This is a genomic window from Klebsiella sp. C360, assembly GCF_048822415.1.
In the GTDB taxonomy this organism is placed as follows: domain Bacteria; phylum Pseudomonadota; class Gammaproteobacteria; order Enterobacterales; family Enterobacteriaceae; genus Klebsiella; species Klebsiella quasipneumoniae.
On sequence record NZ_JBMEZZ010000002.1, the window covers coordinates 333,982 to 564,667 of the forward strand.

185 protein-coding genes, 1 tRNA gene, 5 pseudogenes, 1 riboswitch and 1 other annotated feature (2 of these 193 running past the window's edge) are annotated in these 230,686 nt (G+C 57.6%); of the genes and pseudogenes, 104 read left to right on the top strand and 87 right to left on the bottom strand.

Features of this window, described 5'->3' with window-relative positions:
- Together glpT and glpQ are read left to right on the top strand one after the other, a co-directional pair.
- On the top strand, positions 1 to 556 hold the 3' portion of the coding sequence (gene glpT / locus ACOI7D_RS07690; RefSeq protein WP_023290488.1) for a glycerol-3-phosphate transporter. 791 nt of this gene lie to the left of the window's left edge; only the last 556 of its 1,347 coding nucleotides appear in the window; its start codon lies off the left edge, out of view; the stop codon is at positions 554 to 556.
- Between the two features lie 9 nt (positions 557 to 565).
- Positions 566 to 1,636 (top strand): glycerophosphodiester phosphodiesterase, encoded by a 1,071-nt coding sequence (gene glpQ, locus ACOI7D_RS07695; protein ID WP_109547095.1) that lies wholly within the window; start codon positions 566 to 568, stop codon positions 1,634 to 1,636.
- A gap of 71 nt (positions 1,637 to 1,707) precedes the next feature.
- Here the strand turns inward: glpQ and yfaE are convergent, their stop codons facing one another.
- The 4 genes from yfaE to ubiG all read right to left on the bottom strand — a co-directional run bounded on the left by yfaE (position 1,708) and on the right by ubiG (position 6,552).
- Positions 1,708 to 1,962 (bottom strand): class I ribonucleotide reductase maintenance protein YfaE, encoded by a 255-nt coding sequence (yfaE, locus tag ACOI7D_RS07700; RefSeq protein WP_004201692.1) that lies wholly within the window; start codon positions 1,960 to 1,962, stop codon positions 1,708 to 1,710.
- Positions 1,962 to 3,092, bottom strand: a complete 1,131-nt coding sequence (nrdB, locus tag ACOI7D_RS07705; RefSeq protein ID WP_004140835.1) for a class Ia ribonucleoside-diphosphate reductase subunit beta — start codon at positions 3,090 to 3,092, stop codon at positions 1,962 to 1,964. Before nrdB ends, yfaE begins: the two co-directional genes overlap by 1 nt.
- A 101-nt stretch (positions 3,093 to 3,193) precedes the next feature.
- Positions 3,194 to 5,479, bottom strand: coding sequence for a class 1a ribonucleoside-diphosphate reductase subunit alpha (gene nrdA, locus ACOI7D_RS07710; RefSeq protein WP_048297918.1), 2,286 nt, complete (start codon positions 5,477 to 5,479; stop codon positions 3,194 to 3,196).
- Between the two features lie 344 nt (positions 5,480 to 5,823).
- Positions 5,824 to 6,552, bottom strand: a complete 729-nt coding sequence (gene ubiG / locus ACOI7D_RS07715) for a bifunctional 2-polyprenyl-6-hydroxyphenol methylase/3-demethylubiquinol 3-O-methyltransferase UbiG (RefSeq protein WP_023290485.1) — start codon at positions 6,550 to 6,552, stop codon at positions 5,824 to 5,826.
- Positions 6,553 to 6,698: 146 nt separating this feature from the next.
- Here ubiG and gyrA point away from each other — a divergent pair, with 146 nt between their 5' ends.
- Positions 6,699 to 9,332 (top strand): DNA topoisomerase (ATP-hydrolyzing) subunit A, encoded by a 2,634-nt coding sequence (gene gyrA, locus ACOI7D_RS07720; RefSeq protein WP_004201688.1) that lies wholly within the window; start codon positions 6,699 to 6,701, stop codon positions 9,330 to 9,332.
- A gap of 131 nt (positions 9,333 to 9,463) precedes the next feature.
- Complete coding sequence (rcsC, locus tag ACOI7D_RS07725) at positions 9,464 to 12,304, top strand: two-component system sensor histidine kinase RcsC (RefSeq protein ID WP_023290484.1); 2,841 nt, start codon at positions 9,464 to 9,466, stop codon at positions 12,302 to 12,304.
- A 44-nt stretch (positions 12,305 to 12,348) separates the two neighbouring features.
- Here rcsC and rcsB read toward each other — a convergent pair whose 3' ends face one another.
- Both rcsB and rcsD read right to left on the bottom strand, forming a co-directional pair.
- Entirely contained in the window at positions 12,349 to 12,999 is a 651-nt protein-coding gene (rcsB, locus tag ACOI7D_RS07730) for a response regulator transcription factor RcsB (protein ID WP_002913007.1), read from the bottom strand.
- Positions 13,000 to 13,014: 15 nt separating this feature from the next.
- Positions 13,015 to 15,672: a phosphotransferase RcsD gene (rcsD, locus tag ACOI7D_RS07735; RefSeq protein ID WP_064157264.1), complete on the bottom strand. Its 2,658-nt coding sequence runs from the start codon at positions 15,670 to 15,672 to the stop codon at positions 13,015 to 13,017.
- A gap of 772 nt (positions 15,673 to 16,444) precedes the next feature.
- Here rcsD and ompK36 point away from each other — a divergent pair.
- The 6 genes and pseudogenes from ompK36 to mgtE all read left to right on the top strand — a co-directional run bounded on the left by ompK36 (position 16,445) and on the right by mgtE (position 23,814).
- Positions 16,445 to 17,563, top strand: a pseudogene (gene ompK36, locus ACOI7D_RS07740) (porin OmpK36).
- A 103-nt stretch (positions 17,564 to 17,666) separates the two neighbouring features.
- Positions 17,667 to 18,719, top strand: coding sequence for an FAD:protein FMN transferase ApbE (gene apbE, locus ACOI7D_RS07745; protein ID WP_023290481.1), 1,053 nt, complete (start codon positions 17,667 to 17,669; stop codon positions 18,717 to 18,719).
- Positions 18,720 to 18,792: 73 nt separating this feature from the next.
- Positions 18,793 to 19,857, top strand: coding sequence for a bifunctional DNA-binding transcriptional regulator/O6-methylguanine-DNA methyltransferase Ada (gene ada, locus ACOI7D_RS07750; protein ID WP_048297916.1), 1,065 nt, complete (start codon positions 18,793 to 18,795; stop codon positions 19,855 to 19,857).
- Positions 19,857 to 20,510, top strand: coding sequence for a DNA oxidative demethylase AlkB (gene alkB / locus ACOI7D_RS07755; RefSeq protein WP_023290479.1), 654 nt, complete (start codon positions 19,857 to 19,859; stop codon positions 20,508 to 20,510). Before ada ends, alkB begins: the two co-directional genes overlap by 1 nt.
- Positions 20,511 to 20,584: 74 nt before the next feature.
- Positions 20,585 to 22,228 carry a multidrug ABC transporter permease/ATP-binding protein gene (locus tag ACOI7D_RS07760; protein WP_109547096.1) on the top strand — a complete coding sequence of 548 codons (1,644 nt, stop codon included), beginning with the start codon at positions 20,585 to 20,587 and terminating at the stop codon, positions 22,226 to 22,228.
- A 149-nt stretch (positions 22,229 to 22,377) separates the two neighbouring features.
- Positions 22,378 to 23,814, top strand: coding sequence for a magnesium transporter (mgtE, locus tag ACOI7D_RS07765; protein ID WP_023290477.1), 1,437 nt, complete (start codon positions 22,378 to 22,380; stop codon positions 23,812 to 23,814).
- Here the strand turns inward: mgtE and ACOI7D_RS07770 are convergent.
- Positions 23,777 to 25,015: a SulP family inorganic anion transporter gene (locus ACOI7D_RS07770; protein WP_023290476.1), complete on the bottom strand. Its 1,239-nt coding sequence runs from the start codon at positions 25,013 to 25,015 to the stop codon at positions 23,777 to 23,779. The genes mgtE and ACOI7D_RS07770 overlap by 38 nt on opposite strands.
- Positions 25,016 to 25,296: 281 nt before the next feature.
- Here ACOI7D_RS07770 and mqo point away from each other — a divergent pair, with 281 nt between their 5' ends.
- Positions 25,297 to 26,931: a malate dehydrogenase (quinone) gene (gene mqo / locus ACOI7D_RS07775; RefSeq protein WP_023290475.1), complete on the top strand. Its 1,635-nt coding sequence runs from the start codon at positions 25,297 to 25,299 to the stop codon at positions 26,929 to 26,931.
- Positions 26,932 to 26,986: 55 nt separating this feature from the next.
- Here the strand turns inward: mqo and eco are convergent, their stop codons facing one another.
- The 5 genes from eco to ACOI7D_RS07800 form a co-directional block, all read right to left on the bottom strand.
- Complete coding sequence (gene eco, locus ACOI7D_RS07780; protein ID WP_023290474.1) at positions 26,987 to 27,478, bottom strand: serine protease inhibitor ecotin; 492 nt, start codon at positions 27,476 to 27,478, stop codon at positions 26,987 to 26,989.
- Between the two features lie 174 nt (positions 27,479 to 27,652).
- Complete coding sequence (locus tag ACOI7D_RS07785; RefSeq protein WP_048336221.1) at positions 27,653 to 28,762, bottom strand: AI-2E family transporter; 1,110 nt, start codon at positions 28,760 to 28,762, stop codon at positions 27,653 to 27,655.
- A gap of 187 nt (positions 28,763 to 28,949) precedes the next feature.
- A tRNA-Pro gene (locus ACOI7D_RS07790) sits at positions 28,950 to 29,026 on the bottom strand.
- A gap of 76 nt (positions 29,027 to 29,102) precedes the next feature.
- Positions 29,103 to 30,863 carry an LPS biosynthesis-modulating metalloenzyme YejM gene (yejM, locus tag ACOI7D_RS07795; protein ID WP_049013176.1) on the bottom strand — a complete coding sequence of 587 codons (1,761 nt, stop codon included), beginning with the start codon at positions 30,861 to 30,863 and terminating at the stop codon, positions 29,103 to 29,105.
- Positions 30,864 to 30,881: 18 nt separating this feature from the next.
- Positions 30,882 to 31,109 (bottom strand): YejL family protein, encoded by a 228-nt coding sequence (locus tag ACOI7D_RS07800; RefSeq protein WP_004195346.1) that lies wholly within the window; start codon positions 31,107 to 31,109, stop codon positions 30,882 to 30,884.
- 186 nt (positions 31,110 to 31,295) lie between these two features.
- Between ACOI7D_RS07800 and yejK the strand changes: the two genes are divergently transcribed.
- Positions 31,296 to 32,303 carry a nucleoid-associated protein YejK gene (gene yejK, locus ACOI7D_RS07805; protein WP_004144267.1) on the top strand — a complete coding sequence of 336 codons (1,008 nt, stop codon included), beginning with the start codon at positions 31,296 to 31,298 and terminating at the stop codon, positions 32,301 to 32,303.
- Between the two features lie 13 nt (positions 32,304 to 32,316).
- On the opposite strand, the gene ACOI7D_RS07810 is transcribed toward yejK, so the two are convergent.
- A complete protein-coding gene (locus ACOI7D_RS07810; protein WP_044524236.1) occupies positions 32,317 to 33,084 on the bottom strand; it encodes a DeoR/GlpR family DNA-binding transcription regulator in 768 nt (255 codons plus the stop codon).
- 81 nt (positions 33,085 to 33,165) lie between these two features.
- Between ACOI7D_RS07810 and ACOI7D_RS07815 the strand changes: the two genes are divergently transcribed.
- Positions 33,166 to 33,762: an NUDIX domain-containing protein gene (locus ACOI7D_RS07815; RefSeq protein WP_281166472.1), complete on the top strand. Its 597-nt coding sequence runs from the start codon at positions 33,166 to 33,168 to the stop codon at positions 33,760 to 33,762.
- 20 nt (positions 33,763 to 33,782) lie between these two features.
- On the opposite strand, the gene ACOI7D_RS07820 is transcribed toward ACOI7D_RS07815, so the two are convergent.
- Complete coding sequence (locus ACOI7D_RS07820; RefSeq protein WP_049013173.1) at positions 33,783 to 35,069, bottom strand: serine hydrolase domain-containing protein; 1,287 nt, start codon at positions 35,067 to 35,069, stop codon at positions 33,783 to 33,785.
- Between the two features lie 103 nt (positions 35,070 to 35,172).
- On the opposite strand from ACOI7D_RS07820, the gene ACOI7D_RS07825 reads away from it, so the two are divergent.
- Positions 35,173 to 36,060 carry a LysR family transcriptional regulator gene (locus ACOI7D_RS07825; protein WP_050533202.1) on the top strand — a complete coding sequence of 296 codons (888 nt, stop codon included), beginning with the start codon at positions 35,173 to 35,175 and terminating at the stop codon, positions 36,058 to 36,060.
- 58 nt (positions 36,061 to 36,118) lie between these two features.
- Here ACOI7D_RS07825 and rplY read toward each other — a convergent pair whose 3' ends face one another.
- Positions 36,119 to 36,403 carry a 50S ribosomal protein L25 gene (gene rplY / locus ACOI7D_RS07830; RefSeq protein WP_004201664.1) on the bottom strand — a complete coding sequence of 95 codons (285 nt, stop codon included), beginning with the start codon at positions 36,401 to 36,403 and terminating at the stop codon, positions 36,119 to 36,121.
- Positions 36,404 to 36,539: 136 nt separating this feature from the next.
- Positions 36,540 to 38,297: a DEAD/DEAH box helicase gene (locus ACOI7D_RS07835; RefSeq protein ID WP_060590054.1), complete on the bottom strand. Its 1,758-nt coding sequence runs from the start codon at positions 38,295 to 38,297 to the stop codon at positions 36,540 to 36,542.
- A gap of 147 nt (positions 38,298 to 38,444) precedes the next feature.
- On the opposite strand from ACOI7D_RS07835, the gene rsuA reads away from it, so the two are divergent.
- From rsuA to ACOI7D_RS07850, 3 genes are all read left to right on the top strand, one after another.
- Complete coding sequence (gene rsuA / locus ACOI7D_RS07840; RefSeq protein WP_023290466.1) at positions 38,445 to 39,164, top strand: 16S rRNA pseudouridine(516) synthase RsuA; 720 nt, start codon at positions 38,445 to 38,447, stop codon at positions 39,162 to 39,164.
- Positions 39,161 to 40,357 (top strand): Bcr/CflA family multidrug efflux MFS transporter, encoded by a 1,197-nt coding sequence (locus ACOI7D_RS07845; protein WP_023290465.1) that lies wholly within the window; start codon positions 39,161 to 39,163, stop codon positions 40,355 to 40,357. The genes rsuA and ACOI7D_RS07845 overlap by 4 nt, the downstream gene beginning before the upstream one ends.
- Before the next feature lie 330 nt (positions 40,358 to 40,687).
- Positions 40,688 to 41,032 carry a YejG family protein gene (locus tag ACOI7D_RS07850; protein WP_002912974.1) on the top strand — a complete coding sequence of 115 codons (345 nt, stop codon included), beginning with the start codon at positions 40,688 to 40,690 and terminating at the stop codon, positions 41,030 to 41,032.
- A gap of 3 nt (positions 41,033 to 41,035) precedes the next feature.
- Here the strand turns inward: ACOI7D_RS07850 and yejF are convergent, their stop codons facing one another.
- The 9 genes from yejF to ACOI7D_RS07895 all read right to left on the bottom strand — a co-directional run bounded on the left by yejF (position 41,036) and on the right by ACOI7D_RS07895 (position 52,691).
- On the bottom strand, positions 41,036 to 42,625 hold the full coding sequence (gene yejF, locus ACOI7D_RS07855; protein WP_060590051.1) for a microcin C ABC transporter ATP-binding protein YejF: 1,590 nt from the start codon (positions 42,623 to 42,625) through the stop codon (positions 41,036 to 41,038).
- 1 nt (position 42,626) lies between these two features.
- The gene (locus ACOI7D_RS07860) at positions 42,627 to 43,652 is read right to left on the bottom strand and encodes a microcin C ABC transporter permease (protein WP_050533198.1); all 1,026 of its coding nucleotides are present in this window, start codon (positions 43,650 to 43,652) and stop codon (positions 42,627 to 42,629) included.
- On the bottom strand, positions 43,652 to 44,746 hold the full coding sequence (locus tag ACOI7D_RS07865; RefSeq protein ID WP_004201658.1) for a microcin C ABC transporter permease YejB: 1,095 nt from the start codon (positions 44,744 to 44,746) through the stop codon (positions 43,652 to 43,654). The genes ACOI7D_RS07860 and ACOI7D_RS07865 overlap by 1 nt, the downstream gene beginning before the upstream one ends.
- 9 nt (positions 44,747 to 44,755) lie before the next feature.
- Positions 44,756 to 46,561 carry an extracellular solute-binding protein gene (locus tag ACOI7D_RS07870; RefSeq protein ID WP_060590049.1) on the bottom strand — a complete coding sequence of 602 codons (1,806 nt, stop codon included), beginning with the start codon at positions 46,559 to 46,561 and terminating at the stop codon, positions 44,756 to 44,758.
- 68 nt (positions 46,562 to 46,629) lie between these two features.
- Complete coding sequence (locus tag ACOI7D_RS07875) at positions 46,630 to 48,192, bottom strand: cyclic di-GMP phosphodiesterase (RefSeq protein WP_050533196.1); 1,563 nt, start codon at positions 48,190 to 48,192, stop codon at positions 46,630 to 46,632.
- 187 nt (positions 48,193 to 48,379) lie between these two features.
- Positions 48,380 to 48,949: a bifunctional murein DD-endopeptidase/murein LD-carboxypeptidase gene (gene mepS, locus ACOI7D_RS07880; protein ID WP_004201653.1), complete on the bottom strand. Its 570-nt coding sequence runs from the start codon at positions 48,947 to 48,949 to the stop codon at positions 48,380 to 48,382.
- 426 nt (positions 48,950 to 49,375) lie between these two features.
- Positions 49,376 to 50,089, bottom strand: a complete 714-nt coding sequence (locus ACOI7D_RS07885) for a phosphatase PAP2 family protein (RefSeq protein ID WP_072199019.1) — start codon at positions 50,087 to 50,089, stop codon at positions 49,376 to 49,378.
- 37 nt (positions 50,090 to 50,126) lie between these two features.
- Positions 50,127 to 51,104: a CobW family GTP-binding protein gene (locus tag ACOI7D_RS07890; protein ID WP_023290457.1), complete on the bottom strand. Its 978-nt coding sequence runs from the start codon at positions 51,102 to 51,104 to the stop codon at positions 50,127 to 50,129.
- A 120-nt stretch (positions 51,105 to 51,224) separates the two neighbouring features.
- Positions 51,225 to 52,691 carry a mannitol dehydrogenase family protein gene (locus ACOI7D_RS07895; RefSeq protein ID WP_050533194.1) on the bottom strand — a complete coding sequence of 489 codons (1,467 nt, stop codon included), beginning with the start codon at positions 52,689 to 52,691 and terminating at the stop codon, positions 51,225 to 51,227.
- Between the two features lie 207 nt (positions 52,692 to 52,898).
- On the opposite strand from ACOI7D_RS07895, the gene uxuA reads away from it, so the two are divergent.
- Entirely contained in the window at positions 52,899 to 54,089 is a 1,191-nt protein-coding gene (gene uxuA, locus ACOI7D_RS07900) for a mannonate dehydratase (protein WP_023290455.1), read from the top strand.
- Positions 54,090 to 54,160: 71 nt separating this feature from the next.
- Here the strand turns inward: uxuA and yeiP are convergent, their stop codons facing one another.
- A complete protein-coding gene (gene yeiP, locus ACOI7D_RS07905; RefSeq protein ID WP_002912951.1) occupies positions 54,161 to 54,733 on the bottom strand; it encodes an elongation factor P-like protein YeiP in 573 nt (190 codons plus the stop codon).
- 147 nt (positions 54,734 to 54,880) lie between these two features.
- Here yeiP and ACOI7D_RS07910 point away from each other — a divergent pair, with 147 nt between their 5' ends.
- Positions 54,881 to 55,135, top strand: a complete 255-nt coding sequence (locus tag ACOI7D_RS07910) for a YkgJ family cysteine cluster protein (protein ID WP_023290454.1) — start codon at positions 54,881 to 54,883, stop codon at positions 55,133 to 55,135.
- Between the two features lie 2 nt (positions 55,136 to 55,137).
- Here ACOI7D_RS07910 and ACOI7D_RS07915 read toward each other — a convergent pair whose 3' ends face one another.
- Positions 55,138 to 56,070: a LysR family transcriptional regulator gene (locus tag ACOI7D_RS07915; protein WP_032453533.1), complete on the bottom strand. Its 933-nt coding sequence runs from the start codon at positions 56,068 to 56,070 to the stop codon at positions 55,138 to 55,140.
- Positions 56,071 to 56,283: 213 nt separating this feature from the next.
- On the opposite strand from ACOI7D_RS07915, the gene ACOI7D_RS07920 reads away from it, so the two are divergent.
- Positions 56,284 to 56,628 (top strand): DUF3302 domain-containing protein, encoded by a 345-nt coding sequence (locus tag ACOI7D_RS07920; RefSeq protein WP_032453532.1) that lies wholly within the window; start codon positions 56,284 to 56,286, stop codon positions 56,626 to 56,628.
- 1 nt (position 56,629) lies between these two features.
- A complete protein-coding gene (locus tag ACOI7D_RS07925; RefSeq protein WP_050533192.1) occupies positions 56,630 to 57,766 on the top strand; it encodes an HlyD family secretion protein in 1,137 nt (378 codons plus the stop codon).
- Between the two features lie 34 nt (positions 57,767 to 57,800).
- On the opposite strand, the gene setB is transcribed toward ACOI7D_RS07925, so the two are convergent.
- The gene (gene setB / locus ACOI7D_RS07930) at positions 57,801 to 58,982 is read right to left on the bottom strand and encodes a sugar efflux transporter SetB (protein WP_032453530.1); all 1,182 of its coding nucleotides are present in this window, start codon (positions 58,980 to 58,982) and stop codon (positions 57,801 to 57,803) included.
- Positions 58,983 to 59,318: 336 nt separating this feature from the next.
- Here setB and fruB point away from each other — a divergent pair, with 336 nt between their 5' ends.
- Genes fruB through fruA form a run of 3 tightly spaced genes read left to right on the top strand, consistent with a single transcriptional unit; the run spans position 59,319 to position 63,099 of the window.
- Positions 59,319 to 60,449, top strand: coding sequence for a fused PTS fructose transporter subunit IIA/HPr protein (fruB, locus tag ACOI7D_RS07935; RefSeq protein ID WP_109547097.1), 1,131 nt, complete (start codon positions 59,319 to 59,321; stop codon positions 60,447 to 60,449).
- Positions 60,450 to 61,388, top strand: a complete 939-nt coding sequence (fruK, locus tag ACOI7D_RS07940; protein WP_002912941.1) for a 1-phosphofructokinase — start codon at positions 60,450 to 60,452, stop codon at positions 61,386 to 61,388.
- A gap of 16 nt (positions 61,389 to 61,404) precedes the next feature.
- On the top strand, positions 61,405 to 63,099 hold the full coding sequence (fruA, locus tag ACOI7D_RS07945) for a PTS fructose transporter subunit IIBC (protein ID WP_044524221.1): 1,695 nt from the start codon (positions 61,405 to 61,407) through the stop codon (positions 63,097 to 63,099).
- A 53-nt stretch (positions 63,100 to 63,152) separates the two neighbouring features.
- Here the strand turns inward: fruA and nfo are convergent, their stop codons facing one another.
- Complete coding sequence (gene nfo / locus ACOI7D_RS07950) at positions 63,153 to 64,007, bottom strand: deoxyribonuclease IV (protein ID WP_023290450.1); 855 nt, start codon at positions 64,005 to 64,007, stop codon at positions 63,153 to 63,155.
- Positions 64,008 to 64,078: 71 nt separating this feature from the next.
- Complete coding sequence (locus tag ACOI7D_RS07955; protein WP_044524219.1) at positions 64,079 to 65,128, bottom strand: YeiH family protein; 1,050 nt, start codon at positions 65,126 to 65,128, stop codon at positions 64,079 to 64,081.
- 265 nt (positions 65,129 to 65,393) lie between these two features.
- Between ACOI7D_RS07955 and yieE the strand changes: the two genes are divergently transcribed.
- From yieE to cirA, 3 genes are all read left to right on the top strand, one after another.
- On the top strand, positions 65,394 to 66,260 hold the full coding sequence (gene yieE / locus ACOI7D_RS07960; RefSeq protein WP_004201638.1) for a DNA-binding transcriptional regulator YeiE: 867 nt from the start codon (positions 65,394 to 65,396) through the stop codon (positions 66,258 to 66,260).
- A 179-nt stretch (positions 66,261 to 66,439) separates the two neighbouring features.
- Complete coding sequence (locus ACOI7D_RS07965; RefSeq protein ID WP_023290447.1) at positions 66,440 to 67,909, top strand: amino acid permease; 1,470 nt, start codon at positions 66,440 to 66,442, stop codon at positions 67,907 to 67,909.
- Positions 67,910 to 68,210: 301 nt separating this feature from the next.
- Positions 68,211 to 70,184 (top strand): catecholate siderophore receptor CirA, encoded by a 1,974-nt coding sequence (gene cirA, locus ACOI7D_RS07970; RefSeq protein ID WP_023290446.1) that lies wholly within the window; start codon positions 68,211 to 68,213, stop codon positions 70,182 to 70,184.
- 57 nt (positions 70,185 to 70,241) lie between these two features.
- On the opposite strand, the gene fghA is transcribed toward cirA, so the two are convergent.
- Positions 70,242 to 71,075: an S-formylglutathione hydrolase gene (fghA, locus tag ACOI7D_RS07975; RefSeq protein ID WP_109547098.1), complete on the bottom strand. Its 834-nt coding sequence runs from the start codon at positions 71,073 to 71,075 to the stop codon at positions 70,242 to 70,244.
- Between the two features lie 360 nt (positions 71,076 to 71,435).
- Here fghA and folE point away from each other — a divergent pair, with 360 nt between their 5' ends.
- The 6 genes from folE to mglC all read left to right on the top strand — a co-directional run bounded on the left by folE (position 71,436) and on the right by mglC (position 78,415).
- Entirely contained in the window at positions 71,436 to 72,104 is a 669-nt protein-coding gene (gene folE / locus ACOI7D_RS07980; RefSeq protein WP_023290444.1) for a GTP cyclohydrolase I FolE, read from the top strand.
- Positions 72,105 to 72,119: 15 nt separating this feature from the next.
- Positions 72,120 to 73,277 (top strand): DUF418 domain-containing protein YeiB, encoded by a 1,158-nt coding sequence (gene yeiB, locus ACOI7D_RS07985; protein WP_109547099.1) that lies wholly within the window; start codon positions 72,120 to 72,122, stop codon positions 73,275 to 73,277.
- Between the two features lie 155 nt (positions 73,278 to 73,432).
- A complete protein-coding gene (gene galS / locus ACOI7D_RS07990; RefSeq protein WP_023290442.1) occupies positions 73,433 to 74,455 on the top strand; it encodes an HTH-type transcriptional regulator GalS in 1,023 nt (340 codons plus the stop codon).
- 296 nt (positions 74,456 to 74,751) lie between these two features.
- Positions 74,752 to 75,750, top strand: a complete 999-nt coding sequence (gene mglB / locus ACOI7D_RS07995; RefSeq protein ID WP_023290441.1) for a galactose/glucose ABC transporter substrate-binding protein MglB — start codon at positions 74,752 to 74,754, stop codon at positions 75,748 to 75,750.
- A gap of 118 nt (positions 75,751 to 75,868) precedes the next feature.
- Complete coding sequence (mglA, locus tag ACOI7D_RS08000) at positions 75,869 to 77,389, top strand: galactose/methyl galactoside ABC transporter ATP-binding protein MglA (protein WP_002912876.1); 1,521 nt, start codon at positions 75,869 to 75,871, stop codon at positions 77,387 to 77,389.
- Positions 77,390 to 77,404: 15 nt separating this feature from the next.
- Positions 77,405 to 78,415, top strand: a complete 1,011-nt coding sequence (gene mglC / locus ACOI7D_RS08005; protein WP_002912871.1) for a galactose/methyl galactoside ABC transporter permease MglC — start codon at positions 77,405 to 77,407, stop codon at positions 78,413 to 78,415.
- Positions 78,416 to 78,485: 70 nt separating this feature from the next.
- On the opposite strand, the gene sanA is transcribed toward mglC, so the two are convergent.
- The 5 genes from sanA to ACOI7D_RS08030 all read right to left on the bottom strand — a co-directional run bounded on the left by sanA (position 78,486) and on the right by ACOI7D_RS08030 (position 82,683).
- On the bottom strand, positions 78,486 to 79,202 hold the full coding sequence (gene sanA, locus ACOI7D_RS08010) for an outer membrane permeability protein SanA (RefSeq protein ID WP_004201624.1): 717 nt from the start codon (positions 79,200 to 79,202) through the stop codon (positions 78,486 to 78,488).
- 345 nt (positions 79,203 to 79,547) lie between these two features.
- Complete coding sequence (cdd, locus tag ACOI7D_RS08015) at positions 79,548 to 80,432, bottom strand: cytidine deaminase (protein WP_053810132.1); 885 nt, start codon at positions 80,430 to 80,432, stop codon at positions 79,548 to 79,550.
- A gap of 128 nt (positions 80,433 to 80,560) precedes the next feature.
- Positions 80,561 to 81,256 carry a CidB/LrgB family autolysis modulator gene (locus tag ACOI7D_RS08020; RefSeq protein ID WP_004201621.1) on the bottom strand — a complete coding sequence of 232 codons (696 nt, stop codon included), beginning with the start codon at positions 81,254 to 81,256 and terminating at the stop codon, positions 80,561 to 80,563.
- Positions 81,246 to 81,650: a CidA/LrgA family protein gene (locus tag ACOI7D_RS08025; RefSeq protein WP_023290438.1), complete on the bottom strand. Its 405-nt coding sequence runs from the start codon at positions 81,648 to 81,650 to the stop codon at positions 81,246 to 81,248. Before ACOI7D_RS08025 ends, ACOI7D_RS08020 begins: the two co-directional genes overlap by 11 nt.
- A 127-nt stretch (positions 81,651 to 81,777) precedes the next feature.
- Positions 81,778 to 82,683: a LysR substrate-binding domain-containing protein gene (locus tag ACOI7D_RS08030; RefSeq protein ID WP_050533186.1), complete on the bottom strand. Its 906-nt coding sequence runs from the start codon at positions 82,681 to 82,683 to the stop codon at positions 81,778 to 81,780.
- Positions 82,684 to 82,810: 127 nt separating this feature from the next.
- Between ACOI7D_RS08030 and ACOI7D_RS08035 the strand changes: the two are divergent.
- The 10 genes and pseudogenes from ACOI7D_RS08035 to ACOI7D_RS08080 all read left to right on the top strand — a co-directional run bounded on the left by ACOI7D_RS08035 (position 82,811) and on the right by ACOI7D_RS08080 (position 94,924).
- Positions 82,811 to 84,169 (top strand): annotated as a pseudogene (locus ACOI7D_RS08035) (MFS transporter).
- An 11-nt stretch (positions 84,170 to 84,180) separates the two neighbouring features.
- Positions 84,181 to 85,218, top strand: a complete 1,038-nt coding sequence (gene gtdA / locus ACOI7D_RS08040) for a gentisate 1,2-dioxygenase (RefSeq protein WP_109547100.1) — start codon at positions 84,181 to 84,183, stop codon at positions 85,216 to 85,218.
- 17 nt (positions 85,219 to 85,235) lie between these two features.
- On the top strand, positions 85,236 to 85,937 hold the full coding sequence (locus ACOI7D_RS08045; protein ID WP_050533183.1) for a fumarylacetoacetate hydrolase family protein: 702 nt from the start codon (positions 85,236 to 85,238) through the stop codon (positions 85,935 to 85,937).
- Between the two features lie 8 nt (positions 85,938 to 85,945).
- Entirely contained in the window at positions 85,946 to 86,590 is a 645-nt protein-coding gene (gene maiA, locus ACOI7D_RS08050) for a maleylacetoacetate isomerase (protein WP_109547101.1), read from the top strand.
- Positions 86,591 to 86,602: 12 nt separating this feature from the next.
- The gene (locus ACOI7D_RS08055; protein ID WP_109547102.1) at positions 86,603 to 87,796 is read left to right on the top strand and encodes a 3-hydroxybenzoate 6-monooxygenase; all 1,194 of its coding nucleotides are present in this window, start codon (positions 86,603 to 86,605) and stop codon (positions 87,794 to 87,796) included.
- Positions 87,797 to 87,870: 74 nt separating this feature from the next.
- The gene (dusC, locus tag ACOI7D_RS08060) at positions 87,871 to 88,803 is read left to right on the top strand and encodes a tRNA dihydrouridine(16) synthase DusC (protein ID WP_060590030.1); all 933 of its coding nucleotides are present in this window, start codon (positions 87,871 to 87,873) and stop codon (positions 88,801 to 88,803) included.
- 356 nt (positions 88,804 to 89,159) lie between these two features.
- Complete coding sequence (locus tag ACOI7D_RS08065) at positions 89,160 to 90,524, top strand: carbohydrate porin (protein ID WP_032453519.1); 1,365 nt, start codon at positions 89,160 to 89,162, stop codon at positions 90,522 to 90,524.
- 155 nt (positions 90,525 to 90,679) lie between these two features.
- The gene (gene bglG / locus ACOI7D_RS08070; RefSeq protein WP_023290435.1) at positions 90,680 to 91,513 is read left to right on the top strand and encodes a transcriptional antiterminator BglG; all 834 of its coding nucleotides are present in this window, start codon (positions 90,680 to 90,682) and stop codon (positions 91,511 to 91,513) included.
- Positions 91,514 to 91,542: 29 nt separating this feature from the next.
- Positions 91,543 to 93,514 (top strand): annotated as a pseudogene (bglF, locus tag ACOI7D_RS08075) (PTS beta-glucoside transporter subunit IIABC).
- 15 nt (positions 93,515 to 93,529) lie between these two features.
- Positions 93,530 to 94,924, top strand: coding sequence for a glycoside hydrolase family 1 protein (locus tag ACOI7D_RS08080; RefSeq protein ID WP_048297900.1), 1,395 nt, complete (start codon positions 93,530 to 93,532; stop codon positions 94,922 to 94,924).
- 33 nt (positions 94,925 to 94,957) lie between these two features.
- Here the strand turns inward: ACOI7D_RS08080 and ACOI7D_RS08085 are convergent, their stop codons facing one another.
- The gene (locus ACOI7D_RS08085; RefSeq protein ID WP_109547103.1) at positions 94,958 to 95,692 is read right to left on the bottom strand and encodes a class I SAM-dependent methyltransferase; all 735 of its coding nucleotides are present in this window, start codon (positions 95,690 to 95,692) and stop codon (positions 94,958 to 94,960) included.
- Between the two features lie 128 nt (positions 95,693 to 95,820).
- Here ACOI7D_RS08085 and mdtQ point away from each other — a divergent pair, with 128 nt between their 5' ends.
- A complete protein-coding gene (mdtQ, locus tag ACOI7D_RS08090; RefSeq protein WP_044524206.1) occupies positions 95,821 to 97,260 on the top strand; it encodes a multidrug resistance outer membrane protein MdtQ in 1,440 nt (479 codons plus the stop codon).
- A gap of 32 nt (positions 97,261 to 97,292) precedes the next feature.
- On the opposite strand, the gene ACOI7D_RS08095 is transcribed toward mdtQ, so the two are convergent.
- On the bottom strand, positions 97,293 to 97,862 hold the full coding sequence (locus ACOI7D_RS08095) for a DedA family protein (protein ID WP_023290430.1): 570 nt from the start codon (positions 97,860 to 97,862) through the stop codon (positions 97,293 to 97,295).
- A gap of 154 nt (positions 97,863 to 98,016) precedes the next feature.
- Between ACOI7D_RS08095 and ACOI7D_RS08100 the strand changes: the two genes are divergently transcribed.
- Together ACOI7D_RS08100 and pbpG are read left to right on the top strand one after the other, a co-directional pair.
- Complete coding sequence (locus ACOI7D_RS08100) at positions 98,017 to 98,604, top strand: Yip1 family protein (protein WP_109547104.1); 588 nt, start codon at positions 98,017 to 98,019, stop codon at positions 98,602 to 98,604.
- A 188-nt stretch (positions 98,605 to 98,792) separates the two neighbouring features.
- Positions 98,793 to 99,743: a D-alanyl-D-alanine endopeptidase gene (gene pbpG, locus ACOI7D_RS08105; RefSeq protein WP_074194602.1), complete on the top strand. Its 951-nt coding sequence runs from the start codon at positions 98,793 to 98,795 to the stop codon at positions 99,741 to 99,743.
- Positions 99,744 to 100,606: 863 nt separating this feature from the next.
- Here pbpG and ACOI7D_RS08110 read toward each other — a convergent pair.
- Positions 100,607 to 101,161 (bottom strand): GNAT family N-acetyltransferase, encoded by a 555-nt coding sequence (locus tag ACOI7D_RS08110; RefSeq protein WP_002912829.1) that lies wholly within the window; start codon positions 101,159 to 101,161, stop codon positions 100,607 to 100,609.
- Between the two features lie 85 nt (positions 101,162 to 101,246).
- Positions 101,247 to 102,992 carry a D-lactate dehydrogenase gene (dld, locus tag ACOI7D_RS08115; RefSeq protein ID WP_023290427.1) on the bottom strand — a complete coding sequence of 582 codons (1,746 nt, stop codon included), beginning with the start codon at positions 102,990 to 102,992 and terminating at the stop codon, positions 101,247 to 101,249.
- A gap of 194 nt (positions 102,993 to 103,186) precedes the next feature.
- Here dld and bglX point away from each other — a divergent pair, with 194 nt between their 5' ends.
- The 5 genes from bglX (at position 103,187) to ACOI7D_RS08140 (ending at position 109,364) form a co-directional block, all read left to right on the top strand.
- Positions 103,187 to 105,484 (top strand): beta-glucosidase BglX, encoded by a 2,298-nt coding sequence (gene bglX, locus ACOI7D_RS08120; RefSeq protein ID WP_023290426.1) that lies wholly within the window; start codon positions 103,187 to 103,189, stop codon positions 105,482 to 105,484.
- A 136-nt stretch (positions 105,485 to 105,620) separates the two neighbouring features.
- Complete coding sequence (osmF, locus tag ACOI7D_RS08125; RefSeq protein WP_023290425.1) at positions 105,621 to 106,538, top strand: ABC transporter substrate-binding protein; 918 nt, start codon at positions 105,621 to 105,623, stop codon at positions 106,536 to 106,538.
- A gap of 7 nt (positions 106,539 to 106,545) precedes the next feature.
- Entirely contained in the window at positions 106,546 to 107,703 is a 1,158-nt protein-coding gene (locus ACOI7D_RS08130; protein WP_109547107.1) for an ABC transporter permease, read from the top strand.
- Positions 107,696 to 108,643, top strand: a complete 948-nt coding sequence (locus tag ACOI7D_RS08135) for an ABC transporter ATP-binding protein (RefSeq protein WP_060590017.1) — start codon at positions 107,696 to 107,698, stop codon at positions 108,641 to 108,643. Before ACOI7D_RS08130 ends, ACOI7D_RS08135 begins: the two co-directional genes overlap by 8 nt.
- A complete protein-coding gene (locus ACOI7D_RS08140; protein ID WP_109547108.1) occupies positions 108,627 to 109,364 on the top strand; it encodes an ABC transporter permease in 738 nt (245 codons plus the stop codon). Before ACOI7D_RS08135 ends, ACOI7D_RS08140 begins: the two co-directional genes overlap by 17 nt.
- Here ACOI7D_RS08140 and ACOI7D_RS08145 read toward each other — a convergent pair.
- Complete coding sequence (locus tag ACOI7D_RS08145; protein WP_002912762.1) at positions 109,339 to 109,452, bottom strand: protein YohO; 114 nt, start codon at positions 109,450 to 109,452, stop codon at positions 109,339 to 109,341. The genes ACOI7D_RS08140 and ACOI7D_RS08145 overlap by 26 nt on opposite strands.
- A gap of 229 nt (positions 109,453 to 109,681) precedes the next feature.
- Between ACOI7D_RS08145 and ACOI7D_RS08150 the strand changes: the two genes are divergently transcribed.
- From ACOI7D_RS08150 to ACOI7D_RS08160, 3 genes are read left to right on the top strand one after another with little or no spacing between them, the layout of a single operon-like run.
- Positions 109,682 to 111,370, top strand: a complete 1,689-nt coding sequence (locus ACOI7D_RS08150) for a sensor histidine kinase (protein ID WP_004189065.1) — start codon at positions 109,682 to 109,684, stop codon at positions 111,368 to 111,370.
- A complete protein-coding gene (btsR, locus tag ACOI7D_RS08155; protein ID WP_023290421.1) occupies positions 111,364 to 112,083 on the top strand; it encodes a two-component system response regulator BtsR in 720 nt (239 codons plus the stop codon). Before ACOI7D_RS08150 ends, btsR begins: the two co-directional genes overlap by 7 nt.
- Before the next feature lie 47 nt (positions 112,084 to 112,130).
- Positions 112,131 to 112,601 (top strand): DUF1456 family protein, encoded by a 471-nt coding sequence (locus ACOI7D_RS08160; RefSeq protein WP_109547109.1) that lies wholly within the window; start codon positions 112,131 to 112,133, stop codon positions 112,599 to 112,601.
- 108 nt (positions 112,602 to 112,709) lie between these two features.
- Here ACOI7D_RS08160 and metG read toward each other — a convergent pair whose 3' ends face one another.
- Positions 112,710 to 114,743: a methionine--tRNA ligase gene (gene metG, locus ACOI7D_RS08165; RefSeq protein WP_032453499.1), complete on the bottom strand. Its 2,034-nt coding sequence runs from the start codon at positions 114,741 to 114,743 to the stop codon at positions 112,710 to 112,712.
- 153 nt (positions 114,744 to 114,896) lie between these two features.
- On the opposite strand from metG, the gene apbC reads away from it, so the two are divergent.
- On the top strand, positions 114,897 to 116,006 hold the full coding sequence (gene apbC / locus ACOI7D_RS08170) for an iron-sulfur cluster carrier protein ApbC (RefSeq protein WP_109547110.1): 1,110 nt from the start codon (positions 114,897 to 114,899) through the stop codon (positions 116,004 to 116,006).
- Here apbC and ACOI7D_RS08175 read toward each other — a convergent pair.
- Together ACOI7D_RS08175 and ACOI7D_RS08180 are read right to left on the bottom strand one after the other, a co-directional pair.
- Positions 116,003 to 116,464: a GNAT family N-acetyltransferase gene (locus tag ACOI7D_RS08175; RefSeq protein WP_072420671.1), complete on the bottom strand. Its 462-nt coding sequence runs from the start codon at positions 116,462 to 116,464 to the stop codon at positions 116,003 to 116,005. The two genes, apbC and ACOI7D_RS08175, sit on opposite strands and share 4 nt — an antisense overlap.
- Positions 116,439 to 116,756: an RcnB family protein gene (locus tag ACOI7D_RS08180; RefSeq protein WP_004201590.1), complete on the bottom strand. Its 318-nt coding sequence runs from the start codon at positions 116,754 to 116,756 to the stop codon at positions 116,439 to 116,441. Before ACOI7D_RS08180 ends, ACOI7D_RS08175 begins: the two co-directional genes overlap by 26 nt.
- A 183-nt stretch (positions 116,757 to 116,939) precedes the next feature.
- Here ACOI7D_RS08180 and ACOI7D_RS08185 point away from each other — a divergent pair, with 183 nt between their 5' ends.
- Entirely contained in the window at positions 116,940 to 117,839 is a 900-nt protein-coding gene (locus ACOI7D_RS08185; RefSeq protein WP_032453496.1) for a LysR family transcriptional regulator, read from the top strand.
- On the opposite strand, the gene ACOI7D_RS08190 is transcribed toward ACOI7D_RS08185, so the two are convergent.
- Positions 117,829 to 119,172, bottom strand: a complete 1,344-nt coding sequence (locus tag ACOI7D_RS08190) for an NCS2 family permease (protein WP_023290415.1) — start codon at positions 119,170 to 119,172, stop codon at positions 117,829 to 117,831. The two genes, ACOI7D_RS08185 and ACOI7D_RS08190, sit on opposite strands and share 11 nt — an antisense overlap.
- A 2-nt stretch (positions 119,173 to 119,174) precedes the next feature.
- Positions 119,175 to 120,986 (bottom strand): adenine deaminase, encoded by a 1,812-nt coding sequence (locus tag ACOI7D_RS08195; RefSeq protein ID WP_109547111.1) that lies wholly within the window; start codon positions 120,984 to 120,986, stop codon positions 119,175 to 119,177.
- Positions 120,987 to 121,106: 120 nt separating this feature from the next.
- Between ACOI7D_RS08195 and ACOI7D_RS08200 the strand changes: the two genes are divergently transcribed.
- Positions 121,107 to 122,021, top strand: a complete 915-nt coding sequence (locus tag ACOI7D_RS08200) for a LysR family transcriptional regulator (RefSeq protein ID WP_023290413.1) — start codon at positions 121,107 to 121,109, stop codon at positions 122,019 to 122,021.
- Here the strand turns inward: ACOI7D_RS08200 and ACOI7D_RS08205 are convergent.
- Positions 122,018 to 122,440: a universal stress protein gene (locus ACOI7D_RS08205; RefSeq protein WP_109547112.1), complete on the bottom strand. Its 423-nt coding sequence runs from the start codon at positions 122,438 to 122,440 to the stop codon at positions 122,018 to 122,020. The genes ACOI7D_RS08200 and ACOI7D_RS08205 overlap by 4 nt on opposite strands.
- Positions 122,441 to 122,579: 139 nt before the next feature.
- Positions 122,580 to 124,556 (bottom strand): alkyl/aryl-sulfatase, encoded by a 1,977-nt coding sequence (locus tag ACOI7D_RS08210; protein WP_044524191.1) that lies wholly within the window; start codon positions 124,554 to 124,556, stop codon positions 122,580 to 122,582.
- A gap of 201 nt (positions 124,557 to 124,757) precedes the next feature.
- Between ACOI7D_RS08210 and ACOI7D_RS08215 the strand changes: the two genes are divergently transcribed.
- The gene (locus tag ACOI7D_RS08215) at positions 124,758 to 125,393 is read left to right on the top strand and encodes a helix-turn-helix domain-containing protein (RefSeq protein WP_044524189.1); all 636 of its coding nucleotides are present in this window, start codon (positions 124,758 to 124,760) and stop codon (positions 125,391 to 125,393) included.
- A gap of 67 nt (positions 125,394 to 125,460) precedes the next feature.
- On the opposite strand, the gene ACOI7D_RS08220 is transcribed toward ACOI7D_RS08215, so the two are convergent.
- Entirely contained in the window at positions 125,461 to 127,437 is a 1,977-nt protein-coding gene (locus ACOI7D_RS08220) for an alkyl/aryl-sulfatase (protein WP_023290409.1), read from the bottom strand.
- A 239-nt stretch (positions 127,438 to 127,676) separates the two neighbouring features.
- A riboswitch (TPP riboswitch) is annotated at positions 127,677 to 127,774 on the top strand.
- A 34-nt stretch (positions 127,775 to 127,808) separates the two neighbouring features.
- Between ACOI7D_RS08220 and thiM the strand changes: the two genes are divergently transcribed.
- The 3 genes from thiM (at position 127,809) to fbaB (ending at position 130,579) form a co-directional block, all read left to right on the top strand.
- The gene (gene thiM, locus ACOI7D_RS08225) at positions 127,809 to 128,582 is read left to right on the top strand and encodes a hydroxyethylthiazole kinase (protein ID WP_023290408.1); all 774 of its coding nucleotides are present in this window, start codon (positions 127,809 to 127,811) and stop codon (positions 128,580 to 128,582) included.
- The gene (gene thiD / locus ACOI7D_RS08230; RefSeq protein WP_017899347.1) at positions 128,579 to 129,379 is read left to right on the top strand and encodes a bifunctional hydroxymethylpyrimidine kinase/phosphomethylpyrimidine kinase; all 801 of its coding nucleotides are present in this window, start codon (positions 128,579 to 128,581) and stop codon (positions 129,377 to 129,379) included. The genes thiM and thiD overlap by 4 nt, the downstream gene beginning before the upstream one ends.
- Before the next feature lie 147 nt (positions 129,380 to 129,526).
- Positions 129,527 to 130,579, top strand: a complete 1,053-nt coding sequence (gene fbaB / locus ACOI7D_RS08235) for a class I fructose-bisphosphate aldolase (protein ID WP_004201578.1) — start codon at positions 129,527 to 129,529, stop codon at positions 130,577 to 130,579.
- Between the two features lie 60 nt (positions 130,580 to 130,639).
- Here the strand turns inward: fbaB and ACOI7D_RS08240 are convergent, their stop codons facing one another.
- The 3 genes from ACOI7D_RS08240 to ACOI7D_RS08250 form a co-directional block, all read right to left on the bottom strand.
- Positions 130,640 to 131,923: an RbtT/DalT/CsbX family MFS transporter gene (locus ACOI7D_RS08240; protein ID WP_109547113.1), complete on the bottom strand. Its 1,284-nt coding sequence runs from the start codon at positions 131,921 to 131,923 to the stop codon at positions 130,640 to 130,642.
- Positions 131,924 to 132,004: 81 nt separating this feature from the next.
- Positions 132,005 to 133,612: an FGGY-family carbohydrate kinase gene (locus ACOI7D_RS08245; protein WP_109547114.1), complete on the bottom strand. Its 1,608-nt coding sequence runs from the start codon at positions 133,610 to 133,612 to the stop codon at positions 132,005 to 132,007.
- 27 nt (positions 133,613 to 133,639) lie between these two features.
- Positions 133,640 to 134,389, bottom strand: coding sequence for an SDR family oxidoreductase (locus tag ACOI7D_RS08250; protein WP_162543112.1), 750 nt, complete (start codon positions 134,387 to 134,389; stop codon positions 133,640 to 133,642).
- A gap of 255 nt (positions 134,390 to 134,644) precedes the next feature.
- Here ACOI7D_RS08250 and ACOI7D_RS08255 point away from each other — a divergent pair, with 255 nt between their 5' ends.
- Entirely contained in the window at positions 134,645 to 135,646 is a 1,002-nt protein-coding gene (locus ACOI7D_RS08255; RefSeq protein ID WP_023290405.1) for a substrate-binding domain-containing protein, read from the top strand.
- Positions 135,647 to 135,667: 21 nt separating this feature from the next.
- Here the strand turns inward: ACOI7D_RS08255 and ACOI7D_RS08260 are convergent, their stop codons facing one another.
- Positions 135,668 to 136,609 carry a sugar-binding transcriptional regulator gene (locus ACOI7D_RS08260; protein ID WP_048982266.1) on the bottom strand — a complete coding sequence of 314 codons (942 nt, stop codon included), beginning with the start codon at positions 136,607 to 136,609 and terminating at the stop codon, positions 135,668 to 135,670.
- Between the two features lie 206 nt (positions 136,610 to 136,815).
- On the opposite strand from ACOI7D_RS08260, the gene dalD reads away from it, so the two are divergent.
- The 4 genes from dalD (at position 136,816) to ACOI7D_RS08280 (ending at position 141,714) form a co-directional block, all read left to right on the top strand.
- A complete protein-coding gene (gene dalD, locus ACOI7D_RS08265; RefSeq protein ID WP_109547115.1) occupies positions 136,816 to 138,183 on the top strand; it encodes a D-arabinitol 4-dehydrogenase in 1,368 nt (455 codons plus the stop codon).
- A 9-nt stretch (positions 138,184 to 138,192) separates the two neighbouring features.
- Positions 138,193 to 139,656, top strand: coding sequence for a xylulokinase (gene xylB / locus ACOI7D_RS08270; protein WP_109547116.1), 1,464 nt, complete (start codon positions 138,193 to 138,195; stop codon positions 139,654 to 139,656).
- Between the two features lie 69 nt (positions 139,657 to 139,725).
- Positions 139,726 to 141,003 carry a D-arabinitol transporter gene (dalT, locus tag ACOI7D_RS08275; RefSeq protein WP_072422120.1) on the top strand — a complete coding sequence of 426 codons (1,278 nt, stop codon included), beginning with the start codon at positions 139,726 to 139,728 and terminating at the stop codon, positions 141,001 to 141,003.
- 48 nt (positions 141,004 to 141,051) lie between these two features.
- The gene (locus ACOI7D_RS08280) at positions 141,052 to 141,714 is read left to right on the top strand and encodes an HAD family hydrolase (protein WP_109547117.1); all 663 of its coding nucleotides are present in this window, start codon (positions 141,052 to 141,054) and stop codon (positions 141,712 to 141,714) included.
- A gap of 292 nt (positions 141,715 to 142,006) precedes the next feature.
- On the opposite strand, the gene yegS is transcribed toward ACOI7D_RS08280, so the two are convergent.
- The 8 genes from yegS to ACOI7D_RS08320 form a co-directional block, all read right to left on the bottom strand.
- Positions 142,007 to 142,903, bottom strand: a complete 897-nt coding sequence (yegS, locus tag ACOI7D_RS08285; RefSeq protein ID WP_023290399.1) for a lipid kinase YegS — start codon at positions 142,901 to 142,903, stop codon at positions 142,007 to 142,009.
- A gap of 242 nt (positions 142,904 to 143,145) precedes the next feature.
- Positions 143,146 to 144,507, bottom strand: a complete 1,362-nt coding sequence (yegQ, locus tag ACOI7D_RS08290) for a tRNA 5-hydroxyuridine modification protein YegQ (protein WP_032428934.1) — start codon at positions 144,505 to 144,507, stop codon at positions 143,146 to 143,148.
- A 320-nt stretch (positions 144,508 to 144,827) separates the two neighbouring features.
- Complete coding sequence (gene baeR, locus ACOI7D_RS08295) at positions 144,828 to 145,550, bottom strand: two-component system response regulator BaeR (protein WP_023290397.1); 723 nt, start codon at positions 145,548 to 145,550, stop codon at positions 144,828 to 144,830.
- A complete protein-coding gene (baeS, locus tag ACOI7D_RS08300; protein ID WP_109547118.1) occupies positions 145,547 to 147,043 on the bottom strand; it encodes a two-component system sensor histidine kinase BaeS in 1,497 nt (498 codons plus the stop codon). Before baeS ends, baeR begins: the two co-directional genes overlap by 4 nt.
- Positions 147,040 to 148,455 (bottom strand): MFS transporter, encoded by a 1,416-nt coding sequence (locus ACOI7D_RS08305; RefSeq protein ID WP_109547119.1) that lies wholly within the window; start codon positions 148,453 to 148,455, stop codon positions 147,040 to 147,042. The genes baeS and ACOI7D_RS08305 overlap by 4 nt, the downstream gene beginning before the upstream one ends.
- A 1-nt stretch (position 148,456) precedes the next feature.
- Positions 148,457 to 151,534: a multidrug efflux RND transporter permease subunit MdtC gene (mdtC, locus tag ACOI7D_RS08310; RefSeq protein ID WP_032453476.1), complete on the bottom strand. Its 3,078-nt coding sequence runs from the start codon at positions 151,532 to 151,534 to the stop codon at positions 148,457 to 148,459.
- Positions 151,535 to 154,657, bottom strand: coding sequence for an MdtB/MuxB family multidrug efflux RND transporter permease subunit (locus tag ACOI7D_RS08315; RefSeq protein WP_023290393.1), 3,123 nt, complete (start codon positions 154,655 to 154,657; stop codon positions 151,535 to 151,537).
- The gene (locus tag ACOI7D_RS08320) at positions 154,657 to 155,895 is read right to left on the bottom strand and encodes an MdtA/MuxA family multidrug efflux RND transporter periplasmic adaptor subunit (RefSeq protein ID WP_023290392.1); all 1,239 of its coding nucleotides are present in this window, start codon (positions 155,893 to 155,895) and stop codon (positions 154,657 to 154,659) included. The genes ACOI7D_RS08315 and ACOI7D_RS08320 overlap by 1 nt, the downstream gene beginning before the upstream one ends.
- 300 nt (positions 155,896 to 156,195) lie before the next feature.
- Between ACOI7D_RS08320 and ACOI7D_RS08325 the strand changes: the two genes are divergently transcribed.
- The gene (locus ACOI7D_RS08325; RefSeq protein WP_109547120.1) at positions 156,196 to 157,470 is read left to right on the top strand and encodes a dicarboxylate/amino acid:cation symporter; all 1,275 of its coding nucleotides are present in this window, start codon (positions 156,196 to 156,198) and stop codon (positions 157,468 to 157,470) included.
- A 274-nt stretch (positions 157,471 to 157,744) separates the two neighbouring features.
- On the opposite strand, the gene ACOI7D_RS08330 is transcribed toward ACOI7D_RS08325, so the two are convergent.
- From ACOI7D_RS08330 to yegD, 5 genes are all read right to left on the bottom strand, one after another.
- Positions 157,745 to 158,356: a helix-turn-helix transcriptional regulator gene (locus ACOI7D_RS08330; protein WP_023290390.1), complete on the bottom strand. Its 612-nt coding sequence runs from the start codon at positions 158,354 to 158,356 to the stop codon at positions 157,745 to 157,747.
- Positions 158,357 to 158,472: 116 nt separating this feature from the next.
- Positions 158,473 to 158,613 (bottom strand): small membrane protein, encoded by a 141-nt coding sequence (locus tag ACOI7D_RS08335; protein ID WP_004146563.1) that lies wholly within the window; start codon positions 158,611 to 158,613, stop codon positions 158,473 to 158,475.
- A gap of 237 nt (positions 158,614 to 158,850) precedes the next feature.
- Positions 158,851 to 159,555: a response regulator transcription factor gene (locus tag ACOI7D_RS08340; RefSeq protein WP_109547121.1), complete on the bottom strand. Its 705-nt coding sequence runs from the start codon at positions 159,553 to 159,555 to the stop codon at positions 158,851 to 158,853.
- 14 nt (positions 159,556 to 159,569) lie between these two features.
- Positions 159,570 to 161,426, bottom strand: coding sequence for a sensor histidine kinase (locus ACOI7D_RS08345; protein ID WP_109547587.1), 1,857 nt, complete (start codon positions 161,424 to 161,426; stop codon positions 159,570 to 159,572).
- Positions 161,427 to 161,715: 289 nt separating this feature from the next.
- Entirely contained in the window at positions 161,716 to 163,068 is a 1,353-nt protein-coding gene (gene yegD / locus ACOI7D_RS08350; RefSeq protein WP_109547588.1) for a molecular chaperone, read from the bottom strand.
- Between the two features lie 137 nt (positions 163,069 to 163,205).
- Between yegD and alkA the strand changes: the two genes are divergently transcribed.
- The 4 genes from alkA (at position 163,206) to asmA (ending at position 167,360) form a co-directional block, all read left to right on the top strand.
- Positions 163,206 to 164,054, top strand: a complete 849-nt coding sequence (gene alkA / locus ACOI7D_RS08355) for a DNA-3-methyladenine glycosylase 2 (RefSeq protein WP_087827388.1) — start codon at positions 163,206 to 163,208, stop codon at positions 164,052 to 164,054.
- Between the two features lie 114 nt (positions 164,055 to 164,168).
- Complete coding sequence (udk, locus tag ACOI7D_RS08360) at positions 164,169 to 164,810, top strand: uridine kinase (protein WP_002912442.1); 642 nt, start codon at positions 164,169 to 164,171, stop codon at positions 164,808 to 164,810.
- 90 nt (positions 164,811 to 164,900) lie between these two features.
- Positions 164,901 to 165,482, top strand: a complete 582-nt coding sequence (gene dcd / locus ACOI7D_RS08365; RefSeq protein ID WP_004151145.1) for a dCTP deaminase — start codon at positions 164,901 to 164,903, stop codon at positions 165,480 to 165,482.
- A 30-nt stretch (positions 165,483 to 165,512) separates the two neighbouring features.
- Positions 165,513 to 167,360 (top strand): outer membrane assembly protein AsmA, encoded by a 1,848-nt coding sequence (gene asmA / locus ACOI7D_RS08370; RefSeq protein ID WP_109547122.1) that lies wholly within the window; start codon positions 165,513 to 165,515, stop codon positions 167,358 to 167,360.
- Between the two features lie 580 nt (positions 167,361 to 167,940).
- Here the strand turns inward: asmA and ACOI7D_RS08375 are convergent.
- Positions 167,941 to 169,524 carry a TerC family protein gene (locus ACOI7D_RS08375; protein ID WP_109547123.1) on the bottom strand — a complete coding sequence of 528 codons (1,584 nt, stop codon included), beginning with the start codon at positions 169,522 to 169,524 and terminating at the stop codon, positions 167,941 to 167,943.
- Between the two features lie 757 nt (positions 169,525 to 170,281).
- Here ACOI7D_RS08375 and galF point away from each other — a divergent pair.
- Positions 170,282 to 171,210: pseudogene (galF, locus tag ACOI7D_RS08380) on the top strand (GalU regulator GalF).
- Positions 171,211 to 171,570: 360 nt separating this feature from the next.
- A complete protein-coding gene (locus ACOI7D_RS08385) occupies positions 171,571 to 172,200 on the top strand; it encodes a phosphatase PAP2 family protein (RefSeq protein WP_109547124.1) in 630 nt (209 codons plus the stop codon).
- A gap of 541 nt (positions 172,201 to 172,741) precedes the next feature.
- Here ACOI7D_RS08385 and ACOI7D_RS08390 read toward each other — a convergent pair.
- Positions 172,742 to 172,868: pseudogene (locus tag ACOI7D_RS08390) on the bottom strand (hypothetical protein).
- A gap of 287 nt (positions 172,869 to 173,155) precedes the next feature.
- Here ACOI7D_RS08390 and ACOI7D_RS08395 point away from each other — a divergent pair.
- From ACOI7D_RS08395 to ugd, 18 genes are all read left to right on the top strand, one after another.
- Complete coding sequence (locus ACOI7D_RS08395) at positions 173,156 to 174,595, top strand: capsule assembly Wzi family protein (RefSeq protein ID WP_050533155.1); 1,440 nt, start codon at positions 173,156 to 173,158, stop codon at positions 174,593 to 174,595.
- Positions 174,596 to 174,739: 144 nt separating this feature from the next.
- Positions 174,740 to 175,876: a polysaccharide export protein gene (locus ACOI7D_RS08400; RefSeq protein ID WP_032428933.1), complete on the top strand. Its 1,137-nt coding sequence runs from the start codon at positions 174,740 to 174,742 to the stop codon at positions 175,874 to 175,876.
- A gap of 1 nt (position 175,877) precedes the next feature.
- Positions 175,878 to 176,309, top strand: a complete 432-nt coding sequence (locus tag ACOI7D_RS08405) for a protein tyrosine phosphatase (protein ID WP_071787229.1) — start codon at positions 175,878 to 175,880, stop codon at positions 176,307 to 176,309.
- Between the two features lie 18 nt (positions 176,310 to 176,327).
- Positions 176,328 to 178,490 (top strand): polysaccharide biosynthesis tyrosine autokinase, encoded by a 2,163-nt coding sequence (locus tag ACOI7D_RS08410; RefSeq protein WP_109547125.1) that lies wholly within the window; start codon positions 176,328 to 176,330, stop codon positions 178,488 to 178,490.
- Positions 178,491 to 178,563: 73 nt separating this feature from the next.
- Positions 178,564 to 179,991, top strand: a complete 1,428-nt coding sequence (gene wbaP, locus ACOI7D_RS08415; RefSeq protein WP_023290378.1) for an undecaprenyl-phosphate galactose phosphotransferase WbaP — start codon at positions 178,564 to 178,566, stop codon at positions 179,989 to 179,991.
- Positions 179,992 to 180,018: 27 nt separating this feature from the next.
- Positions 180,019 to 181,188 (top strand): glycosyltransferase family 4 protein, encoded by a 1,170-nt coding sequence (locus ACOI7D_RS08420; protein WP_032444787.1) that lies wholly within the window; start codon positions 180,019 to 180,021, stop codon positions 181,186 to 181,188.
- Positions 181,185 to 182,393 carry a hypothetical protein gene (locus ACOI7D_RS08425; RefSeq protein ID WP_050533153.1) on the top strand — a complete coding sequence of 403 codons (1,209 nt, stop codon included), beginning with the start codon at positions 181,185 to 181,187 and terminating at the stop codon, positions 182,391 to 182,393. Before ACOI7D_RS08420 ends, ACOI7D_RS08425 begins: the two co-directional genes overlap by 4 nt.
- An 8-nt stretch (positions 182,394 to 182,401) precedes the next feature.
- Positions 182,402 to 183,622, top strand: coding sequence for an endo-1,4-beta-xylanase (locus tag ACOI7D_RS08430; RefSeq protein ID WP_072096517.1), 1,221 nt, complete (start codon positions 182,402 to 182,404; stop codon positions 183,620 to 183,622).
- Positions 183,623 to 183,629: 7 nt separating this feature from the next.
- Positions 183,630 to 184,679 (top strand): glycosyltransferase family 4 protein, encoded by a 1,050-nt coding sequence (locus ACOI7D_RS08435; RefSeq protein ID WP_072096516.1) that lies wholly within the window; start codon positions 183,630 to 183,632, stop codon positions 184,677 to 184,679.
- 1 nt (position 184,680) lies between these two features.
- Positions 184,681 to 185,781, top strand: coding sequence for a glycosyltransferase (locus ACOI7D_RS08440; RefSeq protein WP_072096515.1), 1,101 nt, complete (start codon positions 184,681 to 184,683; stop codon positions 185,779 to 185,781).
- Between the two features lie 34 nt (positions 185,782 to 185,815).
- Positions 185,816 to 186,817 carry a hypothetical protein gene (locus ACOI7D_RS08445; RefSeq protein WP_109547126.1) on the top strand — a complete coding sequence of 334 codons (1,002 nt, stop codon included), beginning with the start codon at positions 185,816 to 185,818 and terminating at the stop codon, positions 186,815 to 186,817.
- Between the two features lie 24 nt (positions 186,818 to 186,841).
- Positions 186,842 to 187,660 carry a polysaccharide pyruvyl transferase family protein gene (locus ACOI7D_RS08450; protein WP_023290371.1) on the top strand — a complete coding sequence of 273 codons (819 nt, stop codon included), beginning with the start codon at positions 186,842 to 186,844 and terminating at the stop codon, positions 187,658 to 187,660.
- Positions 187,661 to 187,768: 108 nt separating this feature from the next.
- Positions 187,769 to 189,253, top strand: a complete 1,485-nt coding sequence (locus ACOI7D_RS08455; protein WP_023290370.1) for a lipopolysaccharide biosynthesis protein — start codon at positions 187,769 to 187,771, stop codon at positions 189,251 to 189,253.
- A complete protein-coding gene (locus tag ACOI7D_RS08460; protein ID WP_023290369.1) occupies positions 189,246 to 190,079 on the top strand; it encodes a glycosyltransferase family A protein in 834 nt (277 codons plus the stop codon). Before ACOI7D_RS08455 ends, ACOI7D_RS08460 begins: the two co-directional genes overlap by 8 nt.
- A gap of 153 nt (positions 190,080 to 190,232) precedes the next feature.
- A complete protein-coding gene (gene gndA, locus ACOI7D_RS08465) occupies positions 190,233 to 191,639 on the top strand; it encodes an NADP-dependent phosphogluconate dehydrogenase (RefSeq protein ID WP_023290368.1) in 1,407 nt (468 codons plus the stop codon).
- Positions 191,640 to 191,864: 225 nt separating this feature from the next.
- Positions 191,865 to 193,280, top strand: coding sequence for a mannose-1-phosphate guanylyltransferase/mannose-6-phosphate isomerase (locus ACOI7D_RS08470; RefSeq protein ID WP_064154354.1), 1,416 nt, complete (start codon positions 191,865 to 191,867; stop codon positions 193,278 to 193,280).
- 23 nt (positions 193,281 to 193,303) lie between these two features.
- Complete coding sequence (rfbK, locus tag ACOI7D_RS08475; protein WP_004899416.1) at positions 193,304 to 194,674, top strand: O9 family phosphomannomutase RfbK; 1,371 nt, start codon at positions 193,304 to 193,306, stop codon at positions 194,672 to 194,674.
- Positions 194,675 to 194,837: 163 nt separating this feature from the next.
- Positions 194,838 to 196,004: a UDP-glucose 6-dehydrogenase gene (ugd, locus tag ACOI7D_RS08480; RefSeq protein WP_000704810.1), complete on the top strand. Its 1,167-nt coding sequence runs from the start codon at positions 194,838 to 194,840 to the stop codon at positions 196,002 to 196,004.
- 422 nt (positions 196,005 to 196,426) lie between these two features.
- Here the strand turns inward: ugd and ACOI7D_RS08485 are convergent, their stop codons facing one another.
- Positions 196,427 to 196,549, bottom strand: a complete 123-nt coding sequence (locus tag ACOI7D_RS08485; RefSeq protein ID WP_000429184.1) for a small membrane protein — start codon at positions 196,547 to 196,549, stop codon at positions 196,427 to 196,429.
- A gap of 399 nt (positions 196,550 to 196,948) precedes the next feature.
- Positions 196,949 to 197,953 (bottom strand): NAD-dependent epimerase, encoded by a 1,005-nt coding sequence (locus ACOI7D_RS08490; protein ID WP_044524123.1) that lies wholly within the window; start codon positions 197,951 to 197,953, stop codon positions 196,949 to 196,951.
- 1,076 nt (positions 197,954 to 199,029) lie between these two features.
- Here ACOI7D_RS08490 and ACOI7D_RS08495 point away from each other — a divergent pair.
- Genes ACOI7D_RS08495 through wbdC form a run of 8 tightly spaced genes read left to right on the top strand, consistent with a single transcriptional unit; the run spans position 199,030 to position 210,936 of the window.
- On the top strand, positions 199,030 to 200,445 hold the full coding sequence (locus ACOI7D_RS08495; protein WP_064154354.1) for a mannose-1-phosphate guanylyltransferase/mannose-6-phosphate isomerase: 1,416 nt from the start codon (positions 199,030 to 199,032) through the stop codon (positions 200,443 to 200,445).
- A gap of 23 nt (positions 200,446 to 200,468) precedes the next feature.
- Positions 200,469 to 201,851 (top strand): O9 family phosphomannomutase RfbK, encoded by a 1,383-nt coding sequence (gene rfbK, locus ACOI7D_RS08500; protein WP_049014738.1) that lies wholly within the window; start codon positions 200,469 to 200,471, stop codon positions 201,849 to 201,851.
- Positions 201,852 to 201,856: 5 nt separating this feature from the next.
- Entirely contained in the window at positions 201,857 to 202,642 is a 786-nt protein-coding gene (wzm, locus tag ACOI7D_RS08505) for an O9 family O-antigen export ABC transporter permease subunit (RefSeq protein WP_004203602.1), read from the top strand.
- Between the two features lie 2 nt (positions 202,643 to 202,644).
- On the top strand, positions 202,645 to 203,940 hold the full coding sequence (wzt, locus tag ACOI7D_RS08510; protein WP_050533857.1) for an O9 family O-antigen export ABC transporter ATP-binding subunit: 1,296 nt from the start codon (positions 202,645 to 202,647) through the stop codon (positions 203,938 to 203,940).
- A gap of 19 nt (positions 203,941 to 203,959) precedes the next feature.
- Entirely contained in the window at positions 203,960 to 206,086 is a 2,127-nt protein-coding gene (locus ACOI7D_RS08515; protein WP_060590469.1) for a methyltransferase domain-containing protein, read from the top strand.
- Between the two features lie 10 nt (positions 206,087 to 206,096).
- Positions 206,097 to 208,619: a polymannosyl GlcNAc-diphospho-ditrans,octacis-undecaprenol 2,3-alpha-mannosylpolymerase WbdA gene (gene wbdA, locus ACOI7D_RS08520; RefSeq protein WP_049014735.1), complete on the top strand. Its 2,523-nt coding sequence runs from the start codon at positions 206,097 to 206,099 to the stop codon at positions 208,617 to 208,619.
- Positions 208,620 to 208,665: 46 nt separating this feature from the next.
- Complete coding sequence (locus tag ACOI7D_RS08525) at positions 208,666 to 209,811, top strand: glycosyltransferase family 4 protein (RefSeq protein ID WP_008804110.1); 1,146 nt, start codon at positions 208,666 to 208,668, stop codon at positions 209,809 to 209,811.
- A gap of 9 nt (positions 209,812 to 209,820) precedes the next feature.
- Positions 209,821 to 210,936, top strand: coding sequence for an N-acetyl-alpha-D-glucosaminyl-diphospho-ditrans,octacis-undecaprenol 3-alpha-mannosyltransferase WbdC (gene wbdC / locus ACOI7D_RS08530; protein WP_044524108.1), 1,116 nt, complete (start codon positions 209,821 to 209,823; stop codon positions 210,934 to 210,936).
- 38 nt (positions 210,937 to 210,974) lie between these two features.
- Here wbdC and hisIE read toward each other — a convergent pair whose 3' ends face one another.
- From hisIE to hisL, 9 genes are all read right to left on the bottom strand, one after another.
- The gene (gene hisIE, locus ACOI7D_RS08535; protein ID WP_023290360.1) at positions 210,975 to 211,571 is read right to left on the bottom strand and encodes a bifunctional phosphoribosyl-AMP cyclohydrolase/phosphoribosyl-ATP diphosphatase HisIE; all 597 of its coding nucleotides are present in this window, start codon (positions 211,569 to 211,571) and stop codon (positions 210,975 to 210,977) included.
- A complete protein-coding gene (gene hisF, locus ACOI7D_RS08540; protein WP_109547127.1) occupies positions 211,565 to 212,341 on the bottom strand; it encodes an imidazole glycerol phosphate synthase subunit HisF in 777 nt (258 codons plus the stop codon). The genes hisIE and hisF overlap by 7 nt, the downstream gene beginning before the upstream one ends.
- Positions 212,323 to 213,060: a 1-(5-phosphoribosyl)-5-[(5-phosphoribosylamino)methylideneamino]imidazole-4-carboxamide isomerase gene (gene hisA / locus ACOI7D_RS08545; protein ID WP_004200373.1), complete on the bottom strand. Its 738-nt coding sequence runs from the start codon at positions 213,058 to 213,060 to the stop codon at positions 212,323 to 212,325. The genes hisF and hisA overlap by 19 nt, the downstream gene beginning before the upstream one ends.
- Positions 213,060 to 213,650: an imidazole glycerol phosphate synthase subunit HisH gene (gene hisH, locus ACOI7D_RS08550; RefSeq protein WP_008804113.1), complete on the bottom strand. Its 591-nt coding sequence runs from the start codon at positions 213,648 to 213,650 to the stop codon at positions 213,060 to 213,062. The genes hisA and hisH overlap by 1 nt, the downstream gene beginning before the upstream one ends.
- Positions 213,650 to 214,717 (bottom strand): bifunctional histidinol-phosphatase/imidazoleglycerol-phosphate dehydratase HisB, encoded by a 1,068-nt coding sequence (gene hisB, locus ACOI7D_RS08555; RefSeq protein WP_017899706.1) that lies wholly within the window; start codon positions 214,715 to 214,717, stop codon positions 213,650 to 213,652. Before hisB ends, hisH begins: the two co-directional genes overlap by 1 nt.
- On the bottom strand, positions 214,714 to 215,775 hold the full coding sequence (gene hisC / locus ACOI7D_RS08560; protein ID WP_032453441.1) for a histidinol-phosphate transaminase: 1,062 nt from the start codon (positions 215,773 to 215,775) through the stop codon (positions 214,714 to 214,716). Before hisC ends, hisB begins: the two co-directional genes overlap by 4 nt.
- Complete coding sequence (gene hisD, locus ACOI7D_RS08565; RefSeq protein WP_109547128.1) at positions 215,772 to 217,076, bottom strand: histidinol dehydrogenase; 1,305 nt, start codon at positions 217,074 to 217,076, stop codon at positions 215,772 to 215,774. The genes hisC and hisD overlap by 4 nt, the downstream gene beginning before the upstream one ends.
- A 39-nt stretch (positions 217,077 to 217,115) precedes the next feature.
- Positions 217,116 to 218,015 (bottom strand): ATP phosphoribosyltransferase, encoded by a 900-nt coding sequence (gene hisG, locus ACOI7D_RS08570; RefSeq protein WP_023290356.1) that lies wholly within the window; start codon positions 218,013 to 218,015, stop codon positions 217,116 to 217,118.
- A gap of 47 nt (positions 218,016 to 218,062) precedes the next feature.
- Positions 218,063 to 218,185 (bottom strand) — a sequence feature (His leader region).
- Entirely contained in the window at positions 218,161 to 218,211 is a 51-nt protein-coding gene (hisL, locus tag ACOI7D_RS08575) for a his operon leader peptide (RefSeq protein WP_004899375.1), read from the bottom strand. It overlaps the preceding feature by 25 nt.
- Positions 218,212 to 218,387: 176 nt before the next feature.
- On the opposite strand from hisL, the gene ACOI7D_RS08580 reads away from it, so the two are divergent.
- The 4 genes from ACOI7D_RS08580 (at position 218,388) to plaP (ending at position 221,788) form a co-directional block, all read left to right on the top strand.
- A complete protein-coding gene (locus ACOI7D_RS08580; protein ID WP_023290355.1) occupies positions 218,388 to 219,212 on the top strand; it encodes an SDR family oxidoreductase in 825 nt (274 codons plus the stop codon).
- Positions 219,213 to 219,250: 38 nt separating this feature from the next.
- Positions 219,251 to 220,141, top strand: coding sequence for a LysR family transcriptional regulator (locus tag ACOI7D_RS08585; RefSeq protein ID WP_109547129.1), 891 nt, complete (start codon positions 219,251 to 219,253; stop codon positions 220,139 to 220,141).
- Positions 220,142 to 220,377: 236 nt separating this feature from the next.
- The gene (gene yoeI, locus ACOI7D_RS08590; protein ID WP_096335043.1) at positions 220,378 to 220,440 is read left to right on the top strand and encodes a membrane protein YoeI; all 63 of its coding nucleotides are present in this window, start codon (positions 220,378 to 220,380) and stop codon (positions 220,438 to 220,440) included.
- Positions 220,430 to 221,788, top strand: a complete 1,359-nt coding sequence (gene plaP / locus ACOI7D_RS08595; protein WP_004203583.1) for a putrescine/proton symporter PlaP — start codon at positions 220,430 to 220,432, stop codon at positions 221,786 to 221,788. The genes yoeI and plaP overlap by 11 nt, the downstream gene beginning before the upstream one ends.
- Positions 221,789 to 223,099: 1,311 nt before the next feature.
- On the opposite strand, the gene ACOI7D_RS08600 is transcribed toward plaP, so the two are convergent.
- The 4 genes from ACOI7D_RS08600 to nifL all read right to left on the bottom strand — a co-directional run bounded on the left by ACOI7D_RS08600 (position 223,100) and on the right by nifL (position 228,241).
- Positions 223,100 to 223,615: a nitrogen fixation protein NifQ gene (locus ACOI7D_RS08600; protein WP_023290352.1), complete on the bottom strand. Its 516-nt coding sequence runs from the start codon at positions 223,613 to 223,615 to the stop codon at positions 223,100 to 223,102.
- Positions 223,615 to 225,021, bottom strand: coding sequence for a nitrogenase cofactor biosynthesis protein NifB (nifB, locus tag ACOI7D_RS08605; RefSeq protein WP_109547130.1), 1,407 nt, complete (start codon positions 225,019 to 225,021; stop codon positions 223,615 to 223,617). The genes ACOI7D_RS08600 and nifB overlap by 1 nt, the downstream gene beginning before the upstream one ends.
- Positions 225,022 to 225,185: 164 nt before the next feature.
- On the bottom strand, positions 225,186 to 226,760 hold the full coding sequence (gene nifA, locus ACOI7D_RS08610; protein ID WP_004203574.1) for a nif-specific transcriptional activator NifA: 1,575 nt from the start codon (positions 226,758 to 226,760) through the stop codon (positions 225,186 to 225,188).
- Positions 226,757 to 228,241, bottom strand: coding sequence for a nitrogen fixation negative regulator NifL (gene nifL, locus ACOI7D_RS08615; protein WP_023290350.1), 1,485 nt, complete (start codon positions 228,239 to 228,241; stop codon positions 226,757 to 226,759). The genes nifA and nifL overlap by 4 nt, the downstream gene beginning before the upstream one ends.
- A 319-nt stretch (positions 228,242 to 228,560) precedes the next feature.
- Here nifL and ACOI7D_RS08620 point away from each other — a divergent pair, with 319 nt between their 5' ends.
- Positions 228,561 to 229,091, top strand: a complete 531-nt coding sequence (locus ACOI7D_RS08620) for a flavodoxin (protein WP_023290349.1) — start codon at positions 228,561 to 228,563, stop codon at positions 229,089 to 229,091.
- A 22-nt stretch (positions 229,092 to 229,113) separates the two neighbouring features.
- On the opposite strand, the gene nifM is transcribed toward ACOI7D_RS08620, so the two are convergent.
- The 4 genes in view from nifM to nifV are tightly spaced (at most 2 nt apart) and all read right to left on the bottom strand, a layout consistent with a single transcriptional unit that may run on beyond the window.
- Entirely contained in the window at positions 229,114 to 229,914 is an 801-nt protein-coding gene (nifM, locus tag ACOI7D_RS08625; protein WP_085550900.1) for a nitrogen fixation protein NifM, read from the bottom strand.
- Entirely contained in the window at positions 229,914 to 230,357 is a 444-nt protein-coding gene (locus ACOI7D_RS08630; protein WP_023290347.1) for a nitrogen fixation protein NifZ, read from the bottom strand. The genes nifM and ACOI7D_RS08630 overlap by 1 nt, the downstream gene beginning before the upstream one ends.
- Positions 230,354 to 230,611: a nitrogenase-stabilizing/protective protein NifW gene (locus ACOI7D_RS08635; RefSeq protein WP_023290346.1), complete on the bottom strand. Its 258-nt coding sequence runs from the start codon at positions 230,609 to 230,611 to the stop codon at positions 230,354 to 230,356. Before ACOI7D_RS08635 ends, ACOI7D_RS08630 begins: the two co-directional genes overlap by 4 nt.
- A gap of 2 nt (positions 230,612 to 230,613) precedes the next feature.
- On the bottom strand, positions 230,614 to 230,686 hold the final stretch of the coding sequence (gene nifV / locus ACOI7D_RS08640) for a homocitrate synthase (protein WP_023290345.1). 1,070 nt of this gene lie beyond the right edge of the window; only the last 73 of its 1,143 coding nucleotides appear in the window; its start codon lies off the right edge, out of view; the stop codon is at positions 230,614 to 230,616.

Consider the following 230,686-nt stretch of genomic DNA (forward strand, 5'->3'; position numbering starts at 1 on the left):
CGTTTATCTGCTGCGCTACGGCATTCTCGACTGGTCGCCGACCTACCTGAAAGAGGTGAAGCACTTCGCGCTGGATAAATCCTCCTGGGCCTACTTCCTGTACGAGTACGCGGGGATCCCGGGCACCCTGCTGTGCGGTTGGATGTCGGATAAAGTGTTTAAAGGCAACCGCGGCGCCACCGGCGTGTTCTTTATGACCCTGGTCACCATCGCCACCGTCGTGTACTGGCTGAACCCGCCGGGTAACCCGGGCGTCGATATGGCCTGTATGATTATTATCGGCTTCCTGATCTACGGCCCGGTGATGCTGATTGGCCTGCATGCGCTGGAGCTGGCGCCGAAGAAAGCCGCCGGCACCGCCGCAGGCTTCACCGGCCTGTTCGGTTACCTCGGCGGTTCCGTGGCCGCGAGCGCCATCGTCGGCTACACCGTCGATTTCTTCGGCTGGGACGGCGGCTTTATGGTGATGATCGGCGGCAGCGTGCTGGCGGTTGTCCTGCTGGTTATCGTGATGCTCGGTGAACGCCGCCATCATCAACAGCTGAAGCAAGCCTAAGGAGCGGCGATGAACATGAAACTCACCGCGCTAATGAGCGGCATGATGTTGGCCAGTTCGGCGCTGTGCTTCAGCGCGACAGCGGCGGATAAAATGGTTATCGCCCACCGGGGCGCCAGCGGTTATCTGCCTGAACATACCCTGCCGGCGAAAGCGATGGCTTACGCTCAGGGGGCGGATTACCTTGAGCAAGACCTGGTGATGACCAAAGACGACCGACTGGTGGTGTTGCACGACCACTATCTGGATCGGGTGACCGACGTCGCTCAGCGCTTCCCGCAGCGGGCGCGTCAAGATGGCCGTTTTTACGCCATCGACTTTACCCTGGCCGAGATCAAGTCGCTGACGTTTACCGAAGGCTTTGAGCCGAAAGACGGCAAGAATGTGCAAACCTATCCCGGGCGTTTCCCGATGGGCAAATCCGATTTCCGCATTCATACCTTTGAAGAAGAGATTGAGTTTGTCCAGGGGCTGAATCATTCCACCGGCAAAAACATCGGTATTTACCCGGAAATCAAAGCGCCGTGGTTCCACCATCAGGAAGGCAAAGATATTGCCGCCAGCACGCTGAAAGTGCTGAAAGAATATGGCTACACCAGCAAGCAGGATAAGGTCTATCTGCAGTGCTTTGACGCCAATGAGCTCAAGCGTATTAAGCATGACCTGGAGCCGAAGATGGGCATGGATCTCAAGCTGGTGCAGCTTATCGCCTATACCGACTGGAATGAAACCCAGCAGCGGCAGGCTGACGGCAAGTGGGTGAACTACAACTATGACTGGATGTTCAAGCCGGGGGCCATGGCGCAGATTGCGCAGTACGCCGACGGCATTGGTCCGGATTATCATATGCTGGTGGCGGAAGGCTCAAAGCCGGGGGCGGTGAAGCTGACGGCGATGGTGAAGGAGGCGCACGCCAGCCATCTGCAGGTGCATCCGTATACCGTGCGCGCGGATCAGCTGCCGGAGTACGCCAGCAACGTCAATCAGCTCTATGACCGGCTGTATCGCCAGGCGGACGTCGATGGCTTGTTTACCGATTTCCCGGATAAAGCGGTGCAGTTTCTGGACGCTAAGCAGTAAAAAGCCGGGTTTACCCGGCCTGTGAACGGCAGTTTTGTCGGGCGCATAAGCGTTACGCCGCCCGACAAAAATTACATCTCAATTTCGATATCGCCCTTCGCCCGGCAGCAGCAGGGCAAAATTTCTCCCGGCTGGATAAAGGCCAGCGGCTCGGTCAGCCAGTCAACCTGGCCGGAGACCAGACGAGTGCGGCAGGAGCCGCAATAGCCTGCGCGGCACTGATACTCGACGTCGATATTATGCGATTCAAGAGCAGCCAACAGGGAAGGGTGTTCATCCTGACACTCAAGGCGAGTGTCAGAGATTTTCAAGAAGATCCGCTTCATTACAGCTGGAAGTTGCTCAGGTCGTCGGCATCGACTTCAGAGTCGATCTGGCCGACCAGGTAAGAGCTGACCTCTACTTCCTGCGGCGCCACCTGGACGTTGTCGGAGACCAGCCAGGTGTTGATCCACGGGATCGGGTTGGAACGGGTCTGGAACGGCAGATCGAGACCCACCGCCTGCATGCGGATATTGGTGATGTACTCGACGTACTGGCAGAGAATATCTTTGTTCAGGCCAATCATCGAGCCGTCGCGGAACAGGTAGTCCGCCCACTCTTTCTCCTGCTGCGCCGCCAGCACGAACAGGTCATAGCACTCCTGCTTGCACTCTTCGGCGATTTCCGCCATTTCCGGATCGTCGCTGCCGGAGCGCAGCAGGTTCAGCATATGCTGAGTGCCGGTCAGGTGCAGCGCTTCATCGCGGGCGATCAGGCGGATAATTTTGGCGTTGCCTTCCATCAGTTTGCGCTCGGCAAAGGCGAAGGAGCAGGCGAAGCTGACGTAGAAGCGGATCGCTTCCAGGGCGTTGACGCTCATCAGGCACAGATAGAGTTTCTTTTTCAGCTCGCGCAGATTGACGGTCACGGTCTTGCCGTTGACGGTGTGGGTGCCTTCGCCCAGCAGGTGCCAGTAGCTGGTCATCTCGATCAACGAATCGTAATAGTGGGAGATCCCCTCGGCACGCTTCTGGATCTGCTCATTGGTGACGATATCGTCGAACACGGTCGCCGGGTCGTTGACGATGTTGCGGATGATATGGGTGTACGAGCGCGAGTGAATGGTCTCGGAGAAGGCCCAGGTTTCCACCCAGGTCTCCAGCTCCGGGATGGAGATCAGCGGCAGCAGCGCCACGTTCGGGCTGCGGCCCTGGATGGAGTCGAGCAGCGTCTGGTACTTCAGGTTGCTGATGAAAATGTGTTTTTCATGTTCCGGCAGCGCCTGGTAGTCAATGCGATCGCGGGAGACGTCAACCTCTTCCGGGCGCCAGAAGAAGGAGAGCTGTTTTTCAATCAGCTTTTCAAAGATATCGTATTTTTGCTGATCGTAGCGGGCCACGTTAACCGGCTGGCCAAAAAACATTGGCTCAAGCAGCTGATCGTTTTTCGTCTGTGAAAAAGTGGTGTATGCCATTGAAGTGAGTCCTGTTGAACTGTACTGCCCGGCGGCGATGCGTTGGCCGGGCCTACAAAATCGTAGGCCGGGTAAGCGTAGCGCCACCCGGCAAAAATACCTTAGATCTTACAAGCGCCGCTTTCGCAGCCGTCGTCCTGGATGGACGGGGCCAGGTCATCCTGAGCGTCTTCAGCGCCATCACGGGTGTTGTGATAGTACAGCGTTTTGACGCCGAATTTATAGGCGTTGAGCAGGTCTTTCAGCAACTGCTGCATCGGCACTTTTCCGGAAGGGAAGCGCGTCGGATCGTAGTTGGTATTCGCAGAGATCGACTGGTCGATAAACTTCTGCATGATACCCACCAGCTGCAGGTAGCCGTCGTTGTTCGGCATTTCCCACAGCAGTTCGTAGGCGTTCTGCAGGTTTTCGTAGTCAGGCACCACCTGGCGCAGGATCCCATCCTTCGACGCTTTAATACTCACGTGGCCGCGCGGCGGCTCGATGCCGTTGGTGGCGTTGGAGATCTGCGACGAGGTCTCGGACGGCATCAGCGCGGAGAGCGTGGAGTTACGCAGGCCGTGGGTTTTGATGGACGCGCGAAGCGCTTCCCAGTCGTAGTGCAGGGCTTCGCTGACGATGCCGTCCAGGTCTTTTTTATAGGTATCGATCGGCAGGATACCCTGCGCATAGGTGGTTTCGTTGAACCACGGGCAAGCGCCCTGTTCGATAGCCAGTTCGTTGGAGGCCTTCAGCAGGTAGTACTGAATCGCTTCGAACGTTTTGTGGGTCAGGTTGTTGGCGCTGCCGTCGGAGTAGCGTTTGCCATGCTTCGCCAGATAGTAAGCGAAATTGATCACGCCGATGCCCAGCGTACGGCGGCCCATCGCGCCGCGTTTGGCGGCCGGGATGGGGTAATCCTGATAGTCGAGCAGCGCGTCCAGGGCACGCACCGCCAGCACCGCCAGCTCTTCCAGCTCGTCGAGGCTGTCGATAGCCCCGAGGTTGAAGGCCGACAGGGTGCACAGCGCGATTTCGCCGTTTTCGTCGTTGACGTCTTCCAGCGGTTTAGTCGGCAGGGCGATCTCCAGGCACAGGTTAGACTGGCGCACCGGGGCGACCACCGGATCGAACGGGCTGTGGGTGTTGCAGTGGTCGACGTTCTGGATGTAGATGCGGCCGGTGGAGGCGCGCTCCTGCATCATCAGCGAGAACAGCTCAACCGCTTTAATGCGCTGCTTGCGAATGCTGTCGTCCTGCTCGTACTGGGTGTACAGGCGCTCAAATTCGTCCTGATCGGCGAAGAAAGCGTCATACAGGCCCGGGACGTCGGAAGGGCTGAACAGGGTAATGTCGCCGCCCTTCAGCAGACGGGTGTACATCAGCTTGTTGATCTGCACCCCGTAGTCCATGTGACGAACGCGGTTGGCGTCGGTCCCGCGGTTGTTTTTCAGCACCAGCAGGCTTTCCACTTCCAGATGCCACATTGGGTAGAAGAGGGTCGCCGCGCCGCCGCGTACGCCGCCCTGCGAGCAGGACTTCACCGCGGTCTGGAAATGTTTGTAGAACGGAATGCAGCCGGTGTGGAAGGCTTCGCCGCCGCGGATCGGGCTGCCCAGCGCGCGAATGCGGCCGGCGTTGATGCCGATGCCGGCGCGCTGGGAAACGTATTTCACAATCGCGCTGGAGGTAGCGTTGATGGAGTCCAGGCTGTCGCCGCACTCGATCAGCACGCAGGAGCTGAACTGACGGGTTGGGGTACGCACGCCGGACATGATCGGCGTCGGCAGCGAGATTTTAAAGGTCGACACCGCGTCGTAGAAACGCTTGATGTAGTCCAGACGCGTTTCGCGCGGGTAGTTAGAGAACAGGCAGGCAGCCACCAGAATATAGAGGAACTGCGCGCTCTCATAAATTTCGCCGGTGACGCGGTTTTGTACCAGATACTTGCCTTCCAGCTGCTTAACGGCAGCGTAGGAGAAGTTCATGTCGCGCCAGTGGTCGAGGAAACCGTCCATCTGCTGGAACTCTTCTTCCGTGTAGTCTTCCAGCAGATGATGATCGTATTTACCCTTCTCGACCATCTTCACCACGTGATCGTAAAGCGCCGGCGGCTCAAACTGGCCGAAGGCTTTTTTACGCAAATGGAAAATCGCCAGACGCGCGGCGAGGTACTGGTAATCCGGCGCCTCGCGGGAGATCAGATCCGCAGCGGCTTTGATAATGGTTTCGTGGATGTCCGCGGTTTTAATGCCGTCATAGAACTGGATATGCGAGCGCAACTCTACCTGGGAAATCGAAACGTTATTCAGTCCTTCTGCCGCCCAATCCAGTACGCGATGGATTTTGTCGAGATTGATGCGCTCGGTGGTTCCGTCGCGCTTTGTCACCAGCAGACTCTGATTCATGTGGATTTTACCTGTCCGTGAAAGAAAATATCCCCCGTTTATCCACAGAAGGCCGTTGTGACTAACTCTGTGGATAAATACTATATGTAGGGGGTTGTCGATAAAAGGAACGCTATATGGTGAGTATTTTAGTAAGGAATCTTTTGAGTACAAGGGTTGATTTTGACGTTAAATTGAGGTTGCGGAAGGGTAATAATCCGCAAGTCCACGTCGCATAAGGCCTGGAGAAGAAGTCAATAAAACAGAAAAAAAAATGAAAATTTGATCGAGTGCTGATTTCTTCATCGGAAGAAATAATCACGCGGCTTGATGCCGCGCAATCATCATAAGCGCAGGTGCTGACGTCACGCTTTTTTGGCGCTGGTATGCAACATATAGTTAACATCAACCCCCGGCGCCAACTTGAAGGTGTTGGTCAACGGATTGTAATGCAGGCCGATGATATGCTGCTCTTTCAGAGAAGTCTGATCTACCCAGCCCAGCAGTTCGGCCGGCTTGATAAACTTTTTCACATCATGAGTGCCTTTGGGCACCATCTTCATGACATATTCCGCGCCGACCACCGCCATCAGCCACGCTTTACCGTTACGGTTGATGGTGGAGAAGAAGACCTGGCCGCCAGGCTTCACCAGCCGCGCGCAGGCGTGGACGACCGACTGTGGGTCAGGGACGTGCTCCAGCATCTCCATGCAGGTGACGACGTCATACTGCTGCGGATGCTTCGCGGCATGTTCTTCAACCGTTTCCTGAACATACTCCACCTGAATTCCGCTCTCCAGGGCGTGCAGTTTCGCCACCTGCAGCGGCTCGGCGCCCATGTCCAGCCCGGTGACCGTCGCGCCTTCGCGCGCCATGCTCTCGGCGAGGATGCCGCCGCCGCAGCCGACATCGAGGACTTTTTTACCGAACAGGCCGCCAGAGCGTTCGGCGATATAGCCCAGCCGCAGGGGGTTAATGCGGTGGAGCGGTTTGAACTCGCCCTCCAGATCCCACCAGCGCGAGGCGACGGCTTCGAATTTGGCGATTTCAGCATGATCGACGTTAGGGGCTACCGACGTTTTTTCGGCATTCATGGGCGCTTTTACTCCTTTTCTGTTCAGACCTGCGAGTATATCAGCAGCGCGCCATGAATAAACCGTATTGCTTTACCTCTCTTAGCGCGGCTGTGTTATAATTTGCGACCTTTGAATCCGGGATACAGTAGAGGGATAGCGGTTAGATGAGCGACCTTGCGAGAGAAATTACACCGGTCAACATTGAGGAAGAGCTTAAGAACTCTTATCTGGATTATGCGATGTCGGTCATTGTTGGCCGTGCGCTGCCGGATGTCCGAGATGGCCTGAAGCCGGTACACCGTCGCGTACTTTACGCCATGAACGTATTGGGCAATGACTGGAACAAAGCCTATAAAAAATCAGCCCGTGTCGTTGGTGACGTAATCGGTAAATACCACCCGCACGGCGACTCCGCGGTATACGACACCATCGTGCGTATGGCGCAGCCGTTCTCGCTGCGTTACATGCTGGTGGACGGCCAGGGTAACTTTGGTTCCATCGACGGCGACTCCGCTGCGGCGATGCGTTATACCGAAATTCGTCTGGCGAAAATCGCTCATGAGCTGATGGCCGATCTTGAAAAAGAGACGGTCGATTTCGTTGACAACTATGACGGCACGGAGCGTATTCCGGACGTCATGCCGACCAAAATTCCTAACCTGCTGGTAAACGGCGCCTCCGGGATCGCCGTCGGGATGGCCACCAACATACCGCCGCATAACCTGACGGAAGTGATCAACGGCTGTCTGGCCTATGTCGACGATGAAGACATCAGCATTGAAGGGCTGATGGCGCATATTCCTGGCCCTGATTTCCCGACCGCCGCCATTATCAACGGCCGTCGCGGCATTGAAGAGGCCTACCGCACCGGTCGCGGTAAAGTCTACATCCGCGCGCGCGCGGAAGTGGAAGTGGATGCGAAATCCGGCCGCGAAACCATCATCGTGCATGAAATTCCCTATCAGGTGAACAAAGCGCGCCTGATTGAGAAAATCGCCGAGCTGGTAAAAGAAAAACGCGTGGAAGGCATCAGCGCGCTGCGTGACGAGTCTGATAAAGACGGGATGCGCATCGTGATTGAAGTGAAGCGCGACGCGGTAGGGGAAGTGGTGCTCAACAACCTCTATTCCCAGACCCAGCTGCAGGTCTCCTTCGGCATCAACATGGTTGCGCTGCACCATGGCCAGCCGAAGATCATGAACCTGAAAGACATCATCGCCGCATTCGTGCGCCACCGCCGCGAAGTGGTGACCCGTCGCACCATTTTCGAGCTGCGTAAAGCCCGTGACCGCGCGCATATCCTCGAAGCGCTGGCCGTGGCGCTGGCCAATATCGACCCGATTATCGAACTGATCCGTCGCGCGCCGACCCCGGCTGAAGCGAAAGCAGCGCTGGTTGCCCAGGCGTGGGATCTCGGTAACGTCGCGGCGATGCTGGAGCGTGCCGGTGATGACGCCGCGCGTCCGGAATGGCTGGAGCCAGAGTTCGGCGTGCGCGAGGGTAAATACTACCTGACCGAGCAGCAGGCCCAGGCGATTCTGGATCTGCGTCTGCAGAAACTGACCGGCCTTGAGCATGAAAAACTGCTCGACGAATATAAAGAGCTGCTGGAGCAGATCGCGGAACTGCTGCACATCCTCGGCAGCGCCGACCGTCTGATGGAAGTGATTCGCGAAGAGCTGGAGCTGATCCGCGACCAGTTCGGCGACGAACGTCGTACCGAAATCACTGCCAACAGCGCTGATATCAACATCGAAGATCTGATCAACCAGGAAGACGTGGTGGTCACCCTATCGCATCAGGGCTATGTGAAGTATCAGCCGCTGACCGACTACGAAGCACAGCGTCGTGGCGGTAAAGGCAAATCGGCAGCGCGCATTAAAGAAGAAGACTTTATTGACCGCCTGCTGGTGGCCAACACCCATGACACCATCCTCTGCTTCTCAAGCCGCGGTCGTCTGTACTGGATGAAGGTCTATCAGCTGCCGGAGGCCAGCCGCGGCGCGCGCGGTCGTCCGATCGTCAACCTGCTGCCGCTGGAAGCCGATGAGCGTATCACCGCTATCCTGCCGGTCCGCGAGTATGAAGAGGGCGTCAACGTCTTTATGGCCACCGCCAGCGGTACCGTGAAGAAAACCGCGCTGACCGAGTTCAGTCGTCCGCGTTCCGCCGGCATTATCGCGGTGAACCTGAACGAAGGCGATGAGCTGATCGGCGTCGATCTGACCTCTGGTCAGGACGAAGTGATGCTGTTCTCCGCGGCCGGCAAGGTCGTGCGCTTCAAAGAAGATGCCGTTCGCGCCATGGGCCGTACCGCCACCGGCGTACGCGGCATTAAGCTGGCGGAAAACGACAGCGTCGTCTCGCTGATTATTCCGCGCGGCGAAGGCGCGATCCTGACGGTGACGCAAAACGGTTACGGTAAACGTACCGCCGCGGCTGAGTATCCGACCAAGTCGCGTGCCACCCAGGGCGTTATCTCGATCAAAGTCACCGAGCGTAACGGTTCCGTGGTCGGCGCCGTACAGGTGGATGATTGCGATCAGATCATGATGATCACCGACGCCGGGACGCTGGTGCGTACCCGCGTTTCCGAAGTGAGCATCGTGGGCCGTAACACCCAGGGCGTGATCCTCATCCGCACCGCGGAAGATGAAAACGTGGTGGGGCTGCAGCGCGTCGCTGAGCCGGTCGACGACGAAGAACTGGACGCCATCGACGGTAGCGCGGCGGAAGGCGATGACGATATCGCCCCGGAAGCGGATACCGATGACGACATCGCCGAAGACGAAGAGTAATCGTCCCAGGTAAATGTTCTGAAAGGGCCGGGTATTCTCCCGGCCCTTTTTGCATTAACATTGCGGCAAAGCCGGTTTACCGCTACTTTAACCCCATTCTGTTGAGTCCCTGACGGCCGAGCATCGCCACATTGAAATATCTTGCCTCTTTTCACACAACCCTGAAGGTTTCACGTTATCTGTTCAGAGCGCTGGCGGTATTGCTGTGGCTGCTGATTGCGTTTGTCTCTGTGTTTTATATCGTCAACGCGCTGCACGAGCGGGAAGCCGAGATCCATCAGGAGCTCAATCTCAACGCCGATCAGGCCCAGCGCTACATTCAGCGTACGGCGGATGTGATTAAAGAGCTGAAGTACGTCGCCGGTAACCGGCTGTCGGCAGGGGATGCGGTAGCGCAAGGGCAAAGCGGCGATATTGCGATCCCCAGCTTTGAACCCCTGTATCCTGACTCCGACTGCAGCGCGATGAGTAGCGCCTGGCGTAATTCGCTCCAATCGCTGGCGTGGTTTATGCGCTACTGGCGGGATAATTTTACCGCCGCCTACGACCTTAACCGTATCTTTCTCATCGGCAGCGATAATCTCTGTATGGCCAACTTTGGCCTGCGTGACGTGCCGATTGAGCGCGATCAGGCGCTGAAAGTCCTGCATCAACGCATTGAGCAATACCGCAATGCGCCGCAAAACGAGCGCGGCAACAACCTGTTCTGGATAAGCCAGGGCATGCGCCCCGGGGTGGGCTATTTTTACGCCCTGACGCCGATCTATATGGCCAATCGCCTGCAGGCGATGCTCGGCGTTGAGCAGACCATCCGCATGGAAAGCTTCTTTACGCCGGGCAGCCTGCCGATGAGCGTGACTATCTTCGACGATAACGGCCAGCCGCTGATCTCCCTGGCCGGCGCGGAAAGCAAAATCCAGAGCGAAGCGAAATGGATGCAGGAGCGGATGTGGTTTGGCTACAGCGCGGGTTTCCGCGAGCTGGTGCTGAAGAAAAGCCTCGCGCCGTCATCCCTGAGCATCGTCTATTCCGTCTCGGTAGACCAGGTGCTGGAGCGGATCCGTATGCTGATCATCAACGCCATCGTTCTCAATATCCTCAGCGGCGCGATGCTGTTTGCGCTGGCGCGGATGTATGAGCGGCGCATTTTTATCCCTGCGGAAAATGACGCTCAGCGGCTGGAAGAGCATGAGCAGTTCAACCGCAAAATCGTGGCCTCCGCCCCGGTGGGGATCTGTATTCTGCGCACCCTCGACGGGACCAACATTCTCAGTAACGAGCTGGCGCACAACTATCTGAACATGCTGACCCATGAGGACCGCCAGCGGCTGACGCAGATCATCTGCGGCCAGCAGGTCAACTTTGTCGATGTGCTGACCAGCAACCATACCAACCTGCAGATTAGCTTTGTCCACTCGCGCTATCGCAACGAAAACGTGGCGATTTGCGTGCTGGTGGACGTTTCCGCCCGCGTGAAGATGGAAGAGTCGCTGCAGGAGATGGCCCAGGCGGCGGAGCAGGCCAGCCAGTCGAAATCGATGTTCCTTGCCACCGTCAGCCATGAGCTGCGTACTCCGCTGTATGGCATCATCGGCAACCTCGATCTGCTGCAGACCAAAGCGTTGCCGAAGGGCGTCGATCGCCTGGTGACGGCGATGAACAACTCCTCAAGCCTGCTGTTGAAAATCATCAGCGATATTCTCGATTTCTCCAAAATCGAGTCCGAGCAGTTGAAGATCGAGCCGAGGGAATTTTCCCCGCGCGAGGTCATGAACCATATCTCCGCCAACTATCTGCCGCTGGTGGTGCGCAAGCAGCTGGGTCTGTACTGCTTTATCGAACCGGACGTTCCGGAACAGATGTCCGGCGACCCGATGCGCCTGCAGCAGGTGATCTCCAACCTGCTGAGCAATGCGATCAAGTTCACCGACACCGGCTGCATTATCCTGCACGTCCAGTGCGCGGGGGATTATCTGCAGATTAGCGTCCGCGACACCGGAGAGGGGATCCCGGCGAAAGAGGTATTGCGCCTCTTCGACCCCTTCTTCCAGGTGGGGACCGGCGTGCAGCGCAACTTCCAGGGCACCGGCCTTGGCCTGGCGATTTGTGAAAAACTGATCAGCATGATGGATGGCGATATCGCCGTGGAAACGGAGCCGGGAATGGGCAGCCGCTTTACCATCCGCATCCCGCTGTATGGCGTGCAGAACACGCCGCAGATGACGGCGAACGGTTTCGCTGGCAAGACCTGCTGGCTGGCCATCCACAATACCTCGCTGGCGATGTTCGTCACCTCGCTGCTCAGCTATCACGGCCTCACGGTACGTCGTCATGCCGGAGAAACCCCGGACGCCGAGGATGTCTTACTCACTGACGATGAAGCGCTGAGCGGCTGGCAGGGAAGGGCGATGGTCATCTTCTGCCGTCGTCATATCGGTATTCCGCAGGAACGGGCCGCCGGCGAGTGGCTGCATAGCGTGACGACGCCGCATGAACTGCTGCCGCTGTTGGGGCGTATTTTCCACGTCGCGCTGGCCAGTGCGGACAATAGCCGGGCGCTGATGGCGCCGGAGGCGCAGGCCGGCAATAACGACGACATGATGATCCTCGTGGTCGACGATCATCCGATCAACCGGCGCCTGCTGGCGGATCAGCTGGGATCGCTCGGCTACCAGTGCGTGACCGCGAACGACGGGGTCGACGCGCTCAACGTCCTCAGCAAGCAACACATCGATATCGTGCTCAGCGACGTCAACATGCCTAATATGGATGGTTATCGCCTGACGCAGCGCATTCGTCAGCTTGGCCTGACGCTGCCGGTGATTGGCGTCACGGCCAATGCCCTGGCGGAAGAGAAGCAGCGCTGTCTGGAATCGGGGATGGACAGCTGTCTGTCCAAGCCGGTGACGCTTGACGTGCTGAAGCAAACGCTGACGGTATATGCGGCGCGGGTACGTAAAGGGCGGGAATAACGGGGAACTCCGTCTCGCCGGGGCGAGACGGAGAGAGCGTAGGGTTACTCTTTGTCCGTCGCGCTCAGCGAGACGGAGGAGAGGTAGTTCAGCAGGGCGATGTCGTTTTCGACGCCCAGCTTCATCATCGCCGACTTTTTCTGGCTACTGATGGTTTTGATGCTGCGGTTAAGCTTTTTGGCGATCTCGGTCACCAGGAAGCCTTCGGCGAACAGACGCAGCACTTCGCTCTCTTTCGGCGACAGGCGTTTATCGCCATAGCCGCTGGCGCTGATTTTTTCCAGCAGACGAGAGACGCTTTCCGGGGTGAATTTCTTCCCTTTCTGCAGCGCGGCCAGCGCTTTTGGCAGATCGGTCGGCGCCCCCTGCTTGAGGACGATCCCTTCGATATCCAGATCCAGCACCGCGCTGAGGATCGCCGGGTTGTTGTTCATGGTCAGAACAATGATCGACAGATCCGGGAAGTGGCGCTTGATGTATTTAATCAGCGTGATCCCGTCGCCGTATTTATCACCGGGCATGGACAGATCGGTGATCAGCACATGGGCGTCCAGCTTCGGAAGATTGTTAATAAGGGCCGTGGAGTCTTCAAACTCGCCAACGACGTTCACCCACTCAATTTGCTCAAGTGACTTACGAATACCGAACAGTACGATCGGATGGTCATCGGCAATAATTACGTTCATAGTGTTCATGTATAAGGCTACCTTCTACAGCAAGCTCTTGACGTAAGCGTCAATGTCGCTGATATATTTTTCTATGCCTTGCGCATCCTTTTCGCGAATCAGATGCTCAAGCGTTTCACATAACTGCTTGCCGGGTATCAGATTAAGCATAGCAAATGCCCCTTTGAGGCGGTGGGCGGTTTGTGCCAGAGCAGCAAAATCGCCCGCTTCGATTTCAGTATACAATCTCTGAACATCATCCGGTACCGTATCGGCAAACAGTGCGTAATAGCCGCTGGCATGGAGTTCGGCGTTACTCTCGTTTCCTGAGGTGGCGGGCTGAACCGCCTCCTCCGCCAGCTGCTGCTCAATAAGCTGCAGGATAGCCTCCTGCATCGCCGTGCTAATATTAAAGTTGACCCGCAGTTGGCCCGGGCCGATTTTGCGTATCCCAACCTCATCATCGCTTAAAAGCAAGCCCGAAGCAGTAAGATTAGACGGATTATCCGTTAAATACAGATCGAACGCTTGACTTGTCGCCCGATCGTCCGGCGTGATGCAGGACGCCCCCCAGCTCTCCAGCTGGCGGGTGACAATCCGCCGCACTTCGCTGGAGGTCACATCCAGCAGGACGATAACGTCATCCAGCAGATGTTCTCCCGCCTCTGGCGCCTCTTCGCTGGCCGGCATTTTCAGATGCAGGCTATAGCGAGTCCCCAGCGACTCTCGCGCTTTGATGGTCAACTGCCCGCCCAGCTTGCGCGTCATGCGGTCACATAACCAGAAGGTGAGGGCGTTCGCTTTGCCGTACAGATCGCTCTGGGTCTCATTGAGATACGGGAAGTGCATATTGTCGATCTCGTTAGCCGAGACCCCGTTGCCGGTATCGAGAATGCGGAAGGTCAGGCGATCGCTGGCCGACTCTTCCTGGCAGACGTCGAGGGTGATCTTGCCGATCGGCGTGGTGGTGACGGAATACTGGATCAGCAGCACCAGCGTGCGCCGCAGCGCTTCACGGTCGCCATAGCGTTGTTCGCCGGCAGGCAGCGCGTTATTGATAAGCAACTGCAGCCCCTTGCGCTTCATCGCCGGCAGCACCTCCGGTACGACGTCGTCGATCAGCTCCTGCACCGAGAACAGCGACTGGCTGGTTTTCCAGGCATCGCTTTCCAGCAGGTTAGCCAGCTGAATGTCATCGATCAGTGTGACCAGCTCATCGGCATGCTGCGCCAGCGTCCGGTTCTCCGCGCCGTCGAGCGCCGCTGCCTCGGCCGCCAGGTTCAGGGCGGGCTGCTTCAGGGCGCTGCCGATATGCTGCATAAAGGCCGCCCGGCCCTGCTGGTTTTTCTCATACAAGCGCTGGGCCTGTTTGAGCTTTTTATTGACCAGCACTTCGCGGTCCTGGTCTCGGATGATCAGGATCTGCGTGCGCGGCGCTACCTGGCTGCGATACTGGCGGATCTCATACTGTTCGTTGTTGACGGTGGCCTGGATCACCCCCTGATGCTGGTCCGCCATGTTGGTGATGTTCTGCAGGTTCAGGTGCGGAAGCAGATGGTCGGCAATCGGGTTGCTGATCACCGTTCGGTTGGCTTCCTGATCGTGGACGAGCAGCCCCAGCGGCAGCAAAGACACAATTTCTTCATTAATGGCGCGCAGTAAACGCAGTTCGCTATTGGCGGCGGAGGGGAGCCCGGCGCCCGAGGCGCTGCTGCGTCCTTTATAATGCCGAAAGGTGGCGAAACCGAACAGGGCCAGCGCCAGCAGGCCAATGTTAAGCAGCAGCGGCAGAAGAATGTTCTGCAGGGACTCCAGCAGCATGGTGCTCATCGGGACCGTCCACAGCACCTGCATACCGGTGGTGCTGATGTCGGTGGCGATGTCAATCTGCATGCCGTTGAAGGTGATCCCGATATGATCGCTAGCCTCTTTCTCGGGGCTGGCGGCAACATTCTGCGAGGGATCAGGCTCGATACGGAAGCTGTCCAGCGCCATGCCCGGCGGGATCAGATCGTTAATCGGCAGGTCGAAGGCGACCACTGTCGCCAGGTGTCCTGGCTGATTGAAGGTAGTACGTAACGTAAAGTAGTGCGCGTTCTGCCAGGCAAGATGGCGCAGCGGCGAGAAGGTCTCGCGCTCATCAAGGGTATTGGCCTGCAGCAGCATTTCCGCGCGCCGGGATTCCACCACGCTGCTGATGGTTGACTCTTTAAAGCTTGAGGAGAGGTCCTTCAACGGCAGGGTGGAGATGAGAATCAGGCTATTATCCAGACCATTGAGATAGTACATAGACCACGGAATGGTCTCCGCACCCCATAAAATATCCAGATAATCGGACATTTTCTGCGTCATCTCGAGGGTCGAGCTGTCGTGGGAGCCAAAGATCAGGGCTTCGGTTTTACGTCGGGGCTTCTCCAGATAGTACACGTCCTGCTTTAAACGCGTCTCCTGCAGGCCGCCGCTGGCGGTGTTGGAAGAGGTGGCGGCGATATTGTCGTAGATTTGCCAGGTGGCATAGCGCCAGGTATCAATGCGCTGGTGCAGGGCATGAGAGACATCAACCACCTGATAGCTCTTCTCTTTCAGCCAGGCATTGACGGCGCTTTGAATCATCACCCCCATCGTCGCCAGCAGGACAATAACCATCAAAATGAAGAAGCGGCTGATGTTGCCGGGGATCAGAGAGAATTTTTTCGGGGTCATCTTGTGGCTGAACGACTCATCATTGTTTGTAAACAGGATGTAGCGCCAGAGTAACTGGCAACAAAAAAGATGCTGCAGGCAGTATAAAGGCTAATGGCGTAAATCCATACTACAGATTGGCGCCAGCGGCGCGATACCGCCCAGGAATTATCTTAGAAACGAAGCGTAAATGAAACCGCGTCCGCAAGGCTGACAGCTGACGATATTGGCAGAAACAAAAGCGAAGAATCGCACGAAATAACAAGACATTGGCAGAATAAGTACGAAAGGCGGCCTAATTGATTGATTAATAGTCGTTAGGGAATCATTGGCTGTAGCACAGATAAATTAAAGTTGTGTAAAGAAGGGTAAAAAAAACCGGATGCGAGGCATCCGGTTGAAATAGGGGTAAACAGACATTCAGAACTGAATGACGGTAATAAATAAAGTTAATGATGATAGCGACTCTTATTTTAGTCACCAATGATCATTTTGTTTTACCATTCAGTGCTATAGGCTTGGTTTTGTATATCGTATTGATTTTGAATGGCTAAATAATTTTTTTGATTATTAGTGCGTATTTCCCTGGCCATTTTGGGGTGAAAAAAAGTTCCGCTGCATTTACAAATTGAAACATCTTGTGGGAACTTTGAAACATCTTAGAAGTTTTAGTATCATATTCTTGTTGGATTATTCTGCATTTTGCAGCACAATGAAATAGCCGACTGATTAGAAGGGTAATCAGTAAGCAGTGGCATAATAAAAGGCATATAACAAACAGAGGGTTAATAACATGAAAGTTAAAGTACTGTCCCTCCTGGTACCGGCTCTGCTGGTAGCAGGCGCAGCAAATGCGGCTGAAATTTATAACAAAGACGGCAACAAATTAGACCTGTACGGTAAAATTGACGGTCTGCACTACTTCTCTGACGACAAGAGCGTCGACGGCGACCAGACCTACATGCGTGTAGGCGTGAAAGGCGAAACTCAGATCAACGACCAGCTGACCGGTTACGGCCAGTGGGAATACAACGTTCAGGCGAACAACACTGAAAGCTCCAGCGATCAGGCCTGGACTCGTCTGGCATTCGCCGGTCTGAAATTTGGCGACGCGGGCTCTTTCGACTACGGTCGTAACTACGGCGTAGTATACGACGTAACGTCCTGGACTGACGTTCTGCCGGAATTCGGCGGCGACACCTACGGTTCTGACAACTTCCTGCAGTCCCGTGCTAACGGCGTTGCAACCTACCGTAACTCTGACTTCTTCGGTCTGGTTGACGGCCTGAACTTTGCTCTGCAGTACCAGGGTAAAAACGGCAGCGTCAGCGGCGAAGGTACTTCTCCGACCAACAACGGTCGTGGCGCTCTGAAACAGAACGGCGACGGCTTCGGTACCTCTCTGACTTATGACATTTATGATGGCATCAGCGCTGGTTTCGCGTACTCTCATTCCAAACGTAACGGCGATCAGAACCGTTTGGATAAAGGCCGTGGTGACAACGCTGAAACCTACACCGGTGGTCTGAAATACGACGCCAACAACGTTTACCTGGCGACTTAGTACACCCAGACCTACAACGCAACTCGTTTCAGCGGCAACGGAGAGTCTGACTCTATTAGCGGTTTTGCTAACAAAGCACAGAACTTCGAAGTGGTTGCTCAGTACCAGTTCGACTTCGGTCTGCGTCCGTCCGTGGCGTACCTGCAGTCTAAAGGTAAGGACATCGAAGGCTACGGCGACCAGGACCTCCTGAAATATGTTGATGTTGGCGCGACCTACTACTTCAACAAAAACATGTCCACCTATGTTGACTACAAAATCAACCTGCTGGATGAAAACGACTTCACTCGTCGCGCTGGTATCTCTACCGACGACGTGGTTGCCCTGGGCCTGGTTTACCAGTTCTAAGTTGCAAGCTGTATAACAAAAAGGCGCCTCTGGCGCCTTTTTTTATGTCTGGTTTAACCTCGCTGGTATACTCTTGTCGCCCTGGTAAGAGGAGCCTCGATTAATGGATATGACTTTCTTTCGCGCCGCGCTGTTGGGCGCCTGCGTACTGTTCTCTGGCTGCGATTCAGCCACCACTCCCGCGACACCCGCCTCAACGGCCACCGTACTGGATGGTAAAACGATGGGCACCTTCTGGCGGGTCAGCGTTATCGGCGTGGATGAGGCAAAGGCCCAGGCGCTGCGCGCCAAGGTTCAGGCCCAGCTGGACGCCGACGATCGCCTGCTGTCGACCTGGAAAAACGACTCGGCGCTGATGCGTTTCAACCACGCGGCGGATACCCGGCCCTGGCCGGTGAGCGAAGCGATGGCGGACATCGTGACCCTGTCGCTGCGGATTGGCGCCAAAACGGACGGCGCGATGGACATCACCGTGGGGCCGCTGGTCAATCTGTGGGGCTTTGGCCCGGATAAACAGCCGGTCGCCACCCCGGATGCGCAGGCGATCGCCGCGGCGAAAGCGCGCACCGGCCTGCAGCATCTGCAGGTTATCAATCAGAGCGGCAGGCAGTTCCTGCAAAAAGACATTCCCGATCTGTTTGTCGACCTCTCCACCGTGGGGGAAGGCTATGCCGCCGACCACCTTGCGCGCTTGATGGAGCAGGAGGGGATCTCCCGCTATCTGGTGTCGGTGGGCGGGGCGCTGGTCAGCCGCGGGATGAATGGCGAAGGCAAGCCCTGGCGGGTGGCGATCCAGAAACCGACCGACCGGGAAAACGCCGTTCAGGCGATTGTCGACATCAATGGCCACGGCATCAGCACCTCCGGCAGCTATCGCAACTACTATGAACTCGACGGGAAACGTATCTCACACGTCATCGACCCGCAGACCGGGCAGCCGATAACCCATAAGCTGGTCTCGGTGACCGTTATTGCGCCAACGGCGCTGGAGGCGGACGGCTGGGATACCGGGCTGATGGTGCTGGGGCCGGAAAAAGCGCAGCAGGTGGTGCGCGAGCAAGGGCTGGCAGTCTACATGATCGTCAAAGAGGGGGAGGGCTTTAAAACCTGGATGTCGCCGCAGTTCCGTACCTTCCTCGTCGGCGAAAAAAATTAAAAAGCAAGATTGCGGGTTTTTTGCGGCGGGCTTTACCACAGACTGAGGATACACTTACAGCAGGAGACCCGTGATGAAACCGATAGTTGCCGATACCGATGACCGCCGCTGGCAGGCGGTCTGCGAGCGTGATACCCGGGCCGATGGTCAGTTCGTCTTTGCGGTACTGACCACCGGCATCTGCTGCCGTCCCTCCTGCCGCTCGCGGCGCGCGCGGCGGGAAAACGTGCGCTTTTTTGCTGACGTCGCTGCTGCCGTGGCGGCGGGATTCCGCCCCTGCAAACGCTGCCAGCCGGATAAAGCCTGCCCGCAGCAGCAAAGGATCGATAAAGTGGCGCAGGCCTGTCGCTTGCTGGAGCAGGAGGCGCCCCTGACCCTCGAGGCGCTGGCGCGCGAGCTGGCGGTCAGCCCGTTTCATTTCCACCGTTTATTCAAATCCGTGACCGGTATGACCCCCAAAGCCTGGCAGCAGGCGTGGCGCGCGCGACGCCTGCGCGAGGCGCTGGAGAAGGGGAAACCGGTGACCCGCGCCGCGCTGGCGGCCGGCTTCCCCGACAGCAGCAGCTATTATCGCCAGGCCGATGCCGCCTTAGGGATGACCGCCAGCCAGTTTCGCCGCGGCGGCGCCGCCGCCGTGGTGACCTGGACGACGGGCGACTGCGCGCTGGGCCGCTGCCTGGTGGCGCAAAGCGAACGCGGCGTCTGCGCCGTGCTGCCGGGTGATAACGATGCTGCATTGCTCGACGATCTGCGCCAGCGCTTTCCCCGCGCCGAGCTGCGCCAGGGCGACCCTGAGTTTCGTCGTCAGATGGCGGAGATTTTCGCCCACCTCGACGACAGCCGGCGGCCGGTGTCGCTGCCGCTGGATCTGCAGGGCACCGCGTTCCAGCTGCAGGTCTGGCAGGCGCTGCGGCAGATCCCGGCGGGTGAGACCCGCAGCTACCGCCAGGTGGCGGAGCATATTGGCCAGCCGCGGGCGGTAAGAGCCGTGGCCGGCGCCTGCGCGGCGAATTCGCTGGCGGTGATCGTTCCCTGCCATCGGGTGGTGCGTGAGAATGGCGCGCTGTCCGGTTATCGCTGGGGAACCGCGCGAAAAGCGCAGCTGCTGGCGCGCGAGGCGCAACGAGAGGAGGAGTAATGCTCGATCTGTTTAGCGATACCCCACCGTGGCAGGAGCCGCTGGCCCCCGGCGCGGTGGTACTTCGGCGCTTTGCCCGTGAGCGCGCTCCGGGGCTGCTGCAGTCGATTGCCGACGTCGCCCGTCAGTCGCCGTTTCGCCAGATGGTCACGCCGGGCGGGTACACCATGTCGGTGGCGATGACCAACTGCGGCCGGCTGGGCTGGACCACCGATCGTCACGGCTACCTCTACGCCCCGGTCGACCCGGTAACTCATCATACCTGGCCGCCGATGCCGGCCGTATTCCGTGAACTGGCGCTGGCGGCAGCCGCGGCCGGCGGCTATCCGGGGTTTTCCCCCGACGCCTGTCTGATTAACCGCTACCAGCCCGGCGCAAAGCTGTCGTTGCATCAGGATAAAGATGAACAGGATCTGCGGGCGCCGATCGTCTCGGTCTCGTTGGGCGTGCCGGCCATCTTTCAGTTTGGCGGGTTGCAGCGCAGCGACCCGCTGCAGCGGCTGCTGCTGGAACATGGCGATGTGGTGGTCTGGGGCGGGGAGTCGCGCCTGTTTTATCATGGCGTTCAGCCGCTGAAAGCGGGCCATCATCCCGAGACCGGAGACTGTCGATATAACCTCACCTTTCGGCAGGCGGGCCGTCCCGGCGATTAAAATAAGAATTATTCTTGATGTCACCGGTGAGCCGTTTAAACTGCTGGCTGTTTTGCTTTTCCGGATAGCCTGTTATGGAACTTCTTTCTCTCGTCTGGCGCCAGTATCGCTGGCCGTTTCTGGGCGTTATTGCCCTCAGCCTGCTCAGCGCCGCGCTGGGTATCGGCTTAATCGCCTTTATTAACCTGCGCCTGATCGCCACTGTCGATACCTCGCTGCGGGTGCTGCCGGAATTTCTTGGCCTGCTGGGGCTGTTGATGGCGGTGACCCTGGGCTCGCAGCTGGCGTTGACCACCCTCGGCCATCATTTTGTTTATCGCCTGCGCGGCGAGTTTGTGAAACGCATCCTCGATACCCAGATTGAACAGGTGGAGAAGATCGGCAGCGCGTCGCTGCTTGCCGGGCTGACCAGCGATATCCGCAATATTACCATCGCCTTTGTACGCCTCCCTGAGCTGGTGCAGGGGATCATTCTCACCTTCGGCTCCGCCGCTTATCTGGCCTGGCTGTCAGGAAAAATGATGCTGGTGACGGCCCTGTGGATGGCGCTCACCATTTGGGGCGGTTTTGTGCTGGTGTCGCGGGTCTACAGACATATGGCCAGCCTGCGCGAAACGGAAGATAAGCTCTATCACGACTACCAGACGGTGCTGGAAGGGCGCAAAGAGCTGACCCTCAACCGCGAGCGCGCGGAGTATGTGTTTAATCAGCTCTACCTCCCGGACGCCCGTGAATACCGGCACCACATCGTTCGCGCCGATACCTTCCACCTCAGCGCGGTCAACTGGTCGAATATTATGATGCTTGGCGCCATCGGGCTGGTGTTCTGGATGGCCAACAGCCTCGGCTGGGCCGATACCGCCGTGGCGGCGACCTACTCCCTGACGCTGCTGTTTTTGCGCACGCCGCTGCTCTCCGCCGTCGGCGCGCTGCCCACGCTGCTGAGCGCCCAGGTCGCGTTCAACAAGCTGCGCCAGTTCTCCCTCGCCCCTTACCGGGCCGATTTCCCCCGGCCGCAGCCGCAGGCTGACTGGCAGACGCTGGAGCTACGCGATGTCACTTTCCATTATCCGGACCATCGCTTTGCGGTAGGGCCGCTTAATCTGACGCTAAACCGCGGCGAGCTGGTGTTTCTGATCGGCGGCAACGGCAGCGGCAAGTCAACCCTGGCGATGCTCCTGACCGGCCTGTATCAGCCGGTTTCCGGTCAGATTCTGCTGGACGGCCAGCCGCTGGCGGCGGATAAACCGGAGGCGTACCGCAAACTGTTCTCCGCCGTGTTTACCGACGTCTGGCTGTTCGACCGTCTGCTCGGGCCGCAAGGCGAGGAAGCCGATCCGGCGCTGGTGGCAACGTGGCTGGAGCGTCTGCAAATGGCCCACAAGCTGCAGCTGGAAAACGGTAAGATCGGCGACCTGCGGCTGTCGAAAGGGCAGAAGAAGCGCGTGGCGCTCCTGCTGGCGCTGGCCGAGTCCCGGGATATCATTCTGCTGGATGAATGGGCGGCGGATCAGGATCCGCATTTCCGCCGCGAGTTCTATCAGGTCCTGCTGCCGTTGATGAAGCAGATGGGGAAAACCGTGTTCGCCATCAGCCATGACGATCACTACTTCCAGCACGCCGATCGCCTGCTGGAGATGCGTGCCGGGCAGCTGTCAGAGCTCACCGGCGAAGAGCGGGCGCAGGCCTCCCGCGATGCGGTGGCCCGCACGGCCTGATTCACGCTGCGCGCCCGGGGAAAGCCCGGGCGCCGCTGAAATTTTCAGCGTCTACATTGCTGACGGTTATTATTTCCCCCTCCTCGCGCTATGCTTAAGGCTTCCGGCCCGCAGGCCGGCTCACTATTCTCAAAAGGATTGCCCGACCGATGTCCGTTTTGCATAAAAAAAGCGCCCGCTTGCGTGACGAAGAGCGCGCCCGTCTGATTTGGCTGTTGAGCACCGATAAAGCGGTGACCTCTGCGCTGCTGGGCAAACTGACGCTGGCAGAACGTTACGATGAAGGTACGCTCGCCGATGACCTGGCCGAAGTGGAAATCCTGGTCTCGCATCTGCCGCCGCCGGATCTCGCCGATGCGCTGGAAGCGCTCCCCTATGACGCCCGCACCGCGCTGTGGTGCCAGGTGCCCGACGATAAACGCGGCGAAGTGCTGCTGGAAGCCTCAGAAAACGTCTGGGGCGACCTCATCGATAAGATGAGCGACCACGAGCTGCTGCAGGCGATGCAGCCGCTGGATATCGATGAACAGGTTTACCTGCTGCAGCATCTGCCGCGCAACCTGACCGGACGGTTGCTGGCGACCCTGCCGGCCGAGAAGCGCGCCCGTATTCGCCAGATCATGCGCTACGCCGACAACAGCGTCGGGTCGATCATGGAGTTTGAGGTCATTACGGTGCGGCCGGAGGCCACCCTGGCGGCGGTCCAGCGCTATTTGCGGCGTCTCGGTAAAATGCCGGAGAACACCGACAAACTGTTTGTCACCACCCGCAATAAGCTGCTGCTCGGCGAGCTGGAGCTGCAGACCATTCTGCTCAACGATGCGCAGAAGCGGGTGGGGGAGGTGATGGAGGGCGATCCGGTCACCTTTCAGCCGCACGAAGAGGCGGAGAAGGTGGCGCGCACCTTCGAACGTGATGACTTGCTCAGCGCCGCCGTTATCGATGCCGATGGTAAGCTGATCGGCCGTCTGACTATCGATGAGATCGTCGATGTGGTCTATGAAGAGACCGACAACGATCTGCGGCGGATGGGCGGTCTGAGCGATGAAGAAGATGTCTTCGCCCCGGTCAGCAAGGCGGTAAAAACGCGCTGGGCGTGGCTGGCGGTCAACCTGTGTACGGCGTTTATCGCATCCAGGGTCATCGACGGCTTCGAACACACCATTTCTCAGCTGGTGGCGCTGGCCTCGCTGATGCCGATCGTCGCCGGGATCGGCGGCAATACCGGCAACCAGACGATCACCATGATCGTCCGGGCGATGGCGCTGCAGCAGATCCAGCCCGGCAGCTTTACCTTCCTGATCCTGCGTGAAATGGGCGTTGCGCTGATTAATGGCCTGGTGTGGGGCGGGATCATGGGGGGCATCACCTGGTGGCTGTATGACGATCCGCAGCTTGGCGGAGTGATGACGCTGGCCATGATGCTCAACCTGCTGATGGCGGCGATGATGGGCGTCATCATCCCGATGGTCATGGTGAAGCTGGGGCGCGACCCGGCGGTCGGCTCCAGCGTGATGATCACCGCTATCACCGACACCGGCGGCTTCTTTATTTTTCTGGGGCTGGCGACGCTGTTTCTGATGTAGCCTGCGCTTTTGCCCGCAGGCGGCGGGGGATGATCGCCATCGCGACGATCCCCGCCAGCACGCCAATCGCCAGATTGCTGGTTCCCACCGTCGCGGCGACGGTCACCAGCATCACCAGCGTTTCCGGCCACGGATTGCGCGCCAGCTCGCCCGGGCGAATGCTGTGCCAGCTAAAGGTCTTCACCGCCACGATCACCATTACCCCGGCCAGGACCGCCATCGGGATCTTCGCCATCACCTGGCTGAGCGCTGTCACCAGCAGGAGCAGCACCAGGCCGGCGATCGCCGTAGAGAGACGGCTGCGGGCTTTGCCCATTTCCACGTTAACGATGGTCTGGCCGATCATCGCGCAGCCCGCGATACCGCCATAACAGCCGGCGAGGATGTTGGCGATACCCAGCCCGGCGCTCTCCCGCGATTTATTCGACGGCGTATGGGTCAGGTCATCCACCAGCTTAGCCGTCAGCAAAGACTCCATCAGGCCGACAAAGGCGATGCTGAGGGCGCACGGCCAGATAATCTGCAGCGTGGCAAGATTGAGGGGAACGGTCAGGGCGGTGAATCCCGGCAGGCCGCCGCTCATCGAGCCTTCATCGCCGACGGTCGGCAGCAGCTGGCCGGTGGTGACGGTATAGAGAGTGAGCGCGACGATGGCGATCAGCGGCGCCGGGATAGCCTTAATAAAGCGCGGCGCCCACAGGACGATAAGCAGCGTCAGGACAAACAGGCCGACGATGAGCGGCTGGCGGCTCCAGAAGTGCGGCACCTGGGCAAAGAAAATCAGGATCCCGAGGGCGTTGACGAACCCGGTCATCACCGCCGGGGGGATAAAGCGCATCAGGCGCGCCATGCCGCACAGACCAAACAAAATTTGAATAATACCCGCCAGAATGACGGCTGGCAGAATGTAACCCACGCCGTGCTGATGCACCATCGGGCCAATGACCAGCGCTACTGAGCCCGCGGCCGCGGTGACCATCGCCGGGCGTCCGCCGAGTAGCGACATCGCCAGACAGAGCACCACGGAAGCAATCAGGCTCACCTGTGGGTCAACGCCGGCGATGACAGAAAACGAAATCACTTCCGGGATTAACGCCAGGGCGGTGAGCACGCCGGCCAGGGCTTCGCGCGTCAGCAGCGACGGAGAACGGAGGATGGTGCGCAGGTTGCCGGAAGCGGCGGAGTCAGAAACTGGAGGCATAAAAAAAGTTCGCAGCTTATAAAAAAAGGAGGAGCGGTGTCAGACCCAGCTTCCGTGCGGTCTGTCACAAAACCAGGGATGATAGCGCGGAATCTACCAGCGCACCAGTACAAAAAGTGATTTGCTGTATACATTTATTAAACATTTTTATAACGGATCTCAAAACAGAACTTAAAATTTAAACAATATTTAAATTTTTGAGCTTCGGTGGTAACGTGAGGGGTGAGAATCGTATCACCTGCGCTAAATAAAAACAGCGAGTAAAGTAAGGCTCAAATCCGATGAATAAAAAGATGGCCGTACCACGCTCACAGGCGGTTGGTCCCAACAGCACTCGGACCAACACCCGCCATGAGCAAGAGACGGATGTATTGTTGATTGGCGGCGGCATTATGAGCGCCACACTGGGAACCTGGCTGCAGGAGCTTGAGCCAGACTGGTCTATTACCATGGTTGAGCAGATGTCCAGCGTGGCGGAAGAGAGCTCAAACGGGTGGAACAATGCGGGGACCGGCCACGCGGCGCTGATGGAGCTGAACTACACGCCGCAGACCGCCAACGGCATCAATATCGACAAAGCGGTCGACATCAACGAAGCCTTCCACATCTCGCGTCAGTTCTGGGCGCATCAGGTGACGCGCGGCGTCCTGAACAAACCAAAATCATTCATTAACAGCGTGCCGCACATGAGCTTTGTGTGGGGCGAAGATAACGTCAACTTCCTGCGCGCGCGCTATGCGGCGCTGCAGCAGAGCGAACTGTTCCGCGGCATTCGTTACTCTGAAGACCATCAGCAGATCAAAGCCTGGGCGCCGCTGGTGATGGAAGGTCGCGACCCGCTGCAAAAAGTGGCCGCCACCCGTACGGAAGTGGGAACCGACGTCAACTATGGCGAAATCACCCGCCAGCTGATCGCCAGCCTGCAAAAGCATGATAATTTCTCCCTCCAGTTGGGCACCGTGGTGCGTCGCTTCAAGCGCAACGCCGACAAGAGCTGGACGGTCACCCTCGCGGATGCCGACAACCGTCGTCAGAAGCGGGTTATTAAAGCCAAATTTATCTTTATCGGCGCCGGCGGCGCGGCGCTGACCCTGCTGCAGGAAACCGGCATTCCGCAGGCCAAAGAGTATGCGGGCTTCCCGGTCGGCGGCCAGTTCCTGGTCTGCGAAAATCCGGAGGTGGTAAACCACCATCTGGCGAAGGTTTACGGCCAGGCCGAAGTGGGCGCGCCGCCGATGTCGGTGCCGCACATCGATACCCGTATTATCGACGGTAAACGCGTGGTGCTGTTCGGGCCGTTCGCGACCTTCTCGACCCGCTTCCTGAAGAACGGTTCGCTGTGGGATCTGCTGGCCTCGACCAATACCTCGAATATCCTGCCGATGCTCAACGTCGGCCTGGACAACTTCGATCTGGTGAAATATCTGATTAGCCAGGTGATGCAGAAAGATAAAGATCGTCTGGCCGCGCTGTGCGAATACTATCCGGAAGCGCGGAAAGAGGACTGGCGGTTGTGGCAGGCCGGTCAGCGCGTGCAGATCATCAAGCGCGATGCGAAGAAGGGCGGGGTACTCCGCCTGGGCACCGAAGTGGTCAGCGATGACGAAGGCACCGTCGCGGCGCTGCTCGGCGCATCGCCAGGCGCCTCCACCGCGGCGCCTATCATGCTGCAGCTGATGGAAAAAGTGTTTAAGGACAAAGTTAATTCGCCGGAATGGCAGGCCAGGCTGAAGGCGATCATCCCGACCTACGGTATTCGCCTTGATGGTAACCCGGCGGAGATTGAGAAAGCGCTGGCGTGGACCAGTGAAGTGCTGGAGCTGAAATATGAGCCAGCCGCGGCGATGGATAAAGCCCCGCAGGCGGAGCTGAAGCCGCTGAGCGGCGGCAAGCCGATAGCGGATATCGCGCTCTGACAAAAACGGCAGCCTGCGGGCTGCCGTTTTTTTATTGCCGTTTTAATGGCGCGCCTTAGCGGACCTCGGCGTTACCGATAGTCTCCTCCGCGCGCCAGATGCGATATTTCACATCGACATTGGTCGGCGTGTAGACGACGATCGGCAGCTTGCTGTTGTAGCGCAGCATGGCGTCATCGCCGAGGCCGGCAGTCACAAATTTCTTCGTTTTCTTGCCGTCCGGGCAGGCCATCATGGTGGATACCGGGCCGCTCAGCTTATCAAAAACATAGTAGTCATAACCCCAGCCTTCCAGGGTTTTGCTTTCCAGCTCCCCGCCAAGACGATGGTGGTTGCAGTCAACTTCCAGCGTCTGGCCGATCATCAGCTCAACCTTCAGCGCCGATTCATCCTGCTGCTGCGGCAGCTGAATAACCTGACGCTTCATGCCTTTTTCCGCTTTCGGGAACGGCGCGACTTTTTCCAGCGGCTGGTCTGCGGCCAGGGCGCCGGCGGACATGCAGGCGGCGGTCAGCAGAGAAACGGCTAGCGTAGTGATTTTTTTCACGGTTGATCATCCTTTATTTTCGTTCCTGACAGAGATAGCCTATCATCACTTTGCTAAATGTTAAGATTTATTTACCAATTTTTGCAAAATGAATAGTGTTATCTACTGGTAAGACGTCGGCCGCGCAGAGCGCAACAGGAGCGCTGGCAGGCCGCCAGAGGCCTGCCGGTGAAATTATTCATTACGGCTATTTTTCGCTTCCTCAATAAATTCTTCATCGATTTCATCAGTGTTGCCAGCGTGTTCCCGCCCCGACAGCAAATTCCAGCAGGCGATAAACAAGGCGGCGATCAGCGGGCCGATAACAAAGCCGTTAATACCGTAGATCTCCATGCCGCCGAGGGTGGCGATGAGGATCAGATAGTCCGGCATCCTGGTATCCTTGCCCACCAGCAGCGGACGCAGAATGTTGTCCACCAGGCCAATCACAATGACAAAGAAGCCGACGATAAAGGCGCCCTGCCACAGCTGGCCGGTGGCAAAAAGGTAAATCGCCGCCGGCACCCAGATAATGGCCGAGCCTACCGCCGGGATAAGCGACAGGAACGCCATCAGCGCGCCCCAGAGAATGCTGCCGTCCAGACCGGCGATCCAGAAGGCAAAGCCGCCCAGCGCCCCCTGCGCCAGCGCCACGGCGACGGTGCCTTTTACCGTGGCGCGGGCCACCGCGGCGAACTTAGCGAACAGGTGCTGCTTCACGTAGCTGGATAACGGCAGAGACTCGAGGATCAACAGCACCAGGTGAGGGCCATCCTTCAGCAGGAAGAACAGCAGGTAGAGCATAATGCCGAAGCTGACGGTGAAGCCAAAGGTGCCTTTACCAATCAGAAACGCGCTGCCGGCCAGATACTGGCCGCCTTTCAGGGCGACATCGGAGAGCTGCTGCTGGATCTGCTGCGCGCTATCCAGGTTATGTTCGGCGAGGAAGCTTCTGGCCCAGCCGGGGAGGTGGGCGATCAGGCTGGCGACCACCGTCGGAAACTGGGTATCGTTATGCTGCAGTTTGCTGTACACCACGTTCAGCTCGTAGGCCAGTGACGACAGGATAATCGCCAGCGGCGTGAACACGATAAGGCAGATAATGACGATGGTCATCAGCGCCGCAAGGCCGTTACGTTCGCCGAGGCGGGTGCGCATCTTGTTTTTGACCGGATTGAAAATCACCGCGAGGATGGCGGCCCAGAGGATGGCGGAATAATAGGGTGAGAGAACATCAAAAAAGGCCAGGGTTACAATGAAGACGATAAGGATGAAAAATCCTTTGGTAAGTCCATTAACTCTCATGTCATCCGCTCCTGCTTATGAGTTATACAGTCGAATGATAGATGCTACGACGTAATTTACCATCAGGATAGTCGTACTCTATACGCTGTGGCGCGGAAAGGGCACAAATTCAACGAGCTGAGGGGAACAAGCGTAAAAGAGGGGCATAAAAAAACCAGCCTTAAAAGGCTGGTTTCTCAGGGATTTTTGGTCGGCACGAGAGGATTTGAACCTCCGACCCCCGACACCCCATGACGGTGCGCTACCAGGCTGCGCTACGTGCCGACGCGTGGGGAACAATATTACTCGTTCCCCAGGCGAATGCAAGCGGGTCGCGCGCGATTGATTCATAATTAATCAATCAGTTAGCGATAAAGCGTTTTTCATCGGTCAGGACCTGCAGCAACAGGCTGAGCTGCGGTTTCTGATCTTTGATTTTCTCACCGTCGCGGCTCCATGTGGTATAGGTGCCGTTATGGTTGAGGACCACGGTGATAGCCGGGGTGGTAATGGCCAGCGTATCGCCGTTGGCCGCGGTGACCCAGTTCCGACGCCGCGCGGCGCTGAACAGATCTTCCCCCTGCGAATACTCATTGGCCGGCGTCGACACGTGAAGCAGGCGCTGCATCAGCGTGGTCATCACATCTTTGTTATCGGTCAGGGTGGCAATTTCCTGGGCCGGCGTGCCCGGCCAGTGAATAACCAGCGGCACCTGCAGCTGCTCGCGCGACCAGTCGAACGGGTCGTGTTTGACGTTAAGCGGCTTGCCGTGGCCGCCGGTGATAATGACCACCGTATTATCGAGCTTGCCGGCTTCGCGCAGCGCGGTCAGCACCCGATCGATCTGGGCATCAACGTCGCCTGCCGCCTTGCTATAACGGCGGACAAAGCCCTGCTGCTGCGTATCGTCGAGGGTGGTGCCATTGAGCGAGACCCACGAGAACCAGCGATTCTCATCCTGCGCGTAACGGTCCAGCCAGCCGATCCACTGATTGGCGGTCTGCTCGTCGCTCTGGGTCTTCGCGCTCGGCAGCGAGAAGTCGGAGAGCAGCGCCTGGCGATACAGCGGGCTGCTAAACCCATCGGAAGAGAACAGGCCCAGCTGGTAGCCCTGCTGGTTGAGAGCGGTGATCAGCGCCGCGGGAATACGCGCCGAGAGGACGCCGTCCATATAGCCTGGCGAAATGCCGTAGAACAGGCCAAACAGGCCGCTGTCGGCGGTATTGCCCGAGCTCATATGCTGGGTAAAATTCACGTTTTCTTTGGCAAACGCCGCCAGCGCCGGCATCGTTTTTTCAAACCGCGAGTAGTTCAGGTTGTCGACGGTGATCAGTAGCACGTTATAGCCCGCGCCGAGGTCGCGGTAGCGCAGGTTACTGAGCGGATACTGGACCGATACCGCCTCCGGCGCCCCTTGCTCCACCAGGCGACGCTGATAATCCTGGGCGTCGAGCAGGCCATGTTTCTCAAGGAAACGACGGGCGGTCATCGGATAAGAAAGCGGTAGATTCGCTCGCTGCATGGTGATCGGGCGATAAAAATTGGCATCCGCCCAGATATAGACCAGGTGGCTGCTGATGAACGACAAAAAGAAGAACCAGGCGACCGGGCGGGCATAATGGCGGCGACGCGTCAGGCTGCGCAGCTTTTGCCAGCTCCAGGTGGCGAAGAGCATTTCAATCAAAAAGATGACCGGGACGCTGATAAACATCAGCTGCCAGTCGCGCGCCATCTCATTCTGGTCAGGGTTGATGACCAGCTCCCAGACCACCGGGTTTAAATGAAGATGAAAGCGGGTAAAGACCTCGCTGTCTATCAGCAGCAGCGTCATCCCGGCGGTGGCAAGGATCACCGACAGGAAGCGCATCAGGCGCTGCGAGACCACGATAAAGGTCAACGGAAAGAGGATCAGCACATAGCTGGTAAACACCAGGAAGCTGAAGTGCCCGACGAGACTGACGTACGAAAAGAGTCGTCCGGCAAGCGTCGTCGGCCAGTCGGCGACAAAAAGGTAGCGGCTGCCGAGCACCATGGCCAACAACATGTTGAACAGGGCGAACCAGTGCCCCCAGCTAACCATCTGGGAGACTTTTTCTCGGTAGGGCTGACGTAGAGTCACCATATACTGTTGCTGTTATCCTTAATGCGCTGGATCGTCGTTAATCGAAGATTGCAAAGCCTGCGCGAAAGAACGGGCGATGGCCTGACGCTGCGCCGGCGCGACGCTACTGTTGATCAGGTTGGTCACCATATTGCCTAACACCATCAGTGAAAGGTCAACCGGGGCTTTGTGTGATTCCAGGACGTTCGTCAGCTCGCTGAGCAACTGTTCGACCTGTTGATCGCTATAGCGGGAAATTTGCGGCATAAACTCAAAATCTGTTTGTTCGTGAAAGGGCAACATATTACCGTAGCAGCAGCTTTTTTTCCGCATTTTTTCGCCGCGGCGCAAAAGCGCACCGATCGTCAGTCATGACGTCGAAATGTGTGGCGCCAGTTGCGTCGGCAACCCGGCGGTGGTTGAATACCGCCCGGTCTAAAAGGAGAGTTTAACATGAGTCTGGATATCGACCAGATTGCCCTGCATCAGTTAATCAAACGTGATGAACAAAATCTGGAGCTGGTGCTGCGCGAGTCACTGCTGGAGCCGAACGCGACGGTCGTCGAGATGATGGCTGAACTGCACCGGGTTTATAGCGCCAAAAGCAAAGCCTATGGCTTGTTCAATGAAGAGAGCGAACTGGCGCAGGCGCTGCGCCTGCAGCGTCAGGGGGAAGAGGAGTTTCTGGCGTTCAGCCGCGCGGCGACCGGCCGCCTGCGCGATGAGCTGGCGAAATACCCGTTCGCCGAAGGGGGCATTGTCCTCTTCTGTCAGTATCGTTACCTGGCGGTCGAGTATCTGCTGGTGGCGGTGCTCAATAACCTGAGCAGCATGCGCGTCAACGAAGAGCTGGATATCCGCTCGACCCATTATCTGGATATTAACCATGCCGATATCGTCGCGCGCATCGATCTGACCGAGTGGGAAACCAACCCGGAGTCGACCCGCTACCTGACCTTCCTGAAAGGGCGGGTGGGGCGCAAAGTGGCCGATTTCTTCATGGATTTCCTCGGCGCCAGCGAAGGTCTCAACGCCAAAGCGCAGAACCGCGGCCTGCTGCAGGCGGTGGATGACTTTGCCGCCGACGCGCAGCTTGATAAATCCGAGCGACAGAATGTGCGTCAGCAGGTCTATGCTTACTGCAATGAACAGCTGCAGGCCGGGGAAGAGATTGAGCTGGAGTCGCTGTCCAAAGAGCTCGCCGGCGTCAGCGAAAAGAGCTTCCAGGAGTTCACCGCCGAGCAGGGCTACGAGCTGGAAGAGAGCTTCCCGGCGGATCGCAGCACCTTACGTCAGCTGACCAAGTTTGCCGGCAGCGGCGGCGGTTTGACCATTAACTTCGACGCGATGCTGCTGGGCGAACGCGTATTCTGGGATCCCGCCACCGATACCCTGACCATTAAGGGCACCCCGCCGAACCTGCGCGACCAGCTGCAGCGCCGGACGTCCGGCGGCAACTAAGCGCCACGCCCCGTCAGCGCGACCGCTGAACGGGGACGATCTCCACGCCGCTCTGCACCAGCCGCTGGCGCAGCGCGGCGTCGGGCTCCCCATCGACGATAAGCGTACTGGCGAGGTTCAGCTCGCCGATGGCAAAGGCCGACGCGGCGTTGAGCTTTTCCCGGGAGGCCATCACCACGGTTTCCGCGGCCCTGGCCGCCAGCGCGCGCTTGATGCCTGCCTCTTCATAATCACCGGTGGTAAAACCCGCTCGCGGGTGGACGCCGGTCACCCCCATAAAGAACACATCGGCGTTGATCCGCGCCATTGCTTCCAGCGTTTCAGGGCCGACGGCGACAACCGAATGCTTAAACACTTTGCCGCCGAGCAGGATCACCTCGATTCGCGGGTGATCGACCAGCGCCACGGCGATGCCGGGGCTGTGAGTGACCACCGTGCAGCTGAGGTCGGCGGGTAATAAGCCGATCATCGCCGCGGTGGTGGTGCCGCCATCGACAATCACCACCTGTCCAGGCTGGATCAGGGCGGCGGCAGCGCGCGCTACCGCCTGTTTGGAGGCGATTTGCACGCTTTTGCGTGTTTCAATAGGGGCGATGGCGGCAGAGACGGGCAGCGCCCCGCCGTGGACCCGCTGCAGTTTTCCTTCCGCCGCCAGCTCGCGCAGATCGCGGCGAATGGAGTCCTCAGAGACGTTAAACCGTTGGCTCAGCTCCCCGGACATCACCTGTTTTTCCTCCGCAAGGATCTGCAGGATTTGCTGTTTTCGTTGACTGGCGAGCATGATTTTTCCTTCACGAGTGATCTTGTTTATGCACGATTATGCATGTTATGGTGCCTGCTGTCATCTGAAAGGGGATATAACATGCAAACTCACGCACCGCACGTCCGACACGTTCGCGAGACGCTGCTCTCTGATAACTGGTGCACGCTGAAAAAATATACCTTTGAACTGCAGCGCCGGGACGGACGCTGGCAGGAGCAGAGCCGCGAGGCCTACGATCGCGGCAACGGCGCGGTCATTTTACTCTACAACCGGGAAAAGCGGACGGTGGTCCTGACCCGTCAGTTCCGTTTTCCGGTGTTTACTCACGGTCACGACGGATATCTCATTGAAGCGGCGGCCGGGCTGTTGGATAACGCCTCGCCGGAGGCGCGGATCGTTGCCGAAGCGGAAGAGGAGACCGGCTTTCGGGTGACGCGCATCGAGCCCCTCTTCACCGTCTTTATGAGCCCCGGATCTGTCACCGAAAAACTCTACTTTTTTATCGCCGAATATCAGGCCGATGACCGGCAGGGAGACGGCGGCGGGCTGGCGGCGGAAGGTGAGGACATTGAAGTGCTGGAGTGGCCGCTGGCGCGGGCGCTGCAGGCCATTCGCGATGGCGAGATCATGGATGCCAAAACCATTATCCTGCTGCAGCACCTGGCGCTGAATGCCGACACGCTCCTCGCCGGCTGAGCGGCAAGGAGGAGGGAGGGTTAACGCAGCTCGCGGGCAATGGCGCTGTACATCAGCGCCGCTTCCAACGGCTGGGCGTTAAAGGAGGGTTCCGCCTGCGGCCAGGTCGACCACTGGACGATCACCAGGTGTTCCGCGCGGTTCACCATGATCACCTGGCCGTAGATCCCCAGCGCCCACAGCGAGTCTTTCAGCCCTTCCTGCGGCGTCGGCTGGACGTTTTGCGCATTCGCCGGAATGGCGTTATTCCACCACTGATAGCCGTAGATACCTTGCGGATGCGCCGCCGAGACCGAGTTTAGCGCAGTGGTCCAGCTTGCGGCCTGATCGAACCAGCCCGCCGGCACCAGCTGTTTGCCGTTGCTTAACCGACCATCGCGGGCGACGAATTCGCCGAAGCGGCCCCAGTCTTCAAGGGTGGCGTTAAAACCGTGGGCGCCGACATCGTGCTTCCCTTGCTGATAAGCATGCCATACGCCGTCGTGGGCCATCCCGGCGGGCCGCCACAGCGACTGCTCAAGCCAGGCGGCTAGCGACATGCCGGTGGCGCGCTCCAGGATATCGCCCAGCAGCCAGGCGCCGCCGGAAGAGTAGGACCACTGCTCGCCCGCCGGATGTTTGCGCGCCAGGCCGGTGACGATCTTGCGCACGCAGGCATAGGCCCCGGGCTGCGCCTCGCACTGGGTCAGGCGGGCGAAGTGCGACTGCGGGTCGGTGTAGTCTTCATTCCATTCCACACCGCTGGTGTGCTGCATCAACTGTTTCAGCGTCACGCCGTCCCAGGCGGTGCCTTTCAGTTCGGGTTCATAAACGGTAATCAGATCATCGAGGGAGTGGATCTTACCCTGCTGAATGGCGATGCCCACCAGCGTCGAGACCACCGATTTTCCCACCGAGCGTGAGGTCCACAGGGTGGTATCGGTGTTGCCGTCGCCAAGATATTTCCAGGCGACTTTGCCGTCTTTCAGCACCAGCATACCGCTGACGTTCTCGCGCTTCAGGTAATCCTGCAGGGTCCAGGTGTGGCCGTTGAGGGTATAGCGGGCATCGGTCAATTGTTTTTCAGCGCGTTCCAGCGGCGCCGAGGCGCCGTGGCGGAAAACATCGCCGGCATAGTTGCGATAGTCATTTCGAAAGCCAATCACGCGTGAAGTCTGATCCCAGCTGAGCATATCTTTGGCGGCGGGTAGCGTTTGGTCGTAAGGCGTTGGGCAGACATCCAGCGTCAGGTCGCCGCAGCGTTGTGCCATTGCCGCGGCCGGCAGCGCCGCCAGGATTAACGCCAGGGCCAGTGGTTTTCTTATCATCATCCTTTCCTCGTTTGCCATAGATTCGCATCGCAGTATATAAATCGGCGCGCGGCGGCTAAAATCAGCAAAGGGGGGATTTTCCCCCGCAAGGGAGAGAAGGATGAAAACCCTGCAGTATTCTTTCGCGCAGATTGAAGCATTCGCCACCATCGCCGAGACCGGCAGCCTGTCGCGGGCGGCCATTCGGTTAGGTAAAGACCGAACCACGCTGCGCGATCTGCTGGACTATCTGGAAGATGCGCTGGGCTATCGGCTGTTCAGCCGGGAAGGGCGTACCCTGACCTTAACCGCCGAAGGGGAGCAGCTTTTTCGTCAGGCGCATCTGCTGTTGCGCCAGGCGCAGGCTTTCGAGTCTTTTGCGCAAACGCTGCCGCAAACCGCCGGGCAGGCGCTGCGTCTGGTGTACGATCCCTTTATCCCACGTGATTTTCTCTGCGCGCTGGCCGATACGCTGGCCCGGCGGCAGATCCGGTTAAGCTGCTGGAGCGCCTCGCGGCGCGAAGCCGAGCAGGCGCTGAGCGATGGCGTGGCGGATATGGCGATGTGCCAGGCCAACAACCGCACGCTGGGCAGCGAAATGGAGTGGCGGGCGCTCGGCACCGTGGATCTGCGTTTCTACGCGGCGGACCGCCTGTTCCGGGATGCCGCGCGGCCGCTGACGCTGCTCAATCTGTCGTTAACGCCGCAGCTGGTGATGCACCGGCGCAGCGACGATCAGATTGCCCGCCGGCTGCAGATCTCCGGCCATACGCTGTATATGAACGAAATTACCCTGCTGCGCCATGCGATGGAGCAGGGGAGGGGCTGGGGGTTTTTACCGGACCATTTGCGGCCAGGCGAGTGGCGGGGAGTCGGTGAAATCGCGACGGAGGTCGGCAGTCAGGGGCTGAACGTCACCATGGTGATGCTCTGGCTGCCCGGAATGAATAAGCACCGGCTGCTGAGCGACATCGTGGACGAGGCGCCGGCGCTTTGGCGGCGCGGATAACAAAACGCCCCGGAGCCGAAGACCCCGGGGCGCTTGCCATACAACTTGCTATCGGCGATTACGCGCGAACGAAGTCGATGTGAGTCAGTTTCGGCTTGAACGCGTGGCGCTGAACAGCCTGAACTTTGACTTTTTCTTCTTTGCCATCAACAACGACGGTCAGAACTTCGCCGTAAAACTCAGCTTTATCCTGCATGTTCCAAACTTTGTCGTGGTCCAGTTCGATAGCAACCGGAGCAGCTTCGCCACCGTAGATGATTGCCGGGAACTTGTTAGCTGCGCGCAGGCGGCGGCTCGCACCCTTACCCTGCTCTTTACGTACTTCTGCGTTGATAGTAAACATTGATGTCTCTCTATATATAAAGCCTGCTACAGGCGACCCAGCAACAGGCGGATTATCTGCTTTGCGAATGCAAAAGCGGGCGGCATTATAGCCGCCAAACGACACACGGGCAATCAAAACCTCAGCTTTCGGGTGATTAACGCAGCTCGTTGGCGCGGCGAAAACGCCCCTGATAATCGAACACTTTTTCCCGCACCTGCCAGTACTGGCCTTTCATGCGGGCGACGACAAAGTCCGGATGGCGCAGCAGCGCCTGCTGGGCCACGATATCCGCCGGCGTTATCCAGCGCAGCGGCATCCCCGGCGTGCGGGTATGCGGACGGATAAACAACTGCTCAAAGGCGGTACGCTGGGCGGGCGTTTGCAGACGGAAGCGCTCACTGACGTCGGCGCCGTCCTCATCGTAGTAGGTGATTTTCAGCCACGGGCCTTTCTCGTCGCTACCGTGCTGCAGGGCCATGCCGCTGCAGCGCAGCACCAGCGCGTCCTTCAGCTTCAGCGCCGCCTTCAGCATGTCGTCCGGGTCAACCAGAATGGTGTCGCACTCCCGGCAGCGACGGGCGGCGATATCGTTTTCCGCGTTGCACTGCGGGCAGTTTTTGAAGCGAAAGCGGAAGTCGCACTGTTCGCGGTGGCCGTCGTCATCTTCGAACCACCCCTGGCAGCGGCGGCCAAAATGCTCAATCAAGGTGCCGTCGGCGGTGGTTTTTCCCCAGAAGGTGTTGGCGAAGCCGCAGGCCGGGCAGAAGACCTGCACCGGCACGTTGTCGCTTTTGCCCTTCGGCGTCCCCACTTCCGGGGCGTACAGGTCGTGCGGGTTGCCGGCGTAGTCGAGGATCAGGCAGTCGGTTTTTCCCGGCGCCAGGCGCAGGCCGCGGCCAACGATCTGTTGGTAAAGACTCACCGACTCAGTGGGGCGGAGGATGGCGATCAGGTCGACGTGCGGGGCGTCGAAGCCGGTGGTCAGCACCGCGACGTTCACCAGATAGCGATACGCCTGCGCTTTAAACGCCTCGATGATGCGATCTCGCTCCGGACCCGGGGTTTCCCCGGTGATCAGCGCCGCCTGGCCTGCCGGCAGCAGGCCGGTCACTTCCCGGGCGTGCTCCACGGTGGCGGCGAAGATCATCACCCCTTTGCGGCTTGCGGCGAACTCCACGATCTGGCTGACGATATGCGGTGTAATGCGCTGCTGTTTTTTCAGTTCGTGATTAAGATCGGCCTCGCTGAACAGGCCGTTGCTTTGCGCCTGCAGGCGGCTGAAATCGTACTGTACCACCGGCATATCGAGGCGTTCCGGCGGCGTCAGGTAGCCGTGCTTAATCATATAGCGCAGCGGCAGCTCATAGATGCAGTCGCGGAACAGCGCTTTTTCATCGCCACGCACCATCCCGTGGTAGTGGAACTGATAGATCCACCCCTTGCCGAGGCGGAACGGGGTCGCCGTCAGGCCGAGCAGCCGGAGCTGCGGGTTGACCTGCCGCAGGTGGCTGATGATCTGCTGATACTGGCTGTCGTCATCATCGCTGATGCGGTGGCATTCATCGACGATCAGCAGCGAAAACTCGCTGCGAAATTGCGCCAGATTGCGCGCCACCGACTGCACGCTGCCGAACACCACTTTGCCGTGGCTCTCTTTACGCTGCAGTCCGGCGGCAAAGATATCCGCCTCGAGGCCAAGGGCGCAGTATTTAGCATGATTCTGCGCCACCAGCTCTTTGACGTGGGCCAGCACCAGCACGCGGCCGCGGGCCAGTCGGGCAAGCTCGGCGATCACCAGGCTTTTGCCCGCGCCGGTGGGCAGGACAATCGCCGCCGGCTCGGTATGGCGACGAAACCAGGCGAGGGTGGCATCGACGGCTTCTTGTTGGTAGGGACGTAATGTAAAAGTCATGAATTCACGGGGCTAATTAACTCGCGAATAGTATGCCATGAATCTTTTCCCTTGAGTGGTGTTAAGAGCCCGTTATACTAGCCAGTGAATTTCTTCTTTTTCGGGCGATTTGCCCGCTCCAGCACTTTGACAGGCTAAAAAAATCTCATGCGACTTGATAAGTTTATCGCTCAGCAGCTTGGCGTCAGCCGGGCTATTGCCGGGCGTGAAATCCGCGGCAGCCGCGTTACCGTGGACGGCGACATTGTAAAAGATGCTTCCTTTAAGCTTCAGCCGGAGCACGAGGTGGAGTATGACGGGAACACGCTGACCCAGCAGAACGGCCCGCGCTATTTTATGCTCAACAAGCCGCAGGGGTACGTCTGTTCCACCGACGATCCCGATCATCCGACTATCCTCTATTTCCTCGACGAGCCGGTGGCGCATAAGCTGCATGCCGCCGGTCGGCTGGATATCGACACCACCGGACTGGTGCTGATGACCGATGACGGCCAATGGTCGCACCGCATTACCTCGCCGCGACACCACTGTGAAAAAACCTATCTGGTGGCGCTGGAAAGCCCGCTGGCGGAAGGGACCGCGGAGCTGTTTGCCAAAGGCGTCCAGCTGCATAACGAAAAAGATCTCACCAAACCGGCGGTGCTGGAAGTTATCACTCCGACCGAAGTGCGCCTCACCATTAGCGAAGGCCGCTACCATCAGGTGAAACGCATGTTCGCCGCCGTGGGCAACCACGTGGTTGGCCTGCATCGGGAACGCATCGGCGACATCCTGCTGGATGAATCTCTGGCGCCGGGTGAATATCGTCCGCTGACGGAAGCGGAAATCGCCAGCGTGGGCGCCCCGCAGCCACGGAGCAAAACGTGACGCTGAAGCAAAATTCGTCTCTGGGGATTGTCTTTATCCTTGGCCTGCTGGCCATGCTGATGCCGCTGTCGATCGATATGTATCTCCCGGCCCTGCCGGTGATCGCTGCCCAGTACCACGTGCCGGACGGCAGCGCGCAGATGACCCTCAGCACCTATATCCTCGGCTTTGCGCTGGGGCAGCTGCTGTACGGTCCAATGGCCGACAGCCTCGGCCGCAAGCCGGTGATCCTCGGCGGAACGCTGGTCTTCGCCGCGGCGGCGGTGGCCTGCGCCCTGTCGCAGACCATTGAGATGCTGATCGCCATGCGCTTCTTCCATGGTCTGGCGGCTGCGGCGGCCAGCGTGGTGATCAACGCCCTGATGCGCGATATCTATCCGAAAGATGAGTTTTCGCGGATGATGTCGTTTGTCATGCTGGTGACGACCATTGCGCCGCTGGTGGCGCCGATGGTCGGCGGGGCGGTGCTGGTCTGGTTCAGCTGGCATGCCATCTTCTGGATCCTCGCCCTGGCGGCCCTGCTGGCGTCGCTGATGATCGGCCTGTTTATCCGCGAAACGCTGCCGGCTGAAAGGCGTCAGCCGTTCCACCTGCGCACCACGATGGGTAACTTTGCCACCCTGTTCCGCCATAAGCGGGTCCTGAGCTATATGCTGGCGAGCGGCTTCAGCTTCGCGGGCATGTTCTCTTTCCTTAGCGCCGGGCCTTTCGTCTATATCAATATTAACCACGTCGCGCCTCAGCACTTTGGCTACTATTTTGCGCTGAACATTGTCTTTCTGTTCCTGATGACCATGTTCAACAGCCGGTTTGTGCGGCGGGTAGGGGCGTTGCGCATGTTCCGCGCCGGGCTGTGGATCCAGTTTGCCATGGCGGTGTGGATGGTGGTTTGCGCCCTGCTCGACGTCGGCTTCTGGTCGCTGGTCATCGGCGTGGCGGCCTTCGTTGGCTGCGTATCGATGGTGTCGTCGAACGCGATGGCGGTGATCCTCGATGAGTTTCCGCATATGGCGGGCACCGCTTCGTCGCTGGCGGGGACTTTCCGCTTTGGTATCGGGGCGATTATCGGCGCGCTGCTGTCGATGGCCACCTTTACCACCGCCTGGCCGATGCTGATCTCCATCGCCTTCTGCGCCACCAGCTCTATTTTCTTCTCCCTTTACGCTTCCCGCCGGCGAAAAATCGCACGCTAGGTCACATTTTCAGGGGCGAAATCGCCCCTTTCTTGATGCACGTCAACCGCAATGGGCTTCAGGGTTCTGCGATTTGTTTCCTTTATGTAAAATCAATTAGTGTAAAAAGTCGCATTGTTGCGATAAAAAAGTTGTTTTGGATCACAGAAACGGGTACATATAGCGCCAATCGGCTTGCCGGGTGAAAAAATAACACGCTGGAATATAAGCGCTTAACCCTGGGCCGCCGCGGCTGTAAACGTTTTCTGCGTCTGAGCAGGACTATTTGTCAACAGTGTGTTAATATTGATGTAAATTTATTGTGAAGCCTTTTGCTTCCGGGGAAACCACGTGAATACACAACAACTCTCTATCGTACACCGTCTGCCGCAGAGCTATCGCTGGCTGGCCGGTTTTGCGGGTTCCAGAGTTGAACCGATTCCGCAAAACGGCGCGCAGAACGAAAACAGTCTCGTCGCCCTGAAGTTGCTGAGTCCGGACGGTGAAAAAGCCTGGCCGGTGATGCATAAGCTCAGCCAGGCGTTAAGCGACATCGAAGTCGACTGTTCCGTTCTGGAGTGCGAAGGCGAGCCCTGCCTGTTCGTTAATCTGCAGGATGAGTTTGCCGCCACCTGTCGTCTGAAAAACTTTGGCGTGGCGATCGCCGAGCCCTTCTCCGGCAATAACCCTTTCTGACCGTCAGCTTAGCGCCAGCAGCTGGCGGGTATACTCATGCCGGGGCGCGCTGAAGACGGACTGGCACTCGCCCTGTTCGACCACCACTCCCTGCCGCAGCACCATCACCTGGTGACACAGCGCGCGCACCACGCCTAAATCATGGCTGATAAAAATATAGGCCAGCTGATGCTTCAGCTGTAATGCTTTCAGCAGATTCAGGATCTGCGCCTGAACGGTTTTATCCAGCGAGGAAGTCGGCTCGTCGAGGACGATCAGCTGCGGCTTGACGATTAACGCTCTGGCGATGGCGATACGCTGGCGCTGGCCGCCGGAGAAAGCCGCCGGGTAGCGCTGGCGGCTGGCCGGGTCGAGGCCGACCTCCTGCATGGCAAGGATCACCGCCTGTTCGCGTTCAGCCGCCGTCAGCGTCGGCTGGTGGACGCGCAGGCCCTCCTCAATGATCTGCTGCGCCGTCAGGCGCGGATTGAGCGACGAGTTCGGATCCTGAAAAACCACCTGCATCTGTCGGCGCAGCGGCAGCAGCTGTCGGCGACCGCGTCCCTGAATCGGCTGGCCGGCAAAGGTTATCTTGCCCTCGGAGGGGATCAGGCGCAGCAGCGCCAGACCGGTCGTGCTTTTGCCGGAACCCGATTCTCCCACCAGACCCAGCGCCTCGCCGGCCCGTAACTGGAAATGGAGATCATTGACCACCCGATGGTGATCGACCACCCGACGCAGGATCCCCCGGCGAATGGGGAACGCCACCTGTAACGCCTCCGCCTGCAGCAGCACCGGGGCATCGGCGGCCAGCGGCACCGGCTCGCCGTCCGGTTCGCTATCCAGCAGGCGTTGGGTGTAAGGATGGGCCGGCGCGCTAAACAGCGCCCGACAGTGATTGTGCTCCACGCAGCGGCCGTTCTGCAGCACCGCCACCCGGTCAGCCAGCTGGCGGACGATGCTCAGGTTATGGGTGATAAACAGCATCCCCATGTTCAGCTCCCGCTTTAGCTCGCGCAGCAGCTGCAGAATTTGCGCCTGCACTGACACATCGAGGGCGGTGGTCGGCTCGTCGGCAATCAACAGCTCCGGGCGCGTCAGCAGCGCCATGGCGATCATCACCCGCTGGCGCTCGCCGCCCGAGAGCTGGTGCGGATAGTCCGCCAGCCGCCGCGGCGCCTGACGGATCCCGACGCGCTCCAGGCAGTCGAGGATCTCTCCGCGCGCCGCCTCTTTGCGCATTCCCCGGTGTAACGACAGCACCTCGTAGAGCTGTTTTTCCAGGGTATGCAGGGGATTGAGCGACACCATCGGCTCCTGAAAGATCATCGCGATCCGGTTGCCGCGCACGCCGCGCAGGGTCGCCTCATCCGCATGCAGCAGCGACTGGCCATGAAAACGGATATCGCCGCTGGGGTAGCTGGCCGGCGGGGTAGGGAGCAGCCGCAGCACCGACAGGGCGGAGATGCTCTTACCGGAGCCGGATTCCCCCACCAGGGCCAGCGTTTCGCCGGCCGCCACCTCGAGCGACAGATTATGCACGACGGTCTGCGTCTCCCCCTGCTGGCGAAAGGCGATAGAGAGATTGTCGATAGCTAACAGCGGGTGGGTCATATTACACCGCCTTACTGGGGTCAAAGGCGTCGCGCACCGCTTCACCGATGAAAATCAGCAGCGTCAGCAGCACGGCGACAGAGAGAAACGCGGCAATGCCCAGCCAGGGCGCCTGCAGGTTGTTTTTGCCCTGCAGGAGCAGCTCGCCGAGGGAGGGCGAGCCGAGCGGCAGGCCGAAGCCGAGAAAATCCAGCGACGTCAGGGTGGTAATAGAGCTGCAGAGAATAAAAGGCAGGAAGGTGAGGGTCGCCACCATCGCGTTGGGCAGCATATGCCGCAGGATGATCTGCCGGTCGCTGACCCCTAACGCCTGCGCCGCCCGGATATAGTCGTAGTTGCGGGTGCGGAGAAATTCAGCGCGCACCACGCCCACCAGCGTCATCCAGCCAAACAGGACGGTGATCGCCAGCAGCCACCAGAAGCCCGGCTGCACGACGCTGGAGAGCAGGATGATCAGAAACAGCGTCGGCATACCGGACCAGACTTCGATAAAACGCTGCCCCCAGAGGTCGATTTTACCGCCGTAATAACCTTGTATCGCACCGACCAGCACCCCCAGCACGCTGGAGAACAGCGTCAGCAGCAGACCGAACAGTACCGAGATGCGCGTCCCATAAAGGATCCGCGCCAGCACATCGCCGCCGTTGGCGTCGGTGCCGAGCCAGTTGCTGGCCGAGGGCGGCGATGGAAAAGGAACCGTGCTGGCAAAATTGATCGTCGTCGCGCCGAAGCGCACCGGCGGCCAAAGCGCCCAGCCGTGGCTGGCCAGCTGCTGCTGCAGCCAGGGATCCTGATAGTCGGCGGCGGTGGCGAATGCGCCGCCGAAGGTCTGCTCGGTATAGTTTTTTAACACCGGGACGTACAGCTGGCCCCGGTACTGCACCAGCAGCGGCCGATCGTTGGCCAGCAGCTCAGCCCCCAGGCTGCAGAGGAAGAGGATTAAAAACAGCCACAGCGACCAGTAACCGCGGCGGTTGTGGCGAAAGCGCGCCCAGCGGGCCTGATTAACGGGACTGAAGAACGACATTAGCGGCCCTCAAAATCAATACGCGGGTCGACCAGCGTATAGCTGATATCGCTGACGATATTCAGCAGCAGGCCGATCAGGGTGAAAATATAGAGCGTGCCGAACATCACCGGATAGTCGCGGGAGACCGTCGCTTCATAGCCCAGCAGCCCCAGACCATTCAGGGAGAACATCACTTCGATCAGCAGCGAGCCGGTAAAGAACATACTGATAAAGGTGGCCGGGAAACCGGCGATCACCAGCAGCATGGCGTTGCGGAACACGTGTCCCCAAAGGATCTGTTTCTCACCGACGCCTTTGGCGCGGGCGGTGACCACATACTGTTTGCGGATCTCGTCAAGGAAGCTGTTTTTAGTCAGCATGGTCAGGGCGGCAAAGCCGCCGATCACCGTCGCCAGCACCGGCAGGGTGATGTGCCACAGATAGTCGAGGATCTTTTCATACCACGGGAGGGTGTCGAAGTTTGGCGAGACCAGACCGCGCAGCGGGAAGAGGTCGAAATAGCTGCCGCCGGCGAAAATCACGATCAGCAGAATGGCGAACAGAAAGGCGGGGATCGCATAGCCAATGATAATCAGCGTACTGCTCCAGATGTCAAAGCGGCTGCCGTTGCTGACGGCTTTGCGGATGCCCAGCGGAATGGAGACCAGATAGATGATCAGCGTGCTCCACAGCCCGAGGCTCACCGAGACCGGCAGGCTGTCTTTAATCAGCTGCAGCACGGAGGCGCTGCGAAACAGGCTGTCGCCAAAATCAAAGCGCAGATAATCGCCCAGCATCTTCAGGTAGCGTTCGTGCAGCGGTTTGTCGAAGCCGTAGCGGTGGGTGATCTCGGCGATGACTTCCGGATCGAGGCCGCGCCCCCCGCGATAGTGACCCTCGCTGATATTGCCGGCGCCGGTGCGGGCATGGCTGGCGCCCATCCCGCCGTCGCCGGCGCCTGGCATTCCGCCGTGCTGACCAAATTCGATGGCGGCGATGGCCTGGTCGACCGGGCCGCCGGGAGCGATCTGTACAATAAAAAAGTTAATGGTAATGATGGCCCACAGGGTGGGGATCACTAACAGCAAACGGCGGATCAGGTAGCTGCCCATGGTATGTCCTTAGCGTCTGTCCGCGGGGAGGGTGGCCGCTTTTTTCGCGTCATACCACCAGGTATCAAGGCCGGACGAATAAATGGGGCGGGTTTGGGGGAACGAGAATTTATTCCACCACGCGGTGCGGTCCTGCGCCATATACCACATCGGCAACATGTAGTGGTTCCAGGTGAGGACGCGGTCCAGCGCCCGGCCAAGCGGGATCAGCTTCTGCTTATTACCCTGCCACTGCAGGATCTGCGCAATCAGTTTATCCACCACCGGACTTTGCACCCCCGGCGCGTTGTAGCTGGAGTGAATATAGTCCGACGCCCAGGAGATTTGCAGGTCAGTCCCCGGCCAGGGCATGGCGCGCCACAGGCTCGGCATCATGTCGTAATCGCGGCTGCGGCGGCGGTTGCTGTACTGCGAGTTATCCACCTGACGAATATCCATGACGATCCCCAGGCGCTGCAGGTTGTGCTGAAACGGCAGCACCCAGCGGTCATTGCTTCCGGCCGGCATCAGCAGTTCAAAGCGCAGCGGCTTGCCGGTGGCGGCGTTAACCCGGCGCTGGTTCTTCACCGTCCAGCCCGCCGCGTTAAGCAGGGCGTCGGCTTGGAGTAAGTTGGCGCGGTCGAAGCCATCGCCGCGGGAGACCGGCGGCTGGTACACCTGGCTGAAGAGCTCGGGGGGCAGTTCGTTTTTCATCGGCGTCAGCAGGGCCAGCTCGGCCGCGTCGGGCAGGCTGCGGGCGGCATATTCGGTGTTCTGGAAATAGCTGTTGGCGCGCTGATACGCGCTGTAAAACAGCGCCTTGTTCATCCATTCAAAATCAAACGCCAGGGTAATGGCCTCCCGCACCCGGCGATCGGCGAATACCGGGCGCTGAATATTGAACGCCAGCCACTGGGTATCCTGCGCCGAGGTGTTGGCATACTCCTCTTTAATGATGTAGCCGCGGCTGAAGTTGCGGCCGACGTAGCGGGTGGCCCAGTTTTTGGCGACCGTCTCTTCCCGGCGGTCGACGGCCCCGGCTTTAAAGGCTTCGAAAGCGACGTTGTCGTCAAGATAATAGTCATAGCGCAGCGTATCGAAGTTCCAGCGACCGCGGTTGACCGGCAGGTCGGCCGCCCAGTAGTCGGCGACCCGGGAATAGGTAATATACTGTCCCATCCGCCAGGCGCTGATGCGGTAGGGCCCGCTGGCCAGCGGCGGCTTTGACAGCGGGTCGCTGAGTTTGTGATGACGCCAGAACGCCTCGGGCATCACCGGCAGGCTCAGCAGGCTCAGCATGTTCTCTTTACCGGGCTGGCCGAGGTCGATACGCACGGTCAACGGCGCGATGGCCTTCACGGTGGTGCCTTTATAAAAGAGGCGGAACTGCGGCACCCCTTCGGTCATAAACTTATTAAAGGTAAAAGCGACATCGCGGGCGGTGATTGGCGTGCCGTCGTGAAAACGGGCGCGCGGGTTGAGGGCGATCTCCATCCATGAATAGTCCCCGGCGTAGCGCGCCCGTTCGGCAATCAGCGGATAGTAGCTGCCGGGCTCATCATCCGAGGTGGTGAACAGGGGATCGTAGAGCGCCTCAGTGCGTACCGCGGGATTGCCGCGCAGCGCGTAGCGGTTGAAGTTGTCAAAGGTGCCGATCGCCGCCAGGGTGAGGGTGCCGCCTTTCGGCGCCTGTGGATTAACATAATCAAAATGGCTGAAACCGGCGGCGTATTTGGGTTCGCCGATAATCGCGAAGGCGACGCTTTCCTGAATGGATTGCGCTTTAGCGCTCAGGCTAAACAGAGCAAGCAGAAGCAGAAAAAGTCGCGCATACATAGGCGGCAGAATACCCTGTCATAGCCGGCCCCCGTGGCCGACTTCTGTTCCCGCATCATAAGTGAGACTTAACGCGTTGTGAAATAATTCGCGGGTTCATCGTGCGCGGCCACTAGCGCCGCCAGCGACAGCGGCCGGCTGATCCAGTACCCCTGCAGGAAATGCACTCCCTGAGCGCGGAGCCACTCCGCCTGCTCCTGGGTCTCCACCCCTTCGGCAACGGTCATCAATTTCAGCCGACGGCTGAGGGTCAGCACCGCATCCAGCACTGGCGAGGTGACGGTTTCGGTGCCGATCGCCTGCACAAAGCCGCGATCGATCTTCAGATAATCGAAGTTATAGCGTTCGAGATAGATCAACGCGCTATGCCCGGTGCCAAAATCATCGATCGCGATTTCAAAACCGTGCTGGTGCAGCCAGGCGAAGTTAGCGACCGATTTTTCTTTGTCAATCATCGCCCGCTCTGTGACCTCCAGCACCACGTGAAAATGGCTGGCGGGCAGCGCGGCGGCGAAGCGCAGCATATCGTCGCGGAAGCTGTCGGCCTGAAGATGGGCGGGGGAAATATTGAGCCCCAGCTTGACGCCGTGCGGCAGAATACGCTTCAGCGCCGGCGCGTCGCGGGCGATCAGCGCCAGCAGGTGATCGGTCAGCGGCACGATCATCTGCTGGGTTTCCGCGAGGTTAATAAAGACGTCAGGAGGAATTTCGCCCACCACCGGATGGCGCCAGCGCATCAGGACCTCCACGCCGCTGATACGCAGAGTCTGGGCATTCACCACCGGCTGATAGACGACGTAGAACTGGTTGTTTTTGATCCCCAGCAGGATGGATTTTCGCGGATCGGATTTGATCGACAGCACGTAATAGCAGAGCAGCCCCGCCAGCAGGCCGCACACCACCCCGAGCAGCAGAGCAAACTGCGTATTTTCCGCCAGCCAGCTGTTGGCATACAGGTAGACCTTGAGGGGGAAACCGTCGATCTGCACTTCGCGGATAGGCACGTTATGCAGCGTTTGCGGATCCACCAGCCGGTTACTGAAGGTGGAGATAGCGGTGTGGCCGATGACCAGCGCAATACCGCTGAAATCATTCTGCCGTGCGGAATAGAGGATATACGGCGTGAGATTGGCGTTAATCGACACGAAAATGCCGCTGTTTTCATCACCGGGTTTGCCTACCCATAGCGCCAGCGCCGCGCTCTTCGGCATCATCGGCGTGCCTGGCAAAATCGCCATATCAAGGGGTTTGCGGATATCAATGGCCGGGATCAGCTGGGTGAGGGGAGTATTCATGGCGCCGGTTGCCGAGGAGCAAAAGGCCACGCCGTTTTTGACCAGCAGGAAAGCGCGGACGTTGGGGCTGAACGCGGCATGGGAGGTAAGCCCGGAGTCAATATTCTCGCAGGGCTGGTCCACCAGCGGCTGCAGGCCGTCGATGGTCTGGCGCAGGTCGTGAAAATAGCGCTTCAGATAGGTATTAACGTTGTTGATAATGGCGTCGAAACGCTCCGCCCGGTTATGGTAAATCACCATAAATTGAATGCTGCCAGCCAGTAGCGCGACGATAATTCCCACGCACAGGCTGGTTAGCCAGGTTTTACGCTGGGGCGAAAAGTAGCGAGTCAGCATAGCTATAGTCTTTCCGTGTTATTGATGCGCAGCAACGGGTTGTCAGTCGTCGTTTTTCTCATTCCCACTTAAAAGACATAGCTTATTTTGCGTCGTTCAGAATCAGGTGGCAAAAAAAAACACTGCCGGGGCAGTGTTTTTTATCCCGCTTCCAGCCAAGGGATAACCGGCGGCGGTAGAGGACAGTTTACGAGCGGCTCAGGACTCGACGCGCTTCGTTGTAGCGCTTTTTCCAGTATGGCTCATCCATGCTGGAGATGGTCACTCCGCTGCTGGTAGAGGCGTGAACAAACTGGTTGTTGCCGAGGTAGATCCCGACATGGCGGCCGGTAGAGCCGGCGCGGAACAGAACCAGATCGCCAGTACGCAGCTGGGTACGGGAAATCGATTTTCCGGTTTCCTGCTGTTCAGAAGTTGAACGCGGCAGTTCCAGACCAAATTGTTCGCGGAAGGTGCGCTGCACGAACGCCGAGCAGTCGATACCTTTGCGAGTGCTGCCGCCGAGGCGGTAACGCACGCCTTTCCAGCTGGCATACTGATCCATTAAACGGGACTTCACGTCCAGGTTACGGACCATCGTTTCAAATTCATCCTGAGAGGCTTGCAGTGATGATAAATCGCCACTACCCACAGCATGCGTCTCAGAATGCATATTCCTGGCGGTACTTGTTGAACTACACGCGGAAAGCAGAACCGCTACTGCAATCGCGGGGGCTACCCGCAAGATGTATCTCAAAATCGGCTGAGATTTGACCATGCTGTTTATTTTCCCTTGTTGTCCTTAACGACAATGTCGTTATAAAAAATGCCAAACGTGTTAGAGCCTAAATACCCATCCGCAATGAGACAATTCCTTAAGCTTAAATTTGTGCAGTCACGCACAATTTTATTCAGGGCCTGAATTAATGTTGCGGAAAAGGCAAAACGAGAACGAGATTACCCTATCAAACGCCGCATGGCGAGCGGTTTTGCGCGATTTCTTATAAGTATTTTGGTGACAAAAAGTGAATCATCGGGAAAGGACAAAATTGCGGCAATTACGGGCAAAAAACAGACAATTCCTTCATTTGTCACGGGATTAATGTGACAAGAAGATGAACGTAATGTTGAAAAAAAGGACAATTGAAAAAAGGGACCCAAAAGGTCCCCTTATAGATAATGCCCCTGGCGGCGGCCCGCGGCTTTATTTGGCCGATATTCCGCCGGGTAAGTAGCGATCGAAAAAGGCGATCAGTTTATCGCTCAGCGGCGTCATCAATACCCAGGGCGCGCCAATCAGCACGGCGGTCAGAGAGCCGACGGCAATATCGCTGAACCAGTGGGCGCCAATCATCACCCGCGGGAAAGCAAAGACCACAAATATCACCAGCGCCACGGTCAGCGCGCGGCGGCCAAAATAGCGCCACATAAAGCTCGCGAAGATCAGCAGCATCATCCCATGATCGCCGGGGAAGCTGTCCTTGGAAGCATCCTTAGTGGGGAAGTTAACGACGTCGCTGACGCGGGTGACATCGCTGAAAAACAGCGACGGACTGGCGCGCTGAACCGGCATCAGGTGCTGCGCCAGCTGGTTGATGATCACCGCCGCCAGCAGCATCACCACGCCCATAATAGCGATCTGACGACGGCCTGCCGCCGGCGCCTTGAGCCAGTAGCTGAGCATCAGGCAACCCATCGCCAGCAGCGAGCAGGCGTCGAAGGCGCGATTGTTGATGATCGCCAGCAGCCAGGCGTAAGCGCGGCTGACGCTGACGCCATGGTTAAAGAAATGGAAGATCGCGGCGTCTACCGGCGCCCACCCGCCGTGGTTGGCTGGCAGATACCAGGAGCAAAATAGCGCCACACCCGCGATGTTAAGCAGCAGGATTAAAGGAATTCGGTTTTTCATCATAGCCATTGCGATTTTGTGACAGTCGGCGGCAACCTTAGCCGCCTTAACTTAAACGAAGCCTCAACAATGAGGTCTGGAGCGCGTTCCAGTCGGCTTCATGAGCGGAGATAAGCTCGATGCGGCTATCGGGCGGGGCGACGCTAAGGGTCTCGATATGCAGATCCTCGCCCTGGCGGTTGATCCGCACCGCCCCTTCGGCAATGCGCAGCACACCTTTGACGCGCGCCACCGGCGCCAGACGGGCCCACTCCAGCAGGGCGATGGTGTCAAAGACCGTTTCCGCGTCGAAGATCCAGCCGCAGGCCTGATAGCCCTGGCCGCTGTTAAGGTGGCGGCGCCAGCGCTGGTGTTCCGCCAGACTAAGGGCGGCGAGACCGGCTGTGGGGGGATGGCGGTGGGCGTGCTCCGCGCTCGCCGGCAGCGGGGCGGTATTGCGCCGCGGTTCATCAAGCAGGGCCAGGTCGATATTACCCTGGGTCGCCGACACCTGGCGGCGATCGCCGCCCCAGCGTTGCCACCAGTCGACAAACGCCTGAGCGCTTTCGGGCGTTTCCCGATCGCTTTTATTGGCCACGATGATATCCGCCGCCGCCAGCTGGTCGCGAAAGTTGTCGTTGTTGACCGCTTTCTCGTCCAGTAGCTGACGCGGATCGAGAATGCACAGGGTCGCGCGCAGATCGATCCAGGGTTCATACACCGCCGCGGTGAGGATATCGAGGATCTGCTTTGGATGGCCAAGTCCGGTGGGCTCAATCAACAGACGATCGGGTTTCCCCTGGCGCAGCAGGGTATTCAGCCCGACCTGCATCGGCAGGCCATTGACACAGCACATGCAGCCGCCGGGGATCTCCTTGAGCAGGGCGCCACTGTCGGCCAGCAGGGCGCCGTCTATCCCGACTTCGCCAAACTCGTTAACCAGTACGGCCCATTTTTCATCCGCAGGCTTCTGCGCCAGCAGATGAAGAATCGAGGTCGTCTTACCGCTGCCGAGAAAGCCGGTGATCAAATTGGTTCTGGTCACTCTTTTCTCCAGGATAAATGTAATGTTGTAACAGTTACGCCTATCCTGACGAAAAAAGAGGGAAAAGAGAAGTCCTGAGGCGGACAGAAGGAAATTCTGTCCGCATAAGCGCAAATATTGTTAAGAATTGAGCGCGCGGGCAACCGCCTCGCGGGCGCCGTGCATCGCCAGCTGCTGCCAGGCGGCGCGGATCCCGGCGACAAACTGCGCGTTGCGCGGCAGGTCGCGGCCAAATATTTCCTCCAGACCCAGCAGGGCGTCAACGCGCTGCTGCTCATTGCTCTGCGCCACCCGCTGCTGGATCTTGTCCACCAGCGGATCGCGGACGTCGATGGCCTGACCGGCATCGTCCGTACCGCTGACGTAGCGCATCCAGCCGGCTACGCCGAGGGCCAGCAGCGGCCAGCGGCTGCCGCGCTCAAGATGCACGCGAATACCGTCGAGCATACGCTGGGGCAGCTTCTGGCTGCCGTCCATGGCGATTTGCCAGGTACGGTGTTTGAGCGCCGGGTTGCTGAAGCGCGCGATCAGGCTGTCGGCATAGGCCGCCAGATCGACACCGGTAATGGTCAGCGTCGGGGCCTGTTCGTCAAGCATCAGCTGACGGGCGGCGCGGCGGAAGACCTCATCCTGCATGCAGTCGCTGACGTGCGCATGACCTGCCAGATAGCCAAGCCAGGCGAGGAAAGAGTGACTGCCGTTGAGCATCCGCAGCTTCATCTGCTCCCAGGGCAGCACGTCGTCGGTCATCTGCACGCCCGCCGTCTCCCAGGCGGGGCGCCCGGCGACAAAGTGGTCTTCGACCACCCACTGAATGAAGGGTTCGCAGCTGATGGCGCAGGGATCTTCCACCCCCAGCACGGCGGCGATTTCCGCCAGCGACTCCGTGGTGGCGGCGGGAACAATGCGATCCACCATGGTGCCCGGGAAGCTGACGTTGTCGCCGATCCAGCTCGCCAGCGCCGGACTGCGTTTTTCCGCCATGCCGAGGACGGCATTTTTCACCACGTGGCCGTTGTCGGGAATGTTATCGCAGGAGAGCACGGTAAAGGGCGACAGGCCCCGTTCCCGGCGGCGGGCCAGCGCTTCAACTAAAATACCGGGAGCCGACTGCGGCAGCGTCGGATTTTCCAGATCGTGAACGATACGCGGATGCGTCGGATCCAGCTTGCCGGTCGCCGGATCGATGCAATAGCCTTTTTCCGTGATGGTCAGCGAGACAATCGCTACCTGCGGCTCGCAAAATTTCTCGATAATCGCCGCCAGCGAATCGAGCCTGGCGTTCAGGCATTCGTGTACCGCGCCGATAACAATGGGCTGATTACCGTCGGCGCCTTTTTCCAGTACGGTAAACAGGTGGTCCTGTTCGCGAAGCTGGCTCATCAGCGTATCGCCGCTGAACAGACTGATTTCGCAGATCCCCCAGTCGCCGCCGATGTTATTCAGCACGCGATCGGTCAGCAGCGCCTGGTGCGCGCGATGAAACGCGCCAAAGCCGAAATGGACAATACGCGAGCGGAGCTGGCTGCGATCGTACTGAGGACGTTGCACGTTTTCCGGTAGCGTAGCGGTTGCAATTGTTGTCATTCTTTACACACCTGTTTAACTGCTTATTAACATTGCCAGTCTAAAGTTATATGACAGGAAATTAAATTGGTAAGCCGAAATTATCCGCTGACTGTGAGCTGGATCAATCAATGCGCCGGCTCTGTTTGCAGCCTGACGAGAAACATGTATGGTAGTCGTCATGATTGTCGCCATTATTGGTATAACAACTTTTGTGAGGGCATAGCGATGGAGCAAACCTGGCGGTGGTATGGGCCGAACGATCCGGTATCGCTTGATGATGTACGACAGGCGGGGGCGACCGGGGTCGTCACTGCGCTGCACCATATTGCAAACGGTCAGGTCTGGCCGGTCGACGAGATTAAAGAGCGTCAGGCGCTGTTAGCGGCGAAAGGGCTGACCTGGTCGGTGGTCGAAAGCATTCCGGTGCACGAGGATATTAAAACCCACAGCGGGCAGTATGCGACCTGGATTGCCAACTATCAGCAGAGCATCCGCAACCTCGCGGCCTGCGGCATCGATACCGTATGCTACAACTTTATGCCGATCCTCGACTGGACGCGCACCGATCTGGAATATGAGCTGCCGGACGGCTCCCGGGCGCTGCGTTTCGATCAGATCGCCTTCGCCGCCTTTGAGCTGCATATCCTCAAACGCCCGGGGGCGGAAGCGGATTACAGCGAAGAAGAGCAGCGCCAGGCCGAGGCGTATTATAAGGCGATGAGCGAAGCGGACATTGAGAAACTGACCCGCAATATCATCGCCGGCCTGCCGGGGGCGGAAGAGGGCTACACCCTCGACCAGTTCCGCGCGCGCCTGGCGGAATATGACCACATCGATAAAGCGCAGCTGCGCGAAAATATGGCCTATTTCCTGCGGGCCATCGTACCGGTGTGCGAAGAGGTGGGGATCCGACTGGCAGTGCATCCGGACGATCCGCCGCGGCCGATCCTGGGCCTGCCGCGTATCGTGTCGACCATCGAAGATATGCAGTGGCTGAAAGAGACAGTGGACAGCATCAATAACGGCTTTACCATGTGCACCGGATCCTATGGCGTCCGCGCCGATAACGATCTGGTGAAGATGGTGGAAACCTTTGGCGATCGCATCCACTTTACCCATCTGCGCGCCACCTGCCGCGAGGCGAACCCGAAAACCTTCCACGAGGCGGCGCACCTTAGCGGCGACGTCAATATGGTGGCGGTGGTGGATGCGATTCTGCGTGAAGAGCAGCGGCGTAAACAGGCCGGCGATTTGCGCCCGATCCCGTTCCGTCCGGATCATGGTCATCAGATGCTGGACGATCTGCGCAAGAAAACCAACCCAGGCTATTCGGCGATTGGCCGTCTCAAGGGGATGGCGGAAGTGCGCGGCGTGGAGCTGGCGCTGAAGATGACCAAATACCCTGAACTGCTGTAATCGCGGCAACGGGGATAACAAAAAGGACAGCCAGCGGCTGTCCTTTTTTCTGGTCAACTCGTCACGGAAAATTAATCCGCGCGGCCCATATAGCGGCACTCTTCGATATGAATGCGGATTTTCTCACCGGTGGTCAGGTATTCCGGCACCTGAATCACCAGGCCGGTGCTCATGGTGGCGGGCTTGGTGCGGGAGCTGGCGGATGCCCCTTTAATACCCGGCGCGGTTTCGATAATTTCCAGGTCCACGGTCTGCGGCAGCTCAAGCGCCAGCAGCTGGCCGTCCCAGGTCAACACCTGCATATCCGGCATGCCGCCTTCCGGAATAAACTGCAGCTCTTCTTCGATCTGCTCTTTCGTGAAGGTGTAAGGGGTGTAGTCTTCTTTATCCATGAACACGTATTCGTTGCCATCGACATAGGAGAAGTCAACGAAACGGCGGGTCAGGGTCACGGTATCGACGATATCGTCGCCTTTGAAGCGCTCTTCTACTTTCAGGCCGGTACGCACATCGGAGAAGCGCATTTTATACAGTGTCGCAGCACCGCGGGCGCTGGGTGACTGAATATCGATATTTTTTACAATCAGCAGCTTGCCGTTGTAATTCAGCACCATACCTTTTTTAATTTCATTCGCTCTTGGCATTGCAGTAATCCTGTCACTTAACGAGTCAAAAATATCGCGTAAAACTACTCGCGCCCGGGCGTTCAGGCAAGTGGAATTCGCGAGTTTTGCTATCTTCTGGCAAAACGTTTAGGCTGTGGCGCAAAATGAGCGTTTGGGAGCTGGGTTGTGGAATGTCGTACTGATTGTGGCGCATGTTGCATTGCCCCCTCTATATCCTCGCCGATCCCCGGTATGCCGCAGGGCAAGCCGGCCAATACCCGCTGTATTCAGCTCTCCGAGCACAATCTGTGCCTGATTTTTGGCTCCCCACTGCGTCCGAAGGTGTGCGCCAGCCTGCAGCCCTCGCCGGAGATGTGCTTCACTCATCGTGATGACGCCATCACCTGGCTGCTGGAGCTTGAGCTGGCCACCGCGCCCTGAGCTTAAAGCAGCAAATGAGACAGGTTTTTGATATGGACGCTGAGGCCGTCCAGCAGCGCCTGGACGCGTAGCGGAAGAATGTCCCGTCGCTGGTAGATAAGCCAGGCCTGCAGATCGATGCAGCGCTCCTTCTTCAGACAGGGAACCAGCTGTCCTGCCGCCAGCTCGGTGGCGAGTGAATAGTAGGGCGCATAAACGATCCCCATCCCCAGCTTCGCCAGCTCCACCGCCGGCAGCGTGTTATCGCACACGAATCCCCCCTTTACCGTGAGATTGAGCGGTTTGCCGTTTTTGCTTTTGAAGGTCCAGATATTGTCGCTGCCGCCCAGCATGCGCAGGGTGATGCACTCATGATCCACCAGCGCCTCCGGCTCGGCGATAGGGTGTTGCGCCAGGTAATCCGGGGAGGCGAAGACGCCGGTGCGAAAGCGGGTGAAGGGGCGGGCGATAAGGTTTTCATTCTGTGGCTTAAAGGGGCTTATCAGCAGATCGCAGTCGCTATTGAAAATGGCGCCGTATTTCTGTTCCCGCTCGCTGGCGTTGCGGGTGACCAGATTGATCTGCAGCTCCGGCAGCGTTTTTCTTAGCGCCGGCAGAATATAGCGCCCGAGAAACTGGTGGATGCCGATGGGCGCCCCAAGGGTGACGACGCCCTGCAGCGTGTTTTTATAACGGTCGGCGAGGTTGATAAGCTGCTCATGCTGCTCAAGAACGGCGCTGCTGGCGTGAATAAACTGCTCGCCGAACTCGGTACGCACCAGTTCCCTGGCGGTGCGCAGAAAAATGGCCAGGCCGACTTTCCGCTCCACGCTGGTCAGCGTCCGTGAGACGTTAGACTGGGGCATATTCAGGCGCTGTGCTGCCCGGCTTACGCTGGCGGTTTCGGCGATGGCGCAGAGGATCCTCAGTTCATCCATTTTAAAGTCTTTCAACATCTTATCGCTGCCTGATATTGATGGTATATCAAAAATGATATACCAGTTTAGCGGAATTGCCATGTGATTTATTGATCTGCTGAACGTATGATGGCCTTTGCCGTGAACAGTCGGTTATTTAAGGAAACCTGTGCGTTTTATTGCTTCTTTTGTGGTTCTCGATGTCATTAAAAATAACGATCTTCCCGCTGGCTTACTGAGTGTATATGCACCATGCTGCTTAATTATTTTGCTTTGTTTGTATTAATACTGGTTTTTCTCATACTGTTTTATGGAGTAATTATTATCCACGATATTCCCTATCATATCGCGCAAAAACGCCAGCACCCCCATCAGGACGCGATTCATGTGGCGGGCTGGATAAGCCTGTTTACCCTGCATGCTATCTGGCCTTTCCTGTGGATCTGGGCCACGCTGTACCGGCCCGATCGTGGCTGGGGGATGGCTTCGCAGTCCGAGGGACATCAGCAGCGAGCGGAGCTGGAAAAACGCATTGCGTTACTTGAAGCGGCGTTAAAAAACAGCCAGCAGGCGTCGGCGGAGAATAGCGAGAAATAATATGGATCTATTAATTATCCTTTGCTATGTCGCCATTGCCTGGGGCGTGTTTAAGATATTTCGCATTCCAGTAAATAAATGGACAATCCCGACAGCGATATTAGGCGGAATAGTGGTCGTTGGCGCGTTAATATTAACGATGAACTATAACCACCCCTATACGATGCGAGCGCAAAAAATTGTCGTCTCCATTCCGATGGTGCCCCAGGTATCAGGCGAGGTGGTGGAGGTTACCAGTAAAACCAATGTGTTAATGAAGAAGGGCGAACTGCTGTTCCGCATCGACGATACCCGCTACCGCGCGCGGCTGAACAAGCTGAAAGCCGATCTGGCGGCCGAAGAGGCCACGCTGCGGGCGAAGCAGGCGACCATTGACGATGCCCGTGCCAGAGTACAGCAGGCGCAGGCGGAGTACGACCGGGTCACCCGCGACGACCAGCGCTATGCTCAGGGGGCGGCCATGCCGGTGAATCCTTTTTCGGAACAGGATGTGACTCACGCGAGGCAGCAGGTGCAGATCCAGGCGGCGGTCCTGCAGGCGGCGAAAGCGCAATTACAAAACGCCAGAGAGCAGGTATCCGGCCGCTACCACGGGCTGGATGCCAATATTGCCAGCCTGAAATCGCAGATCCTTGAGGCGGAGTATAATCTGGCGCAAACCGTGATTCGCGCGCCGAGCGACGGCTACGTCACCCAGCTTCTGGCGCGGCCGGGGATGACCGCGGTGCGTCTGCCCTTCAAGCCGGTGCTGGTGTTTATTCCCCAGCAAAAGCGCCAGGTGGTGGCGGTATTCCGTCAGAACTCGGTCCTGCGTCTGACGGCCGGGGACAGCGCGGAGGTGGTGTTTAACGGTCTGCCGGGCAGCGTCTACAGCGGTAAGGTATCGCGCGTGTTGCCGACCGTCCCGGACGGCAGCTATCAGGCCAGCGGCGCTCTGCAGGGGCTGAACGCCGGGGCGGGGAAAGAGGGCATTTACGTGCTGATCGACCTCGATCCCCATCCGGAAGTGGAACATTTACCGGACGGGGTCAGCGCCCAGGCGGCGGTATATACCGATTATTTTGCCCATGTGTCGATTATGCGCAAGGTTCTGCTGCGCATGACCAGCTGGCTGCATTATCTCTATCTGGATCACTAATCTCCACTGCCCGGCTCCGGCCGGGCAACCTTATCTATACGTCTCTGATCCGCCACAGGCAGGCCTGCGTGGCGATCCCCATAACCAGCGCTATCCAGAACACCGCATGATAGCTCCAGATCTCTGCCACCACGCCCGCCAGTGAGCCGGCGATGATCCAGCCGACGCGGGTAGTATTGGTGTAGAGGGTGGTGGCCGCGCCCGCCTGCCCGGGCATCAAATCCTGGAAATAAAGCATGCCAATCCCGGCGAGGATCCCGATATAGATGGCGTTCAGCACCTGCATCGCCAGCAGCAGCGCCGGCGTATGCACCGTCAGCATGCCCACATAAAACAGCACCCCAGCCACCGCGGAAAGGCGCATCAGAAAGCGTTTACCGAAGCGCCGGGCGTAGTAACCGGCAATCAGCATGGTGGGAATTTCCAGCCCGGCGGCGGTCCCCATCATCAGGCCGGCCAGCTTCTCCGGCAGATGCAGCTCGTTAATGATAAACAGCGGCATATTAATGATGTACAGGCTGTTGGTGCCCCACATCAGCGTGCAGATGCTGAACAGCAGCAGCGCATCGCGGCGGTGCGTGCGCGGGGCTTCCAGCCGGCCAGTCGCCACCGCCTTCGCTTTGCGCATGCTGGGCAAGAACAGCCAGACCATGATCCCGCAGACGATAAACGCCGCCGCGGCGCTGAGGTACATCGCGGTAAAGCCAAACCCCATCGCCAGCGCATAGGCCAGCGGGGGACCAATCACCCAGGCCAGGGAGACCTGGGCGCGCAAAATGGAGCTGAACATCACCGCTTCGCGGCCGGTTTTGTCGGCATGCTCGCGCGCGAGGGCGAACATCTGCGGGTTGGCGGTCGAACCAAAGCTGCTAAGGAATACGCCGATGAACAGCAAAATGAAATAGTTCCGGTTCCAGGCAAACAGCACGCAGGCCAGCACCCCCAGCAGGCAGCAGACGACAATCAGCTGCTTGCGATCGCCCTGACGGTCAGAACGTCCGGCGAGGAACTGGCTGACCAGAATGCCGATGACGGCGCTGCCGGTAAAAAAGAAACCCACCATCGCCGGGCGGACATGCACTTCATTGGTCAGAAACAGGCTCAGGGTCGGCGTTTGCAACGCCCCGGCAATGCCCGTCAGAAAGGCGACGATCAGGAAGGCGGAAGAGGTGACATCGAACCCGCGTCGGGGAAGGGCGGCGCTTCGGTTTTCCATGTGTTTGGTTTTCTGTAGTTTCAGGAGACGGCGCGGAGTTTACGCCTGCTGGCTGAAAATAAACAGTAGTATGGCACGAATAATTAAAAAGGCGTTTCAAAATAGAGGGTTCAGCAAAAAGCTGACGTTTACCGCGGCCAGGCGCCAGGGCTTCAGCAAAAGTGTGCAGTACCTCTAAGTTCTGCAATCAAGTCGCTGACGTACCTTGCGCGTTGAGCAAGAAAGGTACAAAATTCTTGAAACGTTTCAGCGTCATTCGGCATATCGTTCACCGTCAGATGGCGCCTTTTTTCTCAAGTTAGCTGAAACGATTCAATTCAGCAGGAGAGGAGAACCATGTTCCAGTTATCTGTGCAGGATATTCATCCCGGCCAGCAGGCCGGTAATAAAGAAGAGGCCATCCGGCAGGTCGCCGCCGCGCTGGTCAGCGCCGGCAACGTGGCCGATGGCTACGTGAACGGCATGCTGGAGCGCGAGCAGCAGACCTCGACCTTCCTCGGCAACGGGATCGCGATCCCGCACGGCACGACGGATACGCGTGACCAGGTGCTGAAGACCGGCGTTCAGGTGTTTCAGTTCCCGCAGGGCGTCACCTGGGGCGAAGGGCAGACCGCCTATGTGGCGATCGGGATTGCCGCCAGCTCAGACGAACACCTCGGCCTGCTGCGTCAGCTGACCCATGTGCTGAGCGATGACGCGGTCGCCGCCCAGTTGCAGTCCGCCACCACCGCGGAAGAGCTGCGTGCGCTGCTGATGGGGGAGAAGCAGAGCGAAGCGCTGAAGCTGGACAACGAGACCCTGAGTCTCGACGTCGCGGCCAGCGATCTGCTGACCCTGCAGGCGCTGAACGCCGCGCGTCTGAAAGAAGCAGGCGCTGTGGATTCCGCTTTCGTTAGCCACGTCATTAACGATACGCCGCTGAACCTCGGTCAGGGCATCTGGCTGAACGACAGCGCCGAAGGCAATCTGCGCAGCGCCGTGGCGGTCAGCCGCGCCGCCGCCGCCTTCACCCGCGACGACCAGCCGGTTTCCCTGTTGGTTACGGTGGCGATGACCGACGATCAGCCAACCGCGGTGCTGAAACGCCTGAGCAAGCTGCTGCTGGACAAGAAAGCTGACCATCTGCTGAAAGCCGACGCCGCCACCGTGCTGGCGCTGCTGACCAGCGACGACGCGATTGCCGAAGATGTGCTGAGCGCCGAATTCGTGGTGCGCAATGAGCACGGCCTGCATGCCCGTCCGGGCACCATGCTGGTCAACACCATTAAACAATTTTCCAGCGACGTCACCGTCACTAACCTCGACGGTTCCGGCAAGCCGGCCAACGGCCGCAGCCTGATGAAGGTCGTGGCGCTGGGTGTGAAAAAAGGTCACCGTCTGCGCTTTACCGCGCAGGGTGAGGATGCGCAACAAGCGCTGGATGCGATTGGCGAAGCGATCGCCGCAGGCCTTGGGGAGGGCGCATAAATGAGCAGACGTGTAGCAACCATTACTTTAAACCCGGCGTACGATCTGGTGGGCTTCACCCCGGAGATCGAGCGCGGTGAAGTGAACCTGGTGCGTACCACCGGCCTGCACGCCGCCGGGAAAGGCATCAACGTGGCGAAAGTGCTGAAAGATCTTGGCATTGACGTCACCGTCGGCGGCTTCCTGGGGAAAGACAACCAGGATGGCTTTCAGCAGCTGTTCAGCGAGCTGGGGATCGCCAACCGTTTCCAGGTGGTGCAGGGCCGGACCCGCATCAACGTTAAGCTGACGGAAAAAGATGGCGAAGTGACCGATTTCAACTTCTCCGGCTTTGAAGTGACCCCAGGCGACTGGGAACGCTTCGTCAACGACTCCCTGAGCTGGCTGGGGCAGTTCGATATGGTCTGCGTCAGCGGCAGCCTGCCGTCCGGCGTCAGCCCGGAGGCCTTTACCGACTGGATGACCCGTCTGCGCAGCCAGTGCCCGTGCATCATTTTCGACAGCAGCCGCGAAGCGCTGGTTGCCGGACTGAAAGCGGCGCCGTGGCTGGTGAAACCGAACCGTCGCGAGCTGGAGATCTGGGCTGGCCGTAAGCTGCCGGAGATGAAAGACGTTATCGACGCCGCCCATGCGCTGCGCGAGCAGGGGATCGCCCACGTGGTGATTTCCCTGGGCGAAGAGGGCGCGCTGTGGGTGAACGCCTCCGGCGAGTGGATTGCCAAACCGCCTTCAGTCGAAGTGGTCAGCACCGTTGGCGCCGGCGATTCGATGGTCGGCGGCCTGATTTACGGCCTGCTGATGCGTGAATCCAGCGAGCATACCCTGCGCCTGGCGACCGCCGTCGCTGCCCTGGCCGTCAGCCAGAGCAACGTCGGGATCACCGACCGTACCCAGTTGGCCGCGATGATGGCGCGCGTCGACTTACAACCCTTTAATTGACAGCAGGAGAGGCATAATGAAAACGCTGCTGATTATTGATGCCGGACTCGGACAGGCGCGCGCCTATATGGCGAAAACCCTGCTGGGTGCCGCAGCGCCAAAAGCGCACCTTGAACTGATTGATAATCCGAACGACGCCGAACTGGTGATTGTTCTCGGGTCGGCGCTGCCCACTGACAGCGCGCTGAACGGCAAACAGGTCTACCTTGGCGATATTAATCGCGCCGTGGCGCACCCGGAGCTGTTCCTCAGCGAAGCCAAAGGCCACGCGACGCCGTACGCGGCGCCTGCCGCCGCGGCAGTCCCGGCGGCTACCGGCGGACCGAAACGTATTGTCGCGGTCACCGCCTGTCCGACCGGCGTTGCCCATACCTTTATGGCGGCTGAAGCCATTGAAACCGAAGCCAAAAAACGCGGCTGGTGGGTGAAAGTGGAAACCCGCGGCTCCGTCGGCGCGGGCAATGCTATCACCCCGGAAGAGGTGGCCGAGGCGGATCTGGTGATCGTCGCCGCCGATATCGAAGTCGACCTGGCGAAATTCGCCGGCAAGCCGATGTATCGCACCACCACTGGTCTGGCGCTGAAGAAAACCGCCCAGGAGCTGGACAAAGCGGTGGCTGAAGCCAAACCGTACCAGCCTTCCGGTAAACCTCAGGCTGCTGGCGAAGGTAAAAAAGAGTCGGCGGGCGCCTACCGCCACCTGCTGACCGGCGTCTCCTACATGCTGCCGATGGTGGTGGCGGGCGGCCTGTGTATCGCGCTCTCCTTTGCCTTCGGGATCAAAGCGTTTGAAGTGAAAGACACCCTCGCGGCGGCGCTGATGCAAATCGGCGGCGGCTCGGCCTTCGCGCTGATGGTGCCGGTGCTGGCGGGCTTTATCGCCTTCTCCATTGCCGACCGTCCGGGTCTGACCCCGGGTCTTATCGGCGGTATGCTGGCGGTCAGCGGCGGCTCCGGCTTTATCGGCGGGATCATTGCCGGTTTCCTTGCCGGTTACGTGGCGAAAGCCATCAGCACTAAGCTGAAACTGCCGCAGAGTATGGAAGCGCTGAAGCCGATACTGATCATTCCGCTGGTCTCCAGCCTGATCGTGGGCCTGGCGATGATCTACCTGATTGGTAAACCGGTCGCCGGTATCCTCGCCTGGCTGACCCACTGGCTGCAAACCATGGGCACCGCCAACGCGGTTCTGCTGGGCGCGATCCTCGGCGCGATGATGTGTACTGACATGGGCGGCCCGGTGAACAAGGCGGCCTATGCCTTCGGCGTTGGCCTGCTGAGTACCCAGACCTACGCGCCGATGGCGGCGATCATGGCGGCCGGTATGGTGCCTCCGCTGGCGATGGGTATCGCGACGCTGGTTGCCCGCAATAAGTTCGACAAAGGGCAGCGGGAAGGGGGTAAAGCCGCGCTGGTTCTCGGCCTGTGCTTTATCTCTGAAGGGGCGATTCCTTTTGCCGCCCGTGACCCGATGCGTGTGCTGCCTTGCTGTATCGTCGGCGGTGCGGTAACCGGCGCTATCTCGATGGCGATTGGCGCGAAATTGATGGCGCCGCACGGCGGGCTGTTTGTTCTGCTGATCCCGGGGGCGATTACGCCAGTGCTGGGCTACCTGCTGGCGATTGTTGCCGGGACGCTGGTGGCGGGCCTCTCCTACGCGGTGCTGAAACGCCCGGAAGCGCAGGTAGCGGAAGTCGAAAAAGCGGCATAATCTCTCCGCAATAAAAAAGGGCCGACTGTTCGGCCCTTTTTTTATGTCTCTATTTACGCCACTTCGGCGATCTGCTGCGCCCGCAGCCAGGCTATCTCTTCCGCCCAGATATCCGGGTTGATGGTTTCCAGAATCAGCGGAATGCCGTCGAAGCGGTTGTCCTGCATGATCCAGCTGAAGCAATCGTGGCCGATGTTGCCCTCCCCCAGACTATGGTGACGGTCGACCCGGCTGCCGAAGGCGCTCTTGGCATCGTTGAGATGCATGCCGCGCAGATACTGAAAGCCGACGATACGGTCGAAGTCGGCAAAGGTCTTCTCGCAGGCTTCGGCGCTGCGCAGGTCATAGCCGGCGGCGAAGGCGTGGCAGGTATCGATGCAGACGCCGACGCGGGTTTTATCTTCCACGCCGTCGATGATGGCTGCGAGGTGCTCGAACTTAAAGCCCAGGTTGCTGCCCTGGCCGGCGGTATTTTCGATAACCGCGGTGACGCCTTCGGTCTTCGCCAGCGCGATATTGATCGATTCGGCGATGCGCGCCAGACACTCTTCCTCCGGGATCTGCTGCAGATGGCTGCCGGGGTGGAAGTTGAGCAGCGTCAGCCCCAGCTGCTGACAGCGGGTCATCTCATCGATGAAGGCGTCACGGGATTTTTCCAGCGCCTCTTCCACCGGGTGGCCGAGGTTAATCAGGTAGCTGTCGTGCGGCAGGATCTGTCCGGGGCCAAAGTGATACTTTTCACAGGCGGCTTTGAATTCGGCGATGGTCTGGTCGCTGAGCGGCGCGGCGCGCCACTGGCGCTGATTTTTGGTGAAGAGGGCGAAGGCGGTTGCTTCGATTTCGGCGGCGCGAATGGCGGCATTGGCCAGTCCACCTGAGGCGCTCACGTGCGCTCCTACGTATTTCATAAAAAAACTCCAGTTAAAGCCGCTGGGGGGTGGGTAATGATAGCGGCTTAACTGGAGAAAGATGTAGTGCTTTATGCCATCAGGCTGTGGATGGCGACGTTAATGGCCCCGCCGCCGACAATCAACCAGACGAACAGCATCAGCGCCATCAGCAGCGGTTTCGCCCCGGCTTTTTTCAGGGCGCTGACGTGAGTGGTCACCCCAAGAGCGGCCATCGCCATCGCCAGCAGGACGGTATCCAGCGTCACCAGCATCTCCACAACCGCTTTCGGCAGCAGATGGAAGGAGTTAAACACCGCCACCAGGATGAACATAATGGCAAACCACGGAATGGTGATTTTGCTTTTCTCACCGTTACCCGCCGGGGTCAGCTGTTTAACACGCGCCGCCAGGAACAGCAGGAACGGGGCCAGCATCATCACGCGCAGCATTTTAGCGATAACCGCGGCGTTCTCCGCATCCGGGCTGACCGCATGGCCGGCGGCGACGACCTGCGCCACTTCATGCATGGTGGAACCCATATAGATCCCGTAGGTCTCCGGGGTAAACCAGTGCGCCAGCAGCGGGTACATCGCCGGGTAGAGGAAGATGGCGATGGTACCGAAGATCACCACCGTGGCGACGGCGACGGTCACTTTACTGGCTTCGGCTTTGACCACCGGCTCGCTGGCGAGCACTGCCGCCGCGCCGCAGATGCTGCTGCCGGCGCCGATCAGCCAGCTGGTGTGCTTATCGAGCCCAAACACTTTCTGGCCCAGGAAGCAGGCGATGAAAAAGGTGCTGGAGAGCGTCAGAACGTCAATCAAAATACCGCTCACGCCGACGTCGGCAATCTGGGCGAACGTCAGGCGGAAGCCGTAGAGGATGATCCCCAGGCGCAGCAGATACTGTTTGGCGAAGATCACCCCGCCGTCGCAGGGCTGCCAGATTTTCGGATAGACCGTGTTACCGACGACCATCCCGAACAGAATAGCGAGGGTCAGGGCGCTGAAGCCCGCCCCGGCGATGGCCGGGAAGCTACCGGCCCACAGGGCGGCGCCGGTCAGGGCGGCGGTCAGCGCCAGGCCTGGGACAAAATGCCACAGGGAACGATGTTTGGTGGGTAAAGTGAGTGCTGTCATAACCTTCTCCTTTGTCTGCCTAAAGGTTACGCCGCGCGGGATTAAATATAAAATTGATTATATGTTTATAATCAATCGTAATAAGTGGTTAATGGCCGCTTCGCCGGGGACAACGGGGCAGGGGAGTGAGGCGCGCAAGCGAGCTGCTCTTGTCAGCAAGACGATGATTTTGTGACGTAAGGGGATTTTCCTTCCGTCAGCCGCCTCGATTTGTGTCACCATAGTAAGGAAGGTTATTCAGACTGGATTACTAAACGGGTGGGTTATGCATATTACGCTGCGGCAGCTGGAAGTGTTCGCCGAAGTCCATAAGAGTGGGTCGACCACTCAGGCGTCACAGATGCTGGCGCTTTCGCAATCGGCGGTCAGCGCCGCGCTGACCGATCTGGAAGGGCAGCTTGGCGTACAGCTGTTCGACCGCGTCGGCAAGCGGCTGGTGGTCAATGAGCATGGACGGCTGCTCTATCCGCGCGCCCTGGCGTTGCTGGAGCGGGCCCTGGAGATCGAGCAGCTGTTTCGCGGCGACAACGGGGCGATTCGGGTCTACGCCAGCAGCACCATCGGCAACTATATTATGCCGGAGATCATTGCCCGCTATCGCCATGACTTCCCGGATCTGCCGGTTGAGCTGAGCGTGGGCAACAGCCTGGACGTGATCAACGCCGTTGCCGACCTGCGGGTGGATTTCGGTCTGATCGAGGGGCCGTGCCATGCCGCCGATATTATCGCCGAGCCGTGGCTGGAAGATGAGCTGGTGGTGTTTGCCGCGCCTGACTCGCCGCTGCTGGCGGGGGAGGTGACCCTGCAGCAACTGGCCGAGGCGCCGTGGATCCTGCGCGAGCATGGGTCTGGCACCCGGGAGATTGTCGATTACGTTCTGCTGTCGCATCTGCCGGCGTTTCACCTGGGGATGGAGCTGGGCAACTCGGAGGCGATCAAACACGCGGTGCGCCATGGGCTGGGGATCAGCTGCTTATCGCGGCGGGTGATTGCCGAACAGCTGGCCTCCGGCACGCTGGCGGAGCTGAAAGTGCCGCTGCCCCGGCTGACGCGCACGCTGTGGCGGATCCACCACCGGCAGAAGCATATTTCCAAAGCATTACAACGTTTTCTGCAGTATTGCCAGGTGTAGCGATCCGGCTTTATCGCCTGATAGAGGGGGGGAATTTGCTGGCAATTCCGCAGGTTAGTGCTTTACTAATAATTTGCGGTCGATCATGAAGCTCTCTTATAACTTTGCATTTGTACCGGATGGAACCCCGATCGTCTGCTACAATCGCGCCTCATTTTTTGGATGGATAGCATTATCACATGGTTTCGGAAACTAAAACCACAGAAGCGCCCACGCTACGTCGTGAACTAAAGGCGCGCCACTTGACCATGATCGCCATCGGCGGTTCCATCGGTACGGGTCTTTTTGTTGCCTCTGGCGCAACGATTTCGCAAGCAGGTCCCGGCGGGGCGCTGCTGTCTTATATTCTGATCGGTCTGATGGTCTATTTCCTGATGACCAGCCTGGGCGAACTGGCGGCGTTTATGCCGGTGTCCGGTTCCTTCGCCACCTACGGGCAGAATTATGTTGAAGAGGGCTTCGGCTTCGCGCTGGGCTGGAACTACTGGTACAACTGGGCGGTAACGATCGCCGTTGACCTCGTGGCCTCGCAGCTGGTGATGAGCTACTGGTTCCCTGACACCCCAGGCTGGATCTGGAGCGCCTTGTTCCTCGGCATTATGTTCCTGCTGAACTGGATCTCGGTGCGCGGCTTTGGCGAGGCGGAATACTGGTTCTCGCTGATCAAAGTGGCCACCGTCATTATCTTTATCATCGTCGGCGTGATGATGATTGTCGGCATCTTCAAAGGGGCGCAGCCTGCCGGCTGGAGCAACTGGGGGATCGCGGATGCGCCGTTTGCCGGCGGCTTCTCGGCGATGATCGGCGTGGCGATGATTGTCGGCTTCTCCTTCCAGGGCACCGAGCTTATCGGTATTGCCGCCGGTGAGTCTGAGAACCCGGAAAAGAACATTCCGCGCGCGGTGCGCCAGGTCTTCTGGCGTATCCTGCTGTTCTACGTCTTCGCGATCCTGATTATCAGCCTGATCATTCCGTATACCGATCCGAGCCTGCTGCGCAACGACGTTAAAGATATCTCCGTCAGCCCGTTCACGCTGGTCTTCCAGCACGCCGGTCTGCTGTCGGCGGCGGCGATCATGAACGCCGTTATCCTGACGGCCGTTCTGTCGGCGGGTAACTCGGGGATGTACGCTTCTACGCGTATGCTGTATACCCTGGCCTGCGACGGCAAAGCGCCGCGCATTTTCTCGAAGCTGTCGCGTGGCGGCGTACCGCGCAACGCCCTGTACGCGACCACCGTTATCGCGGCGCTGTGCTTCCTGACTTCGATGTTCGGTAACCAGACGGTATACCTCTGGCTGCTGAACACCTCGGGGATGACGGGCTTTATCGCCTGGCTGGGGATTGCCATCAGCCACTATCGTTTCCGTCGTGGCTTCGTCCTGCAGGGTAACGATATTAATAATCTGCCGTATCGTTCCGGGTTCTTCCCGCTGGGGCCGATCTTCGCCTTCGTGCTGTGCCTGATCATCACCCTCGGACAGAACTACGAAGCGTTCCTCAAGGACACCATTGACTGGGGCGGCGTGGCGGCGACCTACATCGGTATTCCGCTGTTCCTCGTCATCTGGTTTGGGTACAAACTGGCGAAAGGCACCCGCTTTGTTCGCTATAGCGAAATGACCTTCCCGGACCGCTTTAAGCGTTAATCTTCGCTATTGTGCGATAAAAGCCCTCTGAAAAGAGGGCTTTTTTTATGTCCACACGGTTACAGCCTGACACAATTCTTCATAATTAGATTGATAATAGAAATCATTATCTTTATCATTTCCGACCATTACGGATGAAGCCACTCCCCCCGTCTCTGCCATGTGTACAGACTGACATCGGGCGACCAGCCACATCGACGAGAAAACAGCGCGAGTCTACCGCCGACAGAGCGGCAGGCCGCCAGCGCGTGTGAGCAGCACCTTTTTGTTTGTTTGGTTGTACACCTCATGGAGATTTGGAATGTTCAGGTTAAACCCTTTTATCCGGGCGGGATTGTCTGCGTCCGTCGTATCGTTGGCGTTTCCGGCCCTGGCCGATGTGAATGAAGAAACGCTGGTGGTGACCGCCTCGGCCACTGAACAGAGCGTCAAAGACGCGCCGGCGAGCATCAGCGTCATCACCCAGCAGGATTTGCAGCGCAAGCCGGTGCAGAACCTGAAAGACGTACTGCGCGATGTGCCCGGGGTCCAGCTCACCAACGAAGGGGATAACCGCAAGGGCGTCAGCATTCGCGGTCTGAGCAGCAGCTATACCCTGATCCTTGTCGACGGGAAACGCGTCAACTCCCGGAACGCCGTCTTCCGCCACAATGACTTCGACCTGAACTGGATCCCGGTGGATGCCATCGAACGTATCGAGGTGGTGCGCGGCCCGATGTCCTCCCTGTACGGCTCCGATGCGCTCGGCGGCGTGGTCAACATTATTACCAAAAAAATCGGCCAGAAATGGACCGGGACGCTGAGCGCCGATACCACCATTCAGGAACACCGCGACCGCGGCGATACCTGGAACGGCCAGTTCTTCACCAGCGGCCCGCTGATCGACGGCGTGCTCGGGATGAAGGCCTACGGCAGCCTGGCGAAGCGCGCCAAGGACGATCCGCAGTCTTCCAGCAATGCCACCGGCGAAACGCCGCGCATCGAGGGCTTCACCAGCCGCGATGGCAATGTTGAATTCGCCTGGACGCCGAACGACAACCACGATTTCACCGCGGGCTATGGCTTTGACCGCCAGGATCGCGACTCCGATTCCCTTGACCGCAACCGCCTTGAGCGTGAGAACTACTCTCTGAGCCATAACGGACGCTGGGAGATGGGCAACAGCGAGCTCAAGTTCTACGGCGAAAAGGTGGATAACAAAAATCCGGGGCAGAACGGCACCATCACCTCGGAAAGCAATGCCATCGACGGCAAGTATGTCCTGCCGCTGGACATGATTAACCAGCTGGTGACCTTCGGCGGCGAATGGCGCCACGACAAGCTGAAAGATCCGGTCAACCTGAGCAGCGGCGGCCAGTCGACCTCCGCCAGCCAGTACGCCCTGTTTATTGAAGACGAATGGCGCATCATCGAGCCGCTGGCGCTGACCACCGGCATTCGTATGGACGACCATCAGACCTATGGCGATCACTGGAGCCCGCGCGCCTATCTGGTGTATAACGCCACCGATACCGTCACCGTCAAAGGTGGCTGGGCGACGGCGTTTAAAGCCCCGTCGCTGCTGCAGCTTAACCCCGACTGGACCACCAACTCCTGCCGCGGCTCGTGCAGCATCATCGGTAACCCGGATCTGAAGCCGGAAACCAGCGAAAGCTTCGAGCTTGGTCTCTACTATCGTGGGGAAGAGGGCTGGCTGCAGGATGTTGAAGGCAGCATCACCACCTTCCAGAACAATGTCGACGATATGATTGATGTTCTGCGCACCTCCAGCGCCAGCGAAGCGCCGGGCTACCCGAACTTTGTCGGCTGGAAAACCGTCAACGGTAAGCGCGTGCCGATCTTCCGCTATTTCAACGTCAACAAAGCGCGCATCAAAGGGGTGGAGACCGAGGTGAAGATCCCGTTCGGCGATGAGTGGAAGCTGACGGTGAACTACACCTACAACGATGGTCGCGATCTGAGCAACGGCGGCGACAAACCGCTGCAGACGCTGCCGTTCCATACCGCCAACGGCACGCTTGACTGGAAACCGCTGGACGACTGGTCCTTCTACGTGACGGCCAACTATACCGGCCAGCAGCGCGCGGTGAGCGCCACCGGCAAAACGCCGGGCGGCTATACCCTGTTTGACGTCGGCGCGGCGTGGCAGGTCACCAAAAACGTGAAACTGCGCTCCGGGGTGCAGAACGTGGGCGATAAAGATCTCAACCGGGACGACTACAGCTATACCGAAGAGGGCCGTCGCTACTTTATGGCCGTGGATTATCGCTTCTGATCGTTGGCGCTTAACGATGGCCTGCGCCGCGACGTGGAGTCGCGGCGCAGGTTGCGTTTAGTTAAAGAGATGCTGCGCGTGGAAACGCAGATGGTCTTCGATAAACGAGGCAATAAAGTAGTAGCTATGATCGTAACCGGGCTGGATGCGCAGCGTTAACGGCCAGGCCTTCTGCCGCGCGACCTCCGCCAGCACCGCGGGCTGCAGCTGTCCGGCGAGGAACGGATCGTTATCGCCCTGATCGATAAGCGTCGGCACCGCGTCCGCCGGCTGGCTGGCCTGCATCAGGGCGCAGCTGTCCCAGGCGCGCCATGTCGATTCATCGGCGCCGAGATAGGCGGTAAACGCTTTCTTGCCCCACGGCACCTGGGAGGGATTGACGATTGGCGCGAAGGCGGAGACGCTGGCGTAGCGGCCAGGATTGTTGAGCGCCATGATAAGCGCGCCGTGACCGCCCATCGAGTGGCCGCTGATGGCGCAGCGTTCGCCGACGGTAAACTCGCTGCGGATAAGCGCGGGCAGTTCGTCGCGCAGGTAATCGTACATCCGGTAGTGCGCCGACCACGGCGCCTCGGTGGCGTTCAGGTAGAAGCCAGCGCCTTGCCCCAGATCGTAACCGTCATCGTTGGCCACCTCGTCACCGCGCGGGCTGGTATCCGGCATCACCAGCGCGATGCCCAGCGCGGCGGCAATGCGCTGAGCGCCCGCCTTGGTGGTAAAGTTTTCATCGTTACAGGTCAGCCCGGACAGCCAGTACAGCACCGGCGGCGGCGTTTCGCGCTCAGGCGGTAAAAAAATGCTGAACGTCATGGCGCAGTTCAGGACAGGGGAGTGATGACGCCAGCGTTGTTGCCGGCCGTCAAAACAGCGATGCTCTTCAAGCAGTTCCATGCAAGGCTCCTCGGAAGGGATGTGCGCGTAAACGTTCATAATACAGATATTTCATTAGCCGGTGAGCAACTTTCACTTTCTCCTTTTGAGAACTTACTGCATCATTAATGCAACTTATAGCCAACATGCCGGTGTAGCGATGGCGCTTATGGATGCGTACAGCGGTTGGATCATTCCGGATTCGGCGATAGGGATTTGGCGTCGCGCTTGAGGCGTGGCTTCGCGCCTTAATAAAAGGCAGCGCCAATTTCAATAATTATCGTTACGGCTACTGGATTCTGTGCGCCACCTCACGCACAATGAATACAAACTTTGCCCCCAGAAAAAGCAAAGAGCGCCACACCTGCAGGAGAAACCCAAATGTCATCACTGAGTAAAGAAGCCGTCCTCGTTCATGAAGCGCTGGTCGCTCGTGGGCTGGAGACGCCGATGCGTGCGCCAGTACAAGAAATTGATAACGAAACACGCAAGCGTTTGATTACCGGTCATATGACCGAGATTATGCAACTGCTGAATCTGGATCTGAGTGATGACAGTCTGATGGAGACCCCGCATCGCATCGCCAAAATGTATGTCGATGAGATCTTCTCCGGACTGGATTACTCCCGTTTCCCGAAAATCACCGTCATTGAAAACAAAATGAAGGTCGATGAAATGGTCACCGTGCGCGATATCACCCTGACCAGCACCTGCGAACACCACTTTGTCACCATCGATGGTAAAGCGACGGTAGCCTATATCCCGAAAGATTCGGTGATCGGCCTGTCGAAAATCAACCGCATCGTGCAGTTCTTCGCCCAGCGCCCGCAGGTCCAGGAGCGTCTCACGCAGCAGATCCTGATCGCGCTGCAGACGCTGCTCGGCACCAGCAACGTGGCGGTATCCATTGACGCGGTGCATTACTGCGTGAAAGCGCGCGGCATCCGCGACGCGACCAGCGCCACTACCACCACCTCCCTCGGTGGCCTGTTCAAATCCAGCCAGAATACCCGCCAGGAATTCCTGCGCGCAGTACGTCACCACAACTAAAACGGAGCAGGGTACATGGAGAGAAATGTCACGCTGGACTTTGTCCGCGGCGTCGCCATCCTCGGTATCCTGCTTCTCAATATCAGCGCCTTCGGCTTGCCGAAGGCCGCTTACCTCAATCCGGCCTGGTCAGGAAGCGCGACCCTCAGCGACGCCTGGACCTGGGCGATCCTTGACCTGCTGGCGCAGGTGAAGTTTCTTACCCTGTTCGCGCTGCTGTTTGGCGCCGGTCTGCAGCTCCTGCTCCCCCGCGGCAAACGCTGGATCCAGTCGCGGTTGACCCTGCTGGCGCTGCTTGGTTTCATTCACGGTCTCTTCTTCTGGGATGGCGATATTCTGCTGGCCTACGCCCTGGTGGGGCTGGTGAGCTGGCGCATGGTGCGCGAGGCGCAGCATGTTAAATCGCTGTTTAACACCGGGGTGGTGCTCTACCTCACCGGTATTGCGGTGCTGGTCCTGCTGGGGATTATCTCGGGGACGGCCGCGAATCGCTCCTGGGTACCGGACGCGGCCAATCTGCAGTATGAGCAGTACTGGAAGCTGCACGGCGGCATGGAGGCGGTCAGCAACCGGGCGGATATGCTGTCGGACAATCTGTTGGCGCTCGGCGCGCAGTATGGCTGGCAGCTGGCGGGGATGATGCTGATAGGCGCGGCGCTGATGCGCAGCGGCTGGCTGAAAGGGCAGTTCAGCCAGCGTCACTATCGGCGCACCGGCGCGCTGCTGGTGCTAGCCGGGATGGCGGTGAATGTGCCGGCTATTGTCGCCCAATGGTATCTGGCCTGGGACTATCGCTGGTGCGCGTTTTTACTGCAGGCGCCGCGTGAACTGAGCGCTCCGCTGCAGGCTATCGGCTATGCCTCGCTGGCCTGGGGCTACTGGCCGCAGCTCTGCCGTTTCCGCCTGGTGGGGGCTATCGCCTGCGTCGGACGCATGGCGCTGAGCAACTACCTGCTGCAGACCCTGATCTGCACCACCCTGTTTTATCATCTCGGGCTGTTTATGCGCTTCGATCGTCTGCAGCTGCTGGCCTTTGTTCCCCCCATCTGGGCCGTCAACCTCCTCGTGTCATCACTCTGGCTGCGCCGCTTCCGCCAGGGGCCGGTGGAATGGCTGTGGCGTAAGTTAACCCTGCGTGCGTCAGGGACATCATTGAAAGACACATCCAGATAACGATCTCGATCACAATCATTAACAAAACGGATGTAAACGTTTCCAGCCGTGTGACCTCACTCACGTAGCGGACCGCGGGTCGCTGCCAGAATAGCCTCCTTGCTGAGCACAGGAGGTGAATGTGACGTGCTGTAATTCTCTTAAGGTCGCTGAGTATGATCACCATTCGTGATGTCGCCCGCCAGGCGGGCGTATCCGTGGCCACCGTGTCGCGGGTGCTGAACAATAGCGCGCTGGTGAGTCCGGATACGCGCGACGTGGTGATGAAAGCGGTGACCCAGTTGGGCTACCGGCCCAACGCCAACGCCCAGGCGCTGGCCACCCAGGTCAGCGATACCATCGGCGTGGTGGTGATGGACGTCTCCGATGCCTTCTTCGGCGCGCTGGTGAAAGCGGTGGATACCGTCGCCCAGCAGCATCATAAGTATGTGCTGATCGGCAACAGCTATCACGAGGCGGAAAAAGAGCGCCATGCCATCGAGGTGCTGATCCGCCAGCGCTGCTCGGCGCTGATCGTCCATTCTAAAGCGCTCAGCGATGCTGAACTGAGCGACTTTATGCAACATATCCCGGGGATGGTGCTGATCAACCGCATCGTGCCGGGCTTTGCCCATCGCTGCGTCGGCCTCGACAACGTTAGCGGCGCGCTGATGGCTACCCGCATGCTGCTCAATCACGGCCACCAGCGCATCGGTTATCTCTCCTCCAATCACGGCATTGAAGACGACGATATGCGGCGGGAAGGGTGGAGCAAAGCGCTGCAGGAGCAGGGCATCATCGCCCCGGACAGCTGGGTCGGCTCCGGCTCCCCGGACATGCAGGGCGGCGAAGCGGCGATGGTCGAACTGCTGGGGCGGAATCTCGGCCTCACTGCGGTGTTCGCCTATAACGACAGCATGGCGGCCGGCGCGCTGACCACGCTGAAGGACAACGGCATTGTCGTGCCGCAGCATCTGTCGCTGATTGGCTTTGATGATATCCCTATTTCCCGTTACACCGATCCTCAGCTGACCACCGTGCGCTATCCGGTAATGTCGATGGCGAAGCTGGCCACCGAGTTGGCGCTGCTGGGGGCGGCCGGCAAGCTGGATCGCGAGGCGACGCACTGCTTTATGCCCACCCTGGTGCGCCGTCACTCCGTTGCCCAGCGGCAAACTGTGGGGCCGATCACTAACTGAAGCGGCGGCGGGATGTAACCGCTTTCAATTTGTGAGTAAATTCACAGTATATTAACATTCACCTGATTATGATGGCAGCGTTTACCAGTCTGAACCGCGAGGTGATGGGAAATCCTCACTTTCTTCAGTAGGAACAAGGCGTTAAACGAGTATTAGAGTCGTATTTTTCTGGAGCGTTACCCGACACGGAAGACCGAATTTTCGTCGTGAAATGCGTTGTGCGGTAACACTAATGCAACAAATCCCGCCCGCACTTTTTCACAAAAATGACCCTGCATAATAAAACCGGAGATTCCATGAATAAGAAGGTGTTTACCCTCTCTGCTGTAATGGCTGGTCTGTTATTTGGCGCCGCAGCACACGCAGCAGATACCCGTATCGGCGTGACGATTTATAAATATGACGACAACTTTATGTCGGTGGTGCGTAAGGCGATTGAAAAAGATGGCAAATCCGCGCCTGACGTCCAGCTGCTGATGAATGACTCGCAGAACGACCAGTCGAAACAAAACGATCAGATTGACGTGCTGCTGGCGAAAGGCGTGAAAGCCCTGGCGATCAACCTGGTTGACCCGGCTGCGGCGGGAACGGTCATCGAAAAAGCGCGCGGGCAGAACATTCCGGTGGTGTTCTTCAACAAAGAGCCTTCCCGTAAAGCGCTGGATAGCTATGACAAAGCTTATTACGTCGGTACCGACTCGAAAGAGTCCGGGATTATTCAGGGCGATCTGATCGCCAAGCACTGGAAAGCCAACCCGAACTGGGATCTGAATAAAGACGGCCAGATCCAGTACGTCCTGCTGAAAGGCGAGCCGGGCCATCCGGATGCGGAAGCGCGTACCACCTACGTTATCAAAGAGCTGAATGATAAAGGCCTGAAGACCCAGCAGCTGCAGATGGACACCGCCATGTGGGATACCGCCCAGGCGAAAGACAAAATGGACGCCTGGCTCTCCGGCCCGAATGCGAACAAGATTGAAGTGGTGATCGCTAACAACGACGCCATGGCGATGGGCGCGGTTGAAGCGCTGAAAGCGCACAACAAGAGCAGCATTCCGGTGTTCGGCGTGGATGCGCTGCCGGAAGCCCTGGCGCTGGTGAAATCCGGCGCGATGGCCGGTACCGTGCTGAACGATGCTAACAACCAGGCGAAAGCGACCTTCGATCTGGCGAAAAACCTGGCCGACGGGAAAGACGCTGCGGCAGGCACCAACTGGAAAATTGACAACAAGATTGTTCGCGTCCCCTATGTGGGCGTCGATAAAGACAACCTGAGCCAGTTTACCGGCAAATAATCGTGATGTGAGTTGCGGGCGTGGGTTATCCACGCCCGATTATTCCTGATACAGAACCAGACTCCTGCTGGCGTTATTGCGCCGGACGGGGCGTGCATGAACGCAGCCAGGTATAACTATGGTCAGCAATAATAGCGAACGGTCAGGCGAATATTTGTTGGAGATGAGCAACATCAACAAATCGTTTCCTGGCGTCAAGGCTCTTGATAATGTCAACCTGAAGGTTCGTCCGCACTCCATTCATGCGTTAATGGGTGAGAACGGCGCCGGTAAATCGACATTATTAAAATGCCTTTTTGGGATCTATCAAAAAGATTCCGGCAGCATTCTTTTTCAGGGAAAAGAGATCGATTTCCATTCGGCGAAAGAAGCCCTGGAAAACGGTATTTCGATGGTACATCAGGAATTAAACCTGGTCTTACAGCGTTCGGTCATGGACAACATGTGGCTCGGGCGTTATCCCACTAAAGGTATGTTTGTCGATCAGGACAAAATGTACCGGGACACCAAGGCCATATTTGATGAGCTGGATATTGATATCGACCCGCGCGCCCGCGTCGGTACCTTATCGGTATCCCAGATGCAGATGATTGAGATCGCGAAGGCGTTTTCCTATGACGCCAAAATCGTCATCATGGACGAGCCGACGTCCTCGCTGACGGAAAAAGAGGTCAACCATCTGTTTAAGATCATCCGCAAGCTGAAAGATCGCGGCTGCGGTATCGTCTATATCTCGCACAAAATGGAAGAGATTTTCCAGCTGTGCGATGAAATTACCATCCTTCGCGACGGCCAGTGGATCGCCACTCAGCCGCTGGAAGGGCTGGATATGGACAAGATCATCGCCATGATGGTCGGGCGTTCGCTCAACCAGCGCTTTCCGGATCGCGAAAACACCCCGGGAGAAGTGATCCTCCAGGTGCGCAATCTTACCTCCCTGCGCCAGCCGTCCATTCGCGATGTCTCCTTCGATCTGCATAAGGGCGAAATTCTCGGTATCGCCGGTCTGGTGGGCGCGAAGCGGACCGACATCGTGGAGACCCTGTTCGGGATCCGTGAGAAGGCCAGCGGCACCATCACCCTGCACGGGAAGAAGATCAACAACCACAGCGCCAATGAGGCGATTAACCACGGTTTTGCGCTGGTGACCGAGGAGCGGCGCTCCACCGGGATTTACGCCTATCTGGATATCGGTTTTAACTCGCTGATCTCCAATATTAAGAAATATAAAAACAGCGTCGGCTTGCTGGATAACTCGCGGATGAAGAGCGATACCCAATGGGTCATTGACTCTATGCGCGTTAAAACCCCCGGCCAGCATACGCAGATTGGTTCGCTTTCCGGTGGTAACCAGCAAAAGGTCATTATTGGCCGCTGGCTGCTGACCCAGCCGGAGATCCTGATGCTGGACGAGCCGACGCGCGGTATCGACGTCGGCGCCAAATTCGAGATCTATCAGCTGATTGCCGAGCTGGCTAAAAAAGATAAAGGGATCATTATTATTTCCTCCGAAATGCCGGAACTGCTGGGGATTACCGACCGCATTCTGGTGATGAGCAACGGCCTGGTCGCGGGCATTGTTGAGACTAAAACCACCACGCAAAACGAAATACTGCGTCTTGCGTCATTGCACCTTTAAGATCAGGGGCTTCACATGAGTGCGTTAAATAAAAAGAGTTTTCTCACTTACCTGAAAGAGGGTGGGATATATGTCGTCCTTCTGGTCCTGTTGGCCATTATTATTTTCCAGGATCCGACATTTTTAAGTCTGCTCAACCTGAGTAATATTCTGACCCAGTCCTCGGTGCGTATTATTATTGCCCTCGGGGTGGCCGGACTGATCGTCACGCAGGGCACCGACCTCTCCGCCGGCCGTCAGGTGGGACTGGCGGCGGTGATTGCCGCAACCATGCTGCAGGCGGTGGATAATGCCAACAAGGTGTTCCCGGATATGGCGACCATGCCGATCCCGCTGGTCATCCTGCTGGTATGCGCCATCGGGGCGGTCATCGGCCTGATTAACGGGATCGTCATTGCTTATCTGAACGTGACGCCGTTTATTACCACCCTTGGGACCATGATCATCGTCTACGGCATTAACTCGCTGTACTACGACTTCGTGGGCGCGTCGCCGATCTCCGGCTTCGACAGCCATTTCTCCCATTTCGCGCAGGGGTTTGTGGCGCTGGGCTCGTTCCGCCTGTCCTACATCACCTTCTACGCGCTGATTGCCGTCTTCTTTGTCTGGATCCTGTGGAACAAGACGCGCTTTGGCAAAAACATCTTCGCTATCGGCGGTAACCCGGAAGCGGCGAAGGTCTCCGGGGTCAACGTAGCGTTGAACCTGCTGATGATCTATGCCCTCTCCGGCGTGTTCTACGCCTTCGGCGGCCTGCTGGAAGCCGGTCGTATCGGCTCGGCGACCAATAATCTCGGCTTTATGTACGAACTGGACGCCATCGCCGCCTGCGTGGTGGGCGGCGTATCGTTCAGCGGCGGGGTAGGGACCGTATTCGGCGTGGTGACCGGGGTGATTATCTTCACCGTGATCAACTATGGCCTGACCTATATCGGCGTTAACCCTTACTGGCAGTACATCATTAAGGGGGCGATCATTATCTTCGCCGTGGCGCTGGATTCCCTGAAATACGCCCGTAAGAAGTAATTTTTGCCTGAGTAAAAACCCGCGCCTGGCGCGGGTTTTTTTATATCTGAAACGGATGCGTTGATGGAGGCTACTTTTCTTTCTGCAGCTCCAGTAGCTGCTCCGGGGTGACCGCCGGGTAGGACTGGGCGTCATCCGGCACGTCGTGCTGCTGCGCAGGAATCGGAATTAATGGACCGAGGAAGCGCGGTTCCCGTTTGAAGATGTAGAGGTCCGCCAGCGCGCCGAAGCGGGCGCCGAATTCGCGCAGCCGCACGCTCCACATATCCTTCGGCGACGGCACCGCGTAGCACTGAGCCTGGATCCCCATATGCAGGGCGATAAACAGCGCCCGTTCGCAGTGGAAGCGTTGGGTGATGATAATGAAGTCGTTGGTGTCGAACACTTTGCGGGTGCGGACGATCGAGTCGAGCGTGCGGAAACCGGCATAGTCCAGCACGATATCCGCCGGATCGACGCCGCCTTTAATCAGGTCCCGGCGCATAGTCATCGGTTCATTGTAGCTTTGCAGGGCGTTATCCCCGCTCAGCAGCAGATAGTTGACCTTGCCGCTGTTGTAGGCGTTGAGCGCGCCCTGGATGCGGTAGCGGTAATACTGATTGATCACCCCGGTGCGGTAGTATTTAGCGGTGCCCAGCACCACGCCGACCTGGCGGTAGGGGAGGTCCTGCAGCTCGTCATAGATATAGGGCGCGGTTTTCCAGCTCATCCAGCGGTCAAGACCCAGCACGGTCAACAGCAGCAGGCCGAGCAGGACTAACAGGCTGTAGAACACACGCTTTAACATGAACTTGGCTCAATAATAGACAACGGAGTCTTCAGGCTACTTTACCCGCCGGGTAAGCGCAAGAAACCCGCGTTTAATTGCGGGGATTTTCAGCAATATGGACCGATCGCCGATCCCAGACCGGGTAAGGCGTAGCCGCAACCTGTTCTCCGGCCCTCCGGGAACGTCTCAGCGACTTTGAGGCTGTCAGGTCGGCAGTTTCAGCAGCCATCGCGATCTTCAGCTCGCAATGGCGCGAACGGTAGGTCGGGTAAGCGGAGCGCCACCCGACAACATAACGGCATAAAAGGTCGGCCGGATTAGACGAAACCGTCATCCGGCCATCTGCTCAGGCGCGCAGGCTGATTAACCTAACAGCACGCGCTCGATATTGTGGCAGCCCAGCGCCTTCAGGGTGGCGACGGTGGCGTCCCACTGAATCAGCGCCGCATCGGCTTTCTCCGCCAGGATCGCCCGCTGGATGTCCGGATAATCATAGCCGTTGAGGCTGAGGAGATTCAGCGCCCCCTGCAGCGGCGGCAGCGTCGGGTTGAACGCCGCGTTTTCCGCATAGCTGCCGCTGAAAAGGGTGCCATCTTTCAGCTCCAGCGCTACGCCGGAAGGCGAGTGGCTGTACGGCGCGTGGCAGCGGTTAGCGGCCTCAATCGCCGCCTGGGACAGGGCATCGCCGCTGACCGGGAAGCCGTGGTTCTGGTGGTCCATCAGCAGGGTTTTGATCTCCAGGTCTTTCGGGCCGAAGGCATCCGGCAGATAGTGCTGCAGCGCATGGGCTTCGCGACCGGGCAGATGAATGCGCAGCGCCAGTCCGCTGTTCAGTTCGTTCATAAACTGACGGCAATGGCCGCACGGCGTGTAGTTCACCGTGATAGCGCGCAGGGAGGTTTCACCGCGCAGCCAGGCGTGGCTGATGGCGCTCTGCTCCGCATGGACGGTCTGCTGCATGGTGGCGCCGAGAAACTCCATGTTGCCGCCAAAGTACCAGCGGCCGCTGACGCCGCGGGCGATAGCCCCGACGTTAAAGTGGGAAAGGTCGGCGCGCGCGCAGGCGGCGGCCAGCGGCAGTAGCGCAAAGGCCAGCGCGTCTTCGTCCAGACCTGTCGCCTGTTGCAGCGTCGCCACCTGATCGGCCTCGAGCAGCGCCGGGAAGTGCGGGTCGGCGAGCATCGGGGCGATGGCCGCCTGCAGGTCTGCTGCCAGAGTCGTCAAAGCAGCTTGAAAACGTGAGTGCATAGCGTTGCCTCATAACAGTGTAATGGGAAACCAGTGTACGGGCGTCAAGGGGTTTCAAGTGTGATTTACATCTCATTGCTAATGCAACTTTTCATCGTTGCATTAATAAATGTGATACGAGTCACATTTTATCCCACTACCGCAAGGATCAGCGGGAATAAAAACGGCGCCATCAACGAGGTGATGATCCCGCACAGCACCAGCGCCAGCGAGCTGAACGCCCCTTCCTGATAGTCCAGTTCCGCACAGCGGGCGGTACCGAGGGCGTGCGAGGCGGTGCCCATCGACAGGCCGCGCGACGCTTTAGTGCGAATACGCATCAGGTTGAGCAGGGTATGGCCGAATACCGCGCCAAGGATGCCGACAAAAATCACGCACACGGCGCTAATGGCCGGGATGCCGCCGATACTGCCGCTCACCGCCATGGCAATCGGCGTGGTCACCGATTTGGGCAGAACAGAGGCGGCGATCTGCGGTGTGGCGCCCATCAGCAGGGCCACGGTGGTGCCGGTGATCATCGCCACGCAGCTGCCGATAAAGCAGATGGTGATGATCGATTTCCAGCGCGCGCGGATCTGGTGCAGCTGTTCATACAGCGGGAAAGCCAGCGCGACCACCGCCGGCTGCAGCAGATCGTTCAGGATCTTGCTGCCGGCAAAGTAACGCTCATAGGAGATCCCGGTCAGCAGCAGAAACGGGATTATCACTACCATCGCCACCAGCAGCGGGTTGAGTAGCGGGAACTTAAAGCGGGCCGCCAGTTTGCGGGCGAGGAAAAAGACGATCAGGGTTAGCGGCAGCGACCACCAGATTTCATGCATCATTTTTCTTTTCCTTTTGCCCAATCACTTTGCGTTCGCCATGCACCAGGTGAGAGCTCCAGCTCACCACCACAAACACCACCAGCGTGCTGATGGCGCAGGAGATGACGACCGGCCCCAGCTGGGCGCGCAGCAGATCCCAGTACTGCATCACGCCGACGCCGATCGGCACGAACAGCAGCGCCATATAGCGGATCAGGATGTTGCAGCCGGGGTTGACCCACTGCGGCGGCATAATTTGCAGCGCCAGCAGCACGAAGAGGATCAGCATGCCGATGATGCTGCCGGGGATGGTGATGGGCAGCAGCCCGGCGATAAATATTCCGGCGTATAAGCAGGCGTAAATCAGGACGAAAGCCCGCAGGTAGTGCCAGATAATAGTCAGCGATTTACTCATGGTATTAACCCTTGATGAACTGAATTCATCATACAATTAATCCCTAAAATGTGCTACCGATCACATCATGAATTCTGCGCATCCCGGGCATAGACAATGGGAACCGAGAGGTCATTCGGCGAACACCCTATTCGGCGAGATAGTGCAGAAAGCGAGCGAGGGCCTGGGAGGGCACTTCGCTTTTGCGCCAGAACACCCCAACGCTACCTTTTTGCTCTATACGAGGCAAATTAAGAATGGCCAGCTGGCGATGTTCGGCGTAATGCTGCGCCAGCCGCAAGGAAAGAATAGAGATCATATCGCTGTTTTGCAGCAAATTGCTGGTGACGTTCATCGAGGCCGACTCGATGGTGTTCTCCGGCAGCATCACGCCGTTATCCACCAGCGCGTTATCAATACTCTGGCGAATGGGCGTGCCGGTGGGCCAGACAATCCAGCGCCAGGCGGCGAGATCCGACCAGCTCAGGTGCGCCCGGCTGGCCAGCGGGTGATCGGGGCGGGCGACAAAACAGACTGGTTCGGTATACAGCACCCGATAGTTGAGGGGCAACTCGAGCGCGCGACCGCCAACCCGGCCCACGACCACATCCACCACGCCGGAGAGCAGGTCGTGCAGCAGCGGGGTCATCACTTTTTCTTCGATATTCAGATGCAGGGTCGGCATCTCGTTGAGCAGGGCGAGGATCGCCTGCGCCACGCAGTCTGTCGCCACCGGCGAGCAGCCGATCATCAGGCTGCCGACCAGCCCGCCTTGCTTAAAGCGCTCGATCTCGTACTGCGAGCGCGACATGTCGTTGATTAGCCGCTGGGCGTGCTGGAGCAGCAGTTTACCGCCTTCCGAAGGGCGCAGGCCCTTGCTGTGACGCTCAAACAGCGGCATACCCACCTCGTCTTCAAACTGCGTCAGCCACTTGGAGAGCGCGGGCTGGGTGATATTCATCATTTTCGCCACCTGGGTAAGGTTCCCTTGCTCACCCAGCGCCACCAGCATTTTCAGATGCTGTAGCTTCAGTTTTTGCGTCCAGTTTGCCATCAGTCGATAACCTCCAGGTTATGTCTGTGCCCGAAAAGCCATTGTACAATTCATCGCCATAATTACAAAATCGCAACATAAAAGAAATAAATACAACATCTACCCTGACCTGCACTGAGGCATCATTATGGCTCAACGACGTGAACTACAGACCTTGCTTAACGCCGCCCCGGTGGGCGCGCTGCAGTGGCGTGTGATTATCTGCTGTTTCCTGGTGGTGATGCTCGACGGCTTCGATACCGCCGCCATCGGTTTTATCGCCCCCGACATTCGTCTTCACTGGCAGCTAAGCGCCGGCGATCTGGCGCCGCTGTTTGGCGCCGGACTGCTGGGGCTGACCGCCGGGGCGCTGCTCTGCGGACCGCTTTCTGACCGCTTTGGCCGCAAACGGGTGATCGAATTCTGCGTGGCGCTGTTTGGTTTGTTCAGTCTGCTTTCGGCGTTCTCTACCAGCCTTGACATGCTGGTGATCCTGCGATTCCTCACCGGTCTGGGGCTGGGGGGAGCGATGCCCAATACCATTACCATGACTTCGGAATATCTGCCGGCCCGCCGCCGTGGCGCTTTGGTTACCCTGATGTTCTGCGGCTTCACGCTCGGCTCAGCGCTGGGTGGCGTGGTGAGCGCGCAGCTGGTGGCGCGCATTGGCTGGCACGGCATTCTGGCCTTGGGCGGGATCCTGCCGCTGCTGCTGGCCGTCGCGCTGCTGTGGGTGTTGCCGGAATCCCCTCGCTGGTAGGTACGCCGCGGGCTGCCGCAGGCCACCATCGCCAGAACGGTCAGCGCTATCACCGGCGAGCGCTATCCCGATACCCGGTTCTGGCTGGATGAACCGGCAGCCGGGCCGAAGGGCAGTATTAGCCAGCTGTTTGTCGGCCGCCAGCTGGCGATCACCCTGATGCTCTGGGTGGTGTTCTTTATGAGCCTGCTGATTATCTACCTGCTTTCCAGCTGGATGCCGACGCTGCTTAACCATCGCGGGATCGATCTCCAGCATGCGTCGTGGGTCACCGCCGCGTTTCAGATCGGCGGCACGCTTGGGGCTTTACTGCTTGGCGTTCTGATGGACCGCTTTAATCCCTTCCGCGTGCTGGCGCTGAGCTACTGTCTGGGGGCGTTGTGCATCGTGATGATTGGTTTAAGCGAAAACGGGCTGTGGCTGATGGCGCTGGCGATTTTCGGCACCGGGATTGGCGTCAGCGGTTCCCAGGTGGGCCTTAATGCCCTGACCGCTACGCTCTATCCCACCCAAAGCCGCGCCACCGGCGTCAGCTGGTCCAATGCCGTGGGCCGCTGCGGCGCCATCGTCGGGTCGCTCTCCGGCGGCATGATGATGGCGATGAATCTCTCTTTTAGCACCTTGTTTTACGTTATTGCGGTTCCGGCTGCGGTCAGCGCGGGGATGCTTATCCTGCTGACCCTGGCGGTCCGCCACTCTGGATCGGTACCCGACGCGTTGCCCTCCACCGGCATCGTGAACAAGTAAGGAGAATAATAATGACATCATTCACCACCGAGACGAGCCGCGATCGCCAGCGGTTCTATCAACAGATTTCCGGGCAGAACCTGACCCCGCTGTGGGAATCGCTGCACCACCTGGTCCCGCAAACGCCGAACGCCAACTGCGCCCCGGCGTACTGGAACTATCAGGAGATCCGCCCGCTGCTGCTGGAGAGCGGGCAGCTCATCGGCGCCAAAGAGGCGGTGCGCCGGGTGCTGGTGCTGGAGAACCCGCAGCTGCGCGGCCAGTCGTCCATAACCTCGTCGCTGTATGCAGGCCTGCAGCTGATCATGCCCGGCGAAGTAGCGCCGAGCCATCGTCATAACCAGTCGGCGCTGCGTTTTGTCGTGGAAGGCCACGGCGCGTTTACCGCCGTCGATGGCGAGCGCACGGCCATGAGTCCCGGCGATTTTATCCTGACGCCGCAGTGGCGTTGGCACGATCATGGTAATCCGGGGGATGAACCGGTTATCTGGCTGGACGGGCTCGATCTGCCGCTGGTCAACTATCTTGGCTGCGGCTTTGCGGAAGATTACCCGCAGGATCAGCAGCCGGTCACCCGCCCGGAGGGTGATTATCTGCCGCGCTACGCCGCCAATATGCTGCCGCTGCGCCACCAGGCAGGGAATTCCTCGCCAATTTTCAACTACCGCTACGAGCGCAGTCGCGAAGCCCTGCACGACCTGACCCGTCTCGGCGCGGCCGATGATTGGGACGGCTATAAGATGCGCTACGTCAACCCGGTAACCGGCGGATATCCGATGCCCTCGATGGGCGCATTCCTGCAGCTGTTGCCGAAAGGGTTCCGGTCGCGGGTGGCGAAAACCACCGACAGCACCATCTACCACGTGGTGGAAGGCAGTGGCCAGGTGACCATTGGCGAACAAACCTTTGTCTTCCAGGCAAAAGATATCTTCGTGGTGCCGACCTGGCATGGCGTCTCGTTCAGCGCCCGCGAAGAGTGCGTTTTATTCAGCTTCTCGGACCGTCCGGTACAGGAGGCCTTAGGCCTGTTCCGCGAAGCGCGTTATTAATAATAAGGAAAATCATCATGACTCAATACGTTTTTGCACCCCAGGCCCCAGTCAGCATCCCTGTCGTTGGCAGCGATGCGCAGTTTCCGGTCCGCCGCGTGTACTGCGTTGGCCGCAACTATGCCGCCCACGCCCGTGAAATGGGGTTCGATCCCGATCGCGAGCCGCCGTTCTTCTTTTGCAAACCGGCGGATGCGGTGGTCCCGGTGGCCGCTGGCGAAACGCGGGATCTGCCTTACCCGACGCAGACTGACAACTATCACTACGAGATTGAGCTGGTGGTGGCGATTGGTAAACAGGGGCGCGATATTCCCCTGGAGCAGGCGCAGGAATATATCTGGGGCTATGCCACCGGCCTGGATATGACCCGTCGCGACCGCCAGATGGAGATGCGCCAGATGGGGCGTCCGTGGGAGATCGGTAAAGCCTTCGATCTTTCCGCCCCCATCGCGCCGTTGCATAAAGCCGCCGATATCCACGAGGTGAATCAGGCCGGGATCTGGCTGCAGGTCAATGGCCAAGATCGTCAGCGCAGCGATATTCGCCATCTGATCTGGTCGGTGAATGAAACCATCAGCTATCTCTCGGGCTTTTTCGAACTGCAGCCGGGGGATCTGATTTTTACCGGCACTCCGGAAGGCGTTGGCGCGGTCGTGAAGGGCGATGTGATCACCGGTAACGTCGACGGACTGACGCCAGTTGCCGTTCGCGTGGTGTGAGGTGAGCGATGAAGCTGTACAGTTTTTTTAATAGCTCCGCCTCGTACCGCGTGCGCATTGCGCTGGCGCTGAAGGGCATTGACTATCAGAGCGTGGGAGTGAATATCCGCATTGGTGCGCAGAATGCGCTGGAGTACCGGCGGCTGAATCCGGTTGGGCTGGTGCCGACGCTCATCACCGATGACGGTGAATCGCTGGGCCAGTCGCTGGCGATAATTGACTGGCTCGACCGCCATTATCCGCACAACCCGCTGGTGCCCCCGGAAGATCCGGCACGGATGCGGGTGCTGGAGATGGTCCACGTCATTGCCTGCGATATCCATCCGATTAATAACATACGGGTGTTACGCTACCTGGGCGATGAGCTGAAGATCAGCGAAGAGGAAAAGCAGCGCTGGTACGCCCACTGGATCCAGCAGGGGCTGAGCGCGCTGGAGCAACTGCTGCGGCAGGCGAAATCCGGCGATTACTGCGTCGGTAACAGGCCGACGCTCGCCGACTGCTGCCTGGTGCCGCAGTGGGCCAACGCGCAGCGGATGGGATGCGACCTTAGCCATTATCCGCGCTGCCAGGCGGTGTACGACGCCTGTACCCGGCTACCGGCGTTTATCGCCGCCGCGCCGGAAAATCAACAAGACAAAATTCCGGCCTAGGGAGGAAAGAGTATGGCGAAAGTGACGCGAGCAATTATCGTCGGCGGCGGCATTGGCGGTGCGGCGACGGCGCTCTCTCTGGCGCGCCAGGGGATCAAAGTGATGCTGCTGGAGAAGGCGCATGAAATCGGTGAAATCGGCGCCGGTATCCAGCTGGGGCCGAATGCTTTTTCGGCGCTGGATAGTCTGGGCGTCGGTGATGTGGCGCGCCAGCGTGCGGTCTTTACCGACCACATCACGATGATGGATGCGGTGAATGGGGAAGAGGTGGTGTGTATTGAGACCGGCCAGGCCTTCCGCGACCATTTCGGCGGACCCTATGCGGTGATCCACCGGGTAGATATTCACGCCACCGTGTGGGAAGCGGCGCTGACCCATCCCGGCGTGGAATACCGGACTTCCACCCAGGTGGTGGATATTCGCCAGTCCGCCGATGAGGTGACCGTCTTTGATGACAAAGGCAACAACTGGACCGCCGATATTCTGCTTGGCTGCGACGGCGTGAAGTCCGTGGTGCGTCAGAGCCTGCTCGGCGATGCGCCGCGGGTCACCGGCCATGTGGTATATCGTGCGGTGATCGAGGCGGCTGATATGCCGGAAGACCTGCGGATTAACGCCCCGGTACTATGGGCCGGGCCGCACTGTCATCTGGTGCATTATCCGCTGCGCGGCGGCAAACAGTACAACCTGGTGGTTACCTTCCACAGCCGCGAAAGCGAGGAGTGGGGCGTGCGCGACGGCAGCAAAGCGGAGGTGCTCTCCTATTTTAAAGGTATTCATCCACGCCCGCGGCAGATGCTGGACAAACCAACCTCCTGGCGGCGCTGGTCTACCGCCGACCGCGAGCCGGTTGAAAAGTGGGGCAACGATCGCATTACCCTGGTAGGGGATGCTGCCCATCCGGTGGCGCAGTATATGGCGCAGGGCGCCTGCATGGCGCTGGAGGATGCGGTCACGATAGGTAAAGCGCTGCAGCAGTGCGATGGCGATGCCGCCCGCGCCTTCGCGCTGTATGAGTCGGTGCGTATTCCGCGTACCGCGCGGATTGTCTGGTCCACCCGCGAGATGGGGCGGATCTATCACGCGGCAGGCGTCGAGCGGCAGGTGCGTAATCTGCTGTGGAAGGGCAAAAGTCAGCAGGAATTCTATCGCGGCATGGAGTGGCTGTATGGCTGGAAAGAGGATAACTGCCTTGCACCGCGCTGAGGCCCTGCATTGAGATCTTTCAACCAACGCCCGGAGGCGCTACCATAGCGCCTCTTTTTTTTCCGGGTAACGATATGCGTGTACTACTGGCGCCGATGGAAGGCGTGCTCGATTCGCTGGTGCGCGAGCTGCTGACCGAAGTGAACGATTACGATCTGTGCATCACCGAGTTTCTGCGGGTGGTGGATCAACTGCTGCCGGTTAAATCGTTCTACAGGCTGTGCCCGGAACTGCATCATCAAAGCCGCACCCCGTCCGGTACCCGCGTGCGCGTCCAGCTGCTGGGGCAATATCCCGAGTGGCTGGCGGAAAACGCCGCCCGCGCGGTGGCGCTGGGCTCGTGGGGCGTCGATTTAAACTGCGGCTGTCCGTCGAAGCTGGTGAACGGCAGCGGCGGCGGGGCGACGCTGCTGAAAGATCCGGAGCTTATCTATCGCGGCGCGAAGGCGATGCGCGAGGCGGTGCCCGGACATCTGCCGGTGACGGTGAAAGTTCGTCTCGGCTGGGACAGCGGCGAACGGCGCTTTGAAATCGCCGACGCGGTGCAGCAGGCGGGGGCCAGCGAGCTGGTGGTCCACGGCCGCACCAAAGAGGATGGCTACAAAGCGGAGCGCATCAACTGGCAGGCCATCGGCGAGATCCGCCGGCGCCTGACCATTCCGGTAGTCGCCAACGGCGAAATCTGGGACTGGCAAAGCGCTCAGGACTGTATGGCCGTCACCGGCTGCGATTCGGTGATGATTGGCCGCGGGGCGCTCAACGTACCGAACCTCAGCCGGGTGATCAAATACAACGAACCGCGCATGCCGTGGCCGCAGGTGGTTCGGCTGTTGCAAAAATATACCCGTCTGGAAAAGCAGGGCGATACCGGCCTGTATCATGTGGCGAGAATTAAGCAGTGGCTGGGCTATTTACGCAAGGAATATACCGAGGCGCTGACGCTGTTTAATGAAATTCGCGCCCTGCAAACCTCTGCTGAAATAGCGGCGGCGATCGCCCGCTATTAAGCGCCATATTGTTATTCGCTTCACATATTATTACTTGCTTGCCTATTGATGATAGGCATGAGTGAAATAAAGTGATACTGTGCGGTCAATCAATTCAGGATTGCTACTGAACGCAGGCAAAACCTAAGCACTTCCGTCATTCGTGGCGGCAAGTGCTTAGGTTTTTTTTTGGCCAAAATTTAACGGTGGATAAATGATGACGTAAAACAAGAGGTTGTAATTCATCTTTTCTCTGGCACGGTCGCGGTTTTATTACCGAAGGACGCCCCTTGCCATTCATTTTTTAAAAAAGAAAACAGGTAAATAAATAGCCTGGGGATCCCCTTTGTTTTTATTCAGTCACGGTGGAGATCACAATGTATAACAAAAAAATAAATCAGCTTTTTATCGGCGCGGCGCTGGCGGCGATGGCGCCCGTCGTGAACGCGGCGCAAACCCCGGCGTGGAACGGCAGCGTGCTGGGGTTTGAAGCCGGACAGCCAGGGCTGCTGGGCGATATGCTGGGCATTCGTCCAATCCTTGAAGAGAACGGCTTTCATTATAATCTCGGCTATCTTAACGAGATGGCCTACAACGCCGGCGGCGGTTATAACCACGATAAACATCTGGCCTATATTGACCAGGTGTCGTTGACCTTTACCCAGGATCTGGAGCGCTGGACCGGCATACCGGACGCCCGTCTCGAGGGCAACATCGTCAACCGCAACCACGATGATAACCTCACCACGAAACGGCTGCAGGATCCGCGGGTCAGCTTCAACGATCTGTCGCAGGAGAGCTGGGGCGGCGGGTCGATCACCCGTCTCGGCTGGCTGACCTTCGCCCGCAGCTTTGACGACCGTCGCCTGACCTGGCGCATCGGCATGATGAACAAGGTGCAAACCTTCGACCAGATCATTCCCTGCGATTTCCAGTTGCTGACCCAGTGCGGCGGCAAATCGGCCAACTCGCTGACCTGGAATAACTGGAACATCCACACCTGGGGCACCACCCTGGAGTACAAGCTGACGCCGACGGTGACCCTCAAAGGCGGGGTGATGGAGCAAAACCCGCAGGCCGCCTCGCGCAGCCATGCCTGGAGCTGGTCGACGAAGGGCAGCAAAGGCATTTTACTGCCGATGGAGATCGAAACCCGTCCGCTGATGAATGGCCTGCCGGGAGCCTATAACCTCGGCGTGGTCTGGACTAACGCGCCGCAAAGCGACCTCTACAGCGGTAAATCCGGCGGCGCCGGGGCGACGGACCCGCAGGGCTACGCCGAGCACGACAGCACCTGGTTTATGTACGCCGGCCTGAACCAGCAGATTACCCGCCACGCCGACGATCCGCTGCGGGGAATGAGCGTCTCGCTGAGCGGCAGCCTCAGCGACCAGCGCAGCAACTATATCCACTCAGCCGTCGCCGCCTCGATGCGCTACCGCGGGCTGTTTGACGCCCGTCCGGAGGACTGGATCGGCTTCGGCCTGACGTGGATCGACATGAGCAGCCACTACGCGCGCAATCAGCGCTATATGAACCAACTCAGCGGCGCCGCCGACTATAACGATCCGGCCTGGCAGCCGGTGGCCGGCCACTCGCTGAACGGCGAACTCTATTATCGCTTCCGCCCGGTCTCCTGGCTGGAGCTGCAGCCGGGCCTGCAGTACTGGCACCGTCCGGGCGGCGTTGCGCAGACCCAGGACGCGTGGGTGGTGGAGTGGAAAACCGTCGTGACCTTCTGATAGTCGCGATCTTAATCACGTTTTTTCACTTGTCAGGTTGAGCACGTAGCAGAAGTTGTTACAGTGCTGGCGTTGGATTGCAACTGCTGCGGCAGGCAAAACCTGATTACCTGGCGTTTCGTCGGGGGTCAGGTTTTTTTGTTTCTGGGGTCAATATGCAAATCGCCAAAGTACTCAATAACAATGTGGTGGTGGTTCTTGACGAACACCAGCGCGAACAGGTGGTGATGGGGCGAGGGCTGGCCTTTCAGAAACGCCCGGGCGACGCGCTGGACGACAGCAAAATTGAAAAAGTCTTCGCCTTACAAAGCGATGAACTGGTCGGCCGCTTAGGTGAACTGCTCAGTCAGATTCCGTTAGAAGTGATGACCACCTGCGATCGCATTATCGACCTGGCGCGCGGGCGGTTGGGCAAGTTACAGGAAAGTTTGTACATCACGTTAACGGATCACTGTCACTTTGCTATCGAGCGGCAGAAAAAGGGCATCGCACTGCGTAACGTGCTGCTGTGGGAGATCAAGCGGCTCTATCCGAAGGAGTTCGCGCTGGGCCAGGAGGCAAGGGCCATTATTGGCAAACGGCTCGGCGTGGCGCTGGCGGAGGATGAAGCCGGATTTATCGCCCTCCATCTGGTGACGGCGCAGCTCAACAGCGAAATGCCGGAGGTCATGCACGTGACCCGGGTGATGCAGGAGATCCTGCAGCTGGTGAAGTATCAGCTGCAGCTGAACTACGACGAGGAGTCGCTGAGCTATCAGCGTTTCGTCACCCATCTGAAGTTTTTCGCTCAGCGGATGCTGACCCGCACGGTGGTGGAAGATGACGACGTCTCGCTGCACAGCGCGGTGAAAGACAACTACGCCAAAGCGTGGAAGTGCGCGGAAACGGTGGCGACGCATCTGCAAAAGCAGTATCAGCGGGCGCTGACCACCGAAGAAATTATGTTTCTTGCCATTCATATTGAACGGGTAAGAAAAGAGGGACGCTAAGTCTCCCGACAAAACTGGATTGTTACTGCATGATGCAGGCAAAACCTGAGCGCGACGCCTACCGGCGTGGTTCTCGGGTTTTTTTTATTTTTACTACTCAGTCGCCGGTTGTCTGCGGGCAGCGGCAGTAAGGAAAAGAGCATGGAATATAAAGCACTCGCGCAGGATATTCTCCGCCGCGTCGGCGGCAAAGAGAACATTGTGAGTCTGGTTCACTGTGCGACACGTCTGCGTTTTAAGCTGAAAGATAACGGCAAAGCCGATGCCGAAGGGCTGAAGGCCAACCCGGGCGTCATTATGGTGGTGGAGAGCGGCGGCCAGTTTCAGGTGGTGATTGGCAACCACGTTCACGACGTCTGGCTGGCGGTGCGTCAGGAGGCAGGGTTAAGCGACGACAGCGAACCGGTGGCGGAAAGCGTTGAAAAAGGGTCGCTGCTGGGGCAGATCATCGATGTCGTGTCGGGAATTTTCACGCCGTTTATCGGCGTGCTGGCGGCCTCCGGTATCCTGAAAGGGATGCTGGCGCTGGCGGTCGTCTGCGGTTGGCTGACCCCGCAACAGGGAACCTATAAAATCTGGTTTGCCGCCAGCGACGCGCTGTTCTTTTTCTTCCCGCTGTTTCTCGGCTACACCGCCGGTAAAAAATTTGGCGGTAACCCGTTTGTCTCGATGGTGATCGGCGGGGCGTTAACCCACCCGCTGATGATTCAGGCCTTTGAGGCCAGCCAGGCGCCGGGCGCGGCGGTGGAGCACTTTCTCGGCATCCCGGTAACCTTTATTAATTACAGCTCATCGGTGATCCCGATTATTCTCGCCTCATGGGTCTGCTGCTGGCTGGAGCGCAAGAGCAACGCGCTGCTGCCGTCATCGATGAAAAACTTTTTTACGCCGGCGATTTGTCTCGCCGTTGTGGTTCCGCTGACGTTTCTGCTGATTGGCCCTCTGGCGACCTGGCTCAGTCATCTGTTGGCCCAGGGGTATCAGATTATCTACGCGGTGGCGCCGTGGCTGGCGGGAGCGGCGATGGGCGCGTTGTGGCAGGTTTGTGTGATCTTCGGCCTGCATTGGGGACTGATTCCGCTGATGATTAACAATCTGACGGTGCTTGGCCATGATTCCATGCTGCCCATGCTGCTGCCGGCCGTTATGGGGCAGGTCGGCGCGGTGCTGGGTATTTTGCTGAAAACCCGCGATGCCCGTCAGAAAGTGCTGGCCGGTTCTGCGTTTTCAGCGGGCATCTTCGGCATTACCGAGCCCGCTATCTATGGCTTAACATTGCCGCTGCGTCGGCCGTTTATCTTCGGCTGCGTGGCGGGCGCCATCGGCGGCGCTATTGTGGGTTTCAGTAACGCTAACGTCTATTCATTCGGCTTCGGGAACATTTTTACCGTGGCGCAAATGATCCCGCCCCAAGGGCTTGATAGCACCGTTTGGGGCGGCGTAGTGGGCATCTTCGCAGCGTTGATTATCTCCTGTGGCTTAACTTTCTTCGCCGGCCTGCCGCGCGCCAGCGCCGCGCCGGGCGCCGTGGCGGTAGCGCCGGTCTCGGCAAACGACATTCTGGCGCCGATGAGCGGCAGCGTCATCGCCCTCGATCAGGTGCCGGACAGCACCTTCGCCAGCGGCCTGCTGGGGAATGGGGTCGCCATTATCCCGGCGGTAGGCAAAGTCATCGCCCCGTTCACCGGCGAAGTGGCCTCTCTGTTTCAGACCAAACACGCCATCGGCCTGCAGAGCGACAGCGGCATTGAGCTGCTGATCCACGTCGGCATCGACACGGTCAAACTCGACGGCGTGCCGTTTACCGCGCATGTGAAAGAGGGTGACAGAGTTCAGGCCGGCGATCTGCTGATTGAGTTCGATCGTCAGGCAATTCTGGACGCCGGTTACGACCTGGCGACCCCGATTATTATCAGCAACAGCGATGACTATCGTGAGATCGACACGGTGGCGCCCAGCGCCGTCGAAGCCGGTCAGCCGCTGTTGTCAGTCAGCCATTAATCACAGGAGAGAGAGATGAAAACATTCCCGGCAGATTTTTTATGGGGCGGCGCGACCGCGGCGAATCAGGTGGAAGGGGCGTACCTGGAAGATGGCAAAGGGTTATCCACCTCCGATGCGCAGCCGCACGGCGTCTTCGGCGAAGTGGTCGAGCGCGTACCCGGCGACAGCGGGATTAAGGATGTGGCGATCGATTTTTACCATCGTTACCCGGAAGATATCGCCCTGTTTGCCGAGATGGGCTTTAACTGCCTGCGGGTGTCCATCGCCTGGACCCGTATCTACCCCAACGGCGATGACGCCGAGCCGAACGAAGCCGGACTCGTGTTCTACGACAAGTTGTTCGACGAGATGGCGAAGCACAACATCACCCCGCTGGTGACGCTGTCGCATTATGAAATGCCGTGGGCGCTGGTGAAAAACTACGGCGGCTGGGGTAGCCGGGAGGTGATTGGCTTCTTTGAGCGCTACGCCCGGACGGTGTTCAGCCGTTATAAAAACAGGGTCAAACTGTGGCTGACCTTTAACGAAATCAATATGTCGCTGCATGCCCCGATGACCGGCGTCGGCCTGCCGGCCGGCAGCAGCAAAGGCGAGGTGTATCAGGCCATTCACCACCAGCTGGTGGCCAGCGCCCTGGCGGTCAAAGCCTGTCACGAGCTGGTGCCCGAGGGCAAAATCGGCAATATGCTGCTCGGCGGGCTGATGTATCCCCTGAGCTGCAAACCGGAAGATGTGTTCGAGACGCTGCAGGAGAACCGCAGCTGGCAGTTCTTCGGCGACGTGCAGGCGCGCGGGGCGTACCCGGGCTATATGCAGCGCTTTTTCCGCGACAACGGCATCACGCTCGACATCACCGAGGCCGATCGCGACACGCTGAAAACCACCGTCGATTTTATCTCCTTCAGCTACTACATGACCGGGTGCGTCACCGCCGATGAGGCGCTGAACCAGCAGGCGCGCGGCAATATTCTCAGCATGGTGCCGAACCCGCACCTGGCGAGCTCGGAGTGGGGCTGGCAGATAGACCCCCTGGGCCTGCGTACGCTGCTGAACGTGCTGTGGGATCGCTATCAGAAGCCGCTGTTTATCGTGGAAAACGGTCTGGGCGCCAAAGATAAGGTGGAAGCCGACGGCAGCATTAACGATGACTACCGCATCAGCTACCTGAACGACCATCTGGTGCAGGCGCGGGAGGCCATTGACGATGGCGTTGAGCTGATGGGCTTTACCAGCTGGGGACCGATTGACCTGGTGAGCGCCTCGAAGGCGGAGCTGTCGAAGCGCTACGGCTTTATCTATGTCGACCGCCATGATGACGGCACCGGCACCCTGGCGCGCAGTAAGAAGAAGAGCTTTGACTGGTATAAAGAGGTGATTGCCAGCCGCGGCGCCAGCCTGAAAGCGTAACGCTTCTCCGCCCGGCCATCGTCGGGCGGGGTATTAAGCCGGTTTACGCGCGCGCAGTAAAAAGATCATCGGCCGCTCTTTCTCTTCATCCAGGGCGGGTTGTTGAGCAATCTGTTCGGCGCCTGGCCCCCACTCATCCAGCTGCTCCAGCACAAAACCGGCGGCGATAAGCGCGTTTATCCAGCTCGAGAGTTTGCGGTGCTGTTTAATGACGCCCTCGGCAAACCAGTTGCTGACGCGCTCCCCCTCCTGCTGATAGTGGCTGACCGGCCAGCTCTTTTGCCCCTGTTCATTCACCTGCCATCCCTGCTGCAGCGGCGCGGTATAGATGGGATGTTCGGCAGAAAAGACCAGGATACCGCCAGGGACCAGCGCCTGCTGCAGGGTGGAGAAGAGCGGGGCGATGTCGGGTAAATAATGCAGAGCCAGCGAGCTGTAGATCAGATCGCAGCTGTTGGCGGGCAGCGTCAGGGTTTGCAGATCGGCGCAGCGGTAGTCAATCTCATCCCCGCGAGTCATTTCCCGTGCCTGCGCCAGCATACGCCGGGAGATATCAACCCCCATTATCTGGCTGGCTCCCTGCTGCTGCGCCCAGCGGCAAAACCAGCCGTAGCCGCAGCCGAGATCCACCACCCGCAAACCGGCTAGCGGCGGCAGCATTTGTTGCAGGGCAGGCCACTCCGGTGCGCCATCCAGCCCTTTCACCGAACGATCGAGGGTTGCATAGCCGGCGAAGAAGTGCGGATCGTCATAAATATTCTGGCTCATATTCATCCCTTGAATTGATAAGTTTGTTTATTTTTAGCAAACTAATAATTTAGTCACACGCTTTACTAAACGCGTTTAATTCAATTAACTTATGATCACTCACCTGATTATATTATCTGACCTGTCTAATGAAATTGAGATTAAATAATAGCGTGCTGGCGGCCTTGCCCCTGGCCATCGCGCTGGTAGGTTGCGCGCCTTCCCATGAGGTTGCTCGTCCGCCGCAGCAGCAAATTCCGGCTTCCCACGTTGCCATGGATCTCCCCGCCGCCGTCAAAAACGGCTGGCCGCAGACCGACTGGTGGAAAGACTACCACGATGCCCAACTGGATAATTTGATTCAGCGCGCGCTCGCCAACGCGCCGGATATGCAGATTGCCGAACAGCGCATCAGGCTTGCCGAAGCGCAGGCCAGAATGTCGCAGGCGAATCTTGGCCCGGAGATGGATTTCTCCGCTGACATCGAACGTCAACGCATGTCGGCCGAAGGTCTGATGGGGCCGTTCGCCACCGACACCGACGGCAATACCGGCCCGTGGTACACCAACGGTACCTTCGGCCTGACCGCCGGCTGGGATCTCGATCTGTGGGGCAAAAACCGTGCGCTGGTGAAAGCCCGCATCGGCGAGCTGAAAGCCCAGGTGGCCGAGCAGGCTCAGACCCGCGAGCTGCTCTCCGGCAGCGTGGCGCGCCTGTACTGGCAGTGGCAGACGGAAGCGGCGATCAAAGCGGTGCTGCAGCAGGTGAAAAACGAGCAAAATAATATCGTGACGGTCGACAAGGCCCTGTATCAGCGCGGGATCACCAACTCCGCCGAAGGGGCGGAAAACGATATTAACGTCAGCAAAACCGACCAGCAGCTGGCGGACGTGGCGGGCACGATGAAAGAGATTGAAGCGCGGCTGATGGCCCTGACCAACAGCCAGAGCCAGTCGCTAAACCTCAAACCCGCCAGCCTGCCGACGGTCAGCGCGCAGCTGCCGGACACCCTTGGCTATGAGCTGCTGGCGCGTCGTCCGGATCTGCAGGTCGCTCACTGGTATATCGAGGCGTCGCTGAGCGAAGTGGACGCGGCGAAGGCGGCGTTTTACCCGGACATCAATCTGATGGCGTTCCTGCAGCAGGATGCCCTGCACTTAAGCGATCTTTTCCGCCATTCGGCGCAGCAGATGGGCGTCACCGCCGGACTGACACTGCCGATCTTCGACAGCGGTCGCCTCAATGCCAATCTGGATATCGCCAGCGCGCAGAACAGCCTGTCCATCGCCCAGTACAACAAAGCGGTGGTGGACGCCGTCAACCAGGTGGCGAAAACCGCCAGCCAGGTCGAGACGCTGATGGCCAAGAGCCAACAGCAGCAGCAGGTTGAAAAAGACGCCCAGCGGGTGGTGGACCTGGCGCAGGCCCGGATGGCGGCGGGGATCTTGCCCGGCTCCCGGGTCAGTATGGCGAAGCTCCCGGCGCTGCAGGAGCGTATCACCGCCTTGCGCCTGCACGGCCAGTGGATTGACGCCAGCATTCAGCTGACCTCGGCCCTCGGCGGCGGCTACCACCAGAGCGTGAAGTAACCGGCCCCCCGGCGCGTCAGCGGGCGCGCCGCTCAGTCTTTCTTCTTCCCTTCGCGCCGCCTGAACCACCAGTGGGCGGCCACGACCACCACCACCGCGAGGATCAGCCAGATCCAGTGCTTCAGATGGGCGTCGAGGTGGTGCAGCCACGGGCCAACCACCTCGCCGCCAAGATAGCCTATGGTGGTAAACAGCAGAGCCCACACCAGCGCCCCGGCAATATTCAGCGGCAGGAAAATGCGCGGCGGCAGGCGGCTGGCGCCGATCAGCAGGGGGCCGATCACCCGGAAGCCGTACATAAAGCGGGTGCCGATGACAAACAGCCACGGCCGGTGCTGGATCATGCGCTGGGCTTTCCTGATCCGCGCCTTCTGGCTGGCGAAACGGCGCAGAATGCGCCCGCCGAAGCGGCGACCAAGCAGATAGAGCAACTGATCGCCAATCATCCCGCCGAGGGCGACAGCGATCACCACCAGTGGAAACTTCAGTAGTCCCTGATGCGCCGCGACGCCGCCCAGCAGGGTAATGGTCTCACCTTCCGCCATGCTGCCGACGATCAGCGCCGCGTAGCCATACTGGGAAATCAGGTGATTGATATCCATAAACAGCTTATCTCCTTACCTCATCACCTGTTAATCATACACCCTGCAGACCAAAACGCGTCGAACGCAGATTTTTTGTGCTGTACACAAAATAATCTACAGGGTGAATTATACTTGGATCAGTGCAGTACGAAGCCGTGACAAGGGGGACGCTATGAACCATGTCTGGGGGCTCTTCGCTCATCCCAATCGGGAGATGAGCGTGATAAAGAGCGAGAATGAAACCATTTCTCATCACTATACGCATCATGTGCTGCTGATGGCGGCGGTTCCGGTGGTTTGCGCCTTTATCGGCACCACGCAGCTGGGCTGGAACTTCGGTGACGGCACCATTATTAAACTGTCGATGTGGACCGGGCTGGGACTGGCTGTCCTGTTTTATGCCGTGATGCTGGCCGGGGTGGCGATCATGGGGCGGGTTATCTGGTGGATGGCCAGGCAATATCCACAGCAGCCTTCCCTGAAACGCTGCATGGTCTTTGCCGGCTATGTGGCCACGCCGCTGTTCCTGAGCGGGATTGTGGCGCTCTATCCGCTGGTCTGGCTGTGTGCGCTGATCGGTACCGTTGCCCTGTTCTATACCGGTTATCTGCTCTATCTCGGGATCCCGACCTTCCTGAGCATTAACCGGGAAGAGGGGCTCAGTTTCGCCAGCTCGACCCTGGCCATCGGGGTGCTGGTGCTGGAAGTACTGCTGGCGATCACCGTGGTGCTATGGGGGTATGGCTACCGACTGTTCTGATCGGACGAAACGGGTCAATATGCATTGCCGGCAAATATGTATTTTATGTCGGCAATGCAGCATTTCTTCACGATTCTTATTAGGCACAGGGCCTTACGGCGCGGTATGATGGCGTTTGCCAGCGAAGTTGCCCACTTAACCTCGCGGCGTACGTTCCATAACGTGCAAAAATACTTTTCAGAATGCCCATGATGCCGAAATTCCGAGTCTCTTTGCTCAGCCTGACCTTGCTGCTGGCTGTGCCTTTTGCGCCCCAGGCGTTAGCAAAAACCCCGACGGCGGTAACCGCCTCGCAGCCGGACATCGCTTCCGGCAGCGCCATGATCGTCGATCTGGCCACCAAAAAAATCATCTACGCCAGCCAGCCGGATCTGGTGCGCCCGATGGCGTCGATCACCAAGGTGATGACCGCCATGGTGGTACTCGATGCCCATCTGCCGCTGGATGAAATGCTGACGGTGGATATCAGCCATACTCCGGAAATGAAGGGGATTTACTCCCGCGTGCGTCTCAATAGCCAGATCAGCCGCCGCGATATGCTGCTGCTGGCGCTGATGTCTTCCGAGAACCGCGCGGCCGCCAGCCTGGCGCATCACTATCCGGGCGGCTACGACGCCTTTATTCGCGCGATGAACGCCAAAGCGCAGGCGCTGGGTATGACCCATACCCGCTATGTGGAGCCCACCGGTCTGTCGGTGCATAACGTCTCCACCGCCCGCGATCTGACCAAACTGCTGATCGCCAGCGAGCAGTATCCGCTGATTGGCCAGCTGAGCACCACCAAAGAAGAGACCGCCACCTTTGCCCATCCGGCCTACAGTCTGCCGTTCCGCAACACTAACCATCTGGTGTATCGCGACAACTGGAACATCCAGCTGACCAAAACCGGCTTCACCAACGCTGCCGGCCACTGCCTGATTATGCGCACGGTGATTAACCAACGTCCGGTGGCGCTGGTGGTGATGGATGCCTTCGGCAAATATACCCACTTCGCCGACGCCAGCCGTTTGCGGACGTGGATCGAGACCGGGAAGGTGATGCCAGTCCCGGCTTCGGCGCTGAGCTATAAAAAGCAGCGCGAAGCGCAGATGGCGGAGGCGATGCTGAAAGGCGGCGCCCAGACCGCGCAGAACGATTAATCTGCATATGCCCCGGATGACGGCGCATTGCGCCTTATCCGGGCTACATTATTTACCGCCGGGTTCGGCCCCTTCGCAGGCCCGGCAAGCGCAGCGCCGCAGGGCGATCACGCCGAGTGCCGCGTTTGTGCCGGATGGCGGCTAACGCCTTATCTGGCCTACGTTATTTGGCGCCGGGTTCGGCCCCTTCGCAGGCCCGGCAAGCGCAGCGCCGCCGGGCAATATACACGGCACCGTGCCGCGTTTGTGCCGGATGGCGGCTGACGCCTTATCCGGCCTACATTATTTGGCGCCGGGTTCGCCCCCTTAGTAGGCCCGGCAAGCGTAGCGCCGCCGGGCAATCACGCCGAGTGCCGCGTTTGTGCCGGATGGCGGCTGACGCCTTATCCGGCCTACATTATTTGGCGCCGGGTTCGGCCCCTTCGCAGGCCCGGCAAGCGCAGCGCCGCCGGGCAATCACGCCGAGTGCCGCGTTTGTGCCGGATGGCGGCTGACGCCTTATCCGGCCTACGTTATTTGGCGCCGGGTTCGCCTCCTTCGCAGGCCCGGCAAGCGCAGCGCCGCCGGGCGATCATGCCGAGTGCCGCGTTTGTGCCGGATGGCGGCTCGCGCCTTATCCGGCCTACGTTATTTGGCGCCGGGTTCGGCCCCTTAGTAGGCCCGGCAAGCGCAGCGCCGCCGGGCGATCACGCCGAGTGCCGCGTTTGTGCCGGATGGCGGCTGACGCCTTATCCGACCTACGCAATCTAAAGATGGATTTATATCAAATGGTTATCAGGGATTGTAGGCCCGGCAAGCGCAGCGCCGCCGGGCGATCGGGCTGGGGCGTTTATGCCGCGAGCCGCGGGATGTGACGCCGAATATTACTCCGGCAGCGTCCAGTCGCCGTCACCCAGCGCGCGCTGCATAATCAACGTATCCCGCCAGTCGCCCATCTTATAGCCGACGCTGCGCAGCTGACCTGCCACGGTAAAACCGAACTTTTTATGGATCGCCAGCGAGCCGGCATTGTTATGGCCATCGCCGATGATCGCCAGCATCTGCCGCCATGGGCCTTTCTCGCATTCGGCGATCAGCCGCGACAGCAGCGCGCTGCCGATGCCGCGCCCGCCCATTCCGGATTCCACGTAGATCGATTCTTCTAGGGTGTAGCGATAGGCCGGGCGCGGGCGATAGAAAGTGGCGTAGCAGTAGCCGACGATAGCCCCGCGCCACAGCGCTACCAGCCAGGGCAGCCCGTTATCGCGCACGGTCTGGATCCGTTTACGCATTTCGTCAACGGTGGGGGGGATCTCTTCGAAGGAGGCGCGACCATTCAGCACGTGCCAGACATACAGCGCGGCGATGGCGTGCGCATCGTCGGGCAGCGCTTCACGAATTTCTAAATCACTGTCGAGTAACGGGGCCTCTGCAGGCATGGCGGCGCTCCTGAATCTGCCGGAGAGACATTCTCCGGCGTGCAGCGTAATACAGAAGCGCCAGGCTGAATAGTCCCGCCGCCGATTATTGCGGATCCGTCGGGGAGACTGGCGCCGGGGCCGCTTCACCCCAGTATTTCTGCTTGCTGGTTTTGCCGATCCCCGGGTTCATGCTGTTGGTCGGATCGTTCTGGCGATAGAACTGCTGCAGGCTCTCCGGCGCTTCATACAGATGACCCACGTTGTGCTCCGCCGGGTACTGGGCGCCGCGGGCTTTCAGCAACGCCAGCATCTGCTCCTTCAGCGCATGGGCGTCGACCCCTTTCTTGACGATGTAATCCTGATGGAACACATGGCACATAAAGTGGCCATAGTAGAGCTTATGCACCAGCTGGCTGTCGATCTCCGGCGGCAGATGTTCGAACCACTCGGTATCGTTACGGCGCAGGGCGATATCCAGCGCCAGAATATCTTCCACCTCGTCAGCATGCACCGCCTGATAGCGGATCGCCGCGCCCGCGGCGGCAAAGCGATGGAGGAACGCTTTGCTGCCTTCCTCCGGCGTGCAGGCGAAGAACTCCCCCTCGGCCTGTTGGAAGTACGCCGTCAGCCAGCGCTGCGCTTCTTCGATGCCGTCGCCGGCCATCTTCAGCAGCAGATGGTGTTCATATTTGTCGCGCCAGGTTTTCATCCGCTCCGGTAAATGCGCCGGGAAGACGTGGCCGAGCTTCTGCATAAAGCGGTCGGTAAAGTGCGGCTTAAACAGCGACACTTTCTCCAGCATCGCGTCGGTGCGCCCCTTCATGGTGAAGAAGAACGGCATTTTGTCGGTGCCGAGCTTGTCGATCATCAGGAAGGTGTCTTTGCCATACTTCTCGGCGATATCGTAAATATCGCGGTGCATATATTCCCCGGCCACCGGCAGATGCTGGAACTCGGCGAGGATATGGCGGCGGATCTCGGTCAATACCTGCGGCTGATTGGTGCCAATGTAAAACACCTGCTGGCGCTTCTCCGCCGGGAAGGTATCGAGACGCGCGGCGAAAACCGCCAGTTTACCCGCGCAGCCGGAGGATTCGAACAGGCGGTCCGGGTCGGCGTTGTAGCGCGCCGGGGTGTCGGCATCGACATCGCGCACGCGGGTAACATAGTCGTGATCGTGGGCGTGACGGCCATCGTGCAGCACATCGCTATCGCTGATCCGCTCGTCGTCGAGTCGGCTGAGGATCTGCTCCGGCGTACTGCCGAGATCGATGCCCAGATGGTTGACCAGCTTTAGCTTACCGTCGGCGTCAATCTGCGCGAACAGCGACATCTCGGTATAGGCTGGCCCGCGCTGCACCAGGGAGCCGCCGGAATTGTTGCAGATCCCGCCGATCACCGACGCGCCGATGCACGATGAGCCGATCACCGAGTGCGGCTCGCGCCCCAGCGGTTTCAGCGCTTTTTCCAGTGAATAGAGAGTGGTGCCGGGCCAGGCCAGCACCTGCTCGCCTTTGTCCAGCAGATGCAGCTTATCCAGGCGCAGGGTGCTGATAATCACGATCTCGCGATCGTAATCATTGCCGTTGGGGGTGGAGCCTTCGGTCAGGCCGGTGTTGGCCGCCTGCATCAAAATGATTTTATCGGCGTCGACGCAGGCGTTGAGCACGCGCCAGAGTTCCAGCAGGGTGCCGGGAAAGACAACCGCCAGCGCTTCGCCCTGGCCGGAGCGGAAGCCTTTGCGGTAGCGCTGGGTTTTTGCCGGGTCGGTCAGCAGATGCGAAGGGCCAACCAGGCGCGCCAGGTCAGCCAGAAACGTTTTATGGGTGTTAGTGGGTGCAGATGACATGTTCCACTCCTTGTGGTGGTGCGCGAAATATCGAGGATAAGCATAGCGCTTTGTATGACAATTTGATGCATGAATGTTTCGCAAAAATCAGAGAAGAACCTTAGCATTCTGCGGGCGCGTTGTTTATATATATGGCAAACTGCGGTTTTTATTATGTTTTACCAAGTCCCCGTCTGAGAAAAAGCGAGATAACAATGAAATGGCTCTGCACTGTAGGCGTCGCCGTGAGTCTGGCGCTGCAACCCGCGCTGGCGGATGAACTGTTTGGTAACCACCCCCTGACCCCGCAGGCGCGGGATGCCTTTGTTACCGACCTGCTGAAAAAAATGACCGTGGACGAGAAAATCGGCCAGCTGCGTCTGATAAGCGTCGGCCCGGATAACCCGAAAGAAGCGATCCGCGAGATGATCAAAGCGGGCCAGGTGGGAGCGATTTTTAACACCGTCACCCGTCCGGATATCCGCGTCATGCAGGATCAGGTGATGCAGCTTAGTCGCCTGAAGATCCCGCTGTTCTTTGCCTACGATGTGCTGCACGGCCAGCGCACTGTCTTCCCAATAAGCCTCGGTCTGGCCTCGTCGTTTAACCTCGACGCGGTGAAAACCGTGGGCCGCGTGTCAGCTTATGAAGCCGCCGATGACGGGCTGAACATGACCTGGGCGCCGATGGTCGACGTCTCCCGCGACCCGCGCTGGGGACGCGCTTCCGAAGGCTTCGGGGAAGACACGTATCTGACCACGATGATGGGCCAGGCGATGGTGGCGTCGATGCAGGGCAAGAGCCCGGCTGACCGCTATTCAGTGATGACCAGCGTCAAGCACTTCGCCGCCTACGGCGCGGTGGAGGGCGGGAAAGAGTACAACACGGTCGACATGAGCCCGCAGCGCCTGTTCAACGACTATATGCCGCCGTATAAAGCTGGTCTCGATGCCGGCAGCGGCGCGGTGATGGTGGCCCTGAATTCGCTGAACGGCACCCCGGCGACCGCCGATTCCTGGCTGCTGAAAGATGTCCTGCGCGACCAGTGGGGCTTTAAAGGCATCACGGTTTCCGACCACGGCGCCATCAAAGAGCTGATCAAGCACGGCGTGGCCTCCGACCCGGAAGACGCGGTGCGCGTGGCGCTGAAGTCCGGCATCAACATGAGCATGAGCGACGAGTATTACAGCAAATACCTGCCGGGGCTGGTGAAATCCGGCAAGGTGACCATGGCTGAGCTGGATGACGCCACCCGTCACGTGCTCAACGTCAAATATGACATGGGGCTGTTCAACGATCCGTACAGCCACCTGGGACCAAAAGATTCTGACCCGCAGGACACCAACGCGGAAAGCCGTCTGCATCGTAAAGAGGCGCGCGAAGTGGCCCGCGAGAGCCTGGTGCTGCTGAAAAACCGTCTCGATACGCTGCCGCTGAAAAAATCCGGCACTATCGCGGTGGTGGGCGCGCTGGCGGACAGCAAACGCGACATGATGGGCAGCTGGTCGGCGGCGGGCGTGGCCGATCAGTCGGTGACCGTCCTGACCGGCATCAAAGAAGCGCTGGGCGATAACGGCAAAGTGATTTACGCCAAAGGGGCGAACGTTACCGACGACAAAGGCATTGTCGATTTCCTCAATCTGTATGAGAAAGCAGTGCAGGTTGACCCGCGCTCGCCGCAGGAAATGATCGACGAAGCCGTCGCGGCGGCGAAGCAATCCGACGTGGTGGTCGCCGTAGTGGGCGAGGCGCAGGGGATGGCCCATGAGGCCTCCAGCCGGACCGACATCACCCTGCCGCAGAGCCAGCGCAATCTGATTGCCGCCCTCAAAGCCACCGGCAAACCGCTGGTGCTGGTGCTGATGAACGGCCGTCCGCTGGCGCTGGTGAAAGAGGATCAGCAAGCCGATGCGCTGCTGGAGACCTGGTTTGCCGGCACCGAAGGCGGGCATGCCATCGCCGACGTGCTGTTTGGCGACTATAACCCGTCGGGCAAGCTGCCGATGTCCTTCCCGCGCTCGGTGGGGCAGATCCCAACCTACTACAGCCATCTGAATACCGGTCGGCCGTATAATCCGGAGAAGCCGAACAAGTACACCTCGCGTTACTTCGATGAGGCCAACGGCCCGCTGTACCCGTTTGGCTACGGTCTGAGCTACACCACCTTTAGCGTCTCCGATGTCACCATGTCGTCGGCCACCCTGCCGCGCGACGGCAGCGTGACCGCCAGCGTGCAGGTGACCAACACCGGCAAACGCGAAGGGGCGACGGTCATTCAGCTGTATCTGCAGGACGTCACCGCCTCCATGAGCCGGCCGGTGAAAATGCTGCGCGGCTTTAAAAAGGTCACCCTCAAGCCGGGTGAAACGCAAACCGTCAGCTTCCCGATCGACGTCGACGCGCTGAAGTTTTGGAACCAGCAAATGAAATACGTCGCTGAGCCGGGCAAATTCAATGTCTTTATCGGCGTGGACTCCGCCCGCGTGAAGCAGAGCGAGTTTGAGCTGTTGTAAGGCAGAGCCCTTAAGCCCAACGTCACACGTTAAAGGCCGATTAATCGGCCTTTTCTTTTTCGTATCGCTGGCAAATGGACTACGCTTTTCTCTTAAGCTTCTGTAAGCGAAGCGCAAAAGAACTGAGGGAAGCGGGATGAAGATGGCGACGAAATGGTCCGGCGCGCTGGCGCTGGCCGCCCTGATAAGTGTGCCGCTGCAGGCGGCGGAGCCGGTGAAGGTCGGCTCGAAAATTGATACCGAAGGGGCGCTGCTGGGCAATATGATCCAGCAGGTGCTGGAAAACCACGGCGTCAAAACGATTAATAAAATCCAGCTCGGCACCACGCCGGTGGTGCGCGGGGCGATTGTCGCCGGTGAGCTGGATATCTATCCGGAGTATACCGGCAATGGCGCTTTCTTCTTTAAAGATGAAAACGACCCGGCATGGAAGAATGCCCGGCAGGGCTATGAGAAGGTGAAACGCCTGGATCAGGAGAAACATCAGCTGGTATGGCTCACCCCGGCGCCGGCTAACAACACCTGGACCATCGCCGTGCGCCAGGAGCTGGCGGAGAAAAATCATCTGACCTCGCTGGCCGACCTCAGCCGCTATCTGCAGCAGGGCGGCGAATTTAAGCTGGCGGCTTCGGCGGAGTTTATTGAACGCCCGGACGCGCTGCCGGCGTTTGAAAAAGCGTATGACTTCAAACTCAACCAGAACCAGCTGCTGTCGCTGGCCGGGGGCGATACGGCGGTGACCATCAAAGCGGCGGCGCAGCAGACCTCCGGCGTCAACGCGGCGATGGCCTACGGCACCGACGGCCCGGTGGCGGCTCTGGGGTTACAGACGCTGAGCGACCCGCAGGGCGTGCAGCCGATTTACGCCCCGACGCCGGTGGTGCGCGAGGCGGTGCTTAAAGCCTACCCGCAGATCGCCGACTGGCTGAAGCCGGTCTTCGCCAGCCTCGATGAAAAGACCCTGCAGCAGCTCAACGCCCGCATCGCGGTGGAAGGCCAGGATGCGAAGCGCGTGGCGGCAGATTATCTGCAGCAGAAAGGCCTGCTGAAGTAAGCTACCGGTGACCATTCGCTGTACTCACCGCGTCGGCCTGCTGCTGACAGGCCTGCTGCTGGTTACGCTGGCGCTGCCGTTTATCGCTTACGCGCCGAATCGCTTACTCTCCGGGGAAGGGCGCTGGCTGTGGCAGGTGATGCCCTGGCTCGCCGGCGTTCAGCTGGCAGCAGCCCTCGCCGGGATCCTGCTCTGCTGGCTGCCGGGCAGGGTTGCGCCGCTTCTCCATCTGCTGCTGGCCGAACTGCTCTTCCCGCTGCTTATCTGGGGCAGCGGCCAGGCGGCGATTGAGCTCTCCCGGCACGGCTCGCCGCTGGCGCGCACCTCGCCCGGCAGCGGTCTGTGGCTGTCGCTGGCGCTCTGCCTGCTGCTGGCCAGCGAGGCCATTCGTCATCTTACCGCCCGGCCGCTGTGGCGCTGGCTGCTCAATGCGCAAGTCTGGCTTCTGCCCATCATCCTGCTCGCCGCCGGGGCGCTCGATCAGCTCTCGCTGCTGAAGGAGTATGCCAACCGCCAGGAGGTGTTTGACGACGCCCTGCGCCAGCATCTGCTTCTGCTGTTTGGCACCCTGCTGCCGGGCCTGATCATTGGCCTGCCGCTGGGGGTATGGCTCTGGCGGCGTCCACGCTGGCAGGCGCCGGCCTTCACCGTGCTCAATGTGATCCAGACTATCCCGTCGGTGGCGCTGTTCGGCCTGCTGATTGCCCCGCTTGCCGGTCTGGCGCGCTATTTCCCGGCGCTGGGCGAGCTGGGCGTCTCCGGGACCGGCGTGGCGCCGGCCCTGATCGCCCTGACGTTGTATGCGCTGCTGCCGCTGGTGCGCGGGGTGGTGACCGGCCTGCAGCAGGTGCCGCGGGATGCGCTGGAGAGCGCGACGGCGATGGGCATGAGCGCCGGTCAGCGTTTTCGTCAGGTGCAGCTCCCGCTGGCGATGCCGGTGCTGTTGCGCAGCCTGCGGGTGGTCAGCGTGCAAACCGTCGGCATGGCGGTGGTGGCGGCGCTGATCGGCGCCGGCGGCTTTGGCGCGCTGGTGTTCCAGGGGCTGCTGAGCAGCGCGCTGGATCTGGTGCTGCTCGGGGTCGTGCCGACCATTGCCCTGGCGGTGGTCGTGGATGCCCTGTTCGCCCTGTGGGGCGCCTGGCTGAAAGGAGAGGTCAATGATTGAATTTGAAGGGGTCAGCAAAGCGTTTGCCGGTCATCCGGCGGTGAAGGATCTGACCCTGCAGCTGCGCGAAGGCGCTTTCTCGGTGCTGGTGGGAACCTCCGGCTCGGGCAAGTCGACGACGCTGAAAATGATCAACCGCCTGCTGGAGCCGGACCGGGGCATGATTCGCTTTGCCGGCGAAGACATCCGCCAGCAGCCGCTCCTGACCCTGCGGCGGCGGATGGGCTATGCCATCCAGTCCATCGGCCTGTTTCCCCACTGGACGGTGGCGCAGAATATCGCCACCGTGCCGCAGCTGCAAAAATGGCCGCGGGGGAGGATCGCCGACCGGGTCGACGAGCTGATGGCGCTGCTGGGGCTGGAGGCGACGCTGCGCGACCGCTATCCTCATCAGCTCTCCGGCGGCCAGCAGCAGCGGGTCGGGGTGGCGCGGGCGCTGGCGGCAGACCCGGAGGTACTGCTGATGGATGAGCCCTTCGGCGCCCTCGACCCGGTGACCCGTGAGGCGCTGCAGCAGGAGATGCTGCGCATCCATCGCCTGCTGGGGCGGACGATTGTCCTGGTGACCCATGATATTGACGAAGCGCTGCGTCTCGCGGACCACCTGGTGCTGATGGACGGCGGCGAGGTGGTCCAGCAGGGGGCGCCGCTGGAGATGCTCCTGCGGCCAGAGAATCGCTTTGTGCAAACCTTTTTTGGCCGCAGCGAGCTGGGCGTGCGCCTGCTGTCGCTGCGCGAGGTGCGGGACTATCTGCGTCCCGACGAGCGGCTGGCGGGCGAGGGGCTGACCGTCACCATGACCCTGCGGGAAGCGCTGTCGCAGTTTGTCGCCCGGCGCTGCGAGGCGCTGCCGGTGGTGGATGCCGAGGGGCAACCCTGCGGCACGCTGCATTTTGCCGATCTGCTGCGCCAGGAGGCGAGTCATGAAGGCGCTTCGTGAGCCGCTGTGGTGGCTTAGCGCGCTGTTTATCGGCCTGCTGGCGGGGCTGCCCTACAGCGCGCCGCTGTTCAGCCGGCTGTTTCCGGAACTGCCGCGGCCGGTCTACCAGCAGGAGAGCTTCTGGGCGCTCACTGTCGATCACGGCTGGCTGGTGGCGGCGTCCAGCCTCGCGGCGACCGCTGTCGGGCTGGGGGCAGGGGTGGCGGTCACCCGGCCCGCGGGCAGCGCGTTTCGTCCGCTGGTGGAGACCATCGCCGCTATCGGGCAGACCTTTCCGCCGGTGGCGGTGCTGGCGATGGCGGTGCCGGTGCTGGGCTTTGGCTGGCTGCCGGCGCTGATCGCCCTCGCGCTGTATGGCATACTACCGGTGCTGCAAGGGACTCTGGCCGGTCTGGGGTCGATACCGTCGGGCGTGTCAGATGTGGCAGAAGGAATGGGCATGACCGGCTGGCAGCGTCTGTGCAAAGTGGAGCTGCCTCTGGCGGCCCCGGTGATCCTGGCGGGGATCCGCACCTCGGTCATCGTCAATATTGGTACCGCGACGATAGCCTCGACGGTGGGGGCCAATACGCTTGGGACGCCGATCATCATCGGCCTGAGCGGGTTTAATACCGCCTATATCGTGCAGGGGGCGCTGCTGGTGGCGCTGGCGGCGATTATTGTCGACCGCGCATTTGAGCGCCTGGCCCGCAGGCTCAGCCGACACCGCCACGTACAATAAAGGAATAGCCGGCCAGCATCACGCCGCTGATCCCGCCGATGGCCATAAGTAAGAAGAGAGTGACGACCGCGATTTTCGCTGGCTTCATAATAGGCTCCTGATGTTAACAGGGGGATTATACGGTGAAGCACAGGTGTTAATGAAACATTAATTGCGGTTTAGCGCGCCGCGCCGGGCTTTTTGCCGCTTTCGCTGCGTCACACGCCGCAAAAAAGTGTGATCCTGCCCGTCATTTTTCATTTTTATGCAGGGCTTCAAAGAAAGTCTCCGCCAGGCAGTGTAAGGTACGCGCTTTCAGGAATGTGTGGTTTGCGGGTATGTACGAGTTTGATCTGGTGTTGCTGCTGCTTCAGCAGATGTGCGTATTTTTGGTCATCGCGTGGTTGATGAGCAAAACCCGACTGTTTATCCCCCTGATGCAAGTCACCGTTCGCCTGCCGCACAAGCTGCTGTGCTACGTCACCTTCTCCATTTTCTGCATTATGGGGACCTATTTTGGTCTGCATATCGAAGACTCTATCGCCAACACCCGCGCCATCGGCGCCGTGATGGGCGGCCTGCTCGGCGGCCCGGTGGTCGGCGGGCTGGTGGGGCTGACCGGCGGCCTGCACCGCTACTCGCTGGGGGGGATGACCGCCTTAAGCTGCATGGTCTCCACTATCGTCGAGGGGCTGCTGGGCGGTCTGGTGCACAGCGTGCTGGTCAAGCGCGGCCGGCCGGACAAAGTCTTTAGCCCGCTGACCGCCGGGGCGATCACCTTCGTGGCCGAGCTGGTGCAGATGATGATTATTCTGCTGATCGCCCGCCCGTTCCAGGACGCCCTGCATCTGGTGCAGAGCATTGCTGCGCCGATGATGGTGACCAATACCGTCGGCGCGGCGCTGTTTATGCGCATTCTGCTGGACAAGCGGGCGATGTTCGAGAAGTACACCTCCGCCTTTTCCGCCACGGCGCTGAAGGTGGCGGCGTCCACCGAGGGGATCCTGCGTCAGGGGTTCAACGAAGAGAACAGCATGAAGGTGGCCCAGGTGCTGATCCAGGAGCTGGATATCGGCGCGGTGGCGATCACCGACCGCGACAAGCTGCTGGCGTTTACCGGCATCGGCGACGACCACCACCTGCCGGGCAAACCTATCTCCTCCTCGTATACGCAACGGGCGATTGAGACCGGGGAGGTGGTGTATGCCGACGGCAACGAGGTGCCCTACCGCTGCTCGATTCATCCGCACTGTAAGCTGGGGTCGACGCTGGTGATCCCCTTGCGCGGCGAGAACCAGCGGGTGATCGGCACCATCAAATTGTATGAGGCGAAAAACCGCCTGTTCAGTTCGATCAACCGCACCCTCGGGGAGGGGATTGCCCAGCTACTATCGGCGCAGATCCTCGCCGGGCAGTACGAGCGGCAGAAGGCGCTGCTGACGCAATCCGAAATCAAGCTTCTGCATGCCCAGGTCAACCCGCACTTCCTGTTTAACGCGCTTAACACCCTGAAGGCGGTGATCCGTCGCGACAGCGAGCAGGCCGGCCAGCTGGTGCAGTATCTGTCGACCTTCTTTCGCAAGAACCTGAAGCGGCCGACAGAAATCGTCACCCTCGCCGATGAGATCGAGCATGTTAACGCCTACCTGCAGATTGAGAAGGCCCGCTTTCAGGCTAACCTGCAGATCCAGATGGCGGTGCCGGAAGGGCTGGCGCATCACCAGCTGCCGGCCTTTACCCTGCAGCCGATCGTGGAGAACGCCATTAAGCATGGCACATCGCAACATCTTGGCGTCGGCGAAATTACCATTCGCGCCAGCCAGGACGATCGCTGGCTGCAGCTGGATATCGAAGATAACGCCGGGCTGTACCGGGCCAACCCTCAGGCCAGCGGGCTGGGGATGAATCTGGTGGACAGGCGGCTTCGGGCGCGTTTTGGCGCCGACTGCGGCATCAGCGTCACCTGCGAACCGGAGCGCTTTACCCGTGTCACCCTACGTTTGCCCCTGGAGGAGAATGCATGCTGAGAGTATTGATCGTCGATGATGAGCCGCTGGCGCGGGAAAACCTGCGTATTTTGCTGGAGACTCAGCGCGATATCGAGATCGTCGGCGAATGCGGCAACGCGGTGGAGGCGATTGGCGCGGTCCATAAGCTGCGTCCCGACGTGTTGTTTCTCGACATCCAGATGCCGCGCATCAGCGGCCTGGAGATGGTCGGGATGCTCGACCCGGAGCACCGCCCCTATATCGTGTTTCTCACCGCCTTTGATGAATACGCGGTGAAAGCCTTTGAGGAGCACGCCTTTGACTATCTGCTCAAGCCGATTGAAGCTGCCCGGCTGGAGAAAACCCTCGCCCGTCTGCGCCAGGAGCGTAATCTGCAGGATGTGTCGCTGTTGGATGACGCCCGGCAGACGCTGAAATACATACCCTGTACCGGCCACAGCCGTATCTGGCTGCTGCAGATGGAGGATGTGGCCTTCGTCAGCAGCCGGATGAGCGGGATCTACGTGACCGACCGCGAGGGCAAGGAGGGGTTTACCGAGCTGACCCTGCGCACCCTTGAGAGCCGCACGCCGCTGCTGCGCTGTCATCGCCAGTATCTGGTGAATATGGCGCACCTGAAGGAGATTCGCCTGGAGGAGAATGGTCAGGCGGAGCTGCTGATGCGCGCCGGGCAAACGGTGCCGGTGAGCCGGCGCTATTTAAAAAGCCTGAAAGAGGCGATTGGCCTGTAAAGCTGCTACACTGCGCCCCATTGCATCATCGACAGTAAAAGGCACTCATGCTCAGTAATGATATTCTTCGTAGCCTGCGCTACACCCTGAAAGTCAATAATAACGATATGGTGCGCATTCTTGCGCTATCCGATATGGAATCCACCTCCGCCAGCTTCGACACCTGGACGAAGAAAGAGGATGAAGAGGGCTTTGTCCGCTGCCCGGACATTATTCTGTCGGGGTTCCTCAACGGCCTTATCTATGACAAGCGTGGTAAAGACGATTCGGCGCCGGAGCTGGCGCTGGAGCGCCGGGTGAATAACAATACGGTGCTGAAAAAGCTGCGGATCGCCTTCTCGCTGAAAACGGACGATATTGTGGCGATCATGAGCGAGCAGAAATACCGCGTTTCGGTGCCGGAAGTGACCGCCATGATGCGGTCGCCTGACCACAAAAACTACCGCGAGTGCGGCGACCAGTTTCTGCGCAATTTCCTGCGCGGCCTGACCCAGCGGGTACATAACCCGAAGGCGTGATGGTTAGCCGGGGGCGGCTTCGCCTTACCCGGCCTACAAAACCCGTCGGCCCGTGCAAGGGTAGCGCCGCCGGGAAAAAAAAGCCGGAGATATTCTCCGGCTTTTTTATTATTTCACCTGCTGACCCGGCTTCGCGCCGTCGTCAGGGCTTAACAGGAAGATATCCTTCCCGCCAGGGCCGGCGGCCATCACCATCCCTTCCGAGATGCCGAAGCGCATTTTGCGCGGCGCCAGGTTGGCGACCATCACCGTCAGGCGGCCAATCAGCGGCTGCGGATCCGGATAAGCGGAGCGGATGCCGGAGAAGACGTTACGCTTCTCGCCGCCAAGATCCAGCGTCAGGCGCAGCAGCTTGTCGGAGCCCTCGACGAATTCCGCGTTTTCAATCAGCGCCACGCGCAGGTCGACTTTGGCGAAATCGTCAAAGGTGATGGTTTCCTGAATCGGATCGTCCGCCAGCGGGCCGCTGACCGGCGCCGCGGTGGCTTTCACCTCTTCTTTAGAGGCTTCCACCAGGGCTTCCACCTGCTTCATCTCGATGCGGTTGTACAGCGCCTTAAACGGATTGACCTTATGCGCCAGCAGCGGCTGCTGGATGGCGTCCCAGCTCAGCTCGCTGTTGAGGAACGCTTCCGCGCGCGCGGCCAGCTGCGGCAGGACCGGCTTCAGCCAGGTCATCAGCACGCGGAACATATTCAGGCCCATGGTGCAGATGGCCTGCAGGTCGGCGTCGCGGCCTTCCTGTTTCGCCACCACCCACGGCGCCTGCTCATCGACATAGCGGTTGGCCACGTCGGCGAGGGCCATGATTTCGCGGATGGCCTTACCGAACTCGCGGCTGTCCCACGCTTCGCCGATGCTTTCCGCCGCGTCGGTGAAGGTTTTGTACAGCGCCGGGTCGGCCAGCTCAGCGGCCAGCATGCCGTCAAAACGCTTGCTGATAAAGCCAGCGTTGCGCGAAGCGAGGTTAACCACCTTGTTGACGATGTCGGCGTTAACGCGCTGGATAAAGTCTTCCAGGTTGAGGTCGATATCATCGATGCGCGAAGAGAGCTTGGCGGTGTAGTAGTAGCGCAGGCTGTCGGCATCAAAGTGCTTCAGCCAGGTGCTGGCCTTAATGAAGGTGCCGCGCGACTTAGACATCTTCGCGCCGTTGACCGTCACGTAGCCATGCACGAACAGGTTGGTCGGTTTACGGAACTGGCTGCCTTCCAGCATCGCCGGCCAGAACAGGCTGTGGAAGTAGACGATGTCCTTGCCGATAAAGTGATACAGCTCGGCCGTGGAGTCTTTCTTCCAGTATTCGTCGAAGCTGGTGGTGTCGCCGCGCTTGTCGCACAGGTTCTTGAAAGAGCCCATGTAGCCGATCGGCGCGTCCAGCCAGACGTAGAAATATTTGCCCGGTGCGTTCGGAATTTCGAAGCCGAAGTAAGGCGCATCGCGGGAGATGTCCCACTGCTGCAGGCCGGATTCGAACCACTCCTGCATTTTGTTCGCCACCTGCTCCTGCAGCGCGCCGCTGCGGGTCCACGCCTGCAGCATTTCGCTGAACGACGGCAGGTCGAAGAAGAAGTGTTCGGAGTCACGCATCACCGGCGTGGCGCCGGAGACCACCGATTTCGGGTCGATCAGTTCGGTGGGGCTGTAGGTCGCGCCGCACACTTCGCAGTTATCGCCGTACTGGTCCGGAGATTTACACTTCGGACAGGTGCCTTTCACAAAACGGTCCGGCAGGAACATGCCTTTTTCCGGATCGTAGAGCTGAGAGATGGTGCGGTTTTTGATAAAACCGTTCTCTTTCAGACGGGTGTAGATAAGCTCCGACAGCTCGCGGTTCTCGTCGCTGTGCGTCGAGTGATAGTTATCGTAGCTGATGTCGAAGCCGGCAAAATCGGTCTGATGCTCCTGACTCATCTCGCCAATCATCTGCTCCGGGGTGATACCGAGCTGCTGCGCCTTGAGCATGATCGGCGTGCCGTGGGCGTCGTCGGCGCAGATGAAGTTGACCTCGTGGCCGCGCATTCGCTGGTAACGGACCCAGACATCAGCCTGGATGTGCTCCAGCATGTGGCCGAGGTGGATGGAGCCGTTGGCGTACGGCAGGGCGCACGTTACCAGAATTTTCTTCGCGACTTGAGTCATAGTGAGCATTACATCTTCTGTTGTAAAAAGGGCTTCCGATATTACCAAAAGGGCTGTGGGTGCGCCATAAATGGCTGCCCATATATGGATAATCCTTTCCTGTGATAAACTCTGTGATTACTGAAAGCATCTCAAAACAACAAAGGAGTCGGGATGAATTCGCAATCCCAGGCCAAATCCCCCGAGCGCCTCCGCGCGATGGTCGCCGGGACGCTGGCCAATTTCCAGCACCCAACCCTGAAGCATAATCTCACCACCCTCAAGGCGCTGCACCATGTCGCCTGGCTGGACGATACCGTTCATATCGAGCTACAAATGCCGTTCGTCTGGAGCAGCGCCTTCGAAGCGCTCAAAGAGCAGTGCAGCGCCGAGCTGTTGCGCATCACTGGCGCGAAGGCCATCGACTGGAAGCTGACCCACAGCATCGCGACACTCAAGCGCGTGAAAAACCAGCCCGGCATCAACGGCGTGAAGAACATTATCGCCATCAGCTCCGGGAAAGGCGGCGTCGGTAAATCTTCTACTGCCGTAAACCTGGCGCTGGCGCTCGCCGCGGAAGGGGCGAAGGTGGGCACTCTGGATGCCGATATCTACGGCCCGTCGATTCCGACCATGCTTGGCGCGGAAGACAGCCGCCCGACCTCGCCGGACGGTACCCATATGGCGCCGATCATGAAGTTCGGTCTGGCCACCAACTCCATCGGCTACCTGGTGACCGACGACAACGCCATGGTGTGGCGCGGGCCGATGGCCAGCAAGGCGCTGATGCAGATGCTGCAGGAGACCCTGTGGCCGGATCTTGACTACCTGGTGCTGGATATGCCGCCGGGCACTGGCGACATCCAGCTGACGCTGGCGCAGAACATTCCGGTCACCGGCGCGGTGGTAGTCACCACGCCGCAGGATATCGCGCTGATCGACGCCAAAAAAGGCATCGTGATGTTCGAAAAAGTGGAAGTGCCAGTGCTGGGGATCGTGGAAAACATGAGCATGCATATCTGCAGCAACTGCGGGCATCATGAGCCGATCTTCGGCACCGGCGGCGCGCAAAAACTGGCCGAGAAATACCACACCCAGCTGCTGGGCCAGCTGCCGCTGCATATTACGCTGCGGGAAGATCTGGATAACGGCACGCCGACGGTGGTGGCGCGTCCGGAAAGCGAATTTACCGACATCTACCGCCAGCTGGCGGGTCGGGTGGCGGCCCAGATGTACTGGCAGGGAGAAGTGATCCCGGGTGAGATTGCCTTCCGCGCCGTTTAAGGCCGCGGCGAGCGCATCAGCCAGTATCCGCCCTCGGGCGAGGCGCCCTGTGCTTCGATGGTCCAGCCGTGACGCTGGTAGAAGCGCAGGGCGTTTTTATTTTCCATCAGGCACTTCAGCGTCCCGCTGGCGGTAAAGGTCTGTTCGACCTGCGCCAGCAGCGCGCTGCCGATATGTTTGCCCTGCCAGTCCGGGTCGACGAACAGATGGTGAAGAAAGTTATCGGCGGTCCATACGGCGGCAAAGCCCACCGGCAGGCCGTCGTATTCCGCGACCCACAGCTGTTCATCCGCGGTGGCGGCATCGAAATCTTCCAGCCGCCACGTCGTGGAGGGAAGCCAGGTCCACGACATACTGCGCGCCCGCAGAAAGAGCTGGCGCAGCGCCGGAGAGTCCGCTGGTTCGCCGGGGCGGATGCGGAGTTTGAGCGGATCAGCGATGATAGAAGATCTCGCCATCGTACACCTTGAGGATTTTGCCTTCGGTGTCGGTGATCAGCACGTAGTTACCGCCCATATAGGTCCAGTGGCTGCCGGCGTCCGGCGCGGGCAGATTACGCTGCTGCCACCCTTTGATGTTGTATTCGGGGGTGAGGTACATCGCCGGAACGGTGTCGCCAATGTGGAACTGGGTGAAGTCGGCGGTGAACTCTTTCAGCGCATACTGATCGATCCCCGCGGCAGAAGCCGTCCAGCTGGCGCCGGCGGTGGCAAGGAGTACGCCCAGAAGCATCATTTTTGTTTTACGCATAGTTTCCTCAATATTACCTGGACTCAAAATAGCAGCCTCGTATCATTCCTGATGCGTTGCTGAAATGGCAAGCACTGGATTTTTAAAAAGTGTAAGCAAAACACGGCGCAAGTCCTGCGCCGCTTGCGTTGCAGCGACGGTGATGCCTATTTTGGGAGCAATCTGAAGCAGGGGAGAATCGGCATGTTCAGGCTGGAAGATCTGACCTTATTTGTCCGCGCCGCGGCACTGGGCAGTTTTAGCGACGCCGCGCGCGAGGCGGGGCAGCAACCGGCGCAGGTGAGCGCGGCGATTAAGCGTCTGGAGACGATCCTCAATATTCGCCTGTTCGCCCGCTCGACCCGCAGCCTGCGCCTGACGCCGGAGGGGGAGACCTGGCTGCCGTATGCCACCCAGATGCTCGATACCCTCGAGGCCGGCCTGCAGAAGATCCAGACCCCGGACGATGAAATTCGCGGCATGCTGCAGATCGCCGTGCCGTCGGATCTCGGGCGTAACCTGCTCCTGACCCTGTTCCGCGACTTTCGGCAACGCCACCCGGCGCTGCGCCTGCGGCTGCTCTTTTCCGACCAGCTGACCGACGTGTTTAAAGATCCGGTGGACGTCGCGTTTCGCTATGGCAATAACGATGACGCCTCGTTTATTTCGCTGCCGGTGGCGCCGGAAAATCGTCGGGTGCTGGTGGCCTCTCCTGAGTGGATCGCCCGCCACGGCGAGCCGCAGACCCTTGAGGAGCTCGGCCAGCACAATGCGTTGATCTATATATTGCGCGGCCGCCCGTTCGACCGCTGGTCGCTGAGCCTCGACGGCGAAGTCCTGCAGCAGAAGGTCTCCGGCACGGTGATGAGCGACGACGCGGAGGTGATCCGCCGGCTGGCGGTGGCCGGGGAGGGCATTGCCTATAAATCGATGCTCGACGTCAGCGACGATCTGCGGGCGGGCCGTCTGCGGCGCCTGCTGCCGCGTTACCAGGGGGATGTGGTGCCGTTGAACCTGATTTGTCCGCACCGCAAACAGCTCTCTGCCGCGGTGCGTTTGTTATATGAAGAGGTGAAATCACATTGTGAAGGGCTTAATGTCTAACTAAGGTCGCGAAGTAGTAGACCAGCGGGACGGCCAGCACCCACAGGCCAATCGGGATTTCCCGCCACTTGCCGGCGATGGCCTTGATCACAATGTAAAACAGCAGCCCGCCGGCGATGCCGGTGCCGAAGCTGTTGGCGATGAGGGTGATCATCACCATCATCAGCACCGGCAGGCCGTCGGTGAAGTTGCCGAGATCCACTTTGCGCAGGCCGCTGAACATGTTCAGGCCGATCAGGATCAGCGCCGGGGCGGTGGCCTCCTTCGGGATCATCAGCGCCACCGGCGTGAACAGCAGCATCAGCAGGAACATCACCGCCGCCGACAGCGCGGTGAGGCCGGTTTTGCCGCCGGCTTCCGCCGCCGCCGAGGACTCAATCAGCGCCGTTGCCGCCGGAATACCTACCCACGGGCCGAGCGCCGCGGCAATCGAATCGACCATAAACGGGCGATTAATCTGCGGCATGTTGCCCTCTTCATCCAGCAGACCCGCCTCGCCGCCCACCGCCAGCGTCGTCCCCATGGTGGAGAAAAACTCAGAAGCGAAAAAGACGAACAGGAACGGCAGGAAGGCGATGTTTAACGCCCCCAGCAGGTCAACCTCTCCCAGCACCGGGGCCAGCGAGTGGGGGACATCGATAAAATGCGTCGGCAGTTTCGTGACGCCGAACGGGATCCCCACCAGGGTAGCGCACAGAATGGCCCACAAAATGGCGCCCGGCACCTTACGCGCCTGCAGGGCTATCGCCAGGAACAGGCCGCACAGCGCCACCAGCGCGCCGGGGGCGAGGAAGTCGCCGAGCATCAGGGCGTTGGTTTTGGCATTGGCGAGCACCAGCCCGGCGTTGCGAAAGCCGAGGACGGCGACGAACAGGCCGATGGAGGCCGTCAGCCCCAGCTTGATCGACTGCGGCACCGAGCGGGTGACCACTTCGCGCAGGCCAAAGCGGGTCAGCAGGAAGAAGAGAACCCCCGACCAGCAGGCGATCCCGAGGCCCGTCTGCCAGCCAATCCCCTCGCTACCGGCCAGCGTGACCCCCACCAGCACTGAGCCGCCAATGCCCGGGCCGACGATAAACGGCAGGTTGGCGTAAAACGCCATCAGCAGCGAGCCGACGACGAAGACCAGAATGGTGCCGGTGGTGGCGGCGCCTTTGTCCATTCCGCCGATCGCCAGCAGTCCCGGGATGACCACCAGTAAATAGGCGGCAGCGAGAAAACCGGTGATCCCGGCCAGGCATTCGCTGCGCAGCGTGCCGCCGCGCGAGCGCAGCGCAAAGCGGCGCTCCAGCCAGTTATCGCGGGCGGAAGAGTGAAGTGTGTTATCGGCCATGCTCAGGCTCCCTGAGGATTATTGTTGTGAGGCGTTGGCGCCGGGGTTTCCCGGCAGGCTATCAACGGGTCGACTATCTGGCGGCTGCCGCCGTCGGTCAGACCCAAATCGGTTAAATGCGGCCCGGCGTTACAGGCAAGACAGGTGCCTTCAATGGCCTTAAAGACCCGGTACGGCGGCTCCCAGTCGGCGATTTTGCTGCTCAGATCGCGCAGCTCGCGGAACTGACGCGCCAGCTCTGCCGCCGGGAGATCCGACAGCATGCCGGCAATCGGCATCGCCACATGGGCGAGGATCTCGCCCCGTAGCGCCAGCGCCATCCCGCCGCCGGAGGCGATAAGCTGGTTGGCCGCCTGCGCCATATCCTCAGCATTGCGCCCGAGCACCACCAGATTGTGTGAATCGTGGGAATAGCTGGTGGCGATGGCGCCGCGCAGCTCGCCCCAGCCTTCAAGCAGGGCGATTTGCGGCGTCGCCTGATGGCGGCCGTGGCGGTGCTTGACCCAGATCAGGCTGAAGCCGGCGGGCAGCTGGACCTGGCCGTCGCGGATCTGCACCTCGACCTCACCCCACTGGGTGAAGCGCGCGCCGCGGATATGGCGCAGGCGGGCAACGCCGTGGCGAATGCCCTTGATGCGCAGGATAAAGTCATCGGCGGCGAGGGGGGCTATCTGCAAGGTATCGCGCGGCGGCGTCACGCCCGGCGCGGGGGCGATCGGCTTCAGCAGGCGGCCGGCATGGGCCAGCCGTTCCCCACCAACGTAGACTTCGCGGGCCGCCAGTTTCTCCAGAGAATCAAACACCACCAGGTCGGCGCGTCGCCCGGCGGCAATCAGCCCGAGATCGTGGCGCTGCAGGCGAATAGCAGCGTTGAGGGTGGCGAAACGCAGCGCATCGACCGCCGGTAATCCATGCTCGATCAGCAGGTTGAGCAGGGCGATGATCCCGCCTTTCTCCAGCAGCATATCCGGCGGCACGTCATCGGTGCAGACGGTGATCTGCGAGGAGAGGTGCGGCAGCGTTTTCAACGCCGCCACGATCTCCGGCAGCAGGTAGGGGTGCGAGCCGCGGATCTCGATCGTCAGCCCGGCGCGCAGTTTTTCCAGCGCGTCGTCCGCCGAGGTCAGTTCATGATCGGAGGTGACGCCGGCGGCGAGGTAGGCCTGCAGGTCGGCGCCGCTCAGCCCGCGGGCGTGGCCTTCGATCAGTTTTCCGCTGTTGAGACCGGCCTGGACAATCTCCTGCATCCGCTCGCTGCCGTGCAGCACGCCATGCATATCCATCACTTCCGCCACGCCGCGCACTTCCGGCCAGCCGAGCATGGTCTCCATTTCCGCGCCGGCGAAATCGGCGCCGGACATTTCGAGGCCGGGGGTGGAGGGCACGCTCGACGGCGCGGCGACCATCACCTGCAGCGGCAGGTGGCGGCTGGCGTCTACCGCGTAACGCACGCCCTCGACGCCGAGCACATTAGCCAGCTCATGCGGATCCCAGAACACCGCGGTGGTGCCCTGAGTGAGGACGATTTCGGCGTAGCGCTCGGGCGGCAGGTGGGAGCTTTCAAGGTGCACGTGGGTGTCCATCAGGCCGGGCGACAGGTAGCCGCCGGACAGGGAACGCACTTCATGGGCGTCGACGCGGCTGCCGCGCGGGTGGACGCTGGCGATCATCTCGCCGACGATGCCGACGTCAGCCGGGCGGATTTCGCCCGTGGCCATATCGACGATCTGCGCATCGACCAGCAGCAGATCAAACGGGGATTCGCCGCGCGCGGCCTGCACGGCGCGACGGCGGACTTGAGCATTGCTGGACATAACCACTCCGGCACAAGGATAATGCGGATACTCTAGGGGCACAGCAAACGTTTGCCCAGATGAATAAATTTATCACCCGATAAGCTCGGGTTATTGTGCAGGACCACCGTAGCGAACCCGATGATGAACGAACCCTGGCAGCGGCTGCCCGCGCTCTCTCTTAAACAGCTTCAGTATTTCGTCACCCTGGCCCAGCTGCGCCATTTTACCGATACCGCCAGTCGGCTGGCGATTAGCCAGCCGGCGCTGAGCAGCGCTCTGCGGCAGATTGAAACGGTGCTCGGCGGCAAGTTGGTCAACCGCACCGCTTCGGCGGTCACCCTGACTGAACTGGGGGCGGCGATTTTACCCCACGCCCAGCGGATCCTCAGCGTGGCGCAGGCGGCCTTTTTCGATATGCAGCAGATCGTCGAGGCGGGCGGCGACGGGACGGTGCGCATCGGCCTGGTGCCGTCGGTCAGTTCGCTGCTGTTTCCGCTGCTGCCGCAGACCCTGGCCCAGGCCTTTCCCCGCCTGCGTATTGAATTTCACGATCAGACCAACGATGCGCTCATCCAGGCGCTGTTGCGCGGCGAGATTGATTTCGGCATCGGGGCGATCGACAGCTCACTGCCCGCAGAACTGCTGGTCTATCCGCTGCGCGACGATCCCTTCGTGGCGGTGCTGCACCGCGACGATCCGCTGGCCGCGCAGGCGCATCTGCCGTGGAAACAGCTGGTGGGGCGGGACATTGCCGTCTTCTCGAAGGGCAATATTCAGCGGCTGGTGGCGGCATTAGTGGAGAGCCATCGCCTGACGCTGACCACCCGCTACCAGGTGGACTATATCGAAACCCTGTATGGCCTGGTGCGCTCGCGCTTAGCGGTGGCGATACTGCCGGAGCTGTACACCACCCATCTGCAGGACCCGGCGCTCAAGGTCGCCCAGCTGCAGCAGCCGGCGTTGACCCGCACGGTGGCCCTGATGCGCGGGCCGCAGGCGCTGCCGCCGCTTATCGAAGCCTGTTTTTCCCTGCTGCAGGCCGCCTTGCGCTAGGGCAGATGCTTGATCAGCACGTCTATGGTTAAGTGGTTGATGTACTCCAGCGAGTGTGAGGAGAGGACGCCCAGCAGCCGGTTATGGTGTCCGGCAATAATTAAATCGATCTGCCGCTGTCGAACGCAGGTTTCGACATCTTCAAAGCGGCGGGTGGTCACCAGCGAGAGGGTATCCACCGGCAGGGAGACGGTGCAGGCCAGCTCGTTGAGCAGGGCTTTGGCCTGGATCACCTCCTGCGAGACCTGATCGTCGCGCAGGCTGTCGGAAACATAGTTCAGCGCCCGGTAGTCGGTGCTGATGTGGGCGATAGTGATGCGCATGCCGTTCTCTTCCGCCATTCTGGCGGCATGCTCGAGCAGCGTGACGCCGTCCTGACTGCTGTTAATCAGTACCAGCGCATGGTGATAAAGCGCCATAAATACCTCCGCGCAAAAAGTTGTCCTCAGCGTATTTTGAGCCGCGGGCGGGGGGATGGCAAACCCTCGGCGCGTTTGCCTGAAGATAAAGTTCCCCCGCGGCCTGACGGGCGGCGGGGGAGCGTGGGGCGCGTGGCGCTTACGGGGTGACGATGTTGAACCAGAAGGCAAAGGTGTCCATGTAGCTCAGCATTTCGTCGAGCTTAGCGCCATTGCCGCTAATGTTAACCTCGCCGTTGGCCTGAGCTTGCTTCAGCGTCTCCTGTTTCAGGATGATCTTATTCAGGGTGTCACGGCTGAGCGAGATGCTGGCGTCTGCGTTGTCGGCTACCGCATTGGCGGTATGGTTAAGCACGCCGTTTTCCAGCTCCAGTTTGTACTTGCCGCCGTCTTTACCGAGGTCGATGTTAAAGACCGCTTTAGCCGCCCCGGCTTTTTCGCCGTTGATATGCACCCCGAGGTAATCGAAGAACATTTCCGGCGTCATCGCCCGCACGGTATCCGGACTGGCGGTGTTCGGGGTCGGCAGTTTCTGCACGCCGTTACGCAGCTCCTGAGCGCCGGTGAGGTAGAAGTTGCGCCAGGTCCCGGCTTCCGCCTGATACCCGAGCTGCTCCAGGGCGTCGGCTTCCAGATGACGCGCCTGCTGATTGTTCGGATCGGCGAAGACGATTTTGCTGGTCACCTGCGCCACCCAGCGGTAGTTCCCCTGCTGGTAGTCGGCTTTGGCTTTCTGCATGATGGCATCGGCGCCGCCCATATATTCCACGAACTTCTTCGCCGCCTGCTCTGGCGGCAGCTCGTCGAGGGTGGCCGGGTTGCCGTCGAACCAGCCGAGGTAGAAGACGTAGGTCGCTTTCACATCGTGGCTGACGGAACCGTAGTAGCCGCGGCTGGACCACTGTTTCTCAAGGGACTCCGGCAGCTTGAAGTTGGCGGCGATCTCATCGCGGGTCATGCCCAAATTCGCCATCCGCAGAGTCTGGTCGTTGATATAGCGATACATATCGCGCTGACCTTTCATCAGCTTAACGATATTGTCGTTGCCCCAGGTCGGCCAGTGGTGCTGCGCGATAATCACTTCCGCATCGTTGCCCCAGCGGTCGATGGCGGCGTTGATGTATTTCGACCACGCCAGCGGATCGCGGATTTTGGCGCCGCGCAGCGAGTAGGTGTTGTGCAGGGTATGGGTGACATCCTCTGCCGCCTCGATCATTTTCTTCTCTTTGACATACCACAGCATCTCAGACGGCGCTTCCGAGCCCGGCGCCATCATAAAGTCATAGGTCAGGCCGTCGATCACTTCCTGCTGACCGGTATGGGTAATGTAGTTGGTCGGCGGGATCAGCGTGACGGTACCCGCCGAGGTGGTGGTGCCGAGACCGGCGCCAACCTGACCTTTGGCGTCCGGCTTCAGCAGGTTGCCATACATATAGCTGGCGCGGCGGCTCATTGCGGTACCGGCCATGATATTTTCGGAAACCGCTTCTTCCATAAAGCCGTCCGGGGCGTAAATCTTCACTTTTCCGGCTTTGACATCGGCTTCATCCACCACCCCGCGGATACCGCCGTAGTGGTCCACATGGCTGTGGGTAAACAGCACCGCCACCACCGGTTTTTTCGGCCGGTGGGCAAAATAGAGCGCCAGAGCCTCTTTAGCCGGTTCGGCGCTTAGCAGCGGGTCGATGATGGTGATCCCGGTTTTGCCTTCAATAATGGTCATATTGGAAAGATCGAGATTACGGATCTGGTAAACGCCGTCGGTGACTTTGAACAGACCGCCGATATTAAGCAGCTGCGACTGTCGCCACAGGCTGGGATTGACGGTGTCCGGCGCCTTTTCGCCCTCTTTGACGAAATTATATTTGGCCGGATCCCAGATAATATTTCCCTGGTCACCTTTGAGCATCGCCGGCGGCAGGGGCGCGATAAATCCCTGATGGGCGTTGTTAAAGTCGGTTTTATCCGCAAACGGCAGTTTACGGTATAGCGCCTGGTTCGCCTCCCGCGTGGCCGGTGTGGCATCCTGTTGTTGCGCGGCGGCAAAGGCGGTTACCGACAAAGACGATAACATTCCGGCCAGCGCCAGATTTTTGGCTATCTGATTTAATTTCATCACTACCTCTCAGGTAATTTATTATGCGGAAATAAAAAATATCTCCCGCTTAAAAAGTGAATGGCTTGTCGTTTATTCTAAAGACTAATATTCCGCTGAATAGTCCCATATGGGACTGGCGCGGCGCCGCTAAAGGATCTCCTCGTCTTTAGCAGGCGAGGGCTGCTATACTGTCGCTAACGGCGCAGGCGAGGGCAGAGAATGAATTTCCAGGAAATACATAGTTATTATAAGACGTTAGCCATAGCCGACTTTTTTGCCGATATCCTCGTGGAAGGTGAAGAGGTTATTCTCGCCGCCAATAAAAAATGGTGCCCGCAACCGGGGTATATTTATTTTTGTACCGAGGGTTCGCTATCCATATTAATGCCGGATGATGGGTTGAATATCGGTAATACTATTGAGCATATGCCGATTGGCCTGATGGAGCGGTATTGCCCGCTGGCGAAATTTGAATATACCGGAAGCGCAACCGTGACGCTGCGTAAAATTTCCTACGCCACTTTTGATCGCCTTTTTATTGCTACCCACCCGCAGCGCATTGAGGCGCTGGCGAAGGTGTTGGTGTTCATGAGTATCTTTACCATCGACCTGCACAATGAACGTCGCCAGGTCACCAGCTACCAGACGATTCGTCCGATGCTGTATCGCTATTTGTATCGGCAGCATACGCATGAGGGTGAAAACGAGGGGCTGGCGTTATTTATCATCCGGCGTACGAATCTTTCGCGCACTCATGTGTTTCGCGTGCTGGCGGACTTAAAGGCGGGGGGATATATCACGATGAAACGTGGCAAACTGATCTCTATCGATCGACCGCTGCCTGCGGAGTACTGACCGGGCAGGAGAGGGTAACAAGGCAGAATGCTCTGTCTTGTTACCCACGACGCCTGTCAGCGAATCATTACGGCGTCACGATGTTAAACCAGAAGTCAAACGGGTCCATATAGCCTAACATCTCATCGAGTTTAGCCCCGTTACCGCTGATTTTAACTTCCCCTTTATCTTCCGCCTGCTTCAGGGTCTCTTCTTTGAGAATGATTTTATTCAGGGTAGCGCGATCCAGCGTCAGGGTGGCATCCGCCTCTTTGGCTTGCGCATTGGCGGTGTGGTTCAGCACGCCATTTTCCAGTTCCAGTTTATATTTACCGCCGTCATTGCCCAGATCGATATTGAAGACCGACTTCGCATTGCCCGCTTTTTCGCCATTGATATGGACCGCCAGATAATCAAAGAACATTTCCGGGGTCATGGCGCGGACGGTGTCCGGGCTGGCGGTGTTCGGGGTCGGACCTTTCACCACGCCATTGCGCAGTTCCTGGGCGCCGGTAAGGTAGAAATTACGCCACGGGCCGGACTCCGCCTGATAGCCTAATTGCTCCAGGGCATCGGCTTCCAGATGACGCGCCTGCTGGTTGTTAGGGTCGGCGAAGACGACTTTGCTCACCACCTGGGCTACCCAGCGGTAGTTACCCTGGTCGTAATCCTCTTTCGCTTTCTTCAGGATGGCATCCGCGCCGCCCATGTACTCGACGAACTTCTTCGCCGCTTCTTCCGGCGGCAGTTCGTCAAGGGTGGCCGGGTTGCCGTCGAACCAGCCGAGATACAGCACGTAGGTGGCCTTCACATCGTGGCTGACCGAGCCGTAGTAGCCGCGGTTAGCCCAGGTATTGGCGAGGCCGTCCGGCAGCTTAAAGTTAGCGGCGATTTCATCGCGGGTCAGGCCTTCGTTCGCCATACGCAGGGTCTGGTCGTTGATGTAACGATACAGGTCACGCTGACTCTTCAGCAGGTTAACCACGTTCTCGTTGCCCCAGGTCGGCCAGTGGTGCTGGGCCATAATGATCTCAGCCTTATCGCCCCAGCGAACGATCGCCTGGTTGATATATTTCGACCACGGCAGCGGTTCACGGATCTTCGCCCCGCGCAGCGAGTAGGTGTTATGCAGGGTGTGGGTGACATCCTCTGCGGATTCGATCAATTTCTTCTCTTCGATATACCACAGCATTTCTGACGGCGCTTCGGAGCCTGGCGCCAGCATGAAGTCATAGGTCAGGCCGTCGATCACCTCTTTCTGGCCATCCTTATCAATGATATTGGTTGGCGCAATCAGGGTGACGGTGCCTGCCGAGGTGGTCGTCCCCAGGCCCGCGCCCACCTGGCCTTTAGCGTCCGGCTTCAGCAGGTTGCCGTACATATAGCTGGCGCGGCGGCTCATGACGTTCCCGGCCATGATATTTTCCGCCACCGCCGCTTCCATAAAGCCGGACGGCGCGTAGATTTTTACTTTACCCGCTTTGACGTCGGCCTCATCAACCACGCCGCGCACGCCACCGTAATGGTCAACGTGGCTGTGGGTGTAGATCACCGCGACAACCGGTTTTTTACCCCGGTTTTTATAGTAGAGATCCATGCCGACTTTGGCGGTTTCAGCCGAGACCAGCGGGTCTACGACGGTGATCCCCTCTTTGCCCTCAATGATTGTCATATTGGAGAGATCGAGGTTGCGGATCTGGTAGACCCCGTCGGTGACTTCAAACAGGCCGCTGATGTTGATCAGCTGCGACTGGCGCCACAGGCTCGGGTTTACGGTTTCTGGCGCTTTTTCCCCTTCTTTAATGAAGGCGTACTGGCCCGGATCCCAGATGACATTGCCCTGTTCGCCTTTGATGACCTCTGGCGGCAGGGCGGCAATAAAGCCTTTATGCGCATTGGTGAAATCGGTGTTATCGGAGAAGGGGAGTTGGTTGTAGAGGGCATCGTTCGCTTTTTTGGTCGCTTCGGTTGCCTCTTTGGCTGACGTATCTGCCCAGGCGGCGAAAGCGAGACTACTCAACATGCCCGCTAACGCTAACCCTTTCACTATCGGGGTTAATTTCATTGGAATCCTCATTTATTGCATGGTTCGTTCGGTTTTACCGATTTAACGCAGGTGACTGTTTGTTACAGATTTTCTAAATATAACCACACATTTACATTCATCCAGTTTTGCTTGCAAAAAACACATTTTTAATCAGAAATTACGCCTTTTGTATTAGCTGGCGAACGGGGAAAAAAAGCCGGTCAGCTTGTGTTACACCGCCACATTTCATATCCTGCTTCAGGAAAATGTTGTACCGCTTTTATGACTCGGGGTGCCCTTCTTCGTTGAAGGCTGAGAAATACCCGTACCACCTGATCTGGATAATGCCAGCGTAGGGAAGTCAGAGACCGCAGGGTCATTGCTTCTACCTCGTCTGGCGGGAGCAAACCATGCCTGAGCTGTTGAATCCCGCGCCTGTCGCGCACCTGCGCCATCTGCTGCGCGCCCATTCCCCCCTTGTGCACTGCATGACCAATGACGTGGTGCAGACCTTTACCGCCAATGTCCTGCTGGCCGTCGGCGCCTCGCCGGCGATGGTGATCGATCCCCGCGAAGCGGCGCAGTTCGCCGCCATCGCCGATGCGCTGTTAATCAACGTCGGCACCCTGACCGAAGATCGCGCAGTGGCCATGCGTGCCGCAGTGGAGCAGGCCCGCCAGGCCGGCAAGCCCTGGACGCTGGATCCGGTGGCGGTCGGCGCCCTGACCGTGCGCACGGCCTTTTGTCACGCGCTGCTGGCCTTCCAGCCGGCGGCCATTCGCGGGAATGCCTCCGAAATTCTGGCGCTGGCCGGGATGAGCGCCGGCGGGCGCGGGGTGGATACCACCGATACGGCCGCCGCGGCGCTGCCGGCGGCCCAGGCGCTGGCTCGTCAGTTGACCACCGTCGTGGCGGTCACCGGTGAGGTGGATTACGTCACCGACGGCGAGCGGGTGCTCAGCGTGGCGGGCGGCAGTGCGCTGATGACCCGGGTGGTGGGCACCGGCTGCGCGCTGTCGGCGGTGGTGGCGGCGAGCGCGGCGCTGCCGGGAGACCGGCTGGAAAACGTGGCCGCCGCCTGCGGGCTCATGAAGCAGGCCGGGGAAATCGCTGCCCGTCACGGGGGGCCCGGGAGCTTTGTTCCGGCGTTTCTCGACGCGCTATATCAGGAGGTGCGCGCATGAAACGCATCAATGCTCTGACCATCGCCGGCACCGATCCCAGCGGCGGGGCCGGTATCCAGGCCGATCTGAAAACCTTCTCCGCGCTGGGGGCCTACGGCTGCTCGGCGATCACCGCCCTGGTGGCGCAGAATACCCGCGGCGTGCAGTCGGTCTATCGTATTGAACCGGACTTTGTGGCGGCGCAGCTTGATTCGGTGTTCAGCGATGTGCGCATCGATACCACCAAAATCGGCATGCTGGCGGAAACCGATATTGTGGAAGTCGTGGCCGAGCGGCTGGCGCGCTACCGGGTGGCCAACGTGGTGCTGGATACCGTCATGCTGGCGAAAAGCGGCGATCCGCTGCTGTCGGCCTCGGCGGTGGAGACCCTGCGTCAACGATTGTTGCCGCAGGTGTCGCTGATCACCCCGAACCTGCCGGAAGCGGCCGCCCTGCTTGATGCACCCCATGCGCGCAACGAGCGCGAAATGCTGGAGCAGGGGCGGGCGCTGCTGGCGCTGGGTTGCGGCGCGGTATTGATGAAGGGCGGCCATCTCGACGATGCCGAGAGCCCGGACTGGCTCTTCACCCGCGAAGGGGAACAGCGATTTACCGCGCCGCGAGTACAGACCAAAAACACGCACGGCACCGGCTGCACGCTCTCGGCGGCGCTGGCGGCGCTGCGTCCGCGTCACGCCGACTGGGCGGCCACCGTTACCGAGGCCAAGGCCTGGCTGTCGGCGGCCCTGGCGCAGGCCGACTCCCTGGAGGTGGGCCACGGCATCGGGCCGGTACACCATTTCCATGCCTGGTGGTAAATGGCAGCGTAACGGGACAGCAGAATCTCCTGAAAAAATGCCCTCCCGGCTGGAAAATAGGCTAAGTCGGTACCAGGCTTAACCTGCCCAAAATAATTGGGTTGGGATAATGCATGCCGGCTCCGGCCGGCCTTACGGGAGATTGCTATGACTGATATTACGCAGTTGCTGGGCAAAGATGCCGAGAGCCTTTTGCAGCACCGTTGTATAACCATTCCGGCCGACCAGCTGTATCTGCCTGGCGCAGATTATGTTGATCGGGTGATGGTGGATAACAACCGGCCGCCGGCGGTGCTACGCAATATGCAAACCCTGTACAACACCGGACGACTGGGGGGGACCGGCTACCTGTCCATTCTGCCGGTCGACCAGGGCGTGGAGCACTCGGCGGGGGCCTCTTTCGCCGCCAACCCGCTGTACTTTGATCCGAAGAATATCGTCGAGCTGGCGATCGAAGCCGGCTGTAACTGCGTGGCATCGACCTACGGCGTGCTGGCCTCAGTGTCGCGCCGTTACGCGCATCGTATTCCTTTCCTGGTGAAGCTCAACCATAACGAAACGCTGAGCTACCCCACCGAGTACGACCAGACCCTCTACGCCAGCGTTGAGCAGGCGTTCAATATGGGGGCGGTGGCCGTGGGCGCGACGATCTATTTCGGCTCGGAACAATCGCGTCGTCAGATAGAAGAGATCTCCGCGGCCTTTGAGCGGGCCCATGAGCTGGGCCTGGTCACCGTGCTGTGGGCCTATCTGCGCAATTCGGCATTCAAGAAAGACGGTGTCGACTACCATGTTTCCGCTGACCTGACCGGTCAGGCCAACCACCTGGCGGCCACCATCGGCGCCGATATCGTCAAGCAAAAGATGGCGGAGAATAACGGCGGCTACAAAGCGGTTAACTTCGGCTATACCGACGACCGGGTGTACAGCAAACTGACCAGCGATAACCCCATCGATCTGGTGCGCTACCAGCTGGCCAACTGCTACATGGGCCGCGCCGGGCTGATTAACTCCGGCGGCGCGGCAGGCGGGGAGACCGACCTTGCCGACGCGGTGCGCACGGCGGTGATCAATAAACGCGCCGGCGGCATGGGGCTGATCCTTGGCCGCAAAGCGTTTAAGAAATCGATGGCCGACGGTGTGAAGCTGATCAATGCCGTGCAGGATGTCTATCTGGACGGGAAAGTGACTATCGCCTAAGGCGAAAATCCGGGCGTCAGCGCCCGGATTGCTCGTTGTTCATAGCAGATGTCGGGTTTATTAAGACTCCGCCGCGTTGGCGGTAAATGGTTTCGCACTCTGAGCGCGGGTAATGCCAGGCTGTTCAACGCGGATTAACGGGCACAGGAAGAAGGCCAGAATATATAAGGCGGTATAGGCAATCACCACCCCGATGGTGCTGAAATAGGGCAGCAGCACCACGGCGATCGCCGGCGCCAGAAAGTTCGACAGCCCGGCAGACAGGTTATAGACCGAAATCGCCGCGCCTTTATGGTTCGGCTCCAGCGCCGGGAACACCGCCGCCATCGGCACGAACGCGGCGACGAAAATACCCAGGGCAATAGCCGGCACCAGCGCCATCGCAAAGCTGTGGCCAAAGTGCTGAGGGATGTAGTAAAACGCCAGGCTGGAAAGCGCCATCCCGATGCAGCCGAACCAGCGAACCACCTTCATCCAGCCCATTTTCTCCGCCACGATCCCCCAGAAAACGTTCGAAAAGATGGTGGTAAAGAAGAAGGCCGCCCACACCTGGAGCCACTCCGAGGTGGTAAAGCCCAGCTCATCAACGAACATCATCGGCATAATCACCGCAAAACCAAACAGCGACAGGGTGTTAATAATGCGCACGATGCTGGAGAACAGGATGCTGCGGTTGGTATAGAGCAGCGTCGCAGCGCGCCCCAGTTCGGCGAGTTTTTCGCGAGTGGTCAGGTTCTGCATATGGCGCGGCGTTTCGGTATGACGCATCGACACCAACGCAATGATGCCGCCGGTGGCACAGAAGACCAGCGCCAGCCACAGAGTGCCCATTTCGCCAATGTGGGGAATGGTGAAGCTCGGAATATAGCTGCCGAACACGCCGATACCCACGGAGTAGACCGCCCAGAACCAGCCCAGCGCAGAGCTGGAACTGTCGCTGCGAACGTTGTGGATAATGGCGACGATAAATGAGTAGAGGAACAGCGGGTAGGCCAGGCCGCGGATGCCATAAAACAGCAGGATCAGCGCATAGTTGGCGCGACCGAGGCCGAAGACGAGGAACAGCACGTGGAATACACACCACAGCACGAAGCCGATCATCATGGCCTTGCGCGGGGTGATGATTTCCGCCACCACGCCGGAAATCCACGCCGAGAGGGCGGCGGCCAGACCGTAAAGCGTAAAGGCAAAGGAAGCCTGCGCTGGGGTGAATCCGAGTGTTTTGATGTAGTGCGACAGAAAAGCCAGCTCAAAGCCGTCGCCGGTCATAAACACGGCGATGGCGACATATCCCCAGATGAGGTTGAGCGGTAGACCATACCACTGTTTGTTATTTACGGACATGTTGACCTCGATTTCAGAGTGCAGATGAGTGTCTCCGCTGCACAGCAGCGGAGCATTATTGTTATTAAAAAAAGAGGGATGTTATTCGCGGATCAGCCTGCCGGCCTGTTGTAGCGCCTTATAGGCCTCATATCTGCGCTGATGTAACGAGCTAAACGCAGTCTCGCTGTGATAGGTGGCATCCACCTGAGTGAATTGCTTCATGGCCTCCGGCAGCGAAGCCGCGACTCTGCCCGCCACCGCGCCGAGGATGGCGGAGCCTAACAGCACCGGCTCGCTGCTGACGGTGCTCACGACGCTAACGCCGCAGGCGTCGGCCAGTAGCTGACGCACCAGCGGATGCTGTCCGGCCCCGCCGCTGATGACGATATTTTCACTCTCAATCCCGCAGGCGCGCTGGGCGTCGAGGATCTGTCGCAGGCCATAGCCAATCCCGCATAATCCGGCAACGTACAGCGCGGTCAGGTTATCCAGGTCCCGCTCCATCCCCAGCCCGGCAATCAGCGCTTTCGCGTGTGGGTCGGCAAGCGGCGCGCGGTTACCGAGAAATTCGGGCACCACGTGCAGACCGGCGGCCAGCGTTACCGCCTCAGAAGGCGAAGCCGTCTGCGCCAGTACGCGATCCGCCAGCCAGACCGGCAGAGGGACGCCCGCCGCTTTCGCCTCCTCGCGAGCCGCCGCCGCCGCCGGATGGAAGCTCAGCAACTGGTCGATAGCCGCGCCAGCGGCGCTTTGTCCGCCTTCAATCAGCCAGTAGCCAGGCACCATCGCCGAATAGTATGGGCCCCAGACGCCGGGGACGAACACCGCTTCCTCAGTGGTGGTCATGGTGCAGGAGGAGGTGCCGAAGACGTAGGCCATATTGTTGACCGCGCCGTTAAGTACCCCGACGGTGCCGATGCCGCCCGCGTGGGCGTCAATCATCCCCACCGCCACCGGCGTACCGATCGGCAGGCCCATCGCCGCCGCCGCCGTGGCGCAAAGACCGTCGCCGCAGGGGGTCCCAGGTTCGACAATCCGTTGGCCGATGCGGACAAAATCTTCATCCGCCAGCTCTTCGAGGCCAATCTGGCGGAAGTAGCCGGCATCCCAGCGTTGTTCATGCGCCAGGTAGGTCCATTTACAGGTCACAGTGCAGACCGAGCGGGCTTCATCGCCGGTTGAGCGCCAGGTAAGGTAATCAGCGAGGTCGAAGAAGTGGCGCGCCTGCTGATAGATGTGCGGGCGATTCTCCTTCAACCACAGAATTTTCGGCGTTTCCATCTCCGGCGAAATTTTGCCGCCAACGTACTGCAGCACCGGGTGGCCCGTCGCGTTGATCTTTTCCGCCTGCCCGGTGGCGCGATGATCCATCCAGACGATAATATTGCGGTCCGGATCGTCGGAAGGCCCGACCGCCAGCGGCGCGTCGTTATCGCCAATCACCACCAGCGAACAGGTGGCATCGAAGCCGATCCCGGCGATCGATGACGGCGGGACGCCGGCGCTGGCCACGGCGGTTTTAATGCAGTAGCACACCGCCTGCCAGATCTCACGGCTCGACTGCTCCACCCTGTTTCCGGCGCTGCGAAAGAGGGTAATTTCCCGGGTCGCGTGGGCGAGAAGCTCGCCCCGCAGATTGAATACCCCGGCGCGCGCACTGCCCGAACCGACATCCACACCAATAATGTTTTGCGTATCGTTTTGCATCACATCCTCTCACAGGCTGGTTACGGATCAGAGATCCACGCTGTTCGGCAGGATCACAATGTCGCGTACGGTGACGTTTTTCGAACGCGTCACCATAAACAGCGCTGACTCCGCCACTTCAATCGGCTGCATCAAACTGCCGTTGGCCAGCGCTTCATCCATTTTGGCTTTTGGCCAGTCGTCCAGCAGAGCGGTCACCACCGGGCCCGGTAGTACGGCGCCGACGCGCACGCCATACTGCGCCACCTGGCGACGAGTCGTATGTACAAACGCCTGCACGGCGAATTTCGACGCGGTATAGACAGGCTCCCAGATCACCGGCACCACGCCCGCGATAGAGCTGGTGAAAATAATATCCCCGGATTTTTGCGCGATCAGATGCGGCAGGACGCTGCGCACGCAGCGGAAGGCGGCATTGATGTTGAGGTGCAGCACGCGGTCCCAGACGTCCGGGTCGCCCTCGGCCACCGGCCCGCCGATATAGGCCCCGGCGTTGGCGTGGAAGATATCGAGACGCCCGGTGAGCTGCAAAATGCCCTGCAGAAGGTTATCGACCTGGTCCGCCTGCATCAGATCCACCTGCAGAGCGAAGGCGTTTTCGCCTAGTTCGGCGACCAGTTTGTTGAGCTTTTCGCCTTCGCGGTCGATAAGCACCACTTTTGCGCCAGCTCCCAGCAGGGTCCTCGCGCACTCGAGGCCGATACCGGACGCCGCGCCAGTGATCGCGGCGACTTTACCGCTGAGGGAAGTATTCATAGAGGAGACAGAGTGGTTCATTTTATAATCCTTTGCCGTGTCTGGTTGCAACTATCGAACCCGAGGGCATCGCGTTCGAGGTGATGGACAAAAACATGGTAACCTATTGAATATCAGCATCATTATTCAGGCTTGCTGGCATGTTAAGGCGGTATGCGCGCGTACTTCCTGGCGTGAAATGGATGCTCAATCGATGAAGCTATGTTGCTCTCGCTTCATCGATTGAGCAAGTGGGGAAATTAACAGCGACATGATTTTGTGACGCAAGTTGGAAAAATGAAGAAGATAACGATTTACGACCTGGCGGAGCTTTCCGGCGTTTCGGCGAGCGCGGTGAGCGCAATCCTCAACGGCAACTGGAAAAAACGCCGCATCAGCGCAAAGCTTGCCGAAAAGGTGACACGGATTGCTGAGGAGCAGGGCTATGCGATTAACCGCCAGGCCAGCATGCTGCGCAGTAAAAAATCACACGTCATTGGCATGATTATCCCCAAATACGATAACCGCTACTTCGGCTCCGTCGCCGAACGCTTTGAGGAGATGGCCCGCGAGCGTGGCCTGCTGCCGATTATCACCTGTACGCGCCGAAGCCCGGATCTGGAGCTCGAAGCGGTAAAAGCGATGCTCTCCTGGCAGGTTGACTGGGTGATCGCGACCGGGGCGACCAATCCGGATAAAATCTCCGCGCTGTGCCAGCAGGCGGGCGTGCCCACGATCAATCTCGACCTGCCGGGGTCTCTCTCTCCGTCGGTGATTTCAGATAACTACGGCGGCGCGAAAGCGCTGACCCACAAGATCCTCGCTAATAGCGCCCGCCGTCGGGGAGAGCTGGCGCCGCTGACCTTCATCGGCGGGCGCAGCAACGACCATAACACCAGCGAGCGCTTACGCGGCTTCCACGATGCGCATCACGAGCAGGGGCTGCGCGTGCCGCAGGCGAATATTCTGGCTCCCGGCTATTCGAAAGGTCACGTTGAGGCCTGCCTGCAGGAGCGGTTTGGCAGCGCGAAGACGCTATTGCAGGGGATATTTGTTAACTCGACGATATCCCTCGAAGGGGTTGTGCGCTGGCTGTCGCAGGTGGGGCTGACCGGCAGCGAGCAGCCGCCGATGGGCTGCTTCGACTGGGATCCGTTTGTCTATCTGCTGGGACACGATATCGACATGGTGCAGCAGGACGTACCGGCGATGCTGAACGCTGTTTTTTCGATTATTGACGCCGGCGAAGCCAGCCAGCAGCGGATTGAAATTCCGCCGCGATTGATGAGCAGTAGCTGAGTCGCCGTCTGCTGATTGCCGTTAGCGCGTCAGCAGCCAGCGCGCAGTATGTTCATCGGTCACCAGACCGTTGATCCAGCCGCCTTTAAGGGCGGCCAGGATCGCCGGTCGTTTGTATTCTCCACAGGCCGCGGCAATCCGCGGGCAGTGGTTCTGGCGGATATCATAGCTGGTGATCATGCGGTTGATCTCGCTGTCTACCACCTCGCCTTCTGCATCGATAAACCGCCCGAGGATCTCCCCGATGCCGCCGCGGGCGGTCAGCTCATCCATCTGCGCCTGATTGATAAAGCCGTCTTTAAAGATAGGACTTTGCGTGCCCAGCGGACCAATGCCGACAAAAATCACATCCGCCTCCCGGGCGACGCCAGAGACGCTGCGGAATAAGCGATTGGTGCACCACATCTCATACTCATCCGCGGTCTGGGCGTAGCGCGGCGCAGGCCACTGATAGTACTTGGCCTTAATTTTGCGAGTGAGCAGCAGGGGCACGTCATCGTAATAGTTGCACTGCCCGTCGGCGTCCATGGCGCTGATCAGCGCCACGCAGCGGGTATTCAGGCTGTCGAAATCGATGCGCTGCAGCGCTTTTTTCAGGGTCAGGCCCGAGCCCAGGCCGATGATTTTCTCTTTATCATCCTGCAGATAGCGAGCCATCAGCTGATAGCAGCCAAACGATACGCTGTCGAGGGTACTCTCTTCGCTAAAGGCGGGGACCACATTGCATTCGAGAAGCCGGTACTTTTCCTGCAACAACTGCGCATAATCGAGGCAGTTCGCCACCGGATGGTGCAGATTAATCGACACAATCCCTTCTTCTTTCGCGGCGGCGATCAGCCGTTGCACCACCGGTCTGGAGGTGCCCAACTGGCTTGCGATCTCGCTCTGATTCTGCCCGGCGATGTAGTACATCCATGCGGCACGCACCTTCTGATCCAACCGGATATCGTCTTCTTTACTCATGGTTTCCCGCCCTAAGTTGCTGGCCAGGGCACGCAATTGGCCCGGCGAATATCCGCATTCTCGCCGTGGTTGCCATAACTGGCAAGCTTTTGCTCTTTAATGGTCATTTGTAATTTAAGTGGGTAATTGCTCTTTTGTGATCCATGGCTCTTATTTTGGTCAAATGATCAATTACAGTGGCGCCATCCACTCAAGGAGAGCAGAACATGAACAATCAATTCACATGGCTTCATATCGGTCTGGGTTCTTTTCATCGCGCGCATCAGGCGTGGTATCTGCATCGTCTGATCGCTTCCGGCGATAAGCGCTGGCGCATCGCGGCGGGCAATATTCGCAATGACGCCGAGCAGGTGGTGCAGGCGCTGACGGCGCAGGGCGGACGTTACGTCCTGGAGACCGTCAGCCCGGAAGGGGAGCGTGAATATGAAGAGATCACCTCAATTCAGAAACTGCTGCCGTGGCAGGCCGGGCTGCAGCCGCTGATTAATGAAGGGGCCAACCCGCAAACCAAAGTTATCGCCTTTACCGTGACGGAAGGGGGGTACTACCTGAATACCCGCCATCAGCTGGAAACCAGCAACCCCGATCTGCAGGCTGACCTGAAAGGCGAATGCAAAACTATTTACGGCACCCTCGCGCGAATTCTGGAAAAGCGCATGGCGGACAACGCCGGGCCGCTGACCCTGCTCAACTGCGACAACGTGCGTCATAACGGCGAGCGCTTCCACGACGGGATGGTGGAGTTCCTGCAGCTCACCGGCAAACAGGCGGTGATTGACTGGATGGCGGCCAATACCACCTGTCCGAACACCATGGTGGACCGCATCACCCCGCGTCCGGCGGCCGATCTGCCGGCCCGTATCAAAGCGCAAACCGGCATTGACGATAAGGCGCCGGTCATGGGCGAGACCTTTATCCAGTGGGTGGTGGAGAACAACTTCCGCGATGCCCGCCCGAACCTGGAAGCGGTCGGCGTGGAGATGGTCGAGTCGGTTATCCCGTATGAAGAGGCGAAAATCCGCATCCTGAACGCGTCCCACAGCTGCATTGCGTGGGCGGGGACCTTAATCGGCCAGCAGTATATTCACGAAAGCACACTCACCGATGTTATCTACGCCATTGCCGACCGCTACGTCACGGAAGATGTGATCCCATGCCTGGGCGATAACGGCATTGATTTGCCGACCTACCGCGATGTGGTGCTCAAGCGCTTTACCAACCCGCATATCCAGGACACCAACCAGCGCGTCGCCGCCGACGGTTTCTCGAAAATTCCGGCGATGATCGCCCCAACCCTGCAGGAGTGCTATCAGCGCGGCGTCCGCCCGGAAGCGACCGCCATGCTGCCGGCGCTGTTCTTCGTCTTTATGGAGCAGTGGCATAAGGGAACCCTGCCGTATCAGTACCAGGACGGCATCCTGGATGAGCAGGCGGTGCATGAGATGTATGAGGCTCAGGATCCGCTGGCTGTCTTCGCCCGTGATAAAGCTCTGTTTGGTGACCTGGCCGACAACGCGGATTTCCTGGCGCTGATGCGCGATAAAGTCGCCGCCGTTTACACGCTGATTAAATAAGAGGTGGCTATGTATCTGGGTATCGATCTTGGCACATCGGAAGTCAAAGCGCTGGTCATTGATGAGAACAATCAGGTTATCGCCAGCCATAGCGCGCCGCTGAGCATTCAGCGGCCTCATCCGCACTGGTCAGAACAATCACCGGAGTTATGGTGGGAGGCGACGGAGTATCTGATGGCCACGCTGCGGGAAAAATGCGCCCAGCACTGGCCGGCCGTCAAGGCGATTGGCCTCTCCGGACAGATGCACGGCGCGGTGTTGCTGGATGAAAAGGGGGAGACGATCCGTCCGGCCATTCTGTGGAACGACACCCGCTGCGCCGCAGAGTGCGCGGAGCTGGAGGAGATGGCGCCGGAGCTGCATCAGGTGGCGGGCAACCTGGCGATGCCCGGCTTTACCGCGCCGAAGCTGCTGTGGGTGCGTCGTCACGAGCCGCAAAACTTTCAGCGCACCGACACGGTGCTGCTGCCGAAGGATTATCTGCGCTACCGGATGACCGGGAAGAAAGTCTCCGATATGTCGGACGCCGCCGGGACGCTGTGGCTGGACGTGGCTAAGCGCGACTGGTCCGATGCGCTGCTGGACAAGTGCGGTCTGTCGCGCAGCCAGATGCCGACGCTGGTGGAAGGCTGCGAGGTTTCCGCCACCCTTGACCCGCAGGTGGCCGAACGCTGGGGGCTGAACGCCTCGGTGGTGGTGGCCGGGGGCGGCGGCGATAACGCGGTCAGCGCCATTGGCGTCGGCGCGGTCTCGCCGGGGGACGCGTTTATTTCGCTCGGCACCTCAGGGGTGCTGTTTGTGGTGACCGACGCCTATCGTCCGGCGCCGCAGTCGGCGGTCCATGCGTTTTGTCACGTTCTGCCGAACCTGTGGCATCAGATGAGCGTGATGCTCAGCGCCGCCAGCTGTTTGCAGTGGTTCTGCCGCCTGACCGGCACCACGGAGGTGGCGCTGCTGGCGGAGATTGCCGAGCTAAGCGAAGAGGAGAAGGCCAACGCGCCGTTCTTCCTGCCCTATCTCTCCGGGGAACGTACCCCGCATAACGATCCTGACGCTCGCGGCATGTTCTGGGGTATGACCCACTCCAGCCTGCGCGCCCAGCTCGGCTACGCGGTGCTGGAGGGGGTGAGCTTTGGCATCAACGACGGCCTGCAGGTATTGAAAGAGAGCGGGACGCCGATCGCGCAGTGCTCGCTGGTGGGCGGGGGCGCCCGCAGTCCGTTCTGGGCCCAGCTGCTGGCCGATATTCTCGCTATGCCGGTGGTGACCCACAAAGGCGGAGAGACCGGCGGCGCGCTGGGCGCGGCGCGGCTGGCCTGCCTGGCGGCGGGCAAACCGGTTGCCGCGGTATGTGAAAAACCGGAAGTCTGGCAGACCTGGCGTGCGGATCCCGTTCGCCACCACACCCTGATGCAACGCTACGCGCAGTTTAAGGCCCTGTATTTAAACGATCTGCATTATCGGCAGCATTAATTTTTATCACCATAACCGCTCCGGTGAACTGACCGGAGCGGCCTCCTGTACCCTGAAAACGAGGTCATTATGTCTATCAATAATAAACAGTGGCTCGGTTTACCCCTGAACCTGCTCTGGGGATACATCGCCATTGCCGTATTTATGACCGGCGACGGTTTTGAATTAGCCTTTCTCTCGCACTATATCAAAGCGCTCGGATTCTCCCCGGCGGAGGCCTCCTTTGCCTTTACCCTCTATGGCCTGGCCGCCGCGCTGTCGGCGTGGATTTCCGGCGTGGTGGCGGAAATTATTACGCCGCTGAAAACCATGATGATTGGCTTCGTGCTGTGGTGCGTTTTCCACGTGCTGTTCCTCGTTTTCGGCCTCGGTCACGCCAACTATGCGCTGATCCTGGTTTTCTACGGCATTCGCGGCTTCGCGTATCCGCTATTCCTCTACTCGTTTATCGTGGCGATTGTCCATAACGTCAAAAGCGACAACGCCAGCTCGGCCATCGGCTGGTTCTGGGCGGTCTATTCCATCGGCATCGGCGTCTTCGGCAGCTATATTCCGAGTTTCACCATTCCGCACATTGGCGAAATGGGCACCCTGTGGCTGGCGCTGGCCTTCTGCGTTACCGGGGGCGTGATTGCGCTGGCTTCCCTGCGCCATATTAAAACGCCGCAGCATATGCAGAACCTGACAACCCGCGAGAAGTTTGCCGAGCTGGGCCGCGCCGCGACGCTGCTCTATACCAACCGCAATATTCTGCTGTCGAGCATGGTCAGGATCATCAATACCCTCTCGCTGTTCGGCTTTGCGGTGATTATGCCGATGATGTTCGTCGATGAGCTGGGCTTTAGCACCTCGGAATGGCTCCAGGTGTGGGCGGTCTTCTTCTTCACCACCATTTTCTCTAACGTGCTGTGGGGCATTCTGGGCGAAAAACTGGGCTGGATGAAGGTGGTGCGCTGGTTCGGCTGCATCGGGATGGCGCTCTCCAGCCTGGCGTTTTACTACATCCCTCAGCACTTCGGCCACAGCTTTGCGATGGCGCTGATCCCGGCCATCGCCCTGGGGATCTTTGTCGCCGCCTTCGTGCCGCTGGCCGCCGTGTTCCCGGCGCTGGAGCCGAAGCACAAAGGCGCGGCGATTTCGGTGTATAACCTGTCGGCGGGGATGTCGAACTTTCTCGCCCCGGCGATCGCCGTGGTGCTGCTGCCGTTCTTCAGCACCATTGGGGTCGTCATCGCCTATACCGCATTGTACGTGGTGGCCTTTTTCCTCTGTGCGTTTATCCGCGTCGAGCAGCCGGGATTTTCCCACAAGGCAGCGCCGGCCAGCGAGCAGGTGGAGTTCTCTTAAGGTGATGCGGCTGGCGTGCCAGGCATGCCAGCCTTAATGAGGTGAATGATGAGTATTCAGGCAGTGATTTTTGACATGGATGGCGTGATTATTGATTCCGAAAGCCTGTGGCGGCAGGCGCAAATCGAGGCCCTTGCGCAGTGGGGGGCAACGGCGAGCGTGGCTGAGTGTGAAACCCTGACCAAAGGCAAACGCCTCGATGAAATTGCCCGCACCTGGTGCCGCTATTTTCAGCTTAACCTTGCCCCGTCGCTGCTGGAAGACGCCATATTGCAGCGCATCACCGGCCTGATCGCCGCCGAAGGCGAGCCGATGCGCGGGGTGCATGAGGCGTTACGCTATTTTCGCCATGCCGGTTATAACATTGCCCTCGCCACCTCCTCGTCCCGGCAGGTTATCGCCGCCGTGCTGAACAAGCTCTCGCTGTGGCACTTTTTTGACGTGATCTCCAGCGCGGACGATGAAGCGCAGGGCAAGCCGCATCCGGCGGTGTATCTGACGACGTTGGATAAGCTTAATCTCGACGCCAGCCGGTGCCTGGTGATCGAAGACAGCTTCAACGGCTTTTGCGCGGCTCAGGCCGCAGGTATTCCTACGGTGGTGATTGCCGAAGATAGCCAGCACGCGCGTTTTCAGGCCGCCGTGGGCCGCTACCGGGCGCTGCCTGAACTGCTGGAAGTCCTCACCGCCGAGCCAGAGGCGGCGGTTTAAGTAACCATTTGTGGGCGCAGACATTCCCGGGATGTAGCTGGTCGGTTAATCTCTTCTCTGCGCTCACGCCCCATTTATAGCTTTTATCCGCGGGAGAGGGGCAGGGGGCTGCGCCGAACCGGTGTTTTGCCGGGTGGCGGCTGACGCCTGACCCGGCCTACATTGACCCACCCGGCTGACCCGGCCTACATTGTTCCACCCGGCTGGCGCGGCGCTTGTCCGTGCTGCATGAGAGCCGCGGACCACAGGCCCGGCAAGCGCAGCGCCGCCGGGCGATGGGCGCCTGTCCGCCTCAGCGCAACAGCGGGCAGTCGGGCGGCAGCCGGCAGCGCAGGGCCGCCGGTAACAGCTCCATGCGGAAAGTTTTGCCGGTCAGCGGTTCGCCGTCGAGGTTAAACGTCATCTCATGAGGGGCGGTGATCTCAAACCACGAGGAGACGCCGTCGACAATATTCGGCGAGTTTTCCGGATTCGCCAGGGTGCTGAAGAGGGCAGGGATCAGCTCTTCGCCGGTGAAAATGCGCAGATGCAGCAGGCCATCGTTAATCAACGCCTCCGGACACAGCTGCTGGCCGCCGCCCGCCTGGCGGCCGTTGCCGATGCCGATGACCAGCGCATCGCCCTGCCAGTGAAAGTTCTCCCCGCGGATCTCACAGCGGTCCGGCTTCAGGGTATCCATGCGCATCAGGCCGTGGATTAAATAAGAGACACCGCCGAGCGCGGCTTTGAGTTTTTCCGGCGTTTCGGTGGTGATCCGGGTGCCGAACCCGCCGGTCGCCATATTAATAAAGCCGGTCTTATCATTAACCCGGGCGATATCTATCGGCACATCGCGGCCGACGATCGCCAGCTTCAGGGCGCTGGCCAGATCCTGCGGAATACCGACGCTGGTGGCGAAGTCGTTGGCCGTGCCCAGCGGTAAAATCCCCAGCGCCATCCTGCTGCCGCGCTCCACCAGTGCCGTCGCCACTTCATTAATGGTGCCGTCGCCGCCGCCGGCGATCACCGTTTCAACGTTCAGCTGCAGGGCTTCATCGATAAACCGTACGGCATCGCCCTTTTCCCAGGTGACGCGGACGTGGATATCGATCCCTTCGTCGCGCAACAGGTTAACCGCCTCGCGTAGCTGCGGTTCATTGGCACCTTTGCCGTTAAGGATCAGTAAGCTGGCAGTAAACGTAGACATCATCAAGGGAACCTTTATTGCTCAATGTTGCATAAAGTGTACCGCATGACGCCAGCGAAGGCCGAAGGAGAGACAAAAAAATAAGCCCGCGTAAGGGAGATTACGCAGGCTAAGGAGGTGGTTCCTGGTACAACTAGCATTTATGGGTTATGTTTTTCAGCGAAATGGATGATACCTGTTTCGATCGAAACGGTATGTGATCCGATTCTAATATCCTTACATCGTGAAAAAATAACGCAAATTAACTAGTTACCGTGTGGATTTCTGGTTGTCTGACCAGTAAAGTTGCGCATCAGCAGCGCATACTGCAGGGGCAGGTCATCCGGCACAGGCAACCATACGGTATAGCCGTCGCCCGGGGCCACCGGCATGGCTTCGCCTTTGCCATTTTCCATCTGCTCGAGGGTGAAGTTGACGTTACCCTGCGGGGTCATCAGTTCGAGACTGTCGCCAACGCTGAACTTATTTTTGACCGCCACTGCCGCCAGCGGGCCGTTACGCTCCCCGGTGAATTCGCCGACAAACTGCTGGCGCTCGGAGAGGGAGTAGCCGTACTCGTAGTTCTGATAATCGTCATGGGTATGGCGGCGCAGGAAGCCTTCGGTGTACCCGCGATGGGCCAGTCCTTCCAGCGTTTCCAGCAGGCTGGTATCGAACGGTTTGCCGGCGGCAGCGTCGTCGATCGCCTTGCGGTAAACCTGTGCGGTGCGCGCGCAGTAATAGAAGGATTTGGTGCGGCCTTCGATCTTCAGCGAGTGAACGCCCATCTGGGTCAGACGCTCAACGTGGGCGATAGCCCGCAGATCTTTCGAGTTCATGATGTAGGTGCCGTGCTCGTCCTCGAAGGCGGTCATGTACTCGCCCGGGCGTTTGGCTTCCTCGATCATAAAGACTTTATCGGTCGGCGCGCCGATGCCGAGGGTTGGCTCCACGGTCTGCACCGGGATCGGCTCATATTTGTGGACGATGTTGCCGACGTCGTCCTCTTTGCCTTCCGCCACGTTATATTCCCAGCGGCAGGCGTTGGTGCAGGTGCCCTGGTTCGGGTCGCGCTTGTTGATATACCCGGAGAGCAGGCAGCGGCCGGAGTAGGCCATGCACAGCGCGCCGTGGACGAAAATCTCAATTTCCATCTCCGGCACCTGGCGGCGAATTTCTTCGATTTCATCCAGCGACAGTTCACGCGACAGGATCACGCGGGTCAGCCCCATCTGCTGCCAGAATTTGACCGTCGCCCAGTTGACGGCGTTGGCCTGCACCGAAAGATGGATCGGCATATCCGGAAAGTTTTCCCGCACCAGCATGATTAAACCCGGATCGGACATGATCAGCGCGTCCGGCCCCATCTCCACCACCGGCTTCAGATCGCGAATAAACGTTTTCAGCTTGGCGTTATGCGGGGCGATGTTGACCACCACATAGAATTTTTTACCCAGCGCGTGGGCTTCATTGATGCCGAGCTGCAGATTTTCGTGATTGAATTCGTTGTTACGCACGCGCAGCGAGTAGCGCGGCTGGCCGGCATAAACGGCATCGGCGCCATAGGCGAAAGCGTAACGCATATTCTTCAGCGTTCCCGCCGGGGAAAGGAGTTCTGGTTTAAACATGGTGTTCTCGTTCTGATGACAGGTCAGATTCGCCGCACCCGGTGCGGCGAGTTGGGGGAGTGTCCCCACATTAAGGGCGGGCATTGTAGCGCCGCGGCGAAGGGGAGTAAATATCAGATGGGTATCTTTCAGCATGGCTAATTTGTTTGCCATTTTGAACCTGGGCAGTGCTCATACTGACAGCACTAATAGCGCCTGGTGGGATAGGCTCTATGGAATTCCCCCGGGTTGCGGCGTAAACGCCTTACCCGGGCTACGGCTTGCAGACGGCGGTGAACGTGTAGCCCGGCTAAGCGCAGCGCGAGCCGGGAAAAGGCTAACTACGCCAGCCGGCAGGCGTCCGCTTCCCAGCGATAGCCAACCCCGTATACGGCGCGGATAAACGACTGTTCGGCGTCCAGTGCCTCCAGTTTGCGCCGCAGGTTCTTGATGTGGCTGTCGATGGTGCGGTCGGTCACTACCCGATAGTCGTCATACAGATGGTTGAGCAACTGTTCGCGGGAGAAGACCTTCCCCGGCTCCTGGGAGAGGGTTTTCAGCAGCCGGAACTCGGCGGGGGTGAGGTCCAGCAGCTTGTCGCGCCATGAGGCCTGAAAACGCCCCTCGTCGACAATCAGCGGGCTCTGGGCGTCCAGCGCCTGCAGGTCGCGCTGTGGCTTGCAGCGGCGGAGAATGGTTTTCACCCGGGCGACCACTTCCCGCGGGCTGTAGGGCTTGCAGATATAGTCGTCGGCGCCGATCTCCAGCCCCAGCAGGCGGTCGATCTCTTCGATTTTCGCCGTCACCATCACCACCGGAACGTCGGAGAAGCGGCGGATTTCCCGGCACAGCGTCAGGCCGTCGGTGCCGGGCAGCATCAGATCCAGCAGGATTAGATCCGGCGGGGTCTGCCGAACGTAGGGCAGGACCTTGTCGCCATGGTTAATCAGCGTAGGCGCATAGCCGGCGGCCTGCAGATAATCAATCAGCAGCTGGCCGAGCTTGGGTTCATCTTCCACGATCAGAATGCGCGGGGTGTTTTCATCTACAGGCAATTCAGTCATACGTCTCTCGGTAAATCATGTTCCAGAGGTAACTCAACTTTAATGCTAACCCCGCCAAAAGGCGAATGGTCGGCGCGCAGGGCGCCGCCGTGGGCCGCTACGATATTGAGGCAAATCGCCAGCCCGAGGCCAGAGCCGCCGCTGGCGCGGTTGCGCGATCCTTCCGCCCGATAAAAGCGTTCGCACAGGCGGGCCAGCTGCTCATCGCTGACCCCGGGGGCGCTGTCGGCGAAGTCGATCACCAGCATCCGTCCGCTGCGGCGGGCGGTAATGTGCAGGCTGCCGCCGCTGTCGGTATAGCGCAGGCTGTTCTCCAGCAGATTGTTGAAGAGCTGCATCAGGCGGTCGCGGTCGCCGAAGATCATCGCCTGCTCCGGGAGCGACACCTGAATGCTCAGCTGCCGGCCGGCGAAGCGCTCGCGAAACGCGCCTGCGGCCACCTCCAGCAGGGTGATGATATCCAGCGAGGTTTTCTGGTAGGCCAGCGCGCCCTCATCGGACATCGACAGCTGGTGAAGGTCGTCCACCAGCTTGGTGAGGGTGGCGACCTCGGCCTGCAGGGAGGGAATGGACTCAGGAGTGAAGCGCCGGACCCCGTCCTGAATCGCCTCCAGTTCGCCGCGCAGCACCGCCAGCGGGGTACGCAGTTCATGGGAGATGTCGGCCATCAGATCGCGACGCATCTGCTGGTTGCGCTCCAGGGTGCTGGCGAGCTGGTTAAAATCCTGCGCCAGGCGGCCGAGCTCATCGCCGCCGGTCACCGTCACGCGGGTGGAAAAGTCGCCCGCCGCCAGCTTATGGGTGCCTTCCACCAGCCGTTTCACCGGCGCCAGCAGGCCGCGGGCCAGCGGGAAGGTGGCCAGCGCGGCAAGCAGGGTGGCAAGGGCAACGATCAGCCAGCTGGTGCGCTTCTGCTGCCGGTCGAAGTTAATGTCGGTATTGCGGGTTAGCCTTTCCACCGGCGAGGCGATCACTCTGCCTACCTCCACGCCGTTGACCATAATGCTGCGCTGGCTGCCGTCCTCCGGCACGCGCTCGCGGGGGCCCACCAGCACGCGGCCAGACTGATCGACCACCCAGAACATGGTGCGCCAGCCGTGGGGCGGCATTTCCGGCCTCGGGCGCGGGCCGTCAGGGGGGCCATCCGGCGGCGGCCCGTCCGGACCGGCGTCCGGCGCGTCCATCGCCCCCGGCTTAATGGCGTGCCCCGGCGGCGAGCGGTCGTCATTATCCCGTTCGAAGGTGCGCAGCAGCTGGAAGATAAAGCGGTCATTATTGCGCAGAAACGCCCAGCTGCCGTGCTGGGCATACTGCTCGCTCAGCGCGTCGCTGAGCATGGTTAACCGCTGCTCATTGCCGCGCTTGATGTAATCGATAAACCCGCGTTCGAAACTGATACGCACCGCCCAGTGCATGCTGATCAGCAGCACGATGCAGGTGGCGAAAATAGCGAGGAACAGCTTACCGGTAATGCCCGGGCGCCAAAATTTCACGATCCACTCCTGTTGCGTCGACGAATGACGGTATTACTTCCGACGTCATCCGGTACCCGGGAAAAGATGAGCGCTGGCAGGGCGATGATCGCCGCCATGCTCAGATAGGTATAGAGAAAGACCTGATGGGTGCCGGCGGCGTCGAGGCTCAGATGCTGCTGGCCGTACAGCCCCAGCAGCAGCCCGGCGATGGTCACGCCAATACTCATCGACAACTGCATCACCATCGACAGCAGACTGTTGCCGCTGCTGGCCAGATCGTCGGGGAGATCTTTCAGGGTCAGGGTATTCATCGAGGAGAAGCGGCTGGCGTTGATCATCCCCTGCAGAAACAGGATCAGCGGCAGCACATAATACCAGCCCGCCAGGGCGCTAAACATAAACAGCAGGCTGACCGCCGCCAGGCCCAGAGTGCTGGCGACCAGCACCCGACGATAGCCGAAGCGGTTGACCACCTGGACCACGATCCGCTTCATCCCCATGCTGCCGAGCACCATCGGGATCATCATCAGCCCGGCGTGGAAGGGGCTAAAGCCGAGGCCGATCTGCAGAAACACCGGGGTCATAAACGGCAGCATGCCGCTGCCGATGCGCCCGGCGAAGCTGCCGCCGAGGCCAAGGGAGAAGGTGCGGTTGCGAAACAGGTTGAGGCTGAACAGCGCCCGGGCGTTACCGCGGGCATGCCACAGGTACAGCAGCAGGGCAGCGAGGCCGACGGCCACCAGTCCCGCCAGCCAGGCGGGGGAAATGCCGAGCCCTTTCTGGCCGTCCAGGGCCAGGGTCAGGGTCGCCATCCCGGCCGCCAGCAGCACAAAGCCGGCGAGATCGAAGCGCCGGGTCTGCATGGTGTAGTTGGGCATCAGGCAGAGGGTGGCGATGGCCCCGACGATCCCCACCGGGATGTTAATAAGGAAGATCCAGTGCCAGGAAGCGTACTCCACCAGCACCCCGCCCAGCGCCGGGCCGAGCAGGGGGCCGACCTGCCCCGGCAGAGTAACGAAGGTCATCGCCGCCATGTACTGATCGCGCGGGACGATCTTCATCACCGTCAGGCGGCCGACCGGCACCATCATTGCGCCGCCGACCCCCTGCAGCACCCGGGCCATCACCAGCTGGTCGAGGGTGCTGGCCTGGGCGCAAAACAGCGATCCGGCGGTAAACAGCACGATGGCGGTAAAGAAAATATTGCGCACCCCGACCCGGTCGGCCAGCCAGCCGCTGGCCGGGAGCATCACCGCCACCGTCAGGACATAGGAGACGATGATCATATGCATATGCAGCGGACTCTCCCCGAGGCTTTTGGCCATCGAGGGGAGGGCGGTGTTGACGATGGTGGTGTCCAGCGACTGCATAAAGAAGCCGAACGCCACTATCCATAGCTGCCAGCGCACGCTGGCCGGGAGGTCTGTCATCTTATTCGCTTACCGGTTGAGTGGAATGACGCGAAAAACGCAGCCGCAAACGGTCAAAGAAAAGATAGACCACCGGCGTGGTGTAGAGCGTTAACAGCTGGCTCATCACCAGACCGCCGACGATGGTGATCCCCAGCGGCTGGCGCAGCTCGGAGCCGTCGCCGCCGGAGAGCACCAGCGGCAGGGCGCCGAACAGCGCGGCGAGGGTGGTCATCATAATCGGCCGGAAACGCAGCAGGCAGGCCTGGAAAATCGCCTCTTCCGGCGTCAGGTTGCCGGTGCGCTGCGCCTCAAGGGCAAAATCAACCATCATGATGGCGTTTTTCTTCACGATGCCAATTAATAACATGATCCCGATAAGGGCGATGAGGCTGAACGGGGCATCGAATATCTCCAGCGCCAGCAGCGCGCCCACCCCGGCGGAGGGCAGCGTCGAAAGGATGGTCAACGGATGCACATAGCTCTCGTAGAGCATCCCCAGCACGATATAGACCGTGGCGATGGCCGCGAGGATCAGGATCACCTGCGCGTTCATGGTCTGCTGGAACACCTGAGCGGTACCGGCAAAGGAGCCGCGTACGGTGGACGGCACCCCGAGCTGGGTCATCGCGCGGTTAATCGCCTCGCTGGCTTCCGACAGCGAGCGGCCGGTGGGCAGGTTAAAGGAGATAGTGGACGCCGCCGACAGCCCCTGGTGGTTCACCGACAGCGGGGCGTTGGCCGGCTGCCATTTGGCGAAGTAGGCCAGCGGGATCGGCTTGCCCTCGCTGTTGATGACAAACATCTTATCCAGGGCGCTGACGTCCTGGGTATAGGCCGGGTCGACCTGCATCACCACTTTATACTGGTTCAGCGGCTGGTAGATGGTGGAGATCTGCCGCTGGCCGAAGGCATTGTTCAGCAGGTTGTTGGCGTCCTGAACGCTGATGCCAAGGCGCGACATGGTATCCCGGTCATAGACCAGGTCCATTTCGGCGCCATTGTCCTGCTGATCCGAGTTGACGTCCGCCAGCTCAGGCAGCGCCGCCAGCGCTTTGCGGATCTTCGGCTCCCATTCGCGCAGCGCCGACAGGTCATCGGACAGCAGGGTGTACTGATAGCTGGCGTTCGACTGCCGGCCGCCGACGCGGATATCCTGCACCGCCATCAGGAACAGATTGGCCCCGGGCTCGTTGGCCAGCTTTTTGCGCAGCCGGTCGATCACCTGCTGCGCCGTCTCGTGGCGCTGGTCGCGCGGCTTGAGGGTGATAAACATCATCCCGCTGTTGACCCGCGAGCCGCCGGTAAACCCGGTGACGTTATCCACCGCCGGATCTTCGCGAATGATCTGCATAAAGTCCTGCAGCTTGCCGCGCATCGCCTGGAAGGAGATGCTCTGGTCGGCCTGAATGCCGCCCATCAGCACCCCGGTGTCCTGCTCCGGGAAGAAGGTTTTCGGGATCGAGATATAGAGCCAGACGCTGAGGGCGATGGTGCCCAGCACCACCAGGCCGGTCAGGCGGCTGTGCTTCAGCACCCATTTTAACGACTTACCATAGCCGCCCTGCATGGCCACCAGCAGGCGGCCAAAGCCGCGGTTGCGCGTCGGCTGGTGGGGTTTGCCGCTTTTCAGCAGCCAGCCGCACATCATCGGCGTCAGGGTGAGGGAGACCGCCAGCGAGATGCCGATCGCCACCGACAGGGTGACGGCGAACTCGCGCAGCAGGCGGCCGGGCAGGCCGCCCATCAGCAGCAGCGGCAAAAACACCGCCACCAGCGACAGGCTCATCGACAGGACGGTAAAGCCGACCTCGCGGCTCCCCTGCAGCGCCGCCTGCAGCGGTTTCATCCCCGCCTCCAGATGGCGGGAGATATTTTCCAGCACCACGATGGCGTCATCGACCACGAAGCCGGTGGCAATGGTCAGCGCCATCAGCGACAGGTTGTTAAGGCTGAAGCCGCACAGGTACATGGCGGCGAAGGTACCGATTAAGGAAACCGGGACGGCGACGGCCGGGATCAGCGTCGCGCGCCCGGAGCGCAGGAAGAGGAACACCACCAGGATCACCAGCGCCACCGAGATCACCAGCGTCTGCTCCACCTCCTCCAGCGAGGCGCGAATAGTCGGCGAGCGGTCCTGGGCGATCTGCAGATCGATGGCCGCCGGAATGGTCTGCTGCAGCTCCGGCAGGCGGGCGCGGATGCTGTCCACCGTCTGGATGATATTGGCTTCCGGCAGTTTGCGGATCATCAGCAGGATCGCCGGTTTGGCGTTGGTCATCCCGGCGTTGCGCACATCCTGCACCGAATCCGAGACGGTGGCGACATCCCCCAGCCGCACCGCGGCGCCGTTCTGGTAGTGGACGATCAGCGGCTGATAGTCGGCGGCGGTCTTCAGCTCATCGTTGGTCTGCACCTGCCAGCGGTGGGCGCTGTCCTCCAGCGCCCCCTGCGGTTTGCGTACGTTAGCGTCGCTGATGGCGGTGCGCACCGCGTCCAGCGACACGCCCTGGTTGAACAGCGCCTGCGGATTGAGATCGACGCGCACCGCCGGCAGGGAGCTGCCGCCGACGTCGACATCGCCGACGCCGTCGATCTGCGCGATGGTCTGCGCCAGCTGGGTGGAGGCGAAATCATACAGCTCACCCTGGGAGTAGGTGTCCGAGGTCAGCGTCAGGATCATGATCGGCGCATCCGACGGGTTGGCTTTGCGGTAGGTCGGCCGGCTAGGCATCCCGCTCGGCAGCAGGCTTTGCGCGGCGTTGATCGCCGCCTGGACGTCGCGCGCCGCGCCGTTGATATCGCGGTCGAAGTTAAACTCGAGAATGATGCGGGTGCTGCCCAGCGAGCTGGAGGAGGTCATCTCATTGACCCCGGCAATCCGCCCCAGGGAGCGCTCCAGCGGGGTGGCCACCGACGAAGCCATGGTCTCCGGCGAGGCTCCCGGCAGCGAGGCGCTGACCATGATCACCGGGAAATCCACCTGCGGCAGCGGGGCCACCGGCAGCAGCCGGAAGCCGAGAATGCCGCACAGGGTGATGGCCAGCGAGATGAGGATCGTCGCCACCGGGCGGTAAATGAAGAGGGCGAAAAACTTCACTTACGCCTCCTCTTCCTGACGCGGGAAGCGGCGCTTCAGATGCAGCGACAGGCGGTCGAACAGCAGGTAGATCACCGGGGTGGTGAACAGGGTCAGCACCTGGCTGAGCATCAGACCGCCGACCATGCCGATCCCCAGCGGACGCCGCAGCTCGGCGCCGACGCCGGTGCTCAGCATCAGCGGCAGGGCGCCGAGCAGGGCGGCGAGGGTGGTCATCAGGATCGGGCGAAAACGCAGCAGACAGGCCTGATAGATCGCCTCCCGCGGCGGCATACCCTGCTCGCGCTCGGCGGCCAGCGCGAAGTCGATCATCATGATGGCGTTCTTCTTCACGATGCCGATCAGCAGAATAATGCCGATGATGGCGATCACATCCAGCTCGCTGCCCGCCAGCCACAGCGCCAGCAGCGCCCCGACCCCGGCGGTGGGCAGGGTGGAGAGAATGGTGATCGGATGGATAAAGCTCTCATACAGCACCCCCAGCACGATATACATCGCCACTACCGCGGCAACGACCAGCCAGACGGTGCTGCCCAGCGCCGACTGGAAGGCCAGCGAGCTGCCCTGGAACTGGGTGCGGATATCGGTCGGGAAATCCAGCGACTGTTCGGCGGCGAGGATCGCCTCCACCGCTTCGCCGAGCGAATAGTTGTCCGGCACGTTAAACGAGATGGTGGTCACCGGGAACTGATCGAGGTGGTTCACCGACAGCGGGGTAAAACGCTGCTCCACCGTGGCGATGGCGGTCAGCGGCACGATGCCGCCGTCGCTGCTGGTCAGGCGGATATTATCCAGCGCCGCCAGGCCCGGCGTCGCTTCGGTATCCTGCTCAAGCACCACGCGATACTGATTCGCCTGGGTGTAAATGGTGGAGATCAGCCGCTGGCCGAAGGCGTTGTACAGCGCGTTATCGACGTCCGCCATCGAGATGCCGAGGCGGCTGGCGCTGTCCCGGTCCACCTTGATGTAGGCGGCCAGGCCTTTGTCCTGCCAGTCGCTACTGACGTCGGCCAGCTGCGGCTGAGCCTGCAGGCGGCTGAGCAGCGGCGGCACCCAGGTGCTCAGCGCCTCGAGGGAGTTCGCCTGCAGAGTGAACTGGTACTGGGTGCGGCTCACCGTGGTGTCGATGGTCAGATCCTGGGTCGGCTGCAGATAGAGCGCCACGCCGGGGACGCCGGCCACCGCCTGCTGCAGACGGCTAATCACCGTCTGAACGCGGTCGTCGCGTTCATCCAGCGGCTTGAGGTTGATCTGCAGGCGGGCGCTGTTCAGCGCCGGGTTGGTGCCGTCGACGCCGACAAACGAGGTCAGGCTCTCCACCGCCGGATCCTTGAGGATAATATCGGAAACCTGCTGCTGGCGCTGGGCCATGCTGGCGAAGGAGACCGACTGCGGCGCCTGGAGGGTGCCCTGGATAATGCCGTTATCCTGGATCGGGAAGAAGCCTTTGGGAATAAAGATCCACAGCAGGATCGACAGCGCCAGGGTGCTCAGGGCGACGCCGAGCGTCAGCCACGGATGGTTCAACACCCGGCTCAGCCAGCGGCCATAGACGGCGATCACCCGGTCGAAGAAGCGCTCGCTGGCCCGCGAAAAGCGGTTCTGCTTGCGCAGCGATTCGTGGCTTAACATGCGGGCGCACATCATCGGCGTCAGGGTCAGGGAGACCACCGCCGAGATAAGAATAGCGACGGCAAGGGTGACAGCGAATTCGCGGAACAGGCGGCCGACGATATCGCCCATAAACAGCAGCGGGATCAGCACCGCGATCAGCGAGAAGGTGAGGGAGATAATGGTGAAACCAATTTCCCCTGCGCCTTTCAGCGCGGCGGCCAGCGGTTTCTCGCCTTTTTCGATATAGCGCGAGATGTTCTCGATCACCACGATGGCGTCATCCACCACAAAGCCGGTGGCGATGGTCAGGGCCATCAGCGTCAGGTTGTTGATGGAGAAGTCGAGGAACACCATCACCGCGAAGGTGCCCACCAGCGACAGCGGCACCGCGACGCCGGGAATAATGGTCGCCGGGACGTTGCGCAGGAACAGATAGATGATCATCACCACCAGGGCGATGGCCAGCATCAGCTCAAACTGCGTGTCGCGCACCGAGGCGCGAATATTGGTGGTCCGGTCGGAAAGAACCTGCACCTTCACCGATTTTGGCAGGCTCTCGGTGAGCTGCGGCAGCATCTGGCGAATGCTGTCGGCGGTGTCGATAATGTTGGCCCCCGGCTGACGCTGGACGTTCATCACGATGGCCCGCTGCTGGTTGGCCCACGCCCCCAGCCAGCTGTTCTCTGCGCCTTGTTCGACGCTGGCGACGTCGCCAAGGCGGATCGGCGCCCCGTTCTGATAAGCGATAATCAGCCGGCGGTAATCCTCAGCGGACTGCATCTGATCGTTAGCGGAAAGCGTCACCGCGCGGGCCGGGCCGTCGAGGCTACCTTTCGCCGAGTTGACGTTGGCGCTGGTGATGGCGGTGCGCACGGTTTCGCTGGTCAGGCCGAGGGCGGCGATGGCCTGGGCGTTCAGCTTGACCCGCACCGCCGGGCGTTGGCCGCCGGCGAGGGTCACCAGACCGACGCCGGAAACCTGAGAAATCTTCTGCGCCACCCGGGTCTCCACCATATCCTCCACCTGGGTCATCGGAATGGCCGAGGAGGTGACGGCGAGGGTCATGATCGGCGGATCCGCAGGGTTGACCTTGCTGTAGACCGGCGGGTTGGGCAGATCGCTCGGCAGCAGGTTGGTGGCGGCGTTAATGGCCGCCTGCACTTCCTGCTCGGCGACGTCCAGCGGCAGGGTCAGCTGGAACTGGAGCGTGACGACCGAGGCGCCGCCGGAGCTTTGCGACGACATCTGCTTAAGGCCGGACATCTGGCCGAACTGGCGCTCCAGCGGGGCGGTGATGGCGGAGGTCACCACGTCCGGGCTGGCGCCCGGATAGAGGGTGACCACCTGGATGGTCGGGTAATCGACCTCCGGCAGGGCGGAGACCGGCAGAAAACGGTAGCCGATGATCCCGGCCAGCAGGATCGCCACCATCAGCAGCGTGGTGGCCACCGGACGCATAATAAATAGCCGGGACGGGCCGCCGGTGCGGCCTGGGGGTAACACCTGCATCAGGAACGCGCTCCGTGTTTACCGCTCTGGCGCGGGGCGGGCTGCGCCTGCTCGCCGCTGCTGGCGGTGACAACTTCCACTTTCGCCCCTTCGGTCAGGCGGTCAATCCCGTCGGTGACCACGCGATCCCCGGCGGAAAGCCCGGCGCTGATCACCACTTTCTGGCTGTCCTGAATCCCCGGGGTGACGCTGTGTTTGCTGACCTTATTCTCATCGTTCAGCACCCATACAAAATGCCCTTCGTTGCCCATCTGCAGGGCGGCGGCAGGGATCACCACCGCGTTCTGCTGGGTATCCACCAGCAGGCGGGCGTTAACGAACTGGTTGGGGAACAGGGCGTCGTCCAGATTGCTAAACCGCGCCTTCAGCTTGATGGTCCCGGTGGTCGCATCGATCTGGTTGTCGAGGCTCAGCAGCTCCCCGACGCTGATTTTCTGCTTATTGGTGCGGTCCCAGGCTTCGACGCTGAGCGCTTTGCCCGCTTTCTGCGCCTGCACCACCGTGGCGATGGTGCTTTCCGGCAGGGTAAAGACCACGTCGATCGGGTGCGTCTGGGTGAGAACCACAATCCCGGTGGTATCCCCGCTGGAAATCTGGTTGCCGATATCCACCTGCTTTAAGCCGACGCGGCCGTCAATCGGCGCGGTGATGCGCGTCCAGTCGAGCTGCAGCTGGGCGCTGGCGACGGCCGCTTCATCGGCCTTCACGGTGCCGGCGGATTCCACCACCAGCGACTGCTGGGTGTCGAGCTCCTGGCGGGAGACGAGGTTGGTTTTCACCAGCTGCTGGTAACGGGCCAGATCGCGGCGGGCGTTGGCCAGGGTGGCGTTATCTTTCGCCAACTGACCCTGCGCCTGGGCGAGGGCGACTTTAAACTGGCTGGGGTCGATCTGCGCCAGCAGGTCGCCGGCTTTGACCTGCTGTCCCTCCTGGAAGTGAAGGCTCAGTAGCTGGCCGTCGACCCGGCTGCGGACGGTGACGGTATTGGCCGCCGTCACGGTACCCAGCCCGGTAAGATAGCGCGGCACCGCTTGTTCGGTCGCGGTGGCGGCCTGCACCGGCGCCAGCGCGCCGCCAAAGCGACCATGGCGCGCGCCGCCCGGTCCCTGCGGACCCTGCCCGGCGGCGGGCGTCCCGCTGCCGCTCGTTCCACGGTCGTGCCAGAACCAGTAGGCGGTCCCGGCGATAATCACTACCGCCAGCGCGGCGCCCCAACGACGTATGTTACTGCCTTTCATTAGTTTTCGGTCTCATCCTGAAGCGTTTCGCTGAATGATACTAGTTTAGTGAGGGAAGGGGCCGTAAAAATGGAGGAATTATGAAAAGAAGGTTGAGAAATGTCTGGATAACGGCGGCGATGGCGGGCGGTCTCGCCGCCGATTTCCGGGGTGATATCAACTTTTAGTTTAAAAAAGTAAAAAATAGTTGTATCCGCAAGGGCTTTAATTAGATTTATGCGGTGAATAAATCAGTGCATTTCCATAATAATAAAATATGCACTTAAAAATCAACGTGTTGAATAATCAGGGGTCATTGCTGTGGCAAACGCAAACAAACTCACGCTCTTCATCGTCATTTTTATGCTGATGGGGATCCTCTCCGGCGCGGCTATCCATGCCTACGCGACGCCGACCACCATCTCCGCATGGGCAGACAACATCACGCTGCTGACCGATCTGTTTCTGCGCTTAATCAAAATGGTCATCGCGCCGTTGGTGTTCAGCACCCTGACGGTCGGTATTATGCGCCTCGGCGAGACGGCGACCATTGGCCGGGTGGGCGGTAAGGCGATGGTGTGGTTTATCACCTCGTCGGTATTGTCCATTCTCGTCGGGCTGGTGATCGTCACCTTCCAGCACCCGGGCGCCGGGCTAAACCTGACGGTGCCGAAAGAGGCGGTGGATACTGGCCTGGCGGTCAGCGGCATGAACCTGAAAGGGTTCCTGTCGCATACCATACCCACCAGCATCACCGAGGCGATGGCCAACAACGAGATCCTGCAGATCGTGGTGTTCTCGATGTTCTTTGGCATCGCCGGCGCGTCGCTGGGGGAGAAGTTTAATGCGCCGCTGGTGGCGGCTCTTAACGTGGTTTCGCACATTATGCTGAAGGTGACGGGCTATGTGATGTACGTTGCGCCGCTGGCCATCTTCGCCGCCATCTCGTCGGTGATTGCCTCGCAGGGGCTGGGAATTTTGCTCAACTACGCGTCGTTCATTGGCGGTTATTACCTGGCGGTGCTGCTGACCAGCGCGGTGCTGATTGCCGTCGGCTATATGGTGCTCAAGAAAGAGGTCTTCCGCCTGCTGAACATGCTGAAAGATCCGGTGCTGGTGGCCTTTACCACCAGCAGCTCGGAAGCGGCCTATCCGAAGACCCTCGAGCGGCTGGTGAAGTTTGGCTGTTCGCGCAATATCGTCTCGTTCGTCCTGCCGATTGGCTACTCATTCAACCTCGTCGGCTCGATGGTCTACTGCTCCTTCGCCGCGATGTTTATCGCTCAGGCCTATAACGTGTCGCTGAGCTTCAGCGAGATGACGGTCATGATGCTGACCCTGATGCTGGCCTCAAAAGGCATCGCCGGGGTGCCGCGCTCGGCGCTGGTGGTGCTGGCGGCCACCATTCCCAGCTTCCATATTCCGGTTGCCGGGATCCTGCTGCTGATGGGCATCGACCACTTCCTCGATATGGGGCGCTCCGCCATCAACGTGCTGGGCAACGGCATCGCCACCGCCATGCTGTCGAAAAACGAAGGTCTGCTCACCGACGAGGAAGCGCAGCCGGACTGGGAAGCGGAAAAAGTGGAAGCCTGATCCTGCCGCGCCCTCGCGCAGAGGGCGCCATTCCACATGGAAAAAAAGACCCCTGACAGGCACGTCAGGGGCAATGTGACGAAGTATCAGTTTTCCTCGTAAATAGTCTTTTTTCTTATATAAAGGCGCGCGGTAACGTCTTTATACCGAGGAAGCGTCAGAGTTTAACGTTATGTCTGGCAGCGCTGGCGCTTTTTTAGCATTCAGCGGCTATTTTCAGATTTCCGACAATATAGCCAGGTGAAAATCTTATTTTCTTCTGCACGCTATTTGCCTACCAGCGCTCACGTAACAGATTCATAAACTGGAAAAAGTCGTGGTTATTATTCAGGCTGTATTTTTCCATTATCTTATTCTTATGATAAGCGGCGGTGCGGGGGCTGACGCGCTGCAGGGCGGCGATTTTACTCATATCGAGACCTTCGAGAATACCGTGCACCACGGCGGTCTGGGAGCGCGACAGCACGCGATGCGGGCAGCTGGCGCAGCTGAGCTCCCGGCCTGCGTCGTCGGTGGCCGAAGGCGCCATACAATGCTGGAGCTCGCTTTTAATAATCGTCAGCAGTTGCGGAATACTGGCCGTCTTGAGCGAGACAAAAATGACCCCTTTCAGGCAGTTAATCATGAAATCCTCTTCCGGCAGCTGGTCGTAGCTGTGGAGGATAATCAGCGAACTGCCTTTTTTCCTGTTTTTAATCAGCGTATTGCACAGGTAGATTTCGCCGGGGATCACTTCGCAAATGATGATGTCTTCCCCTGACAGGTCATTATTCCGCCAGGAAAAGCGTGCCCGCTGATCGCCCCGGGTGAGGTCATTGACCATGGCGACCAGCGATTCACGGACAAAGGTGTTACGGGTATTGATGGTGACATTAATGTTTCTCATGGCGTTATTTCCTTACGCAAAAACATAACGCCATGCTGTGACACATCCTCCGGGCGTATGCGGTGTGTTGACTGTATTAAAGTGCCTACAATATGTTTTTATTATTCTACAGTGAATTATTTACGACGCATTGAACGCTTATCGTTGAAGGTAAATTTCTGCCGTCTCCTGTCTTTCAGATAGGAAATAAAACTGTATACAGAGATGCTGAAGAAAAAAATGCATAGCAATAAAACTAACCACGTTTGCATGGCCATTGTTTATACCTTGTTTGTGTTGCATGGTGTCAGAATTTGCCGCGAACGGCTAATACGTTTTGTTATATGCTTTTCTGTCCAATGAAAATCATACGACATCATCCTTATGTAGTAGCACTATAAGAAAGTTCTTAAGGTCATCGTCAGTCTCATTCCTCTCATTTCTCTCAGAAAATGAGAAAAATTAACACTTGCGAGTCATTCATATCCAGCACGGCCGCCGACATACCCCGTCTATCAGGAGATAAAGGCCAGCCCCTTACCAAAGATGGCGCGTACGGGCAGGTGGATCCCCTGCTGGCGAGCCTTGTGGCGCAGGCGGCTAACCACCACGTCGATGCGGTGCAGGTCAGGCTCGCTTTCATGGGCGAACAGGCAGGCATGGAGATCCAGCTTGCTGCACACTTCGTTGCGATTGCGCATTAAGAGTTCCACCAGGCGATATTCCTGCTGGGTTAACTCCAGCGTCCGGGCGTCGGGTGAGATCAGTTTATCTTCGTGCAGACGCCAGAGCCCGGTGGCGGGGGGAGAGACGGCGCTGGCCGTCTCCGGCGGCGGGGAGGCCGCCGGGCGATCCTGCCGCAGGCGGGCGCCGAGGGCGGTCAGGGTCTCCGCGAGGTGGGCGAAGTTAACCGGCTTGATCAGGTAAGCATCCGCCCCGAGGCTCAGCGCCTGCAGTTTATCCTGCTGCTGGCCGCGGGCGCTGACCACCACCAGACCGTAGTGGCCCAGCTCATGCAGGTAGCTCAGCACGCTGAAGCCATCCTCGCCGGGCAGACCGATATCTATCAGCACGATGTCCACCGGATGGCTGTGCAGCTGCCGCCAGAAGGCTTCGGCGCTGCACGTCCCCCAGACCTCGAAGCCGCGATAGCCCAGCCAGGCCAGCAGTTCATCCAGCAGATCGGGGTTATCTTCTATTATCGCCAGCCGTAAAGCCATGCGTCGTTCTCCTCTTAAGCAACCGTGGGGAGGGTGAGAATAAAGGTGCAGCCGTCCGGGCCATGCTCGGCCAGCCACAGTTTGCCATCATGAGCCTGCACGATCTGGCGCGCAACATACAGTCCTAGACCGGTGCCGCCCGGCACTGGCGACGTATGTTCCCCGCGCCGATAGCGCTCAAAGATCAGTTCCGCCTGTCCGGCGGGGAGGCCAGGACCGTAGTCGCGAATGCGCAGCTCTGTTTGCCCGGCATCGGCGTGAATATCGATGGTGATTTCGCCCGGCGGCGAATACTTGACCGCGTTATCCAGCAGGTTGGCGATGGCGATGCACAGCAGGCCGGCGTCGGCCTGTAGCTGCGGGCTTTCCACCGCGCCGTGATGGCGAATGTTCAGGTAATGGTCGTGAGAGATAGCCACTACCGAGGCCGCCATAGTGATCACCGTCAGCAGGGCGGTCTGCTGGCGGTCGACGTGCAGATCGTGGGAAGCGAGCCGGGCGTCGGCGAGGCAGTTATCGGTGAGCTGCACCAGACGGGTGGCGGCGCGGCCGATGCGATCGAAGCGCGCCTCCTGGCTGTCCGACGCCGCCGAGAGGCGGAGATTCTCCAGCGCGGCCTGGATCACCGCCAGCGGGGTGCGGAATTCATGCGCCACCATGCCCATAAACTGCCGCTGGTGGAAGCTGGCCTCGCGCTCGATCTGCAGCTCGCGCGCCAGGCGCTGCTTCTGCTCCAGCTGGCGGTTTTCAGCGCGCACCCGCAGGATGGCAATGATCAGCACCGTAATGATGTGGACGATCAGCGCATACTGCCAGAGGGAATAGATCGCCATATGAAACGGGATAATACCGTGGATCGACAGCTGCACCAGCACCGCGGCGGCGACATAGAACGGCGGCAGGAGCCCCAGCAGGAGGGTGTTGCGGTCGATAGCTTTTTTGCGCCACAGCCACCAGGAGGTGAACAGAAGCACCGGAGTGATAATGATAAAGATCACCCCTTCAATCTGCATGGCGAGGCCGTAAAACCCCAGCGGAATGCTGACCTGCAGCAGCAGGTTGAGCGCCACGGCGGCGATCAGCAGCCGGTAAAGCCGCGGCATATTTTTCTTCAAATCAAATATCTCGCTGTGCAGCCACAGGGCGGTGGCATAGCTGAACAGGGAGAGGCTGCTGATCATAAAGTCCTGGAAGGGCAGCGCGGCGCGGCCGAAAAACCACTCCGGGAAGCCGTGCAGGGCGGCTACCAGCGGATAATTGAGCGAGAAGAAGCAGATGCCCCACAGCAGACGCCGGCGCAGGGCCAGGGCCAGCCATAGCGCCACGCCGCTGGCGACCGCTGCGAGGCCAAAATAGAAGCTCCAGAAGGCGGTGTCGGCGGTGGCCCGCTGCAGATAGGCCTGCGGAGAAGAGAGGGAGGCCAGCAGGATCAGGGTGCTGGTGCTTTGCAGGCGAAAGACCATCTCATAGCCGGCGGCGGTGGGCGGCGGAGGGAGGATCAGCACGCTTTCCCGATAGTGGAGATCGCTCTCCCGGGCCAGGTCACGGTCGCCAAAGGTCCGCGCGGTCCACGGCGCGTCGCTGCCCAGTGGCCGGTAATAGAGAGTCAGGTGGTCGACGAAAGAGGGACCAATCTGCAGCCAGCGCGACTCGCCGGCAAACCAATCACCCGGCAGCTCGCTGCGCAGCCACAGGGTTTTGCGTGAATAGCCGAAGGAGGGGATTTGCCGGGTGGTGGCGAGCTGGTCCACGGGCAGGTCGGCAAAGCGATCGATGGTCATCTGGCCGCTGTCGTCCGCGTACCATTCGACGGGGATATCTGTTCCCAGTTGTCGGGGCGCCGACTGCGCCTGCGGGGCGATCAGCAGCAAGAGCAATCCGCAGCTGACCAGCCAGCCTGCCAGGAACCGCGGCCGGCAACGCCGGACCGCTGCGAAGATCGCAGACACCCTTTTCAATCACGCCCCCTTGCGGCATGCAAAGATTACTGACCGCAGACGACTGGCTACGGTATGGATAATACGCCCCCGGAAGCGGAGGAAAGTGGACAGGCCTGTCCGGACGAACAGGCCATTTTGCGTGGGAGACCAGGAATATTCCAGCGTAATCTGCAGCGCCGCGATCAGGACAGACCTGCTGCACGGCAGCGCCGGGCAAGGGCTAGCGGAAAACCACTTGCGCCCAGCGGGCCAGCCCGGCGGTTACTGAGCCAAAATCATCGCCACCGGCCAGCGGAATACCCGGGAGCTTGGCCGCCAGCGCCTTTTTGATCAGCGGTGAGCGGGCGCTACCGCCGGTCAGATAGATCACGTCCGGGGTGGTCTGGCTGCTGTCGATGGCAAGCTGCACCTGTTCCATAATGCGGCTCAGCGGCTGATCCAGCGCCGCTTCCAGCCCCTGCCGGGCGATGGCGGTGGCCAGCTCGTCCTGAATAAACGGCAGCGCGGTCTCGACGCTGTCCGCGCTGGAGAGGGCGATTTTGCTCTCTTCGGCGCTGCGCACCAGACGATAGCTCAGGCGCTGACGCCAGACCTTCAGCAGCAGGGCCACTTTATCGGCATCCCGGGCGCTGCGCAGCAGGTCGTTAAGCAGGCGGCCATTGGCGGTGCTGTAGAAGTCGCTCTGCGCCGGGACGTCGTTGATCGCCACCGCGTTCCACCACGGGAGGATCGGCAGCGCGGTGCCTTTTTCCGTTTCGCCGCCCATGCCGAGCAGGGGCATCAGGCATTTGAAGGCCAGGGCAATATCGAGGTCGTTACCGCCGATGCGGCAGCCGCTGTGGCCGAGCAGGCTCTGCTGGCGGTCGGCGCGCTCCCGCCACTGCGGGCCCATCAGCAGCAGGGAGCAGTCGGTGGTCCCGCCGCCGATATCGACGACCAGCACCCGCTTCTCTTCACTGAGGGTGGCTTCGAAATCCAGCCCGGCGGCCACCGGTTCAAACTGGAAGACCACATCGCGGAAACCGGCGCGGAGGGCGGCCCGCTCAAGGATCCCCTGCGCCTGGGCGTTGGCCTCGTCGCCGCCGAGGCCCTGGAAGTTGATCGGCCGGCCTATCACCGCCTGGTCGATCTGCTCGGGCAGCTGGCTTTCCGCCTGCAGCTTGATGTGCAACATCATGGCGCAGACCAGGTCTTCAAACAGGGCCACCTGCTGCGGCTTGAGGCCGCTGGCGCCGAGGAAGGACTTTGGCGATTTGACGAAGTAGACCTCTTCCGGATCTTCAACATACTGATGCAGGGAGGCGAGGCCGAACTGCACGCTGTTGCGCAGCACCTCAATGTCTTCGTCGCGGTTGGCGGCGATGGCCCGGCGCAGCAGCGCCTGGTTTTCGTCGCTGTGGGTCGGCACCTCGTGATGGCGATAGAGCCACTCGCTGACCGCTTCGCGCGTCGGCGCGCAGAGCATGGAGGGCAGCAGCGCGCTGCCGTTTTCCAGCGTCAACAGCTGGGGCTTGTTTTCCCGCATCACGGCCACCGAACAGTTGGCGGTGCCGTAGTCAAAACCAATAAACATCGTCTGCAAAATCCCCATGCCGGTGAAGAAGGGGGGCGACTTTAGCGGATCGCCGTCATGCCGACAACCGGAATTTAAAAGCAAGGCGCTGACGGTGAAGGGCGACTATCATTGAAACGCTATATAAAGGAGAGCTTATGGTGCTGTTACCCTGGACCCCGCCCTACGACTGGGGGTGGATGGTTGGTTTTCTGCAGGCGCGCGCAGTCGCCGGCGTCGAGCGTTTTCATGACGGAGGCTACAGCCGCAGCTTTCGCGTAGCAGGCCACGGCGGGCTGATTCATCTGGCGCCGGACGAGGAGGCGCAGGGCCTGCGGGTGACGCTCTCCCCGGGGCTGCAGCCGGTGGCGGAGATCTGCTATGCGCGAATTGGCCAGCTGTTTGATCTGGCCTGCGACCCGCAGCAGGTCGCTCGCACGCTGGGCGACCTGGCGCAGGCGCGGCCGGGGCTGCGCCTGCCCGGGGCGCTGGACGCTTTCGAACAGGCGGTGCGCGCGGTGCTCGGCCAGCTGGTGAGCGTGGCGATGGCCGCCCGGCTCACCGCCAAAGTGGCGGCCGGCTGGGGCGAACCGCTGGCGGATGCCCCCGGCTATGTTTTATTCCCAACGCCGGAGGCGCTTTCCCGGGCCGATCCGCAGGCGCTGAAGGCGCTGGGGATGCCGCTTCGCCGCGCGGAGGCGCTGATCCACCTTGCCCGGGCGGCGCTCAGCGGCGAGCTGCCCCTGACCGCGCCGACGGATATCGACGCCGGGCTGCGTGAATTGCAGACTTTGCCCGGGATTGGCCGCTGGACGGCCAGTTATTTTGCCCTGCGCGGCTGGCAGGCGAAGGATATCTTTTTGCCGGACGACTACCTGATTAAACAGCGCTTTCCGGGAATGACCCCGGCCGCCATCGCCCGCTATGCTCGCCGCTGGCAGCCGATGCGATCTTATGCGCTGTTGCATATCTGGTATACCGATGACTGGGCGCCGGCGGCGGAATAGCCGTCCGGGGCGCATACCACTGGTATCGGGGCGCTGAAATCCCTATAATTGCCGCGTTTGGCGGTCCGCCGCCACCCTCCATCTCTATCCAGGTTAATCAGGTCGCAAAAATTTATGACTGATATGTCCCATCAGTGCGTCATTGTAGGCATCGCCGGCGCATCGGCTTCTGGCAAAAGTCTTATTGCCAGTACTCTCTATCGCGAATTGCGTGAACAAGTTGGCGACGAACATATTGGCGTCATTCCGGAAGACAGCTATTACAAAGATCAAAGTCATCTGTCGATGGAAGAGCGCGTCAAAACTAACTATGACCACCCGAGCTCAATGGACCACAGTCTGTTGTTCCAGCACCTGCAGATGCTGAAAAGCGGCCAGCCGATTGAGCTGCCGGTCTACAGCTACGTCGAGCATACCCGCACGCCGAACACCATTCACGTCGAGCCGAAGAAGGTGATTATTCTTGAAGGGATCCTGCTGCTGACCGATGCGCGCCTGCGTAACGAGCTCAACTTCTCTATTTTCGTCGACACCCCGCTCGATATTTGCCTGATGCGCCGCATTAAGCGCGACGTTAACGAGCGCGGCCGCTCCATGGACTCGGTGATGGCCCAGTATCAGAAGACCGTGCGCCCGATGTTCCTGCAGTTTATTGAGCCGTCGAAGCAGTATGCCGACATCATCGTGCCGCGCGGCGGCAAAAACCGCATCGCGATTGATATTCTGAAGGCCAAAATCAGTCAGTTCTTTGAATAACCTGGCCGAATTGTGTAACGTGCAAAGAGTAGCCCTGTTGCCCTCTCCGCCGCGAAGCGTGCGGGAAGCAGCCTTATAAGGAGAAAGCCCATGCGTCTGTGTGACCGAGATATCGAAGCCTGGTTGGATGAAGGGCGACTGGCCATCAATCCGCGCCCGCCCGTTGAGCGTATTAATGGCGCGACGGTTGATGTACGGCTGGGTAATAAATTCCGCACCTTCCGCGGCCACACGGCGCCGTTTATCGATTTAAGCGGCCCGAAGGCCGAGGTGAGCGCCGCGCTGGACCGCGTGATGAGCGAAGAGATCGTTCTGCCGGAAGGGGAGGCCTTTTTCCTGCATCCGGGCGAACTGGCGCTGGCGGTGACCTATGAGTCGGTCACCCTGCCTGCCGACCTGGTGGGCTGGCTCGACGGACGCTCCTCGCTGGCGCGCCTGGGGCTGATGGTGCACGTGACCGCGCACCGCATCGACCCGGGCTGGTCCGGCTGCATCGTGCTGGAATTCTACAACTCCGGCAAGCTGCCGCTGGCGCTGCGCCCGGGGATGCCCATCGGCGCGCTGAGCTTTGAACCATTATCGGGCCCGGCGGCCCGGCCATATAACCGCCGTGAAGACGCCAAATATCGCGACCAGCAGGGCGCGGTGGCGAGCCGAATCGACAAGGATTGATAACGTCAACGGGGTGTTGCTGAGGGTGCCATGAGACGAATACTGACAACGCTGATGATCCTGCTGGCGGTCATTGTCGCCGGGCTTACCTCGTTGGTATTGCTGGTCAATCCCAACGATTTTCGCGCCTATATGGTGCATGAGGTGGCAGAGCGCAGCGGTTATCAGCTTGAACTCGATGGCCCGCTGCGCTGGCACGTCTGGCCGCAGCTCAGCATTCTCAGCGGGCGCATGACGCTGACCGCCAGAGGCGCTGAAGAGCCGGTGATCCGCGCCGACAACATGCGCCTCGACGTGGCGCTGCTGCCGCTGCTTTCGCACCAGCTGCAGGTGAAGCAGGTGATGCTCAAGGGGGCGGTGATCCAGCTGACCCCGAAAACCGAGGCGGTTCGCGACAGCGCGGCGCCGGTGGTGCCGCATGACAACACCCTGCCGCTGGCCCCGGAGGACCGCGGATGGTCCTACGACGTGCGACAGCTGCAGGTGGCCGACAGCGTGCTCTTCTTCCAGCATGAAAACGGCGAGCAGGTGACCGTGCGCGATATCCGCCTGCAGATGGAGCAGGATGAGAATCACCGGGCCACCGTCGATTTCTCCGGCCGCGTCAACCGCGACCAGCGCGACCTGGCGCTGAACTTCTCCGCCACCGTGCAGGGCGGCGACTATCCGCATTCGTTAAAAGCCGACTTTAGCCAGCTCAGCTGGCAGCTGTGCGGCGCCGAGCTGCCCCCCGACGGCATCAATGGTCAGGGGAGTCTGCAGGCCAGCTGGCAGGAAGATAGCAAGACCCTGCGCTTTGATAATCTGAACCTGATGGCCAGCGGCAGCACCCTCACCGGCAACGGCAGCGTGGTGCTGGGAGAGCGCCCGGACTGGTCATTGGATCTGCATGCCACCACCCTGAATCTCGACAGTCTGCTGGCGTCCTCTTCGCCGGCGACCGACAGCAGCGCCAGCCAGCAGGGCCAGAGCCAGACGCGCCCGCTGCGTCCGGTGATCGCCGACAGCGATGAGCGCGAAGATTACCAGAGCCTGCGCGGCTTTACCGGTCGGATGGTCCTGAGCGCCGACCAGCTGCAGTGGCGTGGCCTGAACTTCACCCAGGTGCAGAGCGAGATCAGCAATAAGCAGGGGCTGCTGACGGTCAGCAAAATGCAGGGCAACCTCGACGGCGGCCAGCTTTCCCTCCCCGGCACCCTTGATGCCCGCGGCGACACGCCGCAGGCGACGTTCCAGCCGGCGCTGCAGAACGTGGAGATCGGTTCGCTGATCAAAGCCTTCAACTATTCCTTAAGCCTGACCGGCAAGCTGTCGCTGACCGGCGAGTTTTCCGGAGCGCGCATTGACGCGGATGATTTCCGCCGTCGCTGGCAGGGCCAGGCGCAGATCCAGATGACGGATACCCGTACCGAAGGACTTAACTTCCAGCAGCTGGTGCAGCAGGCCGTGGAGCGCAGCACCAACGTCCGGGCGCAGGAAAACTATGACAACGCCACCCGGCTGGATGCCGTGAGCAGCCAGCTGACGCTGGATAACGGGCTGGTGACGCTGAACCGCGTGCAGGGGCAGTCCGACGTGATGGCGATGACCGGCGAAGGACAGCTCGATCTGCAGAAAGAAAACTGCGATATGCGCTTTAACGTGCGCGTGCTCGGCGGCTGGAAAGGTGAGGGCAAGCTTATCGATCGCCTGAAGCAGACCGCCATCCCGCTGCGCATCTACGGCGACTGGCAGTCGCTGAGCTACAGCCTGCAGGTGGACCAGATCCTGCGTAAACAGCTGCAGGATGAAGCGAAGCAGCGCCTCAACGACTGGGTCGAACGTAATAAAGGCAGCAAAGAGAGCAAAGATGCCAAAAAGCTGCTCGATAAGCTGTAATCGTCCAGACCAGCAGCCCGGGACTACCGGGCTGTGAGCATGTCGTCCAAGTGTGATGTCACGTTGATGCCTGGCGGCGGCTACGCCTGACCCGGCCTGGGATGTGCAGCGGGAGGTAATCCCCCGGTTTGTGTCGCCATCCCGTAGGCCTGATAAGCGAAGCGCCATCAGGCAGTATGGCGGCGGTAGAGCATCAATTCCCCGTGATCTGAGAATGTCGTCCAGGTGTGATGTCACGTGGATGCCGGGCGGCGGCTACGCCTGACCCCGCCTGGGTTGTGCGGCGGGGGTAATCTCCCGGTTTGCGTCGCCATCCCGTAGGCCTGATAAGCGAAGCGCCATCAGGCAGTGTGGCGGCGGTAGAGCATCAATTCCCTGTGATGTGAGCATGTCGTCAAAGTGTGATGTCACATTGATGCCGGGTGGCGGCTACGCCTGACCCCGCCTGGGTTGTGCGGCGGGGGTAATCCCCCGGTTTGCGTCGCCATCCCGTAGGCCTGATAAGCGAAGCGCCATCAGGCATGGGTTTGATTAGCCGTCCCACCGCCCGGGATACCCCGGACCGTTTTATGCCTGACGATTACACCTCATAATCCAGCTCATCCTGCTTTGCCGGCGGAACGATCTGCACCTTTTGCACCCGATGGCTGTCGACCTGCAGCGTACGCAGGGTATAACCGTCAATCTCAATGGTTTCTCCCACCTGCGGCACATGCTGCAGATACTCCATCAGCAGACCGGCAACAGTGTGGTACTCACGTTTATCATCCAGCGGCAGCGGAACATACTGCACCAGATCCTCCAGCGGCATATGGCCGTTAACCGTCCACGAACCGTCCGGATGGTGCTGAATATCGTGCCTGGCGTCGATCTCCTCCACCTCGTTGGGCAGATTGCCGGCAATGGTCTCCATCACGTCGCTCAGGGTCACAATCCCCTCGACGGAGCCAAACTCATCCACCACAAAGGCAAAATGGGTGCGGGCCTGACGAAACTGCTCAAGGGCGGAGAGGAGCGGTAACCCTTCCGGAAAGACCAGCGGCTGGCGCACCAGCGCCTGCAGATCCAGCGGCTCCTGGCGCAGGGACTGCTGGAGCAGGTCGATAACATGCACCACCCCCAGCAGGTCTTCATTATCTTTCCCGCCGGTCACCACCAGCCGGGTGTGCTGATTTTTCTCCACCAGGCTGCGGATCTCTTCCTCCGGCGCGCTGAGGTTGATGCGCTCGATATCATGGCGGGAGGTCATAATACTGCTGACGCTGCGCTGATTCAGGTTCAGCACCCGCTCAATCATCAGCCGTTCCTGCGGATTAAACAACGGATGATGGTCCTGATCGGCGACCAGCGACGCCGTGTCAGCATCCAGTTCAGCTTTATCTTTCTGCCCGCTCAAAAGATTCATTACCGCCTCGGTAGTGCGCTGACGCAGCGTCATATTGGCGGAGAGAAAGCGACGGCGGTTAAACAGCGCCAGCTGGTTAAGGGCTTCAATCATCACCGAGAAGCCAATTGCCGCATATAAATAGCCTTTCGGAATAATAAAGCTGAAGCCTTCAGCAATCAGGCTGAAGCCGATCATCAGCAGGAAGCTCAGACAGAGGATCACGATGGTCGGGTGGCTGTTAACGAAGCGCGTCAGCGCCTTGCTGGCCATCAGCATCAGGCTGATAGCGATGATCACGGCGGCCATCATCACCGCCAGGTGGTCGACCATGCCGACCGCGGTGATCACCGAGTCGAGCGAGAAGATGGCGTCGAGCACCACGATCTGCGCCACCACGGCCCAGAATTTGGCCCCTCTGCGCTGGGTGGGATTATCGCTGTCTTTTCCCTCCAGCCGCTCATTAAGCTCGACGGTCGCTTTAAACAGCAGGAACAAGCCGCCGAACAGCATAATTAAATCGCGGGCGCTGAAGCTGAAGTCGTGAAAAACAATCAGCGGTTTGGTCAGGGTGACGAGCCAGGAGATAGAGGCCAGCAGCAGGAGACGCATCACCATCGCCAGCATCAGGCCAGTGATCCGCGCGCGGTCGCGCTGGGCGGGCGGGAGCTTCTCAGCGAGGATAGCGATAAAGACCAAGTTATCGATACCTAACACCAGTTCGATAACGACCAGCGTGACGAGACCTGCCCAGATTGACGGATCGGCAATCCATTCCATATGTATTAAAACCTGTACGACTGCGGTATGTGTTACCCCGATCATGGATAAGATGGGTATAAAATGCAATAACGACGCGGATAGCGCCCTGCCACGGGTGGATATATTTCCAGCAGATTAAGCGAACCGATAAGAATTATGTTCCGGTAAAGAACAGTGAAAAAATAACACTATGGCGGTTGCCTGGAATAAGCGGGCCAATATCAGAACGTCTGCCGCTGGGTTTCCGCCAGGGCGCAAAAGCGGCGTTGTGCCACCATTCGTCGCAGCCAGAGGTGATGCCCACGCTGTGGGGGAAGAGCGAAATTCCTCGTAAAATCGGCATAATTCAGCTCATAAAGGGGGCGCAGAATAGGGCGGCTCCTGGTTTTATTCCGCCGATTATGGCTTGTATAGCGACCTGTCCAGCGGTAAATGCTGAAATATATTACCTGGATAAATTTATTATCTATACCTATTCTTTGCGGGCATAGGTGCGGCACGGCAGCCCTGGCGTGCTGGCGCGCCCTGTGGACGGGGATCTCGGCCACTTTGCACGGCGCAGAGAAACGCACCGCTGAATAACCTGATCGAGAATAAGATTATTCTCACTTCTAACTGTTGGTAAAAGGGAGTTATGTGTATTCTTTTACGTGACAGTGAATTTAAGAATTTGGCGGGCAGATGCCCGGGCAGTATCCGTGTATTATCAGTTTCAATGGATTTGTGACATGTACAATTTTGCAAAACCGCGTGTTTTGCAACCAAACAGGTGAAGATGAATATGGCGAATTTGAAAGCGGTTATTCCGGTCGCAGGACTAGGCATGCATATGCTGCCGGCCACAAAGGCAATTCCAAAGGAGATGCTGCCGATCGTTGATAAGCCAATGATTCAGTACATTGTTGACGAAATCGTCGCCGCCGGGATCAAAGAGATTGTTCTGGTGACGCACTCCTCGAAGAACGCGGTGGAAAACCACTTTGATACCTCCTACGAGCTGGAAGCCCTGCTTGAGCAACGCGTGAAGCGCCAGCTGTTGGCGGAAGTCCAGGCCATTTGTCCGCCGGGCGTAACCATCATGAACGTGCGCCAGGCGCAGCCGCTGGGTCTGGGCCACTCTATCCTCTGCGCCCGTCCGGTCGTCGGGGATAACCCGTTTGTGGTGGTGCTGCCGGATATCATCCTCGACGGCGGTACTGCGGACCCGCTGCGCTATAACCTCGCCGCTATGGTCGCCCGCTTTAACGAGACCGGCCGCAGCCAGGTGCTGGCGAAACGCATGCCGGGAGATCTCTCCGAATACTCCGTGATCCAGACCAAAGAGCCGATGGTGGCGGAAGGGCAGGTAGCACGTATCGTCGAGTTTATTGAAAAACCGGACGAACCGCAGACTCTGGACTCCGACCTGATGGCGGTGGGCCGCTACGTGCTGTCGGCAGATATCTGGGCCGAACTGGAGCGCACCGAGCCGGGCGCCTGGGGGCGTATCCAGCTGACCGACGCCATTGCCGAGCTGGCGAAGAAGCAGTCCGTCGACGCGATGCTGATGACCGGCGAAAGCTATGACTGCGGTAAGAAAATGGGCTATATGCAGGCCTTCGTCACTTACGGAATGCGTAACCTGAAAGAAGGCACCAAATTCCGCGAAAGCATTAAAAAACTGCTGGCCTGAACGCCAGCCTGAGACCGGGCGGCAGGTTCTGAACATCGGTCCTGCCGCTCATAACGTTATGCAGAATTTATTCATAACGTGAATGTTATAACGATTGTAAAGAAACGTATGGCTTCGGAGACTTCTGGTAGTTTGTCTCTGGCCTCTGTGGTGCAATGGTCGGAGTAGCGGCAATAATGCTTTATGAATAGTCACTTAGTGCGACAATTCCTAAAGTGCAGGGAAAGCGGTCAACGTCAGCCAAAAATAAAACTTGACTGCGATCATGTTTCCGCTTTAAACATCTCACTTGCATGCATAAAAATGTGAAATGAATTAGCATGCGAGCTGGTACAGACATTATGGATAATCCCTGAGCACGGCAGTGGACATCATCGAAGGATCACAGGTATATGAACTGGCAACTCATCTCATTTTTTGGCGATAGCACCGTTTTGCTGCCCAGCGCAGCGGCGCTGTTTATTGTCCTGATGCTGCGTAAAACGTCGCGGTTGCTGGCGTGGCAGTGGAGTTTGCTGTTCGGCATCACCGGCGCCATCGTCTGCGCCTCCAAACTGGCCTTTATGGGCTGGGGATTAGGTATTCGCGAGCTGGATTACACCGGCTTCAGCGGCCACTCAGCGCTCTCCACGGCCTTCTGGCCTATCTTCTTGTGGCTGCTCAGCGCTCGTTTTTCGGCGGGTGTGCAAAGAGCAGCGGTCGCCACAGGCTATGTTTTAGCCGCAGTGGTGGGGTATTCACGGCTGGTCATCCATGCGCATTCCGTCTCGGAGGTGATCGCCGGCCTGCTGCTGGGTGCTGCCGGCAGCGCACTATTCTTACTACTACAAAAGCGCACTACTCATTCCGAATATATGTATATTCCCTGGGGAGGACTTGCATGTTTGGTGATGGTCCCGCTTATCCTGTTGCATAGCGGCAATAAAGCGCCGACCCAGTCCCTGCTGGGGCAGATCGCCACTACAATTGGTCCGTTGGACAAGCCCTTTACCCGCAACGATTTGCACAAGCAGGCTTGGTAATTGCCATTTGTTTTACAGGGGAAATTAAGTTTTCGCTGGTTAATTAGTCAAATAAGAAAATAATCTACTATATGCCGCGCAATTGATAATTCATATTTATGAAATAATGAAGTGCTACTACATTGATATTGCATATTTGCCTGGATATAGCCGTGATCAGACGTTTCTTAAAGGCGTTAAGAAAGTACCTTTTGCTGATTTAATGTATATCCAAACACTGGAAACTATTAGAAATTGTAGTTGACTATGACGACATCATCTGATTTTAGAATGACACGATTGTCATGAAAAAATGTCTTTTTTTCAGATGGTTAGCTGTGCATGTGTCGGCGCTGTGATGTCGTGTAGATGTTCGAATGGTGAGAGCAGTAAATAATCTTATTGGCGAACCCCTATTTTTCGCCAATAAAACAGCGGATAGGATTAATTGGCAGATATTCGGCAGTAAGACTCCCAATTGTGACCGAAATCCCGTAGACTTAACGCCGCAAAAATAAAGGCCTGACCAATTATTCATCCACAGGTCGATAAAATAAGTCGTTCAGGTAGTCAGTGCGCTGGTAGCTGTTAAGCCAGGGGCGGTAGCGTCGCTGAAGTTGCTTGCTGCTGTACAATTGCTACTGTTCAACGGCTGTAAAAATCGACCCTGCCAGGATGAATACCCTTATCAGCTATCTATCCATTTTACACGGATATCCTCAGAAGTTGGTCAGGAGCGGTTGCTGATATCACCTGGACATTAATTTTCCCATCTCATCGATAGCCTGTAGGGTAAAATTCGCCTACATTGTGAGCTGGGTGGATGTGATAATGGTTTCGAGCAGCTTAGGGTAACTGTACTTGCCTCGCCGGTGTTGCACAGTGAAGTCAACTGGTGCCGCGAGCGCTTTCTATCTTGGTATTCCCCTCATTCTCATTGAGATACGACAGCGGGGCTGAAAATGGATCTTGTACAATGATAAAAATTGCGCGCATTGCCGTGACGCTGGGTTTACTTTCCTCATTGGGAGCCCAGGCTTTCGCGGCTGGGTTAGTGGTAAATGATAACGATCTGCGTAACGACCTTGCCTGGCTTTCCGATCGCGGGGTCATCCATCTGAGCCTGTCGACCTGGCCGCTGAGTCAGGAAGAGATCGCCCGGGCGCTAAAAAAGGCCAAACCGTCCTATTCTTCTGAGCAAGTGGTTCTGGCTCGTATCAACCAGAGACTGTCTGCTTTAAAAGCCGATTTCCGGGTCACCGGCTACACTTCGACCGACCAGCCGGGTACCCCGCAGGGGTTTGGTCAGACGCAGCCGGCAGATAACTCGTTAGGTCTGGCGTTCAATAACAGCGGCGAGTGGTGGGATGTCCACCTCCAGGGCAACGTCGAAGGGGGAGAGCGTATCAGCAACGGATCGCGCTTCAACGCCAACGGCGCCTATGGCGCGGTGAAATTCTGGAACCAGTGGCTCTCCTTTGGCCAGGTGCCGCAGTGGTGGGGTCCGGGGTATGAAGGCAGCCTGATCCGCGGGGATGCCATGCGGCCGATGACCGGCTTCCTGATGCAGCGAGCAGAGCAGGCGGCACCTGAAACCTGGTGGTTACGCTGGATAGGCCCATGGCAGTACCAGATCTCTGCTAGCCAAATGAATCAGTACACTGCTGTCCCACACACTAAAATTATCGGCGGTCGTTTCACCTTTACGCCGTTCCAGTCACTGGAATTAGGCGCATCGCGGATAATGCAGTGGGGAGGGGAAGGGCGGCCTGAATCACTCAGCAACTTCTGGGATGGTTTAACAGGCAAGGATAATACCGCCGCGAATGATCCCAATGAACCGGGCAACCAGCTGGCCGGTTTTGACTTTAAGTTCAAACTGGAGCCGACCCTGGGCTGGCCGGTGAGCTTCTATGGACAAATGATCGGTGAGGATGAGTCTGGTTACCTGCCATCGGCAAATATGTTCCTCGGTGGAGTGGAAGGCCACCACGGCTGGGGTAAGGATGCGGTGAACTGGTATCTGGAAGCGCATGATACACGCACCAATATGAGCCGAACCAATTACAGCTATACCCATCACATCTATAAGGATGGCTATTATCAGCAGGGTTATCCGCTGGGTGACGCATTGGGCGGTGATGGTCAACTCATAGCCGGTAAGGTTGAGATTATTACAGAGGATAACCAACGCTGGAGTACGCGCCTGGTTTACGCCAAAGTTAACCCAGAGAACCAATCAATCAACAAAGCATTCCCACATGCTGATACTTTGAAAGGTATACAGCTAGGCTGGAGCGGAGATGTGTATCAATCGGTCCGGTTGAATACTTCACTGTGGTACACCAACGCGAACAACAGCGACAGCGATGACGTTGGGGCCAGCGCAGGCATAGAAATACCGTTTAGTTTATAAGGCTGAATGCTGAAAACAGGGGAGAGAGGGTGGTAGCGCTGCAGGACGCAGTCAGTTTTTTCTCTCCATAGGCCGGCAGGGAGGCAACGGCAATGACAGCTGCTCAGGAATTGGCAAATTTTGATTTACTGATGATGTGACATTATGAAGAAAAAACTTGTTAGATTTTCGGCATTAGCGTTGGCAATTGGGTTTTTATCGGGTTGTACGGTTATCCCTGGTCAAGGATTAAACAGTCTGCGTAAGAACGTGGTTGAGCTTCCAGATAGCGACTATGATCTGGATAAGCTGGTCAATGTGTACCCGATGACGCCGGGCCTGATCGATCAGCTTCGTCCGGAAACTGTTCTGGCTCGTCCAAACCCGCAGCTTGATAATTTGCTTCGTAGTTATGAATACCGTATTGGAGTGGGTGACGTGCTGATGGTCACGGTGTGGGATCATCCGGAATTAACTACTCCTGCAGGGCAGTATCGCAGTGCCAGCGATACCGGTAACTGGGTTAACTCCGATGGCACCATTTTCTACCCATATATTGGTAAGGTGCAGGTGGCGGGTAAAACGCTGAGTCAGGTACGCCAGGATATAGCTAACCGTTTGACCACCTATATTGAGAGTCCTCAGGTCGATGTGAGCGTTGCTGCTTTTCGCTCTCAAAAGGTGTACGTGACAGGTGAAGTGACAAAATCAGGCCAGCAACCTATTACCAATATTCCTTTAACGGTGATGGATGCAATAAATGCTGCGGGTGGACTGGCACCAGACGCAGACTGGCGTAATGTTGTACTGACTCATAATGGTAAAGATACTAAAATATCACTTTATGCATTAATGCAAAAAGGTGATTTGACACAAAATCAAATGTTATATCCAGGGGATATTCTCTTTGTACCACGAAATGATGATCTTAAAGTGTTTGTCATGGGAGAGGTCGGCAAACAGAGCACATTGAAGATGGATCGGAGTGGAATGACATTAGCGGAGGCAATTGGGAATGCTGAAGGTATGTCTCAAGCATACAGTGATGCTACGGGGGTCTTCGTAATTCGGCAGTTGAAAGGTGATAAACAAGGTAAAATTGCTAATATATATCAGTTGAACGCGCAAGATGCTTCCGCGATGGTACTTGGTACAGAATTTGAGTTACAACCTTATGATATCGTCTATGTCACATCGGCTCCATTAGTACGTTGGAATCGTGTAATTTCCCAACTAGTACCTACTATTACTGGCGTACATGATATGACTGAAACTGTAAGATATATAAGGACGTGGCCATAAAATGTTTGAATCTATTTTGGTTATTTGTACGGGTAATATATGCCGTTCTCCTATTGCTGAGCGTATCTTAAAATCACTTTTGCCTAGTAAACATATTGAATCTGCTGGGGTTGCTGCATTGATAAATCATCCAGCAGATGGTTCAGCGATACGCGTAGCTGAGAAACATAATTTACATCTTGATGGTCATGTTAGTAGACAGTTAACTTCAAAGATTGCAAGCCAATATGATGTTATTCTTGTTATGGAACAGAGACAAATAGAGCATGTTTGTCGAATTGCCCCTGAGGCAAGAGGGAAAACTCTACTATTAGGTCATTGGTTGGGAGCAAAAGAAATTCCAGACCCATATCGTAAAAGCGATGAGGCCTTTGAATCAGTATATCAATTAATTGACCAATGCTGCCAAAATTGGGCAGAAAAATTGGTATAAGAATCTAGGAATAACTGCATGACACCGATTGTTAATAACAAAACTCAACAAGCTGAATCAGATGATTTTGATCTTGGACGTTTGTTGGGTGAGCTTATAGATAATAGAAAACTAATAATTTCTATTACATCAGCTTTTACTGTATTAGCTGTATTATATACACTGCTAGCAACCCCTATATATCAAGCTGATGCTTTAATACAAGTTGAACAAAAACAAGGGAACGCTATTCTAAATAGTATCAATCAAATATTACCGAATAGTCAACCAGAGTCTGCACCTGAATTAACCCTACTCCAGTCAAGAATGATTTTAGGAAAAACAGTTGATGATCTTAATTTACAGGCTCAGGTAAAACAAAAGTATTTTCCTGTAATTGGACGTGGGGTTGCAAGGCTCTTGGGAGAGGAGTCAGGATCTATTACAGTTGGAAAACTTTATTTACCACAAGTTGAGGGAGGAGATGCTCCTCAGGTGATTTTAACTGTAAATGATGGGGAAAGATATACTATTGCTGGTGACGATTTTACTCTCGAGGGAAAAGTTGGCGAGTTAATAAATGACAAAGGTGTTACTCTATTAATTAAAGAAATTAACGCGCAACCGGGAAGTGAATTTGTAATTACCTATCTTAATAAGTTGAAAGCGATTAGCAACTTGCAAGACGCCTTTAATGTTGCCGATCAGGGGAAAGATACTGGTATGCTTTCATTGACGTTAACAGGTGACAACCCGACCTTAATAAAGAATATTTTAAATAGCATCAGCAATAATTACTTAGAGCAAAATGTGGAAAGACAAGCGGCACAAGATGCTAAAAGCTTGGATTTTTTGAACGAGCAGTTACCGAAAGTAAGGAGTGATCTTGATTTTGCAGAAGATAAATTAAATGCTTATAGAAAACAGAAAGACTCCGTTGATTTAACGATGGAAGCAAAGTCAGTTCTTGATCAAATTGTAAATGTTGATAATCAATTAAATGAATTGACATTTAAAGAAGCTGAAATATCGCAGTTATATACAAAAGAGCATCCTACATATAAAGCATTAGTTGAAAAAAGGAAAACACTTCAAGATGAGAAAGTTAAGCTAAACAAACGTGTTAGCTCCATGCCTTCTACGCAACAGGAAGTACTAAGATTAAGCCGCGATGTTGAGTCTGGAAGGGCAGTATATTTACAATTATTAAATCGTCAACAAGAGCTCAATATTGCGAAATCAAGTGCTATAGGTAATGTCCGTATTGTAGATGATGCAGTTACTGAACCTAACCCAGTAAAGCCTAAAAAAATATTAATAATAATAATAGGAACAATTCTTGGTGCATTTATTTCTATTGGCATTGTCTTGTTAAGAATGTTTTTATTAAGAGGTATAGAATCACCAGAGCAATTAGAAGAGGCTGGTATAAATGTCTATGCAAGCGTTCCTGTAGCTGAATGGTATAAGGCAAATCTAGTCAAAGGCAATAATAAACGAAAAGAACCTGAATCTTTACTTGCAATAGAAAACCCCGCTGATCTAGCAATAGAAGCTATTAGGAGTCTCCGTACAAGCCTTCACTTTGCAATGATGGAAGCAAAAAATAATATATTAATGATTTCAGGTGCAAGTCCAAATGCAGGAAAAACATTTATAAGTACAAATTTAGCGGCGACAATGGCCTCTAGTGGAAAAAAGGTATTATTTATTGATGCTGACCTTCGCAAAGGTTATGTACATAAAATATTGGGTTCCAATAATGATAATGGCTTATCTGACTATTTATCTGGAAGAGTATCCCTTGAAAAAGTGATTACAACTGTTACAAAAGGGAATTTTGATTACATTCCCCGCGGTCAGGTTCCGCCCAATCCTGCCGAATTGTTGATGCATCCACGCTTTAATGAATTGATTTCGCAAGTATCTAAGCTTTATGATTTAGTAATTATAGATACTCCCCCTATATTAGCAGTCACAGATGCTGCAATTATTGGTCGTTATGTTGGTACTACTTTACTCGTGGCAAGATTTGAAATTAATACTACCAAAGAAATACTTGTGAGTATTAAACGTTTTGAGCAAAGCGGAGTGAATGTAAAAGGTTGTATCCTTAATGGGATGGTAAGAAAAGCCAGTAGTTATTATGGCTATGGTTACAACCATTATGGGTATGCATATTCCGAAAAGAATAATAAATAAGTTATCGGGCCTTGTTACACAAGGCCTAGTTAGTTTAATTCCATATGTCGAATAAATGAAGACAGAGGAACCTATGAAATTTTTGCAAAGAAATTTTTATTGTATTATTGCATTGGCAATATCTGATTTTGTTAGTTTTGTTGTATCTCTATATTTGTCACTGTGGATTTTGTCGCAGGTTCTTACGAACTTTCAACAGCGTGTCCCTGATGAGCAAATTTATGGATGGATAGCCCTACACTGGTTGCTTGGGGTATGCTGTGTAATTTGGTTTGGCGTAAGGTTAAGGCATTATTTTTATCGGAAGACATTTTGGTTTGAATTGAAGGAAATATTGCGAACGTTGGTTATATTTGCAGTTATTGAAATAGCGGTAATCGCATTCGCAAAATGGTATTTTTCACGGTATGTTTGGCTATTAACATGGTTATTTTCTTTCTTATTAGTTCCTTTCTTTAGAATTGGAACTAAATATTTATTAGATAAGTCAGGTTTTTGGCTTCGGGATACTTGGATTATAGGGAGTGGTAAAAATGCAAATGAAGCATATAAAGCAATAAATAGCGAAAAAAATCTCGGCCTACATGTCGTTGGTTTTATAACAACATCTGTTGATGGTAATGAATGTTTATCGTTAACGAATGTAAAAAATTTAGATGTCTCACCCGAATGGTTAGAAACAATAGATAAAAGAACACAATTCATAGTTGCAGTAGAAGCGAACGAGGGAGAAACCAGAAATCGTTGGTTGAGGGAATTCATGATCAAAGGGTTTAGATATGTTTCCGTGATACCTACTCTTCGAGGTGTTCCTCTTGACAGCACTGATATGTCTTTTATATTTAGCCATGAAGTTATGATATTCCGTGTGCAGCAAAATTTGGCAAAACTCTCCTCCAGAATCTTAAAAAGAGCATTTGATATTATAGGCTCATTATCAATAATAATTATTATCTCTCCGTTGTTAGTATATATAAGCCATAAAGTGAGAAAAGACGGCGGGCCGGCTATTTATGGTCATGAGCGAGTAGGTAAAAATGGGCGAAAATTTAAATGCTTGAAGTTTCGATCTATGGTGATAAATTCTAAAGAGGTATTAGAGAATTTATTAATAAACGATAATGAAGCGAGAGAAGAATGGGAAAAGACATTTAAATTGAAGAATGACCCAAGAATTACGAAAATAGGGCATTTTCTTCGAAGAACGAGTCTTGACGAATTGCCCCAGCTTTTCAATGTTCTTAAAGGTGAAATGAGCTTGGTAGGACCACGACCCATTATCACAGAGGAATTACAACGTTATAATGAGGAAGTGGATTATTATCTTCTTAGTAAGCCTGGTATGACAGGGCTTTGGCAAGTTAGTGGCAGGAGTGATGTTGACTATGATACACGAGTATACTTAGATTCGTGGTATGTTAAAAATTGGTCGATGTGGAATGATATTGCCATTTTGTTTAAAACTATTGCCGTTGTTTTGAACCGTGATGGAGCATACTAAAATCTTTTAAAAAATAAGGAAAAAAGAATGAAGATTACTATCATCAATACATTGTATTATCCATACAGATTAGGTGGAGCGGAGGTCTCCGTTCAGGTTTTAGCAGAATCCCTTGTCAAAAGAAACGTTGAAGTTACAGTTTTAACCCTGCACGAAGGGAAAAACTTAAAAATAGACTCAGTTAATGGTATAAAGATATATTACTTACCTCTCCTTAATTGTTATTGGCCATATGATAGCAGTGAGCACAGCAAAATTCATAGATTACAATGGCATATAAAAGATCTATATAACAGAAAAATGGTTAAATTAGTTAATACTATTCTTCAGGATTTGCGTCCTGATATAGTACATACTAATAACCTCTCCGGATTTTCTGTTGGAGTATGGAGGGTTTTAAGAAAAATGAACATCCCAATAGTGCATACTACTAGGGATTATTATCTCTTTCATCCCAACTCTACGTTGTTTAAGAATGGCAAAAACATTAAACCAACAAATATTTTTGTAAAACTTAACGTTCTGTATAAAAAATATATGAGTCAGGATGTCGATGCTTTTATAGGAATTAGTAAATATATATCCGACTTTCATTATAGATTTGGTTTCGCTAATAAAGGGCTACATGGCTATATTTATAACCCTGTTTTAAAACCGAATATTACAATTAGCCACAATAATATAGATAAAATAACCATTGGCTATATTGGGAGACTAACCTCGGACAAGGGATTTGATGATTATATTAATATCGCTCAAAAATATCAGGCTTGCAAATTTGTAGCTGCAGGGAAACCTGATGCATCAGAAGAGTCAAAGGATTTATTAAAAAAAGCAAAGAAATCAAATGTTGAAATTCTTGGCTATATTCCAGTTGATGAATTCTTAAATAAAGTTGATGCAGTATTGTTACCAATAAAATGGAATGAACCTTTTGGAAGAGTTGTCGTTGAAAGTGCACTAGCCTATAAACCGGTTTATACGAATTATGTTGGTGGAATTACAGAAATATCATCATTTTTTCCATGGGTTAAAGATATCCATTCATTTGACGAACAAGAGTTGAAAAGTACTATTAGTTCTGTTATGCAAACTTTACGCGACAAACAAAACCCATTTTGTTCCGAAATTCATGTTGATAACTATCTTAAAATATACAATAAGATAGTTAAAAATAATAAAATGGTAAAAGCATGAGAATAGACATAAATAAAATTGTGCCTCAAGTTTTTTTAGCGTTTATATTAGTTAAAGCTTTTTCAGGTCCTATTGGAATAATTTTTCAACCATTAAATTATGTACCAACGTTAATGATGCTTATACTTATGCTGAGGCGATGGGCAATCGACGTAATGACCAAACCTGTATCTCTTGTTTTGGTTACCTTGGTGATATTATATTTTATAATAGGGATTGGAAATTTTAGCACATTACAAGCCTCTTTTGGTTTGTATATAATGATACCTTTCTTTTATTGCTTGACCTATAGCAAAACAATTGCCTATTATGTGTTCAATGGAACCCAAAAAGTATATTTCTTTTTATTCATTACTTGTTGCATTGGCATTGCCTATGTAAGTATGTTCGGTGCGCCATGGTTGGGCGGGATAATAAATGTCGGTGGGGTTGATAAAGTCATATCTCGAGATTGGACAACTGGTGGAGTATTACGTAACCCAGGATTTACTGCCGCATCTTTTGATGCTGCAACTCTTTTAATGATTTCCTCTTTTTTTATCATTTCAAAATTTTTCGAAGACAAAAAATTTGTACTGGCTTTCTTGATTTTTTTAACTTCAATTTATTTTATATATTTGACGACGACTAAAACTACTATAGTAACTTTAATCATTGCATTGGTTTTAATGCTCACTCCAGTCTTTTTGACTAAAATAATGGTCAAAATAATCATCATTGTGTCGATTTTATTTAGTTATTTTTACATGATCCCACAATTAAAATATGAAACATATGATCCTCAAAATACGCTTTTGATGCGGATGTATAGTACATGGCCTAGAGCTATATCGTTGCTCGATGATAGTATATCTATTTTTGTTGGTAAAGGTTTTGGTGCAATAGGTACACCAGCTCAATATTTTTCTCCTAAATTTTACAGTCCAGGAGATAATGTTTTAGTTTACATGTATGTTATTTGTGGGTTTGTTAGTGTAATTTTGGTCGGTTTGTTTGTTTTTAAATTCTTATTTTCAAGGTTTTATGATGCCTCTCTGGCAAAGAAATATTACATCATTTGTTTTTGCATTATGGTTGGTGGAGTTACATACAACCTTTTTGAATCAGTTTTTTATTCAACAAGCTTGGGCGTATTAATAGGTTTTTTGTTTGATAAAAATGCATGTAAACTTTCTTTCAATTTCAATCATAAAATTATTAGATAAGGCGTCCAATGAATTTCAAAAATAATTTACTAGCATTATTTTTTGCGCAAACTTGCTTTGTGCCTTCTGTTCATGCATTTGAAATTGGGATACATACACATGCGCAAAGGTACTCACAAAATGCTCAGCAAATAACTTCTAATTTGAAAAAATATGGCTTTAATAGTATTCGTAGTGATATTACATGGGAGTGGGTAGAAAAAAAACCAGGGAGTTTTTCACTGAGTAACGCTGCAAAAAAAAACCAAGATTTGATTGACACGATGGCTAACAACAACCATAACGCCATGATTGTACTTGCATATGGTAACGGTAATTACACACCATCAGGATATCCTGAAAATGAAGAACAAATAAAAGCTTTTAAAAAATACGTTAGATATATTGTTAGTTTAAATAAAGGGAAAGTGAAATATTATGAAGTATGGAATGAATGGGTATACAAAACAGGAATAAAAGATAGGAGCGTAAATGTTCCTTCGACAGATATTTACTTGGAACTTGTGAAACAAACATACGAAACTATAAAAGAGATAGATCCCTCAGCAATAGTTGTGTCTGGAACGATAAATCCAACCAATGCACGGGATGTAATGTGGTTCGATGAGTTACTAAAAAAGGGGATATTGAAATACTTAGATGGTGTGTCACTTCATCCCTACTCATTTATGCATGGTAATAAAAAATTAAGAAATCCAACCGATAATTTCAATGATGTGATTGAATATCAAAATCACTTAGCTAGGAGAAATAACGGCGTTAATGTGCCTATCTATATAACTGAAATGGGAGTCCCTACATATGATGGTGAGGGCGGAGTGACCCGTTTGAATGCTGCTATATTTGCTTTTAAATATACATTGCTAGCAATGTCTGATAAAAATATAAAAGGAATTTGGTGGTATGATTACTCCGACGACGGAGTTCAAAGAAAGAATAAAGAGAATAATTTTGGATTCTTCGATCATTATTATCATCCGAAATCTTCAGCTGTTGCTATGTATGAATTGATGAAACTGGTACAGGGTAAAGATATATCTGCTAGTATCATTAATGACAATGTTTCTGTGACTATGAGAAACCCATCAGATAATTCGCAAAGAATAATTTTATGGAATGATAATAAATCTAAGTTATTAAGTTCTAAAGAGACTGATAAAATTTATATAAATAACGATATCTCAAACCCAAGTAAAAAACTTTTTATTAATACACCAAACTTATACTGAAGGTAATATGTTATATATAAACGGTAGATTTTTAACCCAACAAGTAACTGGTGTTCAGCGTTTTGCTCTTGAGATTTCAAAAGAGTTAATTAAAGTTCGCGATGATATTATTTTCTTAGTTCCACATAAAAAACTTGTAAGTTCATTTGAGGGTAAGTGTAACATTGAAGTTGTTTCTGGAAAAGATGGGCATTATTGGGAGCAATTGACCCTACCTATGTTTCTAAAAAAAAACAATGACCCTTTGCTACTTAATCTATGTAGTACTGCACCAGCGTTTTATAATAACCAAGTTGTCACTCATCATGACATCACCTATAAAAGATATCCCAAAAGTTTTTCATTAAAATTTAGATTGTTATATGGCTGGTTAGTCCCTAAAATTCTTAAAAATTCAAAGAAAATAATTACCGTTAGTAACTTTTCAAAGAATGAGATATCAAACTTCTTCCATATAGATAAAAATAAAATCGATGTTATCTACAATGCTGTAGGGCAAGAATTCCATACTACTACACCAAACCGTATTGATAAAGAAAAACCATATGCATTAGCAGTATCATCACCAAATTATCATAAAAATTTTCATGGATTAATTGATGCCTTTCTAAGTACTGAAATCGATCTAAACTTAAAAATTATAGGAGGAGGGGCTGCAAGTTTTAAGAAAATGAATTTCAGTAACGAAGATGATCCAAGGATACACTTTCTAGGTAGAGTCGATGATGATAAATTGATTCAGCTATATATGAATGCGGAGTTTTTCATCTTCCCTTCTTTTTATGAAGGTTTTGGAATACCTCCATTAGAAGCTCAAGCATGTGGATGTCCTGTCATAGCCTCTAACGAAGCCTCTATGCCCGAGGTATTAGAACAAAGTGTTCTTTATTTTTCTCCCCATTCAAAACATGAAATGCAAAATGCTTTGCTTGAAATTTACAATGATGCTGAATTAAGGGTTAAACTCAAAAAATTAGGAGTCAAGAATAGCCATCGTTTTTCATGGAAACACTCTGCAGAAAAAATTAATTTATTACTTGAAGAGTTGGAAAACTAAAATGAAAGTACTTCATGTTGCTGAAGTTATTAAGGGAGGAGTATCCTCCGTTATGAATGAACTACTTCTATCGCAAATTAAAAACGATAACATTGAAAGAGTATGTTGTTTGATTCCTGATTCACAAAGAGATGAGCTGAACATTGGCGATTCTCATATATATACTTTTAAACGTAATGGACGTAATCTATTATCCTTTATATTTTTTGTTTGGATGTTCATTAGAACTGTTATCAAAGAAAAGCCGACGATAATTCATTTACATAGTACGTTTGCAGGCTTATTCGGGAGAACCGTTTTGATATTTTTACCTTTTTATAAAGGTCATGTAATTTACTGTCCACATGCTTTTTCATTCATGATGGCAAAGAGTAAATGGAAGTTAAATTTATATGCAATAGTTGAACGTTTTCTTTCAAAATTTACCGATGCTATTATTTGTGTAAGTAACTATGAAAAGGAAATAGCAATGGTTAATGGCATACCTAAAGAAAAGTTATTTACCATATACAATGGAGTTTCTGAAGTTGAACACATTGATAAATTACCAAAAAGTGATCTTTTTAATATACTATATGTCGGTCGCTTTGATTACCAAAAAGGTTTTGATAGATTAGAGAAGATTATTAACGGATTAAATTATTCAAGCAGTAATATTAAGTTTACAATAATCGGTGACTATGTCTCAGAAAGTATTAATAATAATAGAAAAAATCTAGATAATGCTTATTTTACTGGCTGGTTGCCAAAAAGCGAAATTTATTCATATTATTATAATGCAGACTTATTGATAATACCTTCCCGCTGGGAAGGGTTGGCCATGGTACCTCTTGAAGCATTTAGTTGTAAGCTCCCAGTTATGGCTAGTTCCTGCACTTCTTTTCCTGAAATTATCAAAGATAAATATAATGGTTTCTTAGTAGACATGGATAATACTGAAATTGTTATTCAGTTACTTAATGAAATAGCGGCTGATAAAAATATTGACACTCTCGAAAGCCTTGCCTCTAATGCGTATGTTACTTATCTTGAAAAATTCTCTTCAACAAAAATGAATGAAGATGTATACGATTTATATCGTATGAGCGAATCTGTCTGCTGATTTAAACTAATGAAATGGAGTATACAGGAAAGTGATGCAAAAAAATATTTTTTATTATCCTTATGATTCAGGTGTTAATAAGTATGCAGAAAGAGTTCGCTCAATATTATCTGGGTTTTCAACGGTCATGCCCTTAAATATTAAAGAAGAGCTTTATTTTTTTTTAACGTTTAAAAAAAAAAGAGGGGGTGTTGCAATTGTAAATTGGATCGAGAATATGATCATAACTCCTAAAAGGCGGAAAATCAGTCTATTGGGTGTTTTAAAACTGATTGTTTCCCTTTTAGTACTCAAATATCGGTTTGATAAAGTTATATATATTCAACATAATTTATATCCTCATGATACTTTCGAGTCTCATATAAAAATTGCAAAATGGATTATTGAAAAAATATCTCTTTTAGTTGATGTTGTTGTAGTCCATAGCCCCTTATTTGAAGATAAAATATATATACCTCATCCCTTATATGAATATCCACTTAAAGAAATTAACATAAAATGTGACTTGATAGTACATAAGGACTCATATTTGATCTTTGGGAGAATAGAGAAATATAAAAAAATTGAGGAAATAATTATCTCTTTCCCTCCATCTAAGAAATTAATAATTGCAGGTTTTTGTAATGATAAAAAATATGAAAAGGAATTAAATGAGATTCTTTCAAACAAGGAGAACATTACTTTCATTCCTCGTTATCTAACTGATGAAGAAGCCTCCTTATTATTTATGTCATGTAAAGCGTTAATAATCGGACATGCTGATCAAGACATGATAGTTTCTGGTTCTTTTTTTTATTCTTTGACACAACAATTGCCAGTGCTGGCGATAAAAACCCCTTTTTTAGAATGGGTTCAATCTGAATCCAAAAGTGATATCTTATTGACTTTTAATAACATCATTTCTATGATGGAATTTATTGAAAGTCAAAAAAGTGGCTTTGATAAGAAAATTGGTTTTGATAAAAATACTATTGATGAACTAAATTCAGAGTTTGGAGACGATTATATCTCTAAAATTATAAAAACAATTATTTAATTTAAACTAATAGTAGGAAATAAAATGTTTGATTTCATCATAAGCAGAAAGTCACAAGAAAAAAAATGTGTATTTTGGTGGGAACCTAAAGACGGTAGTTTTAATGCAGGAGATCATTTATCTAAGATCGTTGTACAACAGATGTTAGCTTTAAAAGATCTTGAACTTACTCAAAAAATTAATGTTAAAAATAAATTAATGGCAATTGGTTCCGTTATGCACTTCGCTAACGAAAATGACTGCGTATGGGGGACGGGGATCAATGGAAAAATTAGTCTAGATGCTTTAAAATTCAAGAACCTTGATGTTAGAGCTGTTCGAGGGCCAAAAACGCGAAAACTATTATTAGATATGGGTCTTAAAGTTCCTGAAATTTATGGCGATCCTGGTTTATTACTACCATTTTTTTTCTCACGTGATACGTTATTAATAAATAATGAACAAAAAAAAGATTTTATCGTAATCCCACATATGAATGAGGATTTTTCGTTATATAAAAAATATAATAATAACATTTGTTCTCCAAAACAAGGTGCTATATCATTTACACGCCAAATTGTTAATAGTGAGTTTGTTATTTCAAGTTCATTACATGGGGTAATTATAGCAGAGGCTTATGGTATACCTGCTGTGTTACTTGAAAATAGTAGCGGAGAATCATCATTTAAGTATGATGATTATTATTTAGGTACTGGACGTGACACGTACCCTATTGTGCACAGTATCGAAGACGCATTTAAGGTTAAGCCTGCATGTTCAATTAACGTTCACCATATAGCTTTGCCTTTATTTAATGCTTTTCCATATGACTTATGGGAAAACAAAAAAAACAGTGATATTTAAATTTTTAATACAAAGCAGTACTTAAGCAACAGCTGTTAACTGATTAAATTAATTTACATAACAGATATTGGATATAACGATATCTGTTTAACACCATTAAGTGTAAAAATGAAAAAAAGTAATGAATTAGATAATCTACAACCTGACAAAAAAAACCTTTATTCAGGTGTCGCATGGTATTTTTTCAGTAATTTGTTTCCGGCATTTAGTTCATTATTAATTTTTTCATTAGCATCAAGGATTATAACGCCTGGTGATCTAGGCGCTGTAACCTTGGCAGCAACTATAACTACTATCCTAACGAGTATTTGTGCTGTAGGCTTTGGTGATGCTCTAATTCAATTCAAAAATGTCGACAAAAAACATTTTAACACTGTTTTTTTTATTTGCTTAGTTTCTTCCTTGTCTATTTATTTCATATCTAGTTTAATTGTTGAATATTATGTAATTCCTACATTCAATATTGTTTTTAAAACTGTATACCCTGTAATAGCGTTAAAAATAGTAATAGATTCATGCGCGATTGTACCATTGTCGTTTTTAACAAGAACGATGGCTTTTAAATCAATAGCAATAAGAACTATGTATTGTTCTATTGCATCCATAATATTATGCTTGCCAGTATTATATTTTGGTGGTGGAGTTTGGGCCATTGTTTTAAGCCAGTTAAGCACATCAGTAATCAGTTACATAATCTTAGCGACTTCTTCTAAACTTAAACTTAGACCTATTTTCAATAAATCAAGCTTTACTGAATTAAGTCGTTTTGGTATAACTACGACGTTTACAAAACTAGTTACTTCAATTAGTATAGATAATGTTATTATTGGAGTGTACGGTAGCGTCACCACTTTAGGAATATATGCCTTTAGTCGCAGGGTTTTTGGTTCTATTGCTGATGTTTTGAATAATGCTATTGCGAATGTTAGCTATCCTCTTTATGCATCAGTGCAAACAAAACCATCGCAATTAAAGAATGTTTTTTTTAAAACGACCTTTTTCTCAACTCTATTGAGCTTACCTGCTTTTACGGGATTAATAATAATTTCTCCTCATCTTATTCCACTTGTATTCGGAGCTCAATGGCTTGTAGCCATTCCTGTCATTCAAGTTTGTTGTGTAATCGGTTTTATTTCATGTATTGGCTCACTGCAAATGTCTCTTATTAAGGGCTTGGGAAATACTGCTTGGATTCTCAAGTATCAAATTTTTCAGCAGATAACGACAGCTCTTTTAGTTTTTTTGTTTGCTAAGGATGGAGCACTAGTATTAATTGTATCGATTGCTATAAAGACTTTTATCATATGGCCTTATACGGTTTACTATATATCTAGAATTTTAGGCGTTACTACTTTTTCTTATATTTCTAATTTTATTAAACCTTTAACTTCTGTTGTCCTGATGTATCTAGGTTGCTATGTTATAGACAGGCAATTAAGTGCGGCTAATGAGTTGTTGAATGTATTAGTGTTGATTTTATCTGGTGTTGTAATATATTGTTTTTTCATATTCATATTGGCCAGAAAAGAAATTTCTGAATCTCTAACAGCAATTAAAACGAGAAAGAAACAAAAGGTTGAAAATTATGAGTGACTTTGCAATTAATTTTATAATTCCTGTTAGGCATTATAGGTCAGTACAGGATTGGCAGAGTGTTAAAACCAATCTTGAGCATACGTTGAAGTCAATCTTTGGACAAACAAACGATAACTGGCATTGTTATATTATTTGTAACCGCGGTACAGATTTGCCAAAATCAGCTAATCATGAAAATGTAACTGTTTTAGAGTCTGATTTTGAATTTATATCGTTACCAAATAAAAGTGTTGATCCTGAAGCTTACCATGATTTGATCCGTAAAGATAAAGGGGCGCGAGTTTACGAAGCCTTAAAATATTGTAAAGCTAATGATTTTTTTATGGTTGTAGATTATGATGATTTTGTACACCGAGAATTAGTTGAATTTATCAATGATAGGATCAAGAAAAATGCGGGAGAATACTTTTATGGTTGGCTTATTGATGTAGGATATGTATATTCCGGAGGTAATGTAGCTCTTTTGAATAAAGCATTTGATACAATTTGTGGTACATCAAATATTGTTCGAGTTTCTTTTTTTGAAAAATTCTATGATGAGTATGGGAATTTGCCACTTTTATACATTAAAGAGTTACTAGGAAGCCATCGTTACATAAAAAATTATATGAGCAAGGCTGGTTATTCTTATGGCAGTTTGCCTTTCCCTGGAGCTGTATATAATGTGGGGATTTCTAATTCATCAAGCCAAACGGGATCAGTAGTGAAAGAAATCTTTTCATTTAGAAAGTTTTTAAAAATGCCACGTACGATGATAAAATTATGGCTCTCTATTAGATTATTCACTACAAAAAGCAAGAGGATGTTCAATATACATTGTTAGCTTTAGATAAGGTATTTTTTTATTCATTATTAATTGAACATTACCTTTCTTTTTAAGAATTATACTTGTTTGTCCTTACATTATTGGGCTAACATTATCATCACATTTAAGCTGCGAACATGTCGCAGTGACCACACCTGACAGGAGTATGTAATGTCCAAGCAACAGATCGGGGTTGTCGGTATGGCTGTGATGGGGCGTAACCTTGCGCTGAACATCGAAAGCCGTGGTTATACCGTCTCCGTTTTCAACCGCTCCCGTGAAAAGACCGAAGAAGTGATTGCCGAAAACCCAGGCAAGAAACTGGTTCCTTACTACACAGTACAAGAGTTTGTTGAATCCCTTGAAACACCACGTCGTATCCTGTTGATGGTGAAGGCCGGGGCTGGCACCGACAGCGCCATCGATTCCCTGAAGCCTTACCTTGATAAAGGCGACATCATCATTGATGGCGGCAACACCTTCTTCCAGGACACCATCCGTCGTAACCGTGAACTGTCTGCCGAAGGTTTTAACTTTATCGGTACCGGTGTTTCCGGTGGTGAAGAGGGGGCTCTGAAAGGGCCTTCCATCATGCCTGGTGGGCAGAAAGAAGCCTATGAACTGGTTGCTCCGATTCTGAAGCAGATTGCTGCGGTTGCTGAAGACGGTGAGCCATGTGTGACCTATATCGGTGCTGACGGTGCTGGCCATTATGTGAAGATGGTTCATAATGGCATCGAGTATGGTGACATGCAGTTGATTGCTGAAGCTTATGCGCTGTTGAAAGGCGGTCTGGCACTTTCCAACGAAGAGCTGGCGCAAACCTTCACCGAATGGAACGAAGGTGAGCTAAGCAGCTACCTGATCGACATTACCAAAGATATCTTCACCAAGAAGGATGAAGAGGGTAAATACCTCGTCGATGTCATTCTTGATGAAGCAGCAAACAAAGGTACCGGTAAGTGGACCAGCCAAAGCTCACTGGATCTCGGCGAACCTCTGTCTCTGATCACCGAGTCCGTTTTTGCTCGTTATATCTCTTCTCTGAAAGACCAGCGTGTAGCCGCTTCGAAAGTGCTGAGTGGTCCGCAGGCTCAGCCGGCAGGTGATAAAGCTGAATTTATCGAAAAAGTGCGTCGCGCTTTATACCTCGGTAAAATCGTTTCCTATGCTCAAGGCTTCTCTCAGCTGCGTGCTGCTTCTGATGAATACAACTGGGATCTGAACTACGGAGAGATCGCTAAGATTTTCCGCGCGGGTTGCATCATTCGTGCACAGTTCCTGCAGAAGATCACCGATGCGTATGCGCAAAACGCGGGCATTGCTAACCTCCTGCTGGCGCCATACTTCAAACAGATCGCTGATGACTATCAGCAGGCGCTGCGTGATGTCGTGGCTTATGCCGTGCAGAATGGTATTCCGGTACCGACGTTCTCTGCCGCCATTGCCTACTACGACAGCTACCGTTCCGCAGTTCTGCCAGCTAACCTGATTCAGGCTCAGCGTGATTACTTTGGTGCGCACACCTATAAGCGTACAGATAAAGACGGTGTGTTCCACACAGAGTGGTTGGAATAATTTTCTTCAAACAGTCAGGCCATTTGGCCTGACTGTTTTAATTTTATATTTAATGTTGCAACCTGACCTTAAGCATTTCCTTTCTAAAAATATTTCTAATATCTAATTTTTAACCTTTTTAAGAATTTGCCATATTTATTATCTTGTACGCCTATATTAGTCTGCTTCTGGCCTCAGTGATTTACTGGGTGTTAAATAACAGGGTTTTAATTAAAGGATATTAATATGTTACTTCCTGTGATAATGGCTGGCGGTACCGGCAGTCGTCTCTGGCCGATGTCTCGCGAGCTTTACCCGAAACAGTTCCTCCGGCTGTACGGGCAGAACTCCATGCTGCAGGAAACCATCACCCGACTCTCGGGCCTTGAAATCCATGAACCGATGGTCATCTGTAACGAAGAGCACCGCTTCCTGGTGGCCGAACAGCTGCGCCAGCTCAACAGGCTGTCCAACAACATTATTCTCGAGCCGGTCGGGCGCAACACCGCCCCGGCCATTGCTCTGGCGGCCCTTCAGGCCACCCGTCACGGTGACGACCCGCTGATGCTGGTTCTCGCCGCCGACCATATCATCAATAACCAGCCGGTCTTCCACGACGCCATCCGCGTCGCCGAGCAGTATGCCGATGAAGGCCACCTGGTCACCTTCGGTATCGTGCCGAACGCCCCGGAAACCGGCTACGGCTACATCCAGCGCGGCGTGGCCCTCACCGACAGCGCCCACACCCCGTACCAGGTGGCCCGCTTCGTGGAGAAGCCGGACCGCGAGCGCGCTGAGGCCTACCTCGCCTCCGGGGAGTACTACTGGAACAGCGGCATGTTTATGTTCCGCGCCAAAAAATACCTCTCCGAGCTGGCCAAATTCCGCCCGGATATCCTCGAAGCCTGCCAGGCCGCGGTGAACGCCGCCGACAACGGCAGCGACTTCATCAGCATCCCGCATGACATTTTCTGCGAGTGCCCGGACGAGTCCGTGGACTACGCGGTGATGGAGAAAACCGCCGACGCGGTGGTGGTCGGTCTCGATGCCGACTGGAGCGACGTCGGCTCCTGGTCCGCCCTGTGGGAGGTCAGCCCGAAAGATGAGCAGGGCAACGTCCTCAGCGGCGACGCGTGGGTGCACAACAGCGAAAACTGCTACATCAACAGCGACGAGAAGCTGGTGGCGGCCATCGGCGTGGAGAACCTGGTGATTGTCAGCACCAAGGACGCCGTGCTGGTGATGAACCGCGAGCGTTCCCAGGACGTGAAGAAGGCGGTCGAGTTCCTCAAGCAGAACCAGCGCAGCGAATACAAGCGCCACCGCGAGATTTACCGTCCCTGGGGCCGCTGCGACGTGGTGGTCCAGACCCCGCGCTTCAACGTCAACCGTATCACCGTGAAACCGGGCGGCGCCTTCTCGATGCAGATGCACCACCACCGCGCCGAGCACTGGGTCATTCTCGCCGGCACCGGTCAGGTGACGGTCAACGGCAAGCAGTTCCTGCTGACCGAGAACCAGTCCACCTTTATTCCGATTGGCGCCGAGCACAGCCTGGAAAACCCGGGCCGCATTCCGCTGGAAGTGCTGGAGATCCAGTCGGGGTCGTACCTTGGCGAGGACGACATTATTCGTATTAAAGACCAGTATGGTCGTTGCTAATTTTTTTCGGGACAAAACGCAGAATGACACAGTTAACATGCTTTAAGGCTTATGACATCCGTGGTGAACTGGGCGAGGAGCTGAACGAGGACATCGCCTACCGTATCGGCCGCGCCTACGGCGAATTTCTGAAACCCGGGAAGATAGTGGTGGGGGGCGATGTGCGCCTCACCAGCGAGTCGCTGAAGCTGGCGCTGGCCCGCGGGCTGATGGACGCCGGCACCGACGTGCTGGATATCGGCCTGAGCGGTACCGAAGAGATTTACTTCGCCACCTTCCACCTCGGGGTGGACGGCGGTATCGAGGTGACGGCGAGCCACAACCCGATGAACTACAACGGCATGAAGCTGGTGCGCGAGAACGCGAAGCCCATCAGCGGCGACACCGGCCTGCGTGACATCCAGCGCCTGGCGGAGGAAAACCAGTTCCCGCCTGTTGACCCGGCGCGTCGCGGCACCCTGCGCCAGATTTCGGTGCTGAAGGAGTACGTTGACCACCTGATGGGCTACGTGGACCTGGCGAACTTCACCCGTCCGCTGAAGCTGGTGGTGAACTCCGGCAACGGGGCGGCGGGGCACGTGATTGATGAGGTGGAGAAACGCTTCGCGGCGGCCGGGGCGCCGGTGACCTTTATCAAGGTGCATCATCAGCCGGACGGCCATTTCCCGAACGGTATCCCGAACCCGCTGCTGCCGGAGTGCCGCCAGGACACCGCCGACGCGGTGCGTGCGCATCAGGCGGACATGGGGATCGCCTTTGACGGCGACTTCGACCGCTGCTTCCTGTTCGATGACGAGGCGTCGTTTATCGAGGGTTACTACATTGTCGGCCTGCTGGCGGAAGCGTTCCTGCAGAAGCAGCCGGGGGCGAAAATCATTCACGACCCGCGCCTGACGTGGAACACGGTGGACATCGTGACCCGCAGCGGCGGGCAGCCGGTGATGTCGAAGACCGGGCATGCGTTCATCAAGGAGCGGATGCGCCAGGAAGACGCCATCTACGGCGGGGAGATGAGCGCGCACCACTACTTCCGCGACTTCGCCTACTGCGACAGCGGGATGATCCCGTGGCTGCTGGTGGCGGAGCTGCTGTGCCTGAAGAACAGCTCGCTGAAATCGCTGGTGGCGGACCGCCAGGCGGCGTTCCCGGCGTCGGGGGAGATCAACCGCAAGCTGGGTAATGCGGCGGAGGCGATCGCGCGCATCCGGGCGCAGTATGAGCCGGCGGCCGCACACATCGACACAACGGACGGTATCAGTATTGAATACCCTGAGTGGCGCTTTAACCTGCGCACATCCAACACGGAGCCGGTGGTGCGCCTGAACGTTGAGTCCAGAGCGGATACGGCGTTGATGAATGCAAAAACCGAAGAGATTTTAGCTCTTCTCAAGTAATGCATTATCCATAATGGAAGCCATAGGGGCAGATTTTAATCGTATTATTGACCTTATGGCTTATTCTTGACATCCCACTGGTCAAAGCGTAAAACCGCCCACAGCATTATTTAATTTCGTGGCTATCCGCCATTACCCAGTTAACTGATTAAAGTGTAATCGAATGAAAATTACTATTTCCGGTACAGGTTATGTTGGTTTATCGAACGGTATCCTGATTGCGCAAAACCACGAAGTGGTGGCCCTGGATATCGTACAGGCCAAAGTGGATATGCTTAACCAGAAGATCTCTCCGATTGTCGATAAAGAGATTCAGGAATATCTGGCAGAAAAGCCGTTAAATTTCCGTGCCACTACGGACAAGCACGACGCCTATCGTAATGCCGACTACGTGATCATTGCGACGCCGACTGACTACGATCCGAAAACCAACTACTTTAATACCTCAACGGTTGAAGCGGTTATTCGCGATGTCACCGAGATCAACCCGAATGCGGTGATGATCATTAAATCGACCATCCCGGTGGGGTTCACCCGCGACATCAAAGAACGTTTAGGGATTGATAATGTTATTTTCTCTCCTGAGTTCCTGCGTGAAGGCCGTGCGCTGTACGACAACCTGCACCCGTCGCGTATTGTCATCGGTGAGCGCTCTGCGCGTGCCGAACGTTTCGCAGACCTGCTGAAAGAAGGCGCAATCAAGCAGGATATCCCGACCCTGTTTACCGACTCCACCGAAGCGGAAGCGATCAAACTGTTCGCTAACACCTATCTGGCGCTGCGCGTTGCCTATTTCAACGAACTCGACAGCTATGCTGAAAGCCAGGGGCTGAACAGCAAGCAGATTATCGAAGGGGTATGCCTGGATCCGCGTATCGGCAACCACTACAACAACCCGTCCTTTGGCTACGGCGGCTACTGTCTGCCGAAAGATACCAAGCAGCTGCTGGCGAACTACGAATCGGTCCCGAACAACATTATCGCGGCTATCGTCGATGCCAACCGTACCCGTAAAGACTTTATTGCGGATTCTATTCTCGCCCGTAAGCCAAAAGTGGTGGGTGTGTATCGCCTGATCATGAAGAGCGGGTCAGACAATTTCCGTGCCTCTTCTATTCAGGGCATCATGAAGCGCATCAAGGCGAAAGGTATCCCGGTTATTATCTATGAACCGGTGATGCAGGAAGATGAGTTCTTCAACTCCCGCGTCGTGCGCGACCTGGATGCCTTCAAACAAGAGGCGGATGTAATCATTTCTAACCGTATGGCGGAAGAGCTGGCGGATGTCGCGGATAAGGTTTATACCCGCGATCTGTTTGGCAACGATTAATTCTGCCTGTCTGACACTGGCGGCTCCCCGCCGCCAGTATGCTTCTTTATCTCCCCGCTATATCCCTCACTGCGCGTATTTCTCGCACATTCAGATTAACCTCAATAAATTGTGATGGACATTACGATCCTGCTCAAAACCCGTTGCGGGTTGAAAACAGGTCCGATAAGTTAAACTTACCTTGTGAAGAGCTACCGTCACTGTGATGTAGATGCCGGAGATAAGCGCCGGGAGGTAAAACGAAGCCTGCAACGCAGGCTTTTGTTATTTATGCCCTGAGGAAATATGTGGAACAGGGCGCGAGTAACGTTATTTTTTCTTGCCTTAAGGCCACGCCAAAACGCAGAATGAACGGTCATTCTGTCATATCATTTTTTTATCTCTTAATATTATCTTAATCTAAATGCAATATGGAGCGAGTCTTACCACTTGCGTTTATTAAACGTCAGTTTTGTTTTCTTTCTGTCTTTCAGATATGAAATTAAAAAGAAAACAGACACAGCAAGTAGTATGGCAGCCACTACTAAGAAAAATAGGTTTTCCATAATATCTACCACAGCTTTCTGTTGGTTGAATCATTAGCATGTTAAGCAACACGTCAGCCCGGAAGCGCTGAATTGCGATCTCTAACATATCCTGTTCTTAAGAAAATTCCTACAGAAAGTAATGTCTTTTATTTATCAGGAGAAAATGCTGAAGGATCCATTAAAAATAGTATTGAAAAGAGTGACAGCAGGTGACCAGGCTTAAAGTTGTTGGCTTTTTCGCTGGCGGGCAGATGAAACTGGTTTCAGCACCGTCGTTAAAACCAGTAAAAATTATTCTTTAGCACAAAAAAGTATAGCCTGTGCCAGGCTCGGGTAAAGAAATGAATGATAAAGGAAGACAATACGGGATGCTTATCCGTTGCCGCAATCAGCGGATTGCGGCAGGGCAGAGACAGGTTAGATCTGATAGTAATCCTTATACCACTCCACGAAGTTCTTCACGCCTTCTTTCACTGATGTCTGTGGCTTAAAGCCCACCAGGTCATACAGCGGCTGGGTGTCTGCACTGGTGTCCAGCACATCGCCCGGCTGAATCGGCATCATATTCTTCTTCGCTTCCATCCCCAGAGCTTCTTCCAGGGCGGTGATATAATCCATCAGTTCCACCGGCGAGCTGTTGCCAATGTTATAGACCCGGTACGGCGCGGAGCTGGTGGCCGGGGAACCGCTCTCAACGGTCCAGTCGGCATTGGCCTGCGGGATCACATCCTGAACGCGCACCACCGCCTCGACGATATCGTCGATATAGGTGAAATCGCGCTTCATCTTGCCGTAGTTGTAAACGTCGATACTTTTCCCTGCCAGCATCGCTTTCGTGAACTTGAACAGCGCCATATCCGGGCGGCCCCACGGACCATAGACCGTAAAGAAGCGCAGCCCGGTGGTCGGGATGCCGTACAGATGGGAATAGGTATGCGCCATCAGCTCATTGGCTTTCTTGGTGGCGGCGTACAGGGAGACCGGATGATCGACGGAATCCTCCGTGGAGAACGGCATTTTGCGATTAAGGCCGTAAACCGAGCTGGAGGAGGCGTATACCAGGTGTTTCACTTTGGTATGGCGGCAGCCTTCCAGAATATTCAGGTACCCCATCAGGTTTGCGTCGGCGTAGGCATACGGGTTTTCCAGCGAATAGCGCACGCCGGCCTGGGCCGCCAGGTGGATCACGCGGTCAAACTGTTCTGCGGCGAACAGCGTCGCCATACCCTCACGGTCGGCAAGATCCAGCTGCTGGAAATGGAATGCCGGAGAGGACAGACGATCCAGACGGGCCTGCTTCAGGCTGACGTCATAGTAGTCGTTCATGTTGTCGATCCCGACAACGTCATGCCCTTCATTCAGCAGGCGCTGCGCGATATGAAAGCCGATAAAACCTGCGGCACCAGTGACCAAAAACTTCATATTTTTCCTCCGGGGTGTGGATATCCCGTTCTACATAACGGCCGATTTTACACTGGCTTGCGGCTGGGATCACTTGCTTTGCCGCGTCTTATCCGCCAGGCGTGAAGTGAAGGGTGTTTTTTTCTGGCAAAATCGTGGTGGCAAAGGCTGATAAATAACAACGTTTCTCATTTGACTGTTAGCTGTCGAATAATAACCTTGTGACCTGTCAGCGGTTTAGCGATTCATGGCGCAATCATAAAGGTCGCCAATCCCCCCGGTATGGCGTAATTTTGTTTAAAGTTATATTTTCGTCAGCGGATGATTTAGCAAATGGGCAAAATCTCTGCAGTGTTTTCTCTGGTTTTTTGATGAATATCAATGGATTAGATTGGTTTTGTTTGTTTAGTGAATGTTTATAATGTGTATTATTTGAGTAATCCATTAATCAGTAGGCTTTTTTATTTTTATTCCCCGCGACCAGCGCTATAATCTGCGGACGATTTTCTTTGTGGAATGTGCAGTGTAGAGCATGAGTCGTTTATCCCTCCTGTCGGAACAAAGCGCCGTCGCCATGTGCAAAGGGCCATCAAGCCTGGCCGCGCGTTGTCTCCCTGGCGGCGAAAGCGATGTCTCTTCTTATCTTTCCCCGCATCGTGGACGCTCCTTTCTGACGCTTGCTGACACCGGCAGGCCGCCCGTTTCCCTTTCGTCGGTGGCGGAAAGCGCACGTGTGATACCCTGCGTAAATGAGAAAGTCCTGATGGTTAACCCGGCGGCAAATGCGGAAAGTGTGGGGCATTTCGCGGCCAGGTGAGGACAGATGCATATTAAAAGCAGAGATATGTCCCAGGACATATCTCTGCTTTTAGGTTTTCAGGACACCCGTTCCGTCAGGCTGGCTTTTCAGACCGCTGAGTGAATGTTCTGCCGATAGCCTGAAGCGAAAGAGGGTGGCGTTTAGCCTGAAACACGGGAGCAGTACGCATTTTGGTTGCGACAGCCAATGGCGGTAGCGTGCCTGAAAAAGGCCATTCCACCCGACGGTCGATTGATTGATAGTAAAATAAAGCAATTATTTATTTAAGGATTTCATTATGTTACTTCCTGTAATTATGGCTGGTGGTACCGGCAGTCGTCTCTGGCCGATGTCTCGCGAGCTTTACCCGAAACAGTTCCTCCGGCTGTACGGGCAGAACTCCATGCTGCAGGAAACTATCACCCGACTCTCGGGCCTTGAAATCCATGAACCGATGGTCATCTGTAACGAAGAGCACCGCTTCCTGGTGGCCGAACAGCTGCGCCAGCTCAACAGGCTGTCCAACAACATTATTCTTGAGCCGGTCGGGCGCAACACCGCCCCGGCCATTGCTCTGGCGGCCCTTCAGGCCACCCGTCACGGTGACGACCCGCTGATGCTGGTCCTCGCCGCCGACCATATCATCAATAACCAGCCGGTCTTCCACGACGCCATCCGCGTCGCCGAGCAGTATGCCGATGAAGGCCACCTGGTCACCTTCGGTATCGTGCCGAACGCCCCGGAAACCGGCTACGGCTACATCCAGCGCGGCGTGGCCCTCACCGACAGCGCCCACACCCCGTACCAGGTGGCCCGCTTCGTGGAGAAGCCGGACCGCGAGCGCGCTGAGGCCTACCTCGCCTCCGGGGAGTACTACTGGAACAGCGGCATGTTTATGTTCCGCGCCAAAAAATACCTCTCCGAGCTGGCCAAATTCCGCCCGGATATCCTCGAAGCCTGCCAGGCCGCGGTGAACGCCGCCGACAACGGCAGCGACTTCATCAGCATCCCGCATGACATTTTCTGCGAGTGCCCGGACGAGTCCGTGGACTACGCGGTGATGGAGAAAACCGCCGACGCGGTGGTGGTCGGTCTCGATGCCGACTGGAGCGACGTCGGCTCCTGGTCCGCCCTGTGGGAGGTCAGCCCGAAAGATGAGCAGGGCAACGTCCTCAGCGGCGACGCGTGGGTGCACAACAGCGAAAACTGCTACATCAACAGCGACGAGAAGCTGGTGGCGGCCATCGGCGTGGAGAACCTGGTGATTGTCAGCACCAAGGACGCCGTGCTGGTGATGAACCGCGAGCGTTCCCAGGACGTGAAGAAGGCGGTCGAGTTCCTCAAGCAGAACCAGCGCAGCGAATACAAGCGCCACCGCGAGATTTACCGTCCCTGGGGCCGCTGCGACGTGGTGGTCCAGACCCCGCGCTTCAACGTCAACCGTATCACCGTGAAACCGGGCGGCGCCTTCTCGATGCAGATGCACCACCACCGCGCCGAGCACTGGGTCATTCTCGCCGGCACCGGTCAGGTGACGGTCAACGGCAAGCAGTTCCTGCTGACCGAGAACCAGTCCACCTTTATTCCGATTGGCGCCGAGCACAGCCTGGAAAACCCGGGCCGCATTCCGCTGGAAGTGCTGGAGATCCAGTCGGGGTCGTACCTTGGCGAGGACGACATTATTCGTATTAAAGACCAGTATGGTCGTTGCTAATTTTTTTCGGGACAAAACGCAGAATGACACAGTTAACATGCTTTAAGGCTTATGACATCCGTGGTGAACTGGGCGAGGAGCTGAACGAGGACATCGCCTACCGTATCGGCCGCGCCTACGGCGAATTTCTGAAACCCGGGAAGATAGTGGTGGGGGGCGATGTGCGCCTCACCAGCGAGTCGCTGAAGCTGGCGCTGGCCCGCGGGCTGATGGACGCCGGCACCGACGTGCTGGATATCGGCCTGAGCGGTACCGAAGAGATTTACTTCGCCACCTTCCACCTCGGGGTGGACGGCGGTATCGAGGTGACGGCGAGCCACAACCCGATGAACTACAACGGCATGAAGCTGGTGCGCGAGAACGCGAAGCCCATCAGCGGCGACACCGGCCTGCGTGACATCCAGCGCCTGGCGGAGGAAAACCAGTTCCCGCCTGTTGACCCGGCGCGTCGCGGCACCCTGCGCCAGATTTCGGTGCTGAAGGAGTACGTTGACCACCTGATGGGCTACGTGGACCTGGCGAACTTCACCCGTCCGCTGAAGCTGGTGGTGAACTCCGGCAACGGGGCGGCGGGGCACGTGATTGATGAGGTGGAGAAACGCTTCGCGGCGGCCGGGGCGCCGGTGACCTTTATCAAGGTGCATCATCAGCCGGACGGCCATTTCCCGAACGGTATCCCGAACCCGCTGCTGCCGGAGTGCCGCCAGGACACCGCCGACGCGGTGCGTGCGCATCAGGCGGACATGGGGATCGCCTTTGACGGCGACTTCGACCGCTGCTTCCTGTTCGATGACGAGGCGTCGTTTATCGAGGGTTACTACATTGTCGGCCTGCTGGCGGAAGCGTTCCTGCAGAAGCAGCCGGGGGCGAAAATCATTCACGACCCGCGCCTGACGTGGAACACGGTGGACATCGTGACCCGCAGCGGCGGGCAGCCGGTGATGTCGAAGACCGGGCATGCGTTCATCAAGGAGCGGATGCGCCAGGAAGACGCCATCTACGGCGGGGAGATGAGCGCGCACCACTACTTCCGCGACTTCGCCTACTGCGACAGCGGGATGATCCCGTGGCTGCTGGTGGCGGAGCTGCTGTGCCTGAAGAACAGCTCGCTGAAATCGCTGGTGGAGGACCGCCAGGCGGCATTCCCGGCGTCGGGGGAGATCAACCGCAAGCTGGGAAATGCGGCGGAGGCGATCGCGCGCATCCGGGCGCAGTATGAGCCGGCGGCCGCACACATCGACACAACGGACGGTATCAGTATTGAATACCCTGAGTGGCGCTTTAACCTGCGCACGTCCAACACGGAGCCGGTGGTGCGTCTGAACGTTGAGTCCAGAGCGGATACGGCGTTGATGAACGAGAAAACCGCCGAGCTGCTCAACCTGTTAAAAGAGGAATCGCTTTGAGTCCTATGTTTTCAGCGATCTATCGCTACCGTGGCTTTATTATTGACAGCGTTAAACGGGACTTTCAGTCCCGTTACCAGACCAGCTTTTTAGGCGCGGCATGGCTGATCTTGCAGCCGATCGCCATGATTTCCGTCTATACATTAATCTTTTCTGAATTAATGCGTGCCCGCCTGGCGGGCATGGACGGCCCTTTTGCCTATAGCATCTACCTCTGTTCCGGGGTGTTAACCTGGGGGCTGTTCACGGAAACGCTCAACAGTCTGGTCAACGTTTTTCTGACCAACGCCAATATTCTTAAAAAGCTCAGCTTTCCGCGGATCTGTTTACCGATCATCGTCACCGCTTCGGCGTTCATTAACTTTCTGATCATTTTCGGTCTGTTTGTGCTGTTTCTGATCGTCACGGGCAATTTCCCGGGCATGATTTTCTTTGAAATCATTCCGGTACTGATCGTCCAGATGCTGTTCACCCTGGGCCTGGGGATTATCCTCGGCGTGCTGAACGTTTTTGTCCGCGACATCGGCCAGTTCGTCAATATTCTGCTGCAGTTTTGGTTCTGGTTTACGCCTATTGTTTACGTGTCCAAAACGCTGCCGGAATGGGTATCAGGCCTGCTGGCCTATAACCCGATGGCGACCATTATCGGTTCCTATCAGAACGTGATGCTCTATCACCAGAGCCCAGACTGGATGGCGCTGCTTCCGGTCACGGTGGTGTCGGTCATTCTGTTTTTATTTGCCTGGCGTTTATTTAAAAAACATGCCGCTGATATTGTGGACGAGATTTAATCATGAGTATCAAAGTTCAGCACGTCGGCAAGGCGTATAAATATTACCCATCCAAATGGAACCGGGTCATCGAGAAACTGCTGCCGGGCGATAAGCCGCGGCACAGCAAAAAATGGGTGTTAAAAGACATCAATTTCAGCATTGAACCCGGTGAAGCAGTCGGTATTGTCGGGGTGAACGGCGCAGGTAAAAGTACGTTGCTGAAGCTGCTGACTGGCACCACCCAGCCCACCAAAGGCAGCATTGAGATCCAGGGGCGCGTCGCTGCGCTGCTGGAGCTGGGCATGGGTTTCCATCCCGACTTTACCGGCCGGCAGAACGTGTATATGTCCGGGCTAATGATGGGCCTGAGCCGGGAAGAGATCGAGCGCTTAATGCCGGAGATCGAAGCCTTTGCGGATATCGGCGACTACATTGAAGAGCCGGTGCGCATCTATTCCAGCGGCATGCAAATGCGCCTGGCGTTCGCCGTGGCCACCGCTTCTCGCCCGGATATTCTGATCGTCGATGAAGCGCTCTCCGTTGGCGACTCCCGCTTTCAGGCGAAGTGCTACGCCCGCATTGCGGACTTCAAAAAGCAGGGCACCACGCTGCTGCTGGTTTCCCACAGCGCCGGGGATATCGTCAAACACTGCGACCGCGCCATCTTCCTCAAAAATGGTGACATCTGCATGGACGGCACCGCCCGTGACGTGACTAACCGTTACCTGGATGAGTTGTTTGGCAAACCTGATAAAGACAGCGCCAGGAAAAGCGAAACGGCTACCTCGTCAGCCAGTGGCGAAAGCCAGATGTCGCTCGATGAGATTGAAGATGTGTACCACACGCGACCAGGCTACCGTCCGGAAGAGTACCGCTGGGGGCAGGGCGGCGCGAAAATCATCGATTACCATATTCAGAGCGCCGGGGTTGATTTTCCGCCTTCGCTGACGGGCAATCAGCAGACCGATTTTCTGATGAAGGTCGTGTTTGAATACGATTTTGATTGCGTGGTGCCAGGCATCCTGATTAAGACCCTCGATGGCTTATTCCTCTACGGAACCAACTCTTTCCTCGCCTCAGAAGGGCGCGAGAATATTTCGGTTTCCCGCGGCGATGTTCGGGTGTTTAAATTTAGCCTTCCGGTGGATTTAAACAGTGGCGATTACCTGCTGTCATTTGGTATCTCTGCCGGCAACCCGCAGACGGATATGACGCCGCTGGACAGACGTTACGACTCCATTATTTTACATGTGACCAAGAGCATGGATTTTTGGGGTGTCATCGATCTTAAGTCGTCCTTTACTAGCTACCAATGACGTTGAGAAAAACGATTCCATGACTAAAAACTTAAACACGCTGGTTAGCGAATTACCTGAGATTTATCAAACTATTTTTGGCCATCCCGAGTGGGATGGCGACGCCGCTCGCGATTGTAATCAACGTCTCGATTTGATTACCGAACAGTACGATAACTTATCCCGCGCGCTGGGCCGCCCGCTTAAAGTTCTCGATCTGGGCTGCGCTCAGGGCTTTTTCAGCCTGAGCCTGGCAAGCAAAGGCGCGACTATCGTTGGTATCGATTTCCAGCAGGAAAATATTAACGTGTGCCGCGCGCTGGCCGAAGAAAACCCCGACTTTGCCGCCGAATTCCGGGTAGGCAGAATTGAAGAGGTGATCGCCGCGCTGGAAGAGGGCGAGTTTGATCTGGCCATTGGCTTAAGCGTGTTTCACCATATTGTTCATCTTCATGGTATCGATGAAGTTAAACGTCTGCTCTCGCGCCTGGCGGATGTCACCCAGGCGGTGATCCTTGAGCTGGCGGTGAAAGAAGAACCGCTCTACTGGGGCGTTTCTCAGCCGGACGATCCGCGCGAACTGATTGAGCAGTGCGCGTTTTATCGCCTGATTGGCGAGTTTGATACCCATTTATCCCCCGTTCCGCGCCCGATGTACCTGGTCAGCAACCACCGGGTGCTGCTCAACGATTTTAATCAGCCGTTCCAGCACTGGCAAAATCAGCCCTATGCCGGGGCCGGCCTGGCGCATAAGCGCAGCCGTCGCTACTTCTTTGGCGAAGATTATGTGTGCAAGTTTTTCTATTACGACATGCCCCACGGCATCCTGACGGCGGAAGAGAGCCAGCGTAATAAACATGAACTGCATAATGAAATAAAGTTCCTGGCGCAACCGCCAGCGGGCTTTGACGCGCCGGCATTACTGGCCCACGGCGAAAACGCCCAGTCTGGCTGGCTGGTGATGGAAAAGCTCCCGGGTAGCTTGCTGAGCGATATGCTGGCGGCCGGGGAAGAGATCGATCGTGAAAAAATCCTTGGCACCTTGCTCCGTTCCTTAGCGGCGCTGGAGAAGCAAGGGTTCTGGCATGACGATGTGCGCCCATGGAACGTGATGGTTGATGCACGGCAGCATGCCCGCTTAATCGACTTCGGCTCTATCGTCACCACCCCACAGGACTGCAGCTGGCCGACAAACCTTGTCCAGTCGTTTTTCGTGTTTGTGAACGAGCTGTTTGCCGAAAACAAAAACATAAACGGTTTCTGGCGCTCGGCGCCCGTGCATCCGTTCAACCTGCCGCAGCCGTGGTCAAACTGGCTGTATGCGGTCTGGCAGGAGCCGGTTGACAGCTGGAACTTTGCCCTGCTGTTAGCGCTGTTCGACAAAAAAGCGAAACTGCCTTCAGCTGAACAGCAGCGTGGGGCGACGGAGCAGTGGATCATCGCTCAGGAGACGGTGCTGCTAGAGCTTCAGTCCCGGGTGCGCAATGAAAGCGCCGGCTCGGAGGCGATGCGTGGTGAAATCCATGCCCTGGAGCAACAGATCGTTCAGCTGCAGGCGGCACAGGATGCGTTAGTCGAGAAAGCGCAACAGCCAGTGGAAGTCAGCCATGAGCTGAGCTGGCTGACTGAGAATATGGCGCAGCTGACCGCGCTGCTGGAGTCGGCACAAGCGCACGCCCAGGCTGACATTCAGCCCGAGCTGCCGCCGGAAACCGCTGAGCTCCTCCAGCGACTGGAAGCCGCTAACCGGGAGATTCACCATTTACATAACGAAAACCAGCAGCTTCGCCAGGAAATTGAAAAAATCCATCGCAGCCGTTCCTGGAGAATGACCAAGGGTTATCGTTATCTGGGACTGCAGATCCATTTGCTGAGGCAGTATGGTTTCGTGCAGCGTTGTAAACATTTTATTAAACGCGTCCTGCGGTTTGTTTTCTCGTTTATGAGAAAACATCCGAAGGTAAAACATACCGCGGTAAATGGGTTACATAAGCTGGGCCTTTATCAGCCGGCCTATCGTTTGTATCGTCGTATGAATCCGCTGCCGCACAGCCAGTATCAGGCTGATGCGCAAATTTTATCGCAGACTGAGCTGCAAGTGATGCATCCGGAGCTTTTACCTCCGGAGGTTTATGAAATTTATCTCAAACTAACGAAAAATAAATAAGGAGATTAACTTGCATATTTTGATTGATGTCCAGGGTTACCAGTCGGAAAGTAAATTCCGCGGTATCGGTCGCAGTACCCTGGCCATGAGCCGCGCCATTATTGAAAATGCCGGCGAGCATCGCGTCAGTATTCTGATCAATGGTATGTATCCCATTGACAATATTAATGATGTAAAAATGGCCTATCGGGACCTGCTGGCGGATGAGGATATGTTCATCTTCTCCGCCGTTGCGCCAACGGCCTATTGCAATATTGATAACCACGGCCGTAGCAAAGCCGCCCAGGCGGCCCGCGATATCGCTATCGCCAATATCGCGCCTGATATTGTCTATGTTATTAGCTTCTTCGAAGGCCATGGGGATAGTTATACCGTGTCCATTCCGGCGGACAATGTGCCGTGGAAGACAGTGTGCGTATGCCACGATCTGATCCCGCTGTTAAATAAAGAGCGTTATCTCGGCGATCCGAATTTCCGCGAGTTTTATATGAACAAGCTGGCGGAGTTTGAGCGGGCGGACGCGATCTTCGCTATTTCGCAGTCGGCGGCCCAGGAAGTGATCGAATATACCGACATCGCCAGCGATCGAGTGCTGAACATCTCCTCGGCGGTGGGGGAAGAGTTTGCGGTTATCGACTATTCCGCCGAGCGTATTCAGTCTTTAAAAGACAAATACAGCCTGCCCGATGAGTTTATTCTGACGCTGGCGATGATCGAGCCGCGGAAAAACATCGAAGCGCTTATTCACGCCTACAGCATGCTGCCTGCCGAATTGCAGCAGCGCTATCCGATGGTGCTGGCGTATAAGGTGCACCCGGAGGATCTGGAGCGGATTCTGCGTCTGGCGGAAAGCTATGGCCTGTCACGCAGCCAGCTTATCTTTACCGGCTTCCTGACCGACGACGATCTGATTGCTCTGTACAACCTGTGCAAACTGTTTGTGTTCCCGTCGCTGCATGAAGGTTTCGGCCTGCCGCCGCTGGAAGCGATGCGCTGCGGGGCGGCGACCTTAGGTTCAAACATTACCAGCCTGCCGGAAGTCATTGGCTGGGAAGATGCCATGTTCAATCCGCATGACGTGCAGGATATTCGCCGGGTGATGGAGAAGGCGCTGACCGATGAGGCGTTTTACCGTGAGCTGAAGGCGCATGCTCTGACGCAGTCGGCCAAATTCTCCTGGGCCAACACCGCCCATCTGGCGATCGATGGTTTCACTCGCCTGCTGCAGTCGTCCAAAGAGGCGCATGCCGGGCAGGTGGAAGGCGTGACCGCCTCGCGCATTCAGACGATGCAGAAAATTGATGCGCTGAGCGAAGTCGACCGTCTGGGTCTGGCGTGGGCGGTTGCGCGCAACGGCTTTAAGCGCCATACCCGCAAGCTGCTGGTGGATATTTCGGTTCTGGCGAAGCATGACGCGAAGACCGGGATCCAGCGCGTCTCGCGCAGTATTCTTAGCGAATTACTGAAATCCGGCGTGCCGGGTTATGAGGTTTCCGCCGTCTACTACACCCCAGGCGAGTGTTATCGCTACGCCAACCAATATCTGTCCAGTAACTTCCCGGGCGAATATGGTGCCGACGAGCCGGTGCTGTTCAGCAAAGATGATATTCTGATCGCCACCGATCTGACCGCGCATCTCTTCCCGGAGGTGGTGACGCAAATTGACAGCATGCGCGCCGCCGGGGCGTTCGCCTGCTTCGTGGTGCATGATATTTTGCCATTACGTCGCCCGGAGTGGAGTATCGAAGGCATTCAGCGTGAATTCCCGATCTGGCTGTCCTGCCTCGCAGAGCACGCAGACCGGCTGATCTGCGTCTCTGCCAGCGTCGCCGAGGATGTGAAAGCGTGGATTGCGGAAAATAGCCATTGGGTGAAACCGAATCCGCTGCTGACCGTCAGCAACTTCCATCTGGGCGCCGACCTCGATGCCAGTGTACCGTCCACTGGTATGCCGGACAATGCACAGGCGCTGTTAGCCACGATGGCCGCAGCCCCTTCATTTATCATGGTTGGCACCATGGAGCCGCGCAAAGGCCACGCCCAGACGCTGGCCGCCTTCGAGGAGCTGTGGCGCGAAGGCAAAGAGTACAACTTGTTTATCGTCGGCAAACAGGGCTGGAACGTTGACAGCTTGTGCGAAAAATTACGCCATCATCCGCAGCTGAACAAAAAGCTGTTCTGGCTGCAGAATATCAGCGACGAGTTTTTGGCCGAGCTATATGCTCGTTCACGCGCGCTGATCTTTGCCTCGCAGGGCGAGGGCTTTGGCCTGCCGTTGATTGAAGCGGCGCAGAAAAAGCTGCCGGTGATTATCCGCGATATCCCGGTGTTTAAAGAGATTGCTCAGGAACATGCCTGGTATTTCTCCGGGGAAGCGCCGGCCGACATCGCGAAGGCCGTCGAAGACTGGTTAGCCCTGTATGAGCAAAACGCGCATCCTCGCTCAGAAAATATCAACTGGTTAACCTGGAAGCAGAGCGCGGAATTTCTCCTGAAAAACCTGCCGATTATCGCGCCAGCCGCGAAGCAATAATCGCTATCAACAGGGCCGCCCCGGTGGCCCTTGTGATGAGTTCGTTATGAAAATTATTTTTGCTACTGAGCCAATTAAATACCCATTAACGGGCATCGGTCGGTATTCCCTGGAGCTGGTTAAGCGGCTGGCGGTCGCTCGCGAAATCGAAGAGCTGAAGCTGTTTCACGGCGCGTCGTTTATCGATCAGATCCCCCAGGTAGAGAATAAAAGCGATACCAAAGCCAGCAATCATGGTCGTCTGTCGGCGTTTCTGCGCCGCCAGCCGCTGCTGATTGAGGCATATCGTCTGCTGCATCCACGGCGCCAGGCATGGGCATTGCGCGACTATAAAGATTACATCTACCATGGTCCCAATTTTTATCTGCCGCATCGCCTGGAACGCGCCGTGACCACGTTTCATGACATCTCCATTTTTACCTGCCCGGAATATCATCCAAAAGATCGGGTTCGCTATATGGAGAAGTCCCTGCACGAGAGCCTGGATTCGGCAAAGCTGATCCTGACCGTCTCTGACTTCTCGCGCAGTGAAATCATCCGCCTGTTCAACTATCCGGCGGATCGGATCGTCACCACCAAGCTGGCCTGCAGCAGCGACTATATTCCGCGCAGCCCGGCGGAGTGCCTGCCGGTCCTGCAGAAATATCAGCTGGCGTGGCAGGGCTACGCGTTGTATATCGGCACCATGGAGCCGCGTAAAAATATCCGCGGTTTGCTGCAGGCCTATCAGCTGCTGCCGATGGAGACCCGCATGCGCTACCCGCTGATCCTCAGCGGTTATCGCGGCTGGGAAGACGATGTGCTGTGGCAGTTAGTCGAGCGCGGTACGCGGGAAGGGTGGATCCGTTACCTGGGCTATGTCCCGGATGAAGACCTGCCTTATCTGTACGCGGCGGCCAGAACCTTTGTTTATCCCTCCTTCTATGAGGGATTCGGTTTACCTATTCTTGAAGCGATGTCTTGCGGTGTGCCGGTAGTATGTTCCAATGTCACTTCTTTGCCTGAGGTGGTTGGCGATGCCGGCCTCGTTGCCGATCCTAATGATGTAGACGCGATTAGCGCGCATATTTTGCAGAGCCTGCAGGATGATAGCTGGCGGGAAATCGCCACCGCGCGCGGTCTTGCCCAGGCGAAACAGTTTTCGTGGGAGAACTGTACGACCCAGACCATTAACGCCTATAAATTACTCTAAGGGTGTCAGTTGAGAGTTCTACACGTCTATAAGACCTACTATCCCGATACCTACGGCGGTATTGAGCAGGTCATTTATCAGCTCAGTCAGGGCTGCGCCCGCCGGGGAATCGCAGCCGATGTTTTTACTTTTAGCCCGGACAAAGAGACAGGACCTGTCGCCTACGAAGACCATCGGGTCATTTATAATAAGCAGCTTTTTGAAATTGCCTCCACGCCGTTTTCGCTGAGAGCGTTAAAGCGTTTTAAGCAGATTAAAGATGATTACGACATCATCAACTACCATTTTCCGTTTCCATTCATGGACATGTTGCATCTCTCGGCGCGGCCTGACGCCAGAACGGTGGTGACCTATCACTCTGATATTGTGAAACAAAAACGGTTGATGAAGCTGTACCAGCCGCTGCAGGAGCGATTCCTCGCCAGCGTAGACTGCATTGTCGCCTCGTCGCCCAACTACGTGGCCTCCAGCCAGACCCTGAAAAAATATCAGGATAAAACCGTGGTGATCCCGTTTGGTCTGGAGCAGCACGACGTGCAGCACGATCCGCAGCGGGTGGCGCACTGGCGGGAAACCGTCGGCGATAACTTCTTCCTTTTCGTCGGCGCTTTCCGCTACTACAAAGGGTTGCACATTCTGCTGGATGCCGCCGAGCGTAGCCGGCTGCCGGTGGTGATCGTCGGGGGCGGGCCGCTGGAGGCGGAAGTGCGTCGTGAAGCGCAGCAGCGCGGGCTGAGCAATGTGGTGTTTACCGGCATGCTCAACGACGAAGATAAATATATTCTCTTCCAGCTCTGCCGTGGCGTGGTCTTCCCCTCGCATCTGCGCTCCGAGGCGTTTGGCATTACGTTACTGGAAGGCGCGCGCTTCGCCAGGCCGCTGATCTCCTGCGAGATCGGCACCGGGACCTCGTTCATTAACCAGGACAAAGTGAATGGCTGCGTGATCCCGCCGAATGACAGCCAGGCGCTGGTGGAGGCGATGAATGAGCTCTGGCATAACGATGAAACCGCCAGCCGCTATGGCGAAAACTCGCGTCGTCGTTTTGAAGAGATGTTTACTGCCGACCATATGATTGACGCTTACGTCAATCTCTACACTACGCTGCTGGAAAGCAAATCCTGAGGCCAGCTACCCCCGCCGTTGCGGCGGGGGTCAACGCGTTAGTGCCGACTTTTCAGATTATCAATCACTTCCCCGAGATCCAGCCCCTGGTCCTGCAGCAGCACCAGCAGGTGATACATCAGGTCCGACGCCTCATTCTTCAGCTCGAAGCGGTCGTTCACCGTGGCGGCCAGCGCGGTCTCCACGCCTTCTTCCCCCACTTTCTGCGCAATGCGCTTGGTGCCGCTGGCATACAGCTTCGCCGTGTAGGAGCTCTCCGGGTCGGCGTGCTTACGCTCGGCCAGCAGCTGCTCCAGCTGATAGAGGAACAGCCACTGGTGGCCGGCGTCGCCGAAGCAGCTGGTGGTGCCTTTGTGGCAGGTCGGCCCGATCGGGTTCACCAGCACCAGCAGCGTATCGTTGTCGCAGTCCGGCGTGATGCTCACTACGTTGAGGACATGGCCCGAGGTTTCACCCTTGGTCCACAGCCGCTGTTTGGTGCGTGAGTAAAAGGTGACCTTGCCGGTGGCTTCGGTTTTCTCCAGCGCCTCCTTGTTCATGTAGCCCAGCATCAGCACTTCGCCGGATACGGCGTGCTGCACGATGGCCGGCATCATGCCGTCCGTTTTTTCCCAGTCCAGCTGTTCAGTCAACATACCCTTATCTCCGCGCCCTGTGCCGCCAGGTACGCTTTCAGTTCGCCAATATTAATAATCTGTTTGTGGAATACCGAGGCCGCCAGCGCGCCGTCAACGTTGGCGTCGCGGAAGGCTTCAAGGAAGTGTTCCATGGTGCCCGCGCCGCCGGAGGCGATCAGCGGCACATGGCACACTGCGCGAACCTTCGCCAGCTGCTGCAGATCGTAGCCGTTGCGCACCCCGTCCTGGTTCATCATATTGAGGACGATCTCGCCCGCGCCGCGCTTCTGCACTTCCTCCACCCAGTCGAGGGTTTCCCACTGCGTCACCCGGGTGCGGCTCTCGTCGCCGGTGTACTGATTGACGTGATATTTGCCGGTCTCTGCATCAAACCAGGTATCAATCCCCACCACAATGCACTGCACGCCAAAGCGGTCGGCAAGGCGGGTGATCAGCGTCGGGTCGGCGAGGGCAGGGGAGTTAATCGAGATCTTATCGGCGCCAAAGGAGAGGATCTGCGCCGCGTCTTCCAGCGACTTGATCCCGCCCGCCACGCAGAAAGGAATATCGATCACTTCCGCCACCCGCGACACCCAGCTCTTGTCGACCACCCGGCCGTCGCTGGAGGCGGTGATATCATAGAACACCAGCTCGTCGGCGCCTTCGTCGGCATAGCGCTTGGCCAGCGGGACGATATCACCGATGATCTCGTGATTACGGAACTGCACGCCTTTCACTACCTGGCCGTCGCGGACGTCGAGGCAGGGGATTATCCGTTTTGCCAGCATTGAATGGCCTCCGTTACGTTGAATTTACCTTCCAGCAGCGCGCGACCGACAATCACGCCGCGCACCCCGGTGCCGCGCAGGGCGGCAATATCATTGAGATCGCCGATGCCGCCGGATGACTGAAACGCCACCTGCGGGTAGCGGGCGCAGACTTCCTCATACAGCGAGACGTTGGAGCCCGCCAGCGTGCCGTCACGGGAGATATCGGTGCACAGCACATGCTGCAGGCCGACCGGCAGATAGCTCTCCACCAGCTCCTCCAGGGTCACGCCGGAGTTCTCCTGCCAGCCGCTGACCGCCACCTGCTTATTGCCGTCGGCGTCGATACGCACGTCGAGCGCCAGCACCAGCCGTTCAGGGCCAAAGCGTTTAAACCAGCCTTTCACTTCCTCCGGGGATTTCACCGCGGTGGAGCCGACCACCACGCGGGCGACGCCGGCTTCAAGCAGGGCCGCGACATCCGCCTCGGTCCGCACGCCGCCGCCGACCTGCACCGGGACGTCAACGCCGGCGACCAGCGATTTCAGCAGCGGGATCTGGCGCTTCGCCGGATCCTTCGCCCCGGTCAGGTCGACCAGGTGCAGGACTTCCGCCCCCTGAGCGGCATAGGACTGCAGGCGCGGCAGCGGATCGCTGCCGTAGTCGCGCTGCTGGCCGTAATCGCCCTGGTGGAGACGAACGACGGTGCCGTCGATTAAATCTAACGCAGGAATAATCATCACATCTCCAGGAAGTTTTTCAGCAGCTGCGCCCCGGCGCTCCCGGAGCGCTCCGGGTGGAACTGCACGCCAAAGAAGTTATCTTTCTGCACCGCGGCGGTAAACGCCTCGCCGTAATTGCACTGGGCGATGGTGTACGGGTTGACCGGCATGGCGTAGCTGTGGACGAAGTAGAAATACGCGCCTTCTTCAATGCCGCGGAACAGACGATCGCCCGCTTTGGCATACACCCGGTTCCAGCCCATGTGCGGCAGCGGCAGGCCGTGGTCGGTCATCTTCGGCACCTCTTCCTCGATAATGCCCAGCAGATCGACGCCGTTGTTCTCTTCGCTGCGCTTGCCGAGCAGCTGCATGCCCAGGCAAATCCCCAGCACCGGCTGGGTACAGGCTTTGATCAGGTCGATCAGATCGCGGTCGCGCAGCTGGTCCATCGCCGCCTGGGCGGTGCCGACGCCGGGAAGAAACAGTTTATCGGCACGCAATACCACCTCCGGATCGCGGCTGACCACTGGCTCATAGCCGTGGCGGCCAATCGCCGATTTCACCGAATTGAGGTTGGCGCACCCGGTATCAAGGATCACCACATTCATCACAGCACCCCTTTGGAAGACGGCAGGGCATCGCCCTGGACGCGGATCGCCTGGCGCAGCGTACGGCCAAAGGCTTTGAACAGGCTCTCCACGCGGTGGTGATCGTTCTTGCCCTTGGTTTTCAGGTGCAGGGTCACCGCCATGGTGTAAGAGAGCGAGCGGAAGAAGTGTTCCACCATCTCGGTGCTCAGATCGCCGACGCGCTGATAGGTGAAGTCCGCCTTATACTCCAGGTGCGGACGGCCGGAGATATCCAGCGCGCAGCGGGCGAGACACTCGTCCATCGGCAGCACGAAGCCGAAGCGGTTGATGCCGCGTTTGTCGCCAAGCGCCAGCTTCAGGGCTTCGCCAAGGGCCAGGCCGGTATCTTCCACCGTGTGGTGATCGTCGATGTACAGATCGCCGCCGACGTTGACCTCCATGCGGAAGCCGCCGTGGGTGGCGATTTGGTCGAGCATATGGTCAAAAAAGCCGACGCCGGTGTGGATCTTGCTGCCGCCTTCGCGGTCCAGCCACACTTTCACATCCACCTGGGTCTCTTTGGTGATGCGCTCGACGTGGGCATAGCGGTCGCGGCGGGTCAGTTGCTCGCAGATGGTCGGCCAGTTCAGGGTCTCGCGGTCATAGCGCAGACCGATAATCCCCATGTTATCCGCCAGCTCAAGGTCGGTGGCCCGGTCGCCAATCACGTAGCTGTGGGCTTTATCCAGCACGCCTTCTTCCAGCCACGGCAGTACCAGCTGGGTTTTCGGCTTGCGGCAGGCGCAGTTGTCGCCCGGGAAGTGCGGACAAATCAGCACTTCCTCAAAGTTAACGCCCTGCGAGGCGAAGATCTGCATCATCAGGTTGTGTGGGCCATCAAACGCCTCCTGCGGCAGGCTGTCGGTACCCAGACCGTCCTGGTTGGTGATCATCACCAGCTTATAGCCTTCCTGCTGCAGCTTCAGCAGCGCCGGGATCACCTGCGGCTCGAACGCCAGCTTGTCGAAACGGTCCACCTGGAAATCTACCGGCGGTTCGGAAATCAGGGTGCCGTCACGGTCAATAAAGAGATACTTCTGGGTCATACATTCTCCGCAGTCAAGGCGTCAATCACGCGCTGGCTCTCGGCACGGGTACCGATAGTGATACGCAAACAGCCGCTCAATGAAGGTTGTTTATTCTGGTCACGTAAGATAATGCCCTGATCCCACAAAGATTTAAACACTGCGCTGGAGGCGGTTATCCGCGCCAGGACGTAGTTGGTCTCGGAATCGAAGACCTGCTCCACGCAGGCGATGCCGCGCAGCTGTTCCACCAGGTAGCGGCGCTCGTCGAGGATCTGCGCCACGCGCTGACGCATCGCGGCGATCCCTTCCGCGCTCAGCGCCTGGGCGGCGATATCGGCCACCGGCGTGGAGAGCGGGTACGGCGCGATCACTTTCAGCAGCACGTTAATCACCTCGGCGTTGGCGAGGGTGAAGCCGCAGCGCAGGCCGGCGAGGGCAAAGGCTTTGGACAGCGTGCGCAGCACCACCAGGTGCGGGTAGTCGCTGAGCCAGCCGGCGAGGGTCGCCTGCGGGCAGAATTCAATATAGGCTTCGTCGGCCACCACGATGGCTTTGCCGCGGGTCATCTCCAGCAGGTCGCGCATCGACTGCGGGTCGATAATCTGCCCGGTCGGGTTGTTCGGGCTGCAGACGAAGACCACTTTCACCCCGTCCAGCTTTGCCTCAATCCCCGGCAGGTCGAGCTGCCAGTCGGCCAGCGTCGGCACGGTGCGGCATTCGACGCCGATGGTCTCGGCGCTGACGCTGTACATGCCGTAGGTGGGCGGGCAGTAGAGCACCGCGTCTTCGCCTGGCTCGCAGAAGGCGCGGATCAGCAGCTCAATGCCTTCGTCGGCGCCGCGGCTGACCAGCACCTGCTCCGGTTTAACCCCGGCGTAGCGGGCGTAGTTCTCAATCACCGCCTTCGGCTGCGGCTCCGGGTAGCGGTTCAGCGTCTGCTCGGTCAGCTGGAAAGCCACGGCGGTGGGGAATTCGTTAGCGTTCAGCCAGACGTCGCCTTTCCCGCCCAGGCGGCGAGCGGATTGATACGGGGTCAGCGCGCGGACGTTGGCGCGGGCTAAATCTTCAATGCTCATGCTTGCTCCTTCAGGGCGGCAACGCGCAGCGTTACGGCGTTTTTGTGGGCGTCAAGGCGCTCGGCGGCGGCCAGAATCTCAATCGTCGAAGCGAGGGCGGCAAAGCCGTCGCGCGACAGCTCCTGCACGGTCATCCGCTTCTGGAAGTCGGCCAGGCCGAGGCTCGAACAGGTGGCGGTATAGCCATAGGTCGGCAGGACGTGGTTGGTGCCCGAGGCGTAGTCGCCCGCGGATTCCGGCGACCAGTCGCCAAGGAAAACCGAACCGGCGCTGGTGATGCTCTCCACCAGCTCTCGGGCCTGACGGGTCTGAATGATCAGGTGTTCCGGGCCATACTGGTTGGAGATAGCCACGCACTGCGCCAGGTCGCGGGCCACGATGATGCGGCTGGCGGAGAGCGCCACGCGGGCGGTTTCGGCGCGCGGCAGGGCGGCCAGCTGGCGCTCCACGGCCTCGGCGACGCGGCTGCCCATCCCGGCGTCCGGGGTCAGGAGGATCACCTGCGAGTCCGGGCCGTGTTCCGCCTGGGACAGCAGGTCAGAGGCGACAAAGTCCGGGTTGGCGCCGCTGTCGGCGATCACCAGCACTTCCGACGGGCCGGCCGGCATATCGATGGCCGCGCCGTCCAGACGCTGGCTGACCTGGCGTTTGGCTTCCGTGACGTAAGCGTTACCCGGGCCAAAGATTTTATCCACCTTCGGCACCGACTCGGTACCGAGGGCGAGGGCGGCGATGGCCTGCGCGCCGCCGACGTTAAAGATGGTTTTCACGCCGCACAGCTGTGCGGCGTAGAGGATCTCATCGGCGATCGGCGGCGGCGAGCAGAGCACCACCTGCTGACAGCCGGCGATGCGCGCCGGCGTCGCCAGCATCAGCACCGTGGAGAACAGCGGCGCCGAGCCGCCCGGAATATACAGCCCGACGGAGGCGATAGGGCGGGTCACCTGCTGGCAGCGCACCCCCGGCAGCGTTTCGACATCCACCGCCTGCAGCTGTTGCGCGTTGTGGAAGGACTCGATGTTTTGCACCGCCACCGCCATCGCCTGCTTCAGCTCGTCGCTGAGGCGCTCGCCGGCGGCGGCGATCTCCGCCTCGCTCACCTGCAGCGCGGCGACGGTGGTTTTATCAAACTTCGCGCTGTATTCGCGCAGCGCCGCGTCGCCGTTGGCTTTGACGTTATCGAGGATCGCCGCCACCGTTTTACTGATGCTGTCGGAGGCGGAAATCGCCGGGCGCGTTAAGAGTTGTTGCTGTTGGTCTGCGCTACAGCCGTTCCAGTCGATGATTGTGTTGAAGCTCATGATTGTTTTCCCCTGTGTGTCCCGTGACCGGCTGGCCGATTACTCCATCATCTTCTCAATCGGCAGCACCAGAATGGAGCTGGCGCCCAGCGCCTTCAGTTTTTCCATGGTCTCCCAGAACAGGGTTTCGCTGCTGACCATGTGCATCGCCACGCGCTGCTTGTCGCCCGCCAGCGGCAGAATGGTTGGCCGTTCGGCGCCCGGCAGCAGGGCAACCACTTCTTCCAGACGTTCGGTCGGGGCGTGCATCATGATGTATTTCGACTCGCGGGCCTGGATCACGCCCTGAATACGGGTCAGCAGGCGGTCAATCAGCTGCTGTTTGGCGTCGTCCATTTCGCCGTCGCGCTGGATCAGGCAGGCTTTGGAGCGGTAGATCACTTCCACTTCGCGCAGGCCGTTGGCTTCCAGGGTGGCGCCGGTGGAGACGAGGTCGCAGATGGCGTCGGCGAGGCCGGCGCGCGGCGCCACTTCCACGGAGCCGTTCAGCAGACAGGATTTAAAGGAGATACCTTTTTGATCGAGGTAACGCTTCAGCAGGTGCGGGTAAGAGGTGGCGATACGTTTGCCGTCCAGCGCCGCCGGGCCGTTCCAGGCTTCATCCACCGGGGTCGCCAGCGACAGGCGGCAGCCGCCGAAGTCCAGGCGACGCAGGGTGAAATAGCGCGGGTCTTCGCCCTGGGCGCGGCGGCTGAGCAGCTCTTCTTCCAGCACGTTTTCGCCGATAATGCCGAGGTCGACAACACCGTCCATCACCAGGCCCGGGATATCGTCATCACGCACGCGCAGAATGTCGATTGGCATATTTTCCGCCAGCGCAATCAGACGCTGGGTGTGCAAATTGACTTTAATGCCGCAGCGGCTGAGTAATTCGCGTGAATCTTCGCTTAAACGGCCTGATTTCTGAATAGCTATGCGTAAACGGGTGTTGTCTAACATTGTTCTTTTCCTCTGAATACCTGTCTGAATCTGTCCGAATTTGGTCCAAAAAAAAGCCCCCGGAAGTGAATCTTCCGGGGGCTCTCTGCGCGTTCATGCACCACTGGAAGATCCAAATGTCTTCCAGCACACATCGCCTGAAAGACTAGTCAGGATGATGGTGATGATGGTGGTGTTTAAATTGAACGCGGTTCATAAAAATTCTCTGTGAATGACTATGCATTTGATGTCCTTTAACCTAAACCACTTTCGCCGCAGAAAGCAAGGGCTTTTTTCTATCATTAATTCATTTCACATTGAGCGAAGAAATTGTCAGTTGCCGCTGGCTGGCGTAGCCTGTAATCAGCACAGCGAAAGAGTCAGGAGCCTGGGATGAAAAAGGTCGCGATAGTCGGTTTGGGATGGCTGGGGATGCCGCTGGCGCTGTCGTTGACGGCGCGAGGCTGGCAGGTCACCGGCAGTAAAACCACGCAGGATGGAGTGGAGGCGGCGCGGATGTGCGGGATCGACAGCTATCCGCTGCGCCTGGAGCCGCAGCTGGTCTGTGATACCGAGGACCTCGACGCGCTGATGAACGTCGATGCGCTGGTGATCACGCTGCCGGCCCGGCGGACCGGGGCGGGGGAAGGGTTTTATCTGCAGGCGGTGCAGGAGATCGTCGATACCGCGCTGGCGTACCATATTCCGCGGATCGTCTTCACCAGCTCCACCTCGGTGTATGGCAACGCCAACGGTACGGTGAAAGAGAACTCCCCGCGCCTGCCGCAAACCGCCAGCGGGCAGGTGCTCAAGGAGCTGGAGGACTGGCTGCACAATCTGCCGGGGACCTCGGTGGATATTCTGCGCCTGGCCGGGCTGGTGGGGCCGTCCCGCCATCCGGGGCGTTTTTTCGCCGGCAAGTCGGCGCCGGATGGCCAGCACGTGGTCAACCTGGTGCATTTGCAGGATGTGGTGGCCGCCATCGAACTGCTGCTGCAGGCTCCGAAGGGCGGGCACATCTATAATCTATGTGCGCCCCGCCATCCGGCGCGCGGCCTCTTTTATCCGCAGATGGCCCGCGAGCTGGGGCTGCCGCCGCCGGTCTTCAGCGACAGCCCGGACGGCGGCCAGGGCAAGATTGTGGATGGCAATCGTATCTGCAATGAGCTGGGGTTTGAGTACCAGTACCCCGATCCGCTGGTGATGCCGATGGAGTGATCCGCCAGCGGTGATTCGCATACCGTAAGGGGGTAGCGATGAAACCACTGCTGGATGTCCTCGTGATCCTCGACGCGCTGGAAAAAGAGGGGAGCTTTGCCGCGGCGTCGGCAAAGCTCTTTAAAACGCCCTCGGCGCTGAGCTACACCATTCACCGGCTGGAAAGCGATCTCAATATTCAGCTGCTCGACCGCAGCGGCCACCGCGCGCGCTTTACCCCTACCGGACAGATGCTGCTGGAGAAAGGGCGGGAAGTGTTGCACATCGCCCGCGAACTGGAGATCCGGGCGGTTAAGCTGCAGCAGGGGTGGGAACATACCCTCCGCCTGGCGGTGGACAGCACCTTTCCCGTGGCGCAACTCTCGCCGCTAATCGCCGCCTTTTATCAACAGCAGCCGCTGACCCGGCTGCGCTTCACGCTGACCCCCTCGCTGCTGGACTGGCGGCCCTTGACGGAAGGGCAGGCCGATCTCCTGCTGGGGGCGCTCGGCGAGCCGCCGCCGCTGAGCGGCTATGATTATCTTCCCCTTGGCGAGCTGGAGCTGCTGCTGGTGGTCTCCCCGCAGCATCCTCTGGCGGCGCGGAGCGCCCCGTTGAGCTGGCGAACCCTGCGGCGTTACCGCGCGGTGGCCACCGGCGAGGGCGGGGCGCTGCTCGCCGATCAGGAGACCCTGACGGTGTGTGACGCCGCGCAGCAGCTGGCGCTGCTGCGCATGGGGCTGGGGTGGGGCTGCCTGCCGCGTTATCAGGTGCAGTGGCTGCTGGAGAGCGGCGAGCTGGTCAGCCTGGTCGTGCGCGGGCTGTCGCCTCGTCAGCGCGCGTGGATCGCCTGGAATGACGCCGCCTGCGGTTTGGCCGGGAAATGGTGGCGCGAATCGCTATTAGCAAATAGTGCTATTTTTACAATTTATCATACGGAAATCGTATAGATATTAGCATGTTAAAAATTATGCTCACGCAATGAACTTCATAACATCTTGTCAACGCCGTTGATATTGTTGCAAAATATGCGGCCTGAAAACCAGAGACTAGCCGACGCTTTTTTTAAAGTGTCGGTTATTTTTTTGGTCGAAAGACACATCATTCAATACCAAGAGGCCGGGCTTCGTACCGGATAGATATTTACTAAAAACCGACAGTCGTTGTCGCTGAGGAATAGAAAGAAATGGGGCAATTTTTTGCTTACGCGCTGGCGTTCACCGTAAAAGGGGATAACTATGTCGCATAACGCTACTCCAAATACCTCTCGCGTGGAATTACGTAAAACACTTACGCTAGTTCCGGTTGTAATGATGGGCCTGGCCTATATGCAGCCGATGACGCTGTTCGATACGTTTGGTATCGTCTCTGGTATGACCGACGGTCACGTGCCGACGGCCTACGCCTTTGCGTTAATCGCTATCCTGTTTACTGCCCTGAGCTATGGCAAGCTGGTACGTCGTTACCCGTCCGCCGGCTCGGCGTATACCTATGCGCAGAAATCCATCAGCCCGACCGTTGGCTTTATGGTGGGTTGGTCCTCGCTGCTCGACTACCTGTTCGCGCCGATGATCAACATTCTGCTGGCGAAAATCTATTTTGAAGCGCTGGTGCCTTCGATTCCGTCGTGGGTGTTTGTTATCGCGCTGGTCGCCTTTATGACCGCCTTTAACCTGCGCAGCATTAAATCCGTGGCCAACTTCAACACCGTGATCGTGGTGCTGCAGGTGGTGCTGATTGCCGTTATCCTCGGCATGGTGATTTATGGCGTGTTTGGCGGCGAAGGCGCCGGTACGCTGGCCAGCAGCCGTCCGTTCTGGTCCGGTGATGCGCACGTGATCCCGATGATTACCGGGGCGACGATCCTGTGCTTCTCGTTTACCGGCTTCGACGGCATCAGCAACCTGTCTGAAGAGACTAAAGATGCAGAGCGCGTCATTCCGCGCGCGATCTTCCTGACCGCGCTGATCGGCGGCCTGATCTTCATCTTTGCCACCTACTTCCTGCAGCTGTACTTCCCGGATATCTCGCGCTTTAAAGATCCGGATGCGTCACAGCCGGAAATTATGCTCTACGTGGCAGGTAAAGCCTTCCAGGTTGGCGCGCTGATCTTCTCCACCATTACCGTACTGGCGTCCGGTATGGCGGCGCACGCTGGCGTGGCGCGTCTGATGTACGTGATGGGCCGTGACGGCGTGTTCCCGAAAAGCTTCTTCGGCTATGTGCACCCGACCTGGCGCACCCCGGCGATGAACATCATCCTGGTCGGCGCTATCGCCCTGCTGGCGATTAACTTCGACCTGGTGATGGCGACGGCGCTGATTAACTTTGGTGCGCTGGTGGCGTTTACCTTCGTTAACCTGTCGGTGATTTCGCAGTTCTGGATCCGTGAGAAACGCAACAAGACGCTGAAAGACCACTTCCAGTATCTGTTCCTGCCGATGTGCGGCGCCCTGACCGTCGGCGCACTGTGGGTCAACCTGGAAGAGAGCTCGATGATTCTGGGCCTTATCTGGGCCGGTATCGGTCTGGTCTATCTGGCCTGCGTGACCAAAAGCTTCCGCAACCCGGTGCCGCAGTACGAAGACGTGGCGTAAGGCGTAGCGTGATGTGAATGAGAAAAGCCGGAGGGAAACCTCCGGTTTTTTTTTCGTTTGGCCCGGTGCGATACCTTTTGCCCGGCGGCGCTGCGCTTGCGCGGGCCTACGGTGATGGTTAACCTTCTGAAATTTAATGGTTATGTAGGCCGGGTAAGCAAAGCGCCACCCGGCAACATATTGGGCACGGAGCCTGATTTATTGCCCGGCGGCGGTGGAGACTGTTATCGGTTTACCACGTTCTCAGACTCCGTAGGCCGGGTCAGGCGCAGCCGCCACCCGGCAATATGTTGGCCACGGAAACGATGGCCGGACAGTTCCGTCTCCCTTGGGGAGAGGGCCAGGGTGAGGGGAAGCAACGCCGTGTGGTCATTTATGTTATCTGTGGCTTCAGCGCACATTGCGCTCCCGGTTAGCTTTCTGCGTTATGTCTCACACCGCACAGGGAGCGCACAGGGAGCGCACAGGGGGCGGCCAGTCGCCGCCGCCCCCTGTACCCCCGGGCTCCGGCCAGCAAAATCGCCGCTACGCGGTCCCTTCGACTTATCCCTGCAGGCTTCGGGTCGGGCCGAGGCAGCGTCCGTGCAAAACACGGCCCTCAGCCCGCATCCATGCGGGCTGCCCCGGCCTTCCGGGAACGTCTCAGCGATTTTGAGGCCGCCAGCACCGGCAGTTTCAGCAAGGCTGGTGAATAAATTAACGACAGGTCGCACGAACTCCAGGCCGGGTAAGCGAAGCGCCACCCGGCACAGAAGCGGCTCCGCGCCCGCTGTCCTTGCCCGGCGGCGCGGCGCTTGCCGGGTCTGGGGTGTTGAGTAGCCTTCTGATAGGTAAATGACTTTGTAGGCCGGGTAAGCGAAGCGCCACCCGGCACACAAGCGGCTCCGCGCCCGCTGTCCTTGCCCGGCGGCGCGGCGCTTGCCGGGCCTGGGGTGTTGAGTAGCCTTCTGATAGGTAAATGACTTTGTAGGCCGGGTAAGCGAAGCGCCACCCGGTACACAAGCGGCTCCGCGCCCGCTGTCCTTGCCCGGCGGCGCGGCGCTTGCCGGACCTGGGGTGTTGAGTAACCTTCTGATAGGTAAATGGCGTTGTAGGCCGGGTAAGCGAAGCGCCACCCGGCACAGAAGCGGCTCCGCGCCCGCTGTCCTTGCCCGGCGGCGCGGCGCTTGCCGGACCTGGGATGTTGAGTAACCTTCTGATAGGTAGATGACTTTGTAGGCCGGGTAAGCGAAGCGCCACCCGGCAGAAATCCGCGTAAAGCGGTTAAACAGGGGCATTTTTGGGGCAGCCGCAGGGGCACCTGCGGGGTGTTTATTGCGGCGGCGGTTCGAAGCAGAGGCTACGCTCCAGGCATTCGTCGCAGCTCGGCGAGCGGCAGACGATCTCCCCCTGCGACTGCAGGCAGCGCTGGCGATAAAAGAACTTCTTCCAGCGCATATGGTGGACGTTCTGCGCCACCAGTTGCGGAAAGCAGTCGCTCATTAGCCGGCCCAGTTCCGCCCGCGAATCCAGACCCAGATCCTCCCATAGATGATTAAACGCCAGCGCCGCCCCGGCGACGATCGGCGCCATCGGTTCGGCTCCCGGCGCGATCCACTCCGCCAGCCATCGCGCCAGCTGGCGGCGCTCTTCGTCGCGGGTGGCATTCAGCTCCGTCATCAGCCGGCGGCGGCTCAGCGCCTCGCTGTCCAGCGGCGTCGCCACCTCGCCCAGCCGCTGCTGCAGGGCCAGCCACGCCTCGACGCTGAGCCCCATGCGCAGCGGAAAGCAGCCTTTTCCGGCGTGATACCGTCGCCACAGGCGGGTCAACCAGTCGACCGGCGCCATCAGGCGACCCCCTGACGCAGGCGCGATGCCGCCAGGCTCTGTCGCCGCCGCTGCCACCAGGCGGGCAGCACCTCGGCGACCGACCGCCACGCGCCGTCCACCTGCGGCTCAATGCCCTGTCGCTCGAGCTGTTGCCATGGCGTATGGCCGATACGCACGCAGAACACCGCTTTCACGTCGGCGAGCAGCGCGAGAAGCGCCGCCAGTCTGGCTTCGTTCTCCTGCTGCTCGCACTCCTCCGCGCCGCCGCAATATTTCGGCGTAAAGCGCTCGCCCACCAGCACCATGCCGGCGGCAGACAGGCTGTAGATCGAGAAGCGGTCGGCATGGCCAAAATGACAATCAATTACCTCGCCGCGGCTGGAGGCCACGGCCACCAGACAGGCATCATCGGCCTCCGACTCTCCCCGGGTGGCGAGGCTGGCATGAAGTTCGGCGCGCTGATGGAGGATGGGCAGCCAGTCGGGGAGGCTGTCCGGGTCCGGCAGCTGGGTAAACTGCTGGCTGCGGTCTTCGCCCAGCATGCCGATGGCGTCGGCGCGGCACTGGTGGCAATGCGTCATCTGCGGCATCGCGGCCCCGCACTGGCTGCGGATCGCGGCGAGCATCCCGGCGTCCGGCTCTGGCTGGCCGTTGAGGCCAAAGACCGTGCCGTGCTCCGGTCTGGCAATCAGCGGCATAATATTGTGAATAAACGCGCCGCTTTCCCGCAAACAACGGCTGACCTCGGCCATGCCGCTGTCGTTGATCCCCGGGATCAGCACCGAGTTTATCTTGACCAGCACCCCGGCGTTGGTCAGCCTGCGGACCCCCTCCAGCTGGCGGGCTATCAGGATCTCCCCGGCTTCCCGCCCGCGGTAGCGTTCGCCGTCGAGCCACAGCCAGGCATAGATTTGTCCGGCGATGCCGGCATCCAGCGTATTGATGGTCACCGTAACGTGATCCACACCGACCTCCAGCAGGCGATCCACCGCGTCGGGCAGCATCAGCCCGTTGGTCGACAGGCATAATTTCAGGTCCGGAAGCTGATCGCGGACCAGCTCCAGGGTGCGGAAGGTGCGGGTCATATTGGCCAGCGGATCGCCGGGCCCGGCAATGCCGACCACCGACAGCTGCGGGATGGCCTGGGCCACCTGGCGCACTTTCAGCACCGCCTGCTCGGGGGTCAGCAGCGTCGAAGACACCCCGGGGCGGGATTCATTGCTGCAGTCGAATTTACGATTGCAGTAGTTGCACTGCAGATTGCAGGCCGGAGCGACCGGGAGATGCATCCGGGCGAAACGGTGGTGCCCGCTGCGGGAGTAGCAGGGGTGTGCGGCGACCTTATCGGCCACCCGCGGCGCTAACGCGCTGGCGTCCGCCGACTGACAGGCGTTGCCGCCGGAAAAAGAAGAGCAGGAAGTCATGGTCGTACCTTCTTGGTTGGGCGATACCTTCCTGCTGCAAAGGGCATACCAGAGAGGGATTTTTTATCATGCTGAAAAGAAAGGTGTTATTCCGCATCCCTGCGGCAAAATATTGTCGTGTTCCCGCCGCGCAGGCGACAATGTCCTGAACCTGACACCGTGGCTTACAGACGCGGCAGGGTGATATCCATGATCTGGATCCGGTAGGCGACCTGGCGCGGCGTCATCCCCAGCAGCCGCGCCGCCTTGGCCTGCACCCAGCCGGCTTTTTCCAGCGCGGCGATCAGCCGCTGGCGTTCGTCCAGGCTGTTGTCCAGCCAGCTGTCTTCCGCCGGCCCGCTGGCGGGCAGGGCTTTGGCCGGACGTTCCTGGTGGGTGAAGAGGATCACGTCGCGATCGATCAGGCCGCTCTCGGACATCACCGCCGATCGTTCGAGGCAGTTCTCCAGTTCGCGAACATTGCCCGGCCAGCTGTACTCCATCAGCAGACGGATCGCCCCCTCGCTGATCCGCAGCGTGCGCCCCTGATGCTGGCCAATTTTGCGCACCAGAAAGTGCGCCAGCTCGGCGATGTCCTCCTGACGCTCGCGCAGCGGGGGCAGGGCGATGGGCATCACGTTCAGGCGATAGTAAAGATCCTCGCGGAAGTGGCCCAACCGGACCTCCTCCTCCAGGTGGCGGTTGGTGGCGGCGATGATGCGGACATTCACCCGCAGGGTCTCATCGCCGCCGACCCGCTCCATCTCTCCCTCCTGCAGGATGCGCAGCAGCTTAGCCTGGAACGAGGCGCTGCTTTCGCCAATCTCGTCGAGGAACAGGGTGCCGCCATCCGCCAGCTCAAAACGCCCCTTACGCTGGCGCACCGCGCCGGTAAAGGCGCCTTTTTCATGGCCGAACAGTTCGCTTTCCAGCAGGTTGTCCGGCAGCGCCGCGCAGTTAAATTTGACGAAGGCGGCGCCAGCCCGCGGGGAATGGTGGTGGATGGCATTGGCGATCAGCTCTTTCCCGGTGCCGCTTTCGCCGCGTACCAGCACAGTGGTGTCCCAGCGCGAAACCTGGCGGATCACCTCCACGATCTGGCGCATCGCCGGGCTCTTGCCGACCATATTGTCAAGGCCCACCCCGCGCGACGACGAGCAGGCAGGCGGCCGTTCCACCTTCGGCGGCTGGCGGCCCGGCAGGGTGGCGGAGGCCGGGAGGATCATCAGCCGGATGGTCTGGGCGATGAGGTTGGCGACGGTTTCGAGAAAGCGGGTGCAGGCCGGCAGCCGCTCTTCCTGGCGCGCCATCGGCTGGGCCGCCAGCACGCCCATGGGCCGGGCGTTGGGCCCCATTAGCGGCACGGCGATAAACGGCAGATCGTAATCGTAGAGGCTCAGGCGGTCGAGAAAACGCTGATCGTCGGCGACCCGGGGCAGCACCAGCGATTGCCCCTGGGCCAGCACCGTCCCCACCAGCCCCTCGCCGGGACGATAGCGGATCTGCGCGCTGCCGGGGAGAGTCTGCTGCTCGGTTTGCTGCAGCGCTTCGATACTGAGGATCTCCTGCTCGCTGTCGTACAGACAGATCATCCCGTGCTGCATAAAGGCATCGTTGTGCAATACGCTGAGCACCTCCTGCAGCGTTTTGCTGGCCTCGGTGGCGCGGCTCAGCACCACGCTTATCCGCTGCATGGCGGTGAACTGCTGAGAGAGGTCGAAGCGTCTGACGGTGGTGTCCGGGTCGGATTCGGGGATCATGCTTCACCTCCGGTCAGGGTGTTAAACAGCGGGAAACGCAGGGTCAGGCAGGTGCCGCCCTGCGGCCGGGAAGTCAGCTCGATGGCCCCGCGATGGTGCGCCACCAGGGTCTGGATCAGCCGCAGCTCCATGCCTTTGCCCGGCGAATTCAGCGCGTCGGGGGAGTGGGCGTAGCGCACCTGCAGCAGCGGCACGTTGTCGGTCAGATACAGCGCCAGCCAGCCGTCGTTTTCCTCGGCATAGAGCTGCATCGCCAGCGGGACGGAAGGCAGCTCGGCGGCGAGGGCCAGGGTGCGGTCGAACCACAGGCTTAAGCACGCCAGCAGCTGAGTGCGCTGGCCAAAGCCGATCAGATGCGGCGAGGCCATGTCCAGCTGCAGCCCCTCGGCATCGAAGCGGGTGCGGTAGAGGGCGCACAGGTCGTCGAAAAAGGGCTGCAGCGGCCAGACGGCGGGGTTTTCGAGATCCAGCGACGGACGACAGCGCTGGAGCCGGGCCATCGCCTCTTCCCCTTCGCGCCAGGCGGCCTCCAGCGCCACGTTGCCGCTGCTCTCGCCGTTCAGCCGACGGGCCGCCGCCAGCATGTTAATCGGGCAGTTCAGCTGGATCAGCGCGGCGTCCAGCGACTCGCGGATCGCCGCCAGCAGCTTGCCGGCGGTCATTTGCTGCTTCAGCCGGTCGAGGCGGCCCTGCTCCTGCTGCTGGCGCTGCTGGGTACAGTCGGCGATCACCACCAGGGTTCGCGCCAGGGCGCTGTCGATAAAGTAGCGGCTGGCCTCTTCGCTGACGCCGGGCAGCGGCCAGCAGGTCACCGACAGCCAGCGCGCGGCCCCGCGGATCGCCACCGGCAGGATCTGCTCCACGCCGGGCGTCATCCGGCCTGGGGAGACCTGCAGCTCGGTGAGCAGCTCCCGGCCGCCGCAGTCGGCGCAGAAGGTTTTATAGGCAAGGTTGTCCATCACCACCCGATCCTGCTCGTCCACTACCACCACGGCGGCGGGAATATTATTCAGCACCGCCTCCATCAGAGTCATATGGTTGCGCAGCCGCTGCTCCAGGGTATAGCTGACGCTGATATCCCGCTGCATCGCCAGATAATGCTCCAGTTCCCCTTGCGGACTGAGCACCGGAGTGATGTCAATCTCCACCAGGTACAGGCCGCCGTCCCGCCGCTGGTTAATCAGCTGGCCGCGCCACGGCTGACGCTGGAGCAGGGTATGCCACATCTCCTGATAGATCTCGCGCGGCGTCTGGCTGCTGGCCAGCAGGCGCGGGTTCTGATTTAACAATTGCGCCAGCGAATAGCCGGTCTGGCGGCAAAACGCCGGGTTGGCGTAGATGATCCTGGCGCTGGCGTCGGTGAGGGAAATCGCCACTGAGGCCTGTTCCACCATGGTAAAAAACAGCCCCGGATGTTGTTGAGTCAGCGCGCCGGCGATGGCTTCCGGCGCGGCGTTATCGAGCATCATATTCAGGGTCATCGCAAACTCCTGTGTCGCAGTTATGACAAATTGTCCGACACCCTGCGCGGATCGCGGCGGGCTGAGCCGAACCCGGATAACCATGCAAACGGTGCGCCCTTATCGAAACGACCGCACGAAACATTGATCCGACAGGGGGAAAATCCGCTGATTTTTACCTTTCGGTCCGGCGGGGGCGCCTTGCGCGGGCGCTGCGGCGGCGGGAAGCGATCCTGATGGGGCAGGGATGGGCCGTCACGGTGCAGGGCAACCTGGCACAGCCTTCGCAATACCCCTGCGGTAATCCCTATTTCCGACACCATTCCGACAGGAGCGTACTATGGCGAACATTGGCATTTTCTTTGGCACCGATACCGGTAAAACCCGCAAGATCGCGAAACTGATCCACAAGCAGCTGGGGGAGGCCGCCGCTGCCCCGGTCAATATTAACCGCGCCACGCTGGCGGACCTGCTGGCCTACCCGGCCCTGCTGCTGGGCACGCCGACGCTGGGCGACGGCCAGCTGCCGGGCCTTGAGGCCGGGGGCGAGAGCGAGTCGTGGGCCGAGTTTATCCGCAACCTCGGCGACGTCAGCCTGCAGGGAAAAACGGTGGCGCTGTTTGGCCTCGGCGATCAGCGCGGCTATCCCGATAACTTCGCCAGCGGGCTGCGGCCGCTGTACGACGCCCTGCGCGCCCGCGGGGCGACGATGATTGGCAGCTGGCCGAACGAGGGGTATGAGTTCAGCGCCTCATCGGCGCTGGAGGGGGAGCGGTTTGTCGGGCTGGTGCTGGACCAGGATAACCAGTTCGACGAGACCGAAACGCGTCTGGCGACCTGGCTTGAGGAGATCAAACCGCACCTGCTGTAGACGCTGGCGGGTGGTCTGCCGGCTACCCGCACAGCCCCGGCTGGCGCGCTAACATCTCAGCCAGCCACTGGCGCTGGTGGCGGCGCTGGCTCTGTTGAATAAGGTAATCGCGGGCGCTTTCCAGCGCCTGTTCAGGCGTCATCGGCGCGGCGGGGCGGATGGCTTCGCACCATACCAGGTGCCAGCCCAGCTCGCTGGCCACCGGCGCGCTCAGCGCATTTTCCGTCAGCGCAAACAGGGCCTCCTCCAGCTGCGGATAGAGCAACCCCCGCCCGATCCACCCCAGTCGCCCGCCGTCCAGCGCGCTCGGGCAGTGGGAGTGTCGCTGGGCCAGCGGCGCAAACGCCTCGCGGGAGGCCGCGATTTGCCCATGAAGCGCCTGGATGCGCGAGTAAACCGCCTGCTCATCGCCATCGACGGTGAGCAGCAGATGGCGGGTCAACCGCTGTTCCGGGCGCATAAACTGCGCCTGATGCCGCAGATACCAGGCCTGCACCGCGGCGGGATCCGGCTGCGGCGCCTGGCTGGCAATCCCGGCGAAGGCGGTTTCCAGCCGGGCATGGTGCAGGACGATCGCCGCCCGCTCCGGCGGCGTAAATCCGCCCTCATCCAGCCAGAGGCGCAGCGAAGCGGCGAGGCCTTCCCGTAGCGCGGCGGGGATTGCCTCTGGCGCGACTTCGGCGACCAGCGCCTGCTCCACGCGGGCCTGACGCTGCCAGGCCGCCTCGAAGGCCTCCCGGTCCGCCGCGGCGATGGCCGCCGGTTCGCAGTTCCAGCGGCTCTGCGCCAGCCGCCGCCGGCCAAATCGTTGCCATGGCTGCATTATTCTTCCTCCTCTGCCAGGGCCAGCGCGGTCACCGGAACCTGGAACCAGCGGCCGCCGAAGTCGACGATATAGCCGTCCCCGCGCTCGCCCCGATCGGTGGCCTCAATACGCCCCTGCTGACCGACGTTGACCACCACTTCGCCCTGCAACGTCAGCGCCGTCTGGCAGGTGACGTTATCGCCATACTGCAGATTCCCCGCCAGCCAGGGACGATCGCCGGCAATCAGCTCCTGTTCGCGGCAGCCGACGATCCGGTCGCTCTCCGGGAAGTGGACCTGGTAGATGACCTGGTCCTGCAAGAATACCCCCCAGTCGCGGACATAGCCGATGCTGCCCCGGCGCACCAGCAGGGCGCCGGACGGCAGGCCCGCATAGGTGCCATCGTTACGGATGGCGCGCACGACGCGGACCGCTTCGCTAAAGGTAAATGTGGGTCTCATGGCGTGTTCTCCTCGAACTGCTGCTGATAACTCTCTGCCAGCAGCCGGCGCGCCAGCAGCCAGTGCGCGCGCGGGTTCTCCTCCAGCTGGTTGAGCAGGGGCACTTCCGCCCGCAGCTTGCGGTGAAAGGCGGCCAGCACCGGCAGGCTGCAATGGGCCAGACGCTCGGGCTGGTAGGGAACGGCGAAAAACTGAAAGAAGGCGTCGGCGGAGCGCAGGTCGTCTACGCCGGGGATCTGATAAAACCACTCCATGCTTACCCCCTGGCCTGCAGCGTTTCGGCGCCGCAGAGCGCGTGATAGATTGCCGCCAGCTCATCATCCCGCGGG

Excerpts from the sequence above, each read along its gene's own strand:
- glpQ (WP_109547095.1), top strand. The coding sequence starts at position 566 with ATGAACATGAAACTCACCGCGCTAATGAGCGGCATGATGTTGGCCAGT.
- yfaE (WP_004201692.1), bottom strand. The coding sequence starts at position 1,962 with ATGAAGCGGATCTTCTTGAAAATCTCTGACACTCGCCTTGAGTGTCAG.
- nrdB (WP_004140835.1), bottom strand. The coding sequence starts at position 3,092 with ATGGCATACACCACTTTTTCACAGACGAAAAACGATCAGCTGCTTGAG.
- nrdA (WP_048297918.1), bottom strand. The coding sequence starts at position 5,479 with ATGAATCAGAGTCTGCTGGTGACAAAGCGCGACGGAACCACCGAGCGC.
- ubiG (WP_023290485.1), bottom strand. The coding sequence starts at position 6,552 with ATGAATGCCGAAAAAACGTCGGTAGCCCCTAACGTCGATCATGCTGAA.
- gyrA (WP_004201688.1), top strand. The coding sequence starts at position 6,699 with ATGAGCGACCTTGCGAGAGAAATTACACCGGTCAACATTGAGGAAGAG.
- rcsB (WP_002913007.1), bottom strand. The coding sequence starts at position 12,999 with ATGAACACTATGAACGTAATTATTGCCGATGACCATCCGATCGTACTG.
- rcsD (WP_064157264.1), bottom strand. The coding sequence starts at position 15,672 with ATGACCCCGAAAAAATTCTCTCTGATCCCCGGCAACATCAGCCGCTTC.
- apbE (WP_023290481.1), top strand. The coding sequence starts at position 17,667 with ATGGATATGACTTTCTTTCGCGCCGCGCTGTTGGGCGCCTGCGTACTG.
- ada (WP_048297916.1), top strand. The coding sequence starts at position 18,793 with ATGAAACCGATAGTTGCCGATACCGATGACCGCCGCTGGCAGGCGGTC.
- alkB (WP_023290479.1), top strand. The coding sequence starts at position 19,857 with ATGCTCGATCTGTTTAGCGATACCCCACCGTGGCAGGAGCCGCTGGCC.
- ACOI7D_RS07760 (WP_109547096.1), top strand. The coding sequence starts at position 20,585 with ATGGAACTTCTTTCTCTCGTCTGGCGCCAGTATCGCTGGCCGTTTCTG.
- mgtE (WP_023290477.1), top strand. The coding sequence starts at position 22,378 with ATGTCCGTTTTGCATAAAAAAAGCGCCCGCTTGCGTGACGAAGAGCGC.
- ACOI7D_RS07770 (WP_023290476.1), bottom strand. The coding sequence starts at position 25,015 with ATGCCTCCAGTTTCTGACTCCGCCGCTTCCGGCAACCTGCGCACCATC.
- mqo (WP_023290475.1), top strand. The coding sequence starts at position 25,297 with ATGAATAAAAAGATGGCCGTACCACGCTCACAGGCGGTTGGTCCCAAC.
- ACOI7D_RS07785 (WP_048336221.1), bottom strand. The coding sequence starts at position 28,762 with ATGAGAGTTAATGGACTTACCAAAGGATTTTTCATCCTTATCGTCTTC.
- yejM (WP_049013176.1), bottom strand. The coding sequence starts at position 30,863 with ATGGTGACTCTACGTCAGCCCTACCGAGAAAAAGTCTCCCAGATGGTT.
- ACOI7D_RS07800 (WP_004195346.1), bottom strand. The coding sequence starts at position 31,109 with ATGCCGCAAATTTCCCGCTATAGCGATCAACAGGTCGAACAGTTGCTC.
- yejK (WP_004144267.1), top strand. The coding sequence starts at position 31,296 with ATGAGTCTGGATATCGACCAGATTGCCCTGCATCAGTTAATCAAACGT.
- ACOI7D_RS07810 (WP_044524236.1), bottom strand. The coding sequence starts at position 33,084 with ATGCTCGCCAGTCAACGAAAACAGCAAATCCTGCAGATCCTTGCGGAG.
- ACOI7D_RS07815 (WP_281166472.1), top strand. The coding sequence starts at position 33,166 with ATGCAAACTCACGCACCGCACGTCCGACACGTTCGCGAGACGCTGCTC.
- ACOI7D_RS07820 (WP_049013173.1), bottom strand. The coding sequence starts at position 35,069 with ATGATAAGAAAACCACTGGCCCTGGCGTTAATCCTGGCGGCGCTGCCG.
- ACOI7D_RS07825 (WP_050533202.1), top strand. The coding sequence starts at position 35,173 with ATGAAAACCCTGCAGTATTCTTTCGCGCAGATTGAAGCATTCGCCACC.
- rplY (WP_004201664.1), bottom strand. The coding sequence starts at position 36,403 with ATGTTTACTATCAACGCAGAAGTACGTAAAGAGCAGGGTAAGGGTGCG.
- ACOI7D_RS07835 (WP_060590054.1), bottom strand. The coding sequence starts at position 38,297 with ATGACTTTTACATTACGTCCCTACCAACAAGAAGCCGTCGATGCCACC.
- rsuA (WP_023290466.1), top strand. The coding sequence starts at position 38,445 with ATGCGACTTGATAAGTTTATCGCTCAGCAGCTTGGCGTCAGCCGGGCT.
- yejF (WP_060590051.1), bottom strand. The coding sequence starts at position 42,625 with ATGACCCACCCGCTGTTAGCTATCGACAATCTCTCTATCGCCTTTCGC.
- ACOI7D_RS07860 (WP_050533198.1), bottom strand. The coding sequence starts at position 43,652 with ATGTCGTTCTTCAGTCCCGTTAATCAGGCCCGCTGGGCGCGCTTTCGC.
- ACOI7D_RS07865 (WP_004201658.1), bottom strand. The coding sequence starts at position 44,746 with ATGGGCAGCTACCTGATCCGCCGTTTGCTGTTAGTGATCCCCACCCTG.
- ACOI7D_RS07870 (WP_060590049.1), bottom strand. The coding sequence starts at position 46,561 with ATGTATGCGCGACTTTTTCTGCTTCTGCTTGCTCTGTTTAGCCTGAGC.
- ACOI7D_RS07875 (WP_050533196.1), bottom strand. The coding sequence starts at position 48,192 with ATGCTGACTCGCTACTTTTCGCCCCAGCGTAAAACCTGGCTAACCAGC.
- mepS (WP_004201653.1), bottom strand. The coding sequence starts at position 48,949 with ATGGTCAAATCTCAGCCGATTTTGAGATACATCTTGCGGGTAGCCCCC.
- ACOI7D_RS07885 (WP_072199019.1), bottom strand. The coding sequence starts at position 50,089 with ATGGCTATGATGAAAAACCGAATTCCTTTAATCCTGCTGCTTAACATC.
- ACOI7D_RS07895 (WP_050533194.1), bottom strand. The coding sequence starts at position 52,691 with ATGACAACAATTGCAACCGCTACGCTACCGGAAAACGTGCAACGTCCT.
- uxuA (WP_023290455.1), top strand. The coding sequence starts at position 52,899 with ATGGAGCAAACCTGGCGGTGGTATGGGCCGAACGATCCGGTATCGCTT.
- yeiP (WP_002912951.1), bottom strand. The coding sequence starts at position 54,733 with ATGCCAAGAGCGAATGAAATTAAAAAAGGTATGGTGCTGAATTACAAC.
- ACOI7D_RS07915 (WP_032453533.1), bottom strand. The coding sequence starts at position 56,070 with ATGTTGAAAGACTTTAAAATGGATGAACTGAGGATCCTCTGCGCCATC.
- ACOI7D_RS07920 (WP_032453532.1), top strand. The coding sequence starts at position 56,284 with ATGCTGCTTAATTATTTTGCTTTGTTTGTATTAATACTGGTTTTTCTC.
- ACOI7D_RS07925 (WP_050533192.1), top strand. The coding sequence starts at position 56,630 with ATGGATCTATTAATTATCCTTTGCTATGTCGCCATTGCCTGGGGCGTG.
- setB (WP_032453530.1), bottom strand. The coding sequence starts at position 58,982 with ATGGAAAACCGAAGCGCCGCCCTTCCCCGACGCGGGTTCGATGTCACC.
- fruB (WP_109547097.1), top strand. The coding sequence starts at position 59,319 with ATGTTCCAGTTATCTGTGCAGGATATTCATCCCGGCCAGCAGGCCGGT.
- fruK (WP_002912941.1), top strand. The coding sequence starts at position 60,450 with ATGAGCAGACGTGTAGCAACCATTACTTTAAACCCGGCGTACGATCTG.
- fruA (WP_044524221.1), top strand. The coding sequence starts at position 61,405 with ATGAAAACGCTGCTGATTATTGATGCCGGACTCGGACAGGCGCGCGCC.
- nfo (WP_023290450.1), bottom strand. The coding sequence starts at position 64,007 with ATGAAATACGTAGGAGCGCACGTGAGCGCCTCAGGTGGACTGGCCAAT.
- ACOI7D_RS07955 (WP_044524219.1), bottom strand. The coding sequence starts at position 65,128 with ATGACAGCACTCACTTTACCCACCAAACATCGTTCCCTGTGGCATTTT.
- yieE (WP_004201638.1), top strand. The coding sequence starts at position 65,394 with ATGCATATTACGCTGCGGCAGCTGGAAGTGTTCGCCGAAGTCCATAAG.
- ACOI7D_RS07965 (WP_023290447.1), top strand. The coding sequence starts at position 66,440 with ATGGTTTCGGAAACTAAAACCACAGAAGCGCCCACGCTACGTCGTGAA.
- cirA (WP_023290446.1), top strand. The coding sequence starts at position 68,211 with ATGTTCAGGTTAAACCCTTTTATCCGGGCGGGATTGTCTGCGTCCGTC.
- fghA (WP_109547098.1), bottom strand. The coding sequence starts at position 71,075 with ATGGAACTGCTTGAAGAGCATCGCTGTTTTGACGGCCGGCAACAACGC.
- folE (WP_023290444.1), top strand. The coding sequence starts at position 71,436 with ATGTCATCACTGAGTAAAGAAGCCGTCCTCGTTCATGAAGCGCTGGTC.
- yeiB (WP_109547099.1), top strand. The coding sequence starts at position 72,120 with ATGGAGAGAAATGTCACGCTGGACTTTGTCCGCGGCGTCGCCATCCTC.
- galS (WP_023290442.1), top strand. The coding sequence starts at position 73,433 with ATGATCACCATTCGTGATGTCGCCCGCCAGGCGGGCGTATCCGTGGCC.
- mglB (WP_023290441.1), top strand. The coding sequence starts at position 74,752 with ATGAATAAGAAGGTGTTTACCCTCTCTGCTGTAATGGCTGGTCTGTTA.
- mglA (WP_002912876.1), top strand. The coding sequence starts at position 75,869 with ATGGTCAGCAATAATAGCGAACGGTCAGGCGAATATTTGTTGGAGATG.
- mglC (WP_002912871.1), top strand. The coding sequence starts at position 77,405 with ATGAGTGCGTTAAATAAAAAGAGTTTTCTCACTTACCTGAAAGAGGGT.
- sanA (WP_004201624.1), bottom strand. The coding sequence starts at position 79,202 with ATGTTAAAGCGTGTGTTCTACAGCCTGTTAGTCCTGCTCGGCCTGCTG.
- cdd (WP_053810132.1), bottom strand. The coding sequence starts at position 80,432 with ATGCACTCACGTTTTCAAGCTGCTTTGACGACTCTGGCAGCAGACCTG.
- ACOI7D_RS08020 (WP_004201621.1), bottom strand. The coding sequence starts at position 81,256 with ATGATGCATGAAATCTGGTGGTCGCTGCCGCTAACCCTGATCGTCTTT.
- ACOI7D_RS08025 (WP_023290438.1), bottom strand. The coding sequence starts at position 81,650 with ATGAGTAAATCGCTGACTATTATCTGGCACTACCTGCGGGCTTTCGTC.
- ACOI7D_RS08030 (WP_050533186.1), bottom strand. The coding sequence starts at position 82,683 with ATGGCAAACTGGACGCAAAAACTGAAGCTACAGCATCTGAAAATGCTG.
- gtdA (WP_109547100.1), top strand. The coding sequence starts at position 84,181 with ATGACATCATTCACCACCGAGACGAGCCGCGATCGCCAGCGGTTCTAT.
- ACOI7D_RS08045 (WP_050533183.1), top strand. The coding sequence starts at position 85,236 with ATGACTCAATACGTTTTTGCACCCCAGGCCCCAGTCAGCATCCCTGTC.
- maiA (WP_109547101.1), top strand. The coding sequence starts at position 85,946 with ATGAAGCTGTACAGTTTTTTTAATAGCTCCGCCTCGTACCGCGTGCGC.
- ACOI7D_RS08055 (WP_109547102.1), top strand. The coding sequence starts at position 86,603 with ATGGCGAAAGTGACGCGAGCAATTATCGTCGGCGGCGGCATTGGCGGT.
- dusC (WP_060590030.1), top strand. The coding sequence starts at position 87,871 with ATGCGTGTACTACTGGCGCCGATGGAAGGCGTGCTCGATTCGCTGGTG.
- ACOI7D_RS08065 (WP_032453519.1), top strand. The coding sequence starts at position 89,160 with ATGTATAACAAAAAAATAAATCAGCTTTTTATCGGCGCGGCGCTGGCG.
- bglG (WP_023290435.1), top strand. The coding sequence starts at position 90,680 with ATGCAAATCGCCAAAGTACTCAATAACAATGTGGTGGTGGTTCTTGAC.
- ACOI7D_RS08080 (WP_048297900.1), top strand. The coding sequence starts at position 93,530 with ATGAAAACATTCCCGGCAGATTTTTTATGGGGCGGCGCGACCGCGGCG.
- ACOI7D_RS08085 (WP_109547103.1), bottom strand. The coding sequence starts at position 95,692 with ATGAGCCAGAATATTTATGACGATCCGCACTTCTTCGCCGGCTATGCA.
- mdtQ (WP_044524206.1), top strand. The coding sequence starts at position 95,821 with ATGAAATTGAGATTAAATAATAGCGTGCTGGCGGCCTTGCCCCTGGCC.
- ACOI7D_RS08095 (WP_023290430.1), bottom strand. The coding sequence starts at position 97,862 with ATGGATATCAATCACCTGATTTCCCAGTATGGCTACGCGGCGCTGATC.
- ACOI7D_RS08100 (WP_109547104.1), top strand. The coding sequence starts at position 98,017 with ATGAACCATGTCTGGGGGCTCTTCGCTCATCCCAATCGGGAGATGAGC.
- pbpG (WP_074194602.1), top strand. The coding sequence starts at position 98,793 with ATGATGCCGAAATTCCGAGTCTCTTTGCTCAGCCTGACCTTGCTGCTG.
- ACOI7D_RS08110 (WP_002912829.1), bottom strand. The coding sequence starts at position 101,161 with ATGCCTGCAGAGGCCCCGTTACTCGACAGTGATTTAGAAATTCGTGAA.
- dld (WP_023290427.1), bottom strand. The coding sequence starts at position 102,992 with ATGTCATCTGCACCCACTAACACCCATAAAACGTTTCTGGCTGACCTG.
- bglX (WP_023290426.1), top strand. The coding sequence starts at position 103,187 with ATGAAATGGCTCTGCACTGTAGGCGTCGCCGTGAGTCTGGCGCTGCAA.
- osmF (WP_023290425.1), top strand. The coding sequence starts at position 105,621 with ATGAAGATGGCGACGAAATGGTCCGGCGCGCTGGCGCTGGCCGCCCTG.
- ACOI7D_RS08135 (WP_060590017.1), top strand. The coding sequence starts at position 107,696 with ATGATTGAATTTGAAGGGGTCAGCAAAGCGTTTGCCGGTCATCCGGCG.
- ACOI7D_RS08140 (WP_109547108.1), top strand. The coding sequence starts at position 108,627 with ATGAAGGCGCTTCGTGAGCCGCTGTGGTGGCTTAGCGCGCTGTTTATC.
- ACOI7D_RS08145 (WP_002912762.1), bottom strand. The coding sequence starts at position 109,452 with ATGAAGCCAGCGAAAATCGCGGTCGTCACTCTCTTCTTACTTATGGCC.
- ACOI7D_RS08150 (WP_004189065.1), top strand. The coding sequence starts at position 109,682 with ATGTACGAGTTTGATCTGGTGTTGCTGCTGCTTCAGCAGATGTGCGTA.
- btsR (WP_023290421.1), top strand. The coding sequence starts at position 111,364 with ATGCTGAGAGTATTGATCGTCGATGATGAGCCGCTGGCGCGGGAAAAC.
- ACOI7D_RS08160 (WP_109547109.1), top strand. The coding sequence starts at position 112,131 with ATGCTCAGTAATGATATTCTTCGTAGCCTGCGCTACACCCTGAAAGTC.
- metG (WP_032453499.1), bottom strand. The coding sequence starts at position 114,743 with ATGACTCAAGTCGCGAAGAAAATTCTGGTAACGTGCGCCCTGCCGTAC.
- apbC (WP_109547110.1), top strand. The coding sequence starts at position 114,897 with ATGAATTCGCAATCCCAGGCCAAATCCCCCGAGCGCCTCCGCGCGATG.
- ACOI7D_RS08175 (WP_072420671.1), bottom strand. The coding sequence starts at position 116,464 with ATGGCGAGATCTTCTATCATCGCTGATCCGCTCAAACTCCGCATCCGC.
- ACOI7D_RS08180 (WP_004201590.1), bottom strand. The coding sequence starts at position 116,756 with ATGCGTAAAACAAAAATGATGCTTCTGGGCGTACTCCTTGCCACCGCC.
- ACOI7D_RS08185 (WP_032453496.1), top strand. The coding sequence starts at position 116,940 with ATGTTCAGGCTGGAAGATCTGACCTTATTTGTCCGCGCCGCGGCACTG.
- ACOI7D_RS08190 (WP_023290415.1), bottom strand. The coding sequence starts at position 119,172 with ATGGCCGATAACACACTTCACTCTTCCGCCCGCGATAACTGGCTGGAG.
- ACOI7D_RS08195 (WP_109547111.1), bottom strand. The coding sequence starts at position 120,986 with ATGTCCAGCAATGCTCAAGTCCGCCGTCGCGCCGTGCAGGCCGCGCGC.
- ACOI7D_RS08200 (WP_023290413.1), top strand. The coding sequence starts at position 121,107 with ATGATGAACGAACCCTGGCAGCGGCTGCCCGCGCTCTCTCTTAAACAG.
- ACOI7D_RS08205 (WP_109547112.1), bottom strand. The coding sequence starts at position 122,440 with ATGGCGCTTTATCACCATGCGCTGGTACTGATTAACAGCAGTCAGGAC.
- ACOI7D_RS08210 (WP_044524191.1), bottom strand. The coding sequence starts at position 124,556 with ATGAAATTAAATCAGATAGCCAAAAATCTGGCGCTGGCCGGAATGTTA.
- ACOI7D_RS08215 (WP_044524189.1), top strand. The coding sequence starts at position 124,758 with ATGAATTTCCAGGAAATACATAGTTATTATAAGACGTTAGCCATAGCC.
- ACOI7D_RS08220 (WP_023290409.1), bottom strand. The coding sequence starts at position 127,437 with ATGAAATTAACCCCGATAGTGAAAGGGTTAGCGTTAGCGGGCATGTTG.
- thiM (WP_023290408.1), top strand. The coding sequence starts at position 127,809 with ATGCCTGAGCTGTTGAATCCCGCGCCTGTCGCGCACCTGCGCCATCTG.
- thiD (WP_017899347.1), top strand. The coding sequence starts at position 128,579 with ATGAAACGCATCAATGCTCTGACCATCGCCGGCACCGATCCCAGCGGC.
- fbaB (WP_004201578.1), top strand. The coding sequence starts at position 129,527 with ATGACTGATATTACGCAGTTGCTGGGCAAAGATGCCGAGAGCCTTTTG.
- ACOI7D_RS08240 (WP_109547113.1), bottom strand. The coding sequence starts at position 131,923 with ATGTCCGTAAATAACAAACAGTGGTATGGTCTACCGCTCAACCTCATC.
- ACOI7D_RS08245 (WP_109547114.1), bottom strand. The coding sequence starts at position 133,612 with ATGCAAAACGATACGCAAAACATTATTGGTGTGGATGTCGGTTCGGGC.
- ACOI7D_RS08250 (WP_162543112.1), bottom strand. The coding sequence starts at position 134,389 with ATGAACCACTCTGTCTCCTCTATGAATACTTCCCTCAGCGGTAAAGTC.
- ACOI7D_RS08255 (WP_023290405.1), top strand. The coding sequence starts at position 134,645 with ATGAAGAAGATAACGATTTACGACCTGGCGGAGCTTTCCGGCGTTTCG.
- ACOI7D_RS08260 (WP_048982266.1), bottom strand. The coding sequence starts at position 136,609 with ATGAGTAAAGAAGACGATATCCGGTTGGATCAGAAGGTGCGTGCCGCA.
- dalD (WP_109547115.1), top strand. The coding sequence starts at position 136,816 with ATGAACAATCAATTCACATGGCTTCATATCGGTCTGGGTTCTTTTCAT.
- xylB (WP_109547116.1), top strand. The coding sequence starts at position 138,193 with ATGTATCTGGGTATCGATCTTGGCACATCGGAAGTCAAAGCGCTGGTC.
- dalT (WP_072422120.1), top strand. The coding sequence starts at position 139,726 with ATGTCTATCAATAATAAACAGTGGCTCGGTTTACCCCTGAACCTGCTC.
- ACOI7D_RS08280 (WP_109547117.1), top strand. The coding sequence starts at position 141,052 with ATGAGTATTCAGGCAGTGATTTTTGACATGGATGGCGTGATTATTGAT.
- yegS (WP_023290399.1), bottom strand. The coding sequence starts at position 142,903 with ATGATGTCTACGTTTACTGCCAGCTTACTGATCCTTAACGGCAAAGGT.
- yegQ (WP_032428934.1), bottom strand. The coding sequence starts at position 144,507 with ATGTTTAAACCAGAACTCCTTTCCCCGGCGGGAACGCTGAAGAATATG.
- baeR (WP_023290397.1), bottom strand. The coding sequence starts at position 145,550 with ATGACTGAATTGCCTGTAGATGAAAACACCCCGCGCATTCTGATCGTG.
- ACOI7D_RS08305 (WP_109547119.1), bottom strand. The coding sequence starts at position 148,455 with ATGACAGACCTCCCGGCCAGCGTGCGCTGGCAGCTATGGATAGTGGCG.
- ACOI7D_RS08315 (WP_023290393.1), bottom strand. The coding sequence starts at position 154,657 with ATGCAGGTGTTACCCCCAGGCCGCACCGGCGGCCCGTCCCGGCTATTT.
- ACOI7D_RS08320 (WP_023290392.1), bottom strand. The coding sequence starts at position 155,895 with ATGAAAGGCAGTAACATACGTCGTTGGGGCGCCGCGCTGGCGGTAGTG.
- ACOI7D_RS08330 (WP_023290390.1), bottom strand. The coding sequence starts at position 158,356 with ATGAGAAACATTAATGTCACCATCAATACCCGTAACACCTTTGTCCGT.
- ACOI7D_RS08335 (WP_004146563.1), bottom strand. The coding sequence starts at position 158,613 with ATGGCCATGCAAACGTGGTTAGTTTTATTGCTATGCATTTTTTTCTTC.
- ACOI7D_RS08340 (WP_109547121.1), bottom strand. The coding sequence starts at position 159,555 with ATGGCTTTACGGCTGGCGATAATAGAAGATAACCCCGATCTGCTGGAT.
- yegD (WP_109547588.1), bottom strand. The coding sequence starts at position 163,068 with ATGTTTATTGGTTTTGACTACGGCACCGCCAACTGTTCGGTGGCCGTG.
- alkA (WP_087827388.1), top strand. The coding sequence starts at position 163,206 with ATGGTGCTGTTACCCTGGACCCCGCCCTACGACTGGGGGTGGATGGTT.
- udk (WP_002912442.1), top strand. The coding sequence starts at position 164,169 with ATGACTGATATGTCCCATCAGTGCGTCATTGTAGGCATCGCCGGCGCA.
- dcd (WP_004151145.1), top strand. The coding sequence starts at position 164,901 with ATGCGTCTGTGTGACCGAGATATCGAAGCCTGGTTGGATGAAGGGCGA.
- asmA (WP_109547122.1), top strand. The coding sequence starts at position 165,513 with ATGAGACGAATACTGACAACGCTGATGATCCTGCTGGCGGTCATTGTC.
- ACOI7D_RS08375 (WP_109547123.1), bottom strand. The coding sequence starts at position 169,524 with ATGGAATGGATTGCCGATCCGTCAATCTGGGCAGGTCTCGTCACGCTG.
- ACOI7D_RS08385 (WP_109547124.1), top strand. The coding sequence starts at position 171,571 with ATGAACTGGCAACTCATCTCATTTTTTGGCGATAGCACCGTTTTGCTG.
- ACOI7D_RS08395 (WP_050533155.1), top strand. The coding sequence starts at position 173,156 with ATGATAAAAATTGCGCGCATTGCCGTGACGCTGGGTTTACTTTCCTCA.
- ACOI7D_RS08400 (WP_032428933.1), top strand. The coding sequence starts at position 174,740 with ATGAAGAAAAAACTTGTTAGATTTTCGGCATTAGCGTTGGCAATTGGG.
- ACOI7D_RS08405 (WP_071787229.1), top strand. The coding sequence starts at position 175,878 with ATGTTTGAATCTATTTTGGTTATTTGTACGGGTAATATATGCCGTTCT.
- ACOI7D_RS08410 (WP_109547125.1), top strand. The coding sequence starts at position 176,328 with ATGACACCGATTGTTAATAACAAAACTCAACAAGCTGAATCAGATGAT.
- wbaP (WP_023290378.1), top strand. The coding sequence starts at position 178,564 with ATGAAATTTTTGCAAAGAAATTTTTATTGTATTATTGCATTGGCAATA.
- ACOI7D_RS08420 (WP_032444787.1), top strand. The coding sequence starts at position 180,019 with ATGAAGATTACTATCATCAATACATTGTATTATCCATACAGATTAGGT.
- ACOI7D_RS08425 (WP_050533153.1), top strand. The coding sequence starts at position 181,185 with ATGAGAATAGACATAAATAAAATTGTGCCTCAAGTTTTTTTAGCGTTT.
- ACOI7D_RS08430 (WP_072096517.1), top strand. The coding sequence starts at position 182,402 with ATGAATTTCAAAAATAATTTACTAGCATTATTTTTTGCGCAAACTTGC.
- ACOI7D_RS08435 (WP_072096516.1), top strand. The coding sequence starts at position 183,630 with ATGTTATATATAAACGGTAGATTTTTAACCCAACAAGTAACTGGTGTT.
- ACOI7D_RS08440 (WP_072096515.1), top strand. The coding sequence starts at position 184,681 with ATGAAAGTACTTCATGTTGCTGAAGTTATTAAGGGAGGAGTATCCTCC.
- ACOI7D_RS08445 (WP_109547126.1), top strand. The coding sequence starts at position 185,816 with ATGCAAAAAAATATTTTTTATTATCCTTATGATTCAGGTGTTAATAAG.
- ACOI7D_RS08450 (WP_023290371.1), top strand. The coding sequence starts at position 186,842 with ATGTTTGATTTCATCATAAGCAGAAAGTCACAAGAAAAAAAATGTGTA.
- ACOI7D_RS08455 (WP_023290370.1), top strand. The coding sequence starts at position 187,769 with ATGAAAAAAAGTAATGAATTAGATAATCTACAACCTGACAAAAAAAAC.
- ACOI7D_RS08460 (WP_023290369.1), top strand. The coding sequence starts at position 189,246 with ATGAGTGACTTTGCAATTAATTTTATAATTCCTGTTAGGCATTATAGG.
- gndA (WP_023290368.1), top strand. The coding sequence starts at position 190,233 with ATGTCCAAGCAACAGATCGGGGTTGTCGGTATGGCTGTGATGGGGCGT.
- ACOI7D_RS08470 (WP_064154354.1), top strand. The coding sequence starts at position 191,865 with ATGTTACTTCCTGTGATAATGGCTGGCGGTACCGGCAGTCGTCTCTGG.
- rfbK (WP_004899416.1), top strand. The coding sequence starts at position 193,304 with ATGACACAGTTAACATGCTTTAAGGCTTATGACATCCGTGGTGAACTG.
- ugd (WP_000704810.1), top strand. The coding sequence starts at position 194,838 with ATGAAAATTACTATTTCCGGTACAGGTTATGTTGGTTTATCGAACGGT.
- ACOI7D_RS08485 (WP_000429184.1), bottom strand. The coding sequence starts at position 196,549 with ATGGAAAACCTATTTTTCTTAGTAGTGGCTGCCATACTACTTGCTGTG.
- ACOI7D_RS08490 (WP_044524123.1), bottom strand. The coding sequence starts at position 197,953 with ATGAAGTTTTTGGTCACTGGTGCCGCAGGTTTTATCGGCTTTCATATC.
- ACOI7D_RS08495 (WP_064154354.1), top strand. The coding sequence starts at position 199,030 with ATGTTACTTCCTGTAATTATGGCTGGTGGTACCGGCAGTCGTCTCTGG.
- rfbK (WP_049014738.1), top strand. The coding sequence starts at position 200,469 with ATGACACAGTTAACATGCTTTAAGGCTTATGACATCCGTGGTGAACTG.
- wzm (WP_004203602.1), top strand. The coding sequence starts at position 201,857 with ATGTTTTCAGCGATCTATCGCTACCGTGGCTTTATTATTGACAGCGTT.
- wzt (WP_050533857.1), top strand. The coding sequence starts at position 202,645 with ATGAGTATCAAAGTTCAGCACGTCGGCAAGGCGTATAAATATTACCCA.
- ACOI7D_RS08515 (WP_060590469.1), top strand. The coding sequence starts at position 203,960 with ATGACTAAAAACTTAAACACGCTGGTTAGCGAATTACCTGAGATTTAT.
- ACOI7D_RS08525 (WP_008804110.1), top strand. The coding sequence starts at position 208,666 with ATGAAAATTATTTTTGCTACTGAGCCAATTAAATACCCATTAACGGGC.
- hisIE (WP_023290360.1), bottom strand. The coding sequence starts at position 211,571 with ATGTTGACTGAACAGCTGGACTGGGAAAAAACGGACGGCATGATGCCG.
- hisF (WP_109547127.1), bottom strand. The coding sequence starts at position 212,341 with ATGCTGGCAAAACGGATAATCCCCTGCCTCGACGTCCGCGACGGCCAG.
- hisA (WP_004200373.1), bottom strand. The coding sequence starts at position 213,060 with ATGATTATTCCTGCGTTAGATTTAATCGACGGCACCGTCGTTCGTCTC.
- hisH (WP_008804113.1), bottom strand. The coding sequence starts at position 213,650 with ATGAATGTGGTGATCCTTGATACCGGGTGCGCCAACCTCAATTCGGTG.
- hisB (WP_017899706.1), bottom strand. The coding sequence starts at position 214,717 with ATGACCCAGAAGTATCTCTTTATTGACCGTGACGGCACCCTGATTTCC.
- hisC (WP_032453441.1), bottom strand. The coding sequence starts at position 215,775 with ATGAGCATTGAAGATTTAGCCCGCGCCAACGTCCGCGCGCTGACCCCG.
- hisD (WP_109547128.1), bottom strand. The coding sequence starts at position 217,076 with ATGAGCTTCAACACAATCATCGACTGGAACGGCTGTAGCGCAGACCAA.
- hisG (WP_023290356.1), bottom strand. The coding sequence starts at position 218,015 with ATGTTAGACAACACCCGTTTACGCATAGCTATTCAGAAATCAGGCCGT.
- ACOI7D_RS08580 (WP_023290355.1), top strand. The coding sequence starts at position 218,388 with ATGAAAAAGGTCGCGATAGTCGGTTTGGGATGGCTGGGGATGCCGCTG.
- ACOI7D_RS08585 (WP_109547129.1), top strand. The coding sequence starts at position 219,251 with ATGAAACCACTGCTGGATGTCCTCGTGATCCTCGACGCGCTGGAAAAA.
- plaP (WP_004203583.1), top strand. The coding sequence starts at position 220,430 with ATGTCGCATAACGCTACTCCAAATACCTCTCGCGTGGAATTACGTAAA.
- ACOI7D_RS08600 (WP_023290352.1), bottom strand. The coding sequence starts at position 223,615 with ATGGCGCCGGTCGACTGGTTGACCCGCCTGTGGCGACGGTATCACGCC.
- nifB (WP_109547130.1), bottom strand. The coding sequence starts at position 225,021 with ATGACTTCCTGCTCTTCTTTTTCCGGCGGCAACGCCTGTCAGTCGGCG.
- nifA (WP_004203574.1), bottom strand. The coding sequence starts at position 226,760 with ATGATCCCCGAATCCGACCCGGACACCACCGTCAGACGCTTCGACCTC.
- nifL (WP_023290350.1), bottom strand. The coding sequence starts at position 228,241 with ATGACCCTGAATATGATGCTCGATAACGCCGCGCCGGAAGCCATCGCC.
- ACOI7D_RS08620 (WP_023290349.1), top strand. The coding sequence starts at position 228,561 with ATGGCGAACATTGGCATTTTCTTTGGCACCGATACCGGTAAAACCCGC.
- nifM (WP_085550900.1), bottom strand. The coding sequence starts at position 229,914 with ATGCAGCCATGGCAACGATTTGGCCGGCGGCGGCTGGCGCAGAGCCGC.
- ACOI7D_RS08630 (WP_023290347.1), bottom strand. The coding sequence starts at position 230,357 with ATGAGACCCACATTTACCTTTAGCGAAGCGGTCCGCGTCGTGCGCGCC.
- ACOI7D_RS08635 (WP_023290346.1), bottom strand. The coding sequence starts at position 230,611 with ATGGAGTGGTTTTATCAGATCCCCGGCGTAGACGACCTGCGCTCCGCC.